Consider the following 230,686-nt stretch of genomic DNA (forward strand, 5'->3'; position numbering starts at 1 on the left):
TATCCCCACCTACAACAAAAGCGCTCATACTAACCCCCCTTATAAACTTTATGTAGCTATTGAATATCATTATCAATTAAAATTATATACTAATTGATCAATTTAATCAATAGTATTTTAGTAGAATTTTTAAATTTAATAAAAAACGGTGCTAATTTTACATAATAGCTTTAATAAACTATTACTTAAATTAGCACCTTATATTTAATATTTTTCTATTTAGTCTTATTTATTTGTACTGAAAGCATTTATATACATTTGTTTAACTTCACTTATTAATGGGTATCTTGGATTAGCTCCTGTACATTGATCATCAAAAGCTTGTTCTGACATTTCATCTAATTTTTCATAGAATTTTTCTTTAGTAACTCCCGCTGCTTCTATAGATACTGGTATATCTACTTTAGCTTTTAATTCATCTATAGCCTTTATTAATAATTTTACCTTTTCATCATCATCTTTTCCACCTAGGTTTAAATAATCTGCTATTTTCGCATATTTAGCCTTAGCACTTGGATATTTATATTGTGGAAATGCTGTTTGTTTTGTTGGTACATCTGCGGAATTAAACTTAATTGTTTCATTTATTAATATTGCATTAGCCATACCATGTGGTACATGATGCATTGACCCTAATTTATGAGCCATAGAATGACAAACTCCTAAGAAAGCATTTGCAAATGCCATACCCGCCATAGTTGAAGCATTAGCCATCTTCTCTCTAGCTTCTATATTACTTGAACCTTCACTATAAGCCTTTGGTAAATATTCAAATATTAATTTTATGGCTTCTAAAGCTATTCCATCTGTATATTCTGATGCCATAACTGATACATAAGCTTCTACAGCATGCGTTAATGCATCGATTCCTGATATTGAAGTTAATCCCTTTGGCATATTAATCATAAGTTCTGCATCTACTATAGCCATATCTGGAGTTAATTCATAATCTGCTAGTGGATATTTAACTCCTGTTTTTTCATCAGTTATAACTGCAAAAGGTGTAACTTCCGATCCTGTACCTGCTGAAGTAGGTATTGATACCATCATAGCCTTGTCTCCCATATGAGGGAATTTATAAACTCTCTTTCTTATGTCCATAAACCTCATGGCTAAATCTTCAAATTCTACTTCTGGATGTTCATATAATACCCACATTATTTTAGCAGCATCCATAGAGGATCCCCCACCAACAGCTATTATTGTGTCTGGTTTAAATTCTTCCATTTCTCCAGCACCTTTATAAGCAGTATCTAAAGTTGGATCTGGAGCCACATCAAAGAAAACTTTATATACTATGCCGATCTCATCTAAAACATTAGTTATTTTATTTACAAATCCAAGGTTATATAATACCTTATCTGTTACTATAAAAGCTCTTTTCTTATTCATTTCCTTTAAATCTTTTAAAGCTACTGGAAGGCATCCATATTTAAAATAAACTTTTTCAGGTACTTTAAACCAAAGCATGTTTTCTCTCCTCTCAGCTACATTTTTAATATTCAATAAATGTTTAGGTCCTACATTTTCTGATACAGAATTTCCGCCCCAAGAACCACAACCAAGAGTTAGAGATGGTGCTAACATAAAGTTATATATATCTCCTATAGCTCCTTGAGAAGCTGGCATGTTTATAATTGTTCTTCCTGTTTTCATAGTAAACATAAACTTATTTATTTTATCTTTAGCTTTTAGTGTATCTGCATATAATGAAGATGTATGTCCAAATCCCCCTAATTCTATAAGTCTACAAGCTTTCTTTAATGCTTCATCAAAGCTCCTCACTTTATACATGCCAAGTATTGGAGATAGTTTTTCATGAGAAAATGGTTCTGGAAGTTCTACAGATTCAATTTCTCCTATAAGTACTTTTACTGTATTTGGTACTTTAATACCCGCCATGTTTGCTATATTGCAAGCTGATTGTCCTACTATTTTAGCATTTATAGAACCATTAACTAAAATAATTTCCCTTAATTTATTTTTTTCTTCTTGATTTAATATATAGGCTCCTCTATCTTGCAACTCTTTTTTCACTTTATCATATATTTTATCTATTACAACGATTGATTGTTCTGATGCACATACAACTCCATTATCAAAAGTTTTAGAAAGTATTATAGAACTCACTGCTGTTTTAATATCTGCTGTTTCATCAATTATAGCTGGTGTATTACCAGAACCAACTCCTATAGCTGGTTTTCCTGATGAATAAGCTGATTTAACCATTCCTGGTCCACCAGTTGCTAAAATTATATCTGCTTCACTCATTACAATCTTGGATAACTCTACACTTGGTTCTTCAATCCAATTTATTATTCCTTCTGGAGCTCCAGCTCTAACTGCTGCTTCAAGTACAACCCTAGCCGCCTCTACAGTTGATTTTTTAGCTCTAGGGTGTGGTGAAAAAATAATACCATTTCTAGTTTTCAGTGCTATTAATGATTTAAATATTGCAGTTGATGTTGGATTTGTTGTAGGAACTATAGCTGCTATAACCCCTATTGGTTCTGCAACTTTAATCAATCCGAATGAATCATCTTTTTCTATAATTCCGCAGGTCTTTTCATTTTTATATTTATTATAAATATATTCAGAGGCAAAATGATTTTTTATAACTTTATCTTCTACTATTCCCATTCCAGTTTCTTCTACTGCCATTTTAGCAAGTCTTATTCTTTGCTTATTTGCTGCCATAGCTGCAGCTTTGAAAATCTTATCTACTTGCTCTTGTGAATATGTGGAATAAATTTTTTGTGCTTCTTTAATTTTTTCAATTTTTTTCATTAAATCTTGATTTGTCACATTTTTCATTAATAACACCTCTTTAAAATATAGTTTATTTTTTAACAAAGTTATTTAAAACATATTAGGTATTTATTTATATTACTCTTCCTAATACCTAAACTTGCTACTTGTTATTTATTTAACAATTATATAATAATACCTTTTTTATTATTAGTCAATATTTTTTTGTTAAATTTTTATCATTTATTTTTTTAAAAAATAGCTATGAAAAATATATATTTTAGAATATACATTTTCATAGCCATTTTAAACATTCATTTTATATTATTAAAAAAATAAATTATTCTATTATAGTTAATTCCTTGCTATAATTATTTAATACTTCACAACCATCTTCTGTTACTAAAACTAAATCTTCTATTCTAACCCCAACTTCCCCTGGTAAATATATACCTGGTTCTATTGAGAATATCATACCTGGTTTTACTTCTTCAGTATTAACTGCTGAAACATCACCCAAATCATGATCTTCTATTCCAATTGAATGGCCTGTTCTGTGTGTGAAATACTTTCCATATCCGGCTTTTTCTATAACATTTCTAGCTGCTGCATCTATATCACAGAATCTTACTCCTGGCTTAACTACTTTTATAGCAGCTTCATTTGCTTCTTTAACTGTATTGTATACTTCTTTTGATTTTTCTGGAACAGATTTATAGAAGAAGGTTCTAGTCATATCTGAACAATAAGACTTCTTAACACAACCTATATCTATAACAATACAATCTCCTTCTTTAAGCGTAGAACCATCAGTTTCGTGATGAGGATCTGCCGCATTTGCACCATATCCTACTATAGGATCAAATGAAAAACCTTCAGCACCTAAGCTTTCATATATTCCTGCTAATTTTTGTGCCATTTGCTTTTCAGTTAATCCTTCCTTAAGTAATTCATGCATTTGTCTCATAGCTTCATCATTAGCTTTTGATGATTCTCTCATTAATTCTTTTTCTTCTCCATCTTTAAACATTCTAGCTCTGTCTATTATAATAGATGTATTAATAAATTCACTGCCACCCTTTAATTCCATAAGTCTTAATAAGAAACGAGCTGGCCAATTTTTATCAACACCTATTGGTTTATCTTTTTCAACATATTTAGCTATTAACTCTACAGCATCTTGATTATCATCAAACCATATTTTTTCTACTCCTAAATCCTCAGTAACTGGAAATAGTTCATTTATAAATAATTTATGGTTTCCATTTACATTAAGATATAATGCTATTAATCTTTCCCCTGTGTGTATCCATTTTCCTGTTAAATAAAATATAGCTGGTGCATCAGAAATTATCATTTGACTGATATTTCTTTCTTCCATTCCCTTTAATACTTTTTCTAGTCTTTTTTTATTCATAAAAGTGGCCTCCTTAAAATTAAAAATATTTATTTTTAATTCTCTGTAAAAACAGGGAAATTAAATCGTATGCTGAAAGAGACTATCATAGATAGCCTCTAACTTATTTTATTTACTCTAATTTTCTTTAAAGCCTGTTCTTTTAACAAATCTACTCCAAATTCTCAATCCCACTAATATAACTATAAGACCTCCACCTATCATTTGTATTTCATATGATAAGTTTTCCTTAAATGTTGGCATAACTGGTGCTGCTGATAATACTATTCCAAGTACAGTTATAGCTAATAATACTTTAGCTAATGTTACAGCTTTTGATGTACTTTTAGCCATTTCATAAGGTCTTACCTCATTTGGTCTTGATTTTCTTAATTTAATATAAGCTAAATATAAAAGAACATAAGGGAATAATGATGTTAATGCTGTCATTGTAACTAATATATTGTATATAGCATCAACAGATGGAAGTAATGTAGTAATTAATAAGATAATGCTTACTATTGTAGCTTGTAACATAACAGCTTTCACTGGTATATTATGCTCATTAACCTTTGTAAATTTTTCAGAAAATACTCCCTTTGGTACACTACCAAATAACATCTTTATAGGTGATGCTATGTATAAAATTATTGCTCCAAATACTGATAAAGATATTCCTAAAGCTATAATTCTTATAAACCATGGTCCAATCCCTAAACTAGATGCAACTGTTCCTAAAGCTACTAATATACCTTCAGATGCTGTAATATCTTTTGTAGGTACTATCATAGTAACTGCAATTGAACCTAAAACATATAATACTGCAACTATTGCCGCTGATATAAACACAGCTTTTGGAAATGTTTTATTAGGATTGTCTACTTCTGTTATAAAGTTTGCTGTTGTTTCTGATCCTGCAAGTCCAAACATTACAGAGGATATAGCAACTAAAGTATCCATATTTAATTGCGGTGCTAAAGTTTGAACTGTATATGTTGATGCTGATTTATGACCAAATATAAATACTGAAACAAAAGCCATTATTATCAAAAGTGCAGCAGGTACAGTAGAACCTAATGCTCCTACATTTGTAAATATCTTTGCAAATGTCATACCTTTTGTACTAATTAATGATAATATCCAAAATATAATTAATGATAATATAAGTACGAACATTTTATTACCAGCAAGTTCTGGTTTACCTAAAGCATATGATACATTAACTAATAAAAATGTTAAAAATGATGAATACCAAAATAATTTAGCAGTCCAATTTAGCCATGAAACCATGAATCCCCATTTTTCTCCATAGGCTTCTTTTACCCATTCATAAAGTCCACCATCTCTTGGATAAGTGGCAGCAAGTTCAGCACATAGTAGTGCTGTTGGTAAAAAGAATATAAATGAGAATATAACCCACATAGGAATAGCACCTAATCCTAAACCAAAGCTCGATGCTGTTGATTTAGCAATCCATCTGATTCCAAAAAGAGCTGAAACATTCATGAAAACTAAGTCCCATAAACCAATTTTCTTTTTCATCTTTCTTCCTCCATTTTGTCAATTTAAATTGTTTATTGTTATTAAATAAAAATTTTTTAAATATTTCAATATATTTTCATAATATCATAATATTTTTAGCATGTACATACATTTTTCAGTACTACAGTAAAAATTTTTGAAATATTAAAATTATATTGTATATATTAAATTTATATCTATCCAATATACTTTTACTTATTATTTAATATATTGTTAAACTTATAACAGTTTTTTTGCAAATAACTCTTATATTAAAAATTTAATTTCATATGTTTCTATAGCTTGAACTGAAAAAAGTATTATGTTATTATGTTGAAAGAAAAGTATGATTTTTCTGTTTTTTTAACTTTTCATTGGAGGATAAACATGATTAACGAAATTGCGGATAAAATTAGAGATCTAAGAAAAAAAAAGAATTTTACCTTAAAGGATTTAAGCAAAAAGACTGGATTATCTGTAAGCTTTTTATCTCAAGTAGAGAATAATTCATCTTCCTTAGCTATCACTTCTTTAAAAAGGATAGCAGATGCTTTAGATGTATCTATGAGTTATTTTTTTAAAGAACCAATGTCACATAATTTTTTAGTAAAAAATGAAGATCAAGAAGTTTTTCAAATAGAACACTCTAATTCTAAATTTGCTAGATTAAGTGGCACCTTCCCTCAACGAAATATGGAGGCTATGATGCTTATTATTCCTGCTGAACAAAAACATGGAGATAAATATGGTCACATAGGTGAAGAATTTATCTATGTTTTAGAAGGGGTTATTATACTAAACTTAGATGGCAAAGAATTTATAGCTAAAAAAGGTGATTCTATTCATTTTCCTTCTACTTCGCCTCATATATTAATAAACCCTTTAAAAGAAGATGCAAAAATATTAACAATTGTCTATCCTGTACTTTTTTAACTTAGTAAAAATTTATATAAATTAAAGGAATGCGTAAAATAATATTCTACACATTCCTTTATTAATTATATATTTTCTTTAAAACTTAATTTAAAATATAATCTGAATATATATCTGAAAACTCTATATTCACACTTTCTATATCTCTATCATAATCAAATTCTTCAACACAAGGACTATTTTCAATTATTTTAACAGGAATATTTATAATAAATTTACTACCTTCATTTATCTTACTTGTAACACTTATAGTTCCACCATGCATTTCTACAAAAGATTTTACAATATATAACCCTATTCCACTACCTTCTCTATTTCTATTAAAAGTCTTGTCCACTTGAGCAAATCTGCCAAATATTTTTCCTATTTCTTTTTCTGGTATTCCTATGCCAGTATCTCTAACAGAAATTATAATACTATCTCCTTTGTCTTTAATATTTACATATATGTTTCCTCCAGGTTTAGTAAACTTTATAGCATTAGATAATAAGTTAAGAATTATTCTTTCCATTTTATCTGCATCAAAACTCATTATTTTTTCTTCCACATCTGTATCAAAAATTAAATTTAATCCTTGCTTTTCAACATATGGAGCCACAGATAAGGTAACGTCTTCAATAAAACTTATACTATTATAATTTTTTTTACTTAATCTTAAAAAACCTGCATCTAATCTGCTTATATCTAATAAATTATTAATTAGTCTCATTAATCTATAGCAGTTTTGTCTCATCATATATAAATATTTATGTTTTTTATCTGTAAATTCATCCATATTATTAAACTTATAAGAACTTAATAATTGAACTGCAGAAAATATAACATTTAAAGGTGTTTTTAATTCATGAGATATGTTAGCTAAAAACTCCGTAATTAATTTATTAAATGCTCTACTTTCATTTAATAATTCTATATTCTTTTCTACATCTTTTTTTAATATTTCAACTTTTTTCTCTGAAGTAATGTCACTTAATATAGTTAATATAGTAGGTTTTCCTTCATATATAAAATAAGTTGAAGTACTTCTTGTAAGTATACTCTTCTTTTTATCATTTAATATTTCTTGCTCAAAATGTACTAAAGTAAGCTTATTTTCATATATTCCCTTCAATTTCTTTTTTATGGTATCTTTTTTATTTCCAGGAATAAAATCTAATATAGATCTATCACTAAATTCATTAAATTTTTCTAATCCTAATAGTTTTCTTGCACTTTCATTTATAAAAATTAATTTATTTTGTCTATGAATTAAAATAGCATCTCTTGAGTTTTCTATAAGTAAATTATAACATTCTTCATTTTTTACAAGTATTTCTTCTATGTATCTTCTTTCCTTATCCTTTTGACTTAATTCATTAGTTAATAACTTAAGTTTTTTCTCTTTTTTTTCTAAATTCTTCTGCTCTATTTTAACATAATATCCTAAAGTCCAAGCTGTTAATATAAATACCCCTACTATTATTAAATCATTTTCAAACTGTACATTAACATTTATATTTTTACCAAATATTAAATCTATAGATAATATTATTATTGAGGAAATTATTGAAACAGCCATGCCATGTTTTATACCTGATTGTATGGTTGATGTAATAATTACAAATAAAAATAAAAATTTATATGGGCTATTGCAATTATTAGAGAAGATTATTAAAATAGAAAAAATAAATATAAATAATGAATTATCAACCACTTGGATTTTTTTAATATTATTATTTTGAGATGTTTTAATAAAATACGATATCCACCAACAATATGCTAGCATAGTAATGGTAACCAATAAACCCAATGTAATCATATTAAGTTGCTTACTATTAGTAATATTGCTAAGAATTTTATTTGAATATAAAATATTATAGAATGCAATACTACAAAAAAATAAAGAAGCTAATCTTACAGCAGATATTATATTACTTATATTATTTTCCCTTTCCTTCATAAAATCACTCATATAATCACACCCATTAATATTATTTATATCAGCAATAAAGGATCTTTAAAGATCCTTGTATTGCCATGATATATTTATTTTTTTAAACATTTAGGTTCTTTAGGTTGATATGCTCCTATTGCACAAACTGATGCTGATGTAGAATTAGCTACACCTTTTAATACCTTAGCACTTAATTTTGATAATTTTTTTCCTGTTAAGTTCTTCATTATTTATTCCCCCTGATTAATAATATTATTATATATGTGTACATTGATTTTTTAATTGTTATAAATTAAAAATCAATGGACAAATCAAATTATATTTTTATTACTTTCTCCAATAATTTATCAAATTTCTTTACAAATATGTGACCCTTTGATGTAAGTGTAAAACTTTGCCACAATAATCCCACATATATACAATTTATAAAATTTAATATAAAATTATTTTTACTTTTATAATAAATTCCTAACAGTATTAACACAATTAAAGTAGATACACTAATTATTACTTTGGAATATCTTTTAAACTTTTCTTTTTGATGTACATCTTCTATAGGTTTTTGTATACTATCTACTGGAGCATACTTATTTACTAAATAAAAGCATAAAATTAAACTTATTAATGATGCTGTACAAATGAAAACATAACTAAAATTACAAAAAATCTTTTTTATTATAATAGCTAGTCCTACAATTATAACTGTACCTATTACTAAACACCTACCAGGTGAATCAGCATGTACACCTCCTGAATATTTTCTTAATAGACTAACACATATACATATAATAATTGATTCTAAAAATACATTAAAAATTGCACCAAATATTATAATAGATAAGATACAAGATAAAGTATGTATCAATACAAATGTCCCATAAATAATAACTTCTTTAGAGTCTTCATCTAATTTTAAGCTTTCTGTAATTTTATTTCCTACCTTATCAGATATAACTTCTATTAAATACATTTATCCTTACCCCTTAATGATTTATTAACAAGTTTATACACAACTAAAACAATAAATAAAAGTAAAATCAATGATGGCATAAAATATTCTACTCTTTTTAAAGGAGAATTCATTGAAATCTCAATATTTATTTTCAAAAAATTTTTTAAGAAAAATAAATTTCCTAATTCACACAAGGCTAAGGTTGTCATAGATATTAATCCACATCCTATAGACTTTTGAATACTAAGTCTATTAATTAATATACATAATAATATAAGCACCATAGTATTAAGAATAAAGTGTATTCCAAAATGAATAGGTAAAAATCTTATCAAATATATACTAATTGAAAATAAACAGCTAGATATAATATATTTACTTCTATAAAATTCTTCTCCAGACATAATATAAATTAAAAAAACAATCAGAAACGACTCAGGTACAACTCTCAAAAATAATTCTAAAAATGATATTTTTAGCATATATAATTTCTCCTTTGTTTTATTATAATATATTTTTACCAATAAAGTCAATAAAAGTAATTTATATTATATTTTTCTATAAAATGTATTATTTTAAACAACCAAACCAATTTATATAATATAATTCATAATAAATGTTGTTATTTTGCTCAAAAATTACAAGTATTATTTTTTATACCTTTTTTATCTATTTTATCATAATATAAGTAATTAATACAAATTTTCTAAAATAATTAATTTTGCTTTAGAAAATAATTTATTAATTAAATTAAAAATTATGTATAAATATTTATATTAAAATACTAATTATAGAAAAAGACCATATCAAAATTATTAAAAAAATAATTTTGATATGGTCTTTCTAATTTTTTTTCAAATTATGATTTAAATATATATCCGAAAATTCTATGTTTACACTTTCTATATATGTTTTATAATCATATTCTTCAATATAATTGTTGTTTTCTATCTTTTTAACAGGAATATTTATAGTAAATTTAGTACCCTCATTAACTTTGCTTGTGACACTTATACTTCCATCATGCATTTCTACAAAAGATTTTACAATATATAATCCTATTCCACTACCTTCTCTGTTTCTATTGAAAGTCTTGTCTACTTGAGAAAATCTTTCAAATATTTTCCCTATTTTCTTCTCGGGTATACCCGTACCGGTATCTTTCACAGAAATTATAATGTTATCTCCAGCATCTTTAATGTTTACATATATATTTCCTCCTGGATTAGTAAACTTTATAGCATTAGATAATAGGTTAAGAAGTATTCTCTCCATCTTATCTCCGTCAAAACACATTACCTTTTCTTCTACATCCGTATCAAAGATTAAATTTAGCCCTTGTCTTTCAACATATGGAGCCACAGATAGAGTAACATCTTCAATGAAGCTTATACTATTATAGTTCTTTTTATTTAATTTTAAAAAACCTGCATCTAGTTTACTTATATCCAATAAATTATTAATCAGTCTCATAAGTCTATAACAATTTTGTCTCATCATATCCAAATATTTATGTTTTTTTTCTAAAAATTTGTTTATATCATTAACATCATAAGAATCTAATAACTGAACTGCTGAAAATATAACATTTAAAGGTGTTTTTAACTCATGAGATATATTGGCTAAAAACTCTGTAATTAGTTTATTAAATGCTCTACTTTCATTTAATAATTCTATATTTTTTTGTACATCTCTTTTTAATATTTCAACTTTTTTTTCTGAGGTAATATCACTTAATATAGTTAATATAGTTGGTTTTCCCTCATATATAAAATAAGTTGATGTACTTCTTGTAAGTATACTCTCTTCTTTTGCATTTATTATTTCTTGTTCAAAATGTATTAATGTAGATCTATTTGTATATATATCATTTAACTTTTTTCTCATAATATTTTTTTTATCCTTAGGCACAAAATCTAATACAGATTTATGTCCTAATTCGTCAATTTTTTCTACACCTAATAATTTTGCTGCACCTTCATTAGCAAAAATTAATTTATTTTGTCTATGAATTAAAATTGCATCTCTTGAATTTTCTATAAGCAAATTATAGCATTCTTCATTCTTTAAAAGTATTTCTTCTATATATCTTCTTTCTTTATCTTTTTCACTTAATTCATCAGTTAATAATTTAAGTTTTCTCTCCTTTTCATCTAAATTTTGTCGACCTATTTTAACATAATATCCTAAAGGCCAAGCTGTTAAAATAAACACCCCAACCATTATCAAATCATTTTCAAACTGCTCATTAACACCTATATTACATCCAAATATTAAATCTATAGATAATATTATTACTGAGGAAATTATTGAAACAATCATTCCTTGCCTCATACCTGATTGTATTGTAGACGTGATAATTACAAATAAAAATAAAAATTTATATTGGCTATTACAATCACCTGAAAATATAATCAAAATAGAAAATATAACTATGAATACAGTATTGTCTATTATCTGTATTTTTTTATTGTATCTATTTTTACAAATTTTAACTGAATATGATATCCATAAGAAATAAATCAATATAGTAACAACAACTAATACACTAAGTGTACGAACATTAAGTCCTAATTTAATACAACTAAGTATCTTTCTTGAATATAAAATATTATAAACAACAATACTACAAAAAAATAAAGAGCATAATCTTACAGAAGATATTATGTCATTTATATCATTTTCCAACTTATTTATATATTGTTTCATATATCAATCACATCCATTAAGATTTTTTTATTATGTAATATACTTTAATGTCATTTACTTTTAATAAATAATATATTATCTAAATAAAATATTTTTAATTAAATCTTTGATGCTCACTTACATACTTTCTAATTAATAAAACAACAATTAATAATAAAATCAAAGAAGGACTAAAACATATAAGTTTTGTGTATGAGGACGAAAATACAAAGCCTATATCTAGCTTTAATATATATTCTAATATGAACAAATTTATCCACTCACACACAGATAAGAGCATCATACTTGCCATAGAATATGCTATGGCCTTATTAATAGGAATTTTATTTATTAATATACTTATAAATATAATAACTATAATATTTATAATAAAATGAATTCCAAAGTGTATAGGTAAAATTCTAACTAGAAAGATCAATATTGATGTAATTAAGCAACTTGCAATATACCTCGCTTTATTTATCTTAATTTTTGAAAGACTATTAATTAATAAAAAAATTATAAGTGTTTCAGGTATCATTCTAAAAATCAATATTGGGAAATGTACTTTTAACATATATTTTCTCCTTTGTTACTTTTTAATTATTACTTTCAATGCAATTATACTATTAAGCTAAACAAAATAAAATACTTATTATCAAATTTTATCAAAAATTAACTAAATATAGTGATTTATGTTATATATAATTCTACAATATAACATTGAATTTTGAAAATATATGTTTATAATTTAAATTTTATATAAATATGCCCATAAAATTAACCTTCAAGTATATTACTTATATACCGAAGGTTAATTTATGTTTTAAGCAGTATTAAATTAGAATAATTTATGCTACTAATTTTAAGAATTTATTTATAGAAATAGAATATTCCATTTCCTTTGCTAATTCTTTATTTTCTGTAAAACCAACCCTTTTAAATGCTCTTTTTGATCGTTTATTATTAAAATTAATTTTTGCAATTACTTCATCAACTCTCCACTCGAAAAAAGCATGCTTTAATCCTTCTAATATAGCATTAGTTCCTAAACCTCTTCCCCACTTTTCTTTGTCTCCTATTACTATTACTATTTCTGCATAATTATTTTTTGGTATAAGTCTTAAAAATCCCACAGTTTCTTTTTCTTTTGTCGTTATCATAAAAAAGCTTCCATTTTGATTAAACAAATGTGTAAGGATAGGCATATTAACCCTATACATTACATCCTTAATGCTCTTTCCAGCATTTTGCCTTTCATTTAAATATTGTGTTACCTCGGTATCCTCTAACCAATCAACAATTTTTAAAGCATCATCTCTAAATACTTCCTGACGCAGTCGTACAATATTATCTTTCATTAGTGAATCCTCCTTAACATTATAAAAAAACCTATTACTGTCCACAAATCATTGAACAATAATAGGGTTATGTTAATCGTTGTTAATTGTACCAGTATAAACTATTAAATTCAAATACTGTATTTTAAGTTTAATTACAGTTGTATAAAGATACCGATAGAAACTTTGATATACCTCATTTTTATTATGTATTTCGCCTTATTCTTGAATTTATATATAAATAAAAACAAAATACCCGTATAATAAAAAGCTGGATAGATTTTTAATGTACTTACCAGCCTTTTATACACTATATATTATATGTTAAATATTTAATTATTAATTGTTATAATAAAGATTTTCTGAAGGATACTCAGCCTCGCAAGTTATATCTATTCCAAGTTTTCTAAATGTCTGTTCATCATTAGTGCTTAAAATTACTGTAGAATGTGCTTGGCATCCTTTTAATTCTGATAATTTTTCTATAGCAACTTGAGCCATTGGATTAGTAGCTGCACATATGCTAAGTGCAATTAATATTTCTTCACAACTTAAAGCTGGATTTTTATTTCCTAATGTTTTTGATTTTAAATTTATAATAGGTTCTAATATAACTGGTGAAATAAGATGAATATCATCATTAATACTTGCAAAATATTTTACTGCATTTAATATTACAGCTGCTGTTGCATGCATAGTATTTGAACCTTTACCTGTAATTATTGTTCCATCTTGTAATTCCATTGCTACTGCTGGACAAATTTCGTTTTTATTAGCCATTTGTTTTAATTTTGCTGAACGTTCTCTTGCTGGAATAACAACTTTTCTATCTTCTTCCTTTAGGTTAAGTTCTTCCATTATAAGTTTAACTCTTTGGAAGGTTTCCTTATCTACATATCCCTTTTTATACTCACAAGCTGTTTTAAAACATCTTCTTATTATCTCTTGCTTAGATGCTTCTTTTACAACGTCATCATTAATTATTCCAAATCCAACTCTATTAACTCCCATATCTGTTGGGGATTTATACACAGCTTCTTCCCCTGTTATTTTTTCTATTATTCTTTTAAGTACAGGGAACGTTTCAATATCTCGATTATAATTTACTGCTATTTTATTATACTCATCAAAATGGAAAGAGTCTATCATATTTACGTCTTTAAGATCTGCTGTTGCAGCTTCATAAGCTATATTTAAAGGATGTTTTAATGGTACATTCCATACTGGGAAAGTTTCAAACTTTGAATATCCTGCAACCTTACCCCTTTTATATTCATGATAAAGTTGGCTAAGACAAGTTGCAAGTTTTCCACTCCCTGGTCCTGGTGCCGTTACTACAACAATAGGTTTGCTTGTTTCAATATATGGATTTTTTCCGTATCCTTCATCACTTACAATAGTATCTACATCTGTTGGATATCCTTTAGTGGCTCTATGCTTGTATACTTTTATTCCTCTTCTTTCAAGCTTATTTATAAATACTGTAGTAGCTGGTTGTCCATCATATCTAGTAATTACTACACTATTTACATCAAGATCATAAGCTCTTAAATCATCAATTAATCTTAAAACTTCTAAATCATAAGTAATGCCGAAATCTCCTCTAATTTTGTTTCTTTCTATATCCCCTGCATATACACAAATAACTATTTCTACCTTTTCTCTTAGTTTATGTAATAATTTTATTTTAGCATTTTCATCGAAACCAGGTAAAACTCTTTTAGCATGAAGATCAAATAAAAGTTTTCCACCAAATTCTAGATACAACTTATCATAATTATTAACTCTTTCTAAAATATACTTTGATTGTTCTTCTAAATATTTTTTGTGGTCAAATCCCTTTTTCATTTTTTTACTCCTCACTATGTAAAATCATTATTATTATGCCCTTATGCTCTTTAAACCGTCCTCTATAAATTTAATTATACAATTTTTTATTATTACATAATTTCATCTCAAAGTAAACATAACTTAAATTTATATTATAAGAATAAATATTGTATTAACCTATATATATACTTTTTACTACTGAAAATCTTAGTTTTTCTTTAGAAGGAGGCAAATTCCCCTATCATAAAAAATTTTCCTACATATTATATATGTATTTTTTTACTGCAAAATATTATACACATAAAGAAACTATAAATGCTAAAGTAGATGATAAAAATTAGTTGAAATCCTTTAGTCTAAGGCAACTACTTATAAAACCAATCTTGTTCAAAAAGAAATTGTTGAAAAATCCTTAGATAATCCAATTCGCTCCAAAGGATTAGAGGATTTAGTTAAATGAAGAAAAGTGTGATCATAATAAGTAGTGACCATACAAGATCTGTAGCAATTAAAATTATAATTCGTATTCAAAAAAATTAGAAAATCAAATTCAAATATAAGTATTAAAATTTTAGTAGCAACAGGATTTTATAGAATCACATTTTTTGCAGGATTTTCTGGAGAAAGAAAGAGAGTATTACCTGGAATTGTATCAACTACAACCATTCTAGCAAATCATTGTTCTGAATTTATATCAGCTCCTCATGCTAGAACAAGTATGTTAAAGGATAATCCAATCCACAAAGATATAGTATGTGCTACTGTAAATCGCTTTTATAATAAATGGAGTATTAGATGAAAATAAAAAAATTATATATTCTGTTGCACAAGAATACTAGATAAATTTAAAGTAATCATGGTGACCGATATGTGTGATCCTGAAATCATAAAAAATATGCATATGAAACATGCTTATACTTTTGAAGGAAAAGATGCTAAAATAGCAGTTATTCCCGATGGATTAGGAGTAATTGTAATATGAAAAGTCCCCTTTTTATTCTAATATTTTAAATCTGCAGCAAATAGTAAAAACATTTTCTTTAATATCTGCCTTTATATCACCATTAATTTTTTCTATTAATACTTTTGCGATAGATAGACCAAGTCCTGTACCCTTACCTGAACGAGTTTTATCTGCCATATAAAATCTATCAAAAATATACTCTACATCTTTTTTATTTAACTCCTCAGTAGTATTGCTTATTTTTAATAAAATATTATTATTTTCCTCTTTTAAGATAATATCTATATTATCCTTAGCATATTTAATACAATTACTTAATAAATTTTCTATTATTCTTTCCAATAATTTTTTATCTGCAATTATAAAAATATTTTTAGTTAAAATTTTTAGATTTGGCTTAATATCTTTACCAATGAAATCTGAATATTTACCTAATACACTTTCTTTTACTATTCTAGTAATATTTATTTTTTCAAAATTAACTTTATAATCTAAGGATTCTATTAAAGATAATTCATAAAAATCATTTAATAAACCCTCTAAGGATTTCGCTCTTTTTTCTGCTATGGATAAATATTCCCTTCGTTCTATTTCATTTATATTATCTAACTTTAAAAATTGAATGTATCCCACGATTGAAGTCAATGGTGTTCTAAGATCATGAGACATATTAGCTATAATTTGTCTTAAATCATTTTCTAACTTAACTTTACTTGCCTCACCTTGCTTCTTTTTATCTATAATTTCATTTATATTTTCAGATAGAACTTCAATTTTTTTATTTAATAATCCTATAGTTATACTTTTATTTGTATTATTTTTATTTATATATGAAAGTTGTTTTATTAAATTACTTAATTGACTTTCTAAATAAAATAATCTAATACTTAAAATTATTACTAGGATTATTAAAATTAAAATTAGAAATATCATTTTATTTCCTGCCTCTCACCAAGCCCTTTAATATTAATAAAAACTTTAACACTTATTTACCTATATAAAAACTATTTAATATCAGACTTATTAAATATATAATTTGTTAATAAAGTATTTATTATTAAAGTTACTAATGCTATTATAATAGCTTGAAAATACTGATTATAAGTAACCTTATCAATTGATACAACATTAATTTGAAAAAATATGAGTTTATTAAATATATAATTAAGATAAGGTTTTTGTACATTAATCACATTTAAAACTCTATTTAAAAAATCTAAAGCAATAACAATACCGATAGTTATATAATTTTTAGATAAAAAAGCTGCTAAAACAATAATACTTGCCAAACTAATATATATCAATAATATAATTAATAATTTTACTACTAAAGATGCTAAAGAATTGAAATAAATAAACTTACTATTACCATTAATTAATATATCTAAAAGTATCATAATTAAAATGGAAGAAAACTGAATTGCTAATACTCCGATATAATATGCTATAGATTTCGATAAAAAAATATCTTTTCTTTTATGTCCATAAGATATTAAATTTTTAATATATCCAGAAGTAAATTCTGTAACTATAAAATCTACAGCAAAAATTCCTACAAGTATATTATTTCCTAAAGAACCTTGCATAAGAAATATATATGATAAAGCCTCTTCCCCTTGTTTAGATTTTAAATTTGGTGAAAAAATATAAATTACTCCTAATTGAAGAATAGTTAGTGCTATAAAAAAATACAACATTTTAGATTTTTTTAATTTATAACATTCAGCCTTTAATAAATTAAGCATTCTTAAATCTCCCTATAACTTTAGAAAAATATGCCTCCAAATCTTCCCCTTTAGGCATAATTTCTTTTACAGTTACCCCTTCTTTTACAAGTATTTCTATAACTTTTTCTGTTTCATCTATATAATCGTATAATTTTATTACATTATTAGGTAAAACATCAAAATTTAAAGTATTTAACTTTTTATTTATCACTACTGCGGCCTTACCAGTATCACCTGTTTTAATATGAATAAATTTTTTTGTTCTGCTCTTTAACTCATCTAAAGATATTTCTTCTATTAATTTCCCATCATGAATTATGCCATAATAATTTGCGATATGGTAAAGTTCACCTAATATATGACTAGATATAAGTATAGTTACCCCATACTCTATATTTATTTTCTTTAATAATTCCCTCAGTTTTATTATTCCTCTAGGATCTAACCCATTAATTGGCTCATCCAAAATTAAAAATTCTGGTTCTCCAAGTAATGTCATAGCTATAGATAATCTTTGTTTATTTCCTAAAGATAAAAATTTTACTTTTTTATCATTCACATTTTTTAATTGAACTTTTTTTAGAGCTTCCTCTATACAATCATTCCCTGGTATACCCTTTTGAATTTTATTAATATATATATTTTCATAAACAGTCTTATTTTCATAAAGAGCTGGATTTTCTATAACTACACCCATTCTACTTCTACCTTGCCCTATTTTTTCCTCTTCATATTCTCCAAAAATTTCAATGCTACCACTATCTATCTTATAAAGCCCTGATATTACTTTTAATAAACTACTTTTTCCCGCTCCATTCAAACCTATAAGTCCATAAATTTGTCCTTTTTTTATATTCATATTAATATTATCAAGTATATTTATATCTTTAATTTTTTTGGTAGCATTAATTAGCTTTAATACCTCATCTGCCATAATATAAATTTCCTCCAAAGCATTATAGTTATTGTTTATTAACTCTATAAGCAAATGTTATATATCTTTTTTATTAATTATAGCACAATACATTGATAAAAATATTAATCCATAAATTATCATTAGTATAGATTGCTTCCCAGTATAATTACCTAAATAAAAACCTGTATTAACTATATAAAAAGGTGAATTTTCTATAATATTTCTGATTAATTGGCTTTTTATAAATATTAAAGCTTGACTTAACATGATTAATGTTAAATCAAAATATAATATATAGGAGATAACCCCTGTAATTATTGTACTAGACGTAATGGATGAAACTAATAATATAAAAGATCCTAAAGTAAATGCATAAATAATAAAAGCATAAAAATTATTTAAAAATACTTCTTTATTAAAACTATTAGATAAAATTAAAGTTATTTCATAAAATATAAAACTTATTATATTTATGTATATAAACTTTATTAATTTAGAAGTCATAATTTCACTTCTTGTAAATATACCTGTAAATATTATTTTATCTGTTTTATTAGTAAATTCTTCAGTTAATGAAACACTATAATTTGCTAAAATAACATAAGAAATTACCTTTAAAAGCATTGCAGGAACCGTGTTAATTTTTTCTTTTGTAATAATTATACTTAAAAATAAAATTCCCATTATAATTATTAAAGAAAGTATTAATTTTTTTAAAAAACCTTTTTTGTTTATTTCTAAACCTATAATAGATAAAATTCTTTCCATAAATATTCTCCTTTTGATATATAGCATAATAACTTATTTATTTTATTTCCCTTCTATTCATAATAATAATAGATGCTATAAAAAATATTAATGCCCAAACTATATTTATAATTAATGAATTCTTATTAAAATATCCTTGAGTTAATTCCATAGAACTATAAAAAGGTGTTTTCATATAAAGGGAAAATCTTTCTGCAAATTCTGGTTTTCTATGAACAAGCATTACTATTGCGGATGTATAAAAATTTATCATGCTAAACATTAATATATAAAATAAAATAGATTTTTTATCATTAAATTTTATAGAAATTATAAACAGCATTATACTTCCCATGCAAAATGTTATTACAACATAAACAATAAATAATTGTAAATGATCAAAATTTAAAAATCCTGAAATTCCTATATTTTTATACAATATAAAAGCTGCTAATAAATTATTTATCTCTACTATTAAAAAAAATAAAACTCCTAAAATTAACAAACCAATTCCTTTAGATAACATTATTTCTACTCTACTAAAAATTCCACTAAAAACTGTTTTTGATGAATTAGATTTTATATCATCTCTAAGCATTGAAACTGTTGAATATAATATAATCACATATAAAAAGCGCCCAATTTCAAAGGAATAACCTAAAAGAGTGTATTTTGATGGATGAACTAATAAAATCCATAATAGAGAATAAACAAAAGCTAAAGACACTCCTAATAAAAATTTTTTTGAATTAATAATATTTTTAACATTAAACCAAGATATTTTTAATAATCTACTCATTTTATTTTTCCTCCATAGTTTTTAAATATTTTTCTTCTAAACTTTCTTTTACCTCATACACTCCCCTAAGAGGTATATTTTCTCTACCTATATTTAAAACCAAATCATCTAAATTTTTAGGGTTTATTTCAAGTTGTAGTTTATCCTCACCCAATATTTTATAATTATAATTTTTCTTATTAAAAAATATTTTTAATTCCTCTAATTTACTTGTTACAAAAGCCATATTAATTGTGTCTTTATTTTCTTTTTTCAAACTTTCAAATTTAATTATTTTTCCTTTTTGTATGAATGCAACTTTGTCACAAATCAATTCTATTTCTGAAAGAATATGACTGGATATAAGTATAGCGGTTTTCTTTTCCCTTGCTATATATTTTATGAATTCTCTTAATTGAGGTACTATAGCTGGATCTAATCCATTAGTAGGTTCATCTAATATTAATACTTTTGGATAAGACAAAACTGCTTGAGCCACTCCCAATCTTTGTTTCATTCCTAAAGAATAATTTTTTGCTTTTTTATTTATATACTCTCTTATACCCAGTCTATCTATTATTTCATTTAGTTCATCTTTATCTTTTAATCCAGATATTTCTGAAAAAAATAATAAATTTTCATAACCTGTTAATTCTGGATAAAATCCTGGAGTTTCAATTACACATCCTATTTGTTTTGTATCATATTTTTTATTTGTTTTTATATTTTCATTATTTATATAAACATCTCCATCATATTTTTTTATAAGTCTTGCAATAATCTTCATTAAAGTAGTTTTTCCTGCTCCATTAGGTCCTACAAGACCTATAATTTCTCCTTGATTTATGGATAAATTAACCTTATTTAATACAATTTGTTCTCTGTAGGTTTTAGTAACATTACTAATTTTTAAAAATTCTCTCATAAATAATCTCTCCTTATTTTCAACTCTGAGATTATTTTATAATTGGTAACATAAAAAAACTTAAAGAAATCCTTAAGAAAACCTTAAATACATTCTTTAAGTTTAATATCTATTTTTATAAAAAATTATCTATTCTTTTAATTTGTAACCCATTCCCCATATAGTTTCTATATATTCTTCGTTAGGATTAGCTTTATGTAATTTATTTCTTAAATTGCTCATATGAACATTTACTGTATTATCATCCCCAAAATATTCTTCTCTCCAAACACTTTCAAATAAATTTTCTTTAGAAAAAATCTTCTTAGGATAACTTAAAAGTAGTTCTAGTATTAAAAATTCTTTTACAGTAACAATTATTTTTTTATTATTTACATAAACTTCTTTAGTATCTTTATTCAAATTTATATCTTTATAAATTAAATTATTTTTTAATTGCTTGTTACTATTAAATTTAATATATCTTCTTATATTTGAATAAACTCTAGCAAATAATTCCTCTATATCAAAAGGTTTAGTAATATAGTCATCTGCACCTAACTTCAATAAATTAATTTTATCATTTTTATCAACTTTAGCTGAGATAATAATTATAGGCATTTCCTCAGTTTTCCTTATATTTTGTATAAGTTCTTCCCCTGTAATACCAGGTAGCATCAAATCAAGCAAAATCAAATGAAATTCATCATTTTTAATATGGAGCATAGCTTCTGTACCGGAATATGCTTGTACAACATTATAATTATTTTTTTTCATTAATTTAGTAAGCATTGTATTTATGTCGTTATCATCTTCTACTACTAATATATTAATATTTTTATCCATAAATAAGATTTAATAAGAATTAAAAATATATTCTTATTAAAATTAACACCCCTTTTATTTTATTTTTTTATAAATTCTATAATTTATTTCTATAGTTATTTTATAAAATTATATATAAAAGCTACTATTTTATGTTTTTTATTCTTTAATTCTAATAAATAAATTTCTATATTTTTATACAAAAAAATATTGGCATAATACCTATAAAAATATTATACCAATATCTCAAAATATTTTAATTAAAAATCTTTAATTAAAATTTTTTATTTTATTATCTATTTTACAAACTCAATTAAATCTTTTCCAAGCTTATCTATACGTGCTAAGGAATATACATCATATCCTAGATTTTCTAATTTATTACGACCAGGTTGAAAAGATTTCTCTATAACAATTCCTATTCCTGCAACTTTAGCTCCCGCTTCTTCAACTAATCTAGCTGCTCCTAAAGCTGCTTCTCCATTTGCTAAAAAGTCATCTATAATTAATATATTATCTTCCTCACTAATATATTTTTTAGATAATGTTAATTCATAGTCTGATCCCTTTGTAAAAGAATGTACTGTTGTTTGATAAACTTCACCACTTAAAATTTTTGAAGTTTGTTTTTTTAATGTTACCATAGGTAAATTCATTTGAATTGCTGTCATAACAGTTGGAGCAATTCCTGAACTTTCTATTGTAAATATCTTTGTAACATTGTGTTCTTTAAAATAATTTTTAAAATAAGTACCCATTTCATACATTAATTCTGGGTCTACTTGATGATTTAAAAAAGAATCAACTTTTAATACTGTTTCTGATAATGCACGTCCATCCTCTAAAATACGCTTTTGTAACTTTTCCATTATATCACCTCATAAATTTTCTTATTCTTTTTCTGTTAGTATTAAATTAAGTAACAATGCTACTATAGTTCCCGTAGAAATTCCTGAAGAAAAAATCATCTTGAAAGCTTCTGGTAATTTACTTATAAACTCTGGACGAAAAGTAACACCTAATCCTAATCCAATAGATGTAGCTATTATTAACATATTACGATTATTTAATTTTACACTACTTAAAGTTTGAATTCCTGCTGCTGCAACTGTTCCAAACATCACAATACCTACACCCCCTAATACAGGTTGTGGCATTATGTTAATTAACGCTGCAAACTTAGGAAATAATCCTAAAATCACTAATAATATTCCCGCCATCATTGTTACATAACGACTAGCAACTTTTGTTAAAGGAATTAATCCAATGTTTTGACTAAAAGATGTATTAGGTAATGCTCCAAAAATACCAGCTATTAGGCTTCCTACTCCGTCAGACAATACTCCTGATGCTATAGGCTTTTCTTGTTCTTCAATTCCGGAAACTTCTGTAATAGCCTTAAGGCATCCTACTGTTCCAATGATAGTAACAAAGTAAGCAGGAATAAAAGGTAGTACCGCCTCTAAATTAAACTTAATACCGTAACTCCAAATTTGTGGAAAGGATAGCCAACTAGCTTCTCTCACAGATGAGAAATCTACCATTCCTAAAGGAATGCAAATTATATATCCTAATACCATACCAATTAAAATTGAGGCACTACTTAATAGGCCTTTTCCGTAATGATTTAGCATTAATGTAAATATCATTATAAATAAAGCAATAGCAATGTTTTTTAGGCTACCATAATTAGATGCTCCAACTCCACCAGCAGCCCAGTCTATAGAAACTGGTAATAGCGTTAATCCAATTAAGCATACCACAGTTCCTGTTACAATTGGTGGAAATAACTTCATTAAGGGTTTAACAAAAAAACTTAAAATAATTACTATACTAGCTCCTAGAATTGTTGCTCCAAAAATACCTGCTAGTCCAAATTTTGTCCCTACTACAATTGCCGGTGCAACAAATGTAAAATCTGTTCCCATGACACAAGCGACTCGTGCTCCTATAGGGCCAAATCCCCTTGATTGAATAAAAGTAGCTATTCCTGCAGCTAAAATTGTACTACTAATTAAAATCGTAGATGTTTTTGCATCAAGCCCTAAGGCAGAAGAAAGAACAATAGGAACAACAATTATTCCACCAAAAGCAGCGAAAATATGTTGTAATGCTAATAAAACCTGCATTAATATTTGTGGCTTATCATTAACCCCATATATTAACTGCATATCCCTTTCATTTTTTTTCATTTTTACTACTTTCCCTTCTCTTTTTAAAGCTCTAAATCTTATTCTATACTGCAAGATATTAAGTACTTAAATAGAGAAATTTTTTTATAAATTAAAAACACCTCAAATTTAAGTGAGGTGTTGTATTTATAATAATTAATATAGTTTATATCTATTTAATAAATACACAATACCCCGTAGTCCACTAATTTATGGTTAGTAGGTAGATACTCTCGGACCATATTTCCGATACTATACGAGCTTTCACATTATTTTATATTATTTTGTAATATTATATCATATATTTGTATTATTAATAAGTATACTTACATGGTTTTTCTTTAAATTTATTTATAAATATGATATTTTTTCTATGTAAACCTTTTTATACGCTCAACTATATTATAACTTTATAAATTTGATACAAACCAATTAAAATAAAAAAGTATTAATAAGCTAAAATCTCATTAATACTTTTTTATTTATTATATATTTTTCATAATTACGTAACTTCACAGTAATTTTAAAAGTTTAATTATAATTATTCTTCTACCATTTGTTTTGATATACTATAATCTACTTCCTTACGCAAATTATTAAAGTAACTTTTCATGCCTATTTCACCTATTATAAAAGGGTTAGCTTTATTATTTCTTACAGACTCTAATTTTGAATATCCATTTTCACAAAACAAATGAGCTGTAATTTCAACACTTACCTTTTGTTCTTGAGTATGTTTTTCAAAATAATCAATTGATTTTCTATATTTTATTTTTTCTTCTAAATTATTTGGTATACCAAGTCCCCCCCATTGGGCTACATTATAAATTTTTCCATGTTGTTTAACAGGAAAAATCAAAGACACACATCCTGGAGTATGACCAGGTGTCTCTACAATAGTTACTGTAGTATGCCCTAATTGTATTTTTTCTCCATCTTTTATTATAATGTCAACTGAACAACTCGGTGATTTATATCTATTTTCTCTAGAATTTGATGCATTCATAAAATTATAATCTGTTTCACTCATTATTATCTTTGCTTTATAATTATCTTTAATAAATTGCGCCCCGCCATAATGATCTCTATGTCCATGTGTAATAATAATATATTTAATTTCATGTGGATTTAAATTCAACTTTTTCATATCATTAATAATTAATTGTGCATCCCCATTACTCCACATGGAATCAATTAAAATAATTCCTTCAGATGTTTTTATAACCCATACAGCAACACTTCGAGTACCAATACAGTATAAATTATCAAAAACTTTTATGGGCTCCAAAGGAGTATGATCAAATAATTCTTCTGGGAGCTTTATCATTTCTTTGTTCATATCTACTACCTCCTGATTATTAAAATACTCACGAATTATTCCTCTCTTTATATGTCCTTAATAAATAATAACTCCTTGAAACCTACAAACCAAGTTCATAAATAAATCTGTAATGTTTATAATTACATAAAATATTCTAAACAATAGGTAGCATATACAAACTAATATAAAAATATAGAAACAATTATTATAGGTATAGAAAATAAAAAATCAAGGCATATTTTCATAGCAATAACTGTGAAAATATGCCTTTTATATTAATCATAATTTCTTTGATTTCTTATTATCCTCCTAATACTTCCTTCTGTTAGAAAATATTCTTCAGATAGGATTTTAACAGATACTCCTGAGGAATATTTATTAAATATTTCTTTATCTCGTACTTTAAGATATATTTTTGTTTCAGTATTTTCTCCCCAAGATTTTCTATTTTCATTTTTTCTAGGTATGTAAATATATCCTCCATCCATATAATTCTGGATTATTTCAATTATATGTTGTGGTAATATGTTTTGTGCTTTTTCATACTTCATAAATTCTTCGCTCCAATCTACATTTAATACATAAATGAAGATGCAAAGATTAATTAAAATATGAAAAACTCAATATTTATATATTCGATTTGCTCCAAACAAAAGTTTTTCATATACTATAATCTTTGCATGGAGCTAACTTTTTTGCGACGTGACATTATAAACTCACTTCCTTTTTATTTTATATTATATTATTTAATGATTTTATTATCAATTATACTCAATCTTCCCCATTATATTGTAAATTTATTTATCTTGTTTAACGGGAAAATCCACGACAAATTTGTCGTGGATTTTATTTGGTGGAAGCGAGGGGAATCGAACCCCTGTCCGAAAGCAGTAACCCTTGAGCATCTCCGAGTGCAGTTTACCTTTTTACATTCCCTCCTCTAAGCGCCGGTAAACAGGCTCTTAGATTCAGTAGCTTCATTTATTCCGTTTCTTACTCAAAGCTTTGTAAGGCTCGGTACCCCACTGTCGACGCCAGACCCTAAGTCGTGGGACTCTTAGGCTGACGAGCTGCAACTATTAGGCAGCTAATGCAAAATTATCGTTTGCGATTATATTTAGTTCCCAGTTTTTTAACGCAGGTCCAGGAAACCTTCGACTCGCTTCTCAAGGACAACTTGCCCCCGTCGAAACCATTACGCCCCCATATTAATATGAGTATGCGCAAACTTATTTAATTTTTCAGTAAATATAGTTTACAATATAGAATATTAAATGTCAAATTGCATTTAATGTAATTTATTGATTATTTTTTATAACATGATCACAAATACGCTTTTTAATCATATAATATAAACATATTATTTTACTTATAGTATATACTAAAATATGTAATTTATAAATTTAAGTTAATCTTTAAATATTCCTATTGACACCTACTCATATATTATTTATAATTTATTCAAATATTAAATCATCAAATTTTATTAAAAATTAAAAGCTATGATTAGAGAAAGTACGTTAATGAAACCTTTAAGAGAGAAGTCTCCCCTGGCTGTAAGGGACTTTAAGGCAAAGTTATCAGAAGTGCCTCTAGGAGCCCTTTTTCGAATTAAGTAGATTTTAGCGTGAACGCACGTTACAGCGTTAGGGTATGATAGTACCCGATATTTTAAGAGTTATATACATTAATTATTTTGTATATAAACAGAGTGGAACCGCGGAACATACTTCTGCCTCTGATAGGAGGCTAGGAGTTTTTTTATTTTTAAAATTCATTTAAAGGAGAAATATTTATGAAGAAATTATTTAACAATTTAATTTTTAAACTAGCCCTAGGTGTATTTATAGGCGTGTTATTTGGTTCTTACGCCTCCAAATCTTCCATAGGTATAGCAGTAACTATAAAATATGTTTTAGGACAAGTAATCTTCTTTGCTGTACCACTAATAATATTAGGTTTTATAACTCCTTCTATAGCTAAATTAAAGCACAATGCTAGTAAATTTTTAGGTATGAGCATATTTATAGCTTATATATCATCTGTTGGAGCTGCATTTTTATCTATGATTGCTGGTTATACTTTAATTCCAAAACTCTCTATTGCATCTAATGCTGAAGGATTAAAAAAACTACCAGAACTAATATTTAAATTAGACATTCCGCCTATAATGAGTGTTATGAGTGCTTTAGCTTTATCTTTACTAATAGGGTTAGCTACTGGTTGGACTAATTCAGATTTAATAGAAAAAATATTAGATCAATTTCAAAATATAGTTTTAAGTATAGTAAATAGAGTAATAATTCCTATATTGCCTTTCTTTATAGCTACAACTTTTGCCAGTTTAGCCTATGAAGGTGCAATAACTAAACAAGTTCCTGTTTTCTTAAAAGTTATAGTTATAGTTTTAATTGGTCATTTTATTTGGTTAACTCTACTTTATCTTGTTGGATGGATTATTTCTAAAGAAAATCCAATGGAAGTTCTAAGACATTATGGACCTGCATATCTTACAGCTGTAGGAACAATGTCTAGTGCCGCAACTTTACCTGTAGCTTTAAAATGTGCTAAAAAATCAAAAATTCTTAGAGGTGATATTGTAGACTTTGCTATACCTTTATGTTCAAATATTCATTTATGCGGTTCTGTATTAACAGAGGTATTCTTTGTAATGACTGTATCTCAAATTTTATATGGTCATTTGCCTACTCTGTCTAATATGTTACTTTTTATAATATTACTTGGAGTATTTGCAATCGGTGCACCTGGGGTTCCTGGAGGTACAGTAATGGCATCCTTAGGTCTTATCATAAGTGTTCTTGCATTTAATGAATCTGGTACAGCTTTAATATTAACTATTTTTGCACTTCAAGACAGTTTTGGAACAGCATGTAATATAACTGGTGATGGTGCTATTGCACTTATGCTTACGGGACTTGCAAAAAGAAAAAACTTATAAAATTATTATTAACTTTTAAAATGGAGTATCTCAAAATATGTTGAGATACTCCATTTTTATATTTAATTTAATAAAATGCCTTTTGATGCTTTGTAAAAAATATTTGAACTTTTATATATTAATTTTACAGATTCATAACTTGCCTTTTGGTGTTTTAAGTATTAAAATTATAAAATACTTAGTCGCCTAATTAAATTTAAAAAGAAAGGATTTTTTATTATGGATAAATGTTCTTCTTTCCAAAAGCTATTTGGAAATGTTGTAAAACTACATTTTTTAACCGCTAATAAAGCTTTAGCTGAATACGGAATTCATCCAGGTCAAGTTGAATTTTTAATGACTTTATATAAAAAAGATGGAATTATACAAAAAGAACTATCAAAAAAATTAAATATAAAACCGTCAACTATAACAGTAATGGTTCAAAGATTAACCAAAGCAGGTATGATTTATAAAGTTATTGATAAAACTGATCTTAGAACATCTAGAATTTTTTTAACAAATGATGGCCTAAATGCTTGTGAAAAAATTAAAATTATAGTTAAAAACATGGAAAATTTAAGTCTTTTAAACTTTAGTGAAGAAGAAAAAAATAATTTAATTTATTTACTAAATAAAATTAAATTAAATCTTGAAAATAATCTATAAAAATATTTATAAATATTTTTTATTTGAGGAGTGAAAAAATGTTAAATATACTTAAGCACCTAAAACCCTACGTTAAATATCTGATTTTAGTATTAATACTACTTTTTATACAAACTATGTCTCAATTATATTTACCTACATTATTATCAGATATAGTTAATAACGGAATCATAAGAAAAGATGTTAATTATATACTTAAAATTGGTGGAATTATGATAGCCGTAGCTTTTATCGGAAGTGCATGCACAATATTTGCAAGTTTTTTATCTTCAAAAGTTTCCATGGGATTTGGAAAAGATTTAAGAAGAAAAATATTTGTTAAAACAGAAAGCTTTTCCCTAAATGAAATTGATACATTAGGTACAGCTTCCCTTATTACAAGAACAACAAATGATGTTAATCAAATACAAATGGTCTTACTTATGATACTTAGAATGATGGTAACTGCCCCTCTCATGTTTATAGGGGGAGTTATAATGGCAGTATCTGTTGATAAACATCTATCTTTAATTATTTTAGTATCCATGCCTGTAGTTATATTGTCTATATTAATTATAGGTAAAAAAGGAATGCCTATGTTTAAGGCAATGCAAGTAAAACTTGATAAAATAAATAAAGTTTTAAGGGAAAATCTTACCGGTATTAGAGTTATCAGGGCTTTTAATAAACAAGACTTTGAAAAAAATAGATTTAATTTAGCCAATGAAGACTTCGCAAATAACGCTATAAAAGTAAATAAATTATTTGCTCTATTAATGCCCCTTTTAATGCTTATATTAAATTTAACTTCTGTAGCCATTCTTTGGTTTGGTGCTAAAAGAATAAATTCAGGTGTTATGGAAATAGGAAATTTAATGGCATTTCTACAATATGTAATGCAAATAATGTTCTCACTTATAATGGTTAGTATGCTATTTGTTATGATACCTAGAGCCTCTGCTTCTGCAGATAGAATAAGTGAAGTATTAAATACAGAAACTGAAATAGTAGATCCTGAAACTCCCTCTAAAGAAAATAGTAAGAAAGGATTTATTGAATTTAAAAATGTATCTTACTTTTATCCTGGCGCTGAAAATCCAGCTCTAAATAATATTTCTTTTAAAAGCAATCCTGGTGAAATTACTGCTATAATTGGTGGAACTGGTTCTGGAAAATCTACCATATTAAATTTAATAACTAGATTTTATGATGTATCTAAAGGTGAAATATTAATAGATGGAATAAATTTAAAAAATATAACTCAAAAATGCCTTAGGGATAAAATTGGACTTATTCCACAAAAGGCTATACTTTTTTCAGGAACTATTGAAGATAACTTAAAATTTGGAAATGAAGCTGCAACTAAAGATGATTTAATACATGCAACTAAAATAGCTCAATGCTATGATTTTATACTTGAAAAAGATAATGAATTTAATTCTTTAGTAGAGCAAGGTGGAAAAAACTTTTCTGGAGGACAAAAACAACGTTTATCTATAGCAAGGGCCTTGATTAAAAAACCTGAAATTTATTTATTTGATGATAGTTTTTCAGCCCTTGATTTTAAAACTGATGCAAAGCTTAGAGCAGCATTAAAAAATGAAACTAAAAATTCTGCTGTAATAATCGTAGCTCAAAGAATAAGCACTATAATAGATGCAGATAGAATTTTAGTATTAGATAATGGAAATATAGTTGGAATGGGTACTCATAATGAGTTGCTTAAAACCTGCCCTATTTACAGTGAAATTGCTTCATCACAACTTTCAGAGGAGGAACTTAAAAATGAGTATAAATAAAAATATAAATAAAGTTCCCATAGGAGTTGAAAAAGCTAAAAATTTCAAAAAAACTTCTATAAGACTTTTAAACTATTTAAGCCCTTATAAATTTAAAATAATTTCTGTAATTATAATGACTATATTAAGCACAGCCTTTACTGTTTTTAGTCCAAAGTTACTGGGGGATACTATAAATGTAATACTTGAAGGAATGATTCTGAAATTTAAAGGAATTCCTAATGCATCTATAAATTTCACTAAATTAACAAATTATATATTATTATTGTTAGGTTTTTATATTTTAAGTTCTTGTTTTTTATATTTACAACAATATATAATGGCCAGCGTTGCCCAAAATACTGTAAAAAATATGAGAAAAGATATTAATGATAAATTAAATAAATTGCCAATAAAATATTTTGACTCTAATTCAAAAGGAGATATTTTAAGTAGAACTACTAATGATATTGATAACATAAGTGGTACTCTACAGCAAAGCTTAACTCAAATTATAAATGCCATTATAACTATGATAGGTATAATTATAATGATGTTAACTATTAGTCCTATGTTAACATTAATATGCATTTTAACTATCCCACTTTGTATTATAGCAACTAGACCTATTATAAAAAAATCTCAAAGTTTTTTCACTTCTCAACAGAAGGAATTAGGTGAACTTAACGGTCATATAGAAGAGATATACACAGGTCACACTGTTATAAAAGCTTTTAATCGTGATAAAAAAGCTATTGAAGAGTTTGATGAAATAAATAATAAACTTTATGAATCATCTTGGAAAGCTCAATTTATGTCAGGACTTATAATGCCTTTAATGAATTTTATAAATAATATTGCCTACGTTATTATTGCTGTTGTTGGTGGTATATTAGTTACTAAGAGAAAATTAAGTGTAGGATATATTCAGACCTTTATTCAATATTCAAGACAGTTTACTCAAAATGTTAATCAGACTGCGAATATAGCAAATATCCTTCAATCTACTATGGCCTCCGCTGAAAGAGTTTTCGAAATATTAGATAAAGAAGAAGTAATTAAAGATCCTGATAACCCTATTGAATTAAACTATCCCAATGGGAATGTAGAGTTTAAGAATGTTAAATTTGGATATAACAAAGAAAATTTATTAATGAAAGATATGAATGTATCTGCAAGAAAAGGGGAAACTGTTGCAATTGTAGGTCCAACTGGAGCAGGTAAAACTACTTTGATAAATCTATTAATGAGATTTTATGAAATAAATGATGGAGAAATCATGTTTGATGGAATAAATATAAAAAACTTCAGCCGAAAATATTTAAGAAGTATGTTTGGTATGGTACTTCAAGATACTTGGTTATTTAATGGAAGTATAAAAGATAATATAGCCTATGGAAAAGAAAATGCTACTTTTGAAGAAGTTGTAGAAGCTGCTAAAACTGCTCATGCAGATTATTTTATAAGAACTTTACCAGATGGTTATGATACTGTATTAAATGAAGAAGCTTCTAATATTTCTCAGGGACAAAAACAATTATTAACTATTGCAAGGGCTATTCTTGCTAACCCAAAAGTTTTAATATTAGATGAAGCCACAAGTTCTGTAGATACAAGAACAGAAGCTTATATTCAAAATGCCATGACAAAACTTATGGAAGGAAGAACTAATTTTGTAATTGCTCATAGATTGTCCACAATTAAAAATGCAGATTTAATATTAGTGATGAATCATGGTGATGTTATTGAACAAGGTACTCATGATGAATTAATGAATAAAAATGGGTTTTATGCAGATCTTTATAATAGTCAATTTTCTAATTAAAAAACATATATATTTTATTTATAAAAAAGTTTGCACAATAAATATTTATTGTGCAAACTTTTTTATAATCTTTATGGATTTTAAATCAATTTAATTAATAAAATAAATGTTTAATTACTGCTATGGGATTATATATTAAAAGTCTTGGACCTGAAAATCTCATAACTTTCTTAATTTTTTCTTTCATATCCTTTTTATAACAATGAATAGGACACTTTTTACAACTACTCTTTTTATCTCCAAACTTACAGTTTGAAAGTCTTAGATGAGCGTATTCTTTAAGTTGTTCACATTGTGGACAAAGTTTGTCCTTACAGCCATGATTTTTTCTACAGTAAATTTTTATCATAAGCTCTACTATATTTTTTTCCTTTTCTACTTTGCCCAAAAAATCATCCCCATAACAAATTTAAAAAATATATTAATGAAAATAATTATATTAGTATCTCATTCTTTCTTTAACTTGTCTTTCTATTTCTCTTTTAGCAGCCTTTTCAATTAAAGCATCTCTCTTATCATAATTTTTCTTACCCTTAGCTACAGCTAAACATACTTTAACTCTGCCATTTTTTAAATATAAAGATAATGGTATCAATGTATAACCTTTTTGAGTTGTAAAGCCTAATAATTTACTTATTTCTGCTTTATGAAGTAATAATTTTCTATCCCTTAATGGATCTTTATTAAATATATTTCCTTGTTCATAAGGACTTATATGCATATTTCTAATGAAAATTTCACCATTTCTAATTTCTCCATAACTATCCTTTAAATTAGCTTTTCCTGCTCTTATAGACTTTACTTCCGTTCCTACTAACTCTATTCCTGCTTCATATTTTTCTTCTATAAAATAATCATGCCTTGCTTTTCTATTTTCTGCAAGGGATTTTGTTCCCTTTGATTTAGCCATAAATTCACCACCTAATGGATATACTTAAACAAAATAGTAGTTTATAGTATATCATTTTTTATTATTAAATTCAAATTAAAAGTAAGCTATTTCAATATCTTAGTCATTTCAGACAATATATTAAAATTAGTTAAATCATAATGTAATGGTGTTAATGTAACATATTTATTTCTTATATAATATACATCTGTATCTTCTGAAATATCCTCATTTATATTTCCAGTTAATTTATATGCTCTATTATTACCTACAAAGTCATCCTCTACAAAATAACTGTTATAAACCTTATTGCCTATCTTGCATATTTTTATCCCCTTTATGTCTTCCTCCTTACAATAAGGTATATTTAAATTTAAAACTACATCATTTCTTAAATATTTTTTACTTGATTGTTGTAATATCTTCAAAAGATATTTAGCTGCTATTTGATAGTCTTCTTGTTTACCTTTAACTATTTCTGTAGATACCGCTATTGAAGGTAATTCATACATAGATCCTTCTATAGCTGCTGAAACTGTTCCTGAATAAAGTATACTATTTCCTATGTTAACTCCTCTATTTATTCCTGATATGACTATATCTATTTTATCCTTAACTAACTTATCTAAAGCAACCCTTACACAATCTGCAGGTGTTCCGCTTATACTATAAGCCTCTACATCTAGTCCTTCTATTTTATCCTTTTTAACTATTATAGATTCATTTATAGTTATAGAATGACTAGATGCACTTCTTTGTTCCATTGGCGCTACTACTACAACATTATGATATTTATATAATGACTTAGCTAATACTTTTATTCCCTCTGCATTTATTCCGTCATCATTAGTCAATAATATATTCATATTTTGCCTCCGTTTTATAAATTTCTATTTCTAGATTTGAAAATATCTACTTATAATATTAGTATATTAATATATTTTTATTAATTTTATCACTATATATATTTACTGTCTAATTTTAATATTATTAGAAATCAACTACACATAATTGAATAACCTACAAAATTATTTTTATTCAATAAAAAAGAAACTCAAAATGAGTTTCTTTTAAATAAACTTTAAATTTATTATAAACTAGTATCGTTATCTTCTATTTCTTCAATTTTTTCATCATCTTCTTTAATAAGATCAAAATAAACTTCATGACTATTCAAATCTACTTTTGAAACCTTTATTCTTACTTCATCACCTAATCTGTATACTTTTTTACTTTTTTCTCCTATTAAACTTAAATGTCTTTCATCATATACATAATAATCGTCTAATAGGTTACTCATATGAACTAAACCTTCTATAGTATTAGGTAATTCTACAAACATTCCAAAGTTAGTTACAGAAGATATAATTCCTTCAAACTCTTCTCCTATTCTTTCACTCATATACTCAGCTTTCTTTAAATCATCTACTTCTCTTTCAGCATCTTGAGCTACTCTTTCCATTTCTGAAGATTGTTTTGATGCAATATCTACTTCAGCTACTAATCTTTTAACCCTTTTATCATTTATTTTTCCATTAATATATTCTTTAATTATTCTGTGTATCATAAGGTCTGGATATCTTCTTATAGGTGATGTAAAATGACAATAATATCTTGCTGCTAATCCAAAATGTCCTATACATTCAGGAGAATATCTTGCTTGTTTTAAAGAACGAAGAAGCAAAGTACTTACTACAGTTTCCTCTTTCTTTCCTTTTACTTTTTCTATTATCCCTTGTAACATTTTAGGATGAACATCATTATTCCATTTAACAATATATCCTAAGTTATGGGCAAATTCATTAAAATGCATTAACTTTTCTTCATCTGGTTCTTCATGTGTCCTATAAACAAAAGGCAAATTAGCCCAATACATATGCTCTGCTATTGTTTCATTACAAACCAACATAAATTCTTCTATTATTCTATTAGAAATTGCTCTTTCATAAGGTTTTATTTCTATTGGTTTACCATTTTTGTCTAAAATTATTTTACATTCTTCAAAATCGAAGTCTATAGCTCCCCTTCTCATCCTTTTTTCATAGAGAATTTCACAAAGTTCTTCCATAAGTTTAAAGTTATCTACTAAGTTACTATATCTATTGATAGTTTCCTCATCTTCATCTCTTAATATTTTTGTTACAGCTTCATAAGTCATTCTCTCTGTACTTTTTATTATACTTTCAACTATTCTATGATCTATAACTTTACCCTTTTTATCTATTTCCATAAAACAACTTAAAGTAAGTCTATCTACATTTGGATGTAAACTACATATACCATTCGATAATTTCTTAGGTAACATAGGGATTACTCTATCTATAAGATATACAGAAGTTCCTCGCTTTAATGCTTCTTTATCTAAAGGATTCTTTTCTTTTACATAATTAGATACATCCGCTATATGAACGCCCAGATAGTAATTACCATTAGGTAATTTTTCTAAAGATATAGCATCATCTAAATCTTTTGCATCTTCACCATCTATGGTTACTATAGTTAAGTCTCTTAAATCTTCTCTTCTTTCATATTCTTCCTGTGGTATTGTATCTGGTATGCTATCTGCATAATTTATTACCTTTGGTGAAAATTCTTCTGGGAGTCTATTTTTTCTTATAATAGTTAAGATATCTACTCCCTTATCTTCCTTATATCCTAATATCTCTATAATTTTACCCTCAGGATTTCTTCTCTTTTCTGGGTATTCTGTTATTTCCACTACTACTACTTGACCAGTTTTAGCCCCGTGTCTCTGACTTTTTGGTATAAATATATCTTGATATATCTTCTGATCGTCTGGAATTACAAAGCCAAAATTTTTACTGTCTTCATATATACCTATAACAGTTTTATTTCCTCTATCAAGAATTCGTATTATTTCACCTTCACATTTTCTTTTTCTAACTTCTTCTTTAAGTATTTTCACAACTACTCTATCATTGTGCATGGCTCCATTCATGTTAGAAGCTGGTATAAATATATCTTCTCTTTCTTCCTCTGCTATAACAAACCCGAATCCTTTTTGATGTCCTTGAAGTTTTCCAACTACAAGTCCCATTCGCGATGGTATACCATAGTGTTCTGTTCTTGTCTTTACTATGTCCCCATCCTTTTCCATGTATCTTAACACATCTTCAAATTCTTTTTCCTCATTTTTACTTACATCAAAAACCCTTTTTAACTCTTTCATATTCATGGGTTTATATGCTTGTTCTTTCATAAAATCAAATATTTTATCTCTTATATTCATAAGATAGACACCTCCTTATCTAAAGGAATATTTTATATTGTTAGTTTACACATAAAATTTAATTTTATGTGTAAAGTACTTCTGTGCTATAATGTTATAGTAATTATATCCAATAGTCAATAAAAAAAGACGACAAAGTCGTCTTTTTTTATTTAGCCATTATATTCTGAGCTAAAATTAAAATAGCAAATAGTATAGCACATACTACAGTTATTCTAGACAAAAGTGCTTCTGAAGTTTTAGTTTTATTCTTAGAATAAAAAGTTTCAGAACTTCCACCAACTAATCCGTTCAAACCATTAGTCTTACTAGGTTGCATAAGTACAACTACTATTAATACTATGGAAATTATAGTTAGCAAAACTGTAAAAAGAATATTCATTTTAGTCCTCCTATATATTAACTATTTACAAATTTATTCATTACATTTAATTTCTAGTGTATGTAAAATTAGATATAATTATTTTATCATATAAAAACTTTTAATACAATAAAAGCAGGATTTATAAATTAAATCCTGCTTTTTACATAATTGGTAATTATCTATTGATATTGTAGAAAGCTCTTAATCCTCTATATTCTCCCATATCATTAAGTTCTTCTTCAATTCTTAATAATTGGTTGTATTTTGCAACTCTCTCTGATCTTGCTGGAGCACCTGTTTTTATTTGTCCTGCATTTACTGCGACTACAAGATCTGCTATTGTAGTATCTTCAGTTTCTCCTGATCTGTGTGATACAACTGCTGTATATCCAGCTCTTTCTGCCATTTCTATAGCATTTAATGTTTCAGTTAAAGTTCCTATTTGGTTTAGTTTTATAAGAATTGAGTTAGCAACTCCTAAACCTATTCCTTTAGATAATCTTTCAGTATTTGTTACAAATAAGTCGTCTCCAACTAATTGAACTTTATGTCCTATTTTATCAGTTAGGATCTTCCATCCTTCCCAATCCTCTTCTGCCATACCATCTTCAATTGAGATTATTGGATATTTTCCAACTAATTCAACATAGTAATCTGCCATTTCAGCTGGAGTTAATACTCTTCCTTCACCTTTTAAGTGATATTTTCCATCTTCAAATATTTCTGATGAAGCTGGATCTAAAGCTATACATATGTCTTTTCCTGGAACATATCCTGCTTTTTCTATAGCTTCTACTATAACTTTTATAGCTTCTTCATTAGATTTTAAATTTGGAGCAAATCCACCTTCGTCACCTACTCCAGTATCATATCCTTGTGCTTTTAGTGTTGATTTTAATGCATGATAAGTTTCTGAGCACATTCTTAAAGCTTCACTAAAGCAGCAAGCTCCTACTGGCATAATCATGAATTCTTGAAGGTCTACGTTATTATCTGCGTGTTTTCCTCCATTTATTATATTCATCATAGGTACTGGTAAAACTTTAGCATTTACTCCACCTATATATTGATAAAGGCTCATTCCTAAAGCTTCTGCTGCAGCTCTAGCGCAAGCTAATGATACTCCAAGCATAGCGTTAGCACCTAATTTTGCTTTGTTGTCTGTTCCATCTAATGCTATCATTGCTTTATCAATAGCAACTTGATCTAAAACATTCATTCCTACAAGTTCATCAGCGATAATAGTGTTTACATTATCTACAGCTTTTAGAACTCCCTTTCCTAAATATTTAGATTTGTCTTCATCTCTTAATTCAACTGCCTCAAATGCTCCTGTAGAAGCTCCTGATGGCACCGCAGCCCTACCTACTGTTCCATCTTCTAATTCCACTTCAACCTCAACTGTTGGGTTACATCTTGAATCAAGAATTTGTCTTGCATATACATCAATAATTTCAATATAACTTTTCATCTTTTTCTCCTCCTAATTAATTTAATTTATAGTATAAAATACTAGTTTTACTTTTATTTTATAAGACTATTCCCTGTCATTTCTTCTGGTTTAGAAAGTCCCATAATTTCCAATATTGTAGGCGCTATATCTGCTAATATGCCTTTATCTTTTAATTTTTTAGGTTCGTTAGATACATATACAAAAGGCACTTGGTTTATAGTATGTGCAGTAAATGGATTTCCAGTGTTATAATCTATCATTTCTTCTGAATTACCATGATCAGCAGTTATTAAAACTGTACCTTCCTTTTCTAACACTTTACTTACGACTTTACCTACACATTTATCTACAGCTTCTATAGATTTTTTAGCTGCTTCAAATATACCAGTATGTCCCACCATATCTGGATTAGCATAATTTAATATTATCATATCATATTTATCTGAATCTAATTTTTTTAACAATTGCTCTGTAACTTCACATGCACTCATTTCTGGTTTTAAATCATAAGTGGCTACCTTTGGTGATGGTACAAGAACTCTATCTTCATTTTCGTTTGGTTCCTCTACTCCACCGTTAAAGAAAAATGTGACATGAGCATATTTTTCTGTTTCCGCTATTCTAAGTTGTCTTTTACCCATTTTACTTATATACTCACCTAAAGTATTTTTCAAATGTTCTGGTGGAAAAGCTACATATACATTCTCTAATGTACTATCATATTCTGTCATAGTTACAAAAGTTAAATCTAATGTTTCTCTTTTAAATCCACTAAATACCTTGTCATTTATAGCCCTTGTTATTTCTCTTGCTCTATCTGGTCTAAAATTAAAAAATATTACAGAATCCTTATTTTTTATATTCGCAATAGGTTTTTTATTCTTTACTATAACAGTAGGAAGTACAAATTCATCTGTTTTATTATTCTTATAAGAATTTTCTACAGCTTCTAGGGCACTTTCTGCTATTTCACCTTTTCCAAGTACTGCAGCATTATATGCAAGTTGTACTCTTTCCCACCTATTGTCTCTATCCATAGCATAGTATCTGCCTGACACTGTAGCTATTTCACCTACTCCAATTTTTTTCATATAATCTTCTATTTCTTTTATATATTCCTTAGCAGAAGAAGGAGCTACATCCCTTCCGTCTAAAAAGGCATGCAAATATACATTTTTTATGTTCTTTGTTTTGCAGAATTTTAATAATCCTTTTAAATGATCTATGTGAGAATGAACACCACCTGGTGATAAAAGCCCTAAAAGATGCATAGAAGAATTATTTTCTAATACATTATCTGCTACTTTATTTAAAGCCTTATTTTCAAAAAAATCTCCATCTTCTATAGACTTAGTTATTCTTGTAAGTGCTTGGTATACTACCCTTCCTGCTCCAATATTTAAATGTCCGACCTCTGAGTTTCCCATTTGTCCTTCAGGAAGACCTACACTTAATCCACTAGCTCCCAATTTCATATGAGGATATTTTTTGAATATATTATCTAGATTAGGTTTATTAGCTGCTTCAACTGCATTTCCTTCTACTTTATTAGTTATACCTAATCCATCTAATATCATTAAAAGTACCGGTTTTTTGTTCATAATTTACCTCCTTAAAAACAGCCTTTAGAAATTTACAATAGCTGCAAAATCCTCAGCCTTTAAGCTAGCTCCTCCTACTAATGCTCCATCTATTTCTGGTTTTTCCATTTGCGCTTTTATAGTGTTAGGTTTAACTGAACCACCATATTGTATTCTGACTTTTTCTGCTACTTCTTTTCCGTACATTCCCTCTATAACAGATCTTATATATCCTATAGTTTCATTAGCTTGATCATCTGTAGCTGTTTTTCCTGTTCCAATAGCCCAAATTGGTTCATAAGCTACTACTAATCTTTCTACTTGTTCATTTGTAAGCTCTTTTAAATCTTCTTTTATTTGTTTTTCTAGAACTTTTTCTGTTATGTTTCCTTCTCTTTCTTCAAGAGATTCTCCACAACAAACTATTGGAATTAAGTTATGTTCAAAAGCTTTTTTAACTTTTTTATTTATAGTTTCATCAGTTTCATTGAAGTATTGTCTTCTTTCACTGTGTCCTATTATTACATAATTAACTCCTAAGTTCTCTAACATTGATGGAGATATTTCTCCTGTATATGCTCCACTTTCTTCAAAGTGCATATTTTGAGCTCCAACTTTTATATTAGTTCCCTCTACTTCTTTTAATACTTGTGGAAGGCATACAAAAGTTGGACAAACAACTACATCACATTTTGCATCTTTTACAAGCGGTTTTAAATTTCTAACTAATTCTACTGCTTCATCAACAGTTTTGTTCATTTTCCAGTTTCCTGCTATTATTGGTGTTCTCATAAACTCACGCTCCATATTTATAATAAATTTAAATTATTTATCATTAAGTGCTTTTATACCAGGTAGTTCTTTTCCTTCTAAAAATTCTAAAGAAGCTCCACCACCTGTTGATATATGTGTCATATCATTTCCAAAACCTAATTGATTTACTGCAGCAGCACTATCTCCTCCACCTATTATAGTTACAGCATCAGAGTTTGCCATAGCTTTAGCTACTTCTAAAGTACCATTTGCAAAATTTTTAAATTCAAATACTCCCATAGGTCCATTCCATATAACTGTTTTAGCAGATTTTATTGCATCTTTATATAACTCTGCTGTCTTAGGTCCTATATCAAGTCCCATGTATCCATCTTGAATATTTTGATCCTTTGTTACAATAGCTTCTGCATCTTTATCAAATTTATCTGCTATTACATTATCTATAGGTAATAATAAGTTTACTCCCTTTTCCTTTGCCTTTTCTATCATTTCTTTCGCATATTCTATTTTATCTTCTTCAACTAAAGAAGTTCCAATAGTATATCCTTGAGATTTTAGGAAAGTATATGACATTCCCCCACCTATTATTAAAGTATCTACTTTATCTAATAAGTTGTTTATAACATTTATTTTATCAGAAACTTTTGCTCCTCCTAAAATGGCTACAAATGGTTTTTCTGGCTTTTCTACTGCATTACCTAAGAATTTTAATTCCTTTTGAATTAAATATCCACATACTGATGGTGATAAATATTCAGTAACTCCTACAGTAGAACAATGTGCCCTATGCGCTGTACCAAATGCATCATTTACAAATACTTCTGCTAAAGATGCTAATTCTTTAGAAAAGTTTTCTTCATTTTTAGTTTCTTCTTTTCTATATCTAGTATTTTGAAGTAATACTACATCTCCATCTTTCATATTTTCAATAGCTTTTTTTCCATTTTCTCCAACTACATTATCATCATCTGCAAACACAACTTTTTTGTTAAGCATTTCTGATAATCTTTTAGCTACTGGAGCTAATGAAAGTTCCTTTTTAGGTTCGCCTTTTGGTTTACCCATATGAGAGCAAAGTATTACCTTTGCACCTTTTTCTATTAAATACTTTATTGTTGGAAGTGCTCCAACTAATCTATTTTCATCAGTTATTTTTCCATCAATTATAGGAACATTAAAGTCACATCTTACTAATACTCTTTTACCTTTAACTTCTATATCTTCAACAGTTTTTTTATTATAATTCATTGACATTCACCTCTTAATAAATTTTAATAAGGCAATAGTATACACTTTATGTATTTATGCTATACTATCTTATATTATTTTAGCTTTTTTCATACTACAATGTCAATATTTACTATTATATTATTTGTAATATAAATATAAATAATATACTTATTTTTTATTATATATTTTATAGTTAAAAAAGGTTTGGACTTATAGATAAAACCAAACCTTTTCTGTAAAAGGAGGATACTATTTTAGATATAAGTTTCAGCTAAATTAGTCCTCTATATTTTTATACTATTATAATATTATAATCTATCTGCAACGTATTTAGTTAAATCTGCTAATCTGTGAGAATAACCATATTCATTATCATACCAAGAAACAACTTTAACTAATCTGTTGTCTATTACGCTTGTTGATAAACCATCTACTATTGAAGATCTTTCATCTCCTCTGTAGTCTACTGATACTAGTGGCTCATCACTATATCCTAATATTCCTTTTAATTCTCCTTCAGCTGCTTTTTTGAATGCTGCATTTATTTCTTCTACGGTAACATCTTTCTTAACTGTACATACTAAATCAGTTAATGAAACTGTTGGAGTTGGTACTCTTACTGCCATTCCGTTTAACTTACCTTTTAATTGAGGTAATACTAATGCAACTGCTTTAGCAGCTCCTGTAGTTGTTGGTATCATTGATTCTGCTGCTGCTCTTGCTCTTCTTAAATCTTTATGAGGAGCATCTAAAACTCTTTGATCTCCTGTATATGAATGGATAGTTGTCATTAATCCTGATTCAATTCCAAAAACTTCGTCTAAAACTTTAGCAAATGGTGCTAAACAGTTTGTTGTACAAGATGCATTTGATATAATGTTGTGTTTTTCTGCATCATATTCTTTTTCATTAACACCCATAACTATTGTTTTGTCTTCATTTTTAGCTGGTGCTGAAATTAATACCTTTTTAACTGTTCCACCTAAGTGTGCTTGAGCTTTTGTAGCATCTGTAAATAATCCTGTTGATTCTATAACTATTTCTGCTCCAGTTGAGCTCCAATCTATATTTTTAGGATCTCTTTCTGCAAATATTTTTATTTCATTTCCATTTACTACTATTGAGCTTTCTTTAGCTTCAACAGTTCCATCAAATTTTCCATATAAACTATCATATTTTAATAAGTGAGCTAATGTAGCTGGACTAGTTAAGTCGTTTATAGCTACAACTTCTAATTCATTTTTATAATTTTTAACTAAAGCTTTAAATACATTTCTTCCTATTCTTCCAAAACCATTAATAGCAACCTTTACCATACTAAGTACCTCCTAAAATTAATTAACATTTTAATTTATTTATTTTTATTTTTTACTTATATATATAAATTATTTAATTTTTTTCTTCTAATATCTTCATTATTTCTATAGCTGCACCCTCATCTGTAATTAATGTGCTATTTGTATTTCTAAGTTCTGCAGCAAGTATAGCCTTTCCCTTACTTGTTCCTCCTGATATGGCAATTAAATCTTTTACATGTTTTACATTGTCATGTTTTATTCCTATAGTTGGACTTGAATAAACAATTCTACCTTCCATATCAAAATAATATCCAAAAGCTTCACCTAAAGCACCATTGTGATTTATAGAGTCTATTTCCTCTTCTGAAACTCCTCTTCTTTCAGCCATTACTTCAGCTATACCTATACCATGTATCAATATATCAGCCTGATGTATTATATCTAAGACCTCTTTTATTTGTTTCTCTTTCATAACTGCTTCTATTGCTTCTTCACTTAAATTATCAGGTACATGCATAAGCTTATAATTTGCATTTATCTTTCCTGCTAAATTAGCTACCAGTGTATTAGCTTGAGTTTCTACATCTCTACCTATTCCACCTCTTGCTGGAACAACTACTAAATTATTTAAATTATTAATTTTCGGCATATTATCTACTACTTCTTTAACAGTAGTTCCTCCTGTAACGGCTATAATATTACCACTAGTCAAAATTCCTCTTAAATAGTTAGCAGCTACTTTTCCTAATTCATTTTTTACAGTTATGTCTTCATCTAAATCCCCAGGAACTATAATAACATTACTGATTTCTAATTTATTTCTTATCAATTCTTCTATATCTGATAGTCCCTTTAACTCATGAATGAATTCTTTTAGTTTATCTATTATTTTTTCACCATCTTTAGTTACCGTCATACCAGAAGAATCTATGTCAATCAAATTTTGACTTTTTAAAAAGTTAACCTCTGTTCTAACTATTCTTTCACCTATGCCTAAATCATTAGCCAATATTCTTCTGCCTATAGGTTGTTTATAGTATATAGTTCTTAATATAGTGTACCTCTTTTCTAATAGTTTAAGCATTTCCGGTACTATTTTTTGTTGTAACTTAAGAATCTCTTTCAATATCAACACTCCCCAGACCTTTTTTATGATGGTCTAAAAATGTCCCTTGTATTATTTTTATGTCCCACTTATATTATAAAATAAATACTTTTATTTTAAAAGGGTTTTTTGCAAATTTTACTTTAAATTTATAAAATATTTCTTTAATACATATCTAATCTTCCCTAAAACTATTTTTTTATCGAAAATAAAAAATAGCATGGAATCCTTCCATGCTCTAAAATCTTTTTCTACATTTTGAAGACTTAATGCTCATTTCTTCTCTATATTTTGCTACGGTTCTTCTTGATATTTTAATTCCTTTTTCATTTAACATATTAGAAATAATTTGATCGGATAAAGGCTTATTTTTATTTTCATTATCTATTAGTTCTCTTATTTGTTTTTTTATAAATTCAACAGATATATCCTCACCAGTCATATTATTGGAAGTTATACCATTTGTAAATAAATCTTTTATTAAAATTGTACCTTTATTAGTATGTATATATTTATCTCTTATAGCTCTACTAATTGTAGATTCATGTAAATCTAAACTATCTGCTATTTCTTTTAAAGTCATAGGCTTTAAATATTCTATGCCGTAATCAAAATATTCTTTTTGTAGTTCTAATATTTTTTCTAACACTTTATATATGGTACTTTTTCTGTTTTCTATGCTTTTTATTAAAAATATAGCGCTATTTAATTTCTCTTTTACAAAATCTACAGCTTCTTTATCAGTATCGTTTAAAACTATCTTCTCATATACATTATTTACTGTAAGTTTAGGAACTAAGTCATCATTCATTATTATATAATATTCACCATCTATTTTCTTTATGTAAGCATCCGGAACTATATATTTTACCTCTTCACCGGTGTAAAACCCCCTAGAGGGCTTAGGTTGAAGAGTTTTAATTTTATCTCCATATTCTTGTGCTTTTTTAACACCTATATTTAATTTTTTTGCTATTACATTATATTTATTCTCGGCTATCAAAGGTAAACAATTGTCAACTATGTAATATATATTTTCATCGTTTATATTTTTTTTTCTTAATTGTATCTTTAAGCATTCTTGTAAATTCTTTGCACCTATACCATCTGGTTCTAAGGATTGTATAAGTTCTATAGCTTCATTAATAACTTTTACGTCTGTATTAAGCTCTTTTGCTATATCTTCTTCTTTAACCTTTAAATATCCTTTTTTATCTATATTTTCGATAAGATAAAAACATACAGCTTTAATATAATTATCTTTACTTATCTCTCTTACTTGCTCTTGTAAATACTCTTTTAAAGATTTTTTTTCGGAAATGAAGTTAAAAGGTGATACATCTTCCTGATCTTTATAATAATTATAATTAGCTCCATCATACCTATCTTCTTTTAACTGCTTTAACAATTTTTTATAATTTACTTCATCTTTTTCTTCTCTACATTCCATCTTAGCATCTAGTACTGGATTTTCCTGAACTTCTTTTTCTACATATCTTTGAAGCTCGTAAGTAGACATCTGTAGCATCTTTATTGATAATTGCATTTGCTGTGTCATTACTAGTTTTTGCTGCTGAGTCAACATTAAATTGAAGTTCATATTCATTAAAAATACCGCACCCCCATTTCCAATTTCATTATATCATAAAAGAAGTATACTAACATTAATAATTATTTCACAATTTATAAATAAAATAAGCTAAATATAAAAAAGTGCTTCCTTAAATGATTAGAAACTCATTTTGAAACACTTTATATAATATATTATTTATTTTATATATTATTTATCTAAATATACCTTCATAATTTTTTCTCCGACTTTTTCATTTAAACTTTTTAATTCATTTAAATAAACTAGGGCGCTTCCTTTATATTGTTGAGGTTCTCCAAGTAAAATTACCTCATAACAGCTTCTTAAAACATTTATTACACAGTTATCATAATGATCTTCTTTACAACTTCTGCATTGTCTTAAAATATCTGATATTCCTATTATCAAATCTTCTTCCTCGTATAATCTTGTATCTGCTATAGGTATATTCTGAAATCCATCCTCAACATAAGTAACATTATTTTTTAAACATTCTAATATGGATTTTTTTGAATATCCAATTAAACACTTCTCTTTATCACACTTATTACATAGTTTCTCTGTCAAACAACACTTCCCTAAATTTCCTATAATACTATCAAAATTTATTTCATTATTAGCTATACCCATGATACTCCTCCGAATATAATAATTATTGTTTATTAATAATTATTATATAGCAGTCAATAAATAATTTCAACTGTTTTAAAGAAGTTATAACAATAATTAATTTTGCATACCTTAATATTATACAATGATTAATTTTATTATTACAAAATATAGAGTTGGAATCTCACTCCAACCCTATATGATTTTATCTTTGACCTTTTTCGTATGGTTGTCCATACGCAAAAAATAAACAACTAGCCTGCATTATTATTTCCTTAATATTAAAATATCATACTTTATGTTATTTAAAAAGAGTTTTAAATTATTATAACATGGAGGTATTAAAAAATGACTAACAAACAAGAAAGATTATTTCAATATTACTATGGTTTAATAAGTAGGGAATTTAGAGAATAAATATTAGACTATGAAAATTTTAAAATGTTTCTAGGCAAGCCATATCTGGGTATAAAGCTGGCTCTATAGAACCAAGTATAAATAATTTAATTAAACTAGCTAATATATTCAATGTAAGTCTAGATTACTTGCTAGGCAGGACAAAGGAAAGGCATAATTTAAATTTAGAAAATAAAAGGAATAAGAATCTAATAATAGATATAATAAAAGTAATAGAAAAGTATAAATAAAAACTCTAAAGGTTAATCCTCTAGAGTTTTTTATTATACTTACTATTTCCTTATTTTTCAGGTGTTAATTTTACACTTTTTAATCCTGCTACATTTATTATATCCCCATCTTCTAAATCTATAATTACTTCATTAACGCCTATATCTCCGCCTAATATCTCATTTGTTTTTGCTCTCCCAGACTTTCCATATATTATAAAATTTCCTTGGCCACTTTCAGCCATAGCTTTGTATCTTCCCCTTGTTATATCTTCTCCACAAATCCAATAACCAGAATAAATACTTGTTTCTTTATAAGGTATTAAACTTCTTTTTATTGGTTTCATATTAACACTCATGCTTGAAATTTTTATTTTATTACCTTGTGTTAATATTATTCTATACTTATCAATTCCTAAATCATTACCGCCTATTTCATTAGTTAATAGTGAACCTTTTGCCGAATAAATATTAAAATTTCCTGAACCATTAAAAGTAACATCATAAGCTCCTGGATCTATATGACTGCCTACCGTATGTTCACCTGCTGATAACTCTTTACTATTTTTATTTACAAAATCATTCCATTTTTTAGCCTCAGCTGCCCTTGCCTCTTCAGCCTTCTTTTTTTCTTCGTCTTTCAATTTTTTAGCTTGAACGTCCTGTTCTTTTAACAATCTTTCATAGTCGCTTTTAATACTTTCCTTTTCTTTAGAAGAAATTTTTTCGTATTTTTGTTTCAGTTTATTAAATTGTTCCCTTTGTGCCTCATTAAAATCTTTATAGTGCTTTTTTAACAGTTCTTTATCTTTTGAACTTAGAATCCTTTTATCCTCTGTTACAACTTTATTGCTTGTTTTTACTTCTTTCTTAGTACTAGAAGTAGGCACTGCAATAAATGCTACTATTGATAAAACAATAAATCCAATTAATATTTTTTTATTTCTTTTATTATCCTGCTTTTTAATAGTGTTTTTAATAATTAAAACAATTGAAACAATAATCCCAATTAATCCAATTAAAAACAAAATAATTGTAAGTGACTTCATGATAATATCCTCCTTAAAATTTCTATGAAATGAAATATATACCATGTTGATTATATAATATTTTTACATAAAGTTCAAATATTATACATATTTTTTAAATACTGTTTTTTTCATTCGCCTTTCATATATACCTGTTATATATACCTCTATAATAGGTATGAAATTAAGCTTAGACATTAGTATCTAAGCTATTTTATTCCTACAGTATAATAAGTAATATTTTTATAATAAGTAATTCCCTTTTGACAATTAGTAATTAGTTAAATAATGTGTTTATATTATTTATACACATAGTAGTATATAGAATATTAAAAGGTAAATTATTATTAGAAGAAGAAATAAAAGGTCTAACAATTAAAACTGTTGGGAAAATATTTTCATCATGTTTTAAAATACACTCAATAAAACAACTTCCATAGAAAAATCCATAAAAAAGAGCCCTGATAACAGGACTCTTTTATATAGCTTTACCTTTTAAAATATTTTTATCATTGAGATAATCACTTTTAATTTTTTCTAACTCTGAATCTCTATCAAACACAATATCTTTTTCACAATTTTTTTTCATATATATTTTAAGTAAAGAATCTTTATTATCAAAATAATAGTAAAATATAGCCTCTCCTTCAAGTTCTATTGAGCACTTCATCTCACATATTAATCCAATATCCCCTTTGTAATATTTAACATATTTATAGTTACCTAACTTAGCATTTTCTAAAAGATTATAAGGTGTTACAATAGGTGAGTAAAGCAAATCATAAATTTTATTGATATATGTATCCATAGTTAAAACCTCCTATATAAATTATATAATAGATTATTCAATATTTAAATAGTCTGCTAAAACCTTCTCTACATATTCTATGCATTCTGGCAATTTTTCATTAGCTATATCATAATCATCTATAGACCACTTATCTCTTTTTAACCCTATTTCATTATTAAGATATTGGGTGAAATATACAGCTAGCATTCCACCATTATCTTTAATTTTTCTTTTTATCCAAGCATACCTAGGTCCTCTAAATAAAAGACAATATTTTAAATTGTTATCCTTTTGGTCAATATTAAATTCTGAAATTAAGTTTGGTACTATATCTTCTTTTATTTTTATATCAATATCCTTCTTCTTACTTGCAAAATACTTGTCTGGTCTTTTAATAGAGTTTTCAGTACTTTCTGCTTGATCAAGTATTTTAGCTGCATCTTCTTTATTTAAATTTAGTAGGTTTTGAATTCCTTTAATTTTTATTTCACGTTCTACATCTTCTTCTTTTTTCTTTTTTATTAATTCAGTTGTTAAATAAACATCTCCTATTAGTTTACCACTACCATCTTGATAAACAATCCCTAAATCATCCTTTTTTACATCACTATTTTTATTATTTTTTGATTGTATATCTTCATATAATAAATCAACATCCCTTAAATGTTTAATTATTTCACTTTCTTGTATTTCTTTTTTATAAAATTTCCATAACTTTTGCATATCTAAATATTTATGAGAAATAATTTGTCCTATGTTATCATCTGCTCTGGTTGCTTCATCTTCAGGAATAATTCTTAATATCCTACCTATAAACTGTGCATATGGAAGTTCATGTCTAAAAGGTCTAAATATAGCGGCTACTGATAAATATCGGTGATCATATCCTTCACCTAACATAGAAACATTAACAACGACTTTAACTCTATGATTTTTTATGTCACTTTTAGCTTTATTTATTTCTTCACTACTTAAATCACTATGAACTATTGTTGTTGGGTAGTTTCTTTTTTCATACATTTTTTTTATTTGTTCAGCATGCCAAATACTACAAGCAACCGCTATAATTTTATGTGGAACAGTATTATTTTTTAGTTTGTTTTCTAATAACTCAATACTTTTGTCTACAATACTCTCAGAACATTCAGATGCATAAGCTACAGATCTACTTATCCATTCTTCATCTTTTAGATTTTTTTCTTTTATTTCTTCAATAGTATATTTTTTACTATCATCTTTATCTAGGGTTAGATATAATTTTCCTGGTACATATTCTAAATTTTCTAAACTTTTCACAAACCCATTAGCCATTGATTGACTTAGTTTATATTTGTATACTAATTCTCCTGCAATTTCCTTATTATCTGTTCTAAAAGGTGTTCCAGTAACCTTAACAACTTTTGCATTTGAAAAATGCTGAGTAGTTTCAACCCACGTTTTAGCAGTTGAATGATGAGCCTCATCAATTATAATCATATCAAAAAAATTATTTGGTAAAAAATTTAAAGGTGACGATTCTAATCTACATTGAAGTTTTTGAGCATTTACTACCACTATATTAGCAGCCTCAAGAACTTCTTGTTTCGTTTTATTACCCTCAAATTCAATTACAGTTGGTAAATTTTTAGGTTTATCAATGACCTTTCTTTTTATCCAAAAATTATCTGGAGCATCAGGGTTTAGTTCATCTATTACAGTGTCTTTTATAACTATTTGAGGTGCTATTATTAAAACTCTTCCTGTAGCTATACTATAAGGAAGTAATCCCATTAGTCCTGTTTTCCCTACTCCAGTTGGTAAAATGACTATGGAATGAGTACTTTTCTTTTTTATTACAAAATGTTCATATACATGATAATATCCTTGAATTTGTGGCTCTCTTAATGATTTATTCCCATATATACTAGGATTAATCCTACTAAAATAATTTTCATCATATTTAAATCCCATACTAATCCCCCATTACCTTATATCGCATATTTAATGTTAATATTTTCATCTTTTGTATGTTATTCTACAAATTATTTAGAATTCCTTCAAAAAAGTAAAAAAAAGTAGCTACAGCCTTAAACTGCAACTACTCTCTAATGTTTTATTTGCTATTCTTTTTTATAAAGTCCAAGACTTCTTGCAGAGTATTATATCTGCCATTGCCACTTATAAGTGTTTTTAAGTAGCTTGTATAATGTTCCTTTGTATAACCTACTGCATATACATGCTCTACAGTGGAGTAATCAAATGGTCTACTATTACTTATAGTAGGACAGCTTAAAAAATCTGCTAAATATTCAGCCGCTCTTTGATCTGCTCCATCATTATAAATTACTATATTTTTCACTTTCTTTTCCCCCTTATTATCCTCTAATATAGATTCATTAAAATTATTAATATCACAAATACCTGGTATTCCTGGTATAGTTCCACGCTCTGTAAATTGATGCCCTGCATAAGTACTTCCCCAAACTTTATTGGCCATAGGTTTACTTACTCCATAATGTGCAACCCATAAAGGATATTGCTTTAATCTAATATCTAAATTATTATTAATAAAATAAGGACTTGCGTATACACTTACATCTCTCCCACTTAATTCTTTAAACTTTTTAATAAATCTTAAAGCATAGTCCATTACATTGAAATTATTTCTTTCTATATCTAAGTTAGACATTATTTCTAATGTTTTCCCTTTATGCATATTATAAAAATTTTGTGCCTGACTTTCTGGTGAGCTAGTACCTACTAGAAAATGATATAATCCTACTTTTAAACCTGTAGCTTTAGCACGATTATAATACTCATTACAATATGGATCCTGGAATGTTGCTCCTTCTGTGGCTTTTAAGTATACTATTTCTACACCGCTCTTTCTTATCTTTGTAAAGTCAATAGGTCTTTGATTGTTATTGCTAATATCTACACCTTTCATAAAAAATACCTCCTAAAAATTTAATAAAAAAGAACAGAACTATTTGCTCTGCTCTTTAATTTCTTTCTTATTACCTTGTTTTAATTGTGCTAAAGCATCTGTAATTTTTTCTGGTATTGGTACTCCTAAACATGCGCAATTTTCTAAAATAGAAATACCCTCATTCGCTATGTAAAAATAACAAACAAGGGTACGGAAAACCCAACTACCAGTATTAAGTAGCTTATCTAAAGAAACTGCTACTATAAGAACTACTAATATAACTGTCTTTTTAAGAAGTCCTTTAAATCCTGCATTACTGGATAATGTTTTATTACTTAGAGCTATTAAAACTCCCATTATATAATCTAACACCATAAATATTATTAGTATTTGTAATGCTAAATCCCAACTGCCAAATAAAGCAGTAAACAATGTTCCTGCTCCTGCTATAATAGTGTTAAAAATATTTTCTTTATCCATTTTCGCACCTCTCTTATTTTTAATATAAAAAAGAACCTACATTAAGTAAGTTCTTTTATTCTCAATTATTCACTCAATACATGATCTACCATAAGATATATAGCATCTAGCTGATTATATAAGTAATTCATAGTTTTTTTAAGATTTACATAATCTATAAATTTCCACTTGATAAAATATAAATTTCCTTGAGTATTCATTAAATATCTCCAAACATCAGCCTTTGAATCTTTTCCGTTCAACTCATTTAAATCTTCTCCTATTAATTCTATTAAAAGATTCCTTATTTCTTCTAATTCATCTTTAGGTATATCTAAATTCAACCCTTTAAATGCATCTCCTACAATCCTATTGTTCCATATGTCAACTAGATTATGGCCTCCTCCATTATTGGGTAATTTTCCATATATTCTATAATATATAAGTTTTAAACTAATCTCAATTGAATGTCTGTATGAATGCATTATAGGAAATATATATTGATCCAAAACATCAATTCTATTTTCTTTACCTTTTTGCAATGCGATATTAACTAACTCATCAGCCGAAAGTTTATATCCCTCTTTAACACCATATAATGATAATTCTTTATCTTGCCACCCAATATATGCTCTTTCCATTGGATTTTTTCCTTCAATAAATATTCTTTTTTTCATAATATATCCCCCCATAATATGGATATATTATACTACTATTGCTACAAATAGGCAAAATAAAAACACCCTATAGGTGTCTATTCTGCCTTTATAAAATTTAATTATGTAGCATTATTTATCATTTGAATTACGTAATAAAAAACCACATTCTCATTACTGAAAATGCGGCACTATCTTTTTTACTTAACGATTTTTTTAAAAAATTTGTCTAACAACTTAAATATCTTAGTTTTGAATATTTGCTGCATAAGATTCTCATTAGCATATCTTAAATCTAATATGTTCTTAGCTACTGAATTCTTAAATGCAGGATTGCTTTTTATTTCAGTTACTTCTTCCACTGAGTAATAGGAACCTAATATAAAAGTCCCTTCACTTCGTTCATGATTCATATTACACCTCCTACATACTAAGATTATATCATTAAGTATACATTAAAGGTAGTACCTCAATATTGAATTTTCAAGTAATTTATGATGTTGTATATGACAACTTATATGTAATAGTTCTTGAGTTATCATATTTTTCTATTGTGTAATTAAAACTCCATCCCAGTTATCTTCTTGAATTCTTCTGGTGTTATTTCTCCAAAAGGTCTTTGTTTAGTTCTTACCACTGTTCTTAACTGTTCTAACGTACACCATTTATATTCCCATGCCAAACTCCAAAAATTCATTATTTATTACCTCCTGCTAATTGTATTTTTACTTGTGCCAATTCTTTACCTAAAGTATTTATAATACTATCTTTTTTAATATTTTCTACTTTAGCTTGACTTAACTCTTTTCCCAAGGCATTTACTTGTTTTTGCAATTCTAGTATTGGGTTTTTAGGGAGTTCCCGAATAGCCTCGGAAGGTTCTTTTTGAAATGGTACCTTAACACTTGCTCCACTATCATACTCTATAAATAAAAATTCATCTTTTACATATTGTTTTTTAATCAATTTTAATTCCTCCTAGGAAGTCTATTTTCGCTCTTACTTTACAATCTGAATATGCTTGACTTTCACCACATACTATTACTTTAAAACTCTTATTAAATTTAATATATCTTTCGTATGTCGTATAGATTTCGAAAAGTACGTGCTCAGTACCTTTTAGGTTATCAAATTTTTTTGTTTGTATTTTGTCTACTATTGATGTAAATTCATTATCGGGAGCATACAATGGTGGCACATCGTAATTTTTCAAATTCGATTCTGACACGTGTTGTAAATAGCTATTTAGTGTACCTAGTTCTGATATATCTAATTTCACGCATAAATTTGATGAATCCCCTAATTGATTAGCTTCTGATAAAATATATTCAATACCATCAATGATTAATTTTATTTTAATGTTTTTACATATATACTCATAATCAGAATTCGAAACACTTGGACCAACTTCTACATTTAAATATCTAAAAATACCACCATTTTTTGATTCTAACGCAATTATTTCTTTTTCACTATATGAGTATGTTTCTGCGAATATATATTTATCTTTCATTCCAAAAATTTTATATTGATTAAACATTAATTGTTCTGAATTAGTTGAAATTAATTTTTGTGTATTCTTAAGAATGTTTTTGCTGTTTTTATTTACTTCATCTAATGTTTTTTTATCAGCTATAAAAATTTCCTCTGCCACTACAACACCTCCTTATAATATAAAAGCCCATTCTTTATACCTAATTCATACTTTTTATCATTACTATCATCTTCGATAATTTTATTCGCTTTATCATCCAATTGCGATTCAACTGTTTGTCCATTTTCTGTTTTTATATCTGATGCTTTAAGTTCTACCTCTCCAATTTCACCATTTACAGATTTTACGGGTATATTGATGTTTTTAATATCCTTCTTCAACTGTTCTACATCATTGCTTAATTTAGCTGCTAGATTTCCATCTAGTTTATCTTTTAGAGTATCAAACCAACTATTGAAATCTTTTTCCCATTTAGTTGTATTAGGATTAAACCAATTATTCCATTGATCTAAGAATTTATTTATATTTTCACTGTACCATTTTTCAAAGGCTTGTTTTTTTTCTTTGGTCCATATTGCAATGTCTTTATCATAAGCCTCTTTAGTTTGACTATACCAACTTTCAAATTGATTAAATATTTGAGTAGTGTCTACTTGATCTACAGTACCGTGTACAATACCACATAATTCTTTATTAAGTCTTAAATCTGTAATATCTGATTGAGTAATTTTTATAGCTCCAGCATTAATTTTTATATCTGCTAAAGCTAACTCATACATATCCGCATCCCTTTGTATTGTAGGAGCTGTAGCTTGACTTTTAAATTCTCCTTTTTTTACCCTTGCCCTTATTTCTCTTTTAGCTACATCATATCTTAATACAATTTTATCGATTCTATTAAGTACGCCATCTGCTACGTCTATATTTAATACTAAATCATCTGTATTTTCATATTTATAGCCTTCAATCCATCCCTTACCTTTTTTTAAGATAACTTGCATTTTGCTTGTTTCTACAACTTGCAAACCCATCTTAGGGATTGGGAATACTCCATTGCCTATAAAGCTAGCAAAATACTCAGCATAATTCTCTGCCTTGTATACTCTGTCCCAAGTATCACCTACTTTCATAGCATTAAAAAAACCTGACTTTTCCATTAGTTCACTTCCTTTTTAGATATTTTTTTTATAGTATCTAATAAATTAGGTATATGTTCTCCAAAAGTAACTTCTAAATTAAATCCATTAACTTCGTAGATCTCTTTTATTTCTGTTATTTTTGTATTAAGAATAACTCCCCACTTTCTGTCTAATACGGTTACTGTATCTCCTAAATCCCAATCCTGGCCATAATTAAAAGAACCATATGGGATTACTGCTGCTTCAAAAGTTTCTATTATTTTAAAATCTTTAAGTTTATGCTCCCCGATACTCTTTAATTCCTTAATATTTTCGGCCTGTCCACAATCTAAAAAAATTTCTTTCCTAGTTAGTCCCTTAGCAGCTCCAACCATTTGTATTAATCTTTCTTCATTTTCACCTTTACCACCACAGTAGGCAATATTTTTATAATTAAGCAGGCTTTTAATAAAATGCTTATTCTTTATATTGTCAAAATCTACACTGAAAATAACCGGAGGATTTTTTTCCTGTTCAGATGTTAGATTTCTTCCTTCCAGTACATCAAATACAAATTTATTATTAAAGGTATCTAAAGTAATATCCCAACCTAAATTAGAATACTCTGCAATCTCCGTTATTTTATCTGCTAGATTAGCATATCTAGTCCTCCAGGCATCTTGTACACCTCTGCTTTTATTTTCTGCAATAATTAAATTAGGAATAATTCTATATTTATCTACTGGATTTACTGCATTATTATTTACAAATTTCTTAATTATAGTTTCTTGAAATCCCGCTGCAGTATCATAACTATTTCCTATAGGTGGAATAGTTATCCTTCTTTTTAATATACCTTTCAAAGTTGGTCCTTTAATGGTTAATTCTTCTTTACTATCTTCAGTCATAGTTTTTTCAATATGTTCTATAATACCAACCTTATTAAAGGAAGCTCCTAAGAGAATTAAATTATCCTCCTGGAGCTTATCAGCATTATTTTTATTTAAATTTATGTGTAATTCAAATTCACCTACTGGGCTAAATTTACGGATAAATATCAAAGATTCATAATCATCAATTTCACCTAATAAATTAAATTGTTGGTCTATAATTCTAATTGGTACGTTATTCATGCTTACACCCCCATATATAAAGGCTTATAATATAATGCCATTTCAAGATTATCTATACCTTTTTCAGCATCATATCTCAAAAGATTATCTCCTACGTTTAATTGTAGGAACTCACTTTCAAGATCTATATAATTAAATACATTTATTTTAGTTCCATTACTTTTAACCATTTCTACTCTTTTATTTCCAAAGCTAGTATTTATAACTAGCTTATCTCCAACATTTAAAGTACGTTTTACTTTAATAAATTTTTGAGTATAAACATCATAAAGTGAAGGATTTACTACTGTTGCAAGTGCTTTAAATTCTATACGCATACCACATTCAACATCACCCTTATTTTTAGCATTAACTATTAAATTGCTTATTCTATGTCCCATAATAATTCCTGTTTCCTGTGGAATTATAAGAGGAAAATGAAAATCTCCAACCCATAAAGCTATTTCTTCTTTAGCTTCGTGTAAATCCATCCAAAAAGGATTGGGACAATACAACTGTATTAAAAATTCCTGAGCATTTACTATTTGTTCTTTAAATGCTGGACTATCTGCCACAGTACAATCTACAGTATGCTCCGCAGCATTATTTATATAAATAAGTTTACCCTTCAGCTTTGGATTAAATATAGAGCATAATTTTTGCCTCTTAGCATACATATCTTCCATAGTATCACCTACAATTACTCCAGTTATAGGTATTAACCTTTCTTCTAAAAGTGTTCCATGATAGCTTTTTCCATCTTGGCCAGGTGCTTTACTAGACAAAATAGTTGTTTTGGGACTTCCTGTGTTTTCAATCTTTTGTAAAATAAAAGGGACAGAGTTTCCTAATTCTATACTCTGTCCTCTTTCATTTTTAAATATTATTTTTTGCAATTTATCACCTACATTCCAAATGCTAAATTCCTTAAAGTTGTTTCTGTTTTACTTCTCTGCTCTGAAGGACTTAAGGCCTTCGGGCTATTAAAGGTAATATTATTATTTACTACCGTATTACTAGTATTAGTTGTTGATTTATTTATGCCATTATTACCTATATTTGAAATAGGATTATAATTAGCCTTATCAATAGCAGTTTGTATTTCATCAGTTCTAATAGAACTTATAGTTTCTCCTATATTTTTAATCATATCAATTACTGGATTTATTTTTTCTTTCATACCATCTGCAAGTCTTTCACCTAGGGTTTTCCCTGCATTTTCATAATCCTTGTCATACGATTTTATTAATTTAACTATTTCAGCTTGATTATTGGATACTATAAGTTTTTCAGATTCAGCTTGTAAATTAGTCATTTTTAATTTTTCATCATAGAATTTTTTAGTATCTGATAATTGTTTTTCTAAGTTATTTTTATTAGCATCATATAAATTATTTATACTATTAACTTCATTTTGCTTTTTCTGTTCAAGAGTATTTTTTTTATTTTCTATATCTTCCCTATGAAGTCTTTTATTTCTTTGTGCAATAGATCTATTTAATTCTTTTTGCAATTCAGCTTTATTAAATTCATTATGTTCAAATTTTAAGGCATCTTCTAAGGAATGTATTTTGTTTAATTCTTCTTTATCTTTATCGGCTTTTTCTTCAGCTTTTAGTTCATCATCTAATGCCTTTATTTTAGCATTGTATACATCATTTATTCTTTTGATAGATTCATCTTTCCATTTATTTAGATTTTCTAATTCTTTATTAATTTTATCTTCTTGGAATTTTAATTCTTGAGAATATCTTTCTTTTAAGGAATTAATAATTTGATTTTGAAATTTATTTATATTATCAGATATTTTTTTATTGGCTTCTGAAACTGCATTGGCCATATTGTCTAATTCTATCCTAGCATCTTCAAATTCTTTTCTAACCTTTATAGTTTCTTCTGCTGTTGCTCCAAAAGTATAAGCTAATTTTTCATATCTTTTTCTTAAAGCCTCTATCTTTTTAGACTGTAATACTACTATTGCCTGTTGATTTTCTAAGTCTTTTGTTAAATCTCCTGTTTTAATACTTAACTGTTTAATTGCAGTATTGTAAGTTATCATTAAATCTTTAAAAGAATTTTCTTCTGTTTTAAAAGATTTTAAAATTGCTTTTTCTTTTTTATCTAATAATTTAAAACCATTATCATAATACTCTTTTAAAGCATTCTTAGAGCGTTCTAACTCATAAATTTGTTTTTCTTGTACTGCTTTAGTAGAATTTAACACCTGCTTTTGATACTGTCTTAAATCATATAGTTTATTTGCATAAGTATTTTTAGCGTTTTTATCCTGGGTGTTTTTTTGTAATTTTTGATAATACGCTATTTGTGAATCTATACGGGCCTTTTCTGTTTGTAGCTCAATTTTATTTTCATTTTTTAAAATTCTTAATCTATTTTCTATATGAGTAACTCTATTTTCATAATCCTCTTTTAAATAATCTTTAGATTTTTCTACTTCTTCTTTATTAAGTTTATCAACAAATTCCAAATACTTTTGATATTCATCCCTATGATTAGCTCCCCAATTTAATTGTCTTGCTAATCTATCTTTTATCTCATTTTCATTTGTATTTGTCTTGATTTTTACATCTATAACTTTATCTGATAGAATATTTTTTACTACATTCGTTGCCTTTTCAGAGGCTTCTTTTACTTTATCTAAATTATCTAAAATACCCAAAGCTAAACCCTCGGATGTATATTGTCCGTAAGCTCGTGTAACCCTAGAAGGTGAATGAATATCTAATGTTTCCCTTATTTTATTAGATACACTATTGCCAAGATTTTTAGCTGCATCAACTACTTTTCCTACACCGCTTGTTATACCATTTAAAAGTCCGTCTATTATATTTTTACCTATCTCTAACATTTTGCTAGGTAAATTTTCGAAAGCGGTTATTATATTAGTTCCTATATTTTTAGCACCTTCTATAATAGAGTGGCCTGTATTAATTACACCATTTTTCATGCTTGTAAACATATTAACTGCTAAATTATATAATCTACTTGGTAATGTAGTAAACCAGTTTAAAATACTAGTCCATATATTAATTACACCTTGCTTTATATCATGGCATAAGTTAATTGTGCTAGTACACATATTATTCCATGTATTAATACACATAGTTTTTAAATTATTCCATAGATTAGATAGAAAGGAACATATTCCATTCCATATACTCATGGTTATATTTTTTATACCATTCCAAGCACTTATTACTATTTGTTTTTGTACTTCTAAGATTGTAGTAAAGATTTTAGTTATACCATTCCATATATGCGAAAATCCTTCTTTTATATTATCCCATATTTGCATTAAGTCTGTATTTAACTTTGAAAAATTTCCTGTGCATATATCTATAACTATTAAAATTGCACCTAAAAAAATATTTTTTATGACTTCCCAAACTCCTGAAAAATATTCTTTTACTCCATCAAAAACATTCTTTATTCCATCTATTAAAAAGCCAAATTTATTCATAACAAAGGAAGTAATGCCTTCTAATGATGAATTAAAAATTTGTTTTATACCTTCCCATAAATTTATAAAAAACTCTTTCATACTATTCCATATATCTTTTGTATTTGTTTTTATACCTGTCCATAATCCATTAAACCACGCAGGAATGCCTTTGAAAAAATTAATTAATGAATTAAATGCATCTGGAATTGTTTTAGTAAAAAACTTTACAATTGCATTTGAAACTGTTCCTATTATTTTATTTATACCCTTCCATATATTTATTATGGCACTTCTAAACCCCTCATTCGTATTCCACAAATGTTTTATACCTATAACTAAAAGAGTAATCGCTGCAACAATTCCTACTATAATGACAATAATGGGATGCCCCATTAAAAAGCCTAACGCTATAGTTAACCCTTTCACACCGAGGGTAATTCCTTGTACTACCTTGGCAATAGGACCAATTGCAGCAACTATTAATCCTATTTTAACAATCATATCTAATTGGCCTTTACTCAATCCGCTTAGTTTTTTAGCTAAAATTCCAGCTAGATTACTAAGTTTTTGTATTATAGGTGCAATTGAATCTCCAAGTTTAATAGCATCATTTTTTAATTGGTTAATAGACTTTTTTAATTTTTCACCAGTTGTATTATTTACTTTTTTAAATGCTTTGTCTGTTGCTCCTGCGGTATTGTTCATATTTTTAAGCATATCATTAAAATCTTTTCCAGCATTATTACTTAATAATAGGGCTGCTTTACCCGCTTCAGCACTACCAAACATGTCTGAAAGACTAAGATTATTTTTCTTAGCATATTCATTCATTATATTTAATGTATCTCCAACACTTTTACCACTCTTAATAAGCTCAGGGAATGTCTTACCGCTAGCCTTTTTAAGGGCATCGCTGGCCTTAGTTCCATTTTTCCCCATCTCATTTAACATAGAATTCATATAAGTTGTTGTTTCAGCTGCTTTAACACCCTTTGATGTCATAATAGCGTAACCACTTGCAACTTGTTGCAAGTTAACCCCAAAAGTATTTGCAGTAGGGATAACTTTTCCCATAGATGAGCTTAATTCACCAACGGTTACCTTACCTAAATTTTGAGTGGTTATCAAAACATCTGATACTTTAGTAACTTCTTCTGCCTTCATGCCATATGAGTTCATTATAGTAGTTAATATATCTAAGGATTGACCTGATTCAGCAAATCCAGCCTTAGCTAATTTAGTAGAATTCGCTACAAAGTTTACTGCATCTCCTGTTTTTTGTCCTGCAGATATAGCATCATAGACATTATTAGAAATTTCAGTTGCTGCAATTCCAGTATCATCAGATAGTTTTAAAATTCCTTTTCTTAAATCTCCTATACTAACTTCACTTTCATTTGCTATGGTACTTGTTTTTGCAACACTATTCTCAAAATCAATACTAAATTTTGAGGCTACAGCACCCGCACCCGCAATAGCAGCTGTAGCAGGCATCATTTTGTCACCAATTTTCCCCGCCGCATTTCCAACTTTTTCAGCTGTTTTAGAAATTTTATTTAATGTTGCATTACTTTTGCTAGCTTGATTTTCTAAACTTTTTAATTTATTTTCCGTTTTAATTACTTCTCTTTGTAATGCTCTGTACTGTTCCTCGCTTATTTTACCTTGTTTAAATTGTTCCTGGACCTGCTTTTCAGCTTCTTTAAGTGTATCCAATTTACTTCTTGTATTAGTTACACTTTCAGCTAATAGTTTTTGCTTTTGGGTCAACAGTGTAGTATTAGTAGGATCAAGCTTTAATTGCTTATTAATCCCTTTAAGTTCACTTTGTAAATCCCTACTTGTTTTATTAACATTTTTAAGGGCCTTATCCAAAGGACCTGTATTACCGCCTATTTCAATAGTAATGCCTTTTATATTGCTAGCCATATCTTACCTCCCTTCTTAAATAAATAAAAAGAATTAGCTTACTAAAAGTAATGTAAGCTAATTCTTTTTCATTTTTTCTCTTAATTTTTTTCTATCCGGTTGAGTTTGTTCCAACCTCCAACAATTATTAAGATATTCTCTGCCATCTTCTGTTTGTAAATAGTTATAAACAATAGCATCTCTTAATAATAGCCAATATTCAAATACCTCTAAATTCTCTAATTGGTAAAATGTATAACCGGTATATTCACAAATAATCTTTTCTTCAATTGTACTGACCTTATAGCTTCCCTCATGTTCATCCTCATCCTTAGGATAATAAGGGATTTTTAGTTTTTTGAGTTCTTTTCCCTAGCTAACCAGTCAAAATAAGCAGTTAATATTTGATTTAATTGGTCAAAGTCAAGTTCATCAATTAATTCTGTAACATCATACTTTGATTTATTTTTACTTAAAATCATTTTAACTGCATCTGTTAAATCATCAATAGCATCATCATCCTTGGACTTTGATAGATTGGTAATTTTCTTTAGGGCTTTAACTTTTGGAGGTTCAACTTCAAGTATTATCTCATTTATTCTAATGTTAAAATATCTTTTATTTACAGTATTTATATCAAACATAATTTACTCTCCTTTGCATAATTATTTTAGTGGTGTTCTTTAGGAATATCTTCTTCATAAATAATTTTTGTTCCCTCTTTATCCATAGGTGCTGCCTTAAATTCAGCATCTATAACAGTTTCTTTATCCTTTTTAAAAGCTAAACTAAATCCTTTTTCATTATGGCCTACTATAGCTACCTTAATGTCTCCATCTATAGGATCATTATGAACAAATCTAAGGATGTATTGTTTACCATCTTGCTTTCCTATTCCTCCTATTTTAACAATTCTCTTGCCATCATTTTCAGTTACCCTTGCAGTAGAACATAACTTAGTTAATGTATTACCGTTCCATGTCATAATTCCACTTTTAAATGTTACTTCTTCATCTGTTAAAATAGTTTTCTGTACTAGTCCTAAATCATCTTTAACTTTATAAAACTTTGGTTTATATTCTAATGTGGCTCCACCTTGTATAAGTCCTAGTAAATTAGATTCTAATTCAATAGTCTTACTATCTGGAATTTCACCCTTAAATTCTGTTATATAAAGTTTTCCTGATCCTAATACGATTTTTTCATTTTCTGCTGCCATTATATCTCCTCCTAAATTTTTTCTATAAAATTAAAATCGTACACTGTTTGAAAAAAACTTTCACTTTCAATCCATGTACGATTCCTTGAATATTCTATTGATCTTTCATCTAGCAGATTTTCTATATTTTTTTCTGCTTTATGATTTATTATTTCTGAATATAACTCAATTGTTATATCTCTATCTGATAAATTGTTTTTATTATCAGCACCTCTTACTTTTATATCTTCTTTAAATATCACATATGGCAATGAAGGAGGCTTTTTAAAATAGTTTTCTGCAACTTTCATGCCTGTATTTTGTAACCATTGTTTAATGTCCAGCATTTTTCACAGCCTCCTTTACCAGTTCTTCCATACGTCTTTTAGCAAGATTTTCACCATATTTTATATGAGGATAGGCCTCAGTCATTCCACCCTGCCTTAGGGCATGGCCATTTTCTAACAAATGCGTTAATCTATGTTGCCCGTTAGCTACATACCAGGTATTTCTTTTATTATATCTATCTTCAAATTGTTTTTTTACCCTAAATGCTTTTACGTATTTACCCGTATGTTCTTTAAAAGTTATATGTTTTTTCACTTCTTCATTTACTTCTTTTCCTACAGTATCAACTGCTTTTTTTACTCTATCTGTAATATCCTGAGTATAATTACTCATATATTCACTTATGAAATCACTCATATCATCAATTTGTATATTACTCATATTTCACCTCAAACATTTCAAGTTGCCTTAATGTTAAATCAATACTTGGTGGATTAGTATCATAAATAAATTGAGATAATTCAATGTCATATCTTCCTACACCCCTAATTTCTAAAGTATCATGATTATCTACATTAGGAACTTGAGGTATTCTTATGACTCTATTTGTTTTAACTTGATTAGCAGCAGCTGTAAAATATCTTTTAAAGCCTAAAACTCTATTACTAAAACCTAAATTTTTATGTTTATAATTTTTATTGCCTTCTTCATCTTCTTCGTAAATGTCGCATATACCATCTGAAAAACTAATAAATTCAATATTATCCACTTTTATTTTCATTTGTATCACTTCCTATTGCAGATACTTGACCTTGTATGTGCAAATTCAGAAGTTCCATAGCAAAGTTTGTTTCAAACATTTCAAGAGCATTACTATTTATATATCTACATCTATCCTTTAATAAATCCCTTGCTAATCCTTCTTTATTAAAATCAAGTGGCACACCTGCTATTTCTTGCAAACGTGCCTTACTGCTGTTTATTGCATCTATTAAATTCTTTTCTGTATTTTCATCCTTCCAAGTTATATGAAGATAGGATTTAACAGCATCTAATAATTCTTTTGACATTTATTTTAAACATCTCCTTGAGCCTTTGCCTCACCTTTTACTGCTATAGTCATTGTCATATCTTCTAATCCCTTAATATCTAATAATAAAAATGCATTATCGTCTAATGCCTGGCCATTACCAATAAGCTTGATGATGTAATATCTTTCATCCTCTAAAAACTTATATTCATCTGAATACTCAATTTTACCATCTTTTGATCCGGTTCCTATTCCCATTGCATATTTTTTAGCAAGTCCAAGAATAGCCTCTCCTTCACTTACTTGAGTTGATTGAATTATTTTAGTTGGATAAGGCAATACATTGTTTTTATAAGTTCCATCTTGTAATTGAATTGTTGTAGCTGGCATTACCTTTTTATAATAATCAAAAGGATTAACAATCATTATCAGATTATCAACTACTCTTGCCTTTTTTTCATCTATAGGATCTTTTGCTAAGGTCGCTAATAATTCTCCAAAAGTTTTTGGTGATAAATTAGTTATTTTTTTAGCTTTTTTCTTTGGATAGCCTGTAGAAGTATTAAAGCTTACCCCTTGGTGTATATCTCTATTCATTCCTATAGGCATATCAACACCTGTACCATTTATAATTCCTTCTTCAAGTCCATAGGCAACTGCTTCTGAAAGAATAGTTCTCACATATGCATCAATCCATTGCGGACCTACTAAAAGCATATCTTTAGCAACTGGCATAAATGCAGTTAACTTGTTAAGGCTTAAATCAAGTTTTCCTATTGCTCCTTCTAATTCTTTTGTAATAGCACTTGAGATTGTTCCCCATTTAGCAAGCTGAATACCCTTTTTATTTATAAGCATTTTTGTTAATGCCGTCATATTTTGAAATTCAATCATTTCTAGTAAAGGATGTGCTGCTTTCATATCAACCATAACATTATCTATAACTGTTTCAGGAAGTGCTATATTAAGGTTCGTTATAGCTTGTCTAGGGTTTGAATCTTTAGCTGCATCTATCCATGCTTGATAAAATTTAGTTTCCTGTTGAGTTAGTTGGTGAATACCTCTCTTTTGAAGTATTTCTTTATCTTGAGTTTGCTGATATTTCCTAAAATCTTGAAGTACTTCTTCTTGTACTCCTGTAGCAAATTCAACAAATGCGTTTATCATATCTTCTTGGTTTTCTGATTGCATAGCTGTTGCAAATTTTTGTGTTAATTCTTGTTTTAATAGATCTTTTGATTTCATTATTTTATTCCTTCTTTCTTTTTAAATAGTTGCATTAATTTTTCTGCATTAGTTTTATTTTGTTTAAACTGTTCCGGAACTTTAACTTGTTGTCTTAAACCTTCCATTTGTTGCTTTATAGCTTGATTAAATCTTTGCTGAGCTTTTGATACATTATCATCTTCTTTACCTGCTATTTCATCACATAAACCATATTGTAAACATTGCTCTGCATTAAGCCATGTTTGATTGTCCAGTAATTGATTTAGAGTTTCTTCTGAAAGTTTATCTCCGGCTTTAGTTAAATAACTTGAACAACTAGCCTTATCTATTACCTCAACATCATTGGCAGCCTTTCTAAGTTCTTCAGCATTTCCCCATGCTCCCATAGCTGCATGGTGTATCATCATAAGAGTATTAGTTCCCATAATTACTTTGTCACCAGCCATAGCTATCACACTTGCTATAGAACATGCAAAACCATCTACATATACTGTTTTTTGTGCTGGATGCCTTTTTAGTTGATTATAAATTGCTAAACCTTCCTTAACTTCTCCACCGTATGAGTTAATAAAAATATTTATATTGCTTACATTATTAATACTCTCTAATTGCTTTTGAATATAATTTGCAGACGTTTGACTTTCTATTTTTTCATCTGTCCACCAATCATAGCTATCACCTTCTACATAGTCATAAATGTATAAATCTAATGTATTAGGTGCTGTAGATTGTTTTATTAAGTATACTGATTTATTCAACATTTTCACCCCCTTTCACATTTTCTATATCTGAATAATTTTTAGTCATCCAATGTTTTTTACTCCAATCCTCATTCAAATCTGTATCACCTGCCTTAATCCTTAATTCATCAATACTATAACCACCACTTGCAATAAGCTTATCAAAAGCTTCGGAAACAGAAAATATGTCTATATGCCTTATACAAGTAGTATCAATTTTCATATACGAACCTTTTAAAAATGATGATTTACCATATCTCTTACGATTTACCTCCTCTGATAAAATATCAGTTATAGGATCTATGCAGAATGTTAAAAAATTCTCTGTAATTTTCCCTACATCTGCTATATCTCCACGTAATAATGCTGGTGGAATTTTTAAAGATTGAGCAACTCTTTCAAAAACCTCTTTTGTTATAGTAGAAATATCAACTATCTCACTTGTAGACTTTTTATTCCCATCTCCATTTTTTTCATCATATTTATAACCTTTTTCTAGTGGGAGTACTGCATTCTCTGCTTCAAAGTAACGTTTAAATTTATTGTTCATTAAATCATCAAATTTAGTTTGAAAGTCCTTATTACCTGTTGCCGTTGCATCAATATCTAATATTCCTTTTCTTCCACCCGAACGTCTATATTTTCCTATAGCCATATTAAGAAGGTTGTTATACCCTTTTAATAAATTAGAAAGTAATACTTGGACATCATCATTGCTATACTTAAAATAAAGAACTTCACTCATTTTAAAAGAACGTTTAAAAGTAAAATCCTTCCTAGATACATTTTCAAATATATTTTCTACTAAAGCATATTCACGTTGATTAAAACTATCTGCAATTATTAACTGACCATTACTTTCTATAACTAAACACTCATTATTAAGCAATAATTTTGATATAAGTTCTTGTAAGAACTGACTAGAGTTTTGGTTTTTGTTAGGTTCAATATTCCAAAGATAATATTCATCGTCTTTAAGTTCATTACCATCTATATAAGTTTTAAATTCACATTTACTTATTGCATTAGCTATAAAGCTTACTGCTGAAGATATTGCAAAAGCTTCTATTTCAAGCTGAACATCTTGCTTAAGAGCCTTATCAGTTAAATACAATGTATCTTTTCCTAATCCGAAGAAATCCTTTATCCAATCTATAACCTTCAATATTCCACCCCCTTTCAAGGTAAAATAAAAAGCCTTATTACTAAGACTTATCTTTTTCTACTAGAGACATTATTTTTTGTTTGTATTCTTTTCTTACTAGATTAGGTATTCTCTTATCTCCCGTTATATCTTTTATTATGTTTATTATATTCTTAAATACATCCGTACCTTTTATACTGACTTTACACTCTAAAGACTTTTTACCATCTTTATTATTGAGATCCATTTTATCTCCTCCTATTGTTTAATAAGTATATACTCCAAAATCAATATCTACTGTTTCTCCACTATCAGGTAATTCTGTACCATCAGCACACATTGCAGCTATAAAAGCCATAAATCCATCTGTCTTTCTGCTTTTAGGTTCAATCTTACCAAAACTATAGTTATCATGTGCTTCGGCTTTTAAACAAGTATTATTTGTATACCACCTCATAAGTGGATTATCACCCCATATAATATTATGATTAGTAAATTCACTATTAATAATGGGATATATTTTCATCTGGTCACTCGGTCTAGTAAGCTTTATATTATTTGCACCTTTTTTATCAGTGTCAAATCCTACTCTTCTTAAGGCCTTTGCTAATAATGTATATCTATAATTATCCATTCCTAGCATAGTTAAATTATACCTTTGTGCTTGCTCTGCCAACCAATTAGCAACTGTTTCCGGTGGTATCTCAGGACCATCAACAAAAGTTAATAGTTTACCACCTTTTTCACTTGCCCATTCTTCCAATGGAGCCTTAATTCTTACTAAGTCATTACATTTCTTACATACCCAGGTATGACTTATCCAGTAGTATTTGCCCTTAAATTTAATTAAAAGCCCAGCACACACAAAGTCTGTTGTCTTAGCATAGTCTATTCCTACTCTGCAAGTAGCTCCAGTTAAATCAGGAATAGGTTGATTAGTCGCAAGTATATTCTCCCATGAAGTTACTTCAACATCTTTATTGCCTTCAGGTATATTCATTCTTTTTGTCATAAATTCTGTATATAGTTGAATATTAAATTCCATATCTATATATTCTTGATCCATAACAATTTGTAAGTCTTTAAAATATCTCAATGATGGGTTTGCCTTTTCCCATAAAGATTTATCTTTAACTTCTTGTTTATTTTCTAAATGATAAAGTAAAGGCATCATTCTACTATTTTTATTTTCACCCTCCAGTATTAAATGTGAAGTTTCTAAATAGTCGTCTAAAACACCACCTCTAACATATCCATCTGTACTTATCATAAAAGTTCTACAATTTTTCTTTTTACCTAACGCAGATTTAAAAACCTTTATATTGTCATAATTTTCGTATTCATGTATTTCATCAAATATTATACAAGCTGGTCTTAAACCATCTTTAGTCCTTGCATTTGAAGTATTATATTTTATATACGATTTAGTCCTTTTATAAATTATTTTTTCTTTAGTGTAATAAAACGCTTTACTTAATTTTTTATTATCATCAATAATATTGTATACATCTTCAAATGAAGTCTTAGCTTGCTGTTCTGAATTTGCAACAATATCAACATTATATTCTTTAATCCCATGAAAACTAGTAGTTAAATACCATGATACTCCACTTATAAATCCATTTTTACCTGCACCTCTTCCCATATATAGAAAAAACGTATCCCAAACTAAAGTACCATCATCATAATAACAATGAATTAATCCTATAATAAATCTTTCCCAAGGTAATAATTTAAATTTAAAATACTGCTCTATTTTCTCTATTGCCTTATCAATCATTTCAGATTTTATGAGTACATTAGGTTGTGATAACTTTTCTTTTACTAACCTTATAGCTTTTTTTATATCTTCATTAGTAATAATTTTATTATTTTCTACTAAATCAATATATTCATCAATATTTTGATTAAATATCATCATAATCATCTTCTTGTGGAATTGGTTTAAGTCCTAACTCATTCAGTATTTTTAACATTTGAGCATTTGTTTTATTTAATTCTGAAATACTATCATTCTTTTTTCTGCCATGTTGTTTACCATTATTCCATTCTACTGAAACACCACGCTCTTTTATATCTTCTATTAATCTATTTTTAATATTCCATAAGGACATATAGTCACTTATTAAATCTTCATAGTGTTTTCCATATGTTCCATTTGACTCTAATTGTTTTAATAAATCTCTTTTTATTTCCATAAATAAAATATTTCCCAGCTTATGCACACTATTTTTTGATGCACCCTTTTTTTGTGTGCTTTCTCGTGTCCATTTATATCTTTTTTTCCATGATTTAACTGTATTAATTGATACCTCAAATTTATCAGCAATTTTTTGATATGTCATACCTAAAATATAATCTTCATAAGCTTTTTCACTCTTTGTTAAATTCTCCCTTTCATTCATTTTAATCACCTCTTTTCCTCTAAAATGCACCCTATTTTTATTAAGTGTGCACCCCCCTTATGTGAAGCATTAAAATTTATCTTTTGTCTACCCTTCTACCCGTTCTTCCATTACTCTAAAATTTTTTTATTTTTTTGACCCGGGGGTGTATAAGATACTAAATAATTCTGCACTCTTACCATCTTTCTTCATTCAATTGTGGTTTTGCTTTGCGTCTTAGCTTTTCAGGATGTTCTTCATCATGGCAGCTATTACATAAAGATATTAAATTGCTTAGTGTTAATGCTAAATCTGGTCGTTTCCTTACATGCTCTTTATGGTGTACACATTGAGCCTCGCTATATAATCCTTTAGCCTTACACTTCTGACATTCACTGTTATCTCTTTCTAATGCTTCAGCTCTTTTGCCTAACCAATGAACAGAGTTATAAAAAGCTTTTATATTATTATGTTGTATTAGCTTTCTAATCCAATTTACTAATTCAGTTGTTGTCATTCTTTATAACCTAACATTCAACCATCTTCTTTCTTTTTAACTTAACATATCTAATATTCTGTTAAACTCGCTTAATACTTAATAAGCATTGCATTTATAATACTTATATTAGTTTTTAATTTTATTAGTTTAACACCTATCATTTATGTTAATCCTTATACATAAAAAAATAAAAATCATATGTATTTTTAAATTTTAAAATCCCTTCTAGCCTTATTCATTTGATCTTGTATTATTCCAATATATTTAAGTGTTATTGAAGGATCACTATGATTAAACATCTTCATCAATGTTGCTACATCTTTAGTCTGTTTATAGTAGTGATAACCAAAGGTTTTTCTAAGCGTATGAGTTCCTAAGTTACCTATTCCAAAGTCTTTTCCTACAGTTTTAATTATCTTATAAGCCTGAACTCTACTAATGGCTTTATTAACTCCTTCTCTTGATTTAATTAAATATTCATCTAACTCTCTGTTGGAACAATACCATTTGTATTCTTTCTCCAGAAGCTTATTTATTTCTATTATGTTTTGCTTAGATGTTTTCTTTTCTCTTATATAAATAAACCTTTTATCTTTAACATCTTTAACTTTAAGTCTTAATATATCGCTTATTCTAAGTCCTGTATAAACTCCTGTAATAAATAATATATAGTTTCTTTCATCTGTTCTCTTTAAGTACTCTTGTATATCTCTAACCTTTTGTGTATCTCTTATAGGCTCTACAAAATTCAACTCATTTTGTCACCTGCCTTAAAGCTCCCTTGTGTCTTTTATATCTATCATGTTTCATCATATCCACATAATCACTAAAGGAGAGGTTTTCTTTATTTCCTCTCCTACTCTTTTTTTTATTATGTTTTCTATTCTTCTTTAATTCCTTATGCATTCTTGGTTGCTGTGCTTCTATTATTTTTTCTATTTTCAAACCTCTCACCACCTATGTATATGAATATAATCTCTTAAGCTCTATTAAGTATGTAAAAAGCACCTAACTATAACAGTTAAGTGCTTTTCTAAATATGAAAATGAATAAAAATCTTTTAATCCATATTTTATATATTAAACTAAAAAGGTGCTACTTTTCTATACTTTATAACGCTATTTTCCCGCTACTTTTTCGCTACCCTCTACAAATAATACAGGTATCATCTTCTTTATTGCTCTATTTTTAAGATTTCTGCACCAAGCTTCGCACATATCCATTCTTCTGCTTACATTAGTCCAGCTTTTTTTTCTTTCGTTGAAAAATTTTAATTCAATTATTCTTCTTTCTTTTTCATTTAATACCTCCAACGCATTATTTACTTTTTCCACTTCTATCTCTTTAGCTCTTTTTATCCTCTTTAAATATTTTATTCTTTCTTCTTTATTTATAACTTCTTCTTCAACTGAATTGTTTATTTTAAAAGTTTGACCTGTTTTTTCACTATAAGATATAGCACCTATTCCTTTATAATCCTTTTCTACTTCTTCAATATTTAATTCTAAATTTTTAATCTCATTTATTAACGTTGTATATTCATTTAATATTTTTTCAATCTTATGTTCAAATTTCATTTACTCCTCCTTATTTTTCCTTATTTCACATACATCTTTCTCCCCACAATTCTTACAGTTAAAAGAACAAATATTATTTTCTTCCTTACTTGTCTTTATAACTGCCACTATGATTGTCATTATAATTATAATAACTGTAGCCAGTATAGTTAACATCTAATTCCCCCTATTTTTGAATATAATTATATATGTTCTTAATAACTATATTTATAGAGCCATCTCCAGCCTTTTTAATTTCAAATTTATCAGTATCATTATAAGTTTTTTCATCCATACATATTTCTATATTGTTATCTAATTTCAATTTTCTTTTTCTAAACTTTTTATCTACATAATCCTTATCTATAATTACTTTTTCTTTTATTCCTTCCTCTTCTATAAATTCACTATAACTAAATTTAACTTCCGAATCCCCAAAAATATCTTGGGATAACTCTTCTACATTTATGGTATCTTTTTCTTTTAAAGCTTTATTTACGTTTCTTATAACTTTTTCTGATAACTCTGCATTTTCTCCCAAATTTGTTTTAATCCATTTATCTGTAGCCTTTATAAACTTTTTAGTATTATCTCTTTCATTTTCTACTCTAGTACATCCTAAATACTTATTTATAAAGTAATTTGAACCATACTCTTCATTTTTTGATTTACTTTGTTTATCTATTACCATTAAATTAAAGTCCTGATCCTCTCTTATAGGTTTTATAAATGCACATTTTTGAATTTTAGTGCTGCTGACAGGTAAACTTTGTACTTCAGGATATATTTTAATTTTTATTCTATCTTCTATTACATCTACTTAATGGATATAATTTTTTACATAATCCATTTTCAATATAACTAACATAGGACCATATTCAGTAGATATTGATACTATCATTAAATCACATGAAGTAATACTTTCATTTCCTTTCATCAATATAAAGAGTTGCTTAGCTAATTCCTTAGATACTTCAATAAAATCACTTTGTCCATTTAAATATCCTTGTGAAATATTCTTTACTATGCTTTCTTCTTTAAATTTAGCATATTGCAAATTTTCATCTTTTAAGCATTTATCTAGATGCTTTAATATGAACTTGTAGATTTCTTCATCTAGACTAAGTCTAAATTGATTTAAAATAGGCTCCTCATTATTATTATCCAAAATATGAATTACAGCTTCATTTATATTAATTTCTTTTATATATTCCATAAAATTAACCCCTTTCTATTTTAAAATGGTATATCTCCATCATCCTCAACTGAAACAACATCATTCCATTGTGTAGAACTATTCGCAGGCTTGTCTGCCCATTGTAAAAACTGTATTTCCTCCGATATTACTTCGGTAACATATCTTTTTGTGCCATCTTTAGCTTCATAGTTTCTAGTTTGAATTCTTCCATGCACCGCTACTAATTTACCTTTAGCCACATAGTTTGCTGTAGCTTCTGCCTGTTTTCCCCATACTACTATAGGAATAAAATCAGCTTCTTGTTGTCCCTCCCTTTTATACCTTCTTTCTACTGCTAAAACAAATGTGGCTACTGCTGTACCATTTCCAGGTGTAAATTTTAACTCCGGGTCCTTGGTCAACCTTCCTATTAAAACAACCTTATTCATTTATTTTCCACCCTTTCTTTTTCTCTTTACTCTTCCTAATTGCAATCTATATTTATACAATTTATTTCTGTTTTTCACTCTCCTTTTATATTTATTTTTAGGTTTAGCATTATTCCAAATTCTAGCTATAACATTTTTATATGCTCTATCTAAAACAGAATCTATATAAGACATATTTATCCCCCTTTGTACTACCTAATTAATACTCTAGTACAGTTTAGGTAGAAAGGTATATCTGAATAGCTTTCTACCTATTAATTTTTACTTCCTAATGTTTCTCTTTTTATTAGCTTTCAATTGCTTATCTATGATTTTAAACATATCACATTGCTTACCAAATTTTATTTTTTCCCCTGGTATAATCTGCATTAGAATACAACCTCCTAAGTTTCTAACCTTGATATAAAATTTTCTTGCCAGTTACTTTTGCATATTCTAATTCTACCCTAGCTCCTTTACTATCCTCCCAATTATTTAACATATATACTGAATCACATTGATCTATCATAGCTGTACAAATGGGCATATATGCTTCATAGGGAAATCCTTCTGGTAAAATACTAGGATTCATACAAATATTACCCTCTTTTTTCAACTTACATTCGGCATCTTTAAATATTTTTTTATAATCTTTTAATCCAGTTATTTTTCCAGCTATATAAATTTTCACTTTTCATCCTCCTTCGTATTTTATTTGAAGTGCGACTTAATTCAATATTGCTTCTAATTCTTCTTTTAATATTCCCTTTAACTCGTCAGCTTCTTGTATCATATTTTCAAGTAGAGTTATCTTTTCCAATATATCTCTTTCTTTGTAATATAATTCACATGAATCTTCCTTTAATTCATTTATTATTTGTTCTGTAATATTCATATATAACTACCCACCTTCTTTTGAATTGTAACTTAACTATGGTGTATTAATATAAACTACAATAACCTTTTCCCAAGGTAAATTTGACACCTTATTTTCTGCCTACTTTTTAATATGTTCTTCACTTGTTGGATGCCCTTCATCATAATTATCTATATACTGTTCTTCCAATTCTTCAGTATCAAAAGACTTGAAATATATTCTTTCATCACTTACGTAAACCTCATCTATATAAGCTTCTTCCCAACTACCTGTCCAATAACAATATCCATCATCTGCAACCACTTCGGAGTTTACCATTGGGATTATTCTTAATGTTGGATTTTCCTTCGCTAATATAATTAGTTTTTGTATATTTTCTTGTTGAACTTCATTTTCTTTTTTCATTATAAATTCCTCCCTAAAATACTTCACATTAATTTCATATTGTGTCTTAATATTTAAAAATATATCTTTTTATTTTCTCCTAGCGGAAACCTTCTATAATAACATTTACCTCTTTGAATACTTTTTAATTGAATGATTTTTATAAAATTCTTAGTTTGCTCCAATTGATTTTCACTACAATCTTTTCTAAAATAATCTTTACTATTTACTCTAAATTCAACTCTATATCTATTCATTAAAATCCTCAATTCTTTCAAACTCTATTACCCATACCCAAGGATCACTGTTCCAACTATATTTGTTTAACTGTTCTTTTTTTAATGTACTATTCCATAGTTCTTTAAACTTACTGGTCCATCCGTCATATCCTATTATTCCCTCACCTAATGCTCCCTGGTAATCTAATCCTTGTAATCTTTCAATTCTTACCTCTTTTACTTTTAAAAATATTCTTGCTGCTACTTTTGGCATAAATATAGAAGGATGCCAACCATTCTTACTTTCATATCTTAATAATTTTATATACGTTTCACTATCTACATTAGTTGTTTTTAATTTATAATTAGGTTTTGCTTTATATAAAAATTTAGCTCTATAATTCATATTGCTTAGGCTTTGCACTTTCCATGTTTCTCTCACCCAAAGAATATCTCCTGGAAGATATGGAGCTTTAATACGTTTTTCCACTTTTACATTTGCTATATCATCAATATCCCCATGTCCAAATATTGCATGATTAAATATAACTCCATCTTCTGAACTAGTTCCTATAAAATTAAGTCTAGAAGAAACATCTTTTATTATTCTTCTTGTAGTTGTCTTTCTTCCGCTTAAAATAGCTTCAACCATTTCTGTATTAAAAAGTATTGGCTTTTTCAATTACCTCACCTTCCTAAATTATCAATATTTTTATTCTTTATAAGCTTGTACTAAAACTATTCCTTTATCTTTCCAACCTCTTTTAACTAGCTTCTTAGTATGTTTATTAAACTCTTTTCTTATATCAACATTTTTAGCTTTCTTAAGTGTATACAACATACCAACACATACCTGTATTACATCTAGCACCTCCTCTGTAGTATTTTCTGTATCATTATTTAAAATAGCTTCCTTAACTTCATTAACTTCTTCCTGCAATTTTAATAGTTCTTCTGGAAGTGTTTCCTCTTTATCTAAAATCATTAAATGCATATTTTACATCCTTTCAACTTTAATTCTTCCGCACCTCATATCATTTAAATTTATGCCCTCTGTATATCCTTGTACTGTTTTTATAACCGCTATATATTTTGATTTAAATATTACCCTACCTTTTATATCAACACTTCTAAGTCTTTCAGTATTTCTTAAATATTTAACTTGTACTATATCTCCAGTAGTAAAACTGATTATCTTAGGCTTATATTTTTCTTTTCTTCTTATTTTTTCTGCCCCTTTAAGTGTTAGTCCCATATTTTCTGCTTTAAGCTTTACAGCTATAACACTCCTGTTTAATTTATTTCCTATAGCTTCAATGTCCATTGCCTTACAATTTCTTTCTAAAAATTGTTGTTCCTCTGGTGTCCAAAACCTATATCTAGACACTTTTTTATTCCCCCTCAATCATCTTTTTTGCTATACTGCCCAACATAGTCTTTATATTTTGTGGTAACTGCTCTTCCTGTCTTTTATTTGCTACAGTTACTTTATAACTTCTCATAAAGTTAGATCCTATAACTGTTTCTATAGCATTTACACTTTCTTGACTCCAATTGTGGAGTATATTATGGCTGCCTATAGTTTGCTGTATTTTTACTGGTAACTTATTAAATTCTTCTTCTGCATTATAAGCTGAATTTTTTATAGCCTTTCTAACTAATCCCCATGCTTCAATCTCTGTCATTTCACTTTGACCACCCGTTTTTATATAATTTATAGCTTCTATTACTTCTGCAACACTTGGAGGAAATTTATTAGTTGCTATAATTTTCTTAATTGCAATCTGCACTAAGTTATATTCATACTCTTGTAACATGCTTGACCATAAATTAACCATAGCTTTAGCATCTATAGGTTTTAAATCTCTTGCCCATTGTGGATAAGCAGCTTTTATTACACTTAAAATTTTTATTGTATCCGTATTATTCATCTTCATCACCTAACATATTTAAAAATGGATTATCACTTTCAATTGATTCCGTATTGCTTTCTTTATCTGTATAATTACCCTCTAATACTTTTATAAAATTATTAGGCTTTATAAACCAATCATATTTTATGGTCCACCCTCTATTATTTTGTCCCTTTAAAAAACTAGAATAATTAATATTGTCTATGGCATTGATTACTTTATCTAAACCATATTCCTTAATTCTTGCATTGGTCATATTATATCTACTTGTACCACTATTTATAGAAATTAGTTTATTAAGTTTCAAAGAGTTCCATTTATCAATAATAGGTTGTAGTTTAATACTACTAACAACTTTAGTTGTATCTTCTAACCTATCCTTACCTAACTCTATCTCTAACCTATCCTTACCTAACCTAACCTGTGTATCCATATTGGAGCCATCTTGTATACAATTTGTATCCATAGATAAATTATAAGTCTTGTTATATTCTGCAAGCATTGATTTCTCTAACTTATAGAATGTTGGACTATATCTATCTGTTTGAATATAATTGTGTACTCTCCAATGCTTTATTACACAAACACCACTTTCAAATGGTATTATAAATTGTTTACCTATTAAAACTTTCATATCATCATCACTTGCTCCAACCATTCGTTGTATTTTCTTTGGATTTCCTATAAAACCATCATCATCTGCCCTCATACTTAAATGAAAATACAGTGCTTGTGTACTTAAAGGCATATCTAAAAATAAATCTGTATCTATAATTGATAAGCTAAACATTCTTCTATTTGCCACTTAGCTACCTCCTTCGTAAAAATCTATATACTTTACAAAACCCCCAATATCTTATAAACTGTAATTACGAATATTTAATTAAATTTTTTATTGGGCTGTTGCTGCAGCTCTTTTTTTATACTTACTAATAAGTCCACTTATACCACCACGAGAAGTTCCATAGATTTCTGCTAATTCTTTTATTGTTAATTTGTTTCTTAGTTTCAACATATCTTCTATATCTTCTTTTGGTCTCTTTATTCCTCTACTTACTTTACCCTTTTCATATAACTCAAAGGCCTGTTCCACTGTACGGGATTTTTCTGTAAGTATTGCTACAGCTAATACATACCAATTCTCATTCATTTTTAAAAACCTCCTTAGATTATATTTGTTAGCAATACAAGTACTGGTATTAATAAAACAAGCTCCCAACCTTCGTCACTTTCTTTAATCATTCTTTTAATATTTAGAATGATTAAAAAGGTTATTGCTAATAAACTATATACACTAAGTATTAACTGTCCTACAGTCGTCAACATATCACCTACCTTCTTACCTTCCTTGTAACTAAATCAACTAATTGTCTTGGCGGTGGCTATACATTTTATTTTAGTGTGGCTCTTATCTTCGCCTACTCCCGCTCGAATTAGCTCATTTAGTTACAAGGATTAAGGTACTATTTACAATGTTCTATCATATACATATATTGGATAAATATAAACTTTTTTAGCTTGTTAAAATTTTTTATAAAGACTTTACGTCTTTAATTTATATTGGTATGGTTGTATATTTTTACTATTAATCTTCTTTTTGTGGTACAATTTTGTTGAAAGGAAGTGTATTTATGTCTGAATTAAATTTAATAAAACTGCCTGAATGTCCACAATTTATAGATGAATCTCTTTCTCCAGCTGCTAAGGAAATTGGTAAAACCCTTGGTAATATTTTTCATTTAATTTTTAGCCCTATAAATTATCCAACTGATAAGTTCAAAATCAAACAAAATGAAAATCTGAAAAAATATAAAAAAGATATAAAAAATGAGCTTTCTAAAATACCAGAAGAAAAACTAGTGGAACCACCTTTAAATATTGTAGGTCCTGCTCTAGATGCATCTAAGTTTTATATTGAAAAAGATGAATTCAGAAAAATGTTTTCAAAACTTATTGCTTCATCAATGAATATTGATAATAAAAATTTCTCGCATTCTTCTTTTATTGAAATAATAAAACAACTTAGTCCTTTTGATGCTTTAGTTTTAAAAGAATTATCTCATAAACCTGAACATCCTATTATTACTTATATGCTGTTAGAAAATGAGTTTTCTTCCTTTGGTAGAACCGGATGTGCTGTCGTTAAAGATTTAATAAAATTAGATTGTATTACTGATGAAAAATCATTAAATCTTTTACATATGGCACTAGATAACCTATCCAGATTGAATTTAATTTCTATAGGTTATAATTCTGAACTTTCTGATATTGAAGCTTATAAAAATACTCTTGATTTTTTTGAAAACTTTATAAAACCACAAATTAAACTTACTTATTTAATAAGACCAGAATTTAAAAATAGAAGCCTACATCCTCGCTATGGAGTACTTGAGCTAACAAATTACGGTTTAAATTTTATTAACACCTGTATTTCATAGCTTTTAATGCATCTAAAGTTATAATCTTTAATTCTTCCATAAATTCATTTGTTATTTTATCTACTTTCTTTAAAAATTTATAATTAATAATCATATTTATTGTTGTGACTGTAATAGTTGAAACTGCGATACTTGCTATTATGGTCACCATAATTATATTTTTATCCATTCCTATTTCCTCCTAAAAACTTACTTGATTATTAGCATTTATTATTCTATTACTAAAACCTTTTACTTATTTACTTGTCTCCTTGTTTACTTGTTTTCAAATTTTCCTCTGGAAAATCTAATTTTATTTTTCCATCCCTTATAAGTTCACTTACAACTCTATTCAATATTTTTGTTGCTTCCTTTGGATCCTGTTTTCCTATAATCTTACATTCAAGTAACATTTACTCACCTCCCTTAGTTACAAGCTATCTCACTTTCAGCTTGTCCTTCTATAAACTTATTTATAAAGTACATTTGACCTTTGCCAGTTACTTTAGGTGTCTTACTTATGCTTATATGTCCATCACTATGTGTTATTGATGTTTCCTTAACCTCAAATAGTCCTATATCCATACTGTATTGAGTTGGCATGTTATAATCAGTTCCTTTTCTTTTAATTAAATAACCATTATCTCTAAGCCATCTGAATAATCTGTTTTGTCCCATATCAACTCCATTCTGTTTTAATATCTTAGCTAGTTCTCCTACTAAAATTGAAGCATGTGAAGCTGAAACTGCATTTGCAAATAAAACCTTAGGCTTTTGCTCTTGAAGTTGATTTTCTTTTTCGGCATTTTCTAATCTTAATTTTTCAATGCTTTTATTTGCAATTTCTAAAGCCCTTTTCATTATCATTTCTGGACTATTCCATGCTTTCTCCACTGCTATAAAATATTGCCTTGCTTGTTTACTTAACCTTTTAGTATCTATGTTTGTTCTTGGTGCTACACCAGCTATCATACAAATTTCTTTCGCAGTATCAAGTGTTAAAATATATTCGATCTTAGTACCACCACCATTATTTGCACTCGTCTTTAAAAGCGTGTGTGTTTTATCTTCTTCCGAACCAACTGCCTCAAGTTGATTTTTAATCCAATGTGAGAAATCTTGTTGAACTTTTAAAAATTCATGTAGTTTTCTCCCACTGATTATTACTTCACCGTTATCGTTATGTTGTAATGGTATAAGTTGTTGATTTTTAAAAACTTGTACATTATTCATTTAATCATCTCCTGTTAATGTTTAATCTTATCTATTAAAGAATTTATATCTAATTTTAAAATTCTCGCTAAAATCAGCAATTTTTCTGAGCTTGGTGCATATCTTCCCGCTTCTAAATCAGCTAAATAACTTCGAGAAATCCCTACTCTTTTAGATAGATTTGCCTGCGTCATGTTTTCCTTTATTCTAGCTTCTTTTAAAATTTTCCCAATAATGATTTTGTTTTCTGATATCATGTTTCAACCTCCTTTCGATACGTTAATTGTAATGTATTCACGTCAATATGTAAAGTTTCCTTGTCGTGAATTAACGACTATAATTATTCATTTTTAAGCATTTGTAGTGTCACGCCTTCATTTTCCTTTTATATGCTTGTATTTCCGTCATTTTGCATATTGATTTTAATTTGTTGAACAATTATAATAAACTTATATGGTCGGTAATTCCGACACACTAAGGAGGTTTTTAAATGAAAATAGGTGTTACTTTGAAAAAATTAAGAAAAGGCGCTAACCTTACTCAAAAGGCTTTAGCTGATAAGTGTAATATATCGCGAGGTTACTTAGCCGACTTAGAAGCTGATAGGTATAACCCTAGTATTGATACATTAAAAACTATTGCAGACGCTCTTGGTGTTTCAGTAAACGACTTCTTTGATGAAGAAACTAAAAAAGAAAAAACAGATACATCTATAAAAAAGGACTTATCTGTTATACCTAAAGAATTTACTAACTCTGATGAAGCTAGAGAGTATGTAAATAAACATCAAATATTCGGTTCTAATGGTTTTGATTCTGACAAATTAGATGATAATGAAATATTAGACTTCGCTAATGAACTTTTAAAACAAATGGAACTTATAAGTTTTAAATTTAAAAAGTAGGTGATTATATTGCACTGGATTGATGACATTGTATTAGGACTAATAGACACATATGGCACTAATAATCCTTATGAACTATGTGATGCATTAAATATATTTATTATTAAGTTAGAACCAGTAAATAAGTTACTACAAGATAATCATAGTGTTTATATAAGAAATTTTTATGGAAAAGAAATTATTTTTATAAGAAATAACTTACATAAAAAACATGAACTATTTTATTTAAGACATGAATTAGGTCATGCAATTTTACAACCCGATATTGAACATTCGCTAAATAAAGACTTATTAAATATTCCTAAATTCGAAAAACAAGCTGATTATTTTGCACTCAAGCTAAGTAATATAGAATTTGATGAAATAGAAATGTATCAAATGACTTATAAACAAATAGCTAGTTGTATTGAAGTTCCCGCAAGAGCTTTAAAACAACTAGTTAATTTATAATATATTTTTTAAATTATAATCAAACATATATTCGGTTTTCAATAAGGAGGTTTTGAAAATAGAAAAAATAGCAATATATGCTCGTAGAAGCGAGGAAAAAGAAACTGGTGAAAGTATAAAAAATCAAATTAATATTTGTCGTAATTATATTGAAAGAATTTATAAAAATCCTTTAATAGATGAATATTTTGATGATGATTATAGTGGAAGAAATATGATTAGACCTGATTTTAATAAAATGATGATATTAGTAAAAAAGGGATACTATAAAGCCATAGTATTCTGGAAACTCGATAGAGTTGCTAGAAATGCACTCGATTTTTTAAAGCTTCATAAAGAACTTGATAAACTAGGAGTTAATTTAATTTCTGTTACAGAGGGTTTTGATCCATCAACTCCTGCAGGCAAATTAATGATGACTATGCTTGCTGCAGTAGCTGAAATGGAAAGAAAAAATATATCTCAAAGAGTTATTTCAAATATGAATGAAATGGCGAAAAAAGGTAAATGGACTGGTGGTATAACTCCTTACGGATATAAAACTATAACTATTAAAAAAGAAAAATATTTAAAAGAAGATAATGACACTATAAAAACAGTCAAAGAAATATTTGATAAATATTTAGAAACTGAAAGCTTATTTCAAGTAAGTAAATGGCTTAAACAAAGCTACAATATAAAAAAATCTCCCACCAGTATAAAAAGAATATTAACCAACTTAGTCTATGTAAAAAGTGATAATGAAATATCCAAGTATTTAACTAATAGAGGAATAAACCTTTATGGCCAACTAAATGGAAATGGACTCGTGAGCTATGGGAAAGCCAATAAAACTAACGATGAAGGAGTAGAATTTAGGAATATATCTGAATGGATTGTAGCAATAGGAAAACATAAAGGCATAATAAGTGGATTGGAGTATATAAAGGTTCAACACATTCTTAAAAGTAAAAATAATAGTGGTAGACGTGGTACCGGTGATGTTACATTTCTTAATGGCCTATGTAGATGTTCTTATTGTGGCAGCTATATGAGAACAAAACAAAAAAAGAAAACAAATGGAGGCTACTATAAATACTTTGCATGTGCTAAAAAAGATACTGGATTAGAACATTGTAAAAATAAAATGATTAAAATTAGTGATGTAGAAGAAACTGTATTAAATGCCCTTTATAACTATAAAATTAATAATATACATACCAATAACACACCTATTGATACTTCAAAATTAAGGAATGATTTAAATAAAAAACAAAAACAAATAAAAAATTTAGTACTAAAATTATCTTTAGATGATGAACTAGAGGATATTTTTTTAGAACAAATAAGAGAACTAAAAAAAGAAGTAAATGAACTACAAAAAAATATTGAAGAGAAAGAAAAGGAGAATTTATTAAATAATGTTTCTAATTATAATAAAGATTCTTTCATAAAACAACTAAGCAATTTTAAAAACATTTTTATTAATTGTAAGGATATTGATAGTAAACGAAAACTTATAAAAAATTTAGTCAAGGAAATAAGAATAGATGGCATAAATAAAAAAACGGAGCTAGAAACTTACTTCTAACCCCATTAAAATTATCTACTATTCTTTTCGTATGGTTGACCATCTGCTGCAGGTGCTGTTGTTTTTCCTACAAAACCTGCCAAGGCTAACATAGTTAAAATATATGGTATACTTGAATAAAACTCTGAAGGTAAATTCCAACTAAAGCCTTGAGCAAATATTTCAAAAGAACCACCAAAAGCAAATAATAAACATGCACCCATAGTACCAAATGGTTTCCAATTACCGAATATCATTGCTGCTAAAGCTATAAATCCACGACCTGCAACCATTCCTTCTCTATAAACTGGAGTTATTCCAATTAATGCAGCTCCGCCTAATCCTGCCAAAGCTCCAGATAATACAACACATAGATATCTAACTTTATATACATTTATTCCTAAAGTGTCTGCTGCCTTAGGATGTTCACCTACAGATCTTATTCTTAATCCTGTAGGAGTTTTAAATAAAACATAATGTGATACTATGACAGCGATTATTGCAATTATAACAAACCAATTTATGCCTCCAATAATAGGACCTAGTACAGGAATACTCTTTATAAATGATGGCACATTATAAGGAAGTGCTTTAACTATATCTGTTTGTCCACCTTTTTTAAATATCTTAAATATCAAAAAACTAGCTAGAGCTGACGAAAAAAGATTTATAGCCGTACCAGATATAACCTGATCTGCTTTCAACGTTACACTTAAAAATGCATGTAATAGTGCAATTAATGCTCCTGCTATTATAGCAAATAATATTCCAATTATCGGATTTCCCGTAGTATATGTACCAAATACAGCAAAGAAAGCCCCCATTATCATCATACCTTCGAGTCCTATATTAACTACACCAGATCTTTCCGAAAACACTCCACCAAGTCCTGCAAAAACTAAAGGTGTGGCCGTTCTTAATGTTGCTGTTATAAGTCCTATTATCATTAAACTACTCATTGACTAACACCTTCCTATTCTTCTTTTCTGAAAAGTATCTTACTATATAATCTGTTGCTACAAATATAATTATTATTGATTGTACTAAATAAACTATTTCCTTTGGTATTCCATTTAGTTGTAACATCTTTGAACTACTATTTAATGCACCAAATAATATTGCTGAAGGTATACATCCTATAGGATTATTTTTGGCAAGCAAAGCAACCGCTATACCATCAAAACCAAATCCAGGTAAAGCCATCATATCTTGTGCTTGATGCATAACCCCTGCTATATGTGTAGCACCACCAATTCCCGCTATAGCCCCGGATAAAACCATAGCAAAAACTGTATTTTTAGCTATATTTATTCCACCATATTCTGCACCTTGTGGATTAAATCCAACAGCCCTTATTTCATATCCAATTGTAGTTTTCCAAAGTATCCAATATATTAATATGGCACAAACTATTCCTATGATTAAACTTATATTGGCTCTACTCATATTACTAAATCTTAATAATTGAGCACTTTTTTGAATAATCTTTGTACTTGCAGAAGATTTAACTGCAAATCTTGACCTTAATATTATATAGTTACCTAAATACAAACCTAAATAATTCATCATTATTGTATTTATAACTTCATTAGTTCCTATTTTTGCTTTTAAGTATCCTGGCACAGCTGCCCAAATTCCTCCAGCTATTATACCCCCCGCTATTATTAGAATTGAATGTATAACTGTATTTAATCCAGGTATAAGCCCTATAATTGCAGCTGATATCATACCTACTATAAACTGACCTTCTACACCTATATTAAATAAGCCACATCTGAATGCTATGGCATTGGCAACTCCTGTAAAAATTAAAGGAGTAACATATATCATTGTTTCTAAGGTTTTTCTTGTGTCTCCAAAGCTACCGTTCCATATAGTCTTAAATAAATCTTTAAGAGCAGAAAAATATTGAAGTATTGAATATCCTTTTGCCCACATTACAAAGAATACTGATACAAATATAGCAACTACTATAGCTAAAAGTGGAAAAGCTAATGATTTTAATATCTTTATTATAGGATTATCTTTATTATTTTTAACGTTTTCATTATCCACCTTATTTCACCTCTTCCTTGTTATAATCACTAGTACTTCCTCCAGCCATCAATACTCCTAGTTTTTGTTCTGTAGCATCTTTTCTATCTACAATTTTTACAATTTTACCATCATACATAACTGCAATTCTATCTGATAAAGATAATATTTCATCTAATTCTAATGAAACAAGTAAAACAGCTTTACCATTATCTCTTTCCTCTACTAATCTTGTGTGTATGTATTCTATAGCTCCCACATCTAATCCCCTAGTTGGTTGAGATGCAATTAATAAATCTGGATTTTTTGATATTTCTCTAGCTGCTATAAGCTTCTGTTGGTTTCCTCCAGATAAAGCTGATGCTAAAACTTCATCATTAGGTGTTCTAACATCAAATTCATTAATAAGTCTATTACAATGTTTTCTTATTTCAGCATAGTTCATTATTAATCCCTTACTGAAAGGTTTTTTATGATGTATACCTAATATAGAGTTTTCAAACAAAGAATATTTAAGTATAAGTCCTCTTTTATGTCTATCTTCTGGAATATGTCCAACACCACTATCTATTATTTCTCTAGAACTCTTGTTTAATATTTCTTCACCCTTGAGTTTTATACTTCCACCATCTGCCCTAGAAAGCCCTGTCAATACCTCTATAAATTCACTTTGACCATTTCCATCTACTCCTGCTATACCTACTATTTCTCCTGCTCTTATAGATAGATTTACCCCTTTAAGTACTGAAACTCCCCTTCTATCTTTAGCCACGATATTCTCTACTTTTAATATTTCTTTACCTAATTTTTGGGGTTTTTTATCTATATTTAAGTCAACTTTTCTTCCTACCATTAACTCTGCTAATTCATCTATATTCGTTGCTGAAGTTTTTACTGTTCCCGTAACTTTTCCTCTTCTTATTATAGTTACTCTATCACTCATTTTCATTACTTCCTTTAATTTATGAGTTATAAGGATTACGGATTTACCTTGTGATTTTAAATTTTCTATTATTTCTCCCAATTCATCTATTTCCTGCGGAGTTAAAACTGCTGTAGGTTCATCTAATATTAATATGTTAGCTCCTCTATATAAAGCTTTTAAAATCTCAACCTTTTGTTGCTGACCTACAGATATATCCTCAATAACAGATTTAGGATCTATTGAAAATCCATATTTTTTTGCTATTTTATCTACATCCTTAATAGCTTTATTTATGTCTAACTTTAATCCCTTTCTTGGCTCTATTCCAAGAATTATGTTCTCTGCTACTGTAAAGTTATTAACCAACATGAAATGTTGATGAACCATACCAATTCCTAATTTAATAGCATCATTAGGGCTTGTTATGTTAACTTTTTTCCCTTCAATAAATATATCTCCTTTTTCAGCTTGATATAGTCCATATAATACATTCATAAGGGTAGTCTTACCAGCACCGTTTTCTCCTAGTAATACATGAGTCTCTCCTTTAAAAAGCTCAAAATTTACATTATCATTTGCAACAGTACCAGGAAAAACTTTAGTTATACCTTTCATTTCTACTACTTTATCCATTAGCCTTTCCTAGTTATTGAATACCTTTACAACAACTAGTTGCCTCCCTCCATTTTTTATTAATATTAAAATGCCCTAATAAAAATACAGTATGTAGTTTATAAAAGCTAGATGGTTTACACTCATCTAGCTTTTATTTTATAATCCTTTAGTAAAATTTTATTTTACTTCTGGAGCATTGAATTTCTGTAAATCTTCTCTTGTTGCTGGCACTTTAAATTTATCTTCTTTTATATCTTTCTTATATTTATCTACTAAATCTAATACTTCTTTTGGTGTATTCTTATCTGAAGTAGGGGCTATATCAACACCATCTTCTTTTAATCCTAATTCTATATATTTGCCACCTTCAAATTTTCCATCAATCACAGATTTAATTGCTTTATATGTAGCAACATCTACTTTCTTTATCATACTTGATAATATTATATCTTTATATTCTGGTACTGTAACTGATTGGTCTAAATCAACACCAATAGCCCAAACTGGTTTATCTGGTTTAGTTAATTCTTTTGCCGCCTTAAATAATCCAATTCCAACTCCACCTGCTGCATGATATATAACATCACAGCCTGAACCATATAATGATTTTGCTAATTCATATCCTTTATTTGTATCTCCAAAACTATCTGCATATTTTACCATGGAACCCTTTTCAGAACCTTTTCCAATTAATCCTTTTGCAGCTTCTGGATTTACAGCCTTAACTCCTGCAGCGAACCCAACTTCGAATCTTTTTATAAGTACATTGTCCTTTCCACCTATAAATCCAACCTTATTAGTTTTAGTCATTTTACCTGCTATAACACCCATTAAAAAAGATCCTTCTTCTTCTTTAAATTTTATAGCTTGAAGATTTTTTTTATCCACCTTTGAATCATTAGGATCAATTATAACAAATTTTTTATCTGAATATTTTTCTGCTATATTTTTAATTGATGGTTCCACTTGAAACCCTACACCAAATGTTAAATCACAGTTATCGTTTACTAACGCTTCTAAGTTTGATTCATAATCTTCTTTCTGTTTTGATTCTATAGGTTTGTAATCGATTCCAAATTCCTTTTGAGCTTTTTTAACCCCTGTATCTGCGGCTTGATTAAATGATTTATCATTTAGTCCACCTTCATCAGTAGATAATCCCACCTTAATTTTCTTATCCTTATTTGCGGAAGATGAATCTGCACTTTCACTATTTCCGCAACCTGCAAATAATGTAACAACCATTATTGCTGAAGCTACCAATGCTACTAGTTTCTTCTTTTTCATTGAAAATTCCCCCCTAAAAATTCTTTTATAATTTACTCAATATACTTAACTAACTTCTACAAATCCATATTAAATCCTTCTTTTATTATTAAATTTATTTCAAATTTATGAATTTTTAATAAATTTTAATTATACTATATTAATCATTATATGCATAATAATTTCTAATTATATGAATATTTTTAATTGCACGAAAAATTATTTGCATAAAAAATTTTTATGTAAATAAGCTAATTGTTATTTACATAAAATCATATAATTAGAAATTAATAATCCTCTATAAAAAATATACCACAAGCTCCTGGTCCTGCATGTACACCTACAACACATCCAACCTCGCACTCTATAAAATCTGTTCCTTTATCCTTTAAATTTTCTCTAAGAGTGCTTAGAATATCTTTATTATCTACATGTAACAATACACATGGTTCCTTATCTTTAATACCTAATTTATTAATGTATTCTAGTATAGCCCTTATAGCCTTTTTACTTCCCCTAACCTTATCTTTGACCACCATTAATCCATCTTCTACAGCTAGAATAGGCTTTATTCCCAAAACATTGGCTATAAAACCTGCAGTTTTAGAAAGTCTTCCTCCTTTTATAAGATAATCCAACGTTTCAAAAGCTAAAATACTTTTAACATGAGGTTTAGTTTCATTAATTTCTTTTTCAATTTCATGTATAGATAATCCTTGCTCTCTAAGTCTACAAGCCTTCATAACTAAAAGTCCTAGACCTGATGTTACATTATTACTATCAATAACTACTATATTCTCTGAATCTAACATATCTCTAGCTATGCAAGCAGATTGATACGTTCCGCTCATTTTAGAAGATAAATGTATAGAAACTATCTTATATCCCTCATCTAAATAATTTTTATAACATTCTGCAAATTTTTGAGGGTTTAACTGAGAAGTTTTTGGGAAAATACATTCTCTTTCTATTTTGTCAAAAACATCATATAATTTTATATCTACACCATCTTTATAACTACGTTCCCCAAAATTAACTAATAACGGGAGGACCTTTATTTCATAATTATCCACTATATAATCTGGCAAATCTGCCGTACTATCAGTTATAATCTTTATTTTATTCATTTAATTATTCCTCCTACTATTTCATATTTGGAAAACCTATTTGTCTTAGTGCTTCATATGCTACTACAGAAACTGTATTTGATAAATTTAATGATCTAGTACTACTACTTAACATAGGTACTCTTATACATTTATCTAAATTATTATTTTTAATTTCATCTGGTAATCCTGAAGATTCTCTACCAAATACTATAAAATCTCCACTTTTAAATCTAACTTCATTATAATAATTGTCTCCATGAGTTGTGGAGAAATAAAAATTAGAATCTTTGTATTTCTCTCTTAATTCTTCATAAGATTCATATATAGTTAAATCCAAATATTTCCAATAGTCTAATCCTGCTCTTCTTAAATGTTTTTCATCTAAACTAAATCCTAAAGGCTTTATTAAATGAAGTTTTGAATCCGTAAGCACACAAGTCCTTGCTATATTACCTGTGTTTTGCGGTATCTCTGGCTGAAATAATACTATGTTTAAATTCAAAACCCTTCCTCCGTTCTTACAAAAAAAATATAATATTTGTACTAATTAGTACAAATATTATATTACTCTATTATTAGCTTTTAGTAAAGATTATAAAAAAATAACAAAATGTTAATTTTTTTATGGTATAAATATTAATTTAAATATTAATTTAATAATTCCAATTATATTTTAACCCTTTGAGTATATATTAAATACTAAACTTCCTCCATTTGTATATCCTTCGATATAAATAGGATAATTTAAATTATTTCTAAATTTAAAATCTATGCTACCATAACTTACTGTAGCATCCTTACCTTTTGGTACATAATGAACCGGTTTGGTGTGATGTGTCCTTTCTACTGCTTGTAACCCCGCTTTCTCTACAACATTATATAAAGTTGAAGATACTTGACAAACTCCCCCACCTAATCCATCTTCTACTCTATCTCCTATGATAACTGGAGCTGCTTGATATCCCTTTTCCGCTGATCTTTCACCTACTACATTATTAAAACTAAATATATCACCAGGCATTAATATTTTACCGTTGATAGCATTAGTAGCTAATACTATGTTATTTGCTCGCTGTGGTGAAGATATTCCTCCATACTGAGTAGAAAAAGAACCTATATTAGTATTTATCACAGACAATTTATCTGAAGTTATTCTAGGTTGTACAACTTTTATAGATGCCTTTTCACATATATCCTTTGATAAATCTTTATTAATTTTATTTACTAAGTCCTTTTTTAACTTATCTTTTTCTAATTTTTCACCATTGGTGTGAGGTATAACTGAAAATCCACCTCCATTTGGTGTCAAAGAAGCATTTACAGGATCCACATTTACATTTTTTTCAACATTCCCTATTAATGAGTCCAAAACCTTTTTATCATAGTCAAAATCTATAGCGTAATTTTTGGAAGGCTTGTTTTTAATAATACTATATCTTTTGAAAATAATTAAGTTTTTTCCATAAGAAAAAGCATCATTAATTACTTTATCCAAATTATTTTTAGCCTTTAAATCTGAATATTTTATTGAATATTCTTTTCCCTTAGCTTCTACTTTAACTTTTTTGTCTAATAATTTATTCCAATACCCCTTTTCTACTAAGATTTTAGCTTCTTTTTTAGTTTTTCCAGAAACATCAATTCCTTCTACACTTACCCCTGGATAAATTAAATTATTATAAAATTTAACTTTATTGTATTGGTAAACAAAAAAACCTGAAAATACTGCTAAAATACTGCACACAACAGCAATCAATAATAAGTTTTTACTACTAGTTGTGGCATTCTTTTTAACTCTTGTAACTTTTCCCAAAAATATCACCTCACTAAAGTCATAATAATTATACTACAAAAATTCCTAACTTTACACAGTTTTAAGCTTTAATTTGTTTGCTAAATGTTTAAAATTTTTAAATTATAGTATATACTTGAAATTAATCTTAACTTTTAAAAATTATTGAATAGGATGTGTTTTTAATGGATTTCCATAAAAAGTCTCTATTAAATTATTTAAAAAATATATTATCTATTCCAAGCCCTACTGGCTTTACTTATAATGTAACAGATTATATAAAAAAAGAATTAGATATTTTAGATATTCCTTATACTGTTACAAATAAGGGAGCATTAATCATAACCCTAGAGGGCACCAATAGATCCTATGAAAGAACTCTATCCTCTCATGTGGATACATTAGGAGCCATGGTTAAAGAAATAAAAAATAATGGTTCTTTATCTATAGTTCCCATTGGTGGATATATGATGAACTCCATAGAAGGTGAAAATTGTACGGTTCATACATTAAATGATGAAGTTTATACAGGAACTATACAAACAATAAAACCATCTGTACATATACATGGTGATGACTCTAAAACTCTTAAGCGTTCTCCTATTAATATGGAAGTTATTATTGATGAAAAGGTTTTTTCAAAATCAGATGTAGAAAAATTAAATATAAACGTAGGAGATTTTATATGCTTTGATACTAGAACCTTATTCACTGAAAAAAATTTTATAAAAAGTAGACATTTAGATGATAAAGCTGGAACCGCCATCTTACTCTATGCTATAAAATATATTGCTAAGAATAATTTAACGTTACCTTATACTACTAACTTTTTAATAAGTAATTATGAGGAAGTAGGTCATGGAGCTAGTTATATCCCAAATAACACCAGAGAATTTATTTCTGTAGATATGGGAGCCCCTGGGAAAGGTCAAAATTCTTCTGAATATAGTGTATGTATTTGTGCAAAAGATTCATCTGGACCTTATGATTTAGAACTTAAAAAGAGATTAATCAATATATGCAAAACTAGCAATATACCTTATAAAATAGATATTTATCCTCATTATGGCTCGGATGCTAGTGCTGCATTAAGAGCAGGTTGGGATATAAAAACAGCTTTAATAGGACCTGGCGTTTATTCCTCTCATGCTTATGAAAGAACCCATATAGAAGCCATACTTGCAACCTTCGACCTAATAATAAAATATTGTGTATCCTAGTATTTTATTACATATTTAACAATATAATTTACAAATATATCCTATTTTAGCTTAGGGGGAAACTATGGAACAACTACCTAGTACTGAAATAAAAAAGAAATCTAATATAAAAAAGATTATAACTATACCTTTAATAATATTATTATTCATAATAAACCTTTTAGGTTTTTACACTGGAAATTTAGTTTATTATGAAGCCTGTAAGGCTCAAACTAGTAGGGGAATTCCTAATATGTATGATACTTATAAGTGTACTTTTAATGAAAAAAGATTTAAATCATTAGCAAAAGAAAATGTAACTATTCAATCTAAGTATGGCTACAATATTAAAGGTATCTATTTAATAAATCCTACACCTACTAAAAACTCTGTAGTTATCGTTCATGGAATTAAAGGTACACGTTGGGAATCTATGAAATATGCAGATTTATATTTAGATAAAGGATTTAATGTACTAGTTTACGATTCCCGCTATCATGGACTGACTGGGGGTAATGACGTAACTTTTGGATACTGTGAAAAATATGATTTAGATCGTTGTATAGATTGGCTTTATAAAAAAAATAAGGGTGGCATAATAGGTGCCCATGGAGAATCTCTAGGTGCTGCTACTGTTTTATTACATTCCCAATTAAATTTAAATAAAAATAAGGTTAAATTTTATGTGGCTGATTGTCCTTACTCAGATTTAAAGGAACTTTTAATATATAGAATGAATAAAGATCTGCATATTTCCAATAAAATTATTTCTAATGCTTTAATATTTTATTCAGGTACATGTGCCTTAATAAGATCTGGTTTTACTTATAACAAAGTCTCTCCCATTAATGCTGTTAAAAATGTAGAAACTCCTATAATGTTTATTCATGGAGATATAGATTATTTTATTCCCAAAAAAATGAGTGAAGATATGTATAAAGGAAAACCTAATCCAAAAGAGCTCTATATAGCTCCTGCTGCAGGTCATGCACAAGCCTATTTGTATAATAAGAAGGAATATACTAAAAAACTTTATCAGTTCATAGATAAATATGTTCCTATAATTAATTAAATTTTTAAAGGAGACGAACTAATATGAAAGCTGAAATTCTATGCGTAGGTACTGAAATTTTACTTGGAGATATAATAAATACTAATACTCAATATATTTCTCAGAGATTAGCTCATCTAGGTATTGATGTGTACCATCAATGTGTAGTAGGAGATAATGAGAAAAGACTTTTAGAAGAGTTTGAAAGAGCATTTAAATATTGCGATATAGTTATAACTACTGGTGGATTAGGACCAACTAAAGATGATATAACTAAAGAAATAGCTTCTAAATTTTTTAATGAAGATTTATTCCTACATGAAGAATCATTAAAAAATATAGAAAAACGTTTAAGTTTTTATAATAAAAAAATGACTGATAGTAATAAAAAACAAGCTTACTTTCCTAAAATTAGTGATATTTTTCAAAATCCCAACGGAACAGCACCTGGTTGTGCCATCTCTAAAAACAATAAAATTATAATAGTACTCCCAGGACCTCCTAAAGAAATGAAACCTATGTTTGAAAATAGTGTAGTACCTTATCTTGAAAGATTAACTAATACTACTTTTAAATCTAAAATATTAAGAATAGTAGGTGTGGGAGAAAGTGATGTAAATGATATTGTAGGTGATTTATTAGAAAATCAAACTAATCCTACAGTAGCACCTTATGCAAAACCTGGAGAAACAATATTGAGAATAACAGCTAGGGCTAAAACCTCTGAAGAAGCATTAAAATTAATAACACCTGTAGAAAATGAAATAAGAACTAGATTAAAAGATAATATATATGGAACTGGAGAAACTTCTCTAGAAAATGTGGTTGCAAAACTATTAATAGAAAAAAAACTGACTATATCTACGGCCGAATCTTGTACCGGTGGACTTTTAGCTGGAAGACTTATTAACTTCCCTGGTATATCTTCTGTATTTTTAGAAGGTTCTATAACCTATAGTAATGAATCTAAAATTAAAAGATTACATGTAAAAAAAGAAACCTTAGAAAAATATACTGCTGTAAGCCCCGAGGTTGCAAAAGAAATGGCAGAAGGTATAGCTAAAACTTGTGGAACTGACATAGGCATTTCAACTACTGGAGTTGCAGGCCCTGGAGGTGGATCTTATGGTAAACCCATAGGATTAGTATACATAGGCCTATATATTAAAGGAAAAGTAATAGTTAAAGAATTAAATTATCCTGCAAATAGAGAATTTATAAGAAACCGTACCGTACTAAGAGCATTAGATTTTTTAAGACGTGAACTAATAAAATAAATAGGTAAAAAATACATAAATATTATAAAAACTCAACAATACAAGAGAATACTTATTTATATTAAGAGAATGTATTTCTAAATAATACATTCTTTTAATATAAATATAAAGAATATAATATACCTAATTATATTATGTTTGAAATGCTATAATTAGTGTAACTTTAATGATACTCTTTTAACCTCTTCTGCTACAGCTCTAGCTACTCTTTTATCAAAAGCTTCTGGTATTATATACTCCTCATTAATTTCCTCATCATTTATTAATGAAGCTATAGCCTTAGCTGCTGCTAATTTCATTTCTTCAGTTATATTTCTTGCTTTAACATCTAATGCACCTCTAAATATACCTGGAAAAACTAACACATTATTTATCTGATTAGGAAAGTCTGATCTCCCTGTAGCTACAACTTTTGCACCAGCCTTTTTAGCCATATCTGGCATAATCTCTGGCGTGGGATTAGCCATAGCAAAAATTATGCTATCTTTATTCATAGTTTTTATCATTTCTTCACTTAAAACCCCTGGTGCTGATACTCCTACAAATATATCTCCTCCTTTTATTATTTCTTTTAAATTTCCTTGAATTTTTTCCCTATTAGTAATTTTAGCTATTTTTTGCTGTGCATCATTTAACGCTTTATCTCCATCTACTAATGCACCCTTTTTATCACACATTATAATATTTTTAGCTCCCGCCTCCAAAAGTAACTTACATATTGATATTCCCGCAGAACCTGCACCATTTATAACTATTTTTGTTTCTTCTAATTTTTTAGATACAACTTTTAAAGCATTATATAATCCAGCTAAAACTACTATAGCAGTTCCATGTTGATCATCATGAAAAACTGGTATATCTAACTCCTCTTTTAATTTCTTTTCTATATAAAAACATTCTGGTGCTTTTATATCTTCTAAATTTATTCCACCAAAAGTAGGTGCTATTAATTTGATAGTTTTTATTATTTCCTCAGGATCTTTACTATCTATACAAATAGGAAATGAATCTATATTAGCAAATTCCTTAAATAATAAGGCTTTACCTTCCATAACTGGCAATGCAGCATACGGTCCTATATCCCCAAGTCCTAATACTGCAGTACCGTTTGTAACTACTGCTATAGTATTTCCTTTTATAGTATAATCATATACTTTTTCTCTATCTTCAGCTATCTCTAAACAAGGTTGTGCTACCCCTGGCGTATATGCTATAGCTAAATCTTCTTTATTTTCTACTTTGATTTTTCCCTCTATTTTTAATTTACCTTTATTTTGTTTATGTATTTCTAAAGACTTTTTTTTAATATCCATACGTTTCCCTCCTTATTATTTATAAACATATTATCGAAAAAGATATCCACATGTGGATATCTTTTATTAAAAATTGTTAATATAATATAGTATATAAAACTAAAACATTCCAATAGAAACATTAAAGTAATTCTACCTTTTTTTATAATAATTACAATAATCCTTAATAGTACATTGACTACATTTAGGATTTCTTGCTATGCAACATCTTCTACCATGAAATATCAATAAGTGATGCATTAGTATCCACTGTGATTTTGGAATTACTTCTTGCAACTGTTGTTCTGTCTTATTAACATTTTGGCTATTTGCAATTCCTATTCTGTTAGAAACTCTAAACACATGGGTATCTACTGCTATAGTAGGAACATTAAATGCATTCGCTAATACTACATTAGCAGTTTTTCTTCCTACCCCTGGTAAAGATACTAATTCATCAAATTTTTTTGGTATCTCCCCTTTGAATTTTTCTTTTAACTCTCTACAAAGAGCTAATATATTTTTGGACTTATTTCTATATAAACCTATTTTTCTTATTTTATCCTGTAATTCTTCTTCATTTAGAGTTAGAAAATCCTTAGGGGTTTTAAATTCTTTAAATAGATCCTTTGTAATTTCATTAACTTTTTTATCTGTAGTTTGAGCAGATAAAACTGTAGCTATTAAAAGTTCAAAAGAGCTATTATAATTTAATTCACATTTAGCATCTGGATATGTGCTTTTAAGTAAACTAATAATTTTTTCTACATTGTCCTTTTCCAATGATAATTCCACTCCTTAATTACTTTTTATAAGCATATATTCCTCTATACTCTTCCGGTATAAGTTCTGCTATTTTATACATAAAATAATCCATAACCCTATCTTCATATTCATGCTTATTTTCTTCTTTTAATTTTTTAGGTATTTCTATAGGCTTTCCTATATTTAAATTAACCTTTGCAAATTGAAAAGATTCTAATCCCATATCTTTATCATTTATAGGTAATAACTTTTCTGTTCCTGTTATACCTAAAGGAATCACTGTAGCTTTAGATAGCTTTTGAATCAAAATAACACCTTTTTTAGGTTCTATTAATCCAGCTGTTCTACTTCTAGTACCTTCTGGAAAAATTAAAATATTATTTTTTGCCTTTAGTGTTTTCACTATACTATATATAGCTTCTTTATCTGCTGTATTTGGCTTTATAGGAATAGTCTTTGTTATTTCTATACCTAATTTGGTTAATGAATTATCGTTAAGTTTAACCCCAGCTATAAAAGTTATATCCTGATCTTTCAATGCCCTATTTAATACTAAAGCATCAGAATTACTTAAATGATTACATATAAATATAATAGGCTTTTCCACATCATTTAAATTTTCATAACCACTTACTGTAATATTGGCATATTTTCGTATATACCCATTTAATATCGTATTTGCGATGAATTTTAAGGGACCTTTGGGAAGGCATCCTATTAATCTTATCATTTTAGGAGAAATCATAATAAATAACACCTCACATGTTAAACAATCTATAATCTTATAAAACTAATATCCTAATTTAAATCATATATAATAGATTATAATTGTAAATATCCCAAAAGTCTATTATGATTATTTTGTTTTTACTCAATAAGCTAGGAGATAGTTTATGAAAAATTATATCATTACACATTTTTTTCATTTTCATCATAGTTTTAAAACAATAATCTTATAATTCTAACTTATCCTAACTACTTTAGCTGGTATACCAACTGCTGTAGAATTTAATGGTATATCTTTTAAAACTACTGCATTAGCTCCTATTTTTACATTGTTTCCGATATTTATAGGTCCTAAAATCTTAGCACCACTTCCAATTACAACATTATTACCTATCGTAGGATGTCTTTTACCTTTATCCTTTCCTGTTCCTCCTAATGTTACTCCGTGATATAGAGTAACATTATCTCCAATTTCTGCAGTTTCCCCAATTACCACTCCCATACCATGATCTATAAATAATCCTTTACCAATAACGGCACCAGGATGAATCTCTATACCAGTTAAAAATCTACTAGCTTGCGAAATAAGTCTCGCAATAAAAAAACAATGAATTTTATAGAAAAAATGTGCTATTCTATGATGTATTAATGCATGGATAAAAGGATACAATATAAAAACTTCCAAAGAGTTTCTAGCTGCTGGATCTTTTTCCATAGCATTTTTTAGATCATATATTAATAGTTTAAATGGATTTTTCATAAAATCTCCTCCATATTATATTAGTCATATAGTCCTAAAGACATATATTTTTCTCCTCCATCTGGAGCTACAGTCACAACCTTTTTGCCTTTTCCTAGCTTCTTAGCTATTGCAAAAGCTGCTGCAATATTAGCTCCTGAAGATATTCCTAGCAATATTCCTTCTTTTTTAGCAACATTTTTAGCATATTCATATGCTGCTTCATTGGTTATAGTCATAACTTCATCCACTACATTTTTATCATAAAGTTCTGGTATAAATCCTGCTCCTATACCTTGTATTTTATGTGATCCTGCTTTTCCACCTGATATAACAGGTGAATCAGAAGGTTCTACTGCAATTACTTTAATATTTTTATTAACTTCCTTTAATTTCTTGCCTACACCAGATAAAGTTCCACTAGTACCTACAGAAGATACGAATGCATCCACTTCTCCTAAATCTTCAAGTATTTCAATAGCTGTAGTTTCATAATGTTTTTGTGCATTAGCTTTATTAGAGAATTGCTGAGGTATAAAATAACCATCTTTACCCTTAGCAATTTCTTCTGCTTTTTCTATAGCACCTTGCATACCTTTGTTACCCTCTGTAAGAATTAATTCTGCACCATAAGCTTTTAACATACTTCTTCTTTCCATGCTCATAGAATCTGGCATAACAATTATTACTCTATATCCTTTAAATCTTCCTACCATAGCAAGACCTATTCCAGTGTTTCCACTAGTAGGCTCAACTATCACATCTCCTTTTTTTAATATTCCATCCTTTTCTGCTGCTTCTATCATTCCCAAAGCTGCCCTATCCTTTATACTTCCTCCTGGATTAAATTTCTCTAGCTTTATATATATATGCGCCATATTGTCCTCTGTCATATTGTTTAATTTAAATAAAGGTGTATTTCCAATTAAGTCTACTAAATTTTCATAGATCATATAAATATCCTCCTTGTTTTTTTATTTTAATACAAAAAACTTCATCTCTATATATAGAGACGAAGTTAATATCCGTGGTTCCACTCTAGTTAGGTTTAAAACCTCACTTTATTCAAGTACCTAAATTATACTCTATCACTATAACGGGTGAACCCGATGTAACCTACTTAATTCAGCACATAACTCCAAAGCGCACTTCAGATAAACTTCCTTTAGAAATCTCTCAGCAAAACGATTCCCTCTCTTAAAAGGTTATTTAACTTACTTTTCTTTATCATAGTATTTAAATTGTATTTCCGAGTACTTTAGTATGAATTATATAATATTATTATATGATAATTTTGAATTTTGTCAACTACTTAGCTACAAAATCTATGTTTACCTATTACTTTTATTAGAGGTCTGGACCATATCCATTTACTTGTAGCTGTAACTGGATTAAAATAATATATAGCTCCATCTGAGGGATCCCATCCATTTAGTGCATCCCTAGCTGCATTTATAGAACTTTGTTCTAGATTCGCATTAATTTGACCATCTACTATAGCTGTAAAAGCACCTGGTTGATATATAACTCCTGCTATAGTATTTGGAAATTTTGAATCTCTTGTTCTATTTAAAACTACAGCTCCTACAGCTACCTGTCCTTCATAAGGTTCTCCTCTAGCTTCACCATTTATAAGTCTTGCAAGTAACATTACATCCTGATTATTACTAGAATACTGCGGTGATGATGTAGAAGTAGATCCCACGTTTATTCCCAATGCAGCTAAAGTTCTATCTCCTATTATGCCATCTACTTTCAATCCATTCTTTGCTTGAAAATTTCTTATAGCTGTATAGGTCCCATATCCGAAAATACCATCTACAGATCCATCATAATAACCCCATGCTTTTAACTTTCTTTGGGCTTCTGTTATGGTACTTCCTCTATTTCCATAATAGTATGCCACAGCTTTAGCTGCATTTTCATAAGGTAATGTATAAAATGTAGTACTTCCATAAGCTATCATTATAGCTAATAAATAAATTAAAGCTCTTTTAAAATATATATTTTTTTTCATTAGAAATCCTCCCAATAACCATATGATTATCCAAGAATATTTTAATTTTAGTTTGCTCATAAATTCATAAAAAATACTAAGTAAAATTAAAAAAGGAAACATAACTCTATTATGTTTCCTTTAAAATCTATTTTTTAGAAAAAATACTATAATTAATATTCTTATTTTCTATTATTACGGATAAATCTTTTAAGTTTAGATCACTTAAACTTTTATAAGATACTTTTAACTTTATACCATTGTTAATCATATCTAGGGAATCTACATTATCCCACATGATTAAAAAATCAGAAGGTTTTCTATTAAATAATTTTTCTAAAGAATTCACTATACTAATTTTCTTACCTAATAATAAACGTCCTGTATCTAAGGCTATTACCTTATATTCCCCTATCATTTCTCCTATTCTTAAATCATTTACTTTTACTAAATTTTTACCCTCTTTATCTACAACTTGTTTATTTAAAATATCCTTTGATAAAAGATAAGAATACTTTTGTAATATTATATCCCTAGTACTTATCACTCTTATTATTATCTTTCCTTCATTCTCGTAAAAAGATATATTCTTAAATTCATAATTATATATTTCCCCATTTTTTTTAAGTTTATATGCTATAGCTCTAGGATAATCATCTTCTGTAGTTACATATATATCTATTAATTTTCCTATATAATCACCATATTCATCATAAACTTTCTTATTTAGAACTTTAGTTAAGAAAAAACTTTGCAATTTTTTCATAAATGTTCCTCCTTCCATTATTCAGAGAAACATTTACATACTTAAAAAGTTAAATTATAATTTATAAAATAACGGTGAATTTAAAGCACAAATGTCTCCTTGAATAATATCTATTAAATTTTTTATTTTAATACACCTCCGACTAAGAGGACCATTATCCATTGAGTGCTCACCACCTTAATTTAAAAATAAGTAGCAAAACTTTGCTACTCCTGTAAATAAACTTAATATATTCTTATATTTTTATTATATTTATAATTAGTGCATTTTGCAACTAAATTTATTTTTGATAATGAACTTATACATTTGTATAATAATAGTATTGCACCATAATTTAAAATAGATAGGAGAATGAATAAGTTTGAATAAAAACAAATTTTTGCCTGTAAATAAAGATGATTTAAAAGAATTAAATATAGAGCAATTAGATTTTATAATAGTAACTGGAGATGCATATGTTGATCATCCATCTTTTGGAACAGCTATTATAGGTAGAGTTCTAGAACGTGAAGGATTTTCCGTAGGTATTATAGCACAACCTGATTGGAATAACATAAATGAATTTAAAAAGTTAGGTAAACCTAAGTTTGCTTTTCTTGTCAACTCCGGTAATATAGATTCAATGGTAAATCACTATACTGCTTCTAAAAAAAGAAGACATAGTGATTTATACTCACCTGGTGGAGAATTTGGCCATCGACCAGATAGAGCAGTTATTGTTTACTGTAATAAAATTAAAGAAGCCTATAAAGATACTCCTATAATAATAGGTGGTATAGAAGCCAGTCTTAGAAGATTTGCTCACTATGATTATTGGGACGACAAAGTAAGACGAAGCATTATTATGGATTCCAGTGCTGATCTATTGATTTACGGTATGGGAGAAAAGCCTATAGTCCAGGTAGCTAATCTTTTAAAATACGGAATGGATATTCATAAAATAAATGATGTTAGAGGAACAGTTTATGTAGCTAAAGATTTAGATAATCTAAAAAACTATAATCTTTGTCCTTCTTTTGAAGAAGTTTCTTCTAACAAAAAATCTTATGCTGAAAGCTATAAGGTTCAATATTATGAACAAGATTTTATAAGAGGATCAACCATAGTTCAAAAGCATAAAGATAGATATGTAATACAAAATCCGCCTCAAGAACCTATGACAGAAGAAGAAATGGATGCAGTATATGACCTTCCATTTGCTAAAACCTATCACCCCATGTATGAGAAAAAAGGAGGCATACCTGCCATCTCCGAAGTAAAATTTTCTATAACTAGTCATAGGGGTTGCTATGGTAGTTGTTCTTTTTGTGCCTTAACTTTTCATCAAGGAAGGGTAATTCAAAATAGAAGTTCTAAATCTATAATAAACGAAGCTAAAGATATAACAAATTTTAAAGATTTTAAAGGATATATACATGATGTAGGTGGACCTACTGCTAATTTTAGACATAGAGCCTGTAAGGTACAAGAAACTCATGGAACTTGTAAAAATAGACAATGCATATTTCCAACAGCCTGTAAAAACCTTATTATAGATCATAAAGAATATTTAAATTTACTTAGGGAAATACGAAAATTACCTAGAGTAAAAAAAGTTTTTATACGTTCTGGTATTCGATTTGACTATTTAATTTATGATAAAAACGATGAATTCTTTAATGAATTGTGTAAACACCACATAAGTGGTCAACTTAAAGTTGCTCCTGAGCATATAAGTAACAAGGTATTAAAATTAATGGGAAAACCTAATAGGCGAGTTTATGATAAATTTGTTAAAAAGTATTTTTCTATAAATAAAAAATTAAATAAAAAACAATTTTTAGTTCCTTACTTAATGTCCAGTCATCCCGGTAGTGATTTAAATGCAGCTATAGAACTTGCTGAATATATAAAAGAGATGGGATATACTCCAGAACAAGTACAAGATTTTTATCCAACTCCTGGTAGCTTATCTACAACTATGTACTATACAGGCATAAATCCACTAACCTCTGAAAAAGTTTATGTACCTAAATCAGCAGAAGAAAAGAGTATGCAAAGAGCTTTACTTCAATTTTCTGTACCTAAAAATTATGATTTAGTAAAAAAAGCCTTAATTAAATCTCATAGGGAAGATTTAATTGGAAATGGACCTAACTGTCTAATCCCTTATAAAAAAACTAATATGAAGCCTTATGGAAAATCTTATGAAAGAATACGTACAAAGAATAAGGAAAAACCTAATAACAAATCTTATGGGAAAAAAAGATTTAAAAATAAAAATTAAAATTAGGCATGTAATACATAAAGTATTGCATGCCTAATTTGTTTTTCGTAGTTTGCTTAGAGAATAATAAATAGTATATATCCAGATTAGATTTCCAACTACTCCTGGTGGCATTTTTGTGATTTTAAATAAGTATACTAATATTTCTATTATATTTACTATACTACTTATAAATATTAAATATAATATATTCCTATTTATTTGTTTTTTACCCGTATTTAAAAAAGCTAAAAATAAAAATATTAGGTTAATAATTATAAAATAAAAATATATATTAAAAGGTGTTAATATATTCATTACATAAACATTATTACTTATATCTATATTTATAGGATATCTCATAACTAGTAATAAATACATTAACGAAAATAACACTATAATAAAATACATATAATTTAAATTAAATTTATTATTCCTTATACATATGTAAAAACATAACAATACTCCTACAGGCATAGCAATAAAATCTATAAAATAAAAGTATTTAAATATATATAAATACTTTATATTACTTAATAGAAGTAAGCTTATTATCCCAATAAACTTAAATATTAAAAGTAAATATAAAACTGTAGAAATCAACTTCATTTTATAAGGTAATACATTTTTATTTTTTAATCCCTGAAATAATATAAAAAATATACAAAATATACAAAGTATATAAATATAAAATTCAGCCATAATTCATCTCCAAAATTAGTACTATTACTTATATTTATTTACTTTAACTTTAAACTATTCCTAAATTTTTAATGTTTTACCCCTAAAATTTCAATTCCACCTTCTTCACATTCTATAGTTAGTGGAAAATCTGGACCTCTCTCGCCATCTATATCTGTGACTATGCTCTCATTACACTCTACATCTATTCTATTAGTTTTAAAATATATTATAGATTTTACACCTTCTAGATGTTCCCCTCTTATCATTTTAATAAATAATCCTATCATTTCTTTTATCATACATGCCTTTACTATTATTACATCTAATAATCCATCATCTGCCTTAGATTTATAGGCCATATTTAAGTTTCCCGCTGTTTGTCCATTAAAGACTAACATTAGATACATATCTCCATCAAACTGAATTTCTTTAGAATTTACTTTAATTTTTAATTTTCTAAAATTAGGCAATTGTTCTATTCCCTTTATATAATATGCTAATTTACCCATGGTGTTTTTTAGATTTATATCTGTTTTTTGAGATACATCAGTAAAAAGCCCTGTACTTGCTACGTTTACAAAATATTTATCATTTATTTTTCCTATATCTAACTTTTTAGGCGTACTATTTAATATTTGTTCACATGCCTTTTCTATATCTAATGGTATACCTATAAATTTAGCAAAATCATTTGCTGTTCCTACAGGTAATATTGATATAGGAATTTCTACACCTAATTTTTTCATATTATTTACTACATTATCTACAGTACCATCTCCACCAGCAATTAGTACATATTTATAGCTTTTATCTATATCATTAAAAGCTTCTTCTAGATTACAGTTTAAGTCTATTCTATAAGGCACTACTTCATATCCATATTTCTGGTGAATCTTTATAACCGTGTCTATATCAGATATTATAGTTTTTTCTCCTGAATATGGGTTATAAATAAATTTTACCTTATCCATTTTCAATCTCCTCTTATAGATTTTTTAAATTATAACCATTTAATTATATCATTATATATAGTAAATCCACAAGATTATAGCATAAAATCCTGTGGATATTGGAATTATTAATTATTTTGTTCAGAAATATCACTTAAAGCTTCTTGAGCTTCGTGGCTACAATTAGGATCTACAGCTATATCCCCTAATGCAACTATACCTGATATTTTACCATTATCTTCAACAGGTAATCTTCTTATTTGTCTTTCACTCATTATTCTTGCCGCATCCTGTATATCCATATCTGTATTGGCTACTACTGGATTTGATGTCATTATATCTGAAACTTTTAAATTAGCACTATTTTTCCCAGTAGCTACTGCTCTTAATGCTATATCCCTATCTGTAATTATTCCAATAACTTTTTCACCATTACACACAGGTACAGATCCTACATTATATTTGGACATAAGTTCTGCTGCATTTTGTACTGTATCTTCTCTATTTAGTGTAGCAACATCTTTACTCATAACTTCATCTATGTTCATAATAACACCTCCAAAATTATTTTAACCATAAACACTTATTTTTATTTTAAAATTTACTATAATAAGTAGTATAGTGTTTACAAATAAGTGTCATTTTACTTTTTTCCCCTTAAAGTTATTGTAAAAATGTTGTATAATGATATATAATTTAATTTGTAAAATTATTATAGAATTTATATATATTTTTTTAGGAGTGATAATATAATGGCAAAAATAGCTAAGAGTGCCGTACCAAATGCATTTACATTGGGAAATTTAGGTTGTGGAGTTATGTCTTTAATGATGACCTTTCAGGATAATTATAAATGGGCTGCTTTATTTATATTATTGGCAGGTTTAATGGATAGATATGATGGAAGAGTTGCTAGATTTTTAAAAGTTGATAGTGACTTAGGCAAGGAATTAGATTCTCTTGCAGATTTAGTTTCTTTCGGTGTTGCACCTTCTATATTAATATTTCATGCTTATAATTTCGTAAATTTAGGTATACTTGGATACATACTTGTTCTTGTATTCCCTATATCTGGAGCTTACAGGTTAGCTCGATATAATACTACTGATTTTGATGGTGTCTTTTATGGAATACCAATAACATTAGCTGGTATGTTCATGGCTTTCTATTCTTTAATAACAATGAATAGAATCACTAATCAACAACTTACTATAATATTACTTATAGCATTATCCTATTTAATGGTAAGTCGTATAAGATTAAAGAAATTCTAATAAGTTATAAAAAATAAAACACGGGAAAATCTAATTTAAAAGATTTTCCCGTGTTTTATTTTTTATTTATGCCACATAGTAATAAGCAAAGGTTATTATTAAATAGGTTGCAATCAATATAGCTCCTTCGAACCAATAAGTTTTTCCATCTTGGAATACAAAAAAAGACATCCCTGCTGCTATTATAGTTATAATAATTTGAAAACTACTAAATAAAAACGTCATACTTAGTCCACAAAAATAAGAAAATATAATCAATATAGGGGTAACAAATAAGAAAATTTGTATACTTGAACCTATTGCTATCTCTAAACTTAAATTTATTTTATTTTTAGCTGCACACAATATAGCTGATACATTTTCTCCTATATTACCTAGTATAGGTATAAACATTATCCCTATAAATTCTTGAGATATGTTATAACACTTAACTACTTCTTTTATATTTAAAATAAGCTTCTCACTGATAAAATAAAGAATTATAGAAATCAAAATTATATTTATGAATAATTTAAAAAATTGCTTGTCTTTCTTAATCATTTTTTGCTCTCCCAATTCACTTACCACAAAAAGATTACTATGGGTATATAATGAGAAGATCAGTCCCAGTATATATATAAAAATGAATATTATAGCAATTTTTACACTCAAAGTACTTATTAAATTTGGAGAAATTTTACCTTTATGCATATTTAAAGCTGCAACTATTATCATTGTAGATAATGCTATAAACAACATACTAAAATTAGTTCTTGCTACTATTTTATTAAAGCTTTGCTCTTTATATTTTACTCCACCTACAAATATAGATATTCCTAAAACTAATAATATATTACTTATTATAGATCCAATAAGAGCTGCCTTTGCCATAGAAAGCATCCCACACTTAATAGACCAAAGTCCCATTGTTAATTCAGGCATATTACCTATAGCTGCTGCTAAAAGTCCCCCTTTTTTTTCTCCTATATATTCTGATATGGTGGATGTGAGTTCCCCCAATATTACAGCTACTGGAATTACAGCTAAAGAATACATTATAGTATTTAATAAACTATTAGAAGTACTAAATATTATTAAAATCATACAAAATACTATATATATTTTTTTCATATTAATCTCCTTTGTAACATCTTTTTAGTTTATCCCTTTTGAGTTAATATCTCATCTTTCCCTTAATATCTTATTCTAGGTACTACTAATTGTTACAACAGCCCTATTTTATAAAATAATAAAAATAAAATGCGCAAAATCTTTATAAATAAAGAATTCTACGCATTTTATTATATAAATTTGCTAATGGAAACAGCTCTCCCCTATAAATTCTCTTAATATGGAATTTTCAGGAGTTAGATTTTTATCTATTTCTTTAAAAAAATTTAAAAAACTCTTTAATCTTATTGCTTCATAATATACTGTACTACTTTTATCTACCTTATTTAATTCTGATAAAGCATATTTTTTTAATACACATAATTCATATACCAAAGTAGAATTAAACATTATATCTGCATTTTCCTGAAATACAAATATATTTTTTTCTTCTCCTTTTTTTATGGATGGCCACATTTTTAATGTTTCCTCCACAGCATATCCTCTAAATAAATAATCTCTAACTATTCTTCTAATAATTCTAACATCGGTAGTAGATATTGTGTTATGATTATCTAAATTTAATTGAGTTAAAGCACTTATATATACTTTAAATTTATTATCATTTGATATATCTTTAGTTAATATAGGATTTAATCCATGTATGCCTTCTATAATTAATATTCCTCTTTCAGGTAATTTAACTTTTTTATCTTTCCATTCTCTTTTTCCTGTTTTAAAATTAAAAGTTGGAAGCTCTACTTCTTTACCTTCTAACATATCCTTTAAATTATTATTAAATAATTGTAGATCTAAAGCATTAATGCTTTCAAAATCATAGTTTCCTTTTTCATCTTTAGGAGTATACTCCCTATTTACAAAATAATTATCTAATGATATTGAAAACGGAATAAGCCCATTAACTCTTAATTGAATACCTAACCTTTTCGAAAATGTAGTTTTTCCTGAAGAAGTAGGTCCTGATATTAGCACTACTTTAACTTTTTCTTTTTCTTTTATTTTATCAGCTATATTTGCTATTTTTTTCTCATGTAAAGCCTCCGATACCCTAACTATATCTATAATTTCGTTATTATCTACTTTATCATTTAAAGCACCTACATCAGGTACATCTAGTATATCTCCCCACTTCTCTGTTTCTCTAAATATTTTAAATAACTTTGGATAATTAATAAATTTAGGTATATTAAAGATATCTTTCTCCGTAGGATATCTTAATATAAATCCTGAATCATAATAAATAAGATCAAACTTATTTATTACACCTGTAGAATATGCCATGGCACCATAAAAATAATCATATCTTTCCCCTAATTTATATAATTTAACTTTCTTAAATGGCATTTGTTTTAAAAGTCTAACCTTATCAATCATACCATAATTTTCAAATATTTTTATAGCTTTTGACTTTTCCATATAAATTTTTTCTATTTTTAAATCTTTTTCTATTATTTCTAACATTTTATTTTTTATTTTTATTATATCTTGTTTTGTTAACTGTGATGATTTGTGAATTTCCCCAAATAATCCCTTACCAAAAGAGTGTTCCATAATAATCTTGGCATCTTTATATAAATCTAAAGTAGACTTTACTAAAATAAATCTTAAAGTTCTTATATAAGTTCTAAGACCAATATCTTCCCTTATATCAATAATCTTAAAAATTCCACTTTTATTTATCTTAGAATTAAGTTCATAATATTCATCATCTATTTTAGCTAATGTTATTGGTATAAAACCTTTTAAATTATACTTTTTTATTACATCATACAAAGTACATTCCTCGGAAACGTATATATCTTTATTATTGGGTAATGTTAACCTAAATTCTTTCATATATTCATCTCCCTTATTACTATTAATACCATTATACTTTATAAAATATAATTTTCTACTTATACTCATATTTTTATTAAAATTTGTCACAATATATTTATAAGGAGGATTGTATATGTTTATAGTATTGATACGAACCATAATACTATATTTTTTAGTTATTTTATCCATGAGGCTTATGGGAAAAAAACAGATAGGAGAATTAGAACCTTTCGAACTTGCAATAACTATCATGATTTCAGAATTAGCTTCCCTACCTATGCAAGATACAGAAATTCCACTACTACATGGTGTTATACCTATTTTAACCTTATTAGTAATACAAACTACAGTATCTATACTACAACTTAAAAGTGAAAAAATAAGACTTTGGGTGAACGGAAAACCTAGTATATTAATTGATCAAGGTAAAATAATTAAGCAAGAGCTAAAAAATCAAAGATTTAATATAAATGATTTAATGGAAGAACTTAGACTTCAAGGTTATTATGATATACAAGATGTAGAGTACGCTATACTAGAAACAAGCGGTCAATTATCTGTAATTCCTAAAACTAATAAAGCCACAGTTACTAAGGAAGATTTGTTTATTCAAGCTTCACAAGACAAAGTTCCAATTACATTAATATTAGATGGAAAAGTTAATTTGGATAACTTAAAAGTTGCCCAAAAAGATGAAAAGTGGTTAAAAGACCAACTTAAGCAAAATCAAATATCATCTTATAGCGAATTAATAATAGCTTTAATAAATTCTAAAGGGCAATTTTATTATCAGAAAAAAGATTTATAAGTAGGTGATATTATTAAAAAGGCAAAAATTTCTTATATTATATTTTTTATAACTATTATAGTATTGGCTATTTATTCTTTTAAATTAACTAATACTTGTAACGATCTTATAAATAAATGTGAAGTATTAGAGCAATCTATAAAATCTGATTCTTGGGAAGCTTCTTATAATGATTCTGTAGATTTACTTAAAAAATGGGAAAAAGAAAATAGCGTTATATCTTCAATGGTACATCACTCAGAAGTAGATAATATGAATAATGAATTATGGAAACTAACTCAATATACAAAATTTAATAATAAAGAAGAATCCTTAGCATCAATCCACGTCATAAAATTTTTATTAAAACATATTATAGAAATGGAAAGAATTAATATAACAAATATTTTATAATTAATATAGTACTATATTAATTGTTTTTATTATATAGTACTATACTAGTTCTTTGTATATAACTCATATTTATTTTACTATACTTTAAAAAACCATCTAAATGTTTTATAATAAACTATAGAAAATAATGTTTTAATAGCTTATAATTAATATTAGAATGTTGAAAAGTCCCACCGGGACTTACAAAGTCCCGTGGGTTAAAATAACTTTGGAAGGTGGAGTTTAAAAATGGCATTAGTAACAACTAAGGAAATGTTCAAAAAAGCTTATGAAGGTAATTACGCTATAGGTGCCTTCAATATTAATAACTTAGAAATATTACAAGGAGTTGTAAATGCTGCAAAAGCTGAAAATTCTGCAGTTATATTACAAGTATCTTCTGGTGCATTAAAATATGCTGGTCCTAAATATTTAAAGGCTATGGTAGATGCTGCTGTAGAAGAAACTGGAATAGATATAGCCCTACATTTAGATCACGGCCCAGATTTTGAAACTGTAAAATTAGCTATAGAAACAGGATTTACTTCTGTAATGTTTGACGGTTCTCATTATGACTATGAAGAAAATGTAGCCAAGACTAAAGAAGTTGTTGACTACGCTCATGCTCATGGAGTTGTTGTTGAAGCTGAACTTGGAGTATTAGCTGGTATAGAAGACGATGTTAAGAGCGACGTACATATATATACTGATCCAGATCAAGCTGTAGACTTCGTAAATAGAACTGGTGTTGATTCATTAGCTATAGCTATTGGAACAAGCCACGGCGCTTACAAATTCGCTGGAAAAGCTGAATTAAGATTTGATATATTAGAAGATATTCAAAATAAGTTACCTGGATTCCCAATAGTTCTTCACGGAGCTTCATCTGTTGATCCAGAATCTGTTGAAACTTGTAATAAATATGGTGGAAACATAGCTGGAGCTAAAGGGGTACCTGCTGATATGCTTAGAAAAGCATCTTCAATGGCTGTATGTAAAATAAACATGGATACTGACTTAAGATTAGCTATGACAGCTGCTATAAGAGAAACTCTTGCTAACAATCCAAAAGAATTCGATCCAAGAAAATATTTAGGAGCTGGAAGAACTAGAATAGAAAATATAGTTAAAACTAAAATCAAAAATGTATTAGGATCAACTGATTCTTTAAAATAACCTTAAATAAAAGGTATGTTATTTAATAACATACCTTTTATTTAAAATAAATTTTATTTTTGTATATAATTATAAGCATTTTTTATTACTATATTTACAGAACCATCTCCTACTCTTTTTATCTCAAACCTATCTGTGTCATGATAAGATTGCTCATCTATATATAAATCAATATCCTTATCTATTTTAAGCCTAATCCTTTTAAATTTCTTTTCTACCCATTCTTTATCTACAGTAACCTTTTCATTTACCCCTTGCTCGGCTATAAACTCATTATAACTAAGTTTAGCTTCTGAATCTCCAAAAATATCTTGGGATAACTCCTCTACATTTATGGTATCTTTTTCCTTTAGGGCCTTATTTACATTTCTTATAACCTTTTCCGATAAAGATGCATTTTCTTCTAGATTTGATTTAGTCCATTTTTCTGTGGCTTTTACAAAACTTTTAGTAATATCTCTTTCATTAGCAATTATAGTACATCCTAAATACTTATTTATAAAGTAATTTGAACCATACTCTTCATTTTTTGATTTACTTTGTTTATCTATTACCATTAAATTAAAGTCCTGATCCTCTCTTATGGGTTTTATAAATGCGCACTTTTGTATTTTTTGTGAGCTTACTGGAAGTCCTGTAAGTTCAGGTACTATTTTTATTCCCACTTTTTCATCCACAAAATCTACAACATGTATATAATTTTTAACATAATCCATTTTTAATATAGCAAGCATAGGCCCATACTCTGTAGATATAGAAACTACCATTAAATCACAGGAAGAAATATTTTCATTTCCCTTCATCAATATAAAAAGTTGACTAGCTAATTCCTTAGATACATCAACTAAATCATTTTGACCATTTAAATATTCTTGAGATATTTCTTTTACTATATTTCTTTCTTTATTAAATACAGCATATTTTAGTTCCTCATCTTTTAAGCATCTATCTATATGTTTTAATATAAACTTATAAATTTCATCATCTAAACTAAGTCTATACTGATTTAAAATAGGCTCATCACTATTATTATCTAAAATATGAATTACAGCCTCATTTATATTTATTTCTTTTATGTATTCCAAAAAACTCACTCCTATTTCCAATATATAGCATTTATTATATTATATTTTATATACATAAAAAATTCAAAATTAATTTGTTTTATAGATATTATATTATCATAAAATTTAAATACACTATAGACTACTTTATGTTATAATTCATTATATTAAGCACTTATACTTTAGGAGTGATAATTTTGAAAGAATTAGAAACTAGAATTATAGATATAAATATAGATGAAATTCGTTATAAATTAGTACAAATAGGAGCTAAAAAAGTAAAACAAGAAAATCAAATAAATAATATATACGACTTTCCTGATAATAGACTTATAAAAAATAAAGGATATGCTAGAATTAGATATATAAAGGATCTTATAAATAATAAAGAAATATATTATATGACTGTAAAAAAACTACTAAGTCAAAACAAGTTTAAAGTTATGGATGAAAATGAAATAAAAATATCTAATTTAAATGAAGGAAAAAATATATTTTCAGCCTTAGGTCTTAATTTAGTGCAATGTATAAAAAAATATAGGGAAAGCTATAAATATAAAAATACCTTAATAGAAATAGATATAAATGATCCCTCTTTTTGTCCATTTCCATATATAGAACTTGAAACTAACAATGAAGATGAATTAAAAGAGGTAGTAGAACTTTTAGGGTATACTATAAATGACACTACATCTAAAACAATATATGAAATATTAAAAATTAAGTCTGGAGAATAGCTTTTATGTTTGGATATGTAACCCCTTGCAAAATGGAACTAAAAATTAAGGAGTATGAAAAATTTAGAGCTTACTATTGTGGTTTGTGTAAAACTATAAAAAAAGATTTTGGAAACCTCCCAAGGGCTACCATAAATTATGATATGACTTTTTTAGCTATACTTTTAGATTCTTTAGATAATACCAAAAATAATTATGTTAAAGAACATTGTATAATACACCCTATAAAAAAGAAAGTTATAATGATAAATAATGAAGCACTCCACTATGCTGCTTTTTTTAATGTAGCTTTAAGCTATTATAAATTATTAGATAATATATCAGATGATAATTCTGTAAAAAGTAAAATTTATTCTAAGTTTTTAAAGAAATATTTAAATAAAAATAATTTATTATTAGAAAAGCATATAGACTATGTAGAAACTAGTTTGAAAAATCTATATAATGATGAAAAGAATTTTCAAAATAAAAGTATAGACCAATTATCTCATAACTTTGCGGATCTTACTGGTTATATTTTATCTTCCTATAAAGACTTTAACTTTAACAATGCATTATATTGGTTAGGATATAATCTTGGAAAATGGATATATATTATAGACGCTTATGATGACTTAGAAAAAGACATGAAAAATAATAAATTTAATGCAATAAATAATCTATTTAACGAAAATAATATGAATTATAAAGAATTTTCAACATACATAAAAGACAGGATTGATTTTATATTAATAAATTGCGCAAATAGCTGTCTTGAAAATCTTAACAAATTACCTATAATTAAAAATAAAGGATTACTATATAATATTCTTCAATTTGGTATTATGGAAAAAATGGAAAAAATTTTACGAGGAGTTGAGTTAAATGAAAAATCCCTATGAGGTTTTAGGAGTATCACAAAATGCTTCAAAAGAAGAATTAAAACAAGCTTATAGAAATTTAGCTAAAAAATATCATCCTGATCAATATGGAGATAATCCTCTTAGAGAATTAGCAGAGCAAAAAATGTGTGAAATCAATGAGGCCTATGATACACTTATGAAAAACCATGCTGATAATAATAGTTATAACTCAAGTTATAGTTCATCAGATAATACATATGCATCTATTAGAATAGATATTCAACAAGGAAATTTTGCCTCAGCAGAACATAAATTAAATAATATAAATGTAAGAAATGCTGAATGGCATTACCTTATGGGACTTTTAAATTATTCTAAAGGTTGGTACGATGTAGCTTATAATCACTTTAATACCGCTTGCAATTTAGATCCTTCAAATTTTGAATATAGGGATGCTTTAAATAGAATAAATAGGAGTAATGATTCCTATAGAAAACCATACTATTCTCAGAGGACAAATGATTCTGATATATGCAGAATTTGTGGAACTATATACTGTATGGATTGCTGTTGCGAGTGCATGGGTGGAGATCTTATAAGCTGCTGTTAAATATAAATGGAGATGATAAATTTTGAACTATAGTATGAAATCTTCAAATTTAGCTAAAGGTGGTATATACTCTGCTTTAAGTTTTATATGTGTATATTTAAGTAGCCTTTTACCAATAAATAAACTATATTTATTAGGCTTAGCCTCTGCTATTACTCCTATATCAGTAATAACTACTAATGTTAAAAATACATTGTTAGTATATATAGCTACAAGTTTATTATCTGCTATGATAATAGGACTCAATAGAGGTACTGTGTTATGCTATATAATATTTTTTGGGCTTTATGGAATTATAAAATATTATATAGAAAAATTAAATAAACTTTCTATTGAAATATTATTAAAATATCTATACTTTAATATAAGTATACTTATACTTATATTTATAGGAAAACTATTCTTTCCATCAGTTAAAATAATATATAAGAATATTTATATATATATAATCATTAGTGAACTAATATTTATAATATTTGACTATGCTTTAACTTTACTTATATTTTATATACAAAAACATTTATTGCATAAGATTAACAATAATAATCCATAAATTGTTATTTGATATTGACAAATTTATTTAATTTGATATAATTATTGTGTTAATTATATTGCCCATTCGCCAAATGGTAAGGCGCCTGCCTCTGGAGCAGGTATTTGTTGGTTCGAGTCCAGCATGGGCAGCCAAAGAGTTCGACTTTCGAACTCTTTTTATTTTAAGCTCTATTAGCCTTAGTTGTTGATTTATAACTTCATAATAATAAAAGTTAAGTATGAACCACTCTTATTATTTCTAATAGTGTACTTAATTTAATAACTGTTCTAATTTACTTTGTATGGATTTTTCTTTTTTATAAAGCAATAACACATAAATATACCCCAAGTGATTATACACACCAAAGAAAGACCTTCAAAGAAACCTAACGTAAAATTTTTCAATTAATCTAATTACATACAATTGTATACAGTTATATAATAACTTTCAATACATTTTTCTAAAGACAAAGCAGGCTTTTTTAAATCATTAAATGAATTTTTACATATCTCTGCTTTCCATATAATTTTGATATTACATAGACTATTCATAAAATATTTTAATAAAATATCCTTACTTGAGCAGAATATAAATATAAATACTTTAAGTGAGGTGTAAACATTGAATTTTAAAAGAAATAAGTTATTAATCTACACTTTATTTTCATTTATATTAACAACTATTTTAGTAATTCCAACATATAATGTTAAAGCATATAAACCTATTTCTTCTACAGAAGTGCAGCAAATTTTATCTACACCTTCTTCAACTGCATTAATCATAGATGTTAGGACTCCAGAAGAATTTAGTAATGGTCATATTCCTAAAGCTATAAATATACCCTTACAAGTTCTAAAAGATAGCGTCTTGTCCAAGAACCTAGATAAGCATACTAAAATAATTTTATATTGTTCCACTGGAATACGTTCTAAAAGGGCTGGTGAAATATTAGATTCTATAGGATTTCATAATATATACCAATTAGGTGGTATAAATAAGTGGCCTTATCCTTTAAAAAAATAATATTTTAAATCCTTGACAATAAAGGTATCATCATATACAATTTAATATAAATTAATATAAAAACATTGAACAAGAGTAGTAATATTTATTCTATCTTAAGAAAACTACTGGTAGCTGAAAAGTAGTGTTAGAAAAATATGAACTTGCTTGGGAGTTTGTCTATGAGAAGTAGGCACGGTTTAAACCGTTATATTTTTAAGTGAAACCTATTTTTTTGGGTTTAACTAGAGTGGTACCGCGGAAAAACTTCGTCTCTATAAAGAAAAGAGATGAGGTTTTATTTTTTTAGTTAATAAAATTATTTTAAAATATATGTATAAGGTTAGGAGGCAAACAATGGGTAATTATAGTACACAAATTGATAAGAAATGGCAAAAAAAATGGGAAGACAGTAATCTATATAAATTTGAAGAGTCTGATTCAAAAGAAAAATTATATGTTCTTGAAATGTTTTCTTACCCATCAGCTAGTAAACTACATGCAGGTCACTGGTTTAACTATGGACCTGTAGACTCTTGGGCAAGATTTAAGAGAATGAGAGGATTTAATGTTTTTCAACCAATGGGATTTGATGCTTTTGGCCTTCCTGCAGAGAACTTTGCTATAAAAACAGGTATTCATCCAAAGGATTCTACATTTAAAAATATAGAAACTATGGAAGAACAACTTAAGGCTATGGGAGCTATGTTTAATTGGGAAAATGAAATAGTAACTTGTTCTCCTGAATATTATAAGTGGACTCAATGGGTATTTCTACAATTATATAAAAAAGGTTTAGCTTATAAGAAAAAGGCTCCTGTAAATTGGTGCCCAAGTTGCAACACTGTATTAGCCAATGAACAAGTTATAGATGGTGAATGTGAAAGATGTAGTAGTCAAGTAGAAAAGAAAAACTTAGAGCAATGGTTCTTAAAAATTACTGATTATGCAGATGAACTATTAGAGAAACTTGATGATTTAGATTGGCCAGAGCAAACTAAAGCTATGCAAAGACATTGGATTGGAAAATCCATAGGTGCTGAGGTTAACTTTAAAGTAGTTGACTCTAATCTAGATTTTAATGTATTCACTACAAGAGCGGATACTTTATTTGGAGTTACTTATGTAGTTTTAGCTCCTGAAAATGAACTAGTAGATAAAATAACTACCAATGAATATAAAGATAAAGTTAATGAATATAAAGAACAAGCTAAAAATCAATCTGATATAGAAAGACAATCTATAAGTAGAGAAAAAACAGGGATATTTACAGGATCCTATGCAATTAACCCTATAAGCGGGAAAAAAGTTCCCATATGGGTTGGAGATTATGTTTTGAATACATATGGAACAGGATGTGTAATGGCAGTTCCAGCTCATGATGAAAGAGATTTTGCCTTTGCTACTAAATATAATCTTCCAATACAAAGAGTTATAGAAGGTGGAGATTCTCTTCCTTATACAGAATACGGTAAACTAATAAACAGTGAAGATTTTAATGGTTTAGTTGGTGAAGAAGCTATTAAAGCTATAATTAAGAAATTGGAGTCTATGGGACTTGGAAAAAGAAAGATTAATTATAGATTAAGAGATTGGCTTATTTCAAGACAAAGATACTGGGGTGCACCAATTCCTATGATTTATTGTGATAAATGTGGAATTGTTCCTGTACCTGAAAAAGATTTACCTGTGGAACTTCCATATAATGTAGAATTTTCACCAGACGGAGAATCACCACTTAAAAAATGTGATGAATTCATGAATACAACTTGCCCTGTATGCGGAGGTCATGCAACAAGAGAAGCTGATACATTAGACACATTTATGTGTTCTTCTTGGTATTACTTAAGATATCCAGATAATAATAATTCTGAAGAAGCTTTTAATAAAGAAATAATAGATAGACTTCTTCCTGTAGATAAATATGTAGGTGGTCCTGAACATGCCTGTATGCATCTTCTATATGCTAGATTCATAACTAAAGCTTTAAGAGATATGGGTTATTTAAACTTTGATGAACCTTTCAAATCTTTAGTTCATCAAGGATTAATATTAGGACCAGATGGATTAAAAATGAGTAAATCTAAGGGAAATACTATATCTCCTGATGACTGTATAAATGAATTTGGATCTGACGTATTTAGAATGTATCTAATGTTTGGTTTCGACTATAGAGAAGGTGGAGCTTGGAGCGACGACGGAATTAAATCTATAGGTAAATTCGTAGATAGAGTAGATAGAATTTTACAATCTTGTAGAGAAGAACTAGTAAAATCAGAAAATAATAAATCTACTATAGATGCTGAAGAAAAGGATTTAAACTATGTTAGAAACAACTCAATAAAATCTATTACAGAAGATGCAGAAAAATTCCAATTTAATACATGCATAGCGAGATTAATGGAATTTACTAATGCTTTATCTAAGTATATTAGTAATAAATCTTTTAAAAATCCTAATTTCTTAAAAGATTGTATAAGCGACTTTATAAAGTTACTAGCACCGTTTGCTCCTCATTTTTCCGAAGAACAATGGGAATTAAATGGATTTAATTACTCCATATTTAATGAAAAATGGCCTAAATTTGATCCTAAAGGTCTCGTAAAAGATGAAGTAGAAATAGCTGTTCAAATTAACGGAAAAATAAGAGCTAAAATAAATATTCCATCAAACTTAGTAGAAGATGAAATAAAAGAAGTAGCACTTAATAATGAGGATGTAAAAAATCATATTGGAGACAAAACTGTAAGAAAAGTTATTGTAGTAAAAAATAGATTAGTTAATATTGTAGCTAAATAATATTTCTAAAACTTAAATTTAAAAGCCTTTAAGCTAAAACTTATATAAGTTTTAGCCTGAGGCTTTTAAATTTTATCTTATAATTTACTTGTACATATCTATAGTCTTTTCTGTGGAATATAAAAGATTATTTAGTTCAAATACTTCCCCTTTTTCTATAAGTTTGTTTAATTGAGCTTGATATCTAGTAGAATCTGCAACCTTACCCATGGATAATAAAGTTAATATATTATTCATTATATCTGATACTAAACTAGACTTAACCTCAAACAACTTCTGGGCATCTTTTATTTCATCTTTTATTTCTAGCATTAACTCATCTAATTGAAAAGCAGCATCTGCAGCTGATTTAAGTTTTAATCTTATATCTGCAGGAATATCATGTTTATACTTGTAATTTAATGAATGTTCTATAGTAGCCCAAAAATTCATAGCTAAAGTTCTTATTTGAAATTCTGCTAAAATTTCTATCTCTCCCTCAGCCATATTAACTGGATATTTTATTATCATATGATAACTTCTATAACCACTTTGCTTTACATTGGTTATGTAATCTTTCTCATATATTATTTGCATATCCTTTCTCTCTCTAACCAACTTAACTACCTTTTCTATATCGCTTGTAAATTGACACATGATTCTTATACCTGCTATATCTTCCATTTCATAGCCAATTCTATCTAAAGGTATATTAAACTTATTTGCCTTTTCTAATACACTCGATATTTCCTTAACTCTTCCTGTAACAAATTCAATAGGTGAATATTCGTTTTTTTGTCTATATTCTTTTCTTATACTTCTAAATTTGACTTTCAACTCTTCTACAGCTTGTTGATAAGGTATTAAAAAAGTTTTCCATTCTCCTAATGCCATGCCTTCCACCCTTTTCAAAATATGTTTCATTTAAATTTTTAAATATTAATATTATTATACAATATTTATAGTAAATAATATAATTTTAATTTAATATTTGATATAATAATACTAATAAAATACTATACTGAAGGTGATAACTTTGAATTCTGACTCACATCTGACAAATAAAAATGTACCTTCACAAAAAACATTTACTTCTAAGTGGGTACCTTTTAAAGAAAATACTCCTGAATGGTTAAGAGAGAAAAATCTTTTATATAATAAAGAAGTTACTTGTCCTGTTTGTGGAAATGTTTTTAAAGTCAAAGCAGTAAAAACTTCCGCTTATAGAATGATAAAAAAGGATACAGATCTTTTTATAAGATATTCTGTTGTTAATCCTTACTTTTATGATGTTTGGCTTTGTAGCAGTTGTGGCTATGCAGCTATGAAATCTGATTTTAATAAAATAAGAAATTTTCAACTAGATGCAGTAAAAGAGCGAATTACTCCTACTTGGAATCACAAAGAATATCCTGAAGTTTATAATATTGATATTGCCATTGAACGCTATAAAATTTCTCTTTTAAATTACGTAGTAATAGAATCTAGGTGGAGCGCAAAAGCTATGAACTCCTTAAAATTGTCCTGGATGTATAGGCTTAAAAATAACCTATCAAAAGAAACTTTGTTTTTAAATCAAGCTTTACAAGCTTTTAAAGAAGCTTATTCCTCTGAAAACTTCCCCATATATGGCATGGATAAATACACTACTATGTATCTTATAGGAGAACTATTAAGAAGAACAGGAAATTCTGATGAGGCATTAAGATGGTTGAGCAACGTTGTAACTTCTCACGGAATAAATATTAGATTAAAAAATTTAGCTCGTGATCAAAAAGACTTAATAAAGGAAGAAAAATTAACAGAAATTAACTCTAATATAGATAAAACTATACAGGAAGATACTAATATAAAAAAAGATAAGAAAATAGGATTTTTTTCAAGGTTCTTTAAAAAGTAAACCCATGTAGAAAAATACTACATGGGTTTTTATTATAATTTTATATAAATAAATTTACATTAGAATCTTCCGCTTCACCTAAATAGTAGCCTACACCGCCGACTTTTACACCCTCTATCAATTCTTCCTTTTTTATTCCCATAACATCCATAGACATCTGACATGCTACTATATTTATTCCGCTTTCTATGGCTATATTAATTAATTCTTCTAAAGAAGAGATATTTTTATCTTTCATTACCTTCCTTATCATTTTAGGTCCCATTCCCATCATGTTCATTTTAGATAATTTTAATTTTTCACTTCCTCTTGGCATCATAGAAGCAAACATTTTATCTAAAATACCCTTTTTAACATGAACTTTTTTTGGTCTTCTAAGTATATTAAGTCCCCAAAAAGTAAAGAACATAGTAACTTTTTTTCCCATGGATAATGCTCCATTAGCTATAACAAAAGATGCAATAGCCTTATCTAAATCTCCACTAAATACTACTATAGTTTTATTATCTTTTTGTAGATTATTATTTTCTACCTTTGTTTTTTCTTTACTTAAACTTATATCTTCTTTACCCTTTCTTATAAAAGCTGTTACTATCCCCTTTTCTCTATTCCTTGATATTAATTCATTATTTGTTCTTTCACACCAAGATTTTATATCTTCATAAAAACCTGGATCTGAAGCTTTAACTTTTAGAACATTATAAGGATTCATTTCATTTACATAAGAATTAACTTTCATTAAAGGTCCAGGGCAACTTAATCCACAAGCATCTAATAACAATTCCTCTTCAACTTTCATATTTTCAGTTTGTTCTTTATTGCTATTTTCTATGTTATTAAATTTTTTAGGAACAAATTTACTCATAATATAAGTTTTATATCCTCCATTTAAATTTTTAACTTTATATCCATTACTCATTAAAATTCTAGCCGCTATATATCCTCTAAGCCCTATTTGACAATAAGTCCATATTTCCTTGTTCTTTGGAAGTTCATTTATTTTATTTCTTAATTCATTTAAAGGTATATTTATGGCACCTTTTATAGTTCCATTTTTTACTTCAATTTCATCTCTTACATCCAAAAGTAATACTTTATTATCATCCCTAAAGTCTATATATTCTCCCCTTATATTTTCTACTTTACCTGTTAAAACATTTTCTGCTACAAAACCTATAACATTTACAGGATCTTTAGCTGAAGAATAAGGAGGTGCATAACTTAACTCCAACTCTTCCAAATCATATATAGTACCCTGAAGTCTTATAGTTGTTGCTATATCATCTATTCTTTTATCAACACCATCATAGCCAAAAGCCTCAGCCCCTAAAATTTTTCCATCCTTATCAAATATAAGTTTTAAGCTAATAGGAGTAGCCCCCCCATAGTAACTAGCGTGAGATTGTACGTGTATATACACAACTTCATAGGAAATATTATATTTTTTTAAGGTTCTTTCATTATTCCCTGTGCTAGCCCCTGTAATATCAAATATTTTAATTATAGCTGTTCCCTGAGTTCCTCTATAGGTAGAATTAAATCCACATATATTATTTGCTGCAATTCTTCCTTGTTTATTCGCTGGCCCAGCCAAAGCTATGGATGTTTTATTTTTATTAATATAGTCTACTACTTCTATGGCATCTCCTACCGCATATATACCCTCTATGTTAGTTTTCATATGCTCATCTACTAGTATATGACCTTTAGAACCCAATTCTATACCCGTATTCCTTAGAAAATAAGTATCTGGCTTAACCCCTATAGCTAAAATAACTATATCTGTATTAAGTTCTTTTCCATCTTCCAAAGTTATATTTATTTTATCATTCAGTTCCTTAAATTTCTTTACTCCATTCTCTAGTATTAATCCTATCCCATTATCCTCTAATTCTTTTTCTGCAAAAGTTACCATATCAAAATCAAATGGGCTCAATATGTGAGGAGCCGCTTCTACTAAAACTACTCCTAACCCTCTTTTTTTAAGGTTTTCTGCCATTTCTACACCTATATACCCTCCACCTATTACTACAGCACTTTTGACATTTTCTCTATCCACATATTTTTTTATTTTATCTGTATCAGCTATATTTCTTAGTTGGAGTATTCTATCATTATCTATGCCCTCTATTGCTGGTTTTAAAGGACTAGCACCAGGAGATAAAATTATATAATCATAATCTTCTTCATATATACCATTTTCTTTACTATTTACAGTAACTTTTTTATTGTCAGCATCTATACTTATAACTTCACTATTAATTCTTACATCTATATTAAATTTAGCCTTCATAGCTTCAGGGGTTTGAACCAATAAATTATCTCTATTTTTTATAGTTTCCCCAATATAATAAGGTAACCCACAATTGGCAAAAGAAATATGCTCTCCTCTTTCAAACATTATTATTTTTGCATTTTCATCAAGTCGTCTAAGTCTTGCAGCAGCAGAAGCGCCTCCTGCTACACCTCCTATAATTAAAACTTTTTTTGTCATTTAAGGAATCCTCCCAATAAAATTATTTTTATTTAAACTATCTAATCTTCTTTAAAAAGTAATTCCACTATAGCCTTAACCCTTTCATCACATACACGATAATTTATTTCTAAACCATTTCTCTCTCCTTTTATTATTCCTGCAGTTCTTAATTTTTGAAGATGCTGAGATATTGTAGATTGAGGTATTTCTAAACAATCTTGCATATGCGTTACATTACATTTCCCCTTCTCCAGTAAGCCTTTTATTATGCATATTCTTACTGGATGAGCTAAAACTTTTAATAGCTCTGCTGTATCATTATAAATCTCAAAATTTTTTTCCATTAGTCTACCTCTTTCTTAATTTAATATAGTATTATTTTTATAATATTATTATATTCATATATTACGATATAGTGATATATATGTCAATAAAAATTCCCGTAAAATTATATTATTTTTACGGGATCAAAATTTATATAATCACAAGAAGTAAGATAATACTCTACTCCATCTTTTACTCCTTCAAATGCTTTCTTAGTGCTAGGGCCATGCAAGTGACCATAAATAACTTTACTAACTTTATATTCCTTAAAAACTTCTGTAAAATCGGATTCATCAAAATTTTCATTAGTAGGAGGGTAGTGCATCATTACTATAAATTTATTTATATTTTGTTTTTTAGCAGCCTCTAACGATAGCTTCAATCTTATGATCTCTCTATTATATACTTTTTCATCATGTTGAGTAAAATTATCAGAAGTTCTAGCTATCCATCCTCTTGTACCACATATAGCATAGTCTTCATACTTAAAAAAATTATTTTGTATAAAATTCATATCTTCATACAAATTATTTAATTTACTAATAGATGTCCACCAATAATCATGGTTACCTTTTATTAGTATTTTCTTTCCTGGTAAATTATGAATCCATTTTAAATCTTCCAAGCCTTCTTCCATATTAATAGACCAAGATATATCTCCTGCTATAAGCACAGTATCTTCTTCTGTTATTTTATTTTCCCAATTTTTCTTTATTTTTTCGTGATGATTATTCCAATTATCACCAAATATATCCATAGGTTTATCTTCGTTAAACGCTAAGTGCAAATCTGATATTGCATATAATGACAATGTATCCACCCCTATTTTTTTATATTATTATCTAAATCCATAACATAAGCTATTACCTTAGCTACTGCATCATATAATTCATAAGGTACTGAGTTTCCTACGTCTACATTAGTCAAAAGTTCTGTAAGTTCCTTATCATAAACTATAGGCACTTTATTTTCACTAGCCTTTTCTATGATTTTATCAGCTATATGTCCCATACCAGCTGCACTTACTATAGGTGCTTCATAATTTTGTTCATATTTTAAAGCTGCGGCCTTTTTTCTTTGTCCCACAATCATCACCTAACCTTTTTGAAACTAAACTCTAGCATTAATAGTACCTAAATTATTATCATTAAAAAATTCTCTAGAATTTGATAAATTTAAATCATCTAATTTTTCTTCAACCTTAATACTAATACTATAACCCATAGTCATTAAATCTTCTACTAATTTATTTTTTTTAGAGTTTACATATTTCATCCATTCCTCATTAGTTTTTATGTTTACGTCCATATTAAAATTTGTTACTTTTATATAGGCATCTACTATACCCATATTCTCAGTTGTAATAGATGTAGCTATTTTAACATTCTTTTTATCAATTTGTTTTCCTTTTCCTCGTTCATCTTTTATAATAATTTTACATTCATAATCTTTATTTTGTAAATTCAATGGAACATCCATATAATAATATTCATTAGATATAGTATTAAACATCTTAAAATTATTTATATTATTTTTTAAACTACCTATTATTTTATCATATAATTGTGAGTTATTATTACTATCAGATGAATTACTTATAAGTTCCTTTATAATATTTTTCATATCTAAAGTTTTACCACTTATTTCATTTTTTATTTCAGTAAATTTATCTAAAACCTGTTTATTGGCTTTATCTATATTAATAGCATTTTTTAAATCACTACTAATATTTTTTTCTATATCTTTATTTTCTATTGTATTTTTATCTGATGAATCTTTGGTATTTAAAATTTGTTTTTCCTTATCTGTTAACTCTTTTTCAATAAGATTTAATTTTTCTAAAGGCATTTCTTGTAGCAACTGTTTAGCTATATTTATATTTTCTTCTTTATTTGAGTATATTAAACTTTTAATATTACTTAAAACTTCACTTTTATCTATCTCTACATTTATTGCTTTACCACTCATATTATTGTCCCTAATATCACTATCTAACTGCTGTAGATCATTATATATTGTATGATTTTCCTTAAATACTTCTCTAAAACTTTTTATATTTTCTGGAGTTAAATCAACACTATTTTCTATAAGAGTTAAAATATCATCTTGATTTATATTTTTAAATTCATCAATTAAATTTGTAATAATATTTTTAACATTTTGTCCTTCTTCACTCTGTAAATCTATATTTCTACTTTCTAAATATCTATCTATAAATATATTTCCTTCCTCTGGATTTTGTTTTAATTTATCTATAAAATCTGATAAATTCATTACCTTAAATATATTTTCCTTAGTTAATGGAATATTATGCTTAACCATCTTTTCTAATACTTCATATTGTGTCTCACTTAAATCTATATTTTCTTTTAATAAAAGAGTGTCTATAGAGTCATTTTCTTTAGATTTATTTTCCAAGACATTTGTACTTAAAAGCTCTAATAATAACTTTCCTTCTTCAAATCCAGTTACCTTAAATTTAGCAAGACCTTCTGGTAAGTAATTTTCAAAGTCATCTAGAGAAGCAACAAATTCCCATCCATCTAACAATTTTAATAATATATCATTATCTTCTCCTCTATTTACTATTCTTGCAACAAATACTTCATCTATATCAAAAGATAGTTTACTAGAAATTTTTCTTGTGTTAGAAGCATAAGCTCCATTTATATTCCCAATAATAGGCATAATTTTCACCTCTTAAATAATTTACTTTATTATCGTATAAATCTATAAGTTCCTAAAGTAACCAATTCACAGAACATTATTTTTAGTTTTATTCTCTAATAGAGAACCCTGGCAAAATAAATTATTATATAAAAATATTTTTAAGTAACAGCAAATATACTATAATGATTAAGTTTTTAAATAAATTTTTACTATAAAATAAAAAGGAGTTTCTCATATTGCATTTTATGCTTTGTGAGTTAACCCCTTAAAATACTATTAATTATTTTTGGCTAAATCTGTATTCTTTTGTATATCTTCATGTAATATAGGAGATACACTCTTATATATAGCCCCAGTAATACATGAAACCACTACACCTTTAAACACATTAAAAGGAACTATAGCCCATAGTATAAATGAGTTTAAATCTGTAATATTAGAATTTATTTTACTACCTACCGCTATTATATCCTTTATTGGAAAATTTAATATAGATTCATATAAAGGTAAAAGTATATAATAGTTGAATACTCCTGCTACTATAGACATAACCACAGTTCCTATAGATAATCCTAAAATAGCATTCTTCTTATTCTTCTTTCTAGTATATATATATGAAGATACTATAACTAATACAGATCCTACTATAAAATTAGCAAATTCACCTACAAATCCTGTGCTTCCTTTAAATATACCATGAAGTACATTTTTAAGTAATTCTATAATTATTCCTGCTACAGGTCCTAATGCAAAGCCTCCAATTAAAGCTGGTAAATCACTTATATCTAACTTTAGGAAACCTGGAAATATAGGTATTGGTAGCTCTATAAACATAAGTAAAAATGCAATAGTACTTAAAACAGAAATTTTAACTAGTTTGTTTATTTTGGTATTTCTCATTTATATAACCTCCCATACTGTAATATTTTCAGGGATGTTACAATTGATATAAAAAAGAGTCCTGAAATTCAGGACTCATAATTACAATTGCATCTCTTCTTCCATCCAGACTTTACTGTCGGCTCTAGAATTTCACTAGATCATGCCTTTCGGCTCGCGGGCTATAACCGCCGGTAGGGAATTTCACCCTGCCCTGAAGATATTAATAACTATTATTTTTTACAATTTAATTATATAATAATGCCATATTAATTTCAACCTAATAAATATAAAATCTATCGTTATTTTCTCATGCTTAAAGCTATTCTTTTTCTCTTCTCATCTATATCTATAACTCTAACCTCTACTATATCTCCAACTTTTACTACATCTAATGGATGTTTTACAAAATTATCTGAAAGCTCACTTATATGAACTAATCCATCTTGATGAACTCCTATATCTACAAAAGCTCCAAAATCTGCAACATTTCTTACAGTACCCATAAGTACCATTTCTGGTTTAAGCTGTGACATATCTACTATTCCTGTTTTTAATATAGGTTTTGGTAATTCCTCTCTCGGATCTCTTCCAGGTTTTTTTATTTCTTTCATAATATCCAATAGGGTTAGCTCACCTACATTAATTTTTTCACATAACACCTTCATTCCTATATCACTCACCCTATCGTCTATATCTATTAATTTATTATTCTTAATATCTTCTATATTGTAACCTAAAATTTTGATACACTCTCTTGTTGCTTCATAAGATTCTGGGTGCACCCCTGTATTATCTAACGGTTCATTGCTTTCTGTAACTCTTAAAAATCCTGCACATTGTTCAAAAGCTTTCCGTCCCAGTCTTTTTACCTTTAAAAGTTCTTTTCTACTAGTAAATTTACCATTTTCCTCCCTATATGCTACTATATTTTTAGCTATGCCCGAATTAATTCCAGATATATAGGATAATAAAGATGGAGTTGCTATGTTTAAGTCTACTCCTACTTTATTAACACAATCTTCCACAATTCCTTTTAAAGACTCATCTAACTTTTTCTCTGAAATATCATGTTGATACTGTCCGACACCTATGGATTTAGGATCTATCTTTACAAGTTCTGCTAAAGGATCCTGTAATCTTCTTCCTATAGAAATTGCACCTCTTAAAGATACATTTATATCTGGGTACTCTTCTGATGCTAATTTAGATGCAGAATAAACAGACGCTCCGGCTTCAGATACTATAACATAGTATAAATCTTTTCCCGTTTCATTTTTTATTTCTTTTATAATCTGAGATACAATCTCCTCAGATTCTCGGCTAGCCGTACCATTACCTAAGGATATTACATCCACATTATGCTTATATATTAATTCTTTTAAGGTCTTTATTGCTTCTTGTATTTGCCTATCTGATGCTGCTGTAGCATAAACTGTAGCTGTATCTAATAATTTACCTGTATCATCTAGTACTGCAATTTTACATCCCGTTCTAAATCCTGGGTCAAAGCCTAAAACTACTTTTCCTTTAATAGGAGATTGCATAAGTAAGGCTTTTAAATTTTCTTTAAATATTCTTATAGCCCCTTCTTCACCCTTTTCTGTTAAATACGCTCTTATTTCTCTTTCTATAGAAGGATATATAAGTCTTTTTAATGAATCCTTAACTGCTTCTTTTATATAAAAATCTGTTTTATCATTTTCTCTTAAAGAATTTCTATTTAAGTACTCTATAATCTTATCTTCATTACAAATAATCTTTACAATTAATATTTTTTCCTTTTCCCCTCTATTTATAGCTAATATTCTATGGGCAGGTATATTTCTTACTGCTTCTTTATAATCATAATACATTTCATAAGGAGTAGGCTCCTTGCTATCCCCTTTAGTTTCTATAAGTCCTTCTCTTATAAGAAAACTTCTTATCCATTTTCTGAATTCTGCATTATCAGATATAATTTCACTTATTATATCCATTGCACCTTGAAGGGCTTCTTCTAAAGTTTTAACTTCCTTTTCTTCATTTATGAAAGTTTTTGCATATTCTCTTATATCTTCTTTAAAATCTCCACCCCAAATTACCTCTGCCAAAGGTTTTAGTCCTTTTTCTGTGGCTATGGTAGCTCTTGTTCTTCTTTTAGGCTTAAAAGGCCTATAAATATCTTCAACTTCTGTAATAGTTTTACATCCAATTACAGCACTTTTTATATCCTCTGTTAATTTTCCTTGTTCCTCTATTAATCTTATAACATCTTCTTTTCTATCATTTAGATTTCTTAGATATGTAAGTCTTTCTGATAACTGCCTTAATACAGTATCACTCATACCTCCTGTCATTTCTTTTCTATATCTGGCTATGAATGGAACTGTGTTTCCCTTATCTAATAAATCAATTACAGCATTTATATATTGTAAGGATACATTAAGTTCTTCTGATAATATTACATTTATATCTTTCATTTTTACCTCCAATAATAAATATTTATATTAAATAACTCACTAAAAATATATTATAGCAGTTATATATTTTTTGGTAAATTAATATACTTAACATTGTAAACATTATATAAGGAGAATCCTATGAAAAAAACAATAAGAGATATTCTTATTACTTTTTCACTAATTTTACTATGCTTTAGTCTTCAAAGCTTTTTAACCATAAAAGAATTCAATTCGGATTCAGTGATTAAAAACATAGGTTACTTATCTTCTGATACTTTTAAAGGTAGACTCCCTGGAACCTTTGAAAATAAACAAACTGCAGAATTCATAAAAAATACATTTAATAATAATGGATTAACCCCTTATAATAAAACTTATTTTCATAACTTTTATTGTTATTATCCTATGAAAATCTCTGGAAATCCTTATCTTAAAGTTATAAATTCTAAAAATGAAATAATAAAAGAATACTCCTACGGCAAAGATTTTAAAGAAGATATGCTTAATTTTAGAGAAAATAAATTTACTTTTAGTAAAGATAGTCAAGTAGTTCAAGCTAAAAATGTAATTCAAATTAAAAATGGTAACAATATTTTTATTATATATTCTCCAGAAAACAATAAATTAAACTTTAGAAGTTCCTTTATGAAGGATGATATATGTAACATGTATATAATGGTAACACAAGATGTCTTGAAAGATTTAAAACGAAACATAAACATAGGATATAAAATTAGTTGTTTTATACCTTATACAGTACAAAAAGCATTAATTCCTAACGTAGTATCTTGTATAAAAGGAGTAGACTCTAGTAAACCTCCTCTTATATTGTCTGCACATTTTGATCATTTAGGGCAAGATTTAAAGGGAACTATGTACCCTGGAGCCCTGGATAATGCTTCTGGTACATGTTTTTTATTAGAATTAAGTAAATATATAAAATCCCTAGGTACGCCTAATAGAGATATAATTTTTGTAGCCTTTAATGCTGAAGAGTTTGGATGTATTGGTTCAAAGGTCTTTGCTGAAAGATTTTACAATAAAATAAAAGATAGTACTGTTATAAATTTTGACATGATAGGTGGAAATCAATCAGTTCCCTTATGCATTATGGGTTCTGATAAAGATAATGCAAACACTCCTCTTATAAAAGATACCTCTTATAGATGCAGTAGTGAACATATAAATTTTAATTATATGTTTGAAGATGCTAGCGATCACTGCTCCTTTAGATCAAAAAATATAAAAGCTATAACATTTTGTGATAATGATATTTCCAAAATACACACCCCTAGTGATAGGGTAGAATTTATAAATAAAAATTCTATAAATAGATGTTATAAGGTAGTAAGCAAGCAAATAGTGGACTATGGATTTTCCAGTAATTTATTCCTTATTTACTATAAAGAATTTTCTATATTATCTATAGTATCTCTAATTTTAATTTTAAGACCGAAACATAAAGCAAATTAAAAGTACTTTTATAAAAGCAATTAAATCAGATTTTAGCTTCTAAATTTAATTGCTTTTATACTTATATTTCACCATTAATATATTATTTTTCTATTAAAAACATCCCTTTAAATATTCCATTATAAAATCATCGATATCTCCATCCATTACTGCAGATACATTTCCTGTTTCTATTCCAGTCCTATGATCTTTTACTAAATTATATGGATGAAATACATAAGATCTTATTTGACTTCCCCAACCCATATCTTTTAATTCACCTGTTAAATCCTCAATTTTTTCTTTATGAGCTCTCTCCTTTAACTCCACTAACTTTGATTTTAAAACTTTCATAGCTGTTTCCCTATTAGTATGCTGACTTCTTTCACTTTGACACTGTACTATAATACCTGTAGGTATATGAGTAATTCTAACAGCAGATTCTGTCTTATTTACATGCTGTCCCCCAGCGCCCCCAGATCTATAAGTGTCTATTTTTAAATCGTCATTTTTAATTTCTATTTCCTGTTCATCTGTAAGTTCTGGAAGCACTTCTATAGATGCAAAGGATGTTTGTCTCTTTCCATTAGAATTAAAGGGAGATATTCTTACTAATCTATGCACACCTTTTTCTCCCTTTAAATAGCCATAAGCAAATTCCCCTACTACTTTCAAGGTCACACTCTTTATTCCTGCATCTTCAGCTTCAAGTAAATCCATTATTTTAACCTTGAAACCTTCCTTTTCTGCCCATCTTGTATACATTCTAAAAAGCATTTCCGTCCAATCTTGGGCATCCGTACCTCCAACACCTGAATGCAGTGTCATAATAGCATCATTTCTATCATACTCGCCAGATAAAAGTGTTTCTATTTTAAATCTTTCTATTTCCTTTTTTAATTTATGGTGTTCTGCTATAATTTCTTTAATCATGGATCTATCTTCTTCTTCTAAAGACATAGTACATAATATTAAAAGATCTTCTGTTTGAGTTCTCAACTGTTCAAACTTATTTAATTTATCCTTTAAGTATTTCTCTTCAGTAGTTATTTTTTGAGCTAAACTTATATTGTCCCAAAAATTTGGTTCTCCCATTTTATTTTGGAGTTCGGATATTCTATTTTTTATACTCCCTATGTCAAAGTGACTCCCTTATTTCTATTAAAGTTTTATCAAACTCCTTAACTTCATCAATAAGCTCTTGAATTTCAATTATCATATATTCACCTCTTAATATAAAATTAATGACACAAAAACCAGAAACTAATAATTGCTCTACATTAGTTTCTGGTACTTTTATTATTTAATTAAGCATTTCTTCCGCAACAGTTCTTATACTTTTTGCCACTTCCGCATGGACAAGGATCATTTCTACCTATTCTATTTTCTTTTCTTACAGGTTCTTGTTTAACAACTCCATCGTTATCATAGTTAGTTGAAGTTTCTTTAGCAACTTTTTCTCTTTCTGGTGCTCTTTCAACTTCTACATGAAATAAGTATCTAACTGTATCTACCTTTATATTATAAATCATTTCATCAAACATTTGGCTTCCTTCAAATTGGTAAGCTTGAACTGGATCTTGTTGTTTGTAAGCTCTAAGTCCTATTCCTTGTTTTAAGTGATCCATATTGTCTATATGATCCATCCATTTAGTATCAACTACTCTAAGTAATATGACTCTCTCTATTTCCCTCATTTGTTCTGAACCAATATGTTTTTCTTTTTCATCATATAACTTTATAGTTATATCTAGTAGCTTTTCTTTTATCTCCTCATCAGATAACTTTGATAGTTCTTCCACTGTTACACTATCTTTTGGTAAGTATAAGTCTTCTAAGTAACTAACAAGATTATTTAGCTCTTGTTCAAACTCTTCTTCTAATCCTGAAACATGTGATGCAACTGAAGTGTAAATTAAATCCTTCATCATTGCCATAATCTGATCTCTTAAATCTTCACCTTCTAATACTTCAGTTCTTTGTTTATATATAATTTCTCTTTGTTTATTAATTACATCATCATATTGAAGTAAAGTTTTTCTTATATCAAAGTTATTTCCTTCTACTTTCTTTTGAGCACTTTCTATAGCTGAACTTACCATTTTACTTTCTATTGCTTCATCATCACCAAGTCCTATCTTTTCTACTACTCCTTGTATCTTTTCTGATCCAAATATCCTCATTAAATCATCTTCTAAAGATACATAAAATCTAGATTCACCAGGATCTCCTTGACGACCTGAACGCCCTCTTAACTGGTTATCTATTCTTCTAGATTCATGTCTTTCAGTACCTATAATAATAAGTCCTCCAGCTTGCTCTGCTTTACCAGTTAATTTAATGTCTGTACCACGACCTGCCATATTCGTAGCTATAGTAACCATGCCATATTCTCCTGCATAAGATACAATTTCTGCTTCTCTTTCATGGAATTTAGCATTTAATACTTGATGGGGTATTCCTTTTTTCTTAAGCATAGAAGATAACAATTCTGATTTTTCTATACTAACTGTACCTACTAATACTGGTTGACCTTTCTTATGTCTTTCTACAATTTCTGAAACTATAGCTTTAAATTTACCTTTTTCTGTTTTATAAACTAAATCTGGTTGGTCAATTCTTATCATAGGTTTATGCGTAGGAACAACTATTACATCTAATCCATATATCTCTCTAAATTCATTTTCTTCTGTTTGAGCTGTTCCTGTCATACCAGATAGCTTGTTATACATTCTAAAATAATTTTGGTATGTTATTGTAGCTAAAGTTTTTGATTCTCTTTCAACTTTTACCCCTTCTTTAGCTTCTATGGCTTGGTGAAGACCATCACTATATCTTCTGCCTTCCATAGCCCTTCCTGTAAATTCATCTACTATAAGGACTTCTCCTTCTTTAACCATATAATCTTTATCTTTTTTCATCATATAGTTAGCTTTTAAAGCTTGAACTACATGATGTTGAATTTCCATGTTTTCCGGATCTGCATAGTTTTCTAATTTAAAAAAGTCCTCTGCTTTTTCTACACCGCTATCTGTAAGTATTACTGAATTGGCCTTTTCATCTACGGTAAAATGTTCCTCTTGTTTTAATGACTTAGCAAAATAATCTGCTACTTTATAGAATTCAGTGGATTTTTCTCCCTGACCTGATATTATAAGAGGTGTTCTTGCTTCATCGATTAATATAGAGTCCACTTCATCAATTATACAGAAATTTAATTTTCTTTGAACTCTTTCTTCTTTATAAACTACCATGTTATCTCTTAAATAATCAAATCCAAACTCGCTGTTTGTTCCATAAGTTATATCTGCTGCATATGCTTCTTGTCTTTGTTCACTAGTTAAATTATGTAAAATAACCCCAGACTTTAATCCTAAAAATTCATATACTGGTGCCATTAAATCTCTATCTCTTTTTGCCAAATAATCATTAACAGTAACTATATGTACGCCTTTTCCTGTTAATGCATTTAAATATGCTGGTAAAGTTGCAACTAAAGTTTTTCCTTCACCAGTTTTCATTTCTGCAATTCTTCCTTGATGAAGAACTATTCCTCCCATAAGTTGTTCTCTATAATGCTTAAGACCAATAGTTCTATAAGCAGCTTCTCTTGCTAAAGCAAAAGCTTCTGGTAATATACTATCAATACTCTCCCCATTTTGTAATCTATCTTTAAATTCTTGAGTTTTAGTATGAAAATCTTCATCTTTTAATTTTTGAGTTTGTTCATCTAAAGACTCTATTTTGTCTACTATTGGAATTACTCTTTTCAATTCTCTTTCACTATATGTACCAAATAGTTTATCAAAAAGCTTCATATTTTTCATCCTCACTATATTAAATTATTTAATTTCTAATCTTTTAAATTATATCATTTAAACATACCCTATTCAACTTTTATATATTATTATTATGTAAATTTTGTAAAAGTATTTCCTAAAAATTAGTATTTCCATCTTACCAAAATTAATACAGCATACTCATATGAGTATGCTGTATTGTATATTTAAATTTTTAAAATTCAGGTTCTATTAAACCATAGTTACCATCTTTTCTTTTATAAACTACATTTACCTCTCCATCACTTGCATTCTTATATACAAAAAAGTTATGTCCTAAAAGTTCCATCTGAAGCACTGCTTCTTCCGAAGACATTGGCTTCATTGCAAATCTTTTGGTTTTCACTATCTTTGAATCATTATATTCATCTTTATCTGAGTAATCTGGTATATACTGAAATCTCAATGAACTGTTATGCATTTTCTTTTCAAGTCTTGTTTTTTGTTTTCTAATTTGTCTTTCTAGTTTATCTACAACTAAATCAATTGAAGCATACATATCATCTGTTGATTCTTCACCTCTTAATATTACCCCATTAAATGGAATAGTAACTTCTATAACATGTTGATTTTTGTGTACACTTAATGTAGCTGTTGCTGCTACATCAGGGTTGAAAAATTTTTCAAGTTTCAATAGCTTTCTTTCTACCGTTTCCTTTAAAGCGTTAGTCACCTGAATATTTTTACCTATTACTGTTATTTTCATTCTTCAGCCCCTCTTTCTATTATCCCTTATGGGATTTTATATAAATTTTTATCTGTATATGTTTATATTTTATGTTTAAATTTTATATTTATTATTTATATTCTAATACTATTATTTTAAAATTACAATATGTTTTTTTAGAATTTACAAAATATTAAGTTTTTTATAATAGTTATTAACTAATAAGGTTTAAGAAATGTCTTTTATAAAAAAGGCTTACAGATTACTCTATAAGCCTTTTTTATAATTAAAGTTAGTTGACCTGGTTTTTGACCCCACACTCGCCTGCTGGAACTTTTGCTACCCGGATTTAACCTCTCACTATTAATTCTCTCGCCTTTAAGGCGGCAGGACTTACTTCTAAGCCGCACCATGCTCATTAAATATTTTATTTAACTTACGTGGATCGTTTTGCCTGCGACTGGCATCGACTTTCAACCACAAACCTAACTTTTCTATATTTAAATTATACATTACTTTTAGCCGCAGTCAATATATAAATATTTTTAGCCCCACTTTTTTTTATTTTACTAGCACAATAAAATACTGTAGCTCCTGTAGTTAAAACATCATCTATTAACAATATATTTTTATTGTAAAGTTTATTGTTATTTATTACATTAAAGCTATCTTTTACATTTTCCCATCTTTCTATAGTACTTAATCCTATTTGATCCTTAGTTTTTTTAACTTTATATAGACATGAAATCATAGGTATATGAATTTTATCACTTATAACTTTAGATAGATATTCACTTTGATTATATCCTCTTTTTTTATAAGCTTCCTTACCAGATGGTACAAAGGTTATATAATCAAAATCTAATTTCTCATTTAATATTTTATCTATCATAATATTACCTATTACTTCTCCAGCACCAAAATCTGATTTATATTTAAGCCTTAATATAAGTTCTACCATAACTCCTGAATAATACGTGCTAGGATAAGCTGCAAAAGTCATTTCTTCCTTATCTATAGTTAAAGAGTCATTGCAATATCTAATATTTTTTTTACAAACATTACATATTAATTCTTCTCTTGTATACTCATCGCATATGATGCATTTATCCTCATAAGGATATATAACTTCCTTAATACAATTTAAAACATACCTTATATACTTAATAATCCCATTTTCCATGCTTCCTTATTAAAATTAACAGTAATATTCCTAGCCTTTTCCATGTCCTTTGTTTCAGTATTAGCTAAAAATATCACTTCTCCTCTAAAATCATATTCACCTCTTCCCACTGTACTACAAAGATATGTAAGTTTTTTATAATGAAAATCTTCTCTATCCGCACTATACACTATTAAATCTGTGTCTTTAAATCTACAAAAATCATTTCTGTAATAATTAGTTATTATTATGCCTTTTTTCATTTTCATAAAATTGTTTATAGTTTTACTACTTTTATGATCATTGTCTAAAATTATGTTAACGTTTATTTTCTTATTGTAATTATTTAAATAACTATATAGATTTTCACTTAAATCATAAAATGGAGTATAAATTAAAATTTTTCTTTTTGATTGAATAGACCATTGAATATAGTCATATATAATAAATGGCATATCTTTATTTAAATTTATCCTGGTTAACATTATTCTAGGCTCAATCATAGGAATCTTATTCCATCTTAAAGGTATATATATGGTTCTATTAAATTTAAATAAACTTTCAATAGAATATATTATTCCTTTTCCTGATTTTTTTAATCTTAGTTCAATTATCTCTTTAATTTCTTTATTATTATAATTTGAAAAACTACTTATATCATCATATATAACTAAATCAAATTTTTCTTTTAAATTATTGGCTACTTTAAAATTAGCTATTTTAAATTTTGAACTTATATTCAAATCACTACTTCTGATATAAGAATATTGCCTAAATGTGGTACTTTTTTTTATATGGTTTATTATATTTATATTATTTTCGTTTTCATTAGTTATATATAATACATTATTACCAAATAATATACATTCTAATATAGTCTTTATAAAAAATTCACAAGTGTTATATGGAACAGATACAACATTTAGTAACTTTCTGTTACTATTATACCAATTTAATATATAATCACTAAATTCGTTAATTTCATCAATTCCATTATAATTTTTAAGCAGTATCATAGCTACTCTCCTTTATATAAAACAGTATCTAATTCTCTATAATAATATCGTTATCTAGAACATTACATATACGCCATTTTAATAAGGAATATCTTTCAAAAGATCTATCATTATTAACCATAAAACTAATAGCTTTTAAATTTCCTACTAAAACTACTAATTTTTTAGCTCTAGTTATACCTGTATATAATAAATTTCTATTCATTAATAACGGTGGACCCATAAACATAGGTATAATAACTACAGGAAATTCACTTCCCTGACTTTTGTGTATAGTTATAGCATAAGCTAAATCTAATTCATCTAAATACATCTTATCATATATTACTTTTTTCTCATCATCAAATATTACAGATACTGTAGCCTTATCTTCATCTATGCTTTCTATAAATCCTACATCACCATTAAATATTCCTACACCTTCATCTTCTCCCGAACCTGCAATCCGAGTCCATTTTAATGAATAGTTATTTTTTATTTGCATTACTTTATCTCCCACTCTAAAAATACAATTTTTAAATTCTATTTCATGTTTAAATTTAGCCTTAGGATTTAATACTTCTTGTAACTTTCCATTTAAGTTATCTACTCCTAAAACACCCTTTCTCATAGGAGATAATATTTGTATGTGATTCATTTTATCCCAATTCTTATTAAACTTGGGTAACCTTCTATTTATTAAATCTATTAATGTTTTTTCAATATTATTAGGTTTATCAGATTCTAAAAAGTAAAAATCTTTTCCCTTTTTATTTAGTCTTGGCATTTTACCTTCATTTATTTCATGCGCATTTACTATAATCATACTTTCTTTTGATTGTCTAAATATTTCTTTTAGCCTAACTACCTTAATACATTTACTTTCTATTAAATCTCTTAAAACATTTCCTGGTCCTACTGATGGTAATTGATCTACATCTCCTACTATTATCAACCTCGTACCTTGAGATATAGCCTTCAGCAAGTTATTCATTAATATTATATCTATCATAGACGCCTCATCAACTATCAATACATCACATTCTAGAGGAGTATTTTCATCTTTTGAAAATATCATATCTGTATCTTCCCCAACTCCCATTTCTAGTAATCTATGTATAGTTTTAGATTCTCTACCTGTAGCCTCAGACATTCTTTTTGCCGCTCTTCCTGTAGGTGCTGCCATAAATACAGTCTTGTTATTTTTTTCAAATATATCTGTTATACAATTAATAATAGTGGTTTTCCCTGTACCAGGTCCTCCTGTTATTATTTCAATACTATTTTCAAAGGCGCCCTCTATAGCTTCTTTTTGAGAACATGCAAAATTTATACCATTTTCTTTTTCAAATAATTCTATTTCTTCTCCTACATTAATATTTATATCATCATATATTGATAAGCCTAGTGTAATAACTTTTTTTGTAACTCCTAATTCACAATAATAGTAAGGTAATGTAAATATGCACTTTTTGCCCTCCACTACTTCTACCTTTAACTTTTCATCTGTTACACAAGAATATAAATTATTATCTATTTCCTCCTCACCTATAGATAATATACGTTCTGCCTCTTTATTTAGTTTATCTAAAGGCATATATGTATTACCCATAGCACAAAATTGATTTATTACATATTTTATGCCACTTTGTATTCTAAAAGGCGATTTGGGGTCTATACCCAAACTTCTTGCTATTTTATCTGCTGTTTTAAACCCTATACCTGCTATTTCTTCTGTTAAGGTATACGGATTTTCTTTTACTATATTTACTGAATTTTCTCCATATCTTTTATATATTTTCATACATTGGCCTGGGGTTATTCCATAGTTTTGAAAAAACATCATTATATTTCTTGCTTCTCTTTGCTTACTATAAGATTCTTGTATAGTTGCTACCTTTTTGTCCCCTATACCCTCTATTTCTTTTAGTCTTTCTATATTATTATCTAATATATCTAATGTTTCTTTCCCAAATCTTCCTACTATTTTTTTTGCAGTTACAGGTCCTATACCAGATATTATACCTGACGCTAAATATCTTTCTATTCCTAATGTAGTATCTGGGACTAATTCCTCACAACTTTCAATTTTAAATTGATCTCCAAACTGAGGATGCACTACCCACTTTCCCTCTAATCTTAAATTTTGCCCTTCCATGATGTATGGTATAAATCCAACTATAGTAACCAAAACATTCTTATCTTTAATTCTTGCTACTACATAACCATTATCATCATTTTGAAAAACAATATCTTCTACAATTCCCTGCAATTCCTGCATAAAACCTCTCCTAATTCTTTTTTCTTAAATTATATCATATTATATTTCATATTAATCATTTTACTAATATTTCTATAAAACACAAAAAGGAACTGGATATATTTAAAATCCACTTCCTCTTTATTATTTATTATAAATACTTCTTAATCTCTTTAACTTTATTTAAATTTTCCCAAGGAATATTGATATCTGTTCTTCCGAAATGTCCATAAGCTGCCACTTGCTTGTATATAGGTCTTCTTAAATCTAAATCCCTAATAATAGCACCTGGTCTTAAATCGAATACCTTTTTTACTATATCCACTATTTTTTCTTCAGTAATTTTACCTGTTCCAAAAGTTTCTACGGTAATTGAAACTGGTTGAGCTACTCCTATAGCATAAGCTAATTGAACTTCTAACTTATCTGCTACCCCTGCAGCTACTAAGTTTTTAGCTACCCACCTTGCAGCATAAGCAGCAGATCTATCTACCTTTGTTGGATCTTTACCAGAGAATGCTCCACCACCGTGTCTTCCATATCCGCCATAAGTATCTACTATTATTTTTCTTCCTGTTAATCCAGAATCTCCTTGAGGTCCACCTATAACAAATCTTCCAGTTGGATTTATATAATATTTTGTATTCTCATCTAAAAGTTCTTTAGGAACTACTGCTTTTATTACATGTTCTTTAATATCTTTTTCTATTTGTTCTTGTTCTACGTGAACACCATGTTGAGTTGAAACCACTATAGCATCTATTCTAACTGGCTTGTCATTATCATATTCCACTGTTACTTGAGTTTTTCCATCTGGTCTTAAATATTTTAAAGTACCATCTTTTCTAACCTCAGATAATCTTCTTGATAATCTATGAGCCATAGCTATTGGTAAAGGCATATATTCTGGAGTTTCATTAGTAGCAAATCCAAACATCATACCTTGATCTCCAGCACCTACAGCTTCCAATTTTTCCATTTCACCTTTTTTAGATTCTAAAGCCTCATCTACACCCATAGCAATATCTGATGATTGTTCATCAATAGATGTAATTACTGAACAAGTCTCACAATCAAATCCATATTTTGCTCTATCGTATCCGATTTCTTTTACAGTTTCTCTAACTAACTTTGGTATGTCCACATAACAATTTGTGGATATTTCCCCCATTACCATTACCATTCCAGTAGTTACAGCTGTTTCACAAGCGACTCTACCATGAGGATCCTTAGCTAATATAGCATCTAATACCGCATCTGAAATCTGATCACATATTTTATCTGGATGTCCTTCCGTAACTGATTCAGATGTAAATAATCTTTTCATATATTTCCCTCCATTCTATTTTTACCATATAAAAAACCCCTTCAATAAGAAGAGGTTAATATCTAACTTCTCTCTTATCTTGCAGAATATACTGCAGGAATTGGCACCTTAGCGATAATTCACTGGTTGCCGGGTTTCATAGGGCCCTTTTCCCTCCACCTCTCTTGATAAGAGTCTTTATTAATTTAATTATGTAATATATATGAATGATATCATAGTAAAATTTTTGTGTCAACAATTTTTACATTAGTTTATATTTTAATAAATTATAAACATAAAAGTACCTTTACTTATATAAGTAAAGGTATTTGGTGGAGGAAGACGGATTCGAACCATCGAAGCGAAACGCAACAGATTTACAGTCTGCCCCCTTTGGCCACTCGGGAACTCCTCCACATCTGGAGCTGGCAATAGGACTTGAACCTACAACCTGCTGATTACAAGTCAGCTGCTCTGCCAATTGAGCCATGCCAGCATATATAAAATTTTAATACAATGGTGGGCACAACAGGGCTCGAACCTGTGACCCCCTGCTTGTAAGGCAGATGCTCTCCCAGCTGAGCTATGCGCCCTTAAATAAGTTAATGGTGGAGGAGGACGGATTCGAACCATCGAAGCGAAACGCAACAGATTTACAGTCTGCCCCCTTTAGCCACTCGGGAACTCCTCCACATCTGGAGCTGGCAATAGGACTTGAACCTACAACCTGCTGATTACAAGTCAGCTGCTCTGCCAATTGAGCCATGCCAGCACAATTCATTTAATTTATTGTCTTATCGACAAGAAATAGTATATATGTTTATCAATATAATTTCAAATGTCATTATATGCTATAATTTAAATTTATATTTAAATTTCTTTATATTACTCATTATATCTTAACATTACATAGATACGTATTTATTATTACAACTTATACCTCTTTATTTATATATTCCATTATATTATAATTTTATTTATATATTATGAAAGTTATATTGGAGGATTATATATGCAAAAACTTTTAAGTAAATTAAGAAGAGCCGTTCAAGATTTTAATTTAATAGAGGATGGGGATAAAATCGCAGTTGGTTTATCTGGTGGTAAAGATAGTATTACATTAGTTCACTTACTTAAAAACTACCAAAGATTTTCTCCACAAAAGTTTGATTTAGTTGCAATTACATTAGATCCAGGCACTGGAGCTGATTTTTCTTCTATGAAGAAAATGTGTGAAGAAATTGATGTTCCTTTCTATATTTATGATACTAATATAAAAGAAATTGTTTTTGATCTAAGAAAAGAAAAGAATCCCTGTTCATTATGTGCTAATTTAAGAAGAGGAGCCCTAAATGATTATGCTGGAAGATTGGGTTGCAATAAAATAGCCTTAGGTCATCATAAAAACGATGCTATAGAAACATTATTAATGTCTATGTTATACGAAGGTAGAATAAATTGTTTTTCTCCTAAAACTTATTTAAGTAGAAGCAATGTAACTATCATAAGACCTATGATTTATATTGACGAAAGAGAAATTAAAAGTTTAGTAAAGAGGTATGACTTTAATATAGTTGAAAATCCTTGTCCTGCTAATGGAAATACTAAAAGACAGTATATGAAAGAACTTACATACAATTTAGAAAAAGACATTCCTAAAGTAAAAGATAGGCTTCTTAGTTGCTTAACCAATACCGATCAATTAAATATATGGTTTAAAGAAGATAAAGAATAATTTGTTTATTTTTTTTAATATTTGCTTGAAACCCCTCATATAAATTATTATAAAGGAGGGGATACAAAATGAATAAAATAAAAGCCTATTATAAGGATCTTCTATCTTACTATAAAATAGCCAACTTTTTAAAAGAATACATAAATAAAGATTCTATAATAGTATGTATTGGAACAGATAGATGTATAGGAGATTCTTTAGGCCCTATAGTTGGTAGTATGTTAAAACACAAAAACTTTCCTTTAAATGTTTATGGTACTGTAGATCATCCTATTCATGCATTAAACATTAAGGAAAAGTTAATTCAAATAAAAAGTTTACATCCTAAAAGTAACATATTAGCTATAGATGCCTGTTTAGGTGATAAAAATAGTATTGGTGAAATACAAGCAAGGGATTATCCTGTACATCCTGGTAAAGGGGTAGGAAAATCTCTTCCCGATGTTGGTGAAATATCAATAGTTGGTATAGTAGATTCTAACCAAAATACTGATCTATTTAATAATACAAATATTAGATTAAGTTTAGTTACAAATATGGCTAAAACTATAACAGACTCTCTCCTACATTGTTTTTATATGATAAATGAATAAAAAGGACTAAAAATAGTCCTTTTAAAACAACTAAAAATTTATTCAACTAAATTTAGTCCATCTCCTGATGATGATATTCCCATCTTATCTAAATAGTCTAACACCTTTCCAGTTCCTTCTGCCACACAAGAAACTGAATTTTCGGCTATATGTACTGGAACCTTTGTTACATTTTCTATAAGATCACTAAGTCCATTTAGTAACGCTCCCCCTCCAGTCATAACTATACCCTTGTCCGCTATATCTGCTGACAATTCAGGCGGAGTTCTTTCTAAAACGGAATGAGCAAGATCAGCTATTGCATTAACAGTTTCTTGTAATGCTTCTCTCATTTCACCCGAAGTAACAGTTAAATTTTTAGGAAGACCTGTTACTAAATCTCTTCCCCTAATTTCCATAGAAATAGGCTCTTTGTTTTGGAATGCTGATCCTACATTAATTTTTAGATCTTCTGCGGTTCTTTCTCCTATCATAAGTTTATGTTTTTTTCTTATGTATTTTATAATTGCCTCATCAAACTTGTCTCCTGCCATCTTAATTGAGGATCTAACTACTATTCCGCCTAATGAAATAACAGCTATGTCAGTAGTTCCTCCTCCTATATCTATTACCATGCTTCCACTGGCTTTTGTTATATCTAAATCTGCACCAATAGCTGCTGCTAAAGGTTCCTCTATTAAAAATACCTTTTTAGCTCCAGCATTTTTAGCAGCGTCTATGACTGCCCTTTTTTCCACTTCTGTTGCTTCACAAGGAATACATATAACTACTCTTGGTGCAGACATTTTTTTCTTTCCACAAGCTTTACTAATAAAATAATTTAACATTTTTTCAGTAATATCATAATTAGAAATTACTCCATCCCTCATAGGACGAATGGCTACTATATTTCCTGGAGTTCTTCCTATCATTTGTCTAGCTTCTTCACCAACTGCTAGTACTTTATTTTTATTTTTATCTATAGCTACAACGGATGGCTCATTTAGTATAACTCCCTTACCCTTGATGTACACAAGTACCGTAGCCGTACCTAAGTCAATTCCCATATCAGTTCCTACACTAAAAAACATTGATATATCCACTCCTACTCTTATTGAGTTATAATAAACTTTAAGTTTATTAAAAACATAAATTTTAAATCATCTATTCTCATTATAATAGGAATGTTTTTAACCTTCAATAGCTTTATATTTCATTTTGGTAGCTCTGCCACCTCTTATATGTCTTTCTGCTTTATTGTATTCTAATATTATCTTTGCTTCTTGAGCAATTTGAGGATTTATTTTAGGTAATCTTTCTGTCATATCTTTGTGTATAGTACTTTTACTTACCCCAAAAACTTTAGCAGTTTTTCTTATAGTAGCTTTAGATTCTATAATATATTTAGCAACTTCAAGAACTCTTTCTTCAATGTAATCTTTCAAATTGCTACTACCTCCTTAATTCTTTTATAGTTATAAATATGCGTATATAAATGATTAAATTCATTTGTGTTAAGCCATTTTCTGCTTAAAAAGCAGAAAATGGCATGAAACTAATATTTTATATACTTAGAAGGATTTATGTAGTTATTTCCCTTCATAACTGCAAAATGTAAATGATCTCCATACTTCTCATAAGCTGATCTTAAAGTAGTTTTACCTATACATCCTATTGGATCACCCTTTTTAATTTGTTGACCCTTAGATACCTTTACTTTAGGATCTAAATTTGCATATATAGTTTTTAATCCGTTTTGGTGATTAACAATTATTTGAACACCATCTTGGCTTGAAGTAACTACATCTTCTACCTTTCCATCTGCTACTGAAAATACAGGCTTTCCTAAACTAGTTTTTATATCTATTCCTAGATTAGATCTATAACTTGATGTAGAATTCCAAAATACTGGATCTTCTGAATACACCCTAGCCAAAGTTCCTTCTACTGGTTTTATAAAATTAGTATCTTGTGTTTTTGAAACTTTAGCAGTCTCCTGTTTTTTATCATCTTTCTTTTCAGTTTCTTTTTTGTTATCTTCTTTCTTTACCTCAAGTGCATTATCATAATTTTTTTGTGTATGATCTACAGCTTGCGCTGAGTCTTTATTACTACGATTTTCTACTACCTTATTATTGATAGGATTCTTCTTTGCTTGCTTACTATTTTTTAATGTAAGTGTAGCTACCGTAGCTACTATACAAAGGCAAAGAAATAAGATTACGTAAAACCCCTCCCTTCTAAAAAAATTTGAATTTTTATTAGATGGTTTCTTTTCCATATGAACACCTCCATCTTTAGTTTGTCCAGTGAATAACAAAAAATACATTTTCATCAATAAAATAGTTCTCTCTTTTATATTAAATTTCTACATTTTGTGCTCTTTAAAAAATAAAATTCTTTATAAATAATAAAAAAATAACACAATGAACCAAGTAGCCTTTAAATTAACTCTTTAATTCATTGTGTTTTTAATTAATATTTAAACTTTTCTATGTTAACACCTGTATAGTAATGTATTAATATTTCCTTGTATTTTTTTCCCGACTTACCCATACTGTTAGCACCCCATTGGCTCATACCAACATTATGACCATATCCTTCACAGTTAATTATAATATCTTTATTTTTAAATTCTAAAGAAAACTTAGCAGAATTTAATTTAAAAATTTTCCTAAATTCTGTTCCTGCTATAGTTACATTTCCTACCTTAACACTTTTTACACTTCCACCCTTAGTTTTATCTTTAATTACCACTTCATTTCTCATATTTTTTACGCTACAGTTGCTATATCGTTTTTTTATTATATTTAGGAATTGATCCTTAGTATATTTTTTACTATCCTTAAATCTAGGAGCTTTTTCTTCCCCAGGACTTTCTACGCTTTTAAGGTAAGGTACCTCCTTACTAAAAACATCTTCACTATTTTCTGTTTTTCCATTACTTGTGGAAAAATAATAAGGTGCTTTAACTATATCATTATCATATGCTAAGAATTCTCCCTTTGTATCTTCTACAACTTTTTCTATCTTAGTCCAATATTCATGACTTTTACTCTTAGGCCATGATTTTATCCTCTTGTCCTTTGTCATATATACTTGAGATTGTATGCTATCACATACATCTGCATTTAACCTTTTATTATATTGATTATTACCAAAATCCTTCATATGAGCCAATGCATAAGTTCTTGCCGCCACAGCCTGAGCTTTTAAAGCCTCTATATTAAATTCCACTGGCATTTCAGAACATACCACTCCTTTTACATATGTCTCTAAAGGTATTTCTCTTACGCATTTTTCATTAATAAAATAAACTCTTACTTTAGGTTCTTTCGTTAAATCATATTTTTCATATAAAATATTACTTTGTGATACACTTTCATTATTATTTTTTTTCTTAGTTATAATTTTAGTATTAGAAATAGATAAAACTACTGCAAGTAATACTATACAAATTATACTTGAAACCATTATATAAAATAATCTTTTTATATGTGTATAATCATTTACTTTTCTCATGTTACCCCCTCTTTTCTATATAACGTTAATCAGTATAATTATATTTTTTATACTTTAAAATATGCTAAAAACCTTACCAATATTTAATGAAAAATATCAGTAAGGTTATTTTATTTTAAATATTATCTATTAACTCTTTCTATTTGAGCCCCCAATTTTTTTAATTTATCTTCTATCTTAAAATATCCTCTATCTATATGATATATATCTCCTATTTCCGTATAACCTTCTGCTGCTAGTGAACATAGAATTAGGGCTGCTCCTGCTCTTAAGTCTGTAGCTTTAACATCTGTACCTGTTAATTTATCCACACCTTCTATTACGGCACTTCTTCCGTTAATTTTAATATTAGCACCCATCCTTTTCATTTCAGATACATGCATAAATCTATTTTCAAAAATAGTTTCTGTAATAATGCTTGTTCCTTTTATAGTACTTAATAATGCCATCATTTGTGCTTGCATATCTGTAGGGAATCCTGGATATGGCATAGTTTTTATATCAACAGTTTTCAAACCTTGTGATCCATCTACTACAGCAGAATGCCCTTTTATATCTATAGTTACTCCCATTTCCCTCAATTTAGCTATAATAGGTTTTAAATGTTGTTCTATAATACCATTCAATTTGATTCTACTCTTTGTTATAGCCGCAGCAATCATAAAAGTTCCTGCTTCAATCCTATCATAAATGGGAACATACACTGAATCATTTAAGCTCTTTACACCTCTTATAGTAACATTACCTGTTCCAGCTCCTTTAATATCAGCCCCTATAGAATTTAAAAAATTTACTAAATCTTCCACTTCTGGCTCTTGAGCTGCATTTTCTATTATTGTTTCTCCCTCTGCCATAACAGCAGCCATTATTATATTTTCTGTGGCTCCTACAGAAGGAAAATCTAAATATATTTTATTTCCTATAAGTTTATTTGCTAAACATTCTACATATCCATGTCCTATACTTACTCTAGCTCCTAATGCTGTAAAACCCTTAAGATGTAAATCTATAGGTCTAGTTCCTATATTACATCCTCCAGGCATTGAAATTCTAAATTTTCCAAACCTAGATAACATAGGACCCATAAGCAAAAATGAAGCTCTCATTTTTTTTACTAACTCAGAATCTGCTTCTTTATTTATTATATTCTTTGTATCTATTACTATTTTTTCATTAGTTTCATCTATATCTACATCGGCACAAATACTCTTTAATATATCACTTATAACATAAACATCTTCCAGCATTGATACTCCATTAATAACACATTTATTTGCACTTAATATGCTTCCTGCAATAATAGGTAGAACTGAGTTTTTAGCTGAACTTATGTTTACCTCTCCTTTTAATTTCGAACCTCCCTTTACCACTATCTTATCCATTTTTTTCCTCCATTTCTTTATTGCTAATATGTTATGTTTATCTGTGGAGTACCAATTATTATATAATTACCTGAATTATATCTACATACAGAATAATTAAAATCTATAGCTTTTCCATTGCTTACAATAGGCTTATAATTTCCTGTATAACATATGGTACTATACCCACTGTTTAGTTTCACTGTTTCTATATTTTTAGCCTTACAATTTTTTAAAATATTCAAAATACCTTCATTAGTTTTTGATATAGATTTATCAGAAGTTTTTAATTTACAATATTCATATATAACCTTATCATTATCTATATTTTTTATATATTTTTCTAAACTATTTTTTATATTTTTAAAATTACTACTATCTTTTAAACTAGTAATTTTTATTTCAACCAAATTATTTGATGACTCTTTATTAATATAAATATTTCCCTCAATTTCTTTATTACACATAGTTATACAGTAATAATTCCCATCACATTGTAGCTTAATATCCTTTATATTACACAAAATAATACAATCTGTTATATCTTTAATTATCCTTTTATCATCGAAACTTGTACTAAATTTTATAGTACAACCCTTTTCTACTAGTGAACTATTAGTTTCCATTTTTATTTTATTAAATAAGTCCTGTTTGTTTGTTGCATAGCAACAATTTTTAAATAGTAAAAACAATATAAACACTAAAGGAAAGATCATTTTAAAATACTTATTTTTCAATACGTTCATTTTTTATCCCCCTCCTCTTTAGATTCTTTACATATTTTACAAATTATATTCTAGATGTATATTATTAATATATAAATTAAATAAAAAAATGTGATTTTTTCCATAAAAAAACTCTTATTTTAATATCTAAACTAATTTAAATATTAAAATAAGAGTCTATATAATCCTTTAATGCTTTGCTTTAATTCTAGCTATGGCTCTAACTAATGCTAACTCTGCTCTAGCTATATCTGTACTAGATTGTTTTTCACTAAGTCTTTTTTCTGCCCTTTCTTTAGCATCTTGTGCCCTTTTCAAATCTATATCTTGAGGCCATTCGCTAGCATCACATATTATGTTCGCCTTATTTTCTATAAATCTTATTATGCCGGTAGATGTAAATATGTTTTTCTTTTGATCATTAACATCTATAAATTTAGTAACTGTAGGTTTTAAATCAGCAATCATAGGTACGTGATTAGGTAATATAGCTAGACTACCATCTTCACTTTTAATTATTATTTCCTTTACTTCTCCTATTTTTATATTCTTTTCAGGAGTAAATATAGTTAGTTCTATACTATCTCTCATATTTAGTCTCCTTTTTATAAATAAGTATGAGTAAAATTACTCTTGATTTTTCATTTCGTCTGCTTTCTTTAATACTTCGTCTATAGTGCCTTGAAATAAAAATGCTGCTTCTGGTATATCATCGTATTTTCCTTCTAATATTTCTTTAAATCCCCTAACTGTTTCTTTAATAGGAACATATTTTCCTTGCATACCTGTAAATTGTTCTGCTACAGTAAAAGGTTGTGATAAAAATCTTTGAATTCTTCTAGCTCTACTTACTACTAACTTATCTTCTTCAGATAATTCATCTACACCTAAAATTGTTATTATATCTTGAAGTTCTCTATATCTCTCTAATATATTTTTAACTTTTATAGCTACATTATAGTGTTCTTCACCTATTATCCTAGGATCTAACATTCTGGATGAAGATTCTAATGGATCTACTGCTGGATATATACCTAATTCTGCTATAGATCTAGATAGAACTGTTGTAGCATCCAAATGAGTAAATGTAGTAGCTGGTGCTGGATCCGTTAAGTCATCTGCTGGAACATAAACTGCTTGAACTGATGTTATTGCACCATGTTTAGTAGATGTTATTCTTTCTTGGAGAGCTCCCATTTCTGTAGCTAAGGTTGGCTGATATCCAACAGCACTTGGAATTCTTCCTAAAAGCGCAGATACTTCTGAACCCGCTTGTGTAAATCTAAATATATTATCTATAAACAATAATACATCTTGGCCTTGATCTCTAAAGTATTCCGCCATAGTAAGACCTGTAAGAGCTACCCTCATTCTAGCTCCTGGTGGTTCATTCATTTGACCAAATACTAACGCAGTCTTATCTATAACACCCGAATCCTTCATTTCATAATATAGGTCATTTCCTTCTCTAGTTCTCTCACCCACTCCTGTAAATACAGAAAGTGCTCCATGTTCTTTAGCTATGTTATTTATTAATTCTTGTATTAATACGGTTTTTCCTACTCCTGCGCCACCAAATAATCCTATCTTACCACCTTTTTCATAGGGAGCTAATAAATCTATTACTTTTATACCCGTTTCAAAAATCTCCGGTTCTACAGATTGTTCTTCAAAAGTTGGTGCTGGTCTATGAATTGTATATTCCTTATCCGTATTTATATTTCCTTCTCCGTCTATTGGCTGACCTAAAACATTAAATAATCTTCCTAAGACTTCCTTACCTACTGGTACTGAAACTGGTCTTCCTTTATCTAAAACCTTCATTCCTCTTGTTAGTCCTTCAGTATTTTCCATAGCTATAGCTCTTACTATGTCATCTCCAACATGTTGTTCAACTTCTGCAATAATTATCTTATCTCCAGCATTTATCTCTAACGCATTATATATGTTTGGAAGATTTTCAGAATTGAATCTTATGTCAATAACCGGACCTATTATTTGAATTACTTCTCCAATGTTTTCTGACACAACATCTCACCTCCACTTATCTTTGAGCTTCTGCTCCACCAACAATTTCTGATATTTCTTGAGTTATAGCGCTTTGTCTCAATCTATTGAATTTCAAATTTAAATTACTTAATAAATCATTAGCATTATCTGTAGCTCCATTCATAGCTGTCATTCTAGAACCTATCTCACTAGCCTTTGAATTAAGTAAAAAATTTAAGATACTACCTTTTATATAATTTTCTGTTACTATTTCTAATAATTTATCAGATTGAGGATTAAATTCTATATACTTATTAGAATCAACTTCACCTCTATTAAATGGAAGTAGTTTTTCTATCTTTATTTCCTGCTTAACTGGTGAATAAAATTCAGAATACACAATGTATACTTCACCAACTTCTTTAGAATTATATAACTTTAATATATGTTCTTCTATAATTCTAGCTTCTTTTAAAGTTGGTACGTCTGGTATTTCCACATATTCAGCTAAAGTATTAATCTTTAATCTTTTTAAATAATTTCTTCCTCTTTGACCTACTACTATAATTTTAGATTTTTCTTTATCTTTTTTTATTTCATCTACTGATCTATTTATAACATTCATATTAAAGCTACCACATAATCCTGAATCAGATGTAAGTATGACATATAACTTATATTCACTATTATTACCATTAATATAAATACTCTTTTCATCCATAGAATTAACTATAGTATCCATACTTTCTCTATAAGCATTATAATATTTTCTATTTACTTCTAGATTTACTCTTGCTTTTCTAAGTTTAGCAGTAGCTACGAGCCCCATAGCCTTTGTTATTTTTCTTATATTCGTTACAGATTTTATTCTTCTTCTTATTCCAATAAGCCCTGACGCTGCCATACCTTACCTCCTTAGAAATATTACATATTATTTAAAAATATCTTTTTAAATTCTGAAATGACTTTATTAATTTTTTCTGTAATCTCATCTGTAAGTTTTTTATATTGTAATATTTCTTTTTTTACATCCCTATGATGAGTATCTACATACTCTAATAATTCTTTTTCAAATTGGGATATTTTATTTATAGGTATATCATTTAAATAATTATTTACAGCTGCATAAAGAATTATTATTTCTTCTTCTACAGGTATAGGTTTGTATTGGGGTTGCTTTAGTATCTCAACTAATCTCTTACCTTTTTCTAATCTTTTTCTCGATTCTTTATCTAAGTCTGATCCAAATTGTGAAAAAGCAGCCAATTCTCTATATTGTGCAAGTTCTAATCTAAGCGTTCCTGTTACCTGTTTCATAGCCTTAATTTGTGCATTTCCACCTACTCTAGATACAGATATACCTGCATTAACGGCTGGTCTTTGTCCTGAGTTAAACAATTCTGATTCTAAGAATATTTGACCATCAGTAATAGATATAACATTAGTTGGTATGTATGCTGTAACATCTCCTGCTAGAGTTTCTACTATAGGAAGAGCCGTCAATGATCCTCCTCCTAATTTATCAGATAATCTTGCTGATCTTTCTAATAATCTAGAGTGAAGATAAAATACATCCCCAGGATAAGCTTCTCTTCCTGGTGGTCTTCTAAGAAGCAATGACATAGTTCTATAAGCTACCGCATGTTTTGATAAATCATCATATACTATTAAAACATCCTTGCCCTTATACATGAAGTACTCTCCAATACTACATCCTGAGTAAGGTGCTAAATATTGAAGCGGAGCTGAATCTGATGCTGTTGAAGAAACTATTATAGTATAATCCATAGCTCCCATTTTAATTAAATCATTATATATATGTGCTACTGTAGATTGTTTTTGTCCTATTGCTACATATATACATATAACATCTTTTCCCTTTTGATTAAGTATTGTATCAATAGCTATGGCAGTTTTTCCTGTTTGCCTATCGCCAATTATTAATTCTCTTTGACCTTTACCTATTGGTATCATAGAATCAATAGCCTTTATTCCTGTTTGAAGGGGTTCCTTTACAGACTGTCTGTCAATAACTCCCGGCGCTTTTGTTTCTACTGGTCTTGTTTCATTTGTTAATATACTACCTTTTCCATCTAATGGAGAACCTAATGAATTAACTACTCTTCCTATTAAAGCATCACCTACAGGAACTTCTACTACCTTTCCTGTTCTCTTAACTACATCTCCTTCTTTAATCCCCTCTTCTGGTCCTAGTAAAACGCAGCCTACGTTATCTTGTTCTAAGTTAAGTGCCATAGCATATACATTATTGGGGAATTCTATAAGTTCCCCTTCCATACAATCGTCTAATCCATAAACTCTTGCTATACCATCACCTATTTGAATTATAGTTCCAGAATCTATCGTTTCTAAAGATGTATCAAATTGTTCTATTCTTTTTTTTATAATTGATGTTATTTCCTCTGGCTTTATATTCATCTATCTCACCACCTATACTATCCTTTAATCATAACTTTTTTCATATCTTGTAATTTGGTCTTTATAGTATTATCTATAACATCATCACCAATTCTTACATAAACCCCACCTATAATTGATTTATCTATCTCTTCATGCAAAACTATATTTTTGTTGTATCGCTTTTGTAATTTATCTATAAGTTGTTTTTTCTCTTCTTCTAAAAGGGGTACAGCAGTTTTCACTTTCGCTGAAATCATATTCCTCTTATCTAAGTATATCTTTTCCATTTCCTTGAGTTTTTGTTCTAAATAGAGAATTCTATTTTCCTCTATAAGAACCAATAAAAATGATAAGAGTTCTTTATCTATTTTATCCTTAAAAATATCTACAAATATGTTCTTTTTCTTAGAAGTACTTATTTCTGGATGCTTTATAATTTCTCTAATATTCTTATTAGTATTTATCATATAAACTATATCTTTTAACTCTTTTATATACTGTTCTACTTTATTTTTTTCTTCTGCAACTTCATAAAGTGCCAAAGCATACCTTTTATCTAAATACTCATACATATTACATACCTACCTTACTTATAAAATCATTTATAAGTTCCCTATGTTCTTTTTCATCTATTGCTTTCTTTAATATTTTTGAGGACATAGCTATAGAAAGTTGTATAGCTTGATTTTTAACTTCTTCTTCTGCTTTTTGTTTTTCTCTTTCAGCTTCTAATCTAGATCTTTCTATTATTCTTTGAGCCTCTTCATGAGCCTCTTTGATTATTTCATCATATATTTTTTCAGCTTTTGTTTTATAATCTTCTACCATTACTTTTCCTTGTTTTTTTGCAGTTGACAAGGCTAATTCATTTTCCTCTTTTAACTCTATAGCTCTTCTTTCATTTTCTTCTGCATTCTTTATTTTATCTATAATTTGATTTTGCCTATTTTCTACTACAGAATTTATTTTGTCATACCAAAAATGTTTTACAATAAATAATAAAATTATAAAATTTATTATATTAAAAACAACTTGTGGAATGCTTATTTCCATTAAAAGAAGCCTCCCTTCCTACTTAAACTTTATAGGCTTCCATTTCCTATATTGACCTAATTAGTAAGAATGCAATTATTAAAGCATATATTGCTGTTGCCTCTGAGAATGCACTACCTATAATAAGCGTACTCATTATTTTTCCACTGGCTTCAGGTTGCCTTGAAACACCTTCTACTGCCTTTCCTGTAGCATTTCCTGTACCTATTCCGGCTCCTATACATCCTAAAGCTGCAATTCCTGCACCTAAAGCTGCCATTCCTGATATAAATGATTTTGGATCTACTGTCATATAAATCTCCTCCTTAAATAATAATTATTCTTCACATACGATTTTTATATTAATCATAGTTAACATAACAAATATAACCATTTGAATAGTTCCATCAAACAAATCAAAATACATATGAAATGGTATTGGAATTACTAACTGTGCTGCCAAATTAATTTTAGCTAGACCTGAATAAATCAAATCCATTATCATAACTGCTGCGGTCATATTTCCAAACAATCTTAAACTTAAAGAAACTGGTAACATTACCCTTTCTATGATATTAAATGGTGCTAAAAACAAATATGGTTTACCATAACCAAAAAAATAATTACCAACCCCTAATTTTTTTATTGCATAACCTTGTATAACCACAAAAGAAATAAGTGCCATAGCTAAAGTTACACTATAATCCATTGTAGGGGGCCTTATACCTATTAATCCAACTAAGTTCATCAAAAGTATATATATCATCATTGCAGAAACAAATGGACCAAATACCCTAAAGCTATTTCCCATATTTTCATCTATTAAATTTTTTACTACTTGTAACATCATTTCCATTATTGTTTGTTTCTTATTTGGTATCTTAGTCAGATTTCGCGTAAATATTATACTAAGTACTAAGACAGCTATTATAATAACCCATTGAGTTACTATAGCTTCTGTAACTCCTAATTTATAACCAAACAAATTCAAATAAAATAACGGAGAAAAACTTTCCAAATTATCACTTCCTTTATGCCTTATTTCTACCTAGGCCTATACCATATATAGTTATAGATATAAAGTTTAAACTATAACCTAAAAGAAGAAATATTACATTTTGAAAATTACTTTTACATACAACTACAACAGATAATAATACCAAAGAAACTCTTAGTACAAAACTTAATAAGGTTAAATATGATCTTTTTTCTTTTTCCATAGCCAATTTAGTTCCAATAGAGTTTATAAATAAATTAACTGTAGCTACTACTAACCCTATTAAGAAGTAAGTTCCCAACTGAACTTTAAAGATTGATTTAATAAGTAAAAATATAAAAACACCTAAAAATAAATTTAATATAAAAATCTTAGAAAGCATTTCTTTAAAATCTTTCATTACATCAATTCCTCCGGAGTCATGTTTTTGATAACTTATTATAGTATCAAAGCTTATATAAGTGAAATTCAAAATTAGTCTATTTAAAGCCATTTATAGCCATTTACCTTAGTTTACTTAATATAATTTTTTATATGTAATTATAACTAACGTTATGTATGATTTTCTTTATATTAAGATTATATTAAATAGAATTATTCTTTAGTTGGATTATACTAAACATTCTGATTTTTGCCTTCAATTTAATATTAATATGGAAATATTTAAAATTTTTTTCTATTAATTTATAGTTATTTTAAGTTTTTTAGCAGATTAAAATAATTTTATATAAAATAATTTTATGAATTGTTAAATAGAATATAACATAATTAACCAAATCCAAAAAAAATAATGAAATTATTTTTTTAATTTATGCAAAAAACTTTATAAATTTTTAAAAATTATTTTTATAAAAAGAGTAATATAAATAAAATATTTATATTACTCTTTATTTTAACCATATGTTATTAAATTATTTATAACAAATTAGTATTTATAATTAAATTCATTAGGTTTTTCAGATCGTTTTTTAAAATAATATTCTATACTATCAACTATTCGTTCTGAGGCTTTTCCATCTCCATACGGATTTATTGCTTTACTCATAAGATTATAACTTTCTTTATTTTTTATTAGTTCATTAGCCAATGTTAATATATTATTTACATTTGTGCCTGTCAATTTAACTGTACCCACTTTTATAGCTTCCGGTCTTTCTGTGACATTTCTTAGCACTAATACAGGCTTTCCTAAATGTGGAGCTTCCTCCTGAAGTCCACCTGAATCCGTCATAACCATATAGCACTTATTCATTAAATTATGAGTTTGCTTTGTATCTAAAGGATCTAAAAGATGTACTCTTTTTACATTCCCTAATATTTTATAAACTACATCTCTAACTACCGGATTCAAATGAACTAAGTATACTATCTCTACATCTTCATTCTCCTCAACTATTCTTTTTAATGCGTTACATATATTCTCTATGCCTTTGCCCCAATTTTCTCTTCTATGAGCTGTAACCATAATAACCTTTTTATTATTATAGTCTATGGTATTAAGCTCATCATTATCAAATACATAGTTATTCTCTACTGTAAACTCCATAGCATCAATAACTGTATTACCAGTTATAAATATGCTTTCTTCATCTACCCCCTCCTTTAATAGGTTATTTTTAGAACCTATAGTAGGAGCAAAATTTAAATCTGAGATACCTGTTGTAAGTTTTCTATTCATTTCTTCTGGAAATGGAAAATACTTATCAAATGTTCTAAGTCCTGCTTCTACATGACCTACTTTTATTTTTTGATAAAAAGCAGCTAAAGCTCCAGCAAAAGTAGTTGTAGTATCTCCATGAACTAATACTAAATCTGGTTTCTCTCTTTGAAATACTTCTTCTAATCCTTCAAGAACATTTATGGTTATTCCCGTTAAACTTTGCTTTTTTTTCATAATATTAAGGTCATAATCCGTATCTATATTAAATAAATCTAATACCTGATCCAACATTTCCCTGTGTTGTGCTGTTACACAAACCTTATTATCTATATTACCCCTTTTATTTAGTTCTTTAACTAGGGGCGCCATTTTTATGGCTTCTGGCCTAGTACCAAATATGGTAATAGTTTTTATTATTTCCATATATATTCCCTCCATTATTCTTTATGGCTAAAAAATCCACATTTCCATGCCGCTAAGATAATTATTGTCATTACAACAGCTAATAAAAAGTATGCTTTTTGATTACTAATTTGCATAGCTAATATAGCAAAACTTCCTAAAATTGCACTTATAAAATACATAATTATAACTACTTGTTTTTGGTTTAATCCCATATCTAAAAGTCTATGGTGTAGATGCCCTCTATCTGCTTGCATTATTGGTTTACCATTTATTTTTCTTCTAATCATAGCAAATAATGTATCATATATAGGTAATCCTAAAGCTAATATAGGTACAACTACTGCAAACGCCGTAGCAGACTTAATAGCACCTTCTATAGATATAGCAGATAGAAGAAATCCTAATAGCTGTGATCCTGTATCCCCCATAAATATAGATGCAGGATTGAAATTATAAGGCAAAAATCCTAAAATAGCTCCACTTAATATACTGGTTAAAATTGCTGCTTCCCATCTACTATTTAGTATAGATATTACAAACATAGTAATAGAAGAAATTAATGCTACTCCTGCTGCTAATCCATCCAATCCATCTATAAGATTTAATGCATTAGTAATACCTATAACCCAAACTATAGTGATTGGTATAGATAAAAATTTTAAATCCACATATAAAATAGACGAGTAAAATGGGTTAGTTATAAATTTTATTTTTAAACCAAACACTATAAGACAAATAGCTGAACTCAATTGAAATATTATTTTTTTTATAGGGGATAAATTATATTTATCATCTATAAATCCTCCAATGACTATAACTGTTGAGCCTAAAATTATACCTACTTCTTCTAATGTTAGAGCTCCTTTTTTTAATATTAAAGATATTACAAAGGATATATATATAGCTAATCCTCCAAGTAAAGGTATGGGCTTTTTATGTATTTTTCTTTTATCCTTAGGTATGTCAACTACCTTTATATAAAACGCAAATTTTCTTATCATAGGAGTTAATAAAACTGATAAAATTACTGCTGTTACTGCTCCTATAATGTACAACTTTAAATTCATAGTAAAACTCCCCTTAAATAGTATGACTATTATTAATAAGAATCTTCTCCGTTAAGTGAATCATCATTTTTTATCCATTCTTCTACTTCTATAATTCTAAAATCTTTTTTCGTATCCCTTATAACTACTTTATCTATTCCTGCATTAATTATAAATCTTTTACATAAAGAACAAGGTGCAGAATTTTTTACATATTCCCCACTATTATGTTCCTTTCCAACTAAGTATAAATAAGCTCCTATCATATCTTGCCTTCTTGCAGATATAATAGCATTTTGTTCTGCATGAACAGATCTACAAAGTTCATACCTAGTTCCTCTTGGTACATTTAATTGTTCCCGTTTACAAACACCTATATCACAACAATTTGTTCTTCCTCTTGGTGCTCCTGTATATCCTGTAGATATTATTTCATCATTTTTAACTATTATCGCAGCAAAATTTCTTCTAAGGCAAGTTCCTCGCTCTAAAACCGTTTCACATATATCTAAGTAATAGTTATTCTTATCTATTCTAACCATAATTCCTCCTTACTTACATTATCCTTTATAAAGCCTAACTCCATTTTATTCTATAATAAAAATCAAATAATTGAAAGTATTAGCATAATATATTTTATAAATAATAAAAATAAAGACGGAGAAATTTAAAATTTCTTCGTCTTATATTTTCTATTTTGTTCCGTATAGTCTATCTCCTGCATCTCCCAAACCTGGAACTATGTATCCATTCTCATCAAGTTTTTCATCTAAGTTAGCTAAGTATATGTCTACATCTGGATGAGCATTTTGAACTTCTTCTACGCCTTCTGGAGCAGCTATAAGACACATTAATCTTATATTTTTGGCTCCTTTTTGCTTTAATAATGTTATAGCATCTTTAGCAGATCCGCCAGTTGCAAGCATAGGATCTGTAACTATAACATCTCTTTCTTCTATATCTTGAGGTAACTTACAGAAATATTCTACTGGCTTTAATGTTTCTTCATCTCTATAAAGTCCTATATGTCCAACCTTAGCTGCTGGAATTAATTTAGTCATTCCACCAACCATTCCAAGACCTGCTCTTAATATTGGAACAATTGCTACCTTTTTTCCTGAAAGCATTTTAGATTTTGTTATGCATATTGGTGTTTCAATCTCAACATCTTCTAACTGTAAATCCCTTGTAACCTCATATGCCATAAGCATAGCTACTTCCTCTACAAGCTCTCTGAAGTCTTTTGATCCCGTATTTTTATCTCTTATTAGAGATAGTTTATGAAGTATTAAAGGATGTCCTATTTGTGTTACTTTACTCATTTATTATTCCTCCCAAATTATCTATTGTATTTCTTTTCAATTTCAGTAATTTTATCTATCCTTTTTTGATGCCTACCTTCTTCAAATTTTGCATTTAAGAAAGTATCTACTATGTCTAATGCTAAGCCTAATCCAACAACTCTTTGTCCTATTGCTAATATGTTAGCATTATTATGTTGCCTACAAGCATGAGCACTAAAAGTATCGCTACATAAAGCTGCCCTTATTCCTGGTACTTTATTAGCTGCTATACTTATGCCTATACCTGTACCACATATTAATATACCAAAGTCATATTCTTTAGCAGCTACATTTTCAGCTACTTTCATTGCATAATCTGGATAATCACATGATTCTCCTGAATATGTACCAAAGTCCTCTAACTCTATTCCCTTTTCTTTTAAGTGATTTATTATTTGTTTTTTTAATGGTAACCCTGCATGGTCACTACCTAATGCTATTTTCATTAAAGCACCTCCAAATTATTTATCTACAAAAAAAGAAGATACCATATAAAACTAATTATGTATATCTTCTTTTATTTTTTTTAATAACAATATAATATTATTTTTTAATTGGTCATAGGTTTGTTCATATACGTCAATATCCCCACCATATGGGTCTAAAATTTCCCCTTCTAATCCTACATATTCATTAATACAAAAAATTCTATTACTGTCTCCCATTAGTAAATTTATCAATAAATCTTTCATAGAATAAGTCATTGTTAGTATTAAGTCAGCTTCTTCTATCATATCTTCTGTCAATTGTACAGCTTCTCTGTTACTTAAATCTACTCCATTTTTTTCCTTGACAATTGTACAAGTATTATCTGAAGTAACACTTCCTGGTACAACAGCTAAACCAGCTGAATTTGCTATAATATCACTATCATCACTTAAAGAATTAAATATAGCTTCTGCCATACAACTTCTGCAAGTATTACCTGTACAAATAAACAATATATTCATTAGCTCCTCCTAATCTAACTTTATAATATCAAAACCTGCCGATTTTTTAAGCCTATTCATAATCGCAAGTCCTATACCTTTTTCTTCAAAGGCTTCTGAAAGTATTATATCTACATTCTTATCATCAAATTCTCTTAGTACATTAAATAAATTATGTGCTACAGTACATAATTCCTTTCTACTACCTAAAGACACAATTTCTCCACTTTTATATTCATTTAAAGTTTCATCTGTAGCAATTATGCCTACTCTTTTTCCACCATCTATATAATTTTGCACTATTTCATTAATTTTTGCAATAGTTTTATTTAAATCTCCTTGAATTATTTTTAATGGAGCATTAGGTGCATAATGTCTGTACTTCATTCCTGGGGCTTTAGGTTTAAAATCTTCATTTGGTTTATTCATTATAGCAGGATCTACATATATATTCTCATCTACCTCTTTAAGCATTTCCAAAGTTATTCCACCTGGTCTTAGTACACAAGGAGGATAAGTACTGCAATCTATTACTGTAGATTCTACCCCTACTTTTGAATTTTCTCCACCTAATATATAATCAACCTTACCTGATAAATCTTCTATACATCTGTTTATATCAGTAGGACTAGGTTTACCTGATAAATTAGCTGATGGTGCTGCTATTGGCACTTTAGCCTCCATTATCAAATTTCTCGCAATATCATTTGATGGCATCCTTATCCCGATACTGTCAAGCCCAGCACTAGTTCCATGTGGTATAATATCTGCTTTAGGGAATATTATAGTCATAGGTCCTGGCCAAAATTTATCCATTAATTTTTTTGCAATAGAAGGAACTTCTGTAACTAAAGGTTTTATTTCCCTCTCATTAGAAATATGCACTATTAAAGGATTATCTTGTGGTCTCCCTTTAGCTTTAAATATTTTTTTTACTGCTTCTTCATCCAAAGCATTAGCACCCAATCCATACACTGTTTCCGTAGGAAATACTACTAATTTTCCCTCTCTTAGAGCTTTACCTGCTTCTTTTATAGCCTCCTTATAATCCAATTTATTTTTATCTAACTTTATAACCTTTGTATCCATTTTAAACACCATCCTAAGTTACAATATATTAATTATGATTAAACCTATAATTACACCTATACTACCGTATATAAAAGATATTTTTTTATCACCTAGATAAGCAGCCTCTGGTATCATATCCATACATACAACGTATAACATTATTCCCGCTGCTAAAGATATAAACATTCCTAATAATAAATTAGAAATATTTACTATAAAGGCTCCAAAAAAAGTTCCTAAACATGTAGGAAGTGCTGTAAACACTACATATAGAAAAGTTTTAACAACATTTTCTTTTGAAGCAATTAAAGGTGCAGCTACTGCTATTCCTTCTGGTATATCATGTATGGCTATTATTATTGCCATTTTAATTCCTAGATTATTACCCGCTGCAAATCCGCATCCCATTATAATACCTTCTGGAAAATTATGAAGCATGATGCCTATAGAGGTTAAAAAAGCTACTTTTTTATGTTCATTAATGTTTATACTATTTGTCTTGTTATCCACAAACATTATAATTATTATACCTAATATACAAAAAAGTACTACTCCCGGAAAATGCCATTTTTTTAATGCCTCAGGTATAAGATCAAAAACAACTATAGCCATCATAAGACCGCCAGAAAATGCTACAAGCTTAGATAATAGTTTATTTGAAGGATTTTTTATAGATACCCCTATTAAAGCTCCTAGGACTGTACCTACTAAAGATACAAATCCACCTATTAAAATAAAATAAAGCGTATTACTTAGCAAAAAATCACCTTAATTATTGTTTATATATGATATTTATTACTTTATTTTAGTAAATATTCTATAGTTAATCATCTATATTTATTTCTTTTCTTAATTCTTTTATTTTTTCTACAGTTTCATCTGTAAAATTAGCATACACACAAGTTCTATAAATAGCATCTAACAAATAATATTTTTTTAATCCACCTCTTTTTATAACAGTATAATAATAATCTCTTTCTGGATCAATTTTTTTAAGTTTAGCATAAAATTGATATATATAAGGATACTTCTGTAAGAACTTTTTGTTTATAGGTATCATTCTTTCACTTCTAAATTTAGAATTAGATAATAAAATTATTTTAAAGTCTTCATTGCCATAAACATCTTCAAAATTTTCAACGTGAACAAATTTTATCTTATCGCAGGCTATGTTTAGTCTCCTATTGGTTAATCCTAATATTACTCTTAATCTATTATTATTATAGTAAAATTCTAGCTTTTCTCTATTTATTCTAATTAAAATAGATATTATAATTAATCCCTCTATTAACATCAAATAAGATAAATAGAATATATTGTTAAACTCACCATATAAATACAGAATTAAAGGTAGCAGCAAAAAAATAAAGCACATAGATAGCAGAAATCTTTTAAAAGATTTATTTTGCTTTCTAATAGCTTTATTTAAATCCATAATTACCTCTTCTTTCTAAAATACTACTTTATTAAAAACCATTCTTATTAGTCCCTAAATCTTTCATCTTCTCTGCTTGATCCTCAGTAATCAAAGCCTCGATTACCTCATCTATATCTCCATCTAAGAAAGATTCTAATTTATATAAAGTTAATCCTATTCTATGATCTGTTATCCTTCCTTGTGGATAGTTATAAGTTCTTATTCTTTCACTTCTATCTCCTGTACCTACTTGGCTCTTCCTATCTTCTGCTATATTGGCATGTCTTTTAGCTTCTGCTTCTTCATATAATCTAGCCCTTAAAACTTTCATAGCTTTTTCTTTATTTTTTAACTGTGACTTTTCATCTTGACATGTAACTACAAGACCTGTAGGTAAATAAGTAATTCTTACTGCTGAGTCTGTAGTATTTACGCACTGACCACCATGCCCTGAAGCTCTAAATACATCTATCCTTAAATCATTTTGGTTTATAGTTATATCTACATCATCTACTTCTGGAAGTACCGCTACTGTAGCCGTAGATGTGTGTATTCTACCACTTGATTCAGTATCAGGAACTCTTTGAACTCTATGAACTCCACTTTCATATTTTAATTTACTATAAGCACCTTTTCCTTTTACTGCTACAGTTACTTCTTTAAGTCCACCAATATCTGTAGCATTTAAACTTATAGTTTCAACTTTCCAATGTTTTCTTTCTGCAAATCTACTATACATTCTTAAAAGGTTTGCTGCAAATAATGCTGCTTCTTCTCCACCAGCACCTGCTCTTATTTCTATAAAAACATCTTTGTCATCATTGGGATCTTTAGGTAATAAAAGTATAGTTAACTCATTTTGTAACTCTTCTTCTTGAATAGTTAACTCTTTTATTTCCTCTTGAGCCATTTCTTTTAATTCTTTGTCTATGTCTTCCTTTAACATTTCTTTATCTGCTTCTAAGTCTTCTTTTACTTTTTTATATTCTTTAAATTTTGTAACTATAATTTCTAAGTCTGCATGTTCCTTACAAAGTTTTTGCCACTCACTTTGATTTGCCATAACTGAAGGGTCACTAATTTTATTAGATAGTTCTTCGTATTTATTTTCTATAAAATTAAGTCTCTCTAACATTATTTTCTCACTCCGTAAATATATTTTAACAACATAATATTATACCATAATTAATAAATTAATTACAAATAATTTTACCCCTTAACAGCCTTTATTACTCTATTTTTTCCTGCTAAATCTTTAATACATTCTATATTTATATATTCGTACATTTTTAGTATTTCTTCTACATCTTCTTTCTGATCATATCCTATTTCAAAAGCTATAATACCACTTTTTTTTAAAACCTTCAAACTTTGAAAAGCTATTTTTTTATAAAAATCTAATCCGTCTTTTCCTCCACATAAAGCTTCAAATGGTTCATATTCCTTTACATCTTCCATAAGAGTTTCTATAATTTTTTCTCTTATATAAGGTGGATTAGACACTATAACATCAAATTTTAAATGATTTTCTATTGCTCTTTGTAATAAATCACTTTTATAAACCTTTACCCTTTCACCTAAAGAAAATTTATTTATATTCTCTAAAGTTACATTAAAAGCTATATCTGATATATCATAGCTCTCTATATTAGTATTTTTTAAAAATCTTGCTATAGTTATACCTATAATCCCACTTCCACAACATAAATCACATATATCAGTAAAATTATTTTGTTTTATTTCTTCTATAACCGACTCTACTAGTATTTCTGTATCTGGCCTAGGTATTAAAACGCCTTCCTTAACATTAAATTCTATTCCCATAAATTCAGCCTTGCCTAATATATATTTCATAGGCATTTTATTTTTTCTTAAATTTAACAAATCGTAAAACTTATTTAATTCTTCTTCATTTAATTTATAATCAGGGTTTGTTAATATAAATATCCTATCTTTATTTAATACTTTACACAATAGAAGCTGGGTGTCTAATTGATAGCTATCTATAGCCTCATACTTAAGTTTATTATATCCGTTTATTAATACTTCTTTCAAGTTCAACTATATCACTCCATCAAATTTTATATATTTTCTGCAACCTTTAGTGCCGCAATAGCAACCTCTAATTGCTGTATATCAGGTTCCCTAGTAGTTAATTTTTGTAGCATAAGACCTGGATAAGCTATAAATTTGGCAAAATAACTTTCGCTTTTTCCCAACCATTTTATAATTTCATAAGTAATACCTGAAACTAAAGGTAACAATATTATTCTACAGAAAATTCTTTCCCAAATGTTATTCCATCCTGTAAATGAAAATAAGATTATACTTACTATCATAACCAAAAATAAAAAATTAGTACCACATCTTGGATGTAATCTACTGAAATTTTTACAATTTTCAGGTATAAGTTCTACCTCATTTTCATAACAATATATAGTTTTATGTTCAGCTCCGTGATATTCAAAAACTCTTTTTATATCCTCTAATTTACCTATACTAAAAATATATAACAAAAATATACTTACCCTTATTATTCCTTCTATTATATTTAATGCTATTGTTCCTCTAATCCCTATTTTTTTAAATAAATTTGCCGTAAAGGTTGGTAAAGCAAAAAATAATAATAATGCTATTATAAAAGATATGAAAAGACTAATTCCTATCAATATATTGTCTGCTTTATCTTTAAATATTTGTTTCAATATTTTATCAAAATTACTCTCTTCTTCCTCATCTTCAAAGAATGAAGCAGAATAATTTAAAGTTTTTATTCCTATAACTAAAGATTCTATAAGTGATACAAAACCTCTTATTACCGGCATTGAAAATATTTTATTCCTTTTAGTATAAGAAATATAATTTTGTTTATCGATTTCTATTTTACCACTAGGCACTCTGACTGCTGTGGCTATGCCATCTCTCCCCCTCATCATTACTCCTTCTAAAACAGCCTGTCCACCAACATTTGTTTTTATCCCCATTAAATCACCTCATTTACTTTGGAACACAATGACACTTTCTACATCTTGCCTCATAAGATTCCTTAGCTCCTATTAAGACTACTGGATCTGAATATCTAGCAGGATTTCCATCTATCAATCTTTGAGTTCTTGTAGCGGGATTATTACATACCATACAAATTGCTTGTATTTTGTCCACAAATTCTGCTATAGCCATAAGCTTTGGCATACATCCAAAAGGTTCTCCCTTAAAATCCATATCCAATCCTGCACATATGACTCTTTTATTATTATTGGCTATACTATTTACTATATGTACTAATTTTTCATCAAAAAATTGTGCCTCATCAATGGCAACTACGTCCGTATCTTCTAGTAATAATTTTAATATATCTTCACTGCTTTTAACAGGAATAGCTTCCATAGTATCCCCTATATGTGATACTATATCATCCTTACTATACCTATTGTCAATCTCTGGTTTGAATACTTGTATATTTTGTTTTGCAAGTTTTGCACGCCTAAGCCTTCTTATAAGTTCTTCTGTTTTTCCGCTATACATAGGTCCAGCTATTACTTCAATCCATCCATGATTTTTCGGTCCGTACATAAAAACACCTCCACTATAATAAACAAATCTATTTTATCAAAACTAATAACTATAATAAAGGACTAGTTTATTTTAAAAATAATACTTATATGCTAAAATATATCTTAAAATAATCTTTTAAACCATTTTATACAATATCTTTAATTTGTTGACTTAAAAGAAACGCCTATGTTATAATAATGTAGTTAAAATAGTGATATTAACACTTAATTTGAAAGAGGTGAAAATAATGAGAGAAGGCATACATCCAGAATATCATCATGATGCTGTAGTTAAATGTGCATGTGGTAATACTTTTACAACTGGTTCCACTGAAAAAGAATTAAAAGTAGAAATATGCTCTAAATGCCATCCATTCTTCACTGGTAAACAAAAGATTGTTGATGCTGGTGGAAGAGTTGATAAATTTATGAAGAAATTTAATTTATCTAGCGAAGATGTAAAATAAAAAAAGAACCTAATCTCTTTAGATTAGGCAAATCCCAAGGCAGATTTTCTGCCTTTATTTTTTTATCCTCTGTTGTTTTTATTCATATCTATTTTATTTATAATTTCTAAAAATTCCCTATTAGTTTTTGTTTTTGAAAGAAAACTTAAGATTTGTTCTGTTACATTATCCGTATTATTCTCACTATACAATAAATTTCTAATATTAAATGCAGTTTCTTTTTCTAGATTATCTGCGAATAATAAATCATCTCTTCTAGTACCTGATTTATATATATCTATAGCAGGGAATATTCTTCTTTCTTGTAGTTTTCTATTAAGATGTACTTCCATATTTCCAGTACCCTTAAATTCCTCATATATCATGTCATCCATTCTACTACCAGTTTCCGTAAGAGCAGTAGCTAAGATAGTTAAACTTCCACCATTTTCTATATTTCTGGCTGCTCCAAAGAATTTTTTAGGCATCACTAAAGCTCCAGGATCTAATCCTCCAGATAATGTTCTACCTGTAGGATTTATAGTCAAATTATATGCTCTAGACAATCTTGTAATACTATCTAAAAGTATTACTACATCTTGTCCTTGTTCTACCATTCTTTTAGCTCTTTCAAGTACCATATAAGCCACTTTCGTATGATGTTCAGGTTCTTCATCAAAAGTTGAATATATTACTTCTCCATTTATAGATCTTTGCATATCTGTAACTTCTTCTGGTCTTTCATCAATTAATAATACTATAAGTTTTATTGATGGAGTATTCTTTGAAATGCTCTGAGCTATTTTTTTAAGAAGAGTGGTTTTTCCCGCTTTTGGAGGGGCTACTATTATACCTCTTTGTCCTTTACCTATAGGGCAAATTATATCCATAAGCCTAGTAGACAAATTTTGTGAATTATACTCTAATTTTATTCTTTCATTAGGATATATAGGAACTAAACTTTCAAATGGCTTTCTTCCTATAGCTCTTTCTGGATTTTCTCCATTCACCTTTTCAACATATATTAATGCCTTAAATTTTTCTCCTTCTTTAGGTATTCTAACTTTACCCTGTACCGCATCTCCAGTTCTTAAATTAAATTTACGTATTTGTGATGGTGACACATATATATCTTCCGGACCTGATAAATAATTATTTCCCCTTAAAAACCCATAAGTGTTATTTTCAATTATTTCTAAAACTCCTACTGCACTTTGGGATTCATTTATCATATTTTTTAATTTTTCTTTTTTTCCTCTATCTTCTTCTACATTTCTATGTACTAAATTTGGTTTATCTCTTTCATTATTGTGCTTATTGTTAACTTCGTTAAATGTATTAGTAGTATTTTTATGGGTTATTTTTTCTACTAATATTTCTCCGTTCTTCTCTATTACTGTAGGATTAATCTCTTTGATTTTATCTATAAGCTCACTTTTTTTAAATTTGGATATATTTTTTACGTTTAGCTTTTTAGCTATTTCACGCAATTCTTTTACGGTCATACTATCGTATCCTTTACTTGTCAAAAACAACACCTCTCATTATTTAATTTTATATATATGAATATGGGAAAATACCAAAAGAACTCAGTAAGAAAAGATTTAAATAAAAAATATAGAAAATATATGTTAAAGCATATTGTATATTATAACCTATTTACATATTTTAATCCACATCATTTTAAATAAATGTAAATAGATGAGTAGAAAAATTTCTACATCATCATATATAAACTTCTAGATATTTCATTATATTTATTTGCTCTTTTTTCAACCATTTCTTTTTTACCTATGTAAAATAGTGGTGACCCCAAAACTTCACAACCACCAACTATCATATCTCTTTTTAGAAACTCAACTATATTATAATTATATTTATGAATATTTCCACATAAAGGACATTTTACATTAAAATAAATATTATTGAACTTATGTTTAGTTATTTTTAGTAGTGTATTACTATAATTTATTTTTGATATGTTAAATAAGGAAAAGTCTACTATATCATACTCACAAAATTCGTTTTTAATAGCTATAGCCAGTTCTGTTTGTAAAGCCATAATAAGTCACCTCCTCTTATTTTCTTCAATAAACTTCAATATTCTTTGTTTAATTTTATTAATTGATATTTTTCTTTATATATAATTCTATAAATATTGCAAAATTCCTCTAATTGGCATATAAAATAAAATTTTTCAATAACTTTAAATAAAAAGAATGGCTATTAAAAATTATTTTTAATAGCCATTCTTTACTATTTATTATTTATAGCTGCTTTTATAAGACTTTTAAATAATGGATGTGGTCTATTAGGTCTTGATTTAAGTTCTGGATGGAATTGAACTGCTACATAAAATGGATGGTCTTCTACTTCCACTATTTCTACTAATCTCTCATCAGGACTTAATCCTGATAAAATTAAACCTGCCTTAGTCAATTCGTTTCTGTACTCATTATTAAATTCGTATCTGTGTCTATGTCTTTCATATATAACTTCTTCACCATAGGATTCATATGCCTTAGATTCCTTTAACAATTTACAAGGATATGAACCGAGTCTCATAGTTCCACCTTTATCATCTATATCTTTTTGATCTGGCATCAAATCTATTACAGGATATTGAGTATTTGGATTTATCTCTGAACTATTAGCATCCTTAAATCCTAAAACATTTCTAGAAAATTCAATTACTGCACATTGCATACCTAAACATATACCCAAAAATGGCACTTTATTTTTTCTTGCCCAGTTAGCAGCAAGAATTTTACCTTCTACACCTCTATCTCCAAATCCACCTGGTAGAAGAACACCATCTACATCTTTTAGGTAAGTATCTATACTTTCCTCTTTTATATCTTCTGCATTAATCCACTTAATATTAACATCACAATTATTAGCATATCCCCCGTGATTTAATGCTTCCACAACAGATATATATGCATCATGTAATTCTACATATTTTCCTACTAAAGCTATAGTAACATTCTTTGAAATATTTTTTATGTTTTCTACCATAGAGTTCCATTCTGAATTATCTATTTTATTACAAGATAATCCTAGTTTTTTGCAAACCAGATTATCTAACCCTTCCTTATGAAGCATTAATGGAACCTCATATAAGTTAGATGCATTAAGATTTTGTATAACATCTTCTGATTCAACATTACAGAATAATCCAATTTTCTTTTTTAGATCTTCTGGTATATTTTTTTCTGAACGACAAACTATTATATCTGGTTGAATTCCTATACTTCTAAGTTCTTTTACGGAATGTTGTGTTGGCTTGGTTTTAAGTTCTCCAGCTGCTCCTAGGTAAGGAACTAATGTTACATGTATAAAACATACATTTTCTCTTCCTACTTCATATTTTATTTGTCTTATAGCTTCTAAAAACGGTAGGGATTCTATATCTCCTATAGTTCCTCCTATCTCAGTTATAACAACATCTACATCTTTTTCCTTAGCTACTCTATATACCCTAGACTTTATTTCATTAGTTATATGAGGTATAACTTGTACAGTAGCTCCTAAATAGTCTCCCCTTCTTTCCTTTGAAATAACTGACCAATATATTTTTCCTGTAGTTACGTTGCTATTTTTACTTAAATTCTCATCTATAAATCTTTCATAATGTCCTAGGTCTAAATCTGTTTCTGCGCCATCTTCAGTAACAAAAACCTCTCCATGTTGATATGGGCTCATTGTACCTGGATCAATATTTATATATGGATCAAATTTTTGTATAGAAACTTTAATTCCTCTATTTTTTAATAGCCTTCCTAACGAAGCTGCCGTTATTCCTTTTCCTAATGAAGAAACAACTCCTCCTGTTACAAATATATATTTAGTGCTCATGTACTTCCTCCTAATATAAAACTTTATATAATTACCAAAAAATTATTGACAATCTATTGAAATTCATATATAATAGACATTACCCTCACAAAATGATAGAATGGGTTTTCTATGTATATTATTATGAAAATACTTATATATATTATCACAATTTAAAACATTGTGCTACTACTTTTTTTTATTTTTTTGATTTTATTATTTTGTATTATCTATTATATCCCCAGCCTCAAAAAACATGTCTCTTATTTTTCTATCTAACAATAACATTTCTTCTGCTCTTTCTAAGTTATCACATAAATGATTATAACTTTCTATTTTAAAATCTTTACTTAATCTCTTCATGTTTATGCAATTATATTTTCTTATTAATAAAAATAATAAATACCTACAATCTTCATCTTTCATTATTTTTATTAAATCCTCATCGGATATTCCTTTATATTTACATAGCAACTTTATTATATTACTATATTTATCATTACTATTATCAAAATAAGACAATGTTACCACCCCATATACTTTTATTAATAATATTGCCAATATGATATGCTTTTAAACATAAGTAAAACCCCACCTATAACCAGATGAGGTTTTTTTCTATTGAGGTCTTATTTTTATATCTAAATTAATATGTTGAGTATCTTCTCCCGAAATACCCATATCATAACTAATAAAAATTTCGCCTCCTGTATCATCTACATTTATTTGTAACTCTTTAGTAATGATGTTTATTTCTAAAGTCCCATAAGGTGTACTATACATAGATATTTTTTCTTTATCTTCTTCAAATTCCATTTTTGTTGTAGTACTTCCCATTCTTATTAATGAAAACTTATTTGCACCTATCTTTAACGTAGTAGTAGTTCCCTCCATACCAGATATCTCTGTTTCTTCATAAACAGCATAATAATCATTATCTTTTTTATAAAAACTACCCGGAGTAACTACTTCTATTGATTCTTCTTTTTCATCATTTTCTGGTTGGGAACTTAAAACATGTATAAGAGCTCTTTTCTTCATAACTTTTACCATTCCCCTTCTATTATATTATGCAACTATTTATATAATCCTCTGTAGGAGGTTCCACTTGTATTGAATTATTGGATGGGGTATTAAACTTTCCATATTTCACAGTAACTATTTTTTCATCTTTTCCTTTTGAGTACCTAGCAGTTATCTTTGCAGCAGCCTCTATATCTTCCATACCAGGATCTCCTACAATTATAACCATGGATCCTTTATAATCTTTTGCTAAAAATATATAATCATCATGACGTAATAACCCCTTTATATCATCACATTCTTCTTTAGTTCTTGTAGATATTATCTTAGCATTATCAGATACTCTAAAGTGTCGTCCATATTTTAATAATTCAATTTCTCGTGGGTCTTCATTTTCTCTATGACTAAGTAAATCTCTTAATCTTTTAGAATAATTAGGTTCTGTAAGCTTACATCCCCCTGCTGATGAAGGATAATCCTTTATATCCCACTTTTCTGCTAATTCCATTTGAATTTTTCTACTTCTACCAGATATATTTAATAGTTTTTCCCTATCTACTAATCCTTCTAATTCAATAGAAGTAGGCTTTAAATTTTTAGCACACAAAGGTCTTAATATTTTATCTTTAAATCCTGATTCTTTTTTTACTATATCTAAAGCTGATTTATTTTGTGACATAGGTCTTTGGTTTAATACTTCTCCTGTAATAATAAAGTCTGCATCAAACTCTTCTAATAACTTTCCTGAATAATTCATCATCATAGCATGACAATCAATACAAGGGTTCATATTTTTTCCATATCCATGCTTTGGATTTTTAAGCATTTGTAAATGTTCTTTAGAAAAATCTATAACTTTTAAAGGTATACCAATTTGCTTAGTCATTTTTATAGCACTATTTTCGTTGAAGAAATAAGACTTAAAACATATACCTATAACTTCTATGCCTTGATCCTTTATAAGTTTTGCTGCAAGTATACTATCTAATCCCCCTGATATCATAGCTAAAGCTCTTACCATAAAATTCAACCTCTCTATATTTTTTTATTTCATAGTTTACAACATTTATTATTATAATTCAATAATAAAATCAATAAAATAGAGTGAATATATTTTATATACTCACTCTATATTATTTTCCTTTATAAAAGTTATATTGTCAATTCCCCATTAGGAGTATCAATAATTTGTATTATTTTTTCTTCATATCCGGTTTTTGCATTAATATATATTTTAAATTTATCTTTTTTATAGTTTCCTGAGAATTCATAAGCTAAAACTTCATTATCATTTTCTGTAGGAATAACAGCTAATCTAACATTGGTAATTTGTAAGTTTTTGCTTATGTTTTTCTTAGCTTCTGCTTCTGATATCTTAGAAACATTATTTAATTGCCTATTATAATGTGAAATTAAATATTTTTCTGATTCCACTCCTATAATGTTTCCGTTATCTAGAGCTATCTTTAATTTAACTTGATCTGGATAAATAATTGTATTTCCTTGTTTATATACATAATTTATTACCATTATGTTCTCATAAGTTAAATTATATGTAGGAATCATATTATTAAATCCTAATTCTTTTAAATATTTATTTCCTATCTCAACAGCTTCCTTAGATTTAATTTTAGGTTGACCTACATTTCTTTGATCTAGCATATATAGTAATTTACCACCATGTTTACTTACCTCCGCAGTAACATTACCGTTGTTTCCTTTTCTTCCTTTCATAGAAACTAAAAATCTATAACTATCTATCCTACTACCTTTTTTATTCGCATCTAATTTTACAGATTCTATATTTTTTTCACCTATTATTTTTCTAATAAATTTTTCTGCTTCTTTTTCATTTACTACTTTATCATTATTAATTCTAGGGTTTATTTTTAAAATATTATCTGAAAAAGGTCCATCATAAATTAAAGCTGGATATTGTATAACTTGTTTTTGTATAGCTTGGAACTGATTTGTTATTGAATTTTTATCTTCTCTTGCTAATACACCACTTACCTTTTTTCTTATTTCTCCCCATCCTATTCTTCCTTCATTTATATCCATAACTACATTTCTTAATTGATTCTCTAATCTAAGAGATTCATTTTTTAATTTTTCTATATTATCATAATCCTTTGTAGAAAGATTTTTATTTTGTACTATGGATTTTGTTAAATTATTAGAAAAATCACCAACCTGAATCAAAAATTTACTTGTATCTCCTATAGTATTTTGAGATATAGGCAGGGAATGTAATTTATCATTAGCGGTAGATGCATGCCTAAATATTTCTTCAAACACTACAATTTCTTGATCCCTTGAGCCTACAATCGCCGCCTTTGATAAATTTGTTCGTATATTTTGTACCGATGATATTAGTTCGTATATGTTTTTGCTATATTCACCTTGTAGATAATTTTTATAATCATTTCTTTCTAGAAGCATTAATACTGAAAAAGTAGTAGAAAAAACTATTATCAAGGTTACAACTAAGGTATATAATATTCTTTTGCTACTTTGTTTCATTTTCATAACCTCCCAACTTTTTCTCTACATATTATCTGTATTTATTCCCTAGCTTATTCATAATTATTACAATTGATAAATTTAAGTATTTATTTTCATTTTTAATGTATAATAATATTTAAAGAAAAATTTTTAATTTAGTTTATTATTATACTTTTATTTTATATAATGTTATTATGTATAAGTAAATATGTTTCATTATTGCGTTCCTCATAAATGCATTAAAAACTATTACTTAATAAATCAGAGGGTGAATGAATGAAAGTTTTAATATTATCTGTTTCTGCTGGTGGTGGTCATAGTCATGCAGCTGAAGCACTTAAAATCTATATAAAATTAAATAATCCAAAAGCTAAAGTTGAGGTGATTGATACCTTAAAACATATTAATCCAATAATTGATAAAGTAGTTATAGGTAGTTATTTAAAAACTATAAAAATAACTCCATCATTATTTGGGAAACTCTACGCACATTCGGAATCGGATGATGGATTAGCATCAATGATAAGTTCTAATTTCAACAAAATTATGACTTATAAATTATCACCTATAATAAAAAAGTTTAATCCAAACATAATTGTATGTACTCATCCATTCCCTGCAGAAATGGTATCAATCATGAAGGAAAAAGGTAAATTAAATATACCTCTATTAACTATACTTACAGACTATGCTCCTCACAGTTTGTGGATACAAAAACATACAGATGCTTATGTAGTATCCAATAATGACATGATCGATGAAATGTCTAAAAGAGGAGTATTAAAAGAAAAAGTTTTTGATTATGGAATACCTGTAAAACCAGACTTTCTGAAAAAGTTTAATAAGGAAGAAACTTTAAAAGATTTGGGATTATCCACTAATAAAACTACCTTATTAGTAATGGGGGGAAGCTTAGGTATAGGTAAAATAACTGAACTATATGCTGAGCTTTTAAAGATAGAACAAGATATACAAATAATAATAATAACCGGCAGTAATGAAAAACTTTTTTCTCAACTTAATAAATTAAAAAAATCTTCAATCAAAGCTACTAAAATTATAGGATTTACAGACAAAGTAAATAAATATATGCAATGTTGTGATTTACTTCTTACTAAACCAGGCGGGCTTACAATTACAGAAGCTTTAATATGTAATATACCTATAGCCACATTTTCTCCTATTCCTGGTCAAGAAGAAAAAAATACAGAATTTTTATTAAAGCATAATTTAGCTGTAAACATTGATTCCTTAGAAAATACTAAGGACATAATAAGTAACTTACTATCTTCCCCTGAGAAATTAAATATTATGAGGAAAAATTGTAATAAATTTGCTAAACCTTACTCTGGAAATAAGGTTTATGAATTAATTAATTTTTTTTTAATGAATATTAAAGAAAATAAGAAATCTGAAAAAAAAACTTATTCTGATACTTCTTCTAAAAATTTTTTTAAATCTTTAGAAAAGTATCTTATTAATGCTAGCAATAAATTTTTATTGTAAAGTCTCTGTGTATTAATCCATCACAGAGACTTTATTTATTTTAAAGATTCTGCTATTTTAAATTTAACCTGTACAGGCTTATTATTGTTATCTATATATTTATATTCATTACTATTTAAAACTCTTTTCATTTGTTCCTCTGTTTTTTTATCAGAAACTTGTCCTTTTGTAACATCTACAAAACATAATGGAGGAAACATAACACACCACCAATTTTGTCCTTCCCCAGATCCTATTGTTATTTTGTATGCTTCATAATCACCCTGAGGTAAGGTTATATTACCATAAGTTTTTATAGGAAATTTTTCTCTATCTAAAGATGTATTTACTGAATAATCATAGCCATATTCTTTTATTACATTAAATGCAATCTCTTTTATAGCATTATCATTTTGTCTTAATATCTTTCTAGATTCATTTATATTTTTACTTTCCTTTAATTTTGGCATCATATATTTTATTACTTCGTCTTTAACTTTTAATTTTAAACTTTGATCCTCTAATGTATCACTATTTGCTATTACATGAAATCTTATTATTTTATGTGATATATCCTCCCCAACGCTTGTACTATTATTAATATATATAAATTGTAAACCAATTAAAAATATAACTATAATACTTATAATACCCATTATCTTTTTCATAAAAATCTCTCCTTTTATGTATATTTAATTTCATTAGATATTATTGACAAGTATTATAGTTATATTCACTATTATATAAATATTATTTTGTTGCTCCCATTCTTCTTATTTTGCTGCTTACGTGTATACTTATTGGTAAGTTTCTGTAATCTTCATCCCAATTATTTTTTACTTTACTCCATATTCTAGGATGATATTTATATAAATAATCCTTTAATCCTATAACATCCGTATTGTATTCTCCTTGAGTTTTCTTTAATACTTCTGTAGATTCTTTTTCTATAACTTTATTAAAATAATCTTGTATCACCATTATCTGTTCATTAGAAAATATGTTCTTATCTACATTATAACCTTTTATTTCTCCCTCTAAAAAAATATAAATATCAAATTTAAGTTTATCTTTATTATTACTTACTCTTATTTTTCTTTCATAATTTTCTACAGAGTAATCTAGAACACTACCCTCTTTAACTATACTTCTTGTTCCCTTTTTAAAATTTCCATTAAGTAATGATACTGTATTTCCTTCATAGTTTCCCAAATATCCTACCAATTTATAATTTTTTACTAATCCAACCTTATCTATTTTTAATTGCTTTTTATTTTTATCAATATTTACAATAGGCACTATGGTATTATTGTAAGAAGTTATATTTTTTAAAAAATCATTAAATTTCAAAGGAAAAGATGTATTATTTTTTTTATTATTTTCTAACATACCTACCATATAATTTTCTATACTCTTTTCTACATCTGGTTGGAACTTCAACATATCTTCTGTATTTTCTTCTGTAAAAACTAAATATACCATTCTATTTATGGAAGGCTCCCTTTGTAAATAATCTAATATTTCTTTAAATGTATCTCTATGCTCTAATATTTTTTTATTTAAAACAATTACCTCTAAATGGCCAAAACTAATAGTTCTACTGCTTTTTTCTATAATTTTTTTTACTCCATCAGCCATTGAGTATGCATTAACATTTATACTATTTTCATTAGTACTACCACCTTTCTCCGGACTTAATTGCCCTATATTAGGAAAGGCATAAGTTATATTTAATTTTTCGAAATTAGAATTTGAAAAAGATGATTGATTAGGCAACTTTTTTATTTCTTTTTCTTCATCTATATCTTTTCCCGGGTCTATTCCTATCATTGATATAAAAAATTTTTTATCTATCTCTACTTTATCCCAGCACCCTGACATACATATGCATGAACATATAAGCATTAATATCATAAATCTTTTTATTAATTTCATATTATAACAACTCCTATAAAAATTTTATGCTTATACCTTTTTTCTCTTAACTTTATTTTTATTCTTATTTTTTATTTTACTTAATATAAATAAAATTATTATTATTACATTAGTTATAAAAAATAAGTACGGTTGTATATTTCTGGATATGTTGTATACTTGAGTAACATTTTGAGGGTATAAAGATATAACATAAATAATAGGTGCTATTAAAAATGTTGTTATCTTTATGTCTTTAATTTGAAAGACATCTTTTAGTACATCTGCTGAAAAATAATATGAATTCCCAAATGTAGTAAAAAAGAACATAACCCATATAGCCATAACTATACCGTCCCATCTTTCAACAAAAGCTCCAGGAATATCTATAGATCTTATCATAACTATTCCTGGCCATAACATACTCTTTATTTGTTCTGTTGAAAACATAGCTATAGATAAAACTACAACATATAAATAAAACAATCCTATAAAAATCATGCTCTTTAAAAGTACCTTTGGTGCTTTATCCTTTTTTTTCATAAAGGGTACTACCAAAAACACCATTTCTATACCCTTAAATCTTATTATAGTTTTATTAATAGCTTTTATATAATTTTTGGGGGAATTATTAAATATAGGTAATAAATTAGTAAAATCTATTTCATATAATGCAAAAAATAATATTAATATTACTGGTATAAAACTAAACCAAAATGTTACCTCATTAAATTTAATTAAGGTATCAAGTTCTCCTCTTATTAGATATATTGCTGTTAAAATTGTGATTATAATTAAAAATTCAGTAGGAGTTTTCTCAAGAAGGTATAGCTTTATTTCTTCTATAAATACTCTCAAACCAGCAGATATGTAGATTATATTATATACAATAAAGACAAAACATACTACTGACCCTATTAATCTGCCAAAATTATCTCGTAATATTTCATAGAATCCCTTAAAATCATTCATCTCTATTATTTTGTACATTAAATATATTAATACAAAACTAATAATAGTATTTAATATTATTATTATCCATGCATCACTACCCACTATAGCCGATAAATCACTAGCATAAGAAAATACACTTATACCTATAACACTAGTTACAATAGTGGCAAATAGACTATACGAAGTAGAAAAATTATCATTACGTTGCAATATTAATTCCTCCAAACTATTTTATTTTATAATTTTTACTTTTGTCTTATTTTATCTTTAGTATTCATATAGTCCGGTCTTTTTTTGAAAAATCTTATAGGTAACCTTATATACATATCTTTAAAATCACTTATACTAGGATTTACTATAGGAGATAGATATGGTATTCCAAAACTCTTTAACTTTACTAAATGTATTAATAAAATAATTAATCCTAACATTATTCCATAAAGGCCCAATAAACTAGAAAGTATAATTAATACAAATCTAACTAGCCTAAAAGAAGAACTTACCTCATAATTAGGTGAAGTAAAACTTGTTATAGCAGTCATAGATACTATTATTATCATAATTGGGCTTACAATACCTGCAGAAACAGCTGCTTGCCCTATAATCAATCCACCTACAATTCCTATTGTAGATCCTATAGGTTTAGGTAACCTAACTATAGCCTCCATTAAAAGTGCTAAACTTAATTCCATTATTATAGCCTCCATATAAGCAGGAAACGGAACGCCCTCTCTAGAGGCAGCAATGAAATAAGCAAGCTTTGTCGGAATAATAGCCTCATGATAGGATGTAACTGCTACATACATAGCTGGTAATGTTAATGAAATAATAATAGAGATTAATCTTATTATTCTGAGTAAAGATGCATTTGTCCACCTTTGATAATAGTCATCTGGTGATTGATATAAGCTGGGTAATGTAGTAGGTACTATTATAGCAGAAGGAGAATTATCAACTAAAATAGCTACCCTACCCTCATATAAGGCAGATGATACTACATCTGGTCTTTCTGTAGTTTTAACCATAGGAAAAGATGACCATTTATTATCTTGAACAAGTTGTTCTATATACCCACTGTCTAAAATAGCATCTATTTTTATTTGATCTATTTTCTTATATAATTGTTCTAAAATATCTGGATTAACTATATCTTTTATATACATAATAGCAATATCTGTCTTAGACCTTACGCCCACAGATTTAGATATAATTTTAAATCTAGTATCTCTTATTCTTCTTCTTACTAATGCGGTATTAAATCTTATAGTTTCTGTAAATCCATCTCTGCTACCTCTTATAGAAGTTTCAGCAGCTGGTTCTGTTATTCCCCTTGTAGGCCACGAGCGGGTAGCTATTATATAACATTCTGTTAATCCATCTATAAATAATGCTGTATCCCCAGATAATACTAATTTTATCACTTTGTCTAACTTATCAATGGGATTCACATCTGATACTGATAAAATATTATCTTTTATATCTTTAGGGCCTTTTATACGCCTTCCCTCAAACATAAGAGATTCTAAAACATAATCATCTAACAGTTCTTTTTCTGCTAATCCATCTATATAAACCATAAATGCCTTTATATTATTGCCTATAAAGAATTCTCTAAAAACTATATCAGAACTGTCATCTAATAATTCTTTTACATACTTTATGTTTTCCTCAATTTTAGAACTTATTTCTTCCCTTACTTGCTCTTTCATAATTACACCTCCACTTCTTATAAAATTAAATAGAAATTATGTTTATTATATATAACGTAATTCCTATAAGTATAATAATGATTCCTAATACTTTAGATTGAATATTTAACTTATTCATCTTGTTCTTTTTAAAAGTAGGAGCATCTATGAATATGGCCACTATTCCCTGAAGTATCATAAAAATCATAAAATATATATCAAATATTCCTATTATATCTACCATAAACTCCTCCTAAAATTTAAAATATCTTTTTATATTTTTTGTTATAACTATTAATTTTATTCAACAAAAAAAAGAATTCCTAATTAGGAATTCATCTAAATCATGTATTTAATTATATAGTTCTAGTTATAAACACTTCTGAATATTTTAATCGCATTTTATCATAACAAAGTTGTGCTTTTAACATATCATCAAAAAAACCAAAAACACTAGGACCACTGCCGCTCATCATAGAACCTATAGCTCCGTAACCTATCATTTCTGTTTTTATATTTTTTATGATTTTATACTTTCTTAAAGTAACATTTTCCAAAACATTCTTCATATTGTTAGCAATAAATTTTAAATTATTTTCTTTTATTTTTTTCATTAATGCTTCAGTATCAGGGTGCTTATGGATTCTATTTAAATCTAACTCACTATATACTTCCTTAGTTGATACCCCAAAGCCTGGTTTAACCAGTACAAGTATATGTCCTTTAAAATCACTTATATAAGTAATTTTTTCTCCTATTCCCTCACATAAAGATGTTCCACCCTGTATGCAATATGGAACATCTGCTCCAATTTTTACCCCCATTTTACATAACTTCTCATTAGTAATCTCAGGCTTGAACATATCTCTCATAATTTTTAAAACTGTAGCTGCATTTGAACTTCCTCCTGCAAGACCTGCAGCCACAGGTATATTTTTTTTAATATTTATACAAACTCCTGATGATATATTATATTCTTTTAAAAACATATCTGCAGCCTTGTAAGCTAAATTTCTATTGTCACTTGGAACATATTCCTTATTACAATTTATTTTAATTCCTTGACTTATTTTTTTTAAATATATCAAATCATATAATTCTATATTTTGCATTAACATACGTAATAAATGATAACCATCTTCTCTTTTTCCTATTACATCTAAGGATAAATTTATTTTAGCATAAGACTTTGCTAACATACCCTACCTCCAAAATTTTATATTATCAAACTTATAATACACCAAAAAAAATAAAGCTACAATAAATGTAACTTTATTTTTATAAAACTATTATTCATTTTTAAGCTAATGCTATACTTTCTTCATTACCTTTTCCTTTTTTAGCTTTTTCTTTTACTATATTTAAAGCTGGTTCAAATTCTTCAAAAAACATAACTACTAAATCATTCTTATTAGACTTTTCAATAGCTTCCTTTAATGCTTTTTCCTCATCTAGTATTATTTTTATTTTATTTTTGTCAAATCCCGTATCTAATATGCCATTTTTAATTAAGTTTGCTACCTCTCCTACTTTTCTTCCTCTCTTATCCCTATCTTCTTTTATATATATATAATCAAAAAATTTTCCACATATATTTCCTATTTCCATCATACTACTATTAGTTCTATCTCCTGGAACTCCTATAACTCCTATAGTTGATTTATGTTTTATTTTTTCTACACCATTAAATACTGCTTTATATCCTTCAATATTATGACCATAGTCCAATATCACAGAACATCCTTCTAGATTATATAAATTAAATCTTCCAGGATTGTCATATTCATTACTATAAAATGTACTAATACCTTCTTTTATATATTCTATGTCTATTCCCATACCTATAAGTGCCGAAATAACAGCCATGGAATTTTCAATATTATAATCCAATTTTCCCCCTAAGGTAATAGGGATATCCTTTACATTTATAATTGACTTTTTTATATTTCCTTGTTGCATATAAATAAAATCATCATGTAAATATACATTCATACTTCCACGTTTTAAATATTTATTCAGAATTATATTATCTTTGTCTTTAGAAAATAATATAATTTTAGATCTCATTCTATCTATTATATTAATACTAGCCTTATCATCTGCATTTATGACCACATATCCATCTTCTTTTACGGCTTCTCCCACTAAAGATTTTACATAAGCCATGTCTTCTAAAGTATTTATACCATCTAATCCTAAATGATCTTCCGTTATATTAGTTATAATAGCTATGTCAGATAAATTATAAGGAAGACCTCCCTTTATTAATCCACCTCTCGCAAGTTCTAATACAGCTATATCAATTTCATTATTTGTAAGTATAGTTGTAGCACTATCATATCCTGTTGTATCTCCTTTTTCTATGCACTTGTCATTTATATATATTCCTCCTGTAGTAGTCATTCCTACACTTTTTCCACATTTCTTAAGAATATGAGAGATAAGTCTTGTAGTAGTAGTTTTTCCATTAGTACCTGTTACAGAAATTATAGGTATGCTAGATTTATTATTTTTAAACATCATATCAATTATAGCCTTAGCTACATTTCTACTTTTACCTTTATAAGGATACTGATGCATTCTTATTCCAGGAGCTGCATTAACTTCCATTATAGCGCTATCCTTATCTAAAGGATTACTTATGTCTCTACAGCATAAATCAATACCACATATATTTAATCCTATAGCTTTTGCTGCCCTTATACATACATCCTTTACATCATCAGAAACTATATCTGTGCAATCTATTGCTATTCCCCCTGTAGATAAGTTAGCATTTTGTCTTAATATTACTTTTTGATTTTTAGATATTATTGAATTTAAATCGAATCCTTGTTTAGCGATATTTTCCTTAAGTTCTTTATCTATTTTTATTTTAGTTAATGGCTTTTCATGACCTTCTCCCCTTCTGCTGTCTTTATTTAACTCACTAATAAGCTCCTGTACAGAATTTATGCCATTACCTATAACGTATGGGGGTATTCTTTGAGCAGCAGCTATAAATTTACCATCTACTATACATATCCTATAATCTTTTCCATGAATAAATTTCTCTATTATTATCTCTTTATAATCTTTACTAAGTATTCTATAATCATTTATAAGTTCATCTTGCGTTTTTATATTTACGAAAACACCTTTTCCTTGATTTCCAAAGCGTGGTTTTAAAACTACAGGATACCCTATATTATCTGCTTTAATTAATAAATCTATATAGTTATTTACCCTATATCCTTTAGCAGTGGGAACACATTGATTATTTAATATATCTTTAGTCAATAATTTATCACAAGCTATATCTACAGATATTGTACTTGTACTGTCACATATAGTTGCCTCAACCCTTTGGGAATTTACCCCATAACCTAATTGAAACATACTATTTTCTCCTATTTTTGTAATAGGTATATTATGTTTCTTTGCTTCATTTATTATTGCTAATGTACTTGGACCTAGCTCTTCCGTTTTTAAAATATATTTTAGCTGTTCTATTTTATTTTTTAAATTATAATCCTTATTATTTATTATACTATTTATTAATTCAACAGCTATTTTGCCACATTCAATTCCAGTATTCCTATATTTATACTCATAAATTATATAATATTTTTCTCCTCCTATTTCCCTTGCTTTTCCATAGCTAACGTCTATATCCAGTATATTTTCTAAGGCTATTACGGTATGCTCACATATATGAGATAAATAAGTACCCTCATAAAGCCTTTGTAAAAATCCACCCTTTTCTCCTATTGAACAACAGTGTTCCCTTAAACTTGGTAAATAACCTAATAGGGCTTTATTAAACCCACTTATTTCTTTGCTTGATACATCACTATATCCTTCTAAATCTAAATTCATTTTAATACATCTTTTATGAGAATATATATTTCTTCCCTCAAATACCCTTACCTTTTCTATCTTCATCTCTCAATGTTTCCTCCTCTTTTATAAAAACATATGTATTATGTTTATTACAAAGGTTTTCTATAATTTAAATCAAATTTATCCTTGTTCTTAAGAACATGTAATTTAATATCATACATAGATAATACTTCATCCGGATATTGCTCTGACACATTAGTACTGGTTATACCCATTCCATCTATTACATACACTGCACCAGATCCTATAACTTGTAACTTAGCTTTCTCATCTACCATAATTGCTGTATCTTCATCTATACCTATACCTAAAGTTTCTGGATTTTCTGCAATACCAACTAATAATCTTCCTATCCTTCCCCTTTGGGCAAAATGTTGGTCTATTATTACATTTTTTATAAGTCCTAATCCTGGAGCCATTTTTAATGTACACTTTCTAGGGGATTCATCGCTAGGTCCTGAAACTATCATTGTATCGCTCATAACCGAAGCTCCTGCTGAAGTTCCTACAAAAATGCACCCTTCTTTATATTTTTCATGTATAACAGAGTATAATTTAGTTCCGCCTAATATACTAGTTATCCTTAATTGGTCTCCTCCTGTAAAAAATACTAATGATGCGTTTTTTATAATTTTTACATTATTAATATTATTAGCATCTTGTCTAGTTTTAACATCTAAAATATTTATATTTTTTACTCCTAAATTTTCAAATATATATTTATACTCAGTTCCTAATTCCTCTGGAAGAGTAGAAGCTACTGTTGCTATAACTAATTCATCTTTATTTTTATCTATTTTATTACATACCTCATGCAATATATTTTTATTGTTTTTTTTATCTTCTGCTCCACCTATTATTATTAAATTTCCTTCTAACTTATAATCCAAATTACATCCACTCTCCTTTTTATGGATATCTCTTATTTTCTCCATATGGTGTGTTTTTATTCATGCAATAATTAATAAAAAAATACTCTAAACTATAACTTAGTTATCAGTTTAGAGTATTTTTTTCAAACCTATATAACTGCCCTTCCTGGTATAATTAATTTTTCTCCAGGTTTTATAACATCAGCATTTTCAATATCATTTATTAATATTAATGTATCAACTGTAGTATAATATCTCTTAGCAATTTTCCAAAGAGTATCTCCTTGCTGTACTACATAAATTGTTATACTAGCCTTCTTTTGTGGTACCTCATCTTCTATGCCCTCAACATTAACTAAAAATTCTTTATTAGTTACATAATTGACTCTGCTATACAAGTTAACAATAGCTTTTACTGCAATAGTATTAGCTTCTATTGAAGTTTCTATATCTTCTAAAGTAGCTTTAACTATACAATGCATATTAATTTTACAATTAGGTATTTCTACTGCAGAACTAAAAGGTATATTATCCTTTACTGTATAAATATATTTATCCTTATCTGTTGTCTTATACATTACTTCTACATTTAATACCCCTTCTACCAATACCTTATCTTCTACTAACTTCTTATCTGTAATATAAACATTTGCACTACTCATTATTATTTCTCTTATTCTAGGCATATCTGATGATATGTCTATATTATTTTTAACTATACATTCTACGCTGGAATGACCTTGCATAACATTCAACTCATAATCTTTTTTATCTATAGTAAGTTTCATTGTAGGTGAGTATATATCTTCTATAACTTCAATTTCCTTTTTATACATAACCTTTATATTAGCTTTTATAAGGGCTTCTAAATCTATTATTCTTCTTTCACCTAAGTCGTCCTCTTTTACATCTATACTAACTGCATCCACTACAAAATCTGTGTAATTATCCATAGATGGATTTACATCTTCTAACTCTATATCCTTACTTATAAATACATCATCATCTAAATAACATATATCTTTACTATCTTTGGCTCTATAAATCAATCCTATATGAGCAAAGGCTTCTATACTAATCATGTTATCTAAAACCCTTACTTGCCTTTTATGAATATTAACGTCATACCTTAAAATACTTTCTACCTCTGGTTTATCACTACTAATTTTCATATTAGATTTGGCTATTAATTCTCCATCTGTAGTTCCTACTATTTTGTCTACAGAAATAGGGTTTCTAAGCATTTGTATATCTTTTACATCATCTAAATCTTTTATTATCTCAAAATTATAATCCTTATAAACTTCTCCTTTTAGTTTAACTATACCTTGAATGGATATTTTTCTTTCGTTTACTATTTTGCATTGCATATCCTCTATAAAACATTCTGCCTGACAAGTCATATTAGTCTCTGCTTTAGAAATTTGAATCTCGTTAGAAAATTTAGTGGTATAAGTAACATTATATAATACTGTCTCCTCTTCTTTTCCAAGATAAAATACATTATAATCAATGATACCTTCTATATATACATTATCTCTTATAACTTCTTTATTTGTTATAGATGGTTTAGACTCTATCATAAGAATTTCTTGCACATCAGGATGTGTATCTGGAATAACATACTCACCTTTTATTGGTGTATCCACAAAATTTTCTCCTAATAATTGTTCACATTCTATATTTTCCTTTACTAAATTCAATTCCATTAAATATTTCCCTCCCATAAAACCTACTATTAATGTATATATTGATTTTATGGATAATATGACTAATTTATATTTTTAGGCAAAAAAAATTTGGTACTTTGAAGTACCAATAAATCTATAAAACAAAATCTAATTGAACTGTTTTAGTCAATACATCTGAGTAACTATATGTGACTTTCCTTTGGGTGTCATCCTCAAGTCTTATAAGAAAAATACTTGGATAAGCTTTTTCTATAATTCCTTGATTAACGAAAGTTTTTCTCCTTCCGCCATTAGCCTTTAATGTAACTTTATCTCCAACATGGCTTTCTATGTCTTTTTTAATGGTATCAATTACGTTCTTTTTTTCCATAGTTAACACCCTCTTTCTACACCTTACATTATATATGAAGGTTTACATTTTGTCAAGTAAACTTTTTATTTTACCAGTTTATAAGTGTATTTGTCAATATTATTTTTTGATAAACTATTAACATTTTATTTAATATTTCTCTTTCAGATTATTGTTCCCTTCATTTCTTGTATATATACAAATTTATTCCGTTACTTCTATATATATGGTGATTTTGGAAAACCCTTTCTATACTTCCCTCTAGTTTGTAATCCACCTATACCCTTTAAGCCAGTTATGGTGTTTTCTAGTGCATCCTCTATAGAAACTACTTTTTCTATATTTGAATATGCTATTTTTTCACATAAAAATACAGGATCAAGACAATGAATTAAAACTCTACCAGGCGAACTAGCATAATTAGCACCTGCATCTAATATAGCTTCATAACAGGATTGACAAGCACCTGCAAAAATTACTAAATCATCGTAATTGCTTTTATAATCTCTTAAATTAGATACAGTTTCTATAAAATACTTAGAGTTTTTATAATTATTTATATTTGTATAATCATCGGTTTCTCTTATAACCGCATCATGTCCTGTGATAACTACTATATCTGGTTTAAATTCTTTTACTAACTCTAATACCTTTATAGGTTGATCTTTTTCCATTACAGTTTCCCCTACTATATCTAATTGCAATTGTTTATATACTTTAATACATGTATCCAAATACTCTGAATCCCCATCTATATGAAGTATTTTTCCTGGTCTTCCAAAGTATAAATTTTTATCATTAATACTTTTACTACTCCTAAACATTTTACTTATATTCTTTTTTTTATAGTTGCCTTCACCTCTCATGCCAGTATTTTTTCTATTTTGTAATATTTTATTTATTGAAGCATTTACTTGTTTATTGAATATTTTTTCTTCATGACTCATTGAACTTATAGCTACTTGTTCAAGATCAGAAGCTGGTGAATCTGCTATTATTCTTAAATTTACTCCTTTTAATGTATATATAGTTCCTTTATTACCTTGTTTAATATCTATAATTTTAAAGGTAATATCTTTTCCGTAAGATTTTCTTACCACTATATCTCCTATATTCAAATTCTTCATCTCCATAATAATAAATCACTATATATTATGAAATCCTTATTCATTTTGTGATTTACCAAAAAAAATAAGACATACAAAATTATATATTTTTGTATGTCTAAAAATATATTTCATTTTAATGTAAATAAATCTCTTTAAATTGTTTAATAAAATCGATATATTTTTCCTGTTCAGAGATTAATTCCTCCATTTTATTGTTAAAAGTGTTCTGAGGCCAAGTTACTTCGTTATAATAGTATCTATTACTTAATCTCCAAAATCTTTGTGGAAATAGTAAAAATGCAAATAAAGTATCATATTCTTCTTCTTTTAAAGGATTTATAGCATTATAAGAATTTAGTATTATTTTGGCATAATCCATACTCCAATCATTTCTCTTTAATACCTTTATCATAAAATTTGAAATATCATAGGTTTTTATCTCTCTTTTGCAGTAATCAAAATCTATAACATTTACGTGATTATCCTTATCTATTATAATATTATGATACGTAAAATCATGGTGACAAAAACTTTTTTCTTTTTCGGTAGCTTTACATATATTTAAGTACTCAGAATTTTCTAGTACATCCATAGCTCTTTTACCTAGATTTTTATAGAACTCTACATTCTTGATATAATTTAAATCAAATTTACTCTTATTATTTTTCTTTCTTATCATATCCCTCATTTTATTTAATGCTTTAACTCTCTTTTTCATTAAATGAGGCCACCTACCTAAATCTGTCTTTAACTTGCTATTTTCTGGAGGCTCATATCCCTTTGATGCTATATGAAGATATCCAAGATATCGTGCTGCTAATATTAAATCTTCTTTATCCTTAAAATTACACTCTCTCCCATCAATCCATTGAGATATTGTGTATATATCTTCATTTACTAGTGCATAAGGTTCCTGATCTAAATTTAAGGAATATTTATCCACATATTGAAATCCGTTTTTTATTAAATGTTCTTTGGCACCGTACACAAATAGCAGTTTTTGTACTCCGTAATCAATTTTTTTTAAACATAAATCTCCCTTATTAGTCTTTAAATAATATACCCCTTTATGAGGTTTAAGTTGTTCAATTTTAATATTAAACTGCCTTTCAATTTCAAATTCTCTCATCATAGTTAACCACCTCCTTTAATCTATATGTAATGTTTTTTCATTTTAGAATAACTTTAACATTTTTATAATGATCTTAATATAATGAATTAGGAGAAATTCGAAAGGACAGTGTATATGAAAATTGGTATTGACGGTAGAGCTGCTTGCTGGTATAGGGGTACTGGTATAGGCACATATACCTATCAATTGATAAATTCTCTAAATAAAATAGATAATGCAAATAATTATTTGATTTTCACTCCAGAAACCCCCAATTATACACCAAATTTAAACAATAACTTTTGGCAAGAAATTAATATTCCCAATACACTAAAACATAGTGATATTGATATCTACCATGTTCCTCAAAATGGTGTAGGTCTTCCAACTGATAAAAGCTGTAAATTTACAATAACATTGCATGATGTAATTCCTTACAGAATGCCTGCAACTGTAAGTGATAGATATTTAAAAATTTTTTCAGAGCAAATTCCAAAAATAGTATCTTTAAGTGATTCTATAATAACCGTCTCAGAATTTTCTAAAAAAGATATAATAAAATCTTTTAATTATCCAGAAGATAAAATACACGTTACCTACTTAGCTGCTGAAGATATATATAAGCCTTTAGATAAAACCTTGTGTAAAAATATTTTAAAAAGCAAATATGGAATAGATAAGGATTTTATACTTTATCTAGGGGGCTTTAGCTTAAGAAAAAACATACTAGGATTAATTGAATCCTTTAGTAAATTTATTAGTTTATATAAAAAAAACATATCCTTAATCATAGTAGGTAAAAAAGGTTTTCTTTGTGAAAAATATATGCAAAGAGCTAAAGATTTAAAACTTGAAAATAAGATTATATTTCCAGGATTCATACCTGTAAATGATTTACCTTACTTTTATAACAGTGCAGACCTTTTTATTTATCCTTCTTTTTACGAAGGCTTTGGTCTTCCCACCATAGAAGCTATGGCTTGTGGCACACCTGTTATTACATCAAATACTACTTCTATTCCAGAAGTGGTTAAAGATGCCGCATTATTAACAGATCCTAATAATATAGATGATATGTGTAACTGTATATATAAAGTATTATTAAACCCTGAGTTATCAAGAATTTTATCTAATAAAGGTTTATATCGTTCTAAAAAATTTAGCTGGAACAATTGTGCTAAAGATACCCTAAATGCTTATAAAAAAACTTTGGATATAAAATGACTTCAGTACATTAAGTACTGAAGTCATTTTATATTATAATATATTTTCTTTAAACTCTTTTAATAAGTCCTCTCTGTATTCCTTATAATCACATTTTTTAATAAATCGGTTTAGAAATACTCCCTCTCCCCATTGCTTCTTTCTGGTATAATAATTTTTAGATATACTATAAAAATCCTCTGGAAAATTAAGCATAGCATATAATACTTTAAGTTCCCTTTTATCCAGATTATTAGTTTTACAGTAATTATCCAATATGTTTTCCGTTCTCCCTATATCAAATGCAAATCTTTTTATGGATTTAATTATAAAATTGCATAGATCATGAATTTTCAGATCTATAATTGAATAATCGAAGTCTATAAAATATGCTTCTTCTTTTTCAATTATTATATTATGATAAGCTAAATCATGATGACAAATAGCAATTTTATCTTCTTCTTTACATAATGCATAATAGTCACTATTTTCTAATACCTCTATAGATTCTTCCACTTGACTAATATAATAATCTACATAAAATAAAAATATATTATCAAAATCAGTTTTATTATCATGGACGTTAGCTATCTCCTTAAAGAATTTCATATCCTTCTTTTTAGTCTTAAAATTATCTATCATTTTCCCTAAAAAAATATTTTTTTGAAAATTTGTATTAAATCCCATAGAGGCTTTATGCATTTCCCCAAGTCCTAAAGATGCTACTTTTAAATCTAATGGATTATTTAAATCACACTCTCTTCCTTTAATCACATTCATAATACAATAAATTTCATTATCATATGTTGTATAAATTTTATTCTCTTTATTTTTCATAAAACTCATCACTCTAGGGAATCTTATTGATATATAATTTAACACCTCTTGTATAAAGTTTAATTGTTCTATACTATAATCTAATTTTTTTAATATTTTTTCCCCTTTATCTGTTTTTAATAAAAAAACGCTCCTAATGGGAAGTACTTCTCTTATCTCTAAATCAAATTTATCAAACAAATTTAAAGATAAATTGTAATTCATAAGAACTTCTTTATCTAGTTTATCCACTTCATCACTCCTTTAGATTAAACTATCTCCATCCATTTTCTTAGCCTTATTAAAACTATTAATATATTGCTTTTCATTCCAATTTTTTTTCTTGTACATATATCTAGTACAACATCTAATTATATAATAAGGATAAGAAATCATACCCAAAATAAAATTATAGCTACTATCTTGTAGATTCTCCATAGAACAAAATTCCTTTATTAATTTACACTTATCCACCTTTAAATTTTTCTTTTTTATTTTATATAAAAAATCTATAGCATCTATCTCAACCATATCATAACAGCAATTATTAAATTCTATAATCTCTAAGTCATTTGTTTTTCTCAAGTTGTCAAAATAAACTTTACTTAGACATATCTCTCGTCTTTTCATACTTCTTAATATTAAATCCAAATAACTATCTTCATATACAAAATTTATTGACTTTTCTCCTCTTTTTATATACTTAGGCAATTCTTCTAGTAGTATATTCTCAAATTCATTAATATCCGTTTTATGTTGTAACCCATATAAAAATTTCTTTACTTTTTTTAAAGCTACCTTATTTTTTTCTACATTTTTACCAGTTCTGTTATTTACTTCATTCTTAAAATAATTTTTATATCCTAAAGTTTTTTTATGAAACAAACTAATATTATATAATTGTTCTAGAATATGGTCTTCTCTAATAGATTTTTTATTTAAGTCATTATTAAAGGATTCAACTAGTTTTATCCCTTTTATTTGCAAATAACTTTTAAAATCAATTTCTTCTTCTTTTATTAAACTCATATCATTAAATGCACCTCCCATAAGGTGTGTTACCTATATTTTTTTTTAATTTTTTTTAAAACTTCTTTTTTTTCTTCCCTTAGTTTTTTTATCTTCTTTTTTCTTTTTTTTATTTCTTTTAAATTTTTAACACTTTGTTTTAATTCACTAAGTTCTTTATCATAATTTTCTATTTCATTTAAATCATCAGGTATGTTTTTTTTATAATATTTTTTTTTGGACATATAAATCCCCCTCTTCAAATTTTTAATAGCCTAAATTCTTCTATGAATTCTTGCTTTTCCTCCCTATCCTCATAAATCTTGTTTAATTTATTTAAGAAAAATTCGTTACTCCAGGGTTGCATTTCCCAATAATATTGTATGCCTACTTGCCAATAATCTTGAGGAAATTCCATAAAAGCTGCCATTATAGTAATATCCCTAGGCTCTATTTTTTTAGTCTTATCATAAGTTTTCAATACACTTTTAGCTGTATCAATACTCCACTTTCCATTTTTCATAATTCTTATCATAATACTAGATAAATCATGTAAGCTACTATCTAACATACAATAATCAAAATCAATAATGTTTACTTCTCCTTTATTATCTATTAAAATATTATGATGAGCTAAATCATGATGACAGAAACCTCTTTTATTTATTTCATCTAACATTTTATTTAAATATTCACTTTGTATTAGATTTTCTATAGATTTATTTGCCCTAAAAACTTCCTCTTGTATCATATCTAAGTATAGTGAATCAAATTCTGATTTATCTTCTTTTAAATTAATTTTTTTCTTAAAATCTAATATTTCATCTTTTCTAGTATAAAAAGTTTTAATCCATCTAAACCAACCTATTCTTGGCTCCATATCTTTAGTTATATAAAAATTTTGACTTTTTATATGCAATTGAGCTAATTTATTTACTGCAGTAGACACATCAATTGGATTATCAAAACTACATTGTCTACAGTTAATCCATTTAGTCATATAAGCATAATTTTTTTCAAACTTTATATAGTCTTGACCTTTATTATTTGGTAAGATTCCAGGGATTTTTTTAAAACCATTATTCTGTAGATGTTTCATAGCACTAAGTATAAAAAGAAAATGTTTTAAGTTATACCTTACTACTTTTAAACAATACGCATTGTTTTTATAATCAATTATTTTATACACATTTTTTATTTTTTCTATGGAAGAAGCCGTAATATCATAATTATTTTCTACAAATTTTGCTACAGATGATATATTCAAACTCATTCCTCCATTATTAAATTAATTTATATATATTATATGTTAATTAAGTTACGTTGGTGATAAATGGCACATTTTTCATAGTAGTTAATAATATATATTACAGTAAAGATATTTTTTAACTCTTTTTCAGTTTATTTATAATAAAATTCTTATTAATGGGGTGGTTAATAAAATGAAAATTTCTATAGATGCCCGAGGAATAAACTGGTATAAGGGTACTGGCATAGGTACTTATACTGAAAATATATTAAAATATATGATAAATAAAAATAGTAATTATTTCTTTAATATATATTGGGCTGGAGGTAACTACAATAATTTCAAAAAACATAATACAAATATATTACTTACATCTAAAAAGTATAGTAGATTTTTTGAACAATGTTATTTCCCTAATAACATAAATAAATTAAAGCCTGACATATATCATATTCCTCAAAATGGCATAGGACTATGTGAGAACATAAACTGTAAAATAGTAGTTACCATTCATGATTTGATTCCTTATATAATGCCTGAAACTGTTGGAAAAGGTTATTTGAATAAATTTTTAAGAGAAATGCCTAAAATAATGTATCTTTCAGATAAAATTATTACTGTGTCTCAACATTCAAAAAATGATATTCTAAAATTTTTCCCTATGGATGAAAAAAAAGTTAAAGTTATTCCTTTAGCAGCTGGGAAAAAATATAAACCCTTAGAAAAAAATAAATGCTTAAATTTACTTAAACATAAATATAAAATTGACTGTCCTTTTATATTATATATAGGTGGTTTCAGCCCTAGAAAAAATGTAAAATCTCTTATAATATCTTTTTCTAAGATTTATAATAAGTTGCAAAATAAATATAAACTTGTGATTATAGGTGCAAAAAAAGATGAGGGAAATAAATTATTAGAACTAACTAATAAGCTAAAGATTGCCTCTAACATAATATTTACAGACTTTGTTCCAGAAAAAGATCTTCCTATTTTTTATAATGCGTGTAGTGCTTTTGTATATCCTTCTTTATATGAGGGTTTTGGTTTACCTCCCTTAGAAGCTATGAGTTGTGGTGCCCCTGTAATAACCTCAAATACCTCCTCAATACCTGAAGTTGTTGGTAATAGTTGTATAACTATAGATCCTTTAAATACAGATGATATGATAAATTCATTAGAAAATTTGCTAAACAATGAAGCTTTACAACGTAAATTAAGTAAAAATGGCTATGAACGATCTAAACTATTTTCTTGGGAAAAAACTTCTAAATTAACTTTAGACTTATATAATGAATTATATAAAAATTAATATCTTTAACTTTAAAAGAAAAAGAGTCAAAATTAGAAATTCTAATTTTGACTCTAAAATTTTAAGTATTATTCCAAGCTATCGCTTCTTATATTAAGCCCCCTAATATTCCCCTTCTACATTATACAATACCTTTCGTGCTTTGTAAACGTTTTATAGCGCTTATTTTCATCATTTTATTACATTATTTATAAATTCCTTGATATTTTGTAATTCCTTTTTTATATTCTCACTAGTATATATATTATTTTTATATTTTAATAACACTCTTTCCACCGCATTAAAATTTTCTGTATAGTTTATATTAGGAATTTGCTTTGATATACTACTAAACATCATCCAAATTCTCATATTTTCAAAATAATTAACCTGTTTTCTAAAAACATCACATTCATAAGCTGGTATATATGATGGAAACAAACCATATTGCTTAAAACCTTCTTCTAGATTTCTTCTGCTTAAAGTTATATATTTAGCTAAACTTAAAGTTAAATTATCTTTATTAGTTTTAGATGACTTTATTAAAACTAAAGATGTCCCCCCTGTAGTTGCAGAATTCTTACCCCCTTGTTCAAAGGCTGGCATTTTTATTACTCCCCACTTTTTGCTACTGTTAGGATATTTATTTATTAAGTAATGGGCAAATTCACAATTACTTGGAATTGTGGCTATATTTTCATTATTGATAACATTTCTATAATCACCTTTATTATTAATAACAATATTAAAATTTCTTATAGACTTTAAAAGATTAATAGCTTTGTTTGAATCTTCTTTATCTATAGTAACGTCATTGTCATAATTAAAATAATATGTCCCTAATTGATTTAATAATATCTTTAACATACTATTATCATCTAGATTAAAAGATATCATCTTTACGTTACTGTTACTTTTTTTATCCATCATCTTTCCAACTTCTATAAAATCATTCCAGGTTTTTATAGATTCTGGATCAATATTATATTTGTTGAATATATCTTTTCTATAATAAAGGGCTACAGGTTCTACATCATAAGGTATAGCTATATAATTTTCATTTATCTTTATTATATTTTTTTTATAGTGTATAAAATCTTTTATATAAGGTTTAATTTCACTATTTAAATTTAATATATCTTTATAGTACTTAGAAGCAAATTCGCTTAAATCACTATCTTTTAAACATATTATATTAGGATATTCTTTTTCATTATTACTTTTACCGAAATTATTTAATATATCTTCATAACTTTTTTTATAAAATTTCACTTCTACATTAGGATATCTTTTATTAAAATCTTTTACCGCAATATCCATAGATTGATTATATTTGGGTTCGCCCCATATAACTAATCTAGATTTAATGTAATTTTTTCTATTTGATCCTTTTTTACAAGCTATAAATACTATAGGTATAATTAAAATACAAATTATTAAAAGAATATTTCTCTTTTTCATATTAATTTAGTCCTCCTATTAAAGGGTGCAATTTATATTTTATTATATATTAAATATACCATATAAAAAAGTCCCCAACAAAGTGGGGACTTTAAAATAAAAATTTAACCTTTTGACATTTTATAATTGCCTGTTTCATTAAAATCCTCTTTCCAAGATTTCTCTGACCAAGGCTTAAAGTCTTCTGCTAATTTATCTAATTTATGTTGAAATTCCTTATTATGAAGCATCATATGTGCGCCCTTATCTGTAGGCCTAATTCCAATTTTATCAGCTACTTCCCTAATAACATTAGGATTATCTATCATCATACATGGTCTTAATAGATTATCATTATATGGCTGTCTATCTCTTAATTCTTTAAAGAAGGGTCCTTTAAATACATCTATTACTGATTTGCCTTTTAAATTATCTGTGGCAAAGTGAGCAAATATGCATGGCTCTACATCTTCTTTAGAATTTATATGACAATAAAACTTTCCTGCTATACATCCACCAACATATGGAGCATCATTAAAAAAATCTATAGCAAAATATGGCTTCGTACTTCTTATTTTTCTTACTCTTCTACCAAGTTCTATTCTTTGCTCTGGAGTAAGCATTAAATTAAAGTCAGGTTCCTCGCCTACTGGCATAAATATGAAGTACCAACTCATTTTAGCTCCTTTTTCTATTAACATATTAATAAATTCATCTGATACTACAGTTTCCATATTATTTCTACCAGTAGCTGTGGATACACCAAATAGAACTCCCCTTTCTCTTAACAAATCCATACCGTTCATAACTTTTTTAAATACGCCTTTTCCTCTTCTTTCATCTGTTTCTTTTTCAAATCCTTCTAAGGAGAACATTGGTATTACATTTCCCAGTTTTTGTACTTTATCTGCTAACTTCTCATCAAATAAAGTTCCATTAGTAAAAGGCGTAAACATGCAATCATTATATTTTTCATATATATCTAGCATATATTTATTAAAAAATGGCTCTCCACCTAAAATTATAAAATAATATATGCCTATGTCCCTTGCCTCTTTTATTATTCTATCTACTTCTTCATAAGGTATGTCATCATCTTTACTGTAGTTCGCTGCATAACAGCCTGTGCATCTCAAATTACATCTCATTGAAGGACTAATAAGCATCACAAAAGGAGTCTTTATACCTTCATTTTCAAAAATCTTTTTTCTTTTTGGCATACCATACCACACAGCATTTGCAAAAAAGTTAGTAAAAAATTTTTCTAAACACTTAGGATTAGTTGATTTAAATAAATTTTGTACAAACTTATTAGTAGCTGGATTATTATGATACTCATCTTCTACAACCTGAACTCTTTTTACATTCTCTTTATCCTTGCTTATAGTTTTCTTAATTAAATTAAAAAGTTTATCTATATTTTTGTCAGGATCTTTACTTAATAAACCTGCTGCACTTTTGACGAGTTTATCCTTAGCAGATTTTTCCAAAAGTTGTGTTACCTTCATTTAATATTCCTCCTGTTTAAAAAAGATTATTATTCCTAACTCCGTAAACCTTATTTCCATTATATTCCTAAGTGACCAAATGTCAATATATTCATATAATCATTTACAAAGTATTAATAAAATGTTATATATTAACATTATTCCCAATACCCTATTAAATATATATATTTAATTAAAAAAATATTATGATAATTTTTATATACTTATAAGGTATATATTACGCCATATACCCTTATAATTGTAAATAAAAAAGTACTATACATTAAAATAACTAAATATAATTAATAAAATATTTATTATTAATCATATGAGATAATTAACACATAGTACTCTTATTAAAAACATTTTATTAAATTGTTTATACTAAAGTTTATTTATCATGCTTGCCAGATATCCTGCTCCGAATCCATTATCTATATTTACCACACTTACTCCACTTGCACAGCTATTTAACATAGATAAAAGTGCAGATAATCCCTGAAAGTTTGCACCATATCCTATACTAGTTGGAACTGCTATAACAGGTTTATCAACAAGACCTCCTACTACACTTGCTAATGCTCCTTCCATACCTGCTACAACTACAATAGCCTTTGCTCCTCTTATAAGATCTATCTTATCAAATAATCTATGTATACCTGCTACTCCTACATCATATATTCTCTCTACCTTATTCCCGAATATTTCTGCAGTTACTGCTGCCTCCTCTGAAACTGGTATATCAGAAGTTCCCGCTGTAACCACAGCAATATACGATTTAGAGCTTTTACTTTCCCTCTTTTTTACAATTATAGTTCTTGCAAGTTCATTATATTCCGCAAATGGGCATACTTCTTTTACCGCTTCATAATCTTCTTTAGATGCCCTTGTACCAAGAATATTACTATCCTTTTTCATCATAAACTCTACAATACCTTTTATTTGATCTGAAGTTTTACCAGCACAATATATTACTTCAGGGAATCCAACTCTCATCTCTCTATGGTTATCTATTTTAGCATATCCTAAATCCTTAAAGGGTAAATCTTCTAATACCTTCGTACCTTCATCTATAGATATTTTTTGGTCTCTTACATTCTGCAATAAAACTTTAATATCTTTTGTATTCACTATACCACCCCATAATAAGTTTCTATTTATTAGTTCTTCCTTCATTTAAGCTTCCCATCTTATAACCTTCTAGATCCAAAGTAACATACTTAAATCCTAATCTTTTTAATTCTATAGATATATTATCTAATATATTACCATCAATTAACTTTTCTCGATCATTTTTTTGCACTTCAATTCTAGCTAAATCTCCATGACTTCTTACTCTAACTCCTTTAAATCCTAAATTCATTAAATACAACTCTGATTTCTCAACCCTATTTAAGTCATTTTCATCTATATTTTGATTATAAGGTATTCTAGATAAAAGACATGCATAAGCTGGTTTATTCCAAGTTTTTAGCCCTAATTCCTTAGAAAAAGCTCTAACTTCTTCTTTAGTTATGGAATTTTCCAAAAATGGACTTTTTATCTCTAATTCTCTTAAAGCTTTTAATCCTGGTCTGTAATCTTTTATATCATCTGCATTAGTACCATCTACTACATATTCAACTCCATTTTCTTTTGCTAATAATTTTATTTTATTAAATATAGCTTTTTTACATAAATAACATCTATTTTCTGGATTAGATCTTATTTCCTCCAAAATAGGTACTTCTATAAAAAAGCTTTTTATACCCATTTCTTTCACAAGTTCTTTGGCTTCTTCTATCTCCCATTTAGGCACATATGGTGAAGCAACGGTTACAGCTATAGCATTATCACCCAAAGCTTCCTTACAAGCTTTTAAAAGTAATGTACTATCCACTCCCCCCGAAAAAGCTACGGCTACACTTTTTAAGTTTTTTAAATAGGTAATAAGCTCTTTATACTTATTCATTGAAATACCTCTCTTTTATTTTAAATTTTTATAAACTTCCTTATATACTTCCCTTATAGGAACTTTGTTTTCTAAAGATATTTTTTTACAATCTTCATATTCTGGTTTTCGCTTTATTATCTCTCCTTTATAATAGGAATTTTTTATATCTATCTTACCATACTTAGTCTCTAGCTTTTCTATCTCTCTATTAAGCATTACTTTTTCTACTTTATATTTTCTTATTCCTAATGTAGTAGTTTCTTTTAATATTATCTCCTCTATTTTATCTACAAATTTCACATTTGTTAAAACACTTAGCTTAACTGCAGGTCTGGTCTTCTTCATAATTATAGGAGTAAAGTAAACATCAGATGCTCCCACATCAAATAATTTATCCATAACATATTCATAAAATTCAGGATTCATATCATCTATATTACATTCCATTATAATAGAGGTATTTTCCTTTTCCATTATAATATCCTCTGCTAAAAATACCCTTAATGCATTGGGAATATCTCCTTCATCTTTACCACCTATTCCATATCCTGTCTTTATAATTTTAAAATCTTTATCATTTGTAAACTTATTTACAATAGATTTTATTATAGCAGCTCCTGTTGGAGTTGTAGCCTCAAAGGGTACATTACCTGATGTAACTGGAACATCTTTTAATATTTCTGTAGTTGCAGGTGCTGGTACTGGTAAAGTTCCATGTGCACACTTTACAAAACCTGATCCTACTTCCACTTTGGAACACATAATTTTATCTACTTTTAAGTAATCTAAACATATAGCTGCACCTACTATATCTACTATAGAATCTGTGGCTCCTACTTCGTGGAAATGAACCTCTTCTAAAGATTTATTATGTACCTTAGATTCAGCCTCGGCTACCTTTAAAAATATATCTTTACTTATTCTTTTAATATTATCATTCAATATACTATTATCTATAATTTTATTTATATCATTTAAATTTCTATGCTGATGATTATGACTATGTTGGTGATCATGTTCATGTTCTCCATGACTATGATGATCATGACAATTCTCGTTCTTATGACTATGATCATGTTGGTTTTCTTCATGACAATGTTCGTGATTATGCTCATAGTTATGTTCATGACTATGAGTTAAGATTACATCTGCCTTTATACCTGATATTCCTTTTCTTTCATCTTCGTTTACTTTAATCTTAAATTCATTATTGATATTTAACTTTGATAATTCTTTAATTAAATAATCCTCACTTACTCCTAAACTTATTAACGCTCCTAAATTCATATCTCCACTTATTCCAGAAAAACAATCATAATACAATATCTTACTCATAATATCAATCCCCTTACTTTATTACTTAATTTTATGCTTAATATTATCTTAAACAAATAATGCACAAAAAATTAATGTAAATATATTATATATTTACATTAATTTTATCACATAATACACACTTTTTTAACAATAATTCCGATTATATATATCTCTTTAAATCATCATCGCCTTTTATCTCCGATACCAAATGTTTAAGTTCTTGATCTTTATTTTTATCCATTATAAGAAGTATATCCCCTCCATCAACTACAACCAAATCCTTTAGCCCTAATCCTATAATCAATTTATCTTCTCCAAATATACAACAATTTTCACTATCTTTTAGATAATTATTTCCAGAAACGTTGTTAGTTTGATTTTTATTTAAAAATCTCGATAGAGCTTTAAAACTTCCTATATCATCCCACCTAAAATTACATTTTATAACATAAGCCTTTCTTGTTTTTTGCATTATACCGAAGTCTACAGATATACCTTCCATACATTCGTATTCATTTTTTATAGTCTTGTCCTCTGATTCTGTCCCCAAATTTTCATATATCTTCATCATGCTTTTATATATTTTAGGTAAATATTTTTCCATTTCTCGTAGATACACATCCGCTCTCCAAATGAACATACCACTATTCCATAAGTAATCGCCTTTTGCTATTAAATCTTTAGCTACTTCTAGATTAGGCTTTTCCACAAATCTTTCAACTTTATAAGCAGAAATTACGCTATTTACCCTTCTTCCCATTTTTATATATCCATACCCTGTTTCCGCTCTACTAGGATTCACTCCTATAGTAACTAGTCCCCTTCTTCTTTGTGAAATTTCTATTCCCTCATTTATCGTATCTATAAAATCTTTTTCACCCTCTATAAAATGATCTGAGGGTAAAACTATCATGCATGCATCATTATCCTTTTTTAAAAACTTTATAGCCGAAAGTCCTATACATATTGCTGTATCCCTATTTTGAGGTTCTATAAATATATTTTCTTCTTTAATTTCTGGTAATTCCTCATATATCTTACTCTTATATTCTTTATTTGTTACTATATAAATATTTTCACTACTTACTAAGGGCTTTATTCTATCTACAGTTATTCTTAAAAAGCTTTTATTATTCACAACCTTTAAGAACTGCTTAGGTTTTTTCGATCTAGATAATGGATAGAGTCTTGTTCCTTTTCCACCTGCAAGTATTAATGCGTATAACACAGAATCCTCTCCAAACAATGCTATATTTTATACTATGTATTAAATATAGCATTGGTGAAAAATTTTTCATTTTAGATTAGACCACCTTTAATTTATCTTGCAATAGTTCTTTATGAGATATATCTAACACCGTAGACTTTATTACATGTAAAAGTTTATTTATTTCTCTATTAGGATTTCTATAAAATTGGCTTCCCTTTATTTTATAAAAGCGCCATCCTAACCTACACAAATCCATTTGAAATTTTACCATATCATCTAAACTATTATTATTATATAAGTTTCCATCATCACATATAATAGCTAACCTTCCCCCAGCACCTTCTATAACAAAATCTATTTTATACTTGCCTATCTTAATTTGGGTTTTTACATCGTAGCCTTCTTTAATTTCGTTATAGACATCCTTTTGCAGTCTAGTTTGTGCCACATAATCTACATTAGGAAGCTCTGCTTTATATTTCTTATAATTATTACAATAATTTATTAATTTATATCTTACACAATTTTTACTCAAATTACTTACATCTACAGAGTAAAATAAAAATAATTGATTTCTAGCTCTACTTGCTGCTACATTAAATCTTCTAATATCTGATTCTTTAGTTAAAGCTGTATATTTAACATTATCTGCAACTACCATAGATAAAAACATTACATCTCTTTCATCTCCTTGGAAAGAATATGCATCTCCACAAGTTAATCGCCTTTTTATAATTTCTTCCTCACCTAATTTATCTCTTAAAATATTTTCTATATAATCGCTTTGAGAATCACCTAGAAGAGATATCACCCCCATAGTCATATTTTTATATCTTTTATTTTTACAACATTCCACCACTTTATCAACTAGAGAATTAGCCTCTTTAATATTTATTTGTTTATTTTTTTCTCTATATCCTTCATCTACTTTAATAGCATTAATACAAGGATTGAGAACTTCGTTATTTCTAGGATACCTTAATGGAACTATAAAATCTGAATAACAAAGCCTATTACTAAATTCAACAATCTCAGGAATGGACCTAAAATGCTCTTTTAATGCTACTCTACCTTGAAAAACTCTCAAAGCTGTATCATATAAACTACTTTGTAAGTCTAACCATTGACTATGAGGAATTCCTTTTAAATATTTATTTATTAAATTATTAATACTTCCTTGATCTACACCTACAACCTCTGGGCTTATTTGTTTATCATCTCCTACAACTACTGCCTTTTTAGCCCTCATTAAAGCACATATTGAAAATATATTACTTTGACTGCTTTCATCAACTATAACTACATCAAATAAGTCTTTGGATAGCTTCATATTTTCTATAATCTTATTTAAGGGCATTATCCAAACGGGTATTACAGATTTACATTTTTCCATTTCTTCTTGAGCTATCTTACTATACTCCAATGTAAATTTTCCTCTTCCTTTTCCTATTCTTTTAACAGCTTGTCCCCAAGAAAGTAGACTTCTTTTTTGTGCTTCTGTAATATTTAATATTCTATTATACCAAGATCTTTTAGCAACCATTTCCCTTATCAATAGTTGCTCATTATTTTTTTCATCTTCTAACTCTAAAAGTAACTCACCTTCATCTAAATTATCCAATGTTATAAATATACTGTTATATTGTGCCCATCTCCATGCTTTACTAAAACTATCCATGTTATTTAGATTTTTACCTTCTACTATATACTTTAAAGTTTTAGGACAAATACTACTTAACTTTTTATAAATATAATTTATTTCATCTATATCTGATTTACATGCTTTAATCTTCTGAATATAAATATAAGCATGTTTTATTTTAAGTAAATTCATTTCTTCAATGCCTTCTAGTAATTCGTTCATTTCCTGTCTATTAAATATATATTTTTTCAAAACCTCCATATATGCTTTCAAATCATTATGTTCTTCTATATGCTTAATATACTTAATAGATTGCATTAAATAATCATAAGTTTTTACTTCATACCAGTTTATATCTGTAGGTATTCGTATTTTTCCTAACAATAAAATTATTTTATCCTTATATTCCTTATTCCAGTTAATTATAATGTTTAAATTATTTATTAAATCTTCTAACTCCACAGGATTATTTATTTTTCCTAAAGATTTAGTAGGAAAATAATTGGAACTAACATTTTCCCATAATCTATTTAACGATACAAAAATTTTTTGTTCTTCTATATAATTTTTTAATACCTCCGCTTCCTCTAAAGTATCTATATTTTTATTATTAACAGTACATTCTTTCAATATGTACTCATATTTCCCGTGCAATACTTTGAAAAATTTACTAACCCTACCTTTTAACTTTATATTATTATATACTTTTTCATAATCTTTACATAAAGTATCTAATTCTATATGATCTGGTATTTTCACAAAATAGTTATCTGTACTTTTTCTAATTGTTTTTAATCTTTCAAAGTAACTTTCAAAATATATTATTGCATTATTCAAAGCTTGTTTAAATATATCACTAGAATTATATAAATGATATATTTTCTTAAAGGTTTCATTCTTTTGAAGATTTAACATATCTTTTTTAGCCTTACTCAAAAAATTTACCAGAGTAGTATAGTTGCATTTATTTTCCGAAGGTATATACCAACTTTTTAAATTAGATTTATAAAGATCAAAATTTTTATTTAGATAAATTAGCCTTTGCATATTATCTCTTATTTTTTCATAACTTGGTAATTTGTCCATAGTAGCAATTAATTCATTTAACTTTAATAAATAATCCTTATGGTTATTCTTAAATAACTCTACTATTTTATAAAATTGCTTATCTGTTATAGGTTGAATTTCATCATATCTTATACTATCTTTTATGAAACCATATTTAGATTCATTATCTCTAACCCATTTACCTATATGAATCAATTTGTAATATTGACCATTATGATTTATTTTTTTACTTTCTAAAAATTCTATTTCCCTTAATTTCTCTAATATACTTTCTTGTTCAACTCTAGACTTATTTATTTCCTTTTCTAATATACGTATTTCCTCTAATAATTCCTCTGATGGCTTGGATAAATTTTCTAATATTACTTTTATTGAATCTTCAAGTTGGTCGAAATCATCTTTTTCACTATCTAAAAGATTAATACACAAAGGTTTTATTTCTTTTGGTATCTTATCCGAGAGAACTCTTAATGCCCTTGAGGTTTCACTAGTAACCAGTACTCTCTTACCATGTGCTAGAAAATGACATATCAAATTAGCTATAGTATGACTTTTCCCAGTACCTGGTGGACCTTGAACAACTACACCATAGTTATCTGCTATCTTTTTTGCTACACTTATTTGCTCCTCATTGGCTGACAATGGAAATAATATATTTTTAGAGGTTTGCTCCCACTCCCTTTTTGTATTTTCATCCTGCTCTATTTCTTTCTCTTGAACTAATGCTTTAACAGTTTCCGGTATATTATATCCATTCTCTATTTCATCTATAATGGAATTTATCTCTAAACTCCACAAACTATCATCCTTTTTTCTCATAATAATTACTGGACAATCGTATATGTTAATTTCATCATTTATATCTATGTCCTTTATTTTATCTATTTTAGTTAAAGATTTAAGCTTTTTATTGCAACCTAATTTACATAATATGTTATAAACTATGGATTTTATTTCATCATTATTATTAGGATTAATATCAGAATCTTTAAATTGCTCCCTTATTTTTAATATGTCATGAAATTTATCTGAATCTATAAAATCATATATTCCTATTTCCATATATGTTTTATTAGCAGAATTTATATATATGGACTCTTTCTCCATATTGTATTCAATCTTTAATGGAGTAATAAACATAGGATGTAATATTTCTTTTTTATTTTTCCAACTTAAGATAGCCTGTCCTAACACTAATTCCTTTCTGCAGTTACTCTCTGTAGAATCCATATAATATTTAAACAGTTCATCATACAGCCTTCCAGCTTTTTTATTTATTGTTATGCTCCAATCTTTGCTATTAAAATTATTCACGATACAATACTTATTACTTAAAAATTCATCTTTCTCATACACTTTATTATAATTATTAATATTAGTTATTACTTTATCGTTAATTTTTTTTACATTTAGTAAATAGTAAAATAAATTTTTTATTTTTCCGATACACTTCATCTTTATACCCCCGCCCTCAAACTATAAAATATATTTACTTTTATGTTAAATTATACCATTTAATTTTATATACTTCAAAAAAATCGTTGGACATTTTTATATAAAAAGTGATTAGCTTTTAAATTATTCTACTTTTTTAATAAAAATAAAAAAGGATGTGTTATTAAATTACACATCCTTTTATCAAAGTTTTATTAGAATAACTATTTTCTACAAGAATCTCTTTCTACTATTCTATGTGTTAATACATAATGTTTTTCTTCTAGCTCTTGTTTATTAATAATCTTTATGAGCATTCTCATTCCTACAGACCCCATATCATACATAGGCTCAGCTACTGTAGTTAACTTAGGATAAAAAATTTCTGAAGAATATATGTTATTAAATCCCATTACATCCACATCTTCTGGAACTTTTATGCTTTTGTCTCTCAATGCATTTATAGCACCCATGGCAACTTCATCTGCTGCACAGAATACTGCATCTATTTCATTTTTCTCTAATATTTTATTAATACCATTATATCCATCTTTGGCTTTTAATCCAGAAAAAACTACTAAATCTTTATTTAATTCTATATTATTTTTTCTTAAAGCTTCTTCATATCCTTTATATCTTAACACCGCCTCATTGGCCATATCCTCATATAATCCTATGTAAGCTATTTTCTTATTACCCTTATCTATTAAATATTGTACTGCATCCATGGAAGCCTTTAAGTTATCAATAGTAACACTTGGTATTTTTTCTTCCTTATCCCTTGTTTCTACTAAAACTACTGGAAATCTTAGTTTATCTATTAATTCCAAAATATTAGGTTCTAAAGAGTTACTCATATACAACACACCATCAGCCATTTTTTCTCGTAAAACTCTTAAATATTCCATTTCCTTTTCTGGATCTAAATCCGTATTACATAGCATAATATTATAGTCATATATGTTAGCTACATCTTCCGCTCCTCTTACTATTTCAGGATAAAATTGATTTGATATATCTGGTATTATTATACCTATAGTTTTAGATATTTGTGTTTTTAAGCTTCTTGCAACTATATTAGGTCTATAACCCAATTTATCTATAGCATCTACAACTTTCTTTTTAGTATCTTCATTTACAACGTCTATATCATTTAGTACTCTTGAAACCGTGGCTATAGAAACGCCTGCCTCTTTGGCTACATCTTTTATAGATACTGCCATATATAATCACTCCCTATATTATTCTTTCTATTAATTTATAAAAATATTTTATATCTTAACCTTATTATATACAGATTAGATATTTATTTCACTGTCTCTAAAAAAACATGCATAGAATAAATAAGTTTATTCTATGCATAAAACTAATATCTATTTTATAACTTCTACAGAAATATTATAACTTTCATCATTTATCTTACATGATGAATATTCTCTATCCTCATTATAAAATACATCTAATGCTAAAGTTTCAGACTTTATTTGGTCTTCATACTTTTTAACTATACCATTAAGCATATCATTGTTAGCTACATATAAATTAATTTTATCAGCTACTTCAAAACCTTTTTCTTTTCTCATATTTTGTATTTTGCTTAATATCTCTCTTACAAAACCTTGTTCTTTCAATTCTTCTGTAATATTTGTATCTAAAACTATTCCTACATCTCCTTCGCCTGAGAAAGCAAAACCTTCAAGTCCCTGCATAGTTATAAGTAAGTTCTCAGATGTAAGTTCTATTTGATCTTCTAAACCCTCTACATTTATAAATACAGATTTACCATTATTAATATTTTGAGCTAATTCCATTTGACTCATTGAAGCTATGGCTTTTCTTATAGCTGGTATATATCTACCATATTTTCTTCCAAGTACCGGAAGGTTTGGTTTTACTTCAAAATTAACATATTCTGAAAGATCTGCCCCAAATATAACTTCCTTTATATTAAGCTCTTCTTTTATTATATGTCCATAATATTCTGGTAAAGATTTTGTACTTACAAGCATTTTAGAAAGCGGCTGTCTGTTCTTAATATTAACTGAATTTCTAGAACTACGTCCAAGTTTAACTATTTTATATGCTAAATCCATCTTTCCTTCTAATTCTTTATCAATAACACTTTCATTAAAAGATGGCCACTTGCATAAATGTATACTTTTTTCTTCATTTTTATCTAAATTAACAACTAAATTTTTATACATTTCTTCAGTAATAAATGGTACAAATGGAGCTGCTACCTTTATAAGTGTAGTTAATACTCTATATAGTGTTGTATATGCTCCTATCTTATCTTCTGTAAGTTCTGTAGTCCAGAATCTTGATCTATTACGTCTTACATACCAATTTGAAAGCTCATCAACAAAATCTTCAAGCTCTAAAGCTGCTTGGGTAATTTTGTACCCATCTAAGTACTCTTCAACATTCTTAATTAAAGAATTAAGCTTAGATAAAATCCATTTATCCATTATATTTTCTGATACGAAATCTTTATATTCCAATGGATTAAAATTATCTAATTCTGCATATAAAACATAGAATGAATATACGTTCCATAAGGTACTTAAGAATTTTCTTTGAGTTTCTTTTACATCATCTTCTGAGAATCTTGTTGGTAACCATGGAGCACTAGCTGTGTAAAAGTGCCACCTAGTAGCATCTGCGCCTTCATTTCCTAATACTTCAAATGGATCTACTACATTTCCCTTAGATTTTGACATTTTAAGTCCGCGTTTATCAAGAACATGACCTAAGACAATACAATTTTCATAAGGATTTTTTCCAAATAATGATGTAGATACCGCAAGTAATGTATAAAACCATCCTCTTGTTTGGTCTACTGCTTCTGATATAAATTGTGCTGGGAATGTATTCTTAAATAATTCCTTATTTTCAAAAGGATAATGGTGTTGTGCAAATGGCATTGAACCAGAATCAAACCAACAATCAATAACTTCATTAGTTCTCACCATTTCTTTTCCACAGTGTGGACAATTTAAGTGAACTCTATCTATATATGGTTTATGAAGTTCTATATCCTCTGGTACATTTATTCCCTTTTGTTTAAGTTCTTCAATACTTCCTATACATTCTCTATGACTACATTCGCATTCCCATATTGGAAGTGGAGTTCCCCAATATCTGTCCCTTGAAATACCCCAATCCACAACATTTTCAAGGAATTTACCAAATCTACCTGTTCTTATATTGTCTGGATACCAATTTATTTTATTGTTGTTTTCTATTAGTTCATCCCTAAGTGAAGTCATTCTAACAAACCAACTATCCTTTGGATAATAAAGAAGTGGTGTATTACATCTCCAACAATGTGGATAAGAATGTGTAAACTTCTCTGATTTATAAAGCATACCGTTTTCTTTTAAGTATTCTAATATTTTAGGATCTGCTTTCTTTACAAATAAGTCCTTCCAAGGCCCCACAGCATCTACAAATTTTCCTTCGCTATCTACCAAATTAATTAAAGGTAAATCATATTTCTTTCCAGTCTTATTATCATCATCACCATAAGCTGGAGCTGTATGTACTATTCCTGTACCATCTGTAAGAGTAACATAGTCAGCATGAACTACATAAAATGCTTTCTTTTCCGGAATATGAAATTTAAATAATTGTTCATATTCAATGCCTACAATTTCTTCGCCCTTAAATTCTTTAACTATTTCATATTCGCCCTCTATTACTTTATCTAGAAGGTCCTTAGCTAAAATATAATGTTCTTCATTATTTATTATTTCTACATAAGTATATGACTTATTAATAGCCAAAGCTACATTACTTGGCAATGTCCAAGGAGTTGTTGTCCATGCAAGAAAATATTTATTATCTTCTCCCTTTATTCTAAACTTAACAAATGCTGTAGCTTCTTTTACATCTTTATATCCTTGGGCAACTTCATGAGAAGATAGTGCTGTACCACATCTTGGGCAATAAGGAGTTACTCTATGTCCTTTATATAAAAGTTCTTTCTGCCACATTTGTTTTAATGCCCACCATACAGATTCTATATAATTATTATCATAAGTTATATATGGATTATCCATATCAACCCAGTAACCTAATTGTTCAGACATTTGCTTCCATAAGCTAGTATATTTAAATACACTATCTTTACACTCTTTTACGAATTTCTCTATACCATATTCCTCTATCTGTGGCTTACCTGAAATTCCTAATTTCTTTTCAATTTCAAGTTCTACAGGAAGACCATGTGTATCCCATCCTGCCTTTCTCAAAACTTTATAACCCTTCATAACCTTATATCTAGGAATTAAATCTTTCATAACTCTTGTAAGAATATGTCCTACATGAGGTTTTCCATTTGCTGTTGGTGGACCATCATAAAAAGTAAAGTATTCTCCATCTTGATTTAAATCAAAACTTTTATTAATTATATCATTTTCATTCCAATACTTCGCTATATCTTTTTCTCTCTCAACAAAACTTTTAGATGAATCAATCTTATTATACATACTGCTCATTGCTCCTTTCCATATTATCTATTATTTTATTTAACAAAAAAACTCCATCCAAAATAGGACGAAGTTTACATTCGCTATACCACCTATAAGTGCTTAATATTTCAAGTACTCTAACTACTACAATAAACTTAGATTGCAAGCTATTTATACCCTATTCTTTAACGCAGAACTACGAGAATACTTACTAGTAAATACGTTCAGTTTCCAGCTCCTAGGTGATTTTCTTTAAGTATATTCCACAAGCTCTCACCAACTCTTGCTCTCTGTAAGAAGTAACCTTAAATACTCTTCCTTATCATAGCTTTTAAGATATTATAGTATACATATTTTTTATTGTCAATTACTTTATTTTTAAAAATTAAAATTTTATTTCTTACAATAAAGATTTTTAATAAATTACATATAATATTATTTACTAACAACAATAACATTATAACAAATATTTTTTAAAGGAGATTAATAATGAAAATTAAATGGATTGGACATTCTTGTTTTATTATAGAAACTAAATCTAGAACAACTTTATTAATAGATCCTTATAATCCTTTCATTGGTTATAATCCCATCGAATACAATGCCGATATAATTACTTTAAGTCATAATCACTTTGACCATAATGTAAAAAACAATTTAAATTCAAGCCAAGTATTAATAAATAGTGCTACTAAATATAAATTTAAAGATATTGAAATAGAAGGCTTCAAAAGCTATCACGATAAATTAAATGGGCTCAAGAGAGGAAAAAATCTAATATTTAAATTTAATATTGAAGGATACACTCTCTGCCACCTAGGGGGTTTAGGGCATACACTTTCTAAAGAATTTATAAACGCCTTAGGCAAAATAGATATATTATTTATTCCTATTGGTGGTAACTACACATTAAATGGAAAAGAAGCCTCTTTATTATGTAAGAATATAAAAAGTCATATAGTAATCCCTATGCATTTTGGAACAAATAATCTTAAAATAAAATTAGATGGTATAGAGAAATTTTTAATTCATATGCAAAATAATACAAAAGTAAGCAGCAATACTATATTTATAGATAATACTATAAAAAAACATACCAATTTGGTATATATTTTTAATACTTTACAATTGGAATAACTTATAATTAATTTTTTAAATTAAAACTTTAAAAGGCATATTCTGGATTTTCAGAACATGCCTTTCATATAGAATTTAGAGTATTTTTTATAAACTTAAAATTATTGCCTTATGACAATTTAAACTTTTATTCATATCAATTATTCTTTGATTCTTTGAACCCCTATATTTTAAAGATGTATCTTTTTTGTGTTCTTGAAATTTACCATCTACTAAAACGTCAATATAACTAATGAATTCCTTCCAATTGTTATCTTCATTGCTTCTTTCTAAAATTTCCTCAAAAGTATACCCAGTATAACACCATATATTTAGGTTTAATTTTTTAATTTCTTTTGCTAGAATAATTAATTTATCCACATGCTCAAATGGTTCCCCACCACTAAATGTAATCCCTCTTATTAGTGGCATATTATTTTTTATCCTATCTAAAATATTATCTAAAGAAACTCTATCTCCATAACAGAAAGACTGTATCTCTTTATTATGACATCCGTTGCAATTATGTTTACATCCAGATACAAATAAAACTGATCTTAATCCTGTTCCATTAACTAAAGAATTATCTAGAAATCCTGCCACTTGTAAATATATTTTTTTCATAATAATCCCTTCTATCTATTATAAATTATAGGATTTTATATGATTTGAACTGTGGGAAGTTCTATCAGCTCTTTCTGCTACCTTTCCTGTGCCAAATCTCTCATCTAAACTTAAATATCCTGTTACCCTAGATATTCCTTGAATATCATTACTACCACAATGATTACATTTATGTTCTTCTACTTTTAAATAAGAACCACAATTTCTACAATATTTTATATGAAAATTTATTCCCATATAGGATATATTAGTATTAGTGTAAGAGTATCTTATTATATCTTCTATAACATCCTCTGTTGGATAATCATCTAACTCTATATAAGTTATATGACCTCCATTACATAGTTTATGATAAGGTGCTTCTATATTTATTTTATCTTTTATTGATATAGAATATCCTACTGGAATATGGTAACTATTAGTATAGTAATCTTTATCTGTAACACCTTCTATAATACCAAAAACTTTTTTATCTTGAATTATAAATTTTCCACTTAAACCCTCTGCTGGTGTAGCATAACAACTCCAATTTAGGTTATCTTTCTTCTTGTATTTATCACAAAATTCTCTTATATAATTTATTATTTTTAATCCTAATTCTCTAGCTTCCTTTGTTTCTCCATGATGGCTACCGATAAGTGCTGTCAGAGTTTCTGCAAGCCCTATAAATCCTATAGCCCAACTTCCTTGCTTTAATATAGGTTCAATAGAATCTTCAGGATTTAAACCTTCTGATCCTTTCATAAGTCCTTGACCCGCAACAAAAGGTAAATCCTTAACTTTTAAATTTTTTAAAACATCATATCTATGAAGTAAAGCTTCTCTTACTAATTCTAATTTACTATCTAATAAAGTAAAAAATTTAGTTAAATCATGTTTAGCCAATATACCGATTCTAGGTAAGTTAATTGTAGTTGGAGCTATATTACCTCTTCCTGCTGGACCTTCATCTCCGTTTATATTAGAACATACATAAGTTCTACATCCCATAGTTGCAGGTATTATTCCCTTATCATAATATTCTTTATTAAAATCTGCATCTAAATTCATAAATGTAGGATTCATTCTTTTACCTGCTATATTACATGCTAATTTAAATAGATAATAGTATGGATCTTGTGATTCCCTATTTACTCCTTTTTTAACTCTAAATATTATATTAGGAAATATAGGTTGTTCTCCTTTACCTAATCCTTTTTCATACTCTTTCAAAAATATTTCACATATTAAAGCTGCATCTTTATTTTCAGGTATTCCTATATTAATAGAACTAAATGGCACCTGAGATCCTGCTCGAGAGTGCATTGTATTTAAATTATAAACTATACCTTGCATTGCTTGGTGTATGCGTTCTTCTAATCTTTGTTCCACTAATTTATTAACATTTTCTTCATCTATATTATTTTTATCATATCCTAGATTCTCTAGATTACTTAATACTTCTTTTCTTAACTCTTGTCTTGTAGGCTCAACAAATAAACCTAAATCATTATCAAAATTAACATGAGCTTGACCACCGAACATATCATTTTGCGTAGATTGAAGAAGTATACAACTTAACTCAGCTGCACTTTCTATTCTTTTTGGAGGATTAATTGTTCCGTATCCAGTATTAAATCCTCTTTGTAGAATTTTACCTGTGTCTATATTTAAGCAATTTATAGTTAGATTATAGCTATCTAAATCATGATAATATATATCTCCGTTCTCATGTGCTTTGGCTAAATGCTTTGACATACTAGATAAGTTGTGCCATTTATTAGATTCACTTGCAATTCTTAATAATTTAGAGCTAAAATTATTTCCTACATTTGCATTATCCCTATCAGTTTCTACACCTATTTTCTCTATAACCTTCATTAGGTCTGATTTTAATTCCCTTATTTTCGTTCTTTCTCTTCTATAATTACAATAAGCTTTACCTATTTCCCTAAAGTTATTTTCCATTAAAGTTTTTTGTACTATATTTTGAATTTCTTCTACAGTAATTTCTTCTGTAAACCTAGCTTCTATCTTCTTTAACGCCTTTTGTGTTAAATCTATGTATTCACTTTCTTTCATATCAAATGCTATTTCCTCTGCAGCACCTTTTATGGCATTAGTTATTTTCACTGCATCAAATTCCGCTTTTCTACCATCTCTCTTTACAACATATAGCATTTATAATTCCTCCCGACTACAATATATTGTGCACATGTACTTTGACTATTATACTATCTTAAAAATTTTTCAGCAATTTTATATTTAAATAAATAATAAGATTAAGTTTAATTACTATACATTATCTAGCTTTTATATTAAATTTTATATTAAGTATATACTTGATATTTATAATAATTCATATTTTATTAGAAAATTGTAGGAATATCCAATTTATTTGAATATCTTGATAAAAAAATAAGAATAAAATATACATATTCTACTTTTATGTATATCTTATTCTAAAAAAATACAAATAAATTAAAAACTAAAATTTTTCACATAAATCTCTTAACTTTTCTCTAACGCTAGTTTTATTATCTTCATTAACTAACACTAAAATATAATCTCCTCTTAATATTTTAGTATCCCCTTTGGGTATTATTTCCTTTCCACCTCTATCTATAGAAACTATTAATGCATCATGTGGTATTTTTATATCTCTTACTAATTTATTTTCAATATCTGATCCTTGATGAACAACATATTTTATAAATGTCTTTCCTTCCTCAATCTTCTTTTTATATTTTTTCTCCTTATTTATTTGTCTATCAAGAAGTGATTCATATATTGGATCACTTCCCAACAAATCTGCTACTAAATAAGCTACTGTACATATAATTGTAACAGTTAGTAAATGTGTAAATGAGCCACTCATTTCACATATTAGCATTATTCCTGTTATTGGAGCCCTAACAATAGACGTAAACATTCCTGCCATGGCTAATATTGTAAAGGTACACACATAATTAGAGCTAATTCCAAAAATCATAACAGATGTTTCTCCAAATATTGCCCCCAATAATCCTCCCAATACTAACAATGGAAATAGTATTCCTCCAGGAGAACCCGAGCTAAAGCTTATTATCGAAAATATAAACTTAATAAGTAAAAGTATGATTGCAGTTTTCAAAACTATTTCTTGTTTTAGTAATCCATAAATTATTTCATTTCCACCTCCTAAAACTTTAGGACATAGAATTCCAAATATGATAGCAAAAATAAAAGGTATTACTAATCTTATTCTTACAGATTTTATTTTTCCATACATATCTTGAGTTTTTAAAATACTATAATTATAAATTGCTCCCGCAACTCCCAATAAAACTCCTAAAATAATCAACAAGGGATAATACTTAACAGGAATCACTTTTAGACCCCTTGCTCCTTTTATACTAAATAAAGGCTTGCCCCCTAAAATCTGCTTAGCTATAAAATCTGATGTTACTGATGCAGACATTGCTGCAAGTAGCACCAATGGAGAAAAGTTTTTATGAACTTCTTCTAATGCAAATATAACTCCTGCAAAAGGTGCGTTAAATGCAGCTGCTAAACCCGCGCTAGCACCACTAGTTAATAAAAATCTCTCTTCTAATTCTACTCTTTTGAAAATTCTAGATACTATTTGTCCACAACTTGCACCTAACTGTATAGATGGGCCTTCTCTTCCTAAAGATAATCCTGCTCCAATCGCTATTACTCCACCTACAAACTTATTTATAAGAATTTTAAATGGGGATACTTTAAAATATCCTGTCAAAATACCCTCTACTTGGGGAATACCACTTCCACTTATCATAGGATATTTTTCAACTAATACTCCAACTATATATCCACATAATATAAGTAATATTAATCCTAAAGGAATATAAATTTTATTGAAAGTTAAAAGTTTATATAATTCTTTTGTAAAATTCTCTGCCTTCCCAAGTAGCATTCTGTAGAAAACCACAACAAGTCCTGAAATTATACCTACTAAAATTCCTTCTAAAAGTATTCTTAATTTTAGTCCATGCAAAGTTTCATATAATTGTCTTACACAACAGCTATTTTTATTATTTTTAGTATTCACTATTATGTTCACTTCCTTATTCTTTAATAATATTATACTATTAAAGAAACTTAAAACGTTAATATTTTAAGCTTATTTTTTCTTTTATTTTTATACATATTTTTATCTGCTAAACTAACTATTTCTTCCCAATTCATACCTTGGCATTCACTGAAAAAACATATTCCATAACTAAAATTTACTACTATATTATATATTTTTGTATCATTTAAATAACTTCTTATCTTTTCCATTTTATTTATAACACCTTTTTTTGATATATCATAGAATAAAATTGCAAATTCGTCTCCACCTATCCTAAACAATGTATATTCACCATCTAAATTTTCCTTAATTATGTTACAAAAGTTCTTTAATATTTTATCTCCTATTATATGACCATATAAATCATTAATATTTTTGAACTTATCAATATCAATTATTACCAATGCTTGATTTTTATCTTTCCTTAATTTTTCTACATTACCTTTTATAACTTTATGAAAACATCTTTTATTATAAGTTCCTGTAAGTTCATCATAATTAACTAGATACATTAATTTTTCTTTAGTAATTATACCTTTTATAACTAATTGCAATTGATTTTTTATATAATCAATTAAAATTATATCGTCTCTTTTAAAAATATAATCCTTTTTCTCACAATCTATATTCATAACACCTATAATATTATTGTCTATGTATATAGGTGAACAAATTAAACAACTTAAATTTAAAGCATTTAATTTTTTCAGCTTGTCCACTGTGTCAATGCTTAAATTATCTTCATCAAATTTACAAGGATTTTTAATTAACGTAGTTTCTTTAAAATTATTAAGTTTATATAAGTAAATCTCCTCTTTTTTTAATGTTAAATTTTTTACATTAGGAGAATATCCTACTAAACTGGCATAGTAAAATTGATTTTTATCATTTAACATTAATATGCTTCCTTTACTTGCCTTAGGAATACTCTCTATAGCTACTTTTAAAGCTAATTCATATATTTTATTTATATCATCTTCTTTTACAGCAGTTTCTGCTACAAAGTAAATTTTATTCTTTATATTATGCATTTTTTTTATATATTTTTTTAATTTCCATATTATTATCAATTCTAAAATAATTAAAAATATAAATGAATAAAATAACAAATTAAACAAAATAATCTCCCTTTTTAATTTAATAGTTATATTTACAAATTTATCATATTTTTTTATAATTATCGACCCTTAAAACACAATATTAATATAAATAAAAAATATATAAGGAATAATATTAATATAATTTTAAAAACTATATATTGAGGTGATATTATGCTAGGAGAAATTATTGATGTAAAATCAAATGAAATTATTGTAAGATTATCTAACGGAATAATTACCAATATTGAGCTTTATAATTCTGATAAAAATCTTAAAATTGGAGATAAAATACCTATAAATACTTTTCAATATAATATTAATAATAAAATTTATAATAACTTTTTTTAATTATTATAAATTATATAATAGATCGTATAGCATTAACTGGGCACGCGTACTCTGCCTCTTTAACATATTGCTCTTTATCTGTTGGAATGGGTTCAAAAACTACTTCTGCCTTACCTCCATCATTTAATTTAAACATTCCGTCTGATAATTCAGGACATAATCCACAACCTATACATAAATCTTTATCTACTTCTGCTTTCATTGTTTTCCTCCTTATAAATATATAAATTAATTTATATATTTATATTTATCTTTTATTTAGTTTTTATACTTATAATAAAAGCCAAAAAATAAAACACTATTTTTATGAATCAAAATAGTGTTTTATTTTTAATTATTTAAATTTATATAATTATTTTATATTTTTAAGTTTTTTAAAATTCTCGTATAAACTACTATACTCTATACCTTCATTAATAAATTCCTCTACTATTCCTGTTTCAACTTTTTCTGCTAAATCTAAATCTATAGGCATTTCTTCAATTAGGGGTACTCCTAAATATTTTACATGCTCTTGTGGTGATTTTTTACTAAATACTCTTAGTTTTTCTCCACACTTATCACATTTTATATAGGACATATTTTCAACCACACCAATAACATCTATATCCATCTTCTCTATCATTACTATTACTTTTTTAACTATCATTGAAACCATATCTTGTGGTGTTGATACTACAACCATACCTTGTAATGGTATACTTTGCATTACCGTTAAAGCTACATCTCCTGTTCCTGGAGGCATATCTATAAGTAAATAATCTAAATCTCCCCACTCAGTATCAGTATACATTTGAGTCAAAACGCCAGTAATAACTGGTCCTCTCCAAATTACTGGTTCATCTTCTTGTTCTGTAAGTAAATTTAAAGACATTACTTTTATACCTGATTTTGTTACTACAGGTTCAATTCTTACCTCTTCCGTATCTCCTATTTGAAATATAGAAGCTCTTTCTTTATTAATCCCAAAAAATCTTGGCATAGAAGGCCCTGTTATATCTCCATCTAAAACTCCAACCTTATAACCATCTTCTCTTAATTTGCTTGCTAATACCCCTGTAATAGTAGACTTACCAACCCCACCTTTTCCACTAATTACACCTATTATATTTTTTACCTTCCCATATTTAGGTAAATCCTTAGAGCAGCTTCCCTCACTACTGCAGCTACCTTTGCTTGGACAGCTATCACAATTACTCATATTTCTACCTCCCAATGTATCATTTAAAATTTTATATTGTAATTATACCACTTATAATGTTATTATCAAATGCCATAAATACATTTAAGCTTTATTTACTTTATATTTGATGACTTACTAAATAAATACAACACCTTCTAGAAAAATAATTATTATAAAAAATACAGATTTCTCAATCTGTATTTAAATCTAAAAATTATCTGATTTCTTATCTAGTATTTGTATATCCCATCTACCATTTTTATATTCATTCATTATATAATATTTTTTCTCTGTTCTGTTGTTTTTATTATATATATTTACTATAGCTTTATACATAGTAGACTTATACCCTTCTGTTCTTATATTTAAAACTATATTATAATCCCTATCATCTTTTGTGACTATAGATACATTTTTAAAATTATTAGTCAAATCTATTTTAAATTCTTCTAAATCTGTAGATAATATAAATTTAGATATATCTACATCATCTTTTAAATTTATACCAACTTTATTTTTATTATTTTTATCTACACCATATTTTTTTAATACCTGTATTATAGATTTATAATATACATCTTCAAAATCTTTAGGTTTTCTTATAGTCCAAAAACTTTTTATTATATCATTATCTATTCTCTTAGATACAATATATATTCTATTATTGCTATATAAGTTTCCAGCATCCTTTTTATCTAGTCCTGCAATATAATTAAATTTATGAACTTTATTATTTCCTTCATCCATTTCAAATATATAATCTGGTTCCAATTTAGATTTTGTGGATGCAGGCTTTGCTGTTGATAAAATATTATAAAGCTCTCCTATAGCCTTTTTATCTGTAACTACAAATCTAAAGCCTTTATCCCTTGTATTCTGTATTACTATTTTTTGTATTTTATTTTCTTTTATATATTCAAAATCTTTATTTTTCAATCCAAACTTTACTTTTACTTTATCTATACTTTCACATCCAGTAATAGAAAAACTTAAAATAAATATTAGAAAAATAAAAATATATTTATGATTAAACTTATTTTTAGTTTTCATAAATAATCTTTTACCTCCAATCAAATTAACATATCCTTATATTTAAATTATAATTTCTAGTAATATGCCTTTCTTTAAGAATAAAATATAACAACATTATAACATAATTTTTTTGCTTGTAAATTAAATAACCATTGTACCTTATGTAAGTACAATGGTTATTTTTATTTTTTATATTTAAATGTTTGTAATATTGTTTCAAATACAGTTGTAATACTTTCTTGAAAGTCTTTATCATCCATAAAAAAAGAAATTCTAAAAAATTTATCTTTATCTTTTATAAAGTATTCATAAGCTCTATATTCTTTATCTTCTTTATCAGCGTTAGAATAATCACCTGTAATAGTATATTGAAGCATATATCCCTTTTTTTCATTTATTTTAATGGTACTAACACTATATTCCTTATAACTAATATTTTGGCGATTAGATATATTTTTGCTATGATTCAAAAAGCTTTTTAAATCACCATTATAATTCCATACCTGAATAAATCCATGAATTCCACTTTTATCATCTCTAAAACTATTATTATAAATAATTTCACTACCTATATGATTATATTCCTCTGTTTTCCATCCTGAAGGAAGTTTGTAGCTTAACCTACCATTAAGACCTTTATATTCCTGGAATGAAGATATATTATTATGAATTAAAGCAGTTATTCTTAAACGTCCCTCAAAATTTTTTTCAAATACACACAAAATAAGCATTAACCCTATTATTATTATAGTAACACCTAATCTTTTTTTGTTTACCATTATAATATTCATATATTAAATCTATTTATATAAATAGATATGACTTTCACCTCCAAAATAAACTTCTAATATCATTTATATGAAATAGACATAAGTATTATTATACTAAATATATATTAAATAAAATTAAGAGGCATGACCTTTTCATGCCTCTATTTAACTGGTAAAACAACAGTAGATGTTTTATAATCATAAAACATTAACCAATAACCCTGTTTTTCACTTTTTGTTGGTACCCAAGTTACAAATCCTGATTTTCCACCATATGGTTGATCCTCTTTTGATTTTTCCCCTGGTATTCCATAAACTATATATTTCACACTACCCAATTCATCACATTTATAACCTAAAAGATAATGACCATATTTTTTTATATAATTATAATAACTATTCATTGGATTATAAAGAATCATATATTTATCATAATCACAAGTATTTTTCATATCATCTATGTTTTCTATCTCTACTTTATACCACTTACATCTTTTAATTTGGTCAGCAAAATCAGAAATTATCTCTAAATCCTTGGCTATATTTTTAAAATACTTTCCATCTTCGCCTAAAGGATACTCATAATTTTCTTTACAACTTTTATTATCTATTTGTGGCTTATTTTTAATACTATCATCTATAAATAAATTATTATCCTTATTTTTAGTAAATTCCTGACTTTTATCTTTTCTGATTTTTTCTTTTAAATCCTCTTCTTTTAGGTTTTCTTCTTTTAAACTTTTTTCTTCTAAATTTTCTTCCTTTAAGCTTAATTCTATGTTACACTTATTTTTCTTAATATTATCGTCTGACTGAACTTTCTTTGAATTTTTAACTTCTTCTATCTTTTCCTCATATTCATCAAATATACTTCTATTATCTTTTTTTTGTGGTTTTATTTTGGCCTCTTTAACTTTATTATTAGCTATGTCAAAGCCCTTCCATCTAGGAATATCTGTAGTTGAAAAACCGCTCATGACTGATATTATATTAGAATCTATAAACTTTACTATAGCAGCTCCTGAAACTTTATCTATACCTAATCCTGAATTACTTATATTATTTACTGGATATTCATAGCATATATCAGCTCTACCATACTCGTCTATATTCATCTCACCTATTTTTATTATACTATTGGTGTCTTTTTTATTACATATTAATATCATGTAATAAGGAGCCGATTCCTTTTTTATATTTTGTACATAATAAGAAATTTTACATTTAGTATCTTTAACTTCCATCTTAACATAACCAGATGATGATTTATCTACACCTAACGAGTATCCTTTTTCATCTTCTTGTAATATTATAAAGTATCTACTATAACTCTTTTTTTGTGCCAACTTTTTTGTACCTCCACATATATTATTCATTATAATATATGAGATAGAGTTCAAAAAGTGAACTAGATTAACTATATATATTTATAATTTTATTATTTTACTAAATCATAAATGCAATTAGAAAGCATTCCAAAGTCTTGCAATGAAAGGGTCTCTCCTCTCCTTTTAGGATCAATATTAGCATTTAAAAAAGCCTTTTCCATATCTTGTTTATCTAAATTTAAACTCTTAAGAGCATTCCAAAGGGTTTTCCTTCTCATATTAAATGAACTTCTTACTACATTAAAAAATAATTTTTCATCTTTAACCAAAACTTTAGGTTCGGAAAGTTTATCTAACTTTATAATCATTGAATCTACTTTAGGTCTTGGTATAAAACAGTTAGGAGAAACTTTTCTTATTATTTTAGTATTACAATAATATTGAACTAAAACTGTTAACGCCCCATATTCTTTACAATTGGGTTCCGCATTAATTCTCTCTGCCACCTCTTTTTGTATCATTATTGTTAAAGATTTGAAATTACATTTATCTTTAAGTAATTTTGATATAATTGGTGTTGTAACATAATAGGGCAAATTAGCTACCAATTTTACTGGCTCTTTATTTCCTATAAAATTATTAAAATTAATTTTTAATGCATCTTCATGAGTTAAAGTAAAATTATCAAAATCTTTTAATTCTTCTTGTAAAATTGGTATAAGATTTGAATCTAGTTCTATGGAGTACACATGCTTTGCTACCTTTAAAAGTTCTTTTGTTAATGTCCCAACTCCCGGTCCTATTTCTATAATATAATCATTTTTACTTATTTCTGCTCCATCTATTATATCTTGCAAAACAGAATCATCAGTTAAAAAATTTTGTCCTAGATTTTTATTAAACTTAAAATCGTATTTTTTAACCACATTAGTTGTGAATTTATCCATTATTATTCTCCTTATCTATCTCTTTAATAGCATTTATAAATTCATTCTTTGAAATACCATAATTATTAAGTCTCATTAATATTTGATTTGTATTCCCATACCCTATTCCTAATTTTATTCCTAGTTCTTCTCTTCTAACTTTAGAATCTGCTCTACCTGTAAGTCCAAAAAACACCATATCATTCATATTAAATTCTTCTCTATATTCTTTTATTTCGCATTTAGCAGAATTCAAAGCTTTTATTATAGCCTCTGGTTCAGCATTTTCTACTCCTATATCATCATCTTTTGTACCTTCCTCTTGGGATATGTATGCATGCTTAATTCCTTTTACCCTTCTTGATATGTATTTTCTAATTTTCTCACCAGCATAATCTGGATCTGTTAAAACTATTACTCCCTGTCTTTTTTGTGCTTCCCTAATCTTTTTTATAACACTTTCATTTATTCCGAATCCACCTACTGCAATTAATTCCGCATCTGTAGCCCTTTTTACTGCTGTAATGTCATCTCTTCCTTCCACTACAATGACTTCTTTAATCATAATATCCTCCATAAATATAAATAATTTAAATAGAAAAAATAGGAGCTAGTGCTCCTAATCAATAATATGAACATTTACCCATCTTGAACCCCAGTTATCAACTTCTGACTTAGAATTAAAGTATAAATCAATTACATTACCTTTTATTGCTCCTCCAGTATCTTCTGCTATGGCATATCCATATCCTTCAATATATAATTTAGTCCCTAATGGTATCACTCTAGGATCTACTGCCACAGAACTATATCCTGAAGAATTTCTTTTTGCAGTAGTACCTGTAGCTGTTATACCAAAATCTGAACTCCCAGGGCTTTTACCTGTATCTTCATAACTTGAAGTATATGCAGTAGCTCTCATTCTTAAAGATTTCTGAGATACTGATCCTCCTCTTGAAGGATTTATTCCAGAATATGCAACATCAGATTTCATAGTTCCTACTGCTACTACTTTAGCTACTGGTTTTTTCTTTACTGTCTCTGCTAATATTTTTCTTGTCTTTTCTTTTCCATTTTCATATACTACTTCTGTTGATACTTCTTTTTCTCCATTTTGTCCATCTTGTATAACTTTTTTACTTCCTCTTTCTAAAGAACTATCTTCCTTAGTTACTACTTCATAATCCATATTTTTTGTTTCTTTTAATACTTTAGTTTCTATTCTAGTAATTGATACATTCAATCCATCTTTAATTGGAGTATCTTCTTTTGGATATACTTTGTCAGATTGCTTTAACTTTATCTTTTCATTTTGTAGCATATTTCCTACATTGTCTTCTGCAGATTTGATAGCTAATTTTTTTCCATCAACTTCTACATTTACTTTTACTGCTTTTTTTATTTTTAAATTAATTCCGTCTTCAACTTTCTTGTCCAAGCTAGGGGTTACCTTATCCTTCGATCCTAAAGATATGTCATTTGCACTTAGTGCTTCTCTATATGTGTCCTTGAATGTTGTAATCTTTTTATATTCTTTTCCGTCTATTGAAACAATTATTGTTTTTTTCATGCTTAAAGTTATTATGCCTACAGTTATTAATACTGCTCCAATAACAAAAATTGCCTTAGGACCGTTGGAAAAATAATTTTTTATTTTCTTTTTTATTTTTTCCACCTTTAAAACCTCCTCCGGGCAAGAGCAACATTGATATTATATTCTGTATATTAAAATCTGTCAAATTTGCTCTAGCTAGTTTACAAATTAATGCAGCTAATGTGCATATTATATATATAAATATGATAAACATAATTGCTAAAATCAAAAGGTATTGGTGGAATACTTCTTTTAAATAAAATTTATTATAATTATATGCCAAAATATATAAATTAATCATAATTTATTAAATAATATCTATATTAAACAAATTTATAATGTTATTTATAATTTCATTACTAACCTTCTCTACAGGTATATCCTTAATTTCTGAAATCTTGTCTAACATATATTTTATATATTCTGATCTATTTCTTTTTCCCCTCAAAGGTACTGGAGCCATATAAGGACAATCTGTCTCTACAACAATTCTGTCCAATGGTACATTTTTTATAACATCTATAATTTTTTTAGCATTTTTAAATGTGACTACTCCTGTAACTCCTATATAATATCCTAACTCTATACATTCTTTTGCAAATTCTACACTACCTGAAAAACAATGCACTTCTCCTTTAACTTTAGGAAATTTTTTTATAACGTCCAAAGTATCCTTATGAGCTTCTCTATCATGTATAACTACAGGCAAATTAAGTTCTTCTGCTAAAGCCATTTGATTTTCAAAAGCCTTTATTTGAACGTTTCTTTCAGGATTTTCATCATAATAATAATCTAACCCTATTTCCCCTATAGCCTTTACTTTTTTATGCTTTGATAATTTTTTTATCTCTTCTAATGAATCTAATGCTTCAAAGGCATGCTCTGGATGTATTCCTACAGCAGCATAAAAAAAATCATACTTATCTGCTAACTCTAAAGATGTTTTAGAAGATTGTACTGACGCTCCACAATTTAATACACCTATAATCTTATTGTCCTTTAATTCTTTTATAACTTCATATCTATCTTCTTTAAAACTTTCATCATCATAATGAGCATGTGCATCAAATATTTTATAATTCACAGGATTCCCTCCAATTAACTCCTTATGTTTAAAGTTTTTTAATACTTACTTCATAAATTTTGCATTTTCATATATTATAATTAATAAATTAAAATTAGTCAAAAAATTTTTTAGAAATATAAAACAAATTTTTTTAATTTACTTTCTTTAATAAACCTTTAATATATAGAACCTAATAAAGGTGATAATATTCCTATTATAGCTCCTAATAATCCTCCTAAAGAAGTAATAGCCTTTAATTCCTTACTAGCTATTTGTAATATAATCTCCTCTGCCACTTCAACATCAAATTCATTTATTTTATCTTCAACTATTTTTGAAATATTTAAAACGTCTATTACTACACCAGCTTGATTCTCTACAAATCTTTTATAGTTATTTTGGGCTATATCATATACTACTGCTAAAATTCCTTCCTCGTTACCTTCAGTAAATCCTTTAATAGATGTATTCATAAAAGCATCTATCATATCATTAATTAAACTATTAACCATATTTTCAAGCTTTTCACTGTAAATAAATTTTTCGATATTTTTATTTATTAAATCATATAAGTTTGATTTAAACGTCATACTTCTGAATAAATCTCCCCTCATAATGCAGTCATCTATTTTGTCATTTAATTTATTGGTAATGTTTATATGTTTAATTTCCCTAGTTATCACATTACTCACTTCTTCTATTAAAGATTGTTTACTATTTTCAGGTAAATTATTTGTAATATCTTCTATGGTTACCAAGAATAACTTATCAATATTTGTATTAATTATCTCCATTAAATTATCTTTTGTTTCTTCTTCTTCTAAATAATTCTCTAAGAATACAACAATTTTATCCGTCATAGAATCTACATCAATAAACATAGACATAAGAGAATTTACATTATTACTTATAACATTTTTTAATATTTTCTTTAATTTATTATAATTTTTTTCCTCCTTTAATGATGACTTTATATAGTTAACTATATTATCTCTTTTACTATATATATATACCTTTATATTTCCAGTGAAACTTTTAGGTAGTAAATCTCCTAATGTTTTTTGTTTTATTTTACCTTCATTTACTTTATTTATTATTAAATTGTTTATAACTAAAATAAATTCATCAGAGTTTATATAACCTTCTAACATATTTGTTAATTGCTTTTTTAATTCTTTGTAAATATTATTATTAATAATCTTATCGGGATTATCACTTAATATTTTACTTAATTTTTCTTTTATAAATTCCTTTATTTTATTGTCATTATTCCTTAAATTTAAAATAACTAAATTATTCAGATTTTCTTTAAGTCCTAATATGAAGGAATTATATTTTTCACCTAAAATATTTCTAATTTTCTTTTCTAAAGTATCCTTTGAGGTAATTAAAATATGTACTCTTTGACGAATCCAAGTTTTTAACTTGTTATTTATACTTTCACTGCATAACGAATTAACAATGGTTTCTGTAGATAATAGGTGTTCCCCTATAACTTCTCCTACACTTTTGGCTATTCTTGACTTTTCCTTAGGAATAAGTCCTGGGGTGAACGGAATTTTTATTCCTAAAAATCTTTTTTCTTCATATGGTCTAAATAACATTTTTATAGCTATATAGTTAGTAAGGTATCCTATTATGCCCCCTATTAGCATTGCTATTAAGAATTTCATACAATATCTCCTTATCTTAAAATATTTAACTTATATTAGTATAAGTTAAATTATAAATTCTACTATTAATAATTTCAATATTTGTAAACTTTTTATACAATAAACAAGACTGATGACAGTTATGCCATCAGTCTAAAATCATTTAAATGATGAATTTATCCTTATCTTACTACATTTCCTTCATTAATATCACCATCTATAGTAGACACAAATAATTCACTATCATCTTCTGTAGAAGCTGCAAGTATCATTCCTTGAGATAATTCACCTCTTAATTTTACTGGCTTTAAGTTAGCAACTAATATAACTTTCTTTCCTATCAATTCCTCTGCCTTATAATATTTTGCTATTCCAGATACTACTTGCCTCTGCTCTCCACCTAAGTCTACTTTTAATTTTAGAAGTTTCTTAGCTCCCTTTACCATCTCACATTCTAAAACTTTTGCTACTCTTAAATCTATTTTTTCAAAATCATCTATAGTTATTTCTTCTTTTATTGGTTGCATTTTAGTTTTATTAACTGCCTTCATTTGCTTTTCTTTTAGTTTATTTAATTCTTCTATTTTTTTATCTACATCTATTCTTGGGAATATAGCTTCTCCCTTTTTAACGGTTATATTAGATTTAGTACCATTAAATTCACTTAAACTCTCCCATGTTATAAGATCTATATTTAATTGTTCATTTATTTTCTTACTAGTTTCAGGTAAGAACGCTGATACGCATACAGATATTATTCTTAAACTTTCTGATAAATTATATAATACCGTACCTAATCTTTCCTTTTTGCTTTCATCTTTAGCTAAAATCCATGGAGTAGTTTCATCTATATACTTATTAGCCCTTCCTATTAATCTCCATATTTCATCTAATGCTTCTGGAATTCTTAAATTATCTATATAATTTTCTACTTTCTTAGGTGTATCTAAAGCCAGATTTATTAAACTTTCATCAATTTCTTCTTTTACAATTGGTGCTGGCATTATTCCACCAAAGTATTTTTCTATCATAGCTACAGTTCTTGAAAGTAAATTTCCAAGATCGTTTGCTAAATTAGAATTTATAGTTTTTATAAATATCTCATTATTAAACATTCCATCTGAACCAAATGGTATTTCCCTAAGTAGATAATATCTTACAGGATCTGTTCCAAAATGATTTACCAGTACTACAGGATCTACTACATTACCTTTTGACTTTGACATTTTCCCCCCATCTACCAAAAGCCATCCATGTCCGAAAACTTGCTTTGGTAATGGCATATTAAGGGCCATAAGCATAATTGGCCAATATATAGTATGGAATCTTAAAATATCTTTTCCTACTAAATGTACATTTGCAGGCCAGTATTTTCTATATAAACTATCATCTTCACTTCCATAACCTAATGCTGTTATGTAATTAGTTAAAGCATCTATCCATACATATATAACATGCTTTTCATCAAAAGTTACTGGTATTCCCCAATCAAATGAGGTTCTAGATATACATAAATCTTGAAGTCCTGGTTTTAAAAAGTTA

At 27.5% G+C, this 230,686-nt stretch carries 226 protein-coding genes, 6 tRNA genes, 1 other RNA gene, 3 pseudogenes, 3 riboswitches and 4 other annotated features (2 of these 243 only partly in view); of the genes and pseudogenes, 37 read left to right on the top strand and 199 right to left on the bottom strand.

What is annotated here, in order from left to right; all coding sequences use genetic code 11:
• The 4 genes from BN1711_RS10880 to BN1711_RS10895 all read right to left on the bottom strand — a co-directional run.
• Nucleotides 1-28 carry the start of a DUF2325 domain-containing protein gene (locus tag BN1711_RS10880; protein WP_050608175.1) on the bottom strand. It extends 266 nt beyond the left edge of the window, so only the first 28 of its 294 coding nucleotides appear in the window; it begins with the start codon at nucleotides 26-28; its stop codon lies beyond the left edge, outside the window.
• Between the two features lie 197 nt (nucleotides 29-225).
• A complete protein-coding gene (gene adhE, locus BN1711_RS10885; protein WP_050608176.1) occupies nucleotides 226-2,814 on the bottom strand; it encodes a bifunctional acetaldehyde-CoA/alcohol dehydrogenase in 2,589 nt (862 codons plus the stop codon).
• Nucleotides 2,815-3,088: 274 nt separating this feature from the next.
• On the bottom strand, nucleotides 3,089-4,165 hold the full coding sequence (locus BN1711_RS10890; protein ID WP_050608177.1) for a M24 family metallopeptidase: 1,077 nt from the start codon (nucleotides 4,163-4,165) through the stop codon (nucleotides 3,089-3,091).
• Between the two features lie 117 nt (nucleotides 4,166-4,282).
• Nucleotides 4,283-5,686, bottom strand: a complete 1,404-nt coding sequence (locus tag BN1711_RS10895; RefSeq protein ID WP_050608178.1) for an APC family permease — start codon at nucleotides 5,684-5,686, stop codon at nucleotides 4,283-4,285.
• A gap of 366 nt (nucleotides 5,687-6,052) precedes the next feature.
• Here BN1711_RS10895 and BN1711_RS10900 point away from each other — a divergent pair, with 366 nt between their 5' ends.
• Complete coding sequence (locus BN1711_RS10900) at nucleotides 6,053-6,598, top strand: helix-turn-helix domain-containing protein (protein ID WP_050608179.1); 546 nt, start codon at nucleotides 6,053-6,055, stop codon at nucleotides 6,596-6,598.
• 85 nt (nucleotides 6,599-6,683) lie between these two features.
• Here BN1711_RS10900 and BN1711_RS10905 read toward each other — a convergent pair whose 3' ends face one another.
• The 7 genes from BN1711_RS10905 to BN1711_RS10935 all read right to left on the bottom strand — a co-directional run bounded on the left by BN1711_RS10905 (nucleotide 6,684) and on the right by BN1711_RS10935 (nucleotide 15,359).
• On the bottom strand, nucleotides 6,684-8,549 hold the full coding sequence (locus BN1711_RS10905) for a PAS domain-containing sensor histidine kinase (RefSeq protein WP_050608180.1): 1,866 nt from the start codon (nucleotides 8,547-8,549) through the stop codon (nucleotides 6,684-6,686).
• A gap of 74 nt (nucleotides 8,550-8,623) precedes the next feature.
• Complete coding sequence (locus BN1711_RS12330; RefSeq protein WP_082174115.1) at nucleotides 8,624-8,758, bottom strand: cyclic lactone autoinducer peptide; 135 nt, start codon at nucleotides 8,756-8,758, stop codon at nucleotides 8,624-8,626.
• 89 nt (nucleotides 8,759-8,847) lie between these two features.
• On the bottom strand, nucleotides 8,848-9,501 hold the full coding sequence (locus BN1711_RS10910; protein ID WP_050608181.1) for an accessory gene regulator ArgB-like protein: 654 nt from the start codon (nucleotides 9,499-9,501) through the stop codon (nucleotides 8,848-8,850).
• A complete protein-coding gene (locus BN1711_RS10915) occupies nucleotides 9,492-9,965 on the bottom strand; it encodes a hypothetical protein (protein WP_050608182.1) in 474 nt (157 codons plus the stop codon). Before BN1711_RS10915 ends, BN1711_RS10910 begins: the two co-directional genes overlap by 10 nt.
• A 361-nt stretch (nucleotides 9,966-10,326) precedes the next feature.
• Nucleotides 10,327-12,192 (bottom strand): PAS domain-containing sensor histidine kinase, encoded by a 1,866-nt coding sequence (locus BN1711_RS10920; RefSeq protein WP_050608183.1) that lies wholly within the window; start codon nucleotides 12,190-12,192, stop codon nucleotides 10,327-10,329.
• 830 nt (nucleotides 12,193-13,022) lie between these two features.
• Nucleotides 13,023-13,532 carry a GNAT family N-acetyltransferase gene (locus tag BN1711_RS10930; protein ID WP_050608185.1) on the bottom strand — a complete coding sequence of 170 codons (510 nt, stop codon included), beginning with the start codon at nucleotides 13,530-13,532 and terminating at the stop codon, nucleotides 13,023-13,025.
• A 318-nt stretch (nucleotides 13,533-13,850) separates the two neighbouring features.
• Nucleotides 13,851-15,359, bottom strand: a complete 1,509-nt coding sequence (locus BN1711_RS10935; protein ID WP_050608186.1) for a DUF1846 domain-containing protein — start codon at nucleotides 15,357-15,359, stop codon at nucleotides 13,851-13,853.
• Nucleotides 15,360-15,696: 337 nt separating this feature from the next.
• Here BN1711_RS10935 and BN1711_RS12960 point away from each other — a divergent pair.
• A pseudogene (locus BN1711_RS12960) lies at nucleotides 15,697-16,168 on the top strand (lactate racemase domain-containing protein); the annotation flags it as partial.
• Nucleotides 16,169-16,197: 29 nt separating this feature from the next.
• Nucleotides 16,198-16,323, top strand: coding sequence for a hypothetical protein (locus BN1711_RS12950; RefSeq protein WP_423243701.1), 126 nt, complete (start codon nucleotides 16,198-16,200; stop codon nucleotides 16,321-16,323).
• Nucleotides 16,324-16,335: 12 nt separating this feature from the next.
• Here the strand turns inward: BN1711_RS12950 and BN1711_RS10940 are convergent, their stop codons facing one another.
• The 12 genes from BN1711_RS10940 to ssrA all read right to left on the bottom strand — a co-directional run bounded on the left by BN1711_RS10940 (nucleotide 16,336) and on the right by ssrA (nucleotide 26,899).
• Nucleotides 16,336-17,238 (bottom strand): sensor histidine kinase, encoded by a 903-nt coding sequence (locus tag BN1711_RS10940; RefSeq protein ID WP_050608187.1) that lies wholly within the window; start codon nucleotides 17,236-17,238, stop codon nucleotides 16,336-16,338.
• 71 nt (nucleotides 17,239-17,309) lie between these two features.
• Nucleotides 17,310-18,050, bottom strand: coding sequence for an ABC transporter permease (locus tag BN1711_RS10945; protein WP_050608188.1), 741 nt, complete (start codon nucleotides 18,048-18,050; stop codon nucleotides 17,310-17,312).
• Nucleotides 18,043-18,966 (bottom strand): ABC transporter ATP-binding protein, encoded by a 924-nt coding sequence (locus BN1711_RS10950; RefSeq protein WP_050608189.1) that lies wholly within the window; start codon nucleotides 18,964-18,966, stop codon nucleotides 18,043-18,045. The genes BN1711_RS10945 and BN1711_RS10950 overlap by 8 nt, the downstream gene beginning before the upstream one ends.
• Nucleotides 18,967-19,023: 57 nt before the next feature.
• Nucleotides 19,024-19,716: a hypothetical protein gene (locus BN1711_RS10955; RefSeq protein WP_050608190.1), complete on the bottom strand. Its 693-nt coding sequence runs from the start codon at nucleotides 19,714-19,716 to the stop codon at nucleotides 19,024-19,026.
• 37 nt (nucleotides 19,717-19,753) lie between these two features.
• A complete protein-coding gene (locus tag BN1711_RS10960) occupies nucleotides 19,754-20,494 on the bottom strand; it encodes an ABC transporter permease (RefSeq protein WP_050608191.1) in 741 nt (246 codons plus the stop codon).
• A gap of 1 nt (nucleotide 20,495) precedes the next feature.
• Nucleotides 20,496-21,398 (bottom strand): ABC transporter ATP-binding protein, encoded by a 903-nt coding sequence (locus BN1711_RS10965; RefSeq protein WP_050608192.1) that lies wholly within the window; start codon nucleotides 21,396-21,398, stop codon nucleotides 20,496-20,498.
• 129 nt (nucleotides 21,399-21,527) lie between these two features.
• Complete coding sequence (locus BN1711_RS10970) at nucleotides 21,528-22,223, bottom strand: response regulator transcription factor (RefSeq protein ID WP_050608193.1); 696 nt, start codon at nucleotides 22,221-22,223, stop codon at nucleotides 21,528-21,530.
• Nucleotides 22,224-22,498: 275 nt separating this feature from the next.
• The gene (locus tag BN1711_RS10975) at nucleotides 22,499-23,071 is read right to left on the bottom strand and encodes a xanthine phosphoribosyltransferase (protein ID WP_050608194.1); all 573 of its coding nucleotides are present in this window, start codon (nucleotides 23,069-23,071) and stop codon (nucleotides 22,499-22,501) included.
• 21 nt (nucleotides 23,072-23,092) lie between these two features.
• Nucleotides 23,093-24,394 carry a nucleobase:cation symporter-2 family protein gene (locus BN1711_RS10980; protein WP_050608195.1) on the bottom strand — a complete coding sequence of 434 codons (1,302 nt, stop codon included), beginning with the start codon at nucleotides 24,392-24,394 and terminating at the stop codon, nucleotides 23,093-23,095.
• 157 nt (nucleotides 24,395-24,551) lie between these two features.
• A riboswitch (purine riboswitch) is annotated at nucleotides 24,552-24,653 on the bottom strand.
• Nucleotides 24,654-24,914: 261 nt separating this feature from the next.
• The gene (locus BN1711_RS10985; RefSeq protein ID WP_050608196.1) at nucleotides 24,915-25,712 is read right to left on the bottom strand and encodes an MBL fold metallo-hydrolase; all 798 of its coding nucleotides are present in this window, start codon (nucleotides 25,710-25,712) and stop codon (nucleotides 24,915-24,917) included.
• A gap of 257 nt (nucleotides 25,713-25,969) precedes the next feature.
• Entirely contained in the window at nucleotides 25,970-26,245 is a 276-nt protein-coding gene (locus BN1711_RS10990; RefSeq protein ID WP_050608197.1) for a CD3324 family protein, read from the bottom strand.
• 300 nt (nucleotides 26,246-26,545) lie between these two features.
• Nucleotides 26,546-26,899: a transfer-messenger RNA gene (gene ssrA, locus BN1711_RS12340) on the bottom strand.
• Between the two features lie 288 nt (nucleotides 26,900-27,187).
• Nucleotides 27,188-27,437: a binding site (T-box leader), on the top strand.
• Nucleotides 27,438-27,489: 52 nt separating this feature from the next.
• On the opposite strand from ssrA, the gene BN1711_RS10995 reads away from it, so the two are divergent.
• The 4 genes from BN1711_RS10995 (at nucleotide 27,490) to BN1711_RS11010 (ending at nucleotide 32,883) form a co-directional block, all read left to right on the top strand.
• Nucleotides 27,490-28,653 carry a dicarboxylate/amino acid:cation symporter gene (locus BN1711_RS10995; RefSeq protein WP_050608198.1) on the top strand — a complete coding sequence of 388 codons (1,164 nt, stop codon included), beginning with the start codon at nucleotides 27,490-27,492 and terminating at the stop codon, nucleotides 28,651-28,653.
• Between the two features lie 219 nt (nucleotides 28,654-28,872).
• Nucleotides 28,873-29,301, top strand: a complete 429-nt coding sequence (locus BN1711_RS11000) for a MarR family winged helix-turn-helix transcriptional regulator (protein WP_050608199.1) — start codon at nucleotides 28,873-28,875, stop codon at nucleotides 29,299-29,301.
• Between the two features lie 38 nt (nucleotides 29,302-29,339).
• Nucleotides 29,340-31,079 (top strand): ABC transporter ATP-binding protein, encoded by a 1,740-nt coding sequence (locus BN1711_RS11005; RefSeq protein ID WP_050608200.1) that lies wholly within the window; start codon nucleotides 29,340-29,342, stop codon nucleotides 31,077-31,079.
• A complete protein-coding gene (locus tag BN1711_RS11010) occupies nucleotides 31,066-32,883 on the top strand; it encodes an ABC transporter ATP-binding protein (protein WP_050608201.1) in 1,818 nt (605 codons plus the stop codon). Before BN1711_RS11005 ends, BN1711_RS11010 begins: the two co-directional genes overlap by 14 nt.
• Nucleotides 32,884-32,977: 94 nt before the next feature.
• On the opposite strand, the gene BN1711_RS11015 is transcribed toward BN1711_RS11010, so the two are convergent.
• The 13 genes from BN1711_RS11015 to BN1711_RS11075 all read right to left on the bottom strand — a co-directional run bounded on the left by BN1711_RS11015 (nucleotide 32,978) and on the right by BN1711_RS11075 (nucleotide 47,047).
• Nucleotides 32,978-33,271: a nitrous oxide-stimulated promoter family protein gene (locus tag BN1711_RS11015; protein WP_082174116.1), complete on the bottom strand. Its 294-nt coding sequence runs from the start codon at nucleotides 33,269-33,271 to the stop codon at nucleotides 32,978-32,980.
• 51 nt (nucleotides 33,272-33,322) lie between these two features.
• Nucleotides 33,323-33,793 (bottom strand): SsrA-binding protein SmpB, encoded by a 471-nt coding sequence (gene smpB, locus BN1711_RS11020; protein ID WP_050608202.1) that lies wholly within the window; start codon nucleotides 33,791-33,793, stop codon nucleotides 33,323-33,325.
• A gap of 86 nt (nucleotides 33,794-33,879) precedes the next feature.
• Entirely contained in the window at nucleotides 33,880-34,638 is a 759-nt protein-coding gene (gene surE, locus BN1711_RS11025) for a 5'/3'-nucleotidase SurE (RefSeq protein ID WP_050608203.1), read from the bottom strand.
• Nucleotides 34,639-34,862: 224 nt separating this feature from the next.
• Nucleotides 34,863-37,022, bottom strand: a complete 2,160-nt coding sequence (gene rnr / locus BN1711_RS11030; protein ID WP_050608204.1) for a ribonuclease R — start codon at nucleotides 37,020-37,022, stop codon at nucleotides 34,863-34,865.
• Nucleotides 37,023-37,170: 148 nt separating this feature from the next.
• Nucleotides 37,171-37,404, bottom strand: a complete 234-nt coding sequence (secG, locus tag BN1711_RS11035) for a preprotein translocase subunit SecG (protein ID WP_050608205.1) — start codon at nucleotides 37,402-37,404, stop codon at nucleotides 37,171-37,173.
• Between the two features lie 157 nt (nucleotides 37,405-37,561).
• Nucleotides 37,562-38,857 (bottom strand): phosphopyruvate hydratase, encoded by a 1,296-nt coding sequence (gene eno, locus BN1711_RS11040; protein WP_050608206.1) that lies wholly within the window; start codon nucleotides 38,855-38,857, stop codon nucleotides 37,562-37,564.
• Nucleotides 38,858-38,910: 53 nt separating this feature from the next.
• Nucleotides 38,911-40,440, bottom strand: coding sequence for a 2,3-bisphosphoglycerate-independent phosphoglycerate mutase (gene gpmI, locus BN1711_RS11045; RefSeq protein WP_050608207.1), 1,530 nt, complete (start codon nucleotides 40,438-40,440; stop codon nucleotides 38,911-38,913).
• Between the two features lie 24 nt (nucleotides 40,441-40,464).
• Nucleotides 40,465-41,211, bottom strand: a complete 747-nt coding sequence (gene tpiA, locus BN1711_RS11050; RefSeq protein ID WP_050608208.1) for a triose-phosphate isomerase — start codon at nucleotides 41,209-41,211, stop codon at nucleotides 40,465-40,467.
• 33 nt (nucleotides 41,212-41,244) lie between these two features.
• Complete coding sequence (locus tag BN1711_RS11055; RefSeq protein WP_050608209.1) at nucleotides 41,245-42,441, bottom strand: phosphoglycerate kinase; 1,197 nt, start codon at nucleotides 42,439-42,441, stop codon at nucleotides 41,245-41,247.
• Between the two features lie 290 nt (nucleotides 42,442-42,731).
• On the bottom strand, nucleotides 42,732-43,739 hold the full coding sequence (gap, locus tag BN1711_RS11060; protein WP_050608210.1) for a type I glyceraldehyde-3-phosphate dehydrogenase: 1,008 nt from the start codon (nucleotides 43,737-43,739) through the stop codon (nucleotides 42,732-42,734).
• Nucleotides 43,740-43,812: 73 nt separating this feature from the next.
• Nucleotides 43,813-44,847, bottom strand: coding sequence for a sugar-binding transcriptional regulator (locus tag BN1711_RS11065; RefSeq protein ID WP_050608211.1), 1,035 nt, complete (start codon nucleotides 44,845-44,847; stop codon nucleotides 43,813-43,815).
• Nucleotides 44,848-45,064: 217 nt separating this feature from the next.
• Complete coding sequence (gene rpoN, locus BN1711_RS11070) at nucleotides 45,065-46,426, bottom strand: RNA polymerase factor sigma-54 (RefSeq protein WP_187367291.1); 1,362 nt, start codon at nucleotides 46,424-46,426, stop codon at nucleotides 45,065-45,067.
• A 180-nt stretch (nucleotides 46,427-46,606) separates the two neighbouring features.
• Complete coding sequence (locus tag BN1711_RS11075; RefSeq protein WP_050608213.1) at nucleotides 46,607-47,047, bottom strand: hypothetical protein; 441 nt, start codon at nucleotides 47,045-47,047, stop codon at nucleotides 46,607-46,609.
• Nucleotides 47,048-47,478: 431 nt separating this feature from the next.
• Between BN1711_RS11075 and BN1711_RS12345 the strand changes: the two are divergent.
• Nucleotides 47,479-47,673: pseudogene (locus BN1711_RS12345) on the top strand (helix-turn-helix domain-containing protein); the annotation flags it as partial.
• 50 nt (nucleotides 47,674-47,723) lie between these two features.
• Here the strand turns inward: BN1711_RS12345 and BN1711_RS11080 are convergent.
• The 44 genes and pseudogenes from BN1711_RS11080 to BN1711_RS11280 all read right to left on the bottom strand — a co-directional run bounded on the left by BN1711_RS11080 (nucleotide 47,724) and on the right by BN1711_RS11280 (nucleotide 78,802).
• Complete coding sequence (locus tag BN1711_RS11080; RefSeq protein WP_050608214.1) at nucleotides 47,724-48,701, bottom strand: hypothetical protein; 978 nt, start codon at nucleotides 48,699-48,701, stop codon at nucleotides 47,724-47,726.
• A 457-nt stretch (nucleotides 48,702-49,158) separates the two neighbouring features.
• Nucleotides 49,159-49,488 carry a hypothetical protein gene (locus BN1711_RS11085; RefSeq protein ID WP_050608215.1) on the bottom strand — a complete coding sequence of 110 codons (330 nt, stop codon included), beginning with the start codon at nucleotides 49,486-49,488 and terminating at the stop codon, nucleotides 49,159-49,161.
• A 33-nt stretch (nucleotides 49,489-49,521) separates the two neighbouring features.
• Complete coding sequence (locus BN1711_RS11090; RefSeq protein WP_050608216.1) at nucleotides 49,522-51,420, bottom strand: DEAD/DEAH box helicase; 1,899 nt, start codon at nucleotides 51,418-51,420, stop codon at nucleotides 49,522-49,524.
• Between the two features lie 142 nt (nucleotides 51,421-51,562).
• A complete protein-coding gene (locus tag BN1711_RS11095; protein WP_050608217.1) occupies nucleotides 51,563-52,396 on the bottom strand; it encodes a GH25 family lysozyme in 834 nt (277 codons plus the stop codon).
• A 39-nt stretch (nucleotides 52,397-52,435) separates the two neighbouring features.
• Entirely contained in the window at nucleotides 52,436-52,858 is a 423-nt protein-coding gene (locus BN1711_RS11100) for a phage holin family protein (RefSeq protein ID WP_050608218.1), read from the bottom strand.
• Nucleotides 52,859-52,923: 65 nt separating this feature from the next.
• Nucleotides 52,924-53,514 carry a hypothetical protein gene (locus tag BN1711_RS11105; protein ID WP_050608219.1) on the bottom strand — a complete coding sequence of 197 codons (591 nt, stop codon included), beginning with the start codon at nucleotides 53,512-53,514 and terminating at the stop codon, nucleotides 52,924-52,926.
• A 179-nt stretch (nucleotides 53,515-53,693) separates the two neighbouring features.
• Entirely contained in the window at nucleotides 53,694-53,906 is a 213-nt protein-coding gene (locus BN1711_RS11110) for a hypothetical protein (protein ID WP_050608220.1), read from the bottom strand.
• 146 nt (nucleotides 53,907-54,052) lie between these two features.
• Nucleotides 54,053-54,190 (bottom strand): XkdX family protein, encoded by a 138-nt coding sequence (locus BN1711_RS11115; protein ID WP_050608221.1) that lies wholly within the window; start codon nucleotides 54,188-54,190, stop codon nucleotides 54,053-54,055.
• On the bottom strand, nucleotides 54,190-54,459 hold the full coding sequence (locus tag BN1711_RS11120; RefSeq protein WP_050608222.1) for an XkdW family protein: 270 nt from the start codon (nucleotides 54,457-54,459) through the stop codon (nucleotides 54,190-54,192). The genes BN1711_RS11115 and BN1711_RS11120 overlap by 1 nt, the downstream gene beginning before the upstream one ends.
• The gene (locus BN1711_RS11125; RefSeq protein ID WP_050608223.1) at nucleotides 54,452-55,147 is read right to left on the bottom strand and encodes a hypothetical protein; all 696 of its coding nucleotides are present in this window, start codon (nucleotides 55,145-55,147) and stop codon (nucleotides 54,452-54,454) included. The genes BN1711_RS11120 and BN1711_RS11125 overlap by 8 nt, the downstream gene beginning before the upstream one ends.
• Complete coding sequence (locus tag BN1711_RS11130; protein WP_050608224.1) at nucleotides 55,147-56,145, bottom strand: hypothetical protein; 999 nt, start codon at nucleotides 56,143-56,145, stop codon at nucleotides 55,147-55,149. Before BN1711_RS11130 ends, BN1711_RS11125 begins: the two co-directional genes overlap by 1 nt.
• Nucleotides 56,145-57,239 carry a siphovirus ReqiPepy6 Gp37-like family protein gene (locus tag BN1711_RS11135; RefSeq protein ID WP_050608225.1) on the bottom strand — a complete coding sequence of 365 codons (1,095 nt, stop codon included), beginning with the start codon at nucleotides 57,237-57,239 and terminating at the stop codon, nucleotides 56,145-56,147. Before BN1711_RS11135 ends, BN1711_RS11130 begins: the two co-directional genes overlap by 1 nt.
• A 2-nt stretch (nucleotides 57,240-57,241) precedes the next feature.
• Nucleotides 57,242-58,114, bottom strand: a complete 873-nt coding sequence (locus BN1711_RS11140) for a phage tail family protein (RefSeq protein ID WP_050608226.1) — start codon at nucleotides 58,112-58,114, stop codon at nucleotides 57,242-57,244.
• A gap of 8 nt (nucleotides 58,115-58,122) precedes the next feature.
• Nucleotides 58,123-62,610: a phage tail tape measure protein gene (locus tag BN1711_RS12790; protein ID WP_050608227.1), complete on the bottom strand. Its 4,488-nt coding sequence runs from the start codon at nucleotides 62,608-62,610 to the stop codon at nucleotides 58,123-58,125.
• Nucleotides 62,611-62,939: 329 nt separating this feature from the next.
• Nucleotides 62,940-63,233 carry a hypothetical protein gene (locus BN1711_RS11150; RefSeq protein WP_050608228.1) on the bottom strand — a complete coding sequence of 98 codons (294 nt, stop codon included), beginning with the start codon at nucleotides 63,231-63,233 and terminating at the stop codon, nucleotides 62,940-62,942.
• 26 nt (nucleotides 63,234-63,259) lie between these two features.
• Nucleotides 63,260-63,808: a hypothetical protein gene (locus BN1711_RS11155; RefSeq protein ID WP_050608229.1), complete on the bottom strand. Its 549-nt coding sequence runs from the start codon at nucleotides 63,806-63,808 to the stop codon at nucleotides 63,260-63,262.
• A gap of 11 nt (nucleotides 63,809-63,819) precedes the next feature.
• Nucleotides 63,820-64,134, bottom strand: a complete 315-nt coding sequence (locus BN1711_RS11160; protein ID WP_050608230.1) for a hypothetical protein — start codon at nucleotides 64,132-64,134, stop codon at nucleotides 63,820-63,822.
• The gene (locus BN1711_RS11165) at nucleotides 64,121-64,516 is read right to left on the bottom strand and encodes an HK97 gp10 family phage protein (protein ID WP_050608231.1); all 396 of its coding nucleotides are present in this window, start codon (nucleotides 64,514-64,516) and stop codon (nucleotides 64,121-64,123) included. Before BN1711_RS11165 ends, BN1711_RS11160 begins: the two co-directional genes overlap by 14 nt.
• Entirely contained in the window at nucleotides 64,509-64,856 is a 348-nt protein-coding gene (locus tag BN1711_RS11170; RefSeq protein ID WP_050608232.1) for a hypothetical protein, read from the bottom strand. Before BN1711_RS11170 ends, BN1711_RS11165 begins: the two co-directional genes overlap by 8 nt.
• Complete coding sequence (locus BN1711_RS11175; protein WP_050608233.1) at nucleotides 64,837-65,145, bottom strand: hypothetical protein; 309 nt, start codon at nucleotides 65,143-65,145, stop codon at nucleotides 64,837-64,839. The genes BN1711_RS11170 and BN1711_RS11175 overlap by 20 nt, the downstream gene beginning before the upstream one ends.
• 5 nt (nucleotides 65,146-65,150) lie before the next feature.
• On the bottom strand, nucleotides 65,151-66,350 hold the full coding sequence (locus BN1711_RS11180; protein ID WP_050608234.1) for a phage major capsid protein: 1,200 nt from the start codon (nucleotides 66,348-66,350) through the stop codon (nucleotides 65,151-65,153).
• Complete coding sequence (locus tag BN1711_RS11185) at nucleotides 66,350-67,093, bottom strand: head maturation protease, ClpP-related (protein ID WP_242821818.1); 744 nt, start codon at nucleotides 67,091-67,093, stop codon at nucleotides 66,350-66,352. Before BN1711_RS11185 ends, BN1711_RS11180 begins: the two co-directional genes overlap by 1 nt.
• Nucleotides 67,083-68,237, bottom strand: coding sequence for a phage portal protein (locus BN1711_RS11190; protein WP_050608235.1), 1,155 nt, complete (start codon nucleotides 68,235-68,237; stop codon nucleotides 67,083-67,085). The genes BN1711_RS11185 and BN1711_RS11190 overlap by 11 nt, the downstream gene beginning before the upstream one ends.
• A 40-nt stretch (nucleotides 68,238-68,277) precedes the next feature.
• Complete coding sequence (locus tag BN1711_RS11195) at nucleotides 68,278-68,463, bottom strand: hypothetical protein (RefSeq protein WP_003366076.1); 186 nt, start codon at nucleotides 68,461-68,463, stop codon at nucleotides 68,278-68,280.
• Between the two features lie 18 nt (nucleotides 68,464-68,481).
• A complete protein-coding gene (locus BN1711_RS11200) occupies nucleotides 68,482-70,134 on the bottom strand; it encodes a terminase large subunit domain-containing protein (protein WP_050608236.1) in 1,653 nt (550 codons plus the stop codon).
• The gene (locus tag BN1711_RS11205) at nucleotides 70,124-70,651 is read right to left on the bottom strand and encodes a P27 family phage terminase small subunit (RefSeq protein ID WP_423243702.1); all 528 of its coding nucleotides are present in this window, start codon (nucleotides 70,649-70,651) and stop codon (nucleotides 70,124-70,126) included. Before BN1711_RS11205 ends, BN1711_RS11200 begins: the two co-directional genes overlap by 11 nt.
• Nucleotides 70,652-70,796: 145 nt before the next feature.
• Nucleotides 70,797-71,117: an HNH endonuclease gene (locus BN1711_RS11210; protein ID WP_050608238.1), complete on the bottom strand. Its 321-nt coding sequence runs from the start codon at nucleotides 71,115-71,117 to the stop codon at nucleotides 70,797-70,799.
• A gap of 188 nt (nucleotides 71,118-71,305) precedes the next feature.
• The gene (locus BN1711_RS11215) at nucleotides 71,306-71,851 is read right to left on the bottom strand and encodes a site-specific integrase (RefSeq protein WP_050608239.1); all 546 of its coding nucleotides are present in this window, start codon (nucleotides 71,849-71,851) and stop codon (nucleotides 71,306-71,308) included.
• 1 nt (nucleotide 71,852) lies between these two features.
• Nucleotides 71,853-72,044, bottom strand: coding sequence for a hypothetical protein (locus BN1711_RS11220; protein ID WP_050608240.1), 192 nt, complete (start codon nucleotides 72,042-72,044; stop codon nucleotides 71,853-71,855).
• A 173-nt stretch (nucleotides 72,045-72,217) separates the two neighbouring features.
• Nucleotides 72,218-72,676, bottom strand: a complete 459-nt coding sequence (locus BN1711_RS11225) for a sigma-70 RNA polymerase sigma factor region 4 domain-containing protein (RefSeq protein ID WP_050608241.1) — start codon at nucleotides 72,674-72,676, stop codon at nucleotides 72,218-72,220.
• A complete protein-coding gene (locus BN1711_RS12620; protein ID WP_164995942.1) occupies nucleotides 72,677-72,832 on the bottom strand; it encodes a hypothetical protein in 156 nt (51 codons plus the stop codon). It abuts the gene before it with no gap.
• Nucleotides 72,833-72,842: 10 nt separating this feature from the next.
• Nucleotides 72,843-73,871, bottom strand: a pseudogene (locus BN1711_RS11230) (nucleoid-associated protein).
• A gap of 20 nt (nucleotides 73,872-73,891) precedes the next feature.
• Nucleotides 73,892-74,281: a single-stranded DNA-binding protein gene (locus tag BN1711_RS11235; protein WP_050608242.1), complete on the bottom strand. Its 390-nt coding sequence runs from the start codon at nucleotides 74,279-74,281 to the stop codon at nucleotides 73,892-73,894.
• A complete protein-coding gene (locus BN1711_RS12625) occupies nucleotides 74,282-74,455 on the bottom strand; it encodes a hypothetical protein (protein ID WP_164995943.1) in 174 nt (57 codons plus the stop codon).
• 217 nt (nucleotides 74,456-74,672) lie between these two features.
• Nucleotides 74,673-74,951, bottom strand: a complete 279-nt coding sequence (locus BN1711_RS11240) for a DUF4406 domain-containing protein (protein WP_050608243.1) — start codon at nucleotides 74,949-74,951, stop codon at nucleotides 74,673-74,675.
• A gap of 36 nt (nucleotides 74,952-74,987) precedes the next feature.
• A complete protein-coding gene (locus BN1711_RS12630) occupies nucleotides 74,988-75,155 on the bottom strand; it encodes a hypothetical protein (protein WP_164995944.1) in 168 nt (55 codons plus the stop codon).
• A gap of 102 nt (nucleotides 75,156-75,257) precedes the next feature.
• Nucleotides 75,258-75,569, bottom strand: a complete 312-nt coding sequence (locus tag BN1711_RS11245) for a hypothetical protein (protein ID WP_129582160.1) — start codon at nucleotides 75,567-75,569, stop codon at nucleotides 75,258-75,260.
• A gap of 26 nt (nucleotides 75,570-75,595) precedes the next feature.
• Nucleotides 75,596-75,778, bottom strand: coding sequence for a hypothetical protein (locus tag BN1711_RS11250; protein ID WP_050608245.1), 183 nt, complete (start codon nucleotides 75,776-75,778; stop codon nucleotides 75,596-75,598).
• Nucleotides 75,771-76,421 carry an ASCH domain-containing protein gene (locus tag BN1711_RS11255; RefSeq protein WP_050608246.1) on the bottom strand — a complete coding sequence of 217 codons (651 nt, stop codon included), beginning with the start codon at nucleotides 76,419-76,421 and terminating at the stop codon, nucleotides 75,771-75,773. Before BN1711_RS11255 ends, BN1711_RS11250 begins: the two co-directional genes overlap by 8 nt.
• Before the next feature lie 30 nt (nucleotides 76,422-76,451).
• Nucleotides 76,452-76,733: a MazG nucleotide pyrophosphohydrolase domain-containing protein gene (locus tag BN1711_RS11260; protein ID WP_050608247.1), complete on the bottom strand. Its 282-nt coding sequence runs from the start codon at nucleotides 76,731-76,733 to the stop codon at nucleotides 76,452-76,454.
• 3 nt (nucleotides 76,734-76,736) lie between these two features.
• Nucleotides 76,737-77,126 (bottom strand): hypothetical protein, encoded by a 390-nt coding sequence (locus BN1711_RS11265; protein ID WP_050608248.1) that lies wholly within the window; start codon nucleotides 77,124-77,126, stop codon nucleotides 76,737-76,739.
• A gap of 4 nt (nucleotides 77,127-77,130) precedes the next feature.
• Nucleotides 77,131-77,676 (bottom strand): replicative helicase loader/inhibitor, encoded by a 546-nt coding sequence (locus BN1711_RS11270; RefSeq protein ID WP_243128276.1) that lies wholly within the window; start codon nucleotides 77,674-77,676, stop codon nucleotides 77,131-77,133.
• A complete protein-coding gene (locus tag BN1711_RS11275; RefSeq protein ID WP_050608250.1) occupies nucleotides 77,663-78,457 on the bottom strand; it encodes a hypothetical protein in 795 nt (264 codons plus the stop codon). The genes BN1711_RS11270 and BN1711_RS11275 overlap by 14 nt, the downstream gene beginning before the upstream one ends.
• 87 nt (nucleotides 78,458-78,544) lie before the next feature.
• Entirely contained in the window at nucleotides 78,545-78,802 is a 258-nt protein-coding gene (locus BN1711_RS11280) for a hypothetical protein (protein ID WP_050608251.1), read from the bottom strand.
• Nucleotides 78,803-79,262: 460 nt separating this feature from the next.
• Here BN1711_RS11280 and BN1711_RS11285 point away from each other — a divergent pair, with 460 nt between their 5' ends.
• On the top strand, nucleotides 79,263-80,090 hold the full coding sequence (locus BN1711_RS11285) for a DUF4393 domain-containing protein (protein ID WP_129582161.1): 828 nt from the start codon (nucleotides 79,263-79,265) through the stop codon (nucleotides 80,088-80,090).
• Here BN1711_RS11285 and BN1711_RS11290 read toward each other — a convergent pair.
• From BN1711_RS11290 to BN1711_RS11300, 4 genes are all read right to left on the bottom strand, one after another.
• On the bottom strand, nucleotides 80,071-80,259 hold the full coding sequence (locus BN1711_RS11290; RefSeq protein ID WP_050608253.1) for a hypothetical protein: 189 nt from the start codon (nucleotides 80,257-80,259) through the stop codon (nucleotides 80,071-80,073). The genes BN1711_RS11285 and BN1711_RS11290 overlap by 20 nt on opposite strands.
• Before the next feature lie 70 nt (nucleotides 80,260-80,329).
• Nucleotides 80,330-80,482 carry a hypothetical protein gene (locus BN1711_RS12635; protein WP_164995945.1) on the bottom strand — a complete coding sequence of 51 codons (153 nt, stop codon included), beginning with the start codon at nucleotides 80,480-80,482 and terminating at the stop codon, nucleotides 80,330-80,332.
• A 13-nt stretch (nucleotides 80,483-80,495) separates the two neighbouring features.
• A complete protein-coding gene (locus BN1711_RS11295) occupies nucleotides 80,496-81,302 on the bottom strand; it encodes a phage antirepressor KilAC domain-containing protein (protein WP_050608254.1) in 807 nt (268 codons plus the stop codon).
• 14 nt (nucleotides 81,303-81,316) lie between these two features.
• Nucleotides 81,317-81,538: a helix-turn-helix transcriptional regulator gene (locus tag BN1711_RS11300; protein ID WP_039284035.1), complete on the bottom strand. Its 222-nt coding sequence runs from the start codon at nucleotides 81,536-81,538 to the stop codon at nucleotides 81,317-81,319.
• Between the two features lie 233 nt (nucleotides 81,539-81,771).
• Between BN1711_RS11300 and BN1711_RS12795 the strand changes: the two genes are divergently transcribed.
• From BN1711_RS12795 to BN1711_RS11315, 3 genes are read left to right on the top strand one after another with little or no spacing between them, the layout of a single operon-like run.
• Nucleotides 81,772-82,185: a helix-turn-helix domain-containing protein gene (locus tag BN1711_RS12795; protein WP_082174119.1), complete on the top strand. Its 414-nt coding sequence runs from the start codon at nucleotides 81,772-81,774 to the stop codon at nucleotides 82,183-82,185.
• A complete protein-coding gene (locus tag BN1711_RS11310) occupies nucleotides 82,186-82,635 on the top strand; it encodes an ImmA/IrrE family metallo-endopeptidase (RefSeq protein WP_243128278.1) in 450 nt (149 codons plus the stop codon). It abuts the gene before it with no gap.
• 52 nt (nucleotides 82,636-82,687) lie between these two features.
• A complete protein-coding gene (locus BN1711_RS11315; RefSeq protein WP_050608256.1) occupies nucleotides 82,688-84,205 on the top strand; it encodes a recombinase family protein in 1,518 nt (505 codons plus the stop codon).
• Nucleotides 84,206-84,216: 11 nt separating this feature from the next.
• On the opposite strand, the gene BN1711_RS11320 is transcribed toward BN1711_RS11315, so the two are convergent.
• The 7 genes from BN1711_RS11320 to BN1711_RS11350 all read right to left on the bottom strand — a co-directional run bounded on the left by BN1711_RS11320 (nucleotide 84,217) and on the right by BN1711_RS11350 (nucleotide 91,952).
• A complete protein-coding gene (locus tag BN1711_RS11320) occupies nucleotides 84,217-85,143 on the bottom strand; it encodes an ABC transporter permease (RefSeq protein ID WP_050608257.1) in 927 nt (308 codons plus the stop codon).
• Nucleotides 85,136-86,239, bottom strand: coding sequence for an ABC transporter permease (locus tag BN1711_RS11325; protein WP_050608258.1), 1,104 nt, complete (start codon nucleotides 86,237-86,239; stop codon nucleotides 85,136-85,138). Before BN1711_RS11325 ends, BN1711_RS11320 begins: the two co-directional genes overlap by 8 nt.
• Before the next feature lies 1 nt (nucleotide 86,240).
• Nucleotides 86,241-87,776 carry an ABC transporter ATP-binding protein gene (locus BN1711_RS11330; RefSeq protein WP_050608259.1) on the bottom strand — a complete coding sequence of 512 codons (1,536 nt, stop codon included), beginning with the start codon at nucleotides 87,774-87,776 and terminating at the stop codon, nucleotides 86,241-86,243.
• A 159-nt stretch (nucleotides 87,777-87,935) separates the two neighbouring features.
• The gene (locus tag BN1711_RS11335) at nucleotides 87,936-89,045 is read right to left on the bottom strand and encodes a BMP family lipoprotein (protein ID WP_050608260.1); all 1,110 of its coding nucleotides are present in this window, start codon (nucleotides 89,043-89,045) and stop codon (nucleotides 87,936-87,938) included.
• 266 nt (nucleotides 89,046-89,311) lie between these two features.
• Nucleotides 89,312-90,151, bottom strand: a complete 840-nt coding sequence (locus BN1711_RS11340) for a DegV family protein (protein WP_050608261.1) — start codon at nucleotides 90,149-90,151, stop codon at nucleotides 89,312-89,314.
• Nucleotides 90,152-90,167: 16 nt separating this feature from the next.
• Complete coding sequence (locus tag BN1711_RS11345) at nucleotides 90,168-90,635, bottom strand: tRNA (cytidine(34)-2'-O)-methyltransferase (RefSeq protein WP_050608262.1); 468 nt, start codon at nucleotides 90,633-90,635, stop codon at nucleotides 90,168-90,170.
• 171 nt (nucleotides 90,636-90,806) lie between these two features.
• On the bottom strand, nucleotides 90,807-91,952 hold the full coding sequence (locus BN1711_RS11350) for a VanW family protein (RefSeq protein WP_423243714.1): 1,146 nt from the start codon (nucleotides 91,950-91,952) through the stop codon (nucleotides 90,807-90,809).
• A gap of 158 nt (nucleotides 91,953-92,110) precedes the next feature.
• Between BN1711_RS11350 and BN1711_RS11355 the strand changes: the two genes are divergently transcribed.
• From BN1711_RS11355 to BN1711_RS11365, 3 genes are all read left to right on the top strand, one after another.
• Nucleotides 92,111-93,145: a M42 family metallopeptidase gene (locus tag BN1711_RS11355; RefSeq protein ID WP_050608264.1), complete on the top strand. Its 1,035-nt coding sequence runs from the start codon at nucleotides 92,111-92,113 to the stop codon at nucleotides 93,143-93,145.
• 64 nt (nucleotides 93,146-93,209) lie between these two features.
• Nucleotides 93,210-94,196 (top strand): alpha/beta hydrolase, encoded by a 987-nt coding sequence (locus tag BN1711_RS11360; protein ID WP_050608265.1) that lies wholly within the window; start codon nucleotides 93,210-93,212, stop codon nucleotides 94,194-94,196.
• 23 nt (nucleotides 94,197-94,219) lie between these two features.
• The gene (locus BN1711_RS11365; RefSeq protein ID WP_050608266.1) at nucleotides 94,220-95,452 is read left to right on the top strand and encodes a competence/damage-inducible protein A; all 1,233 of its coding nucleotides are present in this window, start codon (nucleotides 94,220-94,222) and stop codon (nucleotides 95,450-95,452) included.
• Between the two features lie 152 nt (nucleotides 95,453-95,604).
• Here BN1711_RS11365 and BN1711_RS11370 read toward each other — a convergent pair whose 3' ends face one another.
• The 7 genes from BN1711_RS11370 to BN1711_RS11400 all read right to left on the bottom strand — a co-directional run bounded on the left by BN1711_RS11370 (nucleotide 95,605) and on the right by BN1711_RS11400 (nucleotide 101,736).
• A complete protein-coding gene (locus BN1711_RS11370; protein WP_050608267.1) occupies nucleotides 95,605-96,765 on the bottom strand; it encodes an NAD(P)-dependent malic enzyme in 1,161 nt (386 codons plus the stop codon).
• A gap of 132 nt (nucleotides 96,766-96,897) precedes the next feature.
• On the bottom strand, nucleotides 96,898-97,527 hold the full coding sequence (nth, locus tag BN1711_RS11375; protein ID WP_050608268.1) for an endonuclease III: 630 nt from the start codon (nucleotides 97,525-97,527) through the stop codon (nucleotides 96,898-96,900).
• 19 nt (nucleotides 97,528-97,546) lie between these two features.
• Entirely contained in the window at nucleotides 97,547-98,254 is a 708-nt protein-coding gene (locus tag BN1711_RS11380) for a lysophospholipid acyltransferase family protein (protein WP_050608269.1), read from the bottom strand.
• Between the two features lie 216 nt (nucleotides 98,255-98,470).
• On the bottom strand, nucleotides 98,471-98,995 hold the full coding sequence (epsC, locus tag BN1711_RS11385) for a serine O-acetyltransferase EpsC (protein WP_050608270.1): 525 nt from the start codon (nucleotides 98,993-98,995) through the stop codon (nucleotides 98,471-98,473).
• A 20-nt stretch (nucleotides 98,996-99,015) separates the two neighbouring features.
• Complete coding sequence (gene cysK, locus BN1711_RS11390) at nucleotides 99,016-99,927, bottom strand: cysteine synthase A (protein ID WP_050608271.1); 912 nt, start codon at nucleotides 99,925-99,927, stop codon at nucleotides 99,016-99,018.
• Between the two features lie 52 nt (nucleotides 99,928-99,979).
• Nucleotides 99,980-100,214: a binding site (T-box leader), on the bottom strand.
• A 72-nt stretch (nucleotides 100,215-100,286) separates the two neighbouring features.
• Entirely contained in the window at nucleotides 100,287-100,991 is a 705-nt protein-coding gene (gene sleB / locus BN1711_RS11395) for a spore cortex-lytic enzyme (RefSeq protein ID WP_050608272.1), read from the bottom strand.
• 127 nt (nucleotides 100,992-101,118) lie between these two features.
• Nucleotides 101,119-101,736 carry a PRC-barrel domain-containing protein gene (locus tag BN1711_RS11400; RefSeq protein ID WP_050608273.1) on the bottom strand — a complete coding sequence of 206 codons (618 nt, stop codon included), beginning with the start codon at nucleotides 101,734-101,736 and terminating at the stop codon, nucleotides 101,119-101,121.
• 361 nt (nucleotides 101,737-102,097) lie between these two features.
• Here BN1711_RS11400 and BN1711_RS11405 point away from each other — a divergent pair, with 361 nt between their 5' ends.
• Nucleotides 102,098-104,002: a YgiQ family radical SAM protein gene (locus BN1711_RS11405; protein ID WP_129582162.1), complete on the top strand. Its 1,905-nt coding sequence runs from the start codon at nucleotides 102,098-102,100 to the stop codon at nucleotides 104,000-104,002.
• A gap of 749 nt (nucleotides 104,003-104,751) precedes the next feature.
• Here BN1711_RS11405 and BN1711_RS11415 read toward each other — a convergent pair.
• Nucleotides 104,752-105,636 (bottom strand): YegS/Rv2252/BmrU family lipid kinase, encoded by an 885-nt coding sequence (locus BN1711_RS11415; protein WP_050608276.1) that lies wholly within the window; start codon nucleotides 105,634-105,636, stop codon nucleotides 104,752-104,754.
• A 107-nt stretch (nucleotides 105,637-105,743) separates the two neighbouring features.
• Entirely contained in the window at nucleotides 105,744-106,163 is a 420-nt protein-coding gene (locus tag BN1711_RS11420; RefSeq protein WP_050608277.1) for a CBS domain-containing protein, read from the bottom strand.
• Nucleotides 106,164-106,367: 204 nt separating this feature from the next.
• Here BN1711_RS11420 and pssA point away from each other — a divergent pair, with 204 nt between their 5' ends.
• Nucleotides 106,368-106,889: a CDP-diacylglycerol--serine O-phosphatidyltransferase gene (gene pssA / locus BN1711_RS11425; protein ID WP_050608278.1), complete on the top strand. Its 522-nt coding sequence runs from the start codon at nucleotides 106,368-106,370 to the stop codon at nucleotides 106,887-106,889.
• 66 nt (nucleotides 106,890-106,955) lie between these two features.
• Here the strand turns inward: pssA and cax are convergent, their stop codons facing one another.
• Nucleotides 106,956-107,999, bottom strand: coding sequence for a calcium/proton exchanger (cax, locus tag BN1711_RS11430; RefSeq protein WP_050608279.1), 1,044 nt, complete (start codon nucleotides 107,997-107,999; stop codon nucleotides 106,956-106,958).
• A gap of 183 nt (nucleotides 108,000-108,182) precedes the next feature.
• A complete protein-coding gene (locus tag BN1711_RS11435) occupies nucleotides 108,183-109,835 on the bottom strand; it encodes a nucleoside kinase (RefSeq protein WP_050608495.1) in 1,653 nt (550 codons plus the stop codon).
• 115 nt (nucleotides 109,836-109,950) lie between these two features.
• On the opposite strand from BN1711_RS11435, the gene BN1711_RS11440 reads away from it, so the two are divergent.
• The 3 genes from BN1711_RS11440 (at nucleotide 109,951) to fba (ending at nucleotide 112,173) form a co-directional block, all read left to right on the top strand.
• Entirely contained in the window at nucleotides 109,951-110,625 is a 675-nt protein-coding gene (locus tag BN1711_RS11440; protein ID WP_050608280.1) for a DUF421 domain-containing protein, read from the top strand.
• A gap of 63 nt (nucleotides 110,626-110,688) precedes the next feature.
• Nucleotides 110,689-111,018: a DUF4363 family protein gene (locus BN1711_RS11445; protein ID WP_243128280.1), complete on the top strand. Its 330-nt coding sequence runs from the start codon at nucleotides 110,689-110,691 to the stop codon at nucleotides 111,016-111,018.
• Between the two features lie 228 nt (nucleotides 111,019-111,246).
• On the top strand, nucleotides 111,247-112,173 hold the full coding sequence (gene fba, locus BN1711_RS11450; RefSeq protein WP_050608281.1) for a class II fructose-1,6-bisphosphate aldolase: 927 nt from the start codon (nucleotides 111,247-111,249) through the stop codon (nucleotides 112,171-112,173).
• 53 nt (nucleotides 112,174-112,226) lie between these two features.
• Here the strand turns inward: fba and BN1711_RS11455 are convergent, their stop codons facing one another.
• On the bottom strand, nucleotides 112,227-113,258 hold the full coding sequence (locus BN1711_RS11455; protein ID WP_050608282.1) for a nucleoid-associated protein: 1,032 nt from the start codon (nucleotides 113,256-113,258) through the stop codon (nucleotides 112,227-112,229).
• 176 nt (nucleotides 113,259-113,434) lie between these two features.
• Here BN1711_RS11455 and BN1711_RS11460 point away from each other — a divergent pair, with 176 nt between their 5' ends.
• The 5 genes from BN1711_RS11460 (at nucleotide 113,435) to BN1711_RS11480 (ending at nucleotide 116,113) form a co-directional block, all read left to right on the top strand.
• A complete protein-coding gene (locus BN1711_RS11460) occupies nucleotides 113,435-113,974 on the top strand; it encodes a class IV adenylate cyclase (RefSeq protein ID WP_050608283.1) in 540 nt (179 codons plus the stop codon).
• Nucleotides 113,975-113,979: 5 nt separating this feature from the next.
• On the top strand, nucleotides 113,980-114,855 hold the full coding sequence (locus tag BN1711_RS11465) for a DUF5685 family protein (RefSeq protein WP_050608284.1): 876 nt from the start codon (nucleotides 113,980-113,982) through the stop codon (nucleotides 114,853-114,855).
• A complete protein-coding gene (locus tag BN1711_RS11470; protein ID WP_050608285.1) occupies nucleotides 114,839-115,426 on the top strand; it encodes a J domain-containing protein in 588 nt (195 codons plus the stop codon). Before BN1711_RS11465 ends, BN1711_RS11470 begins: the two co-directional genes overlap by 17 nt.
• A 34-nt stretch (nucleotides 115,427-115,460) precedes the next feature.
• Nucleotides 115,461-115,979 carry a hypothetical protein gene (locus BN1711_RS12800; protein ID WP_050608497.1) on the top strand — a complete coding sequence of 173 codons (519 nt, stop codon included), beginning with the start codon at nucleotides 115,461-115,463 and terminating at the stop codon, nucleotides 115,977-115,979.
• Nucleotides 115,980-116,038: 59 nt separating this feature from the next.
• Nucleotides 116,039-116,113: transfer RNA gene (locus BN1711_RS11480), tRNA-Gln, on the top strand.
• A gap of 261 nt (nucleotides 116,114-116,374) precedes the next feature.
• On the opposite strand, the gene BN1711_RS12645 is transcribed toward BN1711_RS11480, so the two are convergent.
• Nucleotides 116,375-116,512, bottom strand: coding sequence for a hypothetical protein (locus tag BN1711_RS12645; RefSeq protein WP_164995947.1), 138 nt, complete (start codon nucleotides 116,510-116,512; stop codon nucleotides 116,375-116,377).
• A 70-nt stretch (nucleotides 116,513-116,582) separates the two neighbouring features.
• Between BN1711_RS12645 and BN1711_RS11485 the strand changes: the two genes are divergently transcribed.
• Entirely contained in the window at nucleotides 116,583-116,984 is a 402-nt protein-coding gene (locus BN1711_RS11485; RefSeq protein WP_050608286.1) for a rhodanese-like domain-containing protein, read from the top strand.
• Between the two features lie 56 nt (nucleotides 116,985-117,040).
• Nucleotides 117,041-117,243: a binding site (T-box leader), on the top strand.
• Nucleotides 117,244-117,320: 77 nt separating this feature from the next.
• Complete coding sequence (leuS, locus tag BN1711_RS11490) at nucleotides 117,321-119,762, top strand: leucine--tRNA ligase (protein WP_050608287.1); 2,442 nt, start codon at nucleotides 117,321-117,323, stop codon at nucleotides 119,760-119,762.
• Nucleotides 119,763-119,846: 84 nt separating this feature from the next.
• Here the strand turns inward: leuS and yjbM are convergent, their stop codons facing one another.
• On the bottom strand, nucleotides 119,847-120,635 hold the full coding sequence (gene yjbM, locus BN1711_RS11495; RefSeq protein ID WP_050608288.1) for a GTP diphosphokinase: 789 nt from the start codon (nucleotides 120,633-120,635) through the stop codon (nucleotides 119,847-119,849).
• A 142-nt stretch (nucleotides 120,636-120,777) separates the two neighbouring features.
• On the opposite strand from yjbM, the gene BN1711_RS11500 reads away from it, so the two are divergent.
• Nucleotides 120,778-121,641, top strand: a complete 864-nt coding sequence (locus BN1711_RS11500) for a DUF2225 domain-containing protein (RefSeq protein WP_243128281.1) — start codon at nucleotides 120,778-120,780, stop codon at nucleotides 121,639-121,641.
• Between the two features lie 40 nt (nucleotides 121,642-121,681).
• Here BN1711_RS11500 and BN1711_RS11505 read toward each other — a convergent pair whose 3' ends face one another.
• The 7 genes from BN1711_RS11505 to BN1711_RS11535 form a co-directional block, all read right to left on the bottom strand.
• Entirely contained in the window at nucleotides 121,682-124,135 is a 2,454-nt protein-coding gene (locus BN1711_RS11505; protein ID WP_050608289.1) for a DsrE/DsrF/DrsH-like family protein, read from the bottom strand.
• 41 nt (nucleotides 124,136-124,176) lie between these two features.
• A complete protein-coding gene (locus BN1711_RS11510) occupies nucleotides 124,177-124,461 on the bottom strand; it encodes an ArsR/SmtB family transcription factor (RefSeq protein WP_050608290.1) in 285 nt (94 codons plus the stop codon).
• A 104-nt stretch (nucleotides 124,462-124,565) separates the two neighbouring features.
• Complete coding sequence (locus tag BN1711_RS11515; RefSeq protein WP_050608291.1) at nucleotides 124,566-125,252, bottom strand: metallophosphoesterase; 687 nt, start codon at nucleotides 125,250-125,252, stop codon at nucleotides 124,566-124,568.
• Between the two features lie 11 nt (nucleotides 125,253-125,263).
• Nucleotides 125,264-125,527 (bottom strand): EscU/YscU/HrcU family type III secretion system export apparatus switch protein, encoded by a 264-nt coding sequence (locus tag BN1711_RS11520; protein ID WP_187367299.1) that lies wholly within the window; start codon nucleotides 125,525-125,527, stop codon nucleotides 125,264-125,266.
• A 24-nt stretch (nucleotides 125,528-125,551) separates the two neighbouring features.
• Entirely contained in the window at nucleotides 125,552-127,129 is a 1,578-nt protein-coding gene (locus BN1711_RS11525; RefSeq protein ID WP_050608293.1) for a hypothetical protein, read from the bottom strand.
• Between the two features lie 258 nt (nucleotides 127,130-127,387).
• Nucleotides 127,388-128,011: an ECF transporter S component gene (locus tag BN1711_RS11530; protein WP_050608294.1), complete on the bottom strand. Its 624-nt coding sequence runs from the start codon at nucleotides 128,009-128,011 to the stop codon at nucleotides 127,388-127,390.
• Between the two features lie 89 nt (nucleotides 128,012-128,100).
• Nucleotides 128,101-128,216, bottom strand: a riboswitch (FMN riboswitch).
• 76 nt (nucleotides 128,217-128,292) lie between these two features.
• Nucleotides 128,293-130,452, bottom strand: a complete 2,160-nt coding sequence (locus BN1711_RS11535; protein ID WP_050608295.1) for a Tex family protein — start codon at nucleotides 130,450-130,452, stop codon at nucleotides 128,293-128,295.
• Between the two features lie 120 nt (nucleotides 130,453-130,572).
• On the opposite strand from BN1711_RS11535, the gene BN1711_RS11540 reads away from it, so the two are divergent.
• A complete protein-coding gene (locus tag BN1711_RS11540) occupies nucleotides 130,573-131,907 on the top strand; it encodes a M28 family metallopeptidase (RefSeq protein WP_050608296.1) in 1,335 nt (444 codons plus the stop codon).
• A 93-nt stretch (nucleotides 131,908-132,000) separates the two neighbouring features.
• Here the strand turns inward: BN1711_RS11540 and prfB are convergent.
• The 12 genes from prfB to BN1711_RS11600 form a co-directional block, all read right to left on the bottom strand.
• Nucleotides 132,001-133,105, bottom strand: a protein-coding gene (gene prfB, locus BN1711_RS11545; RefSeq protein WP_187367292.1) for a peptide chain release factor 2 whose coding sequence is annotated in 2 segments (ribosomal slippage) — nucleotides 132,001-133,026 and nucleotides 133,028-133,105 — 1,104 coding nt in all. Because the reading frame shifts where the segments join, the coding sequence is not laid out codon by codon here.
• An 88-nt stretch (nucleotides 133,106-133,193) separates the two neighbouring features.
• A complete protein-coding gene (gene secA, locus BN1711_RS11550) occupies nucleotides 133,194-135,704 on the bottom strand; it encodes a preprotein translocase subunit SecA (RefSeq protein ID WP_050608298.1) in 2,511 nt (836 codons plus the stop codon).
• Nucleotides 135,705-135,900: 196 nt separating this feature from the next.
• Nucleotides 135,901-136,431 (bottom strand): ribosome hibernation-promoting factor, HPF/YfiA family, encoded by a 531-nt coding sequence (gene hpf, locus BN1711_RS11555; protein ID WP_050608299.1) that lies wholly within the window; start codon nucleotides 136,429-136,431, stop codon nucleotides 135,901-135,903.
• 466 nt (nucleotides 136,432-136,897) lie between these two features.
• Nucleotides 136,898-137,575, bottom strand: coding sequence for a ComF family protein (locus BN1711_RS11560; RefSeq protein ID WP_050608300.1), 678 nt, complete (start codon nucleotides 137,573-137,575; stop codon nucleotides 136,898-136,900).
• A complete protein-coding gene (locus tag BN1711_RS11565) occupies nucleotides 137,548-138,570 on the bottom strand; it encodes a hypothetical protein (RefSeq protein WP_050608301.1) in 1,023 nt (340 codons plus the stop codon). Before BN1711_RS11565 ends, BN1711_RS11560 begins: the two co-directional genes overlap by 28 nt.
• A 28-nt stretch (nucleotides 138,571-138,598) precedes the next feature.
• Entirely contained in the window at nucleotides 138,599-140,830 is a 2,232-nt protein-coding gene (gene recD2 / locus BN1711_RS11570; protein ID WP_050608302.1) for an SF1B family DNA helicase RecD2, read from the bottom strand.
• Nucleotides 140,831-140,960: 130 nt separating this feature from the next.
• A complete protein-coding gene (gene metK, locus BN1711_RS11575; protein WP_050608303.1) occupies nucleotides 140,961-142,136 on the bottom strand; it encodes a methionine adenosyltransferase in 1,176 nt (391 codons plus the stop codon).
• A gap of 71 nt (nucleotides 142,137-142,207) precedes the next feature.
• Nucleotides 142,208-142,310: riboswitch (SAM riboswitch) on the bottom strand.
• A gap of 135 nt (nucleotides 142,311-142,445) precedes the next feature.
• Nucleotides 142,446-142,530, bottom strand: a tRNA-Tyr gene (locus BN1711_RS11580).
• Between the two features lie 5 nt (nucleotides 142,531-142,535).
• Nucleotides 142,536-142,611 (bottom strand) — tRNA-Thr (locus BN1711_RS11585).
• 21 nt (nucleotides 142,612-142,632) lie between these two features.
• A tRNA-Val gene (locus tag BN1711_RS11590) sits at nucleotides 142,633-142,708 on the bottom strand.
• Nucleotides 142,709-142,721: 13 nt separating this feature from the next.
• Nucleotides 142,722-142,806, bottom strand: a tRNA-Tyr gene (locus BN1711_RS11595).
• 5 nt (nucleotides 142,807-142,811) lie between these two features.
• Nucleotides 142,812-142,887 (bottom strand) — tRNA-Thr (locus BN1711_RS11600).
• A gap of 240 nt (nucleotides 142,888-143,127) precedes the next feature.
• Here BN1711_RS11600 and BN1711_RS11605 point away from each other — a divergent pair.
• On the top strand, nucleotides 143,128-143,850 hold the full coding sequence (locus BN1711_RS11605) for a tRNA 2-thiocytidine biosynthesis TtcA family protein (protein ID WP_050608304.1): 723 nt from the start codon (nucleotides 143,128-143,130) through the stop codon (nucleotides 143,848-143,850).
• A 68-nt stretch (nucleotides 143,851-143,918) separates the two neighbouring features.
• The gene (gene yyaC / locus BN1711_RS11610) at nucleotides 143,919-144,443 is read left to right on the top strand and encodes a spore protease YyaC (protein ID WP_050608305.1); all 525 of its coding nucleotides are present in this window, start codon (nucleotides 143,919-143,921) and stop codon (nucleotides 144,441-144,443) included.
• Nucleotides 144,444-144,481: 38 nt separating this feature from the next.
• Here yyaC and mreB read toward each other — a convergent pair whose 3' ends face one another.
• The 28 genes from mreB to BN1711_RS11750 all read right to left on the bottom strand — a co-directional run bounded on the left by mreB (nucleotide 144,482) and on the right by BN1711_RS11750 (nucleotide 167,913).
• Nucleotides 144,482-145,513, bottom strand: coding sequence for a rod shape-determining protein (gene mreB / locus BN1711_RS11615; RefSeq protein ID WP_050608306.1), 1,032 nt, complete (start codon nucleotides 145,511-145,513; stop codon nucleotides 144,482-144,484).
• A gap of 99 nt (nucleotides 145,514-145,612) precedes the next feature.
• Entirely contained in the window at nucleotides 145,613-145,867 is a 255-nt protein-coding gene (gene spoIIID / locus BN1711_RS11620) for a sporulation transcriptional regulator SpoIIID (RefSeq protein ID WP_050608307.1), read from the bottom strand.
• Nucleotides 145,868-145,977: 110 nt separating this feature from the next.
• Nucleotides 145,978-146,703, bottom strand: a complete 726-nt coding sequence (locus BN1711_RS11625) for a M23 family metallopeptidase (protein WP_050608308.1) — start codon at nucleotides 146,701-146,703, stop codon at nucleotides 145,978-145,980.
• 194 nt (nucleotides 146,704-146,897) lie between these two features.
• The gene (gene spoIID, locus BN1711_RS11630) at nucleotides 146,898-147,944 is read right to left on the bottom strand and encodes a stage II sporulation protein D (protein WP_050608309.1); all 1,047 of its coding nucleotides are present in this window, start codon (nucleotides 147,942-147,944) and stop codon (nucleotides 146,898-146,900) included.
• Between the two features lie 122 nt (nucleotides 147,945-148,066).
• Nucleotides 148,067-149,326, bottom strand: coding sequence for a UDP-N-acetylglucosamine 1-carboxyvinyltransferase (gene murA, locus BN1711_RS11635; protein ID WP_050608310.1), 1,260 nt, complete (start codon nucleotides 149,324-149,326; stop codon nucleotides 148,067-148,069).
• A gap of 23 nt (nucleotides 149,327-149,349) precedes the next feature.
• A complete protein-coding gene (locus BN1711_RS11640; RefSeq protein ID WP_050608311.1) occupies nucleotides 149,350-150,051 on the bottom strand; it encodes a YwmB family TATA-box binding protein in 702 nt (233 codons plus the stop codon).
• Nucleotides 150,052-150,219: 168 nt separating this feature from the next.
• Nucleotides 150,220-150,621 carry a F0F1 ATP synthase subunit epsilon gene (locus tag BN1711_RS11645; protein ID WP_050608312.1) on the bottom strand — a complete coding sequence of 134 codons (402 nt, stop codon included), beginning with the start codon at nucleotides 150,619-150,621 and terminating at the stop codon, nucleotides 150,220-150,222.
• 36 nt (nucleotides 150,622-150,657) lie between these two features.
• The gene (atpD, locus tag BN1711_RS11650) at nucleotides 150,658-152,058 is read right to left on the bottom strand and encodes a F0F1 ATP synthase subunit beta (RefSeq protein ID WP_050608313.1); all 1,401 of its coding nucleotides are present in this window, start codon (nucleotides 152,056-152,058) and stop codon (nucleotides 150,658-150,660) included.
• 16 nt (nucleotides 152,059-152,074) lie between these two features.
• Entirely contained in the window at nucleotides 152,075-152,923 is an 849-nt protein-coding gene (gene atpG / locus BN1711_RS11655; RefSeq protein ID WP_050608314.1) for an ATP synthase F1 subunit gamma, read from the bottom strand.
• A gap of 20 nt (nucleotides 152,924-152,943) precedes the next feature.
• Nucleotides 152,944-154,458 carry a F0F1 ATP synthase subunit alpha gene (gene atpA, locus BN1711_RS11660; protein ID WP_050608315.1) on the bottom strand — a complete coding sequence of 505 codons (1,515 nt, stop codon included), beginning with the start codon at nucleotides 154,456-154,458 and terminating at the stop codon, nucleotides 152,944-152,946.
• Nucleotides 154,459-154,475: 17 nt separating this feature from the next.
• Nucleotides 154,476-155,012 carry a F0F1 ATP synthase subunit delta gene (locus BN1711_RS11665; RefSeq protein WP_050608316.1) on the bottom strand — a complete coding sequence of 179 codons (537 nt, stop codon included), beginning with the start codon at nucleotides 155,010-155,012 and terminating at the stop codon, nucleotides 154,476-154,478.
• 1 nt (nucleotide 155,013) lies between these two features.
• Nucleotides 155,014-155,493, bottom strand: coding sequence for a F0F1 ATP synthase subunit B (locus tag BN1711_RS11670; protein WP_050608317.1), 480 nt, complete (start codon nucleotides 155,491-155,493; stop codon nucleotides 155,014-155,016).
• 46 nt (nucleotides 155,494-155,539) lie between these two features.
• On the bottom strand, nucleotides 155,540-155,785 hold the full coding sequence (atpE, locus tag BN1711_RS11675) for an ATP synthase F0 subunit C (RefSeq protein ID WP_050608318.1): 246 nt from the start codon (nucleotides 155,783-155,785) through the stop codon (nucleotides 155,540-155,542).
• A gap of 24 nt (nucleotides 155,786-155,809) precedes the next feature.
• A complete protein-coding gene (locus BN1711_RS11680) occupies nucleotides 155,810-156,490 on the bottom strand; it encodes a F0F1 ATP synthase subunit A (protein WP_050608319.1) in 681 nt (226 codons plus the stop codon).
• A 13-nt stretch (nucleotides 156,491-156,503) separates the two neighbouring features.
• Nucleotides 156,504-156,869 (bottom strand): ATP synthase subunit I, encoded by a 366-nt coding sequence (locus BN1711_RS11685; protein ID WP_050608320.1) that lies wholly within the window; start codon nucleotides 156,867-156,869, stop codon nucleotides 156,504-156,506.
• Nucleotides 156,870-157,394: 525 nt separating this feature from the next.
• Nucleotides 157,395-158,552, bottom strand: a complete 1,158-nt coding sequence (wecB, locus tag BN1711_RS11690) for a non-hydrolyzing UDP-N-acetylglucosamine 2-epimerase (RefSeq protein ID WP_050608321.1) — start codon at nucleotides 158,550-158,552, stop codon at nucleotides 157,395-157,397.
• A 14-nt stretch (nucleotides 158,553-158,566) separates the two neighbouring features.
• Nucleotides 158,567-159,601, bottom strand: a complete 1,035-nt coding sequence (locus BN1711_RS11695; protein ID WP_050608322.1) for an MraY family glycosyltransferase — start codon at nucleotides 159,599-159,601, stop codon at nucleotides 158,567-158,569.
• Between the two features lie 32 nt (nucleotides 159,602-159,633).
• On the bottom strand, nucleotides 159,634-160,122 hold the full coding sequence (locus BN1711_RS11700) for a deoxycytidylate deaminase (protein ID WP_050608323.1): 489 nt from the start codon (nucleotides 160,120-160,122) through the stop codon (nucleotides 159,634-159,636).
• A gap of 150 nt (nucleotides 160,123-160,272) precedes the next feature.
• Entirely contained in the window at nucleotides 160,273-160,902 is a 630-nt protein-coding gene (upp, locus tag BN1711_RS11705) for a uracil phosphoribosyltransferase (RefSeq protein ID WP_050608324.1), read from the bottom strand.
• A gap of 17 nt (nucleotides 160,903-160,919) precedes the next feature.
• Nucleotides 160,920-161,369 (bottom strand): ribose 5-phosphate isomerase B, encoded by a 450-nt coding sequence (rpiB, locus tag BN1711_RS11710; RefSeq protein ID WP_050608325.1) that lies wholly within the window; start codon nucleotides 161,367-161,369, stop codon nucleotides 160,920-160,922.
• A 51-nt stretch (nucleotides 161,370-161,420) separates the two neighbouring features.
• Nucleotides 161,421-161,873, bottom strand: a complete 453-nt coding sequence (locus BN1711_RS11715; protein WP_050608326.1) for a low molecular weight protein arginine phosphatase — start codon at nucleotides 161,871-161,873, stop codon at nucleotides 161,421-161,423.
• 9 nt (nucleotides 161,874-161,882) lie between these two features.
• Nucleotides 161,883-162,941, bottom strand: a complete 1,059-nt coding sequence (locus BN1711_RS11720; RefSeq protein ID WP_050608327.1) for an L-threonylcarbamoyladenylate synthase — start codon at nucleotides 162,939-162,941, stop codon at nucleotides 161,883-161,885.
• Between the two features lie 18 nt (nucleotides 162,942-162,959).
• Nucleotides 162,960-163,682: a ZIP family metal transporter gene (locus BN1711_RS11725; protein WP_050608328.1), complete on the bottom strand. Its 723-nt coding sequence runs from the start codon at nucleotides 163,680-163,682 to the stop codon at nucleotides 162,960-162,962.
• A 64-nt stretch (nucleotides 163,683-163,746) separates the two neighbouring features.
• Complete coding sequence (locus BN1711_RS11730) at nucleotides 163,747-164,358, bottom strand: hypothetical protein (RefSeq protein WP_050608329.1); 612 nt, start codon at nucleotides 164,356-164,358, stop codon at nucleotides 163,747-163,749.
• A gap of 31 nt (nucleotides 164,359-164,389) precedes the next feature.
• Nucleotides 164,390-165,478: a peptide chain release factor 1 gene (prfA, locus tag BN1711_RS11735; RefSeq protein WP_187367300.1), complete on the bottom strand. Its 1,089-nt coding sequence runs from the start codon at nucleotides 165,476-165,478 to the stop codon at nucleotides 164,390-164,392.
• A 71-nt stretch (nucleotides 165,479-165,549) separates the two neighbouring features.
• Nucleotides 165,550-166,401 (bottom strand): peptide chain release factor N(5)-glutamine methyltransferase, encoded by an 852-nt coding sequence (prmC, locus tag BN1711_RS11740; RefSeq protein ID WP_050608331.1) that lies wholly within the window; start codon nucleotides 166,399-166,401, stop codon nucleotides 165,550-165,552.
• Nucleotides 166,402-166,421: 20 nt separating this feature from the next.
• Entirely contained in the window at nucleotides 166,422-167,324 is a 903-nt protein-coding gene (locus BN1711_RS11745; RefSeq protein WP_050608332.1) for a DUF1385 domain-containing protein, read from the bottom strand.
• Nucleotides 167,325-167,337: 13 nt separating this feature from the next.
• Nucleotides 167,338-167,913 carry a thymidine kinase gene (locus BN1711_RS11750; RefSeq protein WP_050608333.1) on the bottom strand — a complete coding sequence of 192 codons (576 nt, stop codon included), beginning with the start codon at nucleotides 167,911-167,913 and terminating at the stop codon, nucleotides 167,338-167,340.
• A gap of 229 nt (nucleotides 167,914-168,142) precedes the next feature.
• Between BN1711_RS11750 and rpmE the strand changes: the two genes are divergently transcribed.
• Complete coding sequence (gene rpmE / locus BN1711_RS11755) at nucleotides 168,143-168,361, top strand: 50S ribosomal protein L31 (RefSeq protein WP_050608334.1); 219 nt, start codon at nucleotides 168,143-168,145, stop codon at nucleotides 168,359-168,361.
• A gap of 62 nt (nucleotides 168,362-168,423) precedes the next feature.
• On the opposite strand, the gene rho is transcribed toward rpmE, so the two are convergent.
• The 7 genes from rho to ypeB form a co-directional block, all read right to left on the bottom strand.
• The gene (gene rho, locus BN1711_RS11760; protein ID WP_423243715.1) at nucleotides 168,424-169,845 is read right to left on the bottom strand and encodes a transcription termination factor Rho; all 1,422 of its coding nucleotides are present in this window, start codon (nucleotides 169,843-169,845) and stop codon (nucleotides 168,424-168,426) included.
• A gap of 212 nt (nucleotides 169,846-170,057) precedes the next feature.
• A complete protein-coding gene (locus BN1711_RS11765; RefSeq protein ID WP_050608336.1) occupies nucleotides 170,058-170,402 on the bottom strand; it encodes a hypothetical protein in 345 nt (114 codons plus the stop codon).
• 194 nt (nucleotides 170,403-170,596) lie between these two features.
• Entirely contained in the window at nucleotides 170,597-172,198 is a 1,602-nt protein-coding gene (locus tag BN1711_RS11770) for a CTP synthase (protein ID WP_050608337.1), read from the bottom strand.
• A gap of 195 nt (nucleotides 172,199-172,393) precedes the next feature.
• Nucleotides 172,394-172,738, bottom strand: coding sequence for a hypothetical protein (locus tag BN1711_RS11775; protein ID WP_243128283.1), 345 nt, complete (start codon nucleotides 172,736-172,738; stop codon nucleotides 172,394-172,396).
• A gap of 57 nt (nucleotides 172,739-172,795) precedes the next feature.
• Nucleotides 172,796-173,218 carry a YwiB family protein gene (locus BN1711_RS11780; protein WP_050608500.1) on the bottom strand — a complete coding sequence of 141 codons (423 nt, stop codon included), beginning with the start codon at nucleotides 173,216-173,218 and terminating at the stop codon, nucleotides 172,796-172,798.
• 22 nt (nucleotides 173,219-173,240) lie between these two features.
• Entirely contained in the window at nucleotides 173,241-174,221 is a 981-nt protein-coding gene (locus tag BN1711_RS11785; RefSeq protein WP_050608338.1) for a DUF814 domain-containing protein, read from the bottom strand.
• A gap of 131 nt (nucleotides 174,222-174,352) precedes the next feature.
• Nucleotides 174,353-175,723, bottom strand: coding sequence for a germination protein YpeB (ypeB, locus tag BN1711_RS11790; RefSeq protein ID WP_050608339.1), 1,371 nt, complete (start codon nucleotides 175,721-175,723; stop codon nucleotides 174,353-174,355).
• 258 nt (nucleotides 175,724-175,981) lie between these two features.
• On the opposite strand from ypeB, the gene BN1711_RS11795 reads away from it, so the two are divergent.
• Nucleotides 175,982-177,211, top strand: coding sequence for an MGDG synthase family glycosyltransferase (locus BN1711_RS11795; RefSeq protein WP_050608340.1), 1,230 nt, complete (start codon nucleotides 175,982-175,984; stop codon nucleotides 177,209-177,211).
• Nucleotides 177,212-177,246: 35 nt separating this feature from the next.
• Here the strand turns inward: BN1711_RS11795 and spoIIR are convergent, their stop codons facing one another.
• The 12 genes from spoIIR to BN1711_RS11855 all read right to left on the bottom strand — a co-directional run bounded on the left by spoIIR (nucleotide 177,247) and on the right by BN1711_RS11855 (nucleotide 190,781).
• On the bottom strand, nucleotides 177,247-177,858 hold the full coding sequence (gene spoIIR, locus BN1711_RS11800; RefSeq protein WP_050608341.1) for a stage II sporulation protein R: 612 nt from the start codon (nucleotides 177,856-177,858) through the stop codon (nucleotides 177,247-177,249).
• 82 nt (nucleotides 177,859-177,940) lie between these two features.
• Nucleotides 177,941-179,125: a Ger(x)C family spore germination protein gene (locus BN1711_RS11805; RefSeq protein WP_050608342.1), complete on the bottom strand. Its 1,185-nt coding sequence runs from the start codon at nucleotides 179,123-179,125 to the stop codon at nucleotides 177,941-177,943.
• Between the two features lie 30 nt (nucleotides 179,126-179,155).
• Nucleotides 179,156-180,268 carry a GerAB/ArcD/ProY family transporter gene (locus BN1711_RS11810; protein WP_050608343.1) on the bottom strand — a complete coding sequence of 371 codons (1,113 nt, stop codon included), beginning with the start codon at nucleotides 180,266-180,268 and terminating at the stop codon, nucleotides 179,156-179,158.
• A gap of 35 nt (nucleotides 180,269-180,303) precedes the next feature.
• The gene (locus BN1711_RS11815) at nucleotides 180,304-181,767 is read right to left on the bottom strand and encodes a spore germination protein (protein WP_050608344.1); all 1,464 of its coding nucleotides are present in this window, start codon (nucleotides 181,765-181,767) and stop codon (nucleotides 180,304-180,306) included.
• A gap of 25 nt (nucleotides 181,768-181,792) precedes the next feature.
• The gene (locus BN1711_RS11820; protein WP_050608345.1) at nucleotides 181,793-181,990 is read right to left on the bottom strand and encodes a CLC_0170 family protein; all 198 of its coding nucleotides are present in this window, start codon (nucleotides 181,988-181,990) and stop codon (nucleotides 181,793-181,795) included.
• 112 nt (nucleotides 181,991-182,102) lie between these two features.
• Entirely contained in the window at nucleotides 182,103-182,945 is an 843-nt protein-coding gene (ispE, locus tag BN1711_RS11825; RefSeq protein WP_050608346.1) for a 4-(cytidine 5'-diphospho)-2-C-methyl-D-erythritol kinase, read from the bottom strand.
• Nucleotides 182,946-183,045: 100 nt separating this feature from the next.
• The gene (gene cphA / locus BN1711_RS11830) at nucleotides 183,046-185,670 is read right to left on the bottom strand and encodes a cyanophycin synthetase (RefSeq protein ID WP_050608347.1); all 2,625 of its coding nucleotides are present in this window, start codon (nucleotides 185,668-185,670) and stop codon (nucleotides 183,046-183,048) included.
• A gap of 47 nt (nucleotides 185,671-185,717) precedes the next feature.
• On the bottom strand, nucleotides 185,718-186,563 hold the full coding sequence (locus BN1711_RS11835; protein WP_082174122.1) for a cyanophycinase: 846 nt from the start codon (nucleotides 186,561-186,563) through the stop codon (nucleotides 185,718-185,720).
• 86 nt (nucleotides 186,564-186,649) lie between these two features.
• Entirely contained in the window at nucleotides 186,650-188,209 is a 1,560-nt protein-coding gene (locus tag BN1711_RS11840; protein ID WP_050608349.1) for a DUF3794 and LysM peptidoglycan-binding domain-containing protein, read from the bottom strand.
• A 115-nt stretch (nucleotides 188,210-188,324) separates the two neighbouring features.
• Entirely contained in the window at nucleotides 188,325-188,561 is a 237-nt protein-coding gene (locus BN1711_RS11845; RefSeq protein WP_050608350.1) for a Veg family protein, read from the bottom strand.
• A 197-nt stretch (nucleotides 188,562-188,758) separates the two neighbouring features.
• Complete coding sequence (gene yabG / locus BN1711_RS11850; RefSeq protein ID WP_050608351.1) at nucleotides 188,759-189,658, bottom strand: sporulation peptidase YabG; 900 nt, start codon at nucleotides 189,656-189,658, stop codon at nucleotides 188,759-188,761.
• A gap of 124 nt (nucleotides 189,659-189,782) precedes the next feature.
• The gene (locus BN1711_RS11855; RefSeq protein ID WP_050608352.1) at nucleotides 189,783-190,781 is read right to left on the bottom strand and encodes a CotS family spore coat protein; all 999 of its coding nucleotides are present in this window, start codon (nucleotides 190,779-190,781) and stop codon (nucleotides 189,783-189,785) included.
• A gap of 114 nt (nucleotides 190,782-190,895) precedes the next feature.
• Between BN1711_RS11855 and BN1711_RS11860 the strand changes: the two genes are divergently transcribed.
• Nucleotides 190,896-191,984: a glycosyltransferase family 4 protein gene (locus tag BN1711_RS11860; RefSeq protein WP_050608353.1), complete on the top strand. Its 1,089-nt coding sequence runs from the start codon at nucleotides 190,896-190,898 to the stop codon at nucleotides 191,982-191,984.
• Nucleotides 191,985-192,017: 33 nt separating this feature from the next.
• On the opposite strand, the gene BN1711_RS11865 is transcribed toward BN1711_RS11860, so the two are convergent.
• The 4 genes from BN1711_RS11865 to BN1711_RS11880 are packed head-to-tail and all read right to left on the bottom strand — an operon-like array spanning nucleotide 192,018 to nucleotide 195,054.
• Nucleotides 192,018-193,031 carry a CotS family spore coat protein gene (locus BN1711_RS11865; protein WP_129582163.1) on the bottom strand — a complete coding sequence of 338 codons (1,014 nt, stop codon included), beginning with the start codon at nucleotides 193,029-193,031 and terminating at the stop codon, nucleotides 192,018-192,020.
• A gap of 12 nt (nucleotides 193,032-193,043) precedes the next feature.
• Nucleotides 193,044-193,808: a spore coat protein CotS gene (locus tag BN1711_RS11870; protein ID WP_129582164.1), complete on the bottom strand. Its 765-nt coding sequence runs from the start codon at nucleotides 193,806-193,808 to the stop codon at nucleotides 193,044-193,046.
• Between the two features lie 29 nt (nucleotides 193,809-193,837).
• Nucleotides 193,838-194,032, bottom strand: a complete 195-nt coding sequence (locus BN1711_RS11875) for a hypothetical protein (RefSeq protein ID WP_050608355.1) — start codon at nucleotides 194,030-194,032, stop codon at nucleotides 193,838-193,840.
• Nucleotides 194,033-194,046: 14 nt separating this feature from the next.
• On the bottom strand, nucleotides 194,047-195,054 hold the full coding sequence (locus tag BN1711_RS11880; RefSeq protein ID WP_050608356.1) for a CotS family spore coat protein: 1,008 nt from the start codon (nucleotides 195,052-195,054) through the stop codon (nucleotides 194,047-194,049).
• Nucleotides 195,055-195,229: 175 nt separating this feature from the next.
• On the opposite strand from BN1711_RS11880, the gene BN1711_RS11885 reads away from it, so the two are divergent.
• The gene (locus BN1711_RS11885; RefSeq protein ID WP_050608357.1) at nucleotides 195,230-196,348 is read left to right on the top strand and encodes a glycosyltransferase family 4 protein; all 1,119 of its coding nucleotides are present in this window, start codon (nucleotides 195,230-195,232) and stop codon (nucleotides 196,346-196,348) included.
• 171 nt (nucleotides 196,349-196,519) lie between these two features.
• Here the strand turns inward: BN1711_RS11885 and BN1711_RS11890 are convergent, their stop codons facing one another.
• The 9 genes from BN1711_RS11890 to ileS all read right to left on the bottom strand — a co-directional run bounded on the left by BN1711_RS11890 (nucleotide 196,520) and on the right by ileS (nucleotide 212,348).
• Nucleotides 196,520-197,788 (bottom strand): ABC transporter substrate-binding protein, encoded by a 1,269-nt coding sequence (locus BN1711_RS11890; protein ID WP_050608358.1) that lies wholly within the window; start codon nucleotides 197,786-197,788, stop codon nucleotides 196,520-196,522.
• A 104-nt stretch (nucleotides 197,789-197,892) separates the two neighbouring features.
• Nucleotides 197,893-199,275, bottom strand: coding sequence for a radical SAM protein (locus BN1711_RS11895; protein WP_050608359.1), 1,383 nt, complete (start codon nucleotides 199,273-199,275; stop codon nucleotides 197,893-197,895).
• 363 nt (nucleotides 199,276-199,638) lie between these two features.
• Entirely contained in the window at nucleotides 199,639-200,385 is a 747-nt protein-coding gene (gene larB / locus BN1711_RS11900) for a nickel pincer cofactor biosynthesis protein LarB (protein WP_050608502.1), read from the bottom strand.
• 22 nt (nucleotides 200,386-200,407) lie between these two features.
• Nucleotides 200,408-201,205 carry an ATP-dependent sacrificial sulfur transferase LarE gene (gene larE / locus BN1711_RS11905; RefSeq protein WP_050608360.1) on the bottom strand — a complete coding sequence of 266 codons (798 nt, stop codon included), beginning with the start codon at nucleotides 201,203-201,205 and terminating at the stop codon, nucleotides 200,408-200,410.
• Nucleotides 201,206-201,220: 15 nt separating this feature from the next.
• Nucleotides 201,221-202,522 carry a nickel pincer cofactor biosynthesis protein LarC gene (gene larC / locus BN1711_RS11910; protein ID WP_050608361.1) on the bottom strand — a complete coding sequence of 434 codons (1,302 nt, stop codon included), beginning with the start codon at nucleotides 202,520-202,522 and terminating at the stop codon, nucleotides 201,221-201,223.
• Between the two features lie 142 nt (nucleotides 202,523-202,664).
• A complete protein-coding gene (locus tag BN1711_RS11915) occupies nucleotides 202,665-203,732 on the bottom strand; it encodes a mannose-1-phosphate guanylyltransferase (RefSeq protein WP_050608362.1) in 1,068 nt (355 codons plus the stop codon).
• Between the two features lie 76 nt (nucleotides 203,733-203,808).
• Nucleotides 203,809-207,879, bottom strand: a complete 4,071-nt coding sequence (locus BN1711_RS11920) for an AAA domain-containing protein (protein WP_050608363.1) — start codon at nucleotides 207,877-207,879, stop codon at nucleotides 203,809-203,811.
• Nucleotides 207,880-208,082: 203 nt separating this feature from the next.
• Entirely contained in the window at nucleotides 208,083-209,081 is a 999-nt protein-coding gene (locus tag BN1711_RS11925; protein ID WP_050608364.1) for a LacI family DNA-binding transcriptional regulator, read from the bottom strand.
• Nucleotides 209,082-209,231: 150 nt separating this feature from the next.
• Nucleotides 209,232-212,348 carry an isoleucine--tRNA ligase gene (gene ileS, locus BN1711_RS11930; RefSeq protein ID WP_050608365.1) on the bottom strand — a complete coding sequence of 1,039 codons (3,117 nt, stop codon included), beginning with the start codon at nucleotides 212,346-212,348 and terminating at the stop codon, nucleotides 209,232-209,234.
• 60 nt (nucleotides 212,349-212,408) lie between these two features.
• Nucleotides 212,409-212,665: a binding site (T-box leader), on the bottom strand.
• Between the two features lie 154 nt (nucleotides 212,666-212,819).
• On the opposite strand from ileS, the gene BN1711_RS11935 reads away from it, so the two are divergent.
• Nucleotides 212,820-213,467: an MBL fold metallo-hydrolase gene (locus tag BN1711_RS11935; RefSeq protein WP_050608366.1), complete on the top strand. Its 648-nt coding sequence runs from the start codon at nucleotides 212,820-212,822 to the stop codon at nucleotides 213,465-213,467.
• 87 nt (nucleotides 213,468-213,554) lie between these two features.
• On the opposite strand, the gene nrdG is transcribed toward BN1711_RS11935, so the two are convergent.
• From nrdG to BN1711_RS11955, 4 genes are all read right to left on the bottom strand, one after another.
• The gene (gene nrdG / locus BN1711_RS11940; RefSeq protein ID WP_050608367.1) at nucleotides 213,555-214,070 is read right to left on the bottom strand and encodes an anaerobic ribonucleoside-triphosphate reductase activating protein; all 516 of its coding nucleotides are present in this window, start codon (nucleotides 214,068-214,070) and stop codon (nucleotides 213,555-213,557) included.
• 18 nt (nucleotides 214,071-214,088) lie between these two features.
• Nucleotides 214,089-216,230 carry an anaerobic ribonucleoside triphosphate reductase gene (locus tag BN1711_RS11945; protein ID WP_050608368.1) on the bottom strand — a complete coding sequence of 714 codons (2,142 nt, stop codon included), beginning with the start codon at nucleotides 216,228-216,230 and terminating at the stop codon, nucleotides 214,089-214,091.
• Between the two features lie 307 nt (nucleotides 216,231-216,537).
• Nucleotides 216,538-218,121 (bottom strand): ClC family H(+)/Cl(-) exchange transporter, encoded by a 1,584-nt coding sequence (locus tag BN1711_RS11950; protein WP_050608369.1) that lies wholly within the window; start codon nucleotides 218,119-218,121, stop codon nucleotides 216,538-216,540.
• Nucleotides 218,122-218,171: 50 nt separating this feature from the next.
• The gene (locus tag BN1711_RS11955) at nucleotides 218,172-219,176 is read right to left on the bottom strand and encodes a GGDEF domain-containing protein (protein WP_129582166.1); all 1,005 of its coding nucleotides are present in this window, start codon (nucleotides 219,174-219,176) and stop codon (nucleotides 218,172-218,174) included.
• A 240-nt stretch (nucleotides 219,177-219,416) separates the two neighbouring features.
• Here BN1711_RS11955 and BN1711_RS12650 point away from each other — a divergent pair, with 240 nt between their 5' ends.
• The gene (locus BN1711_RS12650; RefSeq protein ID WP_163249426.1) at nucleotides 219,417-219,593 is read left to right on the top strand and encodes a hypothetical protein; all 177 of its coding nucleotides are present in this window, start codon (nucleotides 219,417-219,419) and stop codon (nucleotides 219,591-219,593) included.
• A gap of 10 nt (nucleotides 219,594-219,603) precedes the next feature.
• Here the strand turns inward: BN1711_RS12650 and BN1711_RS11960 are convergent, their stop codons facing one another.
• From BN1711_RS11960 to metG, 11 genes are all read right to left on the bottom strand, one after another.
• On the bottom strand, nucleotides 219,604-219,795 hold the full coding sequence (locus tag BN1711_RS11960) for a ferredoxin (protein ID WP_050608371.1): 192 nt from the start codon (nucleotides 219,793-219,795) through the stop codon (nucleotides 219,604-219,606).
• Between the two features lie 150 nt (nucleotides 219,796-219,945).
• The gene (locus BN1711_RS11965) at nucleotides 219,946-220,794 is read right to left on the bottom strand and encodes an Mrp/NBP35 family ATP-binding protein (RefSeq protein WP_050608372.1); all 849 of its coding nucleotides are present in this window, start codon (nucleotides 220,792-220,794) and stop codon (nucleotides 219,946-219,948) included.
• 189 nt (nucleotides 220,795-220,983) lie between these two features.
• Entirely contained in the window at nucleotides 220,984-221,826 is an 843-nt protein-coding gene (locus tag BN1711_RS11970) for a YhfM domain-containing protein (RefSeq protein WP_050608373.1), read from the bottom strand.
• A gap of 164 nt (nucleotides 221,827-221,990) precedes the next feature.
• On the bottom strand, nucleotides 221,991-222,599 hold the full coding sequence (locus BN1711_RS11975) for a hypothetical protein (protein WP_050608374.1): 609 nt from the start codon (nucleotides 222,597-222,599) through the stop codon (nucleotides 221,991-221,993).
• Nucleotides 222,600-222,739: 140 nt separating this feature from the next.
• The gene (locus BN1711_RS11980; protein WP_050608375.1) at nucleotides 222,740-223,924 is read right to left on the bottom strand and encodes a DUF7922 domain-containing protein; all 1,185 of its coding nucleotides are present in this window, start codon (nucleotides 223,922-223,924) and stop codon (nucleotides 222,740-222,742) included.
• A 92-nt stretch (nucleotides 223,925-224,016) separates the two neighbouring features.
• Nucleotides 224,017-224,853: a 16S rRNA (adenine(1518)-N(6)/adenine(1519)-N(6))-dimethyltransferase RsmA gene (gene rsmA / locus BN1711_RS11985; protein WP_050608376.1), complete on the bottom strand. Its 837-nt coding sequence runs from the start codon at nucleotides 224,851-224,853 to the stop codon at nucleotides 224,017-224,019.
• Complete coding sequence (rnmV, locus tag BN1711_RS11990; RefSeq protein WP_050608377.1) at nucleotides 224,846-225,397, bottom strand: ribonuclease M5; 552 nt, start codon at nucleotides 225,395-225,397, stop codon at nucleotides 224,846-224,848. The genes rsmA and rnmV overlap by 8 nt, the downstream gene beginning before the upstream one ends.
• Before the next feature lie 54 nt (nucleotides 225,398-225,451).
• Complete coding sequence (locus BN1711_RS11995; RefSeq protein WP_050608378.1) at nucleotides 225,452-226,507, bottom strand: 3D domain-containing protein; 1,056 nt, start codon at nucleotides 226,505-226,507, stop codon at nucleotides 225,452-225,454.
• Between the two features lie 226 nt (nucleotides 226,508-226,733).
• Nucleotides 226,734-227,510 carry a TatD family hydrolase gene (locus tag BN1711_RS12000; RefSeq protein WP_050608379.1) on the bottom strand — a complete coding sequence of 259 codons (777 nt, stop codon included), beginning with the start codon at nucleotides 227,508-227,510 and terminating at the stop codon, nucleotides 226,734-226,736.
• A 158-nt stretch (nucleotides 227,511-227,668) separates the two neighbouring features.
• Nucleotides 227,669-229,165, bottom strand: coding sequence for a DUF445 family protein (locus BN1711_RS12005; RefSeq protein ID WP_050608380.1), 1,497 nt, complete (start codon nucleotides 229,163-229,165; stop codon nucleotides 227,669-227,671).
• Between the two features lie 161 nt (nucleotides 229,166-229,326).
• On the bottom strand, nucleotides 229,327-230,686 hold the 3' portion of the coding sequence (gene metG / locus BN1711_RS12010; protein WP_050608381.1) for a methionine--tRNA ligase. The gene runs 578 nt beyond the window's last position; the window shows 1,360 of its 1,938 coding nt (coding positions 579-1,938); its start codon lies beyond the right edge, outside the window — the gene reads right to left on this strand; the stop codon is at nucleotides 229,327-229,329.

This window comes from Clostridium niameyense (assembly GCF_001243045.1).
In the GTDB taxonomy this organism is placed as follows: domain Bacteria; phylum Bacillota; class Clostridia; order Clostridiales; family Clostridiaceae; genus Clostridium_F; species Clostridium_F niameyense.

Coding starts and splice junctions, on each gene's coding strand:
- adhE (WP_050608176.1), bottom strand. CDS start 2,814: ATGAAAAATGTGACAAATCAAGATTTAATGAAAAAAATTGAAAAAATT.
- BN1711_RS10890 (WP_050608177.1), bottom strand. CDS start 4,165: ATGAATAAAAAAAGACTAGAAAAAGTATTAAAGGGAATGGAAGAAAGA.
- BN1711_RS10895 (WP_050608178.1), bottom strand. CDS start 5,686: ATGAAAAAGAAAATTGGTTTATGGGACTTAGTTTTCATGAATGTTTCA.
- BN1711_RS10900 (WP_050608179.1), top strand. CDS start 6,053: ATGATTAACGAAATTGCGGATAAAATTAGAGATCTAAGAAAAAAAAAG.
- BN1711_RS10905 (WP_050608180.1), bottom strand. CDS start 8,549: ATGAGTGATTTTATGAAGGAAAGGGAAAATAATATAAGTAATATAATA.
- BN1711_RS12330 (WP_082174115.1), bottom strand. CDS start 8,758: ATGAAGAACTTAACAGGAAAAAAATTATCAAAATTAAGTGCTAAGGTA.
- BN1711_RS10910 (WP_050608181.1), bottom strand. CDS start 9,501: ATGTATTTAATAGAAGTTATATCTGATAAGGTAGGAAATAAAATTACA.
- BN1711_RS10915 (WP_050608182.1), bottom strand. CDS start 9,965: ATGCTAAAAATATCATTTTTAGAATTATTTTTGAGAGTTGTACCTGAG.
- BN1711_RS10920 (WP_050608183.1), bottom strand. CDS start 12,192: ATGAAACAATATATAAATAAGTTGGAAAATGATATAAATGACATAATA.
- BN1711_RS10930 (WP_050608185.1), bottom strand. CDS start 13,532: ATGAAAGATAATATTGTACGACTGCGTCAGGAAGTATTTAGAGATGAT.
- BN1711_RS10935 (WP_050608186.1), bottom strand. CDS start 15,359: ATGAAAAAGGGATTTGACCACAAAAAATATTTAGAAGAACAATCAAAG.
- BN1711_RS12950 (WP_423243701.1), top strand. CDS start 16,198: ATGGTGACCGATATGTGTGATCCTGAAATCATAAAAAATATGCATATG.
- BN1711_RS10940 (WP_050608187.1), bottom strand. CDS start 17,238: ATGATATTTCTAATTTTAATTTTAATAATCCTAGTAATAATTTTAAGT.
- BN1711_RS10945 (WP_050608188.1), bottom strand. CDS start 18,050: ATGCTTAATTTATTAAAGGCTGAATGTTATAAATTAAAAAAATCTAAA.
- BN1711_RS10950 (WP_050608189.1), bottom strand. CDS start 18,966: ATGGCAGATGAGGTATTAAAGCTAATTAATGCTACCAAAAAAATTAAA.
- BN1711_RS10955 (WP_050608190.1), bottom strand. CDS start 19,716: ATGGAAAGAATTTTATCTATTATAGGTTTAGAAATAAACAAAAAAGGT.
- BN1711_RS10960 (WP_050608191.1), bottom strand. CDS start 20,494: ATGAGTAGATTATTAAAAATATCTTGGTTTAATGTTAAAAATATTATT.
- BN1711_RS10965 (WP_050608192.1), bottom strand. CDS start 21,398: ATGAGAGAATTTTTAAAAATTAGTAATGTTACTAAAACCTACAGAGAA.
- BN1711_RS10970 (WP_050608193.1), bottom strand. CDS start 22,223: ATGGATAAAAATATTAATATATTAGTAGTAGAAGATGATAACGACATA.
- BN1711_RS10975 (WP_050608194.1), bottom strand. CDS start 23,071: ATGGAAAAGTTACAAAAGCGTATTTTAGAGGATGGACGTGCATTATCA.
- BN1711_RS10980 (WP_050608195.1), bottom strand. CDS start 24,394: ATGAAAAAAAATGAAAGGGATATGCAGTTAATATATGGGGTTAATGAT.
- BN1711_RS10985 (WP_050608196.1), bottom strand. CDS start 25,712: ATGAACAAAGAAATGATAAAGCTCCCAGAAGAATTATTTGATCATACT.
- BN1711_RS10990 (WP_050608197.1), bottom strand. CDS start 26,245: ATGAAGTATGAAAAAGCACAAAACATATTACCACAACATATAATTGAA.
- BN1711_RS10995 (WP_050608198.1), top strand. CDS start 27,490: ATGAAGAAATTATTTAACAATTTAATTTTTAAACTAGCCCTAGGTGTA.
- BN1711_RS11000 (WP_050608199.1), top strand. CDS start 28,873: ATGGATAAATGTTCTTCTTTCCAAAAGCTATTTGGAAATGTTGTAAAA.
- BN1711_RS11005 (WP_050608200.1), top strand. CDS start 29,340: ATGTTAAATATACTTAAGCACCTAAAACCCTACGTTAAATATCTGATT.
- BN1711_RS11010 (WP_050608201.1), top strand. CDS start 31,066: ATGAGTATAAATAAAAATATAAATAAAGTTCCCATAGGAGTTGAAAAA.
- smpB (WP_050608202.1), bottom strand. CDS start 33,793: ATGGCTAAATCAAAGGGAACAAAATCCCTTGCAGAAAATAGAAAAGCA.
- surE (WP_050608203.1), bottom strand. CDS start 34,638: ATGAATATATTATTGACTAATGATGACGGAATAAATGCAGAGGGAATA.
- rnr (WP_050608204.1), bottom strand. CDS start 37,022: ATGAATATAAGAGATAAAATATTTGATTTTATGAAAGAACAAGCATAT.
- secG (WP_050608205.1), bottom strand. CDS start 37,404: ATGAATATTCTTTTTACAGTTTTGCTAACTATAATTTCCATAGTATTA.
- eno (WP_050608206.1), bottom strand. CDS start 38,857: ATGAAAAGTTATATTGAAATTATTGATGTATATGCAAGACAAATTCTT.
- gpmI (WP_050608207.1), bottom strand. CDS start 40,440: ATGAACAAAAAACCGGTACTTTTAATGATATTAGATGGATTAGGTATA.
- tpiA (WP_050608208.1), bottom strand. CDS start 41,211: ATGAGAACACCAATAATAGCAGGAAACTGGAAAATGAACAAAACTGTT.
- BN1711_RS11055 (WP_050608209.1), bottom strand. CDS start 42,441: ATGAATTATAATAAAAAAACTGTTGAAGATATAGAAGTTAAAGGTAAA.
- gap (WP_050608210.1), bottom strand. CDS start 43,739: ATGGTAAAGGTTGCTATTAATGGTTTTGGAAGAATAGGAAGAAATGTA.
- rpoN (WP_187367291.1), bottom strand. CDS start 46,426: ATGAACTTCAATTTAATGTTGACTCAGCAGCAAAAACTAGTAATGACA.
- BN1711_RS11075 (WP_050608213.1), bottom strand. CDS start 47,047: ATGGGTATAGCTAATAATGAAATAAATTTTGATAGTATTATAGGAAAT.
- BN1711_RS11080 (WP_050608214.1), bottom strand. CDS start 48,701: ATGAAGTCACTTACAATTATTTTGTTTTTAATTGGATTAATTGGGATT.
- BN1711_RS11085 (WP_050608215.1), bottom strand. CDS start 49,488: ATGGATACATATATCAATAAAATTTATGATTTGCTTTACTCACCTATT.
- BN1711_RS11090 (WP_050608216.1), bottom strand. CDS start 51,420: ATGGGATTTAAATATGATGAAAATTATTTTAGTAGGATTAATCCTAGT.
- BN1711_RS11095 (WP_050608217.1), bottom strand. CDS start 52,396: ATGAAAGGTGTAGATATTAGCAATAACAATCAAAGACCTATTGACTTT.
- BN1711_RS11100 (WP_050608218.1), bottom strand. CDS start 52,858: ATGGATAAAGAAAATATTTTTAACACTATTATAGCAGGAGCAGGAACA.
- BN1711_RS11105 (WP_050608219.1), bottom strand. CDS start 53,514: ATGAAAAAAAGAATATTTATTGAAGGAAAAAATCCAATGGAAAGAGCA.
- BN1711_RS11110 (WP_050608220.1), bottom strand. CDS start 53,906: ATGAATCATGAACGAAGTGAAGGGACTTTTATATTAGGTTCCTATTAC.
- BN1711_RS11115 (WP_050608221.1), bottom strand. CDS start 54,190: ATGAATTTTTGGAGTTTGGCATGGGAATATAAATGGTGTACGTTAGAA.
- BN1711_RS11130 (WP_050608224.1), bottom strand. CDS start 56,145: ATGGAAAAGTCAGGTTTTTTTAATGCTATGAAAGTAGGTGATACTTGG.
- BN1711_RS11135 (WP_050608225.1), bottom strand. CDS start 57,239: ATGAATAACGTACCAATTAGAATTATAGACCAACAATTTAATTTATTA.
- BN1711_RS12790 (WP_050608227.1), bottom strand. CDS start 62,610: ATGGCTAGCAATATAAAAGGCATTACTATTGAAATAGGCGGTAATACA.
- BN1711_RS11150 (WP_050608228.1), bottom strand. CDS start 63,233: ATGTTTGATATAAATACTGTAAATAAAAGATATTTTAACATTAGAATA.
- BN1711_RS11155 (WP_050608229.1), bottom strand. CDS start 63,808: ATGGCAGCAGAAAATGAAAAAATCGTATTAGGATCAGGAAAACTTTAT.
- BN1711_RS11160 (WP_050608230.1), bottom strand. CDS start 64,134: ATGCTGGACATTAAACAATGGTTACAAAATACAGGCATGAAAGTTGCA.
- BN1711_RS11165 (WP_050608231.1), bottom strand. CDS start 64,516: ATGAGTAATATACAAATTGATGATATGAGTGATTTCATAAGTGAATAT.
- BN1711_RS11170 (WP_050608232.1), bottom strand. CDS start 64,856: ATGAAAATAAAAGTGGATAATATTGAATTTATTAGTTTTTCAGATGGT.
- BN1711_RS11175 (WP_050608233.1), bottom strand. CDS start 65,145: ATGTCAAAAGAATTATTAGATGCTGTTAAATCCTATCTTCATATAACT.
- BN1711_RS11180 (WP_050608234.1), bottom strand. CDS start 66,350: ATGAAATCAAAAGATCTATTAAAACAAGAATTAACACAAAAATTTGCA.
- BN1711_RS11185 (WP_242821818.1), bottom strand. CDS start 67,093: ATGTTGAATAAATCAGTATACTTAATAAAACAATCTACAGCACCTAAT.
- BN1711_RS11195 (WP_003366076.1), bottom strand. CDS start 68,463: ATGGATCTCAATAATAAAGATGGTAAAAAGTCTTTAGAGTGTAAAGTC.
- BN1711_RS11200 (WP_050608236.1), bottom strand. CDS start 70,134: ATGATATTTAATCAAAATATTGATGAATATATTGATTTAGTAGAAAAT.
- BN1711_RS11210 (WP_050608238.1), bottom strand. CDS start 71,117: ATGACAACAACTGAATTAGTAAATTGGATTAGAAAGCTAATACAACAT.
- BN1711_RS11225 (WP_050608241.1), bottom strand. CDS start 72,676: ATGAAATTTGAACATAAGATTGAAAAAATATTAAATGAATATACAACG.
- BN1711_RS12620 (WP_164995942.1), bottom strand. CDS start 72,832: ATGTTAACTATACTGGCTACAGTTATTATAATTATAATGACAATCATA.
- BN1711_RS11235 (WP_050608242.1), bottom strand. CDS start 74,281: ATGAATAAGGTTGTTTTAATAGGAAGGTTGACCAAGGACCCGGAGTTA.
- BN1711_RS12625 (WP_164995943.1), bottom strand. CDS start 74,455: ATGTCTTATATAGATTCTGTTTTAGATAGAGCATATAAAAATGTTATA.
- BN1711_RS12630 (WP_164995944.1), bottom strand. CDS start 75,155: ATGAATATTACAGAACAAATAATAAATGAATTAAAGGAAGATTCATGT.
- BN1711_RS11250 (WP_050608245.1), bottom strand. CDS start 75,778: ATGAATAGATATAGAGTTGAATTTAGAGTAAATAGTAAAGATTATTTT.
- BN1711_RS11260 (WP_050608247.1), bottom strand. CDS start 76,733: ATGCATTTAATGATTTTAGATAAAGAGGAAACACTTCCAGAAGAACTA.
- BN1711_RS11270 (WP_243128276.1), bottom strand. CDS start 77,676: ATGAAGATGAATAATACGGATACAATAAAAATTTTAAGTGTAATAAAA.
- BN1711_RS11280 (WP_050608251.1), bottom strand. CDS start 78,802: ATGAATGAGAATTGGTATGTATTAGCTGTAGCAATACTTACAGAAAAA.
- BN1711_RS11290 (WP_050608253.1), bottom strand. CDS start 80,259: ATGGATAAAAATATAATTATGGTGACCATAATAGCAAGTATCGCAGTT.
- BN1711_RS12635 (WP_164995945.1), bottom strand. CDS start 80,482: ATGTTACTTGAATGTAAGATTATAGGAAAACAGGATCCAAAGGAAGCA.
- BN1711_RS11295 (WP_050608254.1), bottom strand. CDS start 81,302: ATGAATAATGTACAAGTTTTTAAAAATCAACAACTTATACCATTACAA.
- BN1711_RS11300 (WP_039284035.1), bottom strand. CDS start 81,538: ATGATATCAGAAAACAAAATCATTATTGGGAAAATTTTAAAAGAAGCT.
- BN1711_RS12795 (WP_082174119.1), top strand. CDS start 81,772: ATGAAAATAGGTGTTACTTTGAAAAAATTAAGAAAAGGCGCTAACCTT.
- BN1711_RS11320 (WP_050608257.1), bottom strand. CDS start 85,143: ATGAGTAGTTTAATGATAATAGGACTTATAACAGCAACATTAAGAACG.
- BN1711_RS11330 (WP_050608259.1), bottom strand. CDS start 87,776: ATGGATAAAGTAGTAGAAATGAAAGGTATAACTAAAGTTTTTCCTGGT.
- BN1711_RS11335 (WP_050608260.1), bottom strand. CDS start 89,045: ATGAAAAAGAAGAAACTAGTAGCATTGGTAGCTTCAGCAATAATGGTT.
- BN1711_RS11340 (WP_050608261.1), bottom strand. CDS start 90,151: ATGAATAAAATAAAGATTATAACTGATAGTACGGCAGATTTGCCAGAT.
- BN1711_RS11355 (WP_050608264.1), top strand. CDS start 92,111: ATGGATTTCCATAAAAAGTCTCTATTAAATTATTTAAAAAATATATTA.
- BN1711_RS11360 (WP_050608265.1), top strand. CDS start 93,210: ATGGAACAACTACCTAGTACTGAAATAAAAAAGAAATCTAATATAAAA.
- BN1711_RS11365 (WP_050608266.1), top strand. CDS start 94,220: ATGAAAGCTGAAATTCTATGCGTAGGTACTGAAATTTTACTTGGAGAT.
- BN1711_RS11370 (WP_050608267.1), bottom strand. CDS start 96,765: ATGGATATTAAAAAAAAGTCTTTAGAAATACATAAACAAAATAAAGGT.
- BN1711_RS11380 (WP_050608269.1), bottom strand. CDS start 98,254: ATGATTTCTCCTAAAATGATAAGATTAATAGGATGCCTTCCCAAAGGT.
- epsC (WP_050608270.1), bottom strand. CDS start 98,995: ATGAAAAATCCATTTAAACTATTAATATATGATCTAAAAAATGCTATG.
- cysK (WP_050608271.1), bottom strand. CDS start 99,927: ATGATCTATGAAAATTTAGTAGACTTAATTGGAAATACACCTTTATTT.
- sleB (WP_050608272.1), bottom strand. CDS start 100,991: ATGAAAAAAAATATATATTTTAAAAGAGCTTTAATTTATTTATTAGCT.
- BN1711_RS11400 (WP_050608273.1), bottom strand. CDS start 101,736: ATGAAAAAATTGCAAAGTTTTTTCTTAACTAAAGTTCTAAATAAGAAA.
- BN1711_RS11415 (WP_050608276.1), bottom strand. CDS start 105,636: ATGGATAAGGTAAAATTTATTTATAACCCATATTCAGGAGAAAAAACT.
- BN1711_RS11420 (WP_050608277.1), bottom strand. CDS start 106,163: ATGAACATAGATGAAGTTATGAGTAAAGATGTTGCTACACTAAATAGA.
- pssA (WP_050608278.1), top strand. CDS start 106,368: ATGGCAAAAATAGCTAAGAGTGCCGTACCAAATGCATTTACATTGGGA.
- cax (WP_050608279.1), bottom strand. CDS start 107,999: ATGAAAAAAATATATATAGTATTTTGTATGATTTTAATAATATTTAGT.
- BN1711_RS11435 (WP_050608495.1), bottom strand. CDS start 109,835: ATGAAAGAATTTAGGTTAACATTACCCAATAATAAAGATATATACGTT.
- BN1711_RS11440 (WP_050608280.1), top strand. CDS start 109,951: ATGTTTATAGTATTGATACGAACCATAATACTATATTTTTTAGTTATT.
- fba (WP_050608281.1), top strand. CDS start 111,247: ATGGCATTAGTAACAACTAAGGAAATGTTCAAAAAAGCTTATGAAGGT.
- BN1711_RS11465 (WP_050608284.1), top strand. CDS start 113,980: ATGTTTGGATATGTAACCCCTTGCAAAATGGAACTAAAAATTAAGGAG.
- BN1711_RS11470 (WP_050608285.1), top strand. CDS start 114,839: ATGAAAAATCCCTATGAGGTTTTAGGAGTATCACAAAATGCTTCAAAA.
- BN1711_RS12800 (WP_050608497.1), top strand. CDS start 115,461: ATGAAATCTTCAAATTTAGCTAAAGGTGGTATATACTCTGCTTTAAGT.
- BN1711_RS12645 (WP_164995947.1), bottom strand. CDS start 116,512: ATGAATAGTCTATGTAATATCAAAATTATATGGAAAGCAGAGATATGT.
- leuS (WP_050608287.1), top strand. CDS start 117,321: ATGGGTAATTATAGTACACAAATTGATAAGAAATGGCAAAAAAAATGG.
- yjbM (WP_050608288.1), bottom strand. CDS start 120,635: ATGGCATTAGGAGAATGGAAAACTTTTTTAATACCTTATCAACAAGCT.
- BN1711_RS11505 (WP_050608289.1), bottom strand. CDS start 124,135: ATGACAAAAAAAGTTTTAATTATAGGAGGTGTAGCAGGAGGCGCTTCT.
- BN1711_RS11510 (WP_050608290.1), bottom strand. CDS start 124,461: ATGGAAAAAAATTTTGAGATTTATAATGATACAGCAGAGCTATTAAAA.
- BN1711_RS11525 (WP_050608293.1), bottom strand. CDS start 127,129: ATGCCTATTATTGGGAATATAAATGGAGCTTATGCTTCTAACACAAGA.
- BN1711_RS11530 (WP_050608294.1), bottom strand. CDS start 128,011: ATGAGAAATACCAAAATAAACAAACTAGTTAAAATTTCTGTTTTAAGT.
- BN1711_RS11535 (WP_050608295.1), bottom strand. CDS start 130,452: ATGAAAGATATAAATGTAATATTATCAGAAGAACTTAATGTATCCTTA.
- BN1711_RS11540 (WP_050608296.1), top strand. CDS start 130,573: ATGAAAAAAACAATAAGAGATATTCTTATTACTTTTTCACTAATTTTA.
- secA (WP_050608298.1), bottom strand. CDS start 135,704: ATGAAGCTTTTTGATAAACTATTTGGTACATATAGTGAAAGAGAATTG.
- hpf (WP_050608299.1), bottom strand. CDS start 136,431: ATGAAAATAACAGTAATAGGTAAAAATATTCAGGTGACTAACGCTTTA.
- BN1711_RS11560 (WP_050608300.1), bottom strand. CDS start 137,575: ATGGAAAATGGGATTATTAAGTATATAAGGTATGTTTTAAATTGTATT.
- BN1711_RS11565 (WP_050608301.1), bottom strand. CDS start 138,570: ATGATACTGCTTAAAAATTATAATGGAATTGATGAAATTAACGAATTT.
- recD2 (WP_050608302.1), bottom strand. CDS start 140,830: ATGCAGGAATTGCAGGGAATTGTAGAAGATATTGTTTTTCAAAATGAT.
- metK (WP_050608303.1), bottom strand. CDS start 142,136: ATGAAAAGATTATTTACATCTGAATCAGTTACGGAAGGACATCCAGAT.
- BN1711_RS11605 (WP_050608304.1), top strand. CDS start 143,128: ATGCAAAAACTTTTAAGTAAATTAAGAAGAGCCGTTCAAGATTTTAAT.
- yyaC (WP_050608305.1), top strand. CDS start 143,919: ATGAATAAAATAAAAGCCTATTATAAGGATCTTCTATCTTACTATAAA.
- mreB (WP_050608306.1), bottom strand. CDS start 145,513: ATGTTTTTTAGTGTAGGAACTGATATGGGAATTGACTTAGGTACGGCT.
- BN1711_RS11625 (WP_050608308.1), bottom strand. CDS start 146,703: ATGGAAAAGAAACCATCTAATAAAAATTCAAATTTTTTTAGAAGGGAG.
- spoIID (WP_050608309.1), bottom strand. CDS start 147,944: ATGAGAAAAGTAAATGATTATACACATATAAAAAGATTATTTTATATA.
- murA (WP_050608310.1), bottom strand. CDS start 149,326: ATGGATAAGATAGTGGTAAAGGGAGGTTCGAAATTAAAAGGAGAGGTA.
- BN1711_RS11640 (WP_050608311.1), bottom strand. CDS start 150,051: ATGAACGTATTGAAAAATAAGTATTTTAAAATGATCTTTCCTTTAGTG.
- BN1711_RS11645 (WP_050608312.1), bottom strand. CDS start 150,621: ATGAGAGATAGTATAGAACTAACTATATTTACTCCTGAAAAGAATATA.
- atpG (WP_050608314.1), bottom strand. CDS start 152,923: ATGGCAGCGTCAGGGCTTATTGGAATAAGAAGAAGAATAAAATCTGTA.
- atpA (WP_050608315.1), bottom strand. CDS start 154,458: ATGAATATAAAGCCAGAGGAAATAACATCAATTATAAAAAAAAGAATA.
- BN1711_RS11665 (WP_050608316.1), bottom strand. CDS start 155,012: ATGTATGAGTATTTAGATAAAAGGTATGCTTTGGCACTTTATGAAGTT.
- BN1711_RS11670 (WP_050608317.1), bottom strand. CDS start 155,493: ATGGAAATAAGCATTCCACAAGTTGTTTTTAATATAATAAATTTTATA.
- atpE (WP_050608318.1), bottom strand. CDS start 155,785: ATGACAGTAGATCCAAAATCATTTATATCAGGAATGGCAGCTTTAGGT.
- BN1711_RS11685 (WP_050608320.1), bottom strand. CDS start 156,869: ATGAAAGATTTTAAAGAAATGCTTTCTAAGATTTTTATATTAAATTTA.
- wecB (WP_050608321.1), bottom strand. CDS start 158,552: ATGGAAATAATAAAAACTATTACCATATTTGGTACTAGGCCAGAAGCC.
- BN1711_RS11695 (WP_050608322.1), bottom strand. CDS start 159,601: ATGAATTTAAAGTTGTACATTATAGGAGCAGTAACAGCAGTAATTTTA.
- BN1711_RS11700 (WP_050608323.1), bottom strand. CDS start 160,122: ATGGTTAGAATAGATAAGAATAACTATTACTTAGATATATGTGAAACG.
- upp (WP_050608324.1), bottom strand. CDS start 160,902: ATGAGTAAAGTAACACAAATAGGACATCCTTTAATACTTCATAAACTA.
- rpiB (WP_050608325.1), bottom strand. CDS start 161,369: ATGAAAATAGCATTAGGTAGTGACCATGCAGGGTTACCATTAAAAAAA.
- BN1711_RS11715 (WP_050608326.1), bottom strand. CDS start 161,873: ATGAATATATTGTTTATTTGTACAGGTAATACTTGCAGAAGTTGTATG.
- BN1711_RS11720 (WP_050608327.1), bottom strand. CDS start 162,941: ATGGATACAAAGGTTATAAAGTTAGATAAAAATAAATTGGATTATAAG.
- BN1711_RS11730 (WP_050608329.1), bottom strand. CDS start 164,358: ATGGATTTAAATAAAGCTATTAGAAAGCAAAATAAATCTTTTAAAAGA.
- BN1711_RS11745 (WP_050608332.1), bottom strand. CDS start 167,324: ATGGGGATAAAAACAAATGTTGGTGGACAGGCTGTTTTAGAAGGAGTA.
- BN1711_RS11750 (WP_050608333.1), bottom strand. CDS start 167,913: ATGTACGGACCGAAAAATCATGGATGGATTGAAGTAATAGCTGGACCT.
- rpmE (WP_050608334.1), top strand. CDS start 168,143: ATGAGAGAAGGCATACATCCAGAATATCATCATGATGCTGTAGTTAAA.
- rho (WP_423243715.1), bottom strand. CDS start 169,845: ATGACCGTAAAAGAATTGCGTGAAATAGCTAAAAAGCTAAACGTAAAA.
- BN1711_RS11765 (WP_050608336.1), bottom strand. CDS start 170,402: ATGGCTTTACAAACAGAACTGGCTATAGCTATTAAAAACGAATTTTGT.
- BN1711_RS11770 (WP_050608337.1), bottom strand. CDS start 172,198: ATGAGCACTAAATATATATTTGTAACAGGAGGAGTTGTTTCTTCATTA.
- BN1711_RS11780 (WP_050608500.1), bottom strand. CDS start 173,218: ATGAAGAAAAGAGCTCTTATACATGTTTTAAGTTCCCAACCAGAAAAT.
- BN1711_RS11785 (WP_050608338.1), bottom strand. CDS start 174,221: ATGGTAAGAGCTTTAGCTATGATATCAGGGGGATTAGATAGTATACTT.
- ypeB (WP_050608339.1), bottom strand. CDS start 175,723: ATGAAACAAAGTAGCAAAAGAATATTATATACCTTAGTTGTAACCTTG.
- BN1711_RS11795 (WP_050608340.1), top strand. CDS start 175,982: ATGAAAGTTTTAATATTATCTGTTTCTGCTGGTGGTGGTCATAGTCAT.
- spoIIR (WP_050608341.1), bottom strand. CDS start 177,858: ATGAAAAAGATAATGGGTATTATAAGTATTATAGTTATATTTTTAATT.
- BN1711_RS11805 (WP_050608342.1), bottom strand. CDS start 179,125: ATGAAATTAATAAAAAGATTTATGATATTAATGCTTATATGTTCATGC.
- BN1711_RS11815 (WP_050608344.1), bottom strand. CDS start 181,767: ATGAAAGAGCAAGTAAGGGAAGAAATAAGTTCTAAAATTGAGGAAAAC.
- BN1711_RS11820 (WP_050608345.1), bottom strand. CDS start 181,990: ATGGTAGATATAATAGGAATATTTGATATATATTTTATGATTTTTATG.
- ispE (WP_050608346.1), bottom strand. CDS start 182,945: ATGTTAGCAAAGTCTTATGCTAAAATAAATTTATCCTTAGATGTAATA.
- cphA (WP_050608347.1), bottom strand. CDS start 185,670: ATGAAGATAGAAAAGGTAAGGGTATTTGAGGGAAGAAATATATATTCT.
- BN1711_RS11835 (WP_082174122.1), bottom strand. CDS start 186,563: ATGGAGAAAATAAGAGATATCCATAAAAAGGAGAGTGGATGTAATTTG.
- BN1711_RS11840 (WP_050608349.1), bottom strand. CDS start 188,209: ATGGAATTGAATTTAGTAAAGGAAAATATAGAATGTGAACAATTATTA.
- BN1711_RS11845 (WP_050608350.1), bottom strand. CDS start 188,561: ATGGAAAAAAAGAACGTAATTGATACCATTAAAAAAGACATAGAAAGC.
- BN1711_RS11855 (WP_050608352.1), bottom strand. CDS start 190,781: ATGATGAGAGAATTTGAAATTGAAAGGCAGTTTAATATTAAAATTGAA.
- BN1711_RS11860 (WP_050608353.1), top strand. CDS start 190,896: ATGAAAATTGGTATTGACGGTAGAGCTGCTTGCTGGTATAGGGGTACT.
- BN1711_RS11870 (WP_129582164.1), bottom strand. CDS start 193,808: ATGAGTTTAATAAAAGAAGAAGAAATTGATTTTAAAAGTTATTTGCAA.
- BN1711_RS11875 (WP_050608355.1), bottom strand. CDS start 194,032: ATGTCCAAAAAAAAATATTATAAAAAAAACATACCTGATGATTTAAAT.
- BN1711_RS11885 (WP_050608357.1), top strand. CDS start 195,230: ATGAAAATTTCTATAGATGCCCGAGGAATAAACTGGTATAAGGGTACT.
- BN1711_RS11890 (WP_050608358.1), bottom strand. CDS start 197,788: ATGAAAAAGAGAAATATTCTTTTAATAATTTGTATTTTAATTATACCT.
- BN1711_RS11895 (WP_050608359.1), bottom strand. CDS start 199,275: ATGAAGGTAACACAACTTTTGGAAAAATCTGCTAAGGATAAACTCGTC.
- larE (WP_050608360.1), bottom strand. CDS start 201,205: ATGAATAAGTATAAAGAGCTTATTACCTATTTAAAAAACTTAAAAAGT.
- larC (WP_050608361.1), bottom strand. CDS start 202,522: ATGAGTAAGATATTGTATTATGATTGTTTTTCTGGAATAAGTGGAGAT.
- BN1711_RS11920 (WP_050608363.1), bottom strand. CDS start 207,879: ATGAAGTGTATCGGAAAAATAAAAAATTTATTTTACTATTTACTAAAT.
- BN1711_RS11925 (WP_050608364.1), bottom strand. CDS start 209,081: ATGGCAGTATCTATAAAAGATGTAGCCAAAGAGGCAGGCGTTTCTATA.
- ileS (WP_050608365.1), bottom strand. CDS start 212,348: ATGTATAATAAGATTGATTCATCTAAAAGTTTTGTTGAGAGAGAAAAA.
- BN1711_RS11935 (WP_050608366.1), top strand. CDS start 212,820: ATGAAAATTAAATGGATTGGACATTCTTGTTTTATTATAGAAACTAAA.
- nrdG (WP_050608367.1), bottom strand. CDS start 214,070: ATGAAAAAAATATATTTACAAGTGGCAGGATTTCTAGATAATTCTTTA.
- BN1711_RS11945 (WP_050608368.1), bottom strand. CDS start 216,230: ATGCTATATGTTGTAAAGAGAGATGGTAGAAAAGCGGAATTTGATGCA.
- BN1711_RS11955 (WP_129582166.1), bottom strand. CDS start 219,176: ATGCATAATATAAAGAATAAAATTTACTTTGTAGCAGAAACTGCTGTA.
- BN1711_RS12650 (WP_163249426.1), top strand. CDS start 219,417: ATGCTAGGAGAAATTATTGATGTAAAATCAAATGAAATTATTGTAAGA.
- BN1711_RS11960 (WP_050608371.1), bottom strand. CDS start 219,795: ATGAAAGCAGAAGTAGATAAAGATTTATGTATAGGTTGTGGATTATGT.
- BN1711_RS11965 (WP_050608372.1), bottom strand. CDS start 220,794: ATGAGTAATTGTGATAGCTGTCCAAGCAAAGGTAGCTGCAGTAGTGAG.
- BN1711_RS11970 (WP_050608373.1), bottom strand. CDS start 221,826: ATGAAAACTAAAAATAAGTTTAATCATAAATATATTTTTATTTTTCTA.
- BN1711_RS11975 (WP_050608374.1), bottom strand. CDS start 222,599: ATGAATATTATAATGGTAAACAAAAAAAGATTAGGTGTTACTATAATA.
- rsmA (WP_050608376.1), bottom strand. CDS start 224,853: ATGGATAAATTCACAACTAATGTGGTTAAAAAATACGATTTTAAGTTT.
- rnmV (WP_050608377.1), bottom strand. CDS start 225,397: ATGATTAAAGAAGTCATTGTAGTGGAAGGAAGAGATGACATTACAGCA.
- BN1711_RS12005 (WP_050608380.1), bottom strand. CDS start 229,165: ATGAAATTCTTAATAGCAATGCTAATAGGGGGCATAATAGGATACCTT.